This is a genomic window from Glycomyces tenuis DSM 44171 (assembly GCF_000427885.1).
GTDB classification, from domain to species: Bacteria; Actinomycetota; Actinomycetes; order Mycobacteriales; family Micromonosporaceae; genus Glycomyces; species Glycomyces tenuis.
Genome location: NZ_ATYW01000002.1, coordinates 1 through 225,723 on the forward strand (window position 1 = coordinate 1; position 225,723 = coordinate 225,723).

Genomic DNA, 225,723 nt, shown 5'->3' on the forward strand with positions numbered 1-225,723 from the left:
AAGGACTCCGGGCTGGTGCCGTCCATGGGCAGCGTCGGCGATTGCTACGACAACGCGATGATGGAGTCGTTCTGGTCGCGCATGCAGGTCGAACTGCTTGACCGCCACCGATGGCGCACCCGGGTCGAGCTGGCCAACGCCATCTTCGAGTACCTCGAGATCTGGCACAACCGCCAACGCCGTCACAGCCAACTGGGATGGTTGACTCCGATAGAGTTCGAGAACACAACCGTCGTGGCATGAAAATCCATCAACCGGACTCCACGAAACTCGGGACAGACCAAAGCCTCCACCAAACCCAGGGCGATACAGGGCACTGGCCCAGCACGCCCGCGCCTGGCACAACGAACTGCGCGCCTTCGCCACCCAGATCAAGTACTACGCCCCCAAATGCCTCACCGGCCACACACGCAGCGACCTTACCGAAGTGTGGGGCGATGACGATGTGGTTGCTAGGTGGCTCGATGCCGACCCGCTCGGCGGCATCGAAGCACCGAAACCCTCCCCGAATCAAGATGCCGACAGCACCAGCCCGGCAGCGGTACTCGGTGAACACGCGATGCGCTCCCGCCTCGCGAACGGCACCGCCGAAACCCACCCCGCCGGCCTGCTCGGCACCGTCACCTCATTCGGGCACTGGTGGATCTGCGACCTCGACACCGGCACCTGGCAACGCGTCAACGACGCCCGACTCGCCGAGCAGCTCGACCTCCTCACCGAGGGCTACGACGACCAGGACGAAACCACCGAGGCGGAAGATCTGTCATATGTACAGAACCGTGGCCGCGAACCTGACCCCGACTGATCCTTGAGCCCCAGACACCCGTAAAGGAGGAGAGCGATGTCGACCCTGATCACCGAAGCCGAGCGACGCTTCCTCGGCGCGATGCTCGCCGACCGCACCATCGACCCCGGCGACCACATCACCGCCGCCGACTTCAGCAACCCCGCCTACGGCGCGGTCTACTCGGCCATCGGCTCCACCCGAGCGAGCACCTACCTTGAAGGCCCCGAACTCTCAGCCCAGGTCGCCCGGCTCGTCGACGCCCCCGGCATCGACCAACCCACCCTCGAGATGATGCGCGCCGCAGCACCCGACAACCGCGACCACATCGCCGCCTACGGCCGCATGATCACCGAGGCCTCCTCCATGCGCCAACTCCGAGACCTCGCCCTGGACTCCCTCCACAGCGACCGCGAACTCACAACAGAGCACCAACGCGAGTTCCAAGTCATGGACCGGATCAGCCAGACGGGCCTGGAACTGCTCGACCGCCCCTACATCCTCGAGGCCGACAGCGAGCCGTCACCCGAGGCCGGCACCCGCATTCGGCATGAAGAGCAACTGGTGGCCGCGCTCCTGGCCAACCCCGAGCAGGTCCGAACCCTCGTCGAGATCGCCCCGCCCGAAACCCTTGACGACTTCCGCTGCCGCACCGCCTACGAATACATCGCTGCCACTGCCTGGGACCGCGACCCTGTCTCCGACCTCGACCTGCTCTACCAACTCGGCAAAGCCGAGAACCTACTGGTCAACTCCGGACAGGAGCGCCTCGCCTACCCCGAACCCGATGCGGCCTTCCTGCAACGGCTCCACCAGACCCCCACCAGCCCGCACACCGGGACCGAGGCCGCCAGAGCCATTGCCGCCGAGAACGCCCGCATCAAGCCTGAGCAGTGCGGCCCTTCGCCGTACACACCCGACCTCAGCCTCTCGCCAACGATCGACCTCGGATCCCAACCGCACCAGTCCGGTCCCCAGCCGGGCATCGAGGGAGGCGCGCGATGACCTACCCCCAGACCCCCGCCGCTCGCCGCGCCAATCCAAAGCCGCTCCCGCAGGTCATCACCGCCAAACGCATGCGCATCGCTTGGATGAGGGGCGAGGTCGTCCCGCTCTCGCCCCAGTTCGACCACTGCGTCCAATACCTTGGCCACTGGTGGGTCAACGACGACACCGAATGGATCAGAGTCACCGCCCCGACTGCGATAGCCCTCCTTGACAAGCAAAAGGCCAGCTCAGTCGCAATCTATCGCAATCTCAGAAGCAACTCCCCTGGCTAAGCATTTCGGCCTCCACCCCTCATGGTTCGTGCCCTGGGTACGCCTTTTCGGCTCACTTGCTTCGCTTTCCGAACTCTCTTGCGCGGCAGGGATCTGCATCCACCGGGCACCCCACTTCCAGGCCGTGTGCCCTATCGTGGATGGGGCTGCGATGCGGCACCGTCGGGCGCGAGCGGAGGAGACCCCGTGAACCAGTATTTCGTTGACCGGAACACCGAGACCGCTGCGCTGCGGCAGTTCGCCCGATCCGTCGCCACAGCGGTTCGGCCCCGTGGTGCGCTCATCGACGGCGATTCCGGCATCGGCAAGTCCGCGCTGCTCGCCGATCTCGTGGCTTCCCGCGCGGAGCTGCCAGTCGATCTCTACATCGTCCGGTGCCTGCCGAGGATCGGCCCGACCGCGGCCCTCGATGCGGTCGCGAATCTCTTCGCGCAAACCGAGGCGAAGGCACAGCGACGCATACGCCTACGCAAACGGGCGGCTGTCAGCGTCAGCGCTGGCGGACAGCTCTTGGCCCTCGTCGCCCAGTCGATTCCCCACGCCGGCCAACTCATCACCTCCGCCACCGGAGCGGTGCGAGCCACACTCGACTCCGGCTCGATGCCCTTCGACAGCCTCGCCCCGTTCGAGCGCGCTCTTGACTTGAAGGTCGCTGAAGTCCTCACCGAGCGACTTCGCCGTCGGCCCTCCGTCGTGATCGTCGACGACCTCCACTACTGCGACGAACGCAGTCTGTTCGTCTTCGACCAACTGCTGCGCCAAGACCGATGCCCGCGACTCGGCCTGATATTCGCACGCGACGACCGCCATCCAGCGGGGAAGGACTTCGCGAGACTGACTGACATCTGGCACCGGGACGGTCTCATCGAGCGACGTGAGCTCTTCGGTCTGCCGCCTGAGGCGGTCACCGACCTGGTCTCCTTCTGGTTTCCTGGTGCACCGCCGGACCTCGCCAGCGAACTCGCCCACCTCACCGACGGGCACCCGACCTTTCTCACAAGGACCCTCGAAAGCCTCGACCCGACCGCGCCCGTACTGCGACTGCCCGAGTCGTTGCGGGATCTGGTCGCGGAGCAACTTAATGCGCTCCCCGATGGTGGCGGCGACCTGCTCGTTCTCGCCGCGATCCAGGGGTTCTGGTTCGACTCGGCAACCGTCGCCGAACTGAGCGGGCTCGACCGGGCCGCAGTCCGCGACCAACTGCACGCACTCGCCGGGGCGAGCCGCCTGATCGAAGTCGCCGAGCCCCCGGATTGGGCGCGACGGGATCGTGCCGATCATTATCGGTTCCAGCACCAGGCATTGTGGGAAGTCATTCACGGTTCGCAGAGCGACGAGCGCCGCCGTGAGGGTCACGAGCGAGTCGCGCTGGCGGCGCTTGATCGCCTTGCGGATCGCGCGAGCCATGAGCAGCGGCTCGATATCGCAGCCCACCTGCGGCTCGCTGAGGACCATTGCTGGGGGCTCTCCAGCGAGTATCACCTGGCGCTCGCGCACGACGCTGCCGCGAAGGACCTGTCGCTGTCGAACGCGGAATGGCTGTGCGGCGAGGCTATCGACGCGGCCCAGCGCATGCCCGAAGACGAGCCCGGTCGTGACAGGTGCCTGATCCGATCGGCTCTGTTCTATCTGTCACTGACCGAGGTTCGCTGGAAGGGACTGGCTCAGCCCACCGGTCAGCGTGACACCGACTCTCTCGCCGCCGACGCCGAGGCTGCCGCGAGGCGCCTGGCCGATCCGGCGCTGCTGGTGCGTGCCACCATGATGCGTGGCAAGACCCTCATGGCGACTGCGGGCCTAGAATCCGGCCTGGAACGCCTGGAGAACGCGGTAAGGCAGGCCCAGCAACTGCCCGATCCGGTAGCGCTGTACATCGCCCGGATCGAGTACGGCCGTCAAGTCTCCAAACGCAACCTCGAGACCGGTGTCGCGGAATTGGAGGCGGCCGAGCGGATGCGCACCGAGGATGCACGCATCCGCGACGGCAGCGACCCCGTCTTGGTGCATGCCCGCAATCTTGGCGAGATCCAGTACGCGGTGAGCCTGTTCGACGCGGGCAGGCTCGGGGAAGCCCGTGAACGGCTCGAAGCCGCCGTCCACCGGCTCCGGGCCGAACAGGCGCTCGCGGAGCTGCCGATCGCGTTGAACTACCTCGCGCAGCTGCGGACCTGCCTGGGTGACCTGGAGGGCGCTGAGGCGGCGCTAGACGAGTCGCTCCGACTGGAAGAGGACCGCGGTGGTGAATCGGGCTGGCATGCCTACAACACCGCACTGCTGGGGGTGGTTCGTGCCTTGCGGGGAGCCCCGGCCGCGGAGGTGCTCGCCGACATGGAGGCGGCGTGGCGGGAGACCCGGCACACCTGGCTGCTCAACCTGGTCCCGATCGTGCGGAACCTCTACGCATATGAGCTGTTTCGGGCCGGGATGCTCGACTCGGCCGAGCACCACGCCGCGGACACGGTCAAGGAGACCGAGCAGTCCGGCATGGTCCGCTCCAAGATCGCCGCGCACATGCTGCTCGGCCGAATCCACCTGGCCGCGGACCGCCCGAAAGCGGCGTGCGTCGAAACCGACCACAGTCTGGCCCTCTTGAAGAAGCACGGGACGATGCCGGCACTGCGCAACGAGGAGGTCTACTACCACGCAGCCGTGGTATTCACAGCGACTGGCCGCCGTGAACAGGCGGGAGCGCTGCTGGAGCTTGCCCGTGGTGAACTCGGGAAAAAGGAACGGACCATTCCCGATGAGTCAGGCCGCGCGCGATTCCGTGACGCCCCGGGTCTGAACCGGTGGATCCGCGACGGTGAGGGCGTCGCCTCATGACCCGGCGTCATCGAGCGACACACGGCGGCTGAGTGCGAGACTGGACAGGCCATGCTGACCATCACGAAGGAATTCCACTTCTCGGCCTCCCATGTTCTGGAAGGGCTGCCGAGCTGGCATCCGTGCTCGCGGATGCACGGGCACAACTACGTGGTCGTCCTCGAACTGTCCGCGGCTCCTGAACGACTCGTCCCACCCGGCTTCGTGCGCGACTACCGCGACCTTGACAAGTTCAAGCAATGGGTCGACAAGACACTCGACCACCGGCATTTGAACGAATCGGCGGGGGGGGGGGGGTACCGTCAGCGGAGAATTTGGCGATGTGGATTTTCGACCAGTGGATCGGCGAGTTCCCCGAACTCGCGGCAGTGAAGGTCTGCGAGACCGCCAAGACCTCGGCTGAATACCGACCTTCCAACCGTCGCGCAGGCGCCTTACCGACGCTGCTGCAGGCCTGGTTCAACCTTGGTTCAGTCGGGCCGGTACTCTGCCGTCGTCTTCTGCGTTTCATGGACTCTTACCGCGGTGAGCTCCGGGAATTCCTCGATCCAGCGGTCGTAGATCCAGCGGGCGAGGACCTCGGAAGTCGGCTGCACCTCCATTACCTCATTGAGGTGCCGGTGGTCGAGGGTCTTGTCCATCCACTGCTTGAACTTATCGAGGTCGTTGTAGTCCCGCACGAAACCAGGCGGGACCAGTTTGTGATCAGGAGCGGACAGCTCGAGAACGACGACGTAGTTGTGCCCGTGCATCCGCGAGCACGGATGCCAGCTCGGCAGCCCTTCGAGCACGTGGGAAGCCGAGAAGTGGAACTCCTTGGTGATCGTCAGCACGGCAGCTCCAGTCTCATGCCGTTCGGGAGTGATGCGTAGATCATTCCAGAACATCACGGCTGACGGGGAACCATCAGGACGACCTCGAGAGTACGACGCCGAGTCATGCGATTGGTGATGAGACGAAGGCTGCTCCTGCCATGAACCATCAGCACATGGCGGGATCTGGCCGAAAATAGCGGAGGATCCTGCCCCCTGGGTGCCCCCACAGGGTCCTGATAGCATCGAAGCCCCGGCAGGGCCGAGGCTTCTGAGCTGTGTATCTATCTGTACTCCCGAGCGGATTCGAACCGCCGTTTCCGCCTTGAGAGGGCGGCGTCCTAGGCCCCTAGACGACGGGAGCTTGGCCTTGTCGTTCGCGCCCTGCGGCGCGGCAACGTCGACAAGCTTACCTGACCGTTTCGCGGTCCCTCCACTGGGATAGCGCTTGTGACGCGGCATACGCGCCGAGGCGGGCCGGGACGGCGCTGCCGCCCTTTCGGGCGAACCCCCGTAGCGCCGAGCCCGGCCCGCCGAGCGACTCTAACGCGTCCTCGGGCCGTGCGTCCCGAACTACTGCTCCTCGGCGAGCTCGTCGAGCCACGCGCCGTCCACGCCGTCGTGGTAGTTCACGAGCTTCACCGTGTACGCGACGTCCTCGACGTCGGCGGTGACGCTCGCGACCACCCCGACCGTCGTCACGCACACCTCGTAGGCGCCGACGGGCGAGTCCGCAGCGCCCTGCACCTTGACGCAGTCGGCCAGTTCCCCGGCCAGCGTCGTGTCGGAGAACTCGGCCATGGCCGAGGGGTCTTCCGAGGTCGCCATCAGCCAGGACGACACCTCCTCGCCCGTTGGCAGGACCGCGGCGAGCTTGCCGCTCAGCCACACCGAGAGCGCCTCCTCTTCTTCGCCGGCCCAGAACTCGGGCCGGTCCCCGACCACCACCGCGCCGGTCCCGGCCTCGGGGTCGACCGCGACGACCACCGACTCTCCGGTGCCCTCCACCAGGTACTCGGCGGTGTAGGCGTGTGTTTCGGCGCTCGCCAGGCGCTCGCTGAGCTCCATCAACGCCGCCTGGTCCTCCGCGACGGCCCCGGATTCCCCTCCTGGGTCGTTGGTGCAGCCCGCCAGCGCGAGCACGGCCGCCGCGCCGAGGGCAGCCCAGCGGCGTACGGAATTCGAAATGGGCATGGGGCTCCAATTCCCAGTGGTGCCGGCGTTCGGGGAGGCCAGTGGCGCACTGGCTTCGCGGGGCGCGCCTAGCACAGGTGTCGGATCTCAGGTTCGGCTCCACCTTATAGCGTGTCGTCGAACCCCCAAGGCGTACGCTAAGGAGCTGTGGCCGGCGCAGTGTCGGGTCGGTCGAAATCCTCACGACGCGGGCCCGTGTTCGGGCCGGACGTCAGATTCGGCTATTTCAGGAGTGACAGTGGCTGCAATTGAAGACATTCGGGCACGGGAGATCCTCGACTCCCGCGGCAACCCCACCGTCGAGGTGGAGATCCTCCTCGACGACGACACGCTCCAGCGGGCCGCCGTGCCCTCGGGCGCCTCGACCGGCGCCTTCGAGGCCCTCGAGCTGCGCGACAAGGACCCGAAGCGCTACCTCGGCAAAGGCGTGGAGAAGGCCGTCGACAACGTCAACGGACCGATCCGCGAGGCCCTGATCGACCTCGAGGCCTCCGAGCAGCGACTCGTCGACCAGGCCCTGCTCGACGCCGACGGCACCCCCGACAAGTCCGGTCTCGGCGCCAACGCGATCCTCGGCGTCTCCCTGGCCGTCGCCAAGGCCGCCGCCGACTCCTCCGAGCTGCCGCTCTACCGCTACGTCGGCGGCCCGAACGCGCACCTGCTGCCGGTGCCGATGATGAACATCCTCAACGGCGGCGCCCACGCCGACTCCAACGTCGACGTCCAGGAGTTCATGATCGCCCCCATCGGCGCGCCGACCTTCAAGGAGGCGCTGCGCTGGGGAGCCGAGACCTACCACGCCCTCAAGGCCGTGCTCAAGGACAAGGGCCTGAACACCGGCCTCGGCGACGAGGGCGGCTTCGCGCCGAACCTCGGCTCGAACCGCGAGGCGCTCGACCTCATCGCCGTCGCGATCGAGAAGGCCGGCTACAAGCCGGGCACCGACATCGCCTTCGCGATGGACGTCGCCGCCACCGAGTTCCACTCCGAGGGCGCCTACGTCTTCGAGGGCCAGAAGCGCAGCGGCGAGGAGATGAGCGCCTACTACGAGGAGCTGCTCGGCGCCTACCCGCTCGTGTCCATCGAGGACCCGCTGTCCGAGGACGACTGGTCCGGCTGGGCCACCCTGACCGCGAACGTCGGCGAGCGGGTCCAGATCGTCGGCGACGACCTGTTCGTCACCAACCCCGAGCGCCTGCGCCGCGGCATCGAGGAGAAGGCCGCCAACGCCCTGCTCGTCAAGGTCAACCAGATCGGCTCGCTCACCGAGACCACCGACGCCGTCGACATGGCGCACCGCGCCGGCTTCGCCTGCATGATGAGCCACCGCTCCGGTGAGACCGAGGACACCACCATCGCCGACCTGGCCGTCGCCATGGGCACCGGCCAGATCAAGACCGGCGCCCCCGCCCGCTCGGACCGCGTCGCCAAGTACAACCAGCTGCTGCGCATCGAGGAGAGCCTCGGCGACGCCGCCCGCTACGCGGGCGCGGCGGCATTCCCCAAATTCGCGCAGGGAAAGTGAACTCGGTCGCATCACTCGGCTGAACACCGCACTGCGCAGGCCCCCGCGCGATCGGCGCGGGGGCCTCATCCGTCGCGGCATCGACTAGGCTGAGCGGGTGAGCGCCAGCCGACGACCCAGCCACCCCGGAGGACGATCGACCGGGCCCGGTCGCACCCGCGCCGGTCGCAGGCCGGCCCCAGGCAGCAAGGCGCGCCCCAAGATCAAGCGGGTCCGCGTCCGCCCCGAGCGCAAGGTCTCCCGGCGCGCGGCCGTCATCGCCCTCGTGCTGTCCGCGCTCGCCCTCGCCTACGCCTACCCGCTGCGCACCTACGTCGAGCAGCGCATCGAGATCAACCGGCTCGAGGCCGAGCAGGAGGAGCAGCGCGATCACATCGCCGAGCTCGAAGCCGAGCGCCTCAAATGGGACGATCCCGAGTACGTCAAGGCCCAGATCCGCTCCAGCCTCCTGCTCGTCGAGCCGGGGGAGGACCTCGTCATCGTCCACGAGCCGGAGAAGCCCGAGGAGGGCGACGGCGAGGAGGCCGCCTCGGACGAGGAGCGGCCCTGGTACGACGAGCTGGTCGACAGCTTCGAAGACGCCGACCAGCTTGAGCAGGAGGAAGTAGAGGATTGAAGCCCGAAGCCTGGCCCCAAGAGCCGCAGCCGGTGACCGAGGCCGACGCCGAGGCCGTCTCCGCGCAGCTCGGACGCCCGATCCGCAGCGCGCACGCCGTCGCCTGGCGCTGCCCGTGCGGCCGCCCGGCCGTCGTCGAGACCGAGCCGCGGCTGAGTGACGGGACCCCCTTCCCGACCACGTACTACCTGACCTGCCCGAAGGCCGCCTCGGCGATCGGGCGGCTCGAGGGCGGCGGGGTCATGCGGGAGATGAACGAGCGCCTGGCCGAGGACGAGCGCCTCGCAGCGGCCCACCGGCGCTCCCACGAGGACTACCTGGCCAGGCGGGCGAGGCTCGGCGAGGTGCCCGAGATCGACGGCGTCTCGGCCGGTGGCATGCCCGACCGCGTCAAATGCCTGCACGCCCTCGTCGGGCACGCGCTGGCGGCCGGTCCGGGGGTCGACCCGTTCGGCGACGAGGCGATCGAACGGCTCCCCGAGTGGTGGCGAAACGGCGGTTGCGTACCGGAACGGGAGGCGGACGCGTGAGGCGCGTAGCGGGAATCGACTGCGGCACGAACTCGATCCGCCTGCTCATCGCCGACATCGACGGCGACGGCAGGCTTCACGACGTGGTCCGCCGCATGGAGGTCGTGCGCCTCGGCGAAGGCGTCGACGACACCGGGCGGCTCTCGGCGGCGGCGCTGGAGCGCACCCGGGCGGCGCTGGCCGACTACACCGCCCGGATCCGCGAGCACGGCGCCGAGGCGGTGCGCATGGTCGCGACCTCGGCGACGCGCGACGCCGCGAACGCCCACGAGTTCACGGCGATGGTCACCTCGGTGCTCGGAGCGGCCCCTGAGGTCATCTCCGGCGACGAGGAGGCCCGCCTCTCCTTCACCGGTGCGGCGGCCACGCTGCCCGAGCCCGCCGGCCAGCGCCTGCTGGTCGACATCGGCGGCGGCTCGACCGAGTTCGTGCGCGGCTCGGGCTCCGAAGTCCTGGCCGCGATATCGGTCGACGTCGGCTGCGTGCGCATGACCGAGCGCCACCTGCGTTCCGATCCGCCCGCGGTCTCGGAGGTCGACGCCGCCGCGGCGGACATCCGCGCGATCGTGGACGCCGCACTCGCGGCGGCCGACCCGGACCGCGTGGCCGGCGAGCTGGTGGCGGTGGCGGGGACGGCGACGACGGTCGCCGCGATCGCCCTGGACCTGCCCGCCTACGACGCCGACGCCATCGACGGCACCGAGCTGCGCTTCGAGCAGGTGGCGAAGGTCACCGAGCAGTTGATCGAGGCCGACCACGCCGCCCGGCTGGCCATCCCGGTGATGCACCCGGGCCGCGCGGACGTCATCGTCGGCGGCGCGCTGGTGCTGCGCACGATCATGGAGCGCGGCGGCGCGGACTCGGTGATCGTCAGTGAGCACGACATCCTCGACGGCATCGCGCTCTCGGCCTGAGCGGCAGGCGCCCGCCGGGGGGCACCGGCGGGCGCGACCTCTCAGGCGCCGCGGCGCCCGGCGGCCCGCCACAGCTCCACGGCGATCCACAGTGCGCTGACGGTGACGGCGGCGCCCCAGGCGATCCGAAGCGAGTGCGGCAAGAAGAACTGCGGCAGGTACAGCACCATCATGGCGGCCATCGGGACCGCGCTCCAGCGGTGCATCGTCCCCGAGCGCCACACCGCGATCGCGGCGAGGACCGCGGCCACCGCGATGAGGACCAGTCCGACGAGGAAGACCGTCAGCGCGGTCGGGTCCATGCGGAAGCTCTCGCCGACCGCCGTCACGGACGCGTCGCCCTCGGCCACGGCGTGCTCGCCGATCGCCTTGAGGCCGTAGACCTCGGCGCCGTAGTACGAGATGGTCAGGCCGGAGCCGACGGTGCCGATCGCGGCGGCGAGGAAGGCGCTCCGCTCGGCCTTGGCGCCGTCGAGGTGGCCTCGCAGGGCGCTCCAGGTCATGGGGATGAGAACGAGGCCGACGATCGCGGCGATGTGCGCGAAGGCCCAGCCGTTCGAGGCCCAGGACGCGGCGCCCTCGAGGGTGGTCTGGTCGGCGCGCGGGGCGACGGCCTCGTAGAGGACGAAGAGGACGCCGGCGAGGGCGATGCCGGCGGCGCCGAGTCGGGTGCGGGAAGGGCGACGGTTCACGGTTGCTCCTGTGCGGGCGGGCCCGCCGCGGCGGGCGCGAATTATGAGAGCGGTGCTCTCTGAATAGAACGATGATCGCATATAGCCGCGGCAAATGCAAGAGCGGTGCTCCGTTTTATGTACACTGATCTTATGAATGCTCCGAGAACCGCCCGCGAACGCGCCCGAGCCGAACTGACCAGGGAGATCCTGACCGCCGCGAGACGCCAGCTCGGCGAGGTCGGGCCCTCGCAGTTGTCGCTGCGGGCCGTCGCCCGCGAGCTCGAGATGGCCTCCTCGGCGATCTACCGCTACTTCAAGAGCCGGGACGAGCTGCTGACCGCGCTCATCCTGGAGGCCTACAACGACATCGGGGCCGCCGCCGAGCGCGCCGCCGAGCGCGCCGCCGAGCCCGGCGAGCGCTGGATCGCGATCTGGCGGGGCGTGCGAGCGTGGGCCCTCGCCAACCGCCACGAGTTCGCTCTGCTCTTCGGCACGCCGGTGCCCGGATACGCCGCCCCGCGGGAGACGGCGACGGCGGCGGGCCGGATGCCGCTGGCGCTCGCCGCCGTGGTCGCCGAGGCGAAGGCCGCCGGAGCGCTGGCGCCGCCGCCCGCACCGCCCTGCGAGCCCGCGCTCATCGACGCCGACATGACCGCGCTGCTCCCCGACGCGGCGTTCAGCGCCGACGAGATCGCGCGGATCGTCTTGGCGTGGAACCGATTGGTGGGCATCGTCTCGTACGAGCTGCACGGCCACCTGGTGGGAGTGACCGCCGACGACGCCGGCTTCTTCGACTACACCGCCCGCGTCTCGGGCGCCTTCACCGGGCTGCGCTTCGCCTAGCGCGAGCGGGGGAGGGGCGGCTCAGTTCCGCAGGGCCAGGCCCAGAGCGATCGCGGCCACCGCGAGGACCGCGACGAGTGAGGCGACGATCCACGGCCACCGCTTGAACTTCTTGTGCTCGGAGACGTCGCCGACGACCACGGTCACATTGTCGGGGCCGCCGCCTTCGAGCGCCAGGCGCACCAGTTCGTCCGCGGCCGCTTGCGGGTCGGTGAAGTCCCGCAGCGCCGCCTCGATGGCCTCGTCGTCGACCACGTCGCTCAGCCCGTCCGAGCACAGCATGTAGCGGTCGCCGATCGCGGCCGGGCGGGTCTCGAAGTGCGCCGGCGCGGGGTTCGCCTGGAGCACGCGGGTCACGACCGACTTGTACGGATGGTCTTGGGCCTCAGCGGGAGTGATCGCGCCTTCGTCGACCAGGTGCTGGACGTAGGAGTCGTCGACGGTCACCTGCACGAAGTCCTCGCCGCGCACCTGGTACGCCCGGGAGTCTCCGATATGGACGATGTCGACGGCGTCGTCGCCGAGCCACAGGGCGGTCAGCGTCGTCGCCATGCCCTCTGATTCGGGGTTCTCGGCCACCGCCGCGCGGATCCGCTCGCGCGCGGCGTCGACGACCTCGCCGAGCTCCGCCTCGGGCTCCACCGGCGACCGGCGGGCCAGCTTCGTCACCTCGGTGATGGTCACCCCGCTGGCCACCTCCCCGGCGGCGGCCCCGCCCACGCCGTCGGCGACCGCGAGCAGGCGCCGCGACGCGAGGTGGGAGTCCTCGTTGAGGTCGCGGACTTTGCCCACGTCGGTGGCGGCGCCGTAGCGCCAACGTAGTTCGGTCACAGGCGATCACCACTGCATTCGCACCGGGTTTCGGCGTTCTGTATGAAGCATGGCCGTTCGAGGAGCATGGGCGCAAGTGTAGTGGTCCGCCAATCACGAGACGCGACCGTCGATTCCCGCTCGGCCGCACGGCCCTCCCGCGATGCCGCGAACCGCTGTATCCCCGGATCGTGCCACCCTTCGATTCTGATCCTGACCTGCACTGATATGGCATTTACAGTGGAATGGCCAAGGCCCGCAGCCACACCTGAGGAGTCGCCATGCGAACCGTTCTGGCAGACCGCTTCGAGCTCCACGCCGAGCTCGCGCGCGGCGCGGTCGGTGTCGTGTGGCGCGGCCTCGACCGGGTGAGCGGCGAGAGCGTCGCCGTGAAGATCCTGCGCGAGGAGCTGCGCGGCGAGCCCGAGATCGTCGAGAGCTTCTTCGCCGAGGCCGAGATCCTCAACGCCATCGAGCACCCCGGCGTCATCGGTGTGCGCGACTTCATCGTCACCGACGCGGTCCTGGCCATCGTCCTCGAGTTCGCCGAAGGCCCGGACCTGCGCGAGCACCTGCGCCTCCACGGGCCGCTGTCCGCGGCCGAGGCCGCCCGCCGCTGCGCCTTCGCCGCCGAGACCCTCGCGGCGGTCCACCGCGCCGGCTACCTCCACGGCGACGTCAAGCCCGGCAACCTCATGCTCTCCGGCGCGGACGCCGTCAAGTTCATCGACTTCGGCATCGCCCGCGCGGCCGGCTCCACCTCCCTGCCCTCCCACGGCACCCCCGAGTACACCGCCCCGGAGATCGCCGCCGGCGACTCGGCCTGCCCCGGCATCGACAACTACGCGCTCGGCCTGGTCCTGTACGAGGCGCTCACCGCGCGCAGCGCCTACCGGGGCGGCTCGATCACCGACGTGCTCGACCGCCACCTGGCAAAGATCCCCGTCAAGCCCGCCGCGGTCGACGCCGGGCTGTGGGCGATCGTGGAGCGACTCCTCTCGCTCGACCCGCGCGAGCGAGGCGAGCTCGACCACATCGCCGCCGAGCTGCGGCGCCTGGCCCCGACCCTGTCCGAGCGGGCGACCGCCCCGATCGAGCCGCAGCTGCGCGACCGCGGCGCCCCGGCCCCGGCCGCCCACTCGCCGGTGACCCCCGCGGCCCCGGCGCTCGCGGCCGCCGAGGTGCTCCCTCCGCACGAGCCGTCGAAGCGCCGCGGACTGGCGATCGCCGGCGTCGGCGTGCTCGGCCTGCTCGCCGCCGCGGCGTTCGTCCTCTTCGCTCTCCCCGGCACCGAAGGCGGCGGCGAGGACGTGGCCGACCCGTCCTCGACGGTCGAGCCCGCCGAGGGCGTCGAGCCCACCGAACCGGCCGACGACGCCGAGACCACCGAACCGGCCGACGAGGAGCCCTCCGACGAGACGTCCGCGCCCGGACCGCAAGGGCCGGAGACGGATAGTGACACTCCCGGGGCCGAAACGGATGATTTGTCCGATTCAGAGGGCGGCGACGAAGCCCCCGATGACTCCAATGAGGGCAATCAGGTGGACCAGTTCCCCGGATCCGACATCATCGGCTCCCCAATGCCCGGCAACTGAATTCGACGGGAACAGTCGATAATGCTCCGTAACTAGAGCGCGACACTCCGTTTCGGAATTCGCTGGGGCGATCGGGATCACACGATTGAAATTCTCCAAACACACGTTGCATCGAACTGGGGGCTTCCGGCCGATTCATAAGGCTTGCAAGGCAAGACGCGGACCATTCGTCACTATGTATTGGCAGCGGTCAATCGACACATTGGAGCTGTCCACTTGTCAGAACAGCATCCACATGGCATCCTGTCGGGCATGGCAGGAAAAGAACTGAACGCAACCTCAGCGGCATTGCTGGGCTTGCTACATGAAGGTCCAATGACCGGTGGGCAACTCATGGCCGAGGCGACCCGTCGCCTCGGTCCGTACTGGACCATGACGCGCTCCCAGGTCTACCGCGAACTCCCGGCCCTGGCCGAGGCGGGCCTCGTCCGCGTCGGCAAGCCGGGACCGCGCGCTTCGGTGCCGTACACGATCAGCGCCAACGGCAAGCGCGCCTTCACCCGCTGGCTCAACGAGCCGGCCCGCATCGGCCAGCTGCGCGACCCCGTCGCGCTGCGCACCGCCTTCACCGACTACATGTCCGCCGACACCGTGAACGACATGTTCGCCGACGCCACCGAGCAGCACCAGGAGGCCCTCGCCGAGGCCCGCGCCGCGGCCAAGGACTACTCCGGCGAGGACGACGGCGCCTCGGCGGCCATGGACTTCGCGGTCGGCTACCACCGGGCCGCCCTCAGCTGGCTCAAGAAGCGCTCCTAGCCTCAAGCACTAGAACAGAGCGCAGAATTCGCAAGTAGGCACTTCAAGCACGGAACGGGACGCGGGGCCGCATCAGGTCCAGCGTCCCGTTTCGTATGAGCGCGAATACAGGCGTACCCTGATCTGTTGTGACCAGTGTCGATGTTTCCGCCGATCTGCGCGAATTGAAGGCGACCCTCGCAAGCGTCGAGGCCGTCCTGGACCTGCCGTCGCTGCGGCGCGAGAAGGACGAGCTCGAGGCCGCCGCCGCCGACCCGGCGCTGTGGGACGACGCCGAGCACGCCCAGAAGATCACCTCCCGCCTGTCCTACGTCCAGGCCGAGCTCAAGAAGCTCGCCGACCTGCACGAGCGCATGGACGACGTCGAGGTCCTGTTCGAGCTCGCCGGGTCCGAGGACGACGCGAGCGCCCACGCCGAGGTCCTCGCCGAGCTCGAGGCGATCCGCAAGTCCGTCGACGAGTTCGAGGTGCGCACCCTGCTCTCGGGCGAGTACGACGAGCGCGACTGCGTCGTGACCGTCCGCTCCGGGGCCGGCGGCGCCGACGCCTGCGACTTCGCCGAGCAGCTCATGCGCATGTACCTGCGCTGGTCCGAGGAGCACGGCTTCGGCACCGAGGTCTACGACGTCTCCTACGCAGAGGAGGCGGGCATCCGCTCGGCCACCTTCGCGGTGAAGGGGCCCTACGCGTACGGGCACCTCTCGGTCGAGCAGGGCACCCACCGGGTGGTGCGCATCAGCAAATACGACAACCAGGGCCGCCGCCAGACCGCCTTCGCCGCCGTCGAGGTCGTCCCCGCCTTCGAGCAGACCGACTCGATCGAGGTCCCCGACGAGGAGATCCGCGTCGACGTCTACCGCTCCTCCGGGCCCGGCGGGCAGTCGGTCAACACCACCGACTCCGCCGTGCGCATCACCCACCTCCCGACCGGGGTGGTCGTGACCTGCCAGAACGAGAAGAGTCAGATCCAGAACAAGGCCACCGCGATGGCCCTGCTCAAGGCCAAACTGCTCCAGCTCAAGCGCCAGGAGGAGAAGGCCAAGGTCGACGAGCTGCGCGGATCGGCCACCGCCTCGTGGGGCGACCAGATGCGCTCCTACGTCCAGCACCCGTACCAGATGGTCAAGGACCTGCGCACCGGCCACGAGACCGCCGACGTCCAAGGCGTGTACGACGGCAACATCGACGCGTTCCTCGAGGCGGGCATCCGCTGGCGCAAGAGCGCCGAGAAGGCCGCCTAGACCGACCCGAAGCACCCGCCGCCCCGGCGCGCCGCCCGGCCGCCGGGGCGGCCTCCGCGCGTGGGCCGAGCGGTGGTTTCCGGTGAGCGGTGGCCGAGAATAGGCCGCGTGACCATAGTCGCTTCACCCGTTCGGGCGAAATCGTGTCGTCACTGGACGACAGGCGGGACATATGGGCTGTAAGTGCCACGGTATGCCACGCATGTACTGGAGCCGCCGGAGCGGCGCGAGGCTCCGGCGGCTAGACTCCGGCTCGTGATTCAGCTCGAGGGCGTAACCAAGCACTACCCCCGGTCGAACCGCCCGTCGGTTGAGGACGTCAACGTCTTCATCGACAAGGGAGAGTTCGTCTTCTTCATCGGTCCGACCGGCGCGGGGAAGTCCACGATCATCAAGCTGCTGCTGCGCGAGGAAGTCCCCGACAAGGGCAAGATCTCCGTCGGCGACATGGACGTGACGAAGCTGCGGCGGTGGAAGGTGCCGGCCTACCGGCGCAGCATCGGCTGCGTCTTCCAGGACTTCCGGCTCCTGCCGAACCGCACCGCCGCCGAGAACGTCGCGTTCGCGCTCGAAGTCATCGGCAAGCCCCGCTCGGTGGCGCGCCGCGTCGTCCCCGAGGTGCTCGAACTGGTGGGCCTCGGCGGCAAGGAGCACCGATATCCCCACGAGCTGTCCGGCGGCGAGCAGCAGCGCGTGGCCGTGGCCCGCGCGTTCGTCAACCGACCGCTGCTGCTGCTGGCCGACGAGCCCACCGGTAACCTCGACCCCGACACCTCGATCGAGATCATGCGGCTCCTCGACCGCATCAGCCGGACCGGCACCACCATCGTCATGGTCACCCACGACTCCAACATCGTGAACCAGATGCGCCGTCGCGTCATCGAGATCGAGAACGGCCAGATCGTCCGCGACCAGGCTCGCGGCGTCTACGGCTAAGCGGAAGGCAGAGAACAGAGCACATGCGCGCGAAGTACGTGATGTCCGAGGTCTTCCTCGGACTGTGGCGCAACATCTCCATGACCGTCGCCATGATCATCACCATGGCCGTCTCACTGACGATGCTGGGCGCCGGCCTGCTGCTGTACAACCAGGTCGACGTCATCGAGGAGTACTACCAGACCAACCTCGAAGTGGTCATCTACCTGGACCGCGACGTCACCGAGGAGGTGACGGCGCAGATCGAGTCGGATCTGAAGTCGAACCAGTACGTCGCCCAGGTCGAGTACGAGTCGCAGGACAAGGCCTGGGAGAGGTTCCAGGAGACCTTCAAGGAGTCCGAGGAACTGGTCGCCACCGTGAACCCCGAGGTCCTGCCGGCGGCGTTCCGCGTCAAGATGAAGGACATCAACGACGCCGACGCGCTCATCGGCGAGTTCGTCGACCGCGAGGGCGTCTACCAGGCCACGAACCAGAAGGACATCCTTCAGCAGGTCTTCGACATCCTCGGCGGCGCGCAGCGCCTGACCCTCATCGTCGCGCTCGTCCAGGGCGTCGCGGCCCTGATGCTGGTCGCCAACACCATTCAGGTCGCCGCCTACTCGCGGCGCCGCGAGGTCGCGATCATGAAGCTGGTCGGCGCCCCCAACTGGTTCGTGCAGGCGCCGTTCGTCATGGAGGCGGTCTTCGCCGGCGTCATCGGCGCCCTGTTCGCCTTCGGCACGCTGATAGCCGCGAAGGTCTTCGTCATCGACGGCCAGTTCTCCGACCTGTTCAACCTGATGCCGCCCGTCGAATGGAACTCGGTGCTGCTCCTGCTGCCGATCCTGGCCGGCATCTCCGCGGTCATCTCCGCGGTCACCGCGTGGATCACCCTCAGATTCAACATCAAGGTCTGACTGTCACCCGAAAGGCGTAGCGTGTCGCAAACGCCCGAAATGTTGTCACAAGTGGACTAGTTTCGAGCGACATGAGACGAATCGCACTGCTGCTCGCGGCCCTGCTCCTCGGAGTGGCCGCGAGCAGCCCCGTCTCAGGCCGTCCCGGCAGGACCGAGCCCGACGCCGTCGACCGCGAGAAGGCCGAGATGGCCGCCGCGCTCGAAGGCGCCAGTGAAGAGGTCCAGGAGGCCGGACAGGCCCTGGTCGAGGCCGAGTCCCTGCTGCCGGGCGCCGAGCAGACCGTCGCCGAGGCCGAAGGGCGCGTCGCCGCCGCCGAGGCCGTCTCCGCTGCGGCGGCGCAGGCGGCCGAGGAGGCCAGGGCGGCCCTGGCCGTGGTCGAGGCCGAGCTCGAGGCGGCGGCCGAGGCCGTCGAGGAGGCATTGGAGGCCCAGGCCTCGATGCTCACCGCCACGTACCGGGGCGTCGAGCTGCTCACCGTCGACGCGATCCTCACCTCCGAGGACCCGGCCATGGCCGTCGACCGGTCCACCTACCTCGAGTTCATGATCGAGGGCAAGAACGCCGCGGTGGAGGAGGTCACCCTCGAACGCCGGGCAGCCGCCAACGCCGAGGGCGCCGCCTCCCTCGCCGAGGCCGAGGCCGCCGAGGCCGAAGCGGCGGCGGCCGAGGCGCTGGCCGACGCCGAGGAGCGCTACAGCGAGGCCGAGGCCGCCCGGGAGGCCGTCGAGGAGCTCGTCGCCGAGCGCGCCGACGCCCTCGCCGTCGCCGAGGCCGCCGAGGCCGAGGCCGAGGCCGCGTACGAGGAGGCCGAGGCCGAATCCGAGTGGCTCGCCNACGCGCTGCGAGTCGCCGACGACGCCGGCGACTCGTCCTCGTCGGGCGGCTCGGGCTTCGTGCAGCCGGTCGACGGCTGGAAGTCCTCGGACTTCGGCTGGCGCACCCACCCGATCTACGGCACCTCCCGCTTCCACGGCGGCACCGACTTCGCCGCGGGGCACGGCTCGACGATCTACGCCGCCGACTCTGGCACCGTCGTCCACGCCGGCTGGAACGGCGGCTACGGGATGCTCACCTGCATCGGTCACGGCGGTGACCTGACCACCTGCTACGGCCACCAGTCGAGCATCCGGGTCGACAACGGCGAGCACGTGGACCGGGGCGAGGAGATCGGCGCGGTCGGTTCCACGGGGGCCTCGACCGGCGCCCACCTGCACTTCGAGGTCCGCGTGAACGGCGAACGGGTCGAGCCCCTGGACTACCTCCCGTCCTGCCTGTGCCGCTGACGGACGGCGCAAATTGGCGTCGACATACATTTGTTCGATCGTTAAGCTTGCCCCGTGTCCAAGAAGAAACAGCCGAAGGTCAAGCACTCCGGCCCCGAACGCACCGTCGTGACCACGAACCGCAAAGCGCGGCACGATTACGACATCCTGGACACCTATGAGGCCGGGCTGGTCCTGTCCGGGACCGAGGTCAAGGCCCTGCGTCAGGGGAGGGGCAACATCGTCGACGCCTACGCCGAGATCCACGACGGCGAGGCGCGGGTGCACAACTTCCACATCCCCGAGTACGACTACGGGACGTGGACGAACCACCCGCCGAGGCGCATCCGCAAGCTCCTGCTGCACCGCGGCGAGATCGCCAGGCTCGGTCCGAAGCTCGACGAGGCCGGCCTGACGCTGGTGCCGCTGTCGGTGTACTTCCAGAACGGCTGGGCGAAGATGGAGCTCGGCCTGGCCAGAGGCCGCAAGACCTACGACAAGCGCCAGGCCATCGCCAAGCGCGAGGCCGATCGCGAGATCGAGCGTGCCGCCGGCAGGGCCGCCAAACGCGGCGGCCAGTGAGCTGCGGGAATACACGGCCCGCGCCGCTCGTTCCATATACGGTGGCTCTCGCCCGGCGCGCTGGGCTAGAATCGCTGAGCACAACTGAACAGGGGTATCTCACCTCAACTCGGGGCTGATCGGTTTCGACTTCGTATGTTGATGTGAGGGAAGCGGGTCGAGGAAGCCAACGCTGTCTCGTAAACCAACGTTGGAAACCAACAAGTGCCAACGCAAAGCAACGCACTGACTTCGCTCTCGCTGCTTAAGCGATAGTGAAGTTGCCGCACCGGAAGCGCGTCCGTTCCGGATCAGCGGCATCATTGAGGACGCTAGGTCGATGACTTGGTCGCTGGGTCATCGCACGACATTTTCAGCGGCTGGAGCCCGTCTCACCGACTTGTCCGCGTGAGCGGTGGGGCTCGAGAAAAGGCACAGCGGACTGCACCCGGAGAAGTCTCATTGAAGCAACGGAGGACCAGGGTTCGATTCCCTGCAGCTCCACAGTGTATTGATAGGTATGAATATTGCTCATGTCCGGGCGGTCGGGTTCCGACCGCCCGGACGTGTTCGTCGGGGCTCGGTAGCGGTGCTGGCGACCGATTCTGCGGCGGTTGTGCGCCGACTACTCGGTGTCCTCGCCCGGCAACTGGTCGTTTCCTCGGTCGGTGTCGCCTTCTTCGAGAGGTCGCGTCAACGGGTCGAGATGCTCGACAAGTGGATAGCCGGGTCATGAGCGGAAAAAGTCCAAGAGCTCATCTCAGGCTTGGGGAAAGGGCCGCTCCGGCCTTGCAGTGCTTGCCTGCGGGCGGCGGAGGCGATGCCGGCGAGGTATCGCGTCACGTCGGCGGCAGGGATCCGCGGGGGAGTGCGCGCACGCCCTTCACCGGAGGTCGAGGCAGGAGGTCAAGAGCCTCCAGACTGGTCGCGTGGCTCGGCTATCGATCGACTCTTGCTCAGTGAGCCGCATGCCTCAGGCGGCATCGACTGGTCGGCCGTGTGTCTTGACGGCGGTCCCGTGCGAGCGAAGCGGGGCGGAACTGGACCCTCGCCGGTGGACCGCGGACGTCTCGGCTCCAAGCGGCACCTCAAGGCTTCGCCGAACTCACCGCGGCGCTCATCTGCTGGAGACGCCTCGCTGAGAAGGTTCCGGCTGAGGGTTGACTCTCAGGTGACCGGAGCCCATAGCGTGGTCGGCATGAGTCACCGCGAACTGCTCAGCATCGGCGAGTTCTCTGTCAAGACGGGCCTGTCGATCCCGGCGCTACGGCACTACGACGAGGTCGACCTGCTGCGACCGGCCCGGGTCGATCCCGGCACCGGATACCGGCGCTACCGGCTCGATCAAGCCGCGCAGGCGACGCTGATCCGAGCCTTGCGTTCGGTGGAGCTGCCCATCGACCAGATCCGGATGATGCTGGCCGGTCAGAGCGGACCGGAGGCCGCCGCGGTGCTTGCTGCGCACCGCGAGCGGCTCCTGGAGCGGGCTCATGCCATTGCGCGACTGGCCGAGTTCGTCGGCCGGCACTTCGAAGAAGGGACAGAAATGGCAGTTACGAAGGAGGACAGGGTGGTGCAGGTGACCGTTCCGGCACAGGAACTCGAGGCGACCGTCCGGTTCTACACCGAGGCGTTCGGCCTCGAGTACGACCAGAGCATCGCCTCGTTCCAGTTCGGCGCGTGGGAGACCGACTCGTTCTTCCTGCTGACGCTCGATGAGTCGGCCGGCACGAGCGGATCGTTCGGTCCGGCGATGTTCGGGCTCTATGTCGACGACCTGGACGCCGCGCACGCGGCCGCGCTCGCCGCGGGTGCCGCACTCGTCAAGGCGCCGTTCGAGACCGACTACGCACCCCGCCGATCCGTGGTCGCCGACCCCAGTGGCAACCGGATCTCGCTGACGCAGCGCTGACCCTCGGCTCCGGAGGAAGACGATCAGGCTTCCTCCGGAGCCCTCCGCGACGAACAGCGCAAGAGAACCGGGCCGCATGGAAATCGGCCCCGTGCCACGGCTCGCCAGACGGCTTTGACCGGTTGGCGTTTCAGGCGGCGCAGGGTTTCGCGGTGGTCTTGCCTTCGTCGCGCTTGCGCTGGTAGCAGACCCTTCCTCGGCCGGTTTCCACAGATGAGGGCGCCGTCGAGGAGGGCATAGCGGGCACCGGCCCGTCGGGCCCGGAGCGCCGATGCGCAGGCGGCCGGCAGGTCGATCGTCTCTGGCGCCCGCCGGGCGGCGATGGCCCGGGGAATTCCGAACCCGGGCGCGAGTCGCCCGCAGGTGTGGCCCTGACGCATGTAGGCCGGAGTCGACAAAGCCTGCCGACGGAAAGGCGTACGCGCCCGGTCCTCTCTCCTAGGACGGCTCTCGGATCAGTTCGAGGACCAGCGCCTCGCCGGGAGCGAGCAGGGGCATTTGCAGGCCGACCTCGGCCAGCGCCAGGCCCGGGAGCCGCAGCTCCCCGTGGCCCAACCAGGGCGGGGCGACGTCGTCGAGTCCGCGCGGCACCGGCAGTTCGGGGACCGGTGCGACCGTGTACCGGCCCGCCGGGTCGAGGCGGGGGACGCGCAGGGTCGGAGCGAGTGCGCGATCGCCGGTGGCGTGGCGGGCGATGCGGACCAGTGCCCGCGCGCGGTCCTGGGCGATGACGGCGGTGGCGGTGGTTCCGGCGTCGCCGGTGTCGGGGTGGACCAGTTCGCCGGAGTGCAGCAGGCCCCGCAGGCGGCGGTAGCAGGCGATGCCCTCGCGCAGCACCTTCAGCTCATCTGGCGTGCACGAGGTGACGTCCCATTCGATGCCCGCCGAACCGAACAGCGCCACCGCGATCCGGAAGTCGAGGCTCGTGGCGCGGCGGGTGGTGTGGGTGACCGGCGGGCCGATGTGGGAGCCGATGAGCTCGAGGGGCAGCAGCAGTTCGGTCCAGCGCTGGATCGCCAGCCGCTCGATCGGATCGTTGGTGTCCGAGGCCCAGATCCGGTCGGTGCGGTCGAGGATGCCGAGGTCCACCCGGGCGCCACCCGAGGCGCAGGATTCGATCTCGAGGTCGGGGTGCCGCTTTCGCAGCCGGTCCAGCAGGCGGTACACGGCCTCGGTGTGCCGGTGGACGTTCGCCCTCCCGTCGTGGACGGCCTCGATGAGGTCGCGGTTCTGGTCCCACTTGATGTAGTCGAGCCGGTATTCGCCGACGATCGCCGAGATCGATTCGAGCAGGTACTCGAAGGCCTCCGGGCGGGAGAGGTCGAGCACGTACTGGTTGCGCCAGGCCCGCACACCTGTTCCGAGCGGCTGGAGCAGCCATTCGGGGTGCTCCCGGGCGAGATCGGAGTCGGGGTTGACCATCTCGGGCTCGAACCACAGGCCGAACTCCATGCCCAGGGAACGGACCTTGCGCACGATCGGGTGCAGCCCTTCGGGCCAGACCTGCGGGTCGACGCTCCAGTCGCCGAGCCCGGCCGAGTCGTCACGCCTGCCGCGAAACCAGCCGTCGTCGAGCACGAACCGCTCGACGCCGATCTCGGCGGCGGTGTCTGCGAGGGCTTCGAGGCGGCCGAGATCATGGTGGAAGTACACCGCCTCCCAGGTGTTCAGCACGACCGGTCGGGGACGGCGCGGGTGCGAGGACCGGGCGCGCAGGGAGCGGTGCAGCCGGGAGCCGATGCCGTCGGTTCCCCGGTCGCTCCAGACGAACACGCTGGCCGGGGTGCGGAAGGACTCGCCGGGGGCGAGTTCGATCTCGCCGGGGCGCAGCAGCGGACCCGCCCCGAGCAGGGTCCGGGCCTCGGGGAGCGCGTCGTAGCGGTAGACGGCGTCGCCGCTCCAGGCCAGATGGACGGCCCACAGCTCGCCGGTCGAGGACGTGAAGCCGGGGGTGCCGAGGGCCGTTACGAACGGCGAGTCGTGACCGGTGCGGCCGCGCCGCGTTTCGCGGACGTGGCTGCCCGCTGTCAGCGTCCGGTGCTGGGGGACGCGTTCGCGAGTCCAGCGGCCGGTGAAGTCCAGAACCTCGGCGGCCCGGTCGTCGACCGGGACGACGGACTCGAGTGCGGCCAGTGCGAGCGAAGTGTCCGAGGCATTGGTGACCTCGTGATCGACTCGCAGCACCCCCGCGAGGTCGAGCGAGAACGTGGTCGTCAGGTCCAAGCCGTCGGCCGTCGAGATCAGGCGCAATGAATCGGCGGTCGAGTGGGCTTCGATGATATTCCACTGTGGATATTGTGCCTGTCGCGCTCGATGCGCCGAGAAACCCGGTCGCCCCTCCCAGCCGTCCTGTTCGCCGGGCAGCACCGTGAGCGGCCACGGCTCGTCGAGCGCGCTGGGCGAGACCGGCCGGGCGCGGGCCAGGCGCAGCTGCTCGAGCTCGTCGGCGTCGAGACCGCCGAGGTCGCGGCCCCAGTGCAGCACCTCCGGCAGGCCTCGCTCGGGGACGTTCACGACCACCGCCACTCCGGCGGCCCGCAGGATCCTGATTCTTTCGCCGACCGAGGTGCGGTTCGCATCGGGATCACCGTGCGTCCGTCCGGGGTTGGTGTGCGGAACCGGGGCGGCAGGCAGCGGCTCGTTCATGCGGACCTCTCGAAGGCGGGTGCGGACGTCGTCCAAGTATGGGGAGGCTTCCCCTCTTTGTCAACAGATGGAACTAACGAGAGTCCTGATTCTCAGAACTGGAGGCAGGCGCGGATCGCGAGGACGGCACCGGCGCGGGCCCACTCGACGAACTCGAAGGGCTGAATGTCCAGGGTGATCGGTGCGCTGGCGGGGTGGCGGTTCATCTCGATCGCGGCCTCGATCTCGTCGCCCGCGAGCTCGGTCACGGCGAGGCCGTCGCCGGTGATGACGATGTTCTCCGGGTCGAGGGTGTTCGCGATCGTCGCCACCAGCACCCCGAGGGCGTGCCCCGCCTCGCGAAAGACCTGCATGGCCGCGTGGTCGCCGCCGCGCGCGAGCGCGACGACCGCCTCGTAGTCCAGGCCGGGCGTGCGCAGGGCCGCCACGATGGAGCCGTTCGGCAGGTAGGTGCTGGCGCAGCCGCGGTGCCCGTAGGAGCAGCGTGGGCCCGTCGGGTCGATGATCAGGTGGTCGAGGCGCCCGGACTTGCCGTGTGCGCCGGTGACGACCTTTCCGTCCACGACGAAACCAAGGCCGATTCCGGCGCCGACGGTGAGCAGCGCCATCGAGTCGAAGCCGGCGCCCACCCCGAACCAGTGCTCGGCGGCGGTCAGCGATCGCACGTCGTTCTCCGTGGCCACGGGCAGTGCGAGGCGCTTGCGGGCCACGTCGGCGAGCTCGACGTCGTGCCAGCCGAGGAATGGGGAGTCCACCACGATCTGACGCCCGCCCGAGGTGTTCAGGTCGCCGGCGAGGCAGATGCCGGCCGCCGTGATGTCCGGGTGCGCGGCCCCCAGGCGGTCGTGGACGCCGCCGATCTGCTCGACGATGTCGGCCACGCCCCGCGAGACCAGCGGCTCGTCGTGGGAGGCGAGGACGTTCGCGGTCAGGTCGGTGACGACGGCGAAGAGGCGCTCCCCGGTGAGCTTGACGCCGAGGAAGCTGCGCGCGTCGGGTCGGGCGTGGAGCAGCTCGCTGGGCCTGCCGGTGGCGCCTCGCAGCTCCATGGCGCCCTCGGTGACGAAGCCGAGGTCGACGAGCGTGCGGGTCACGCGCGTCAGGCTCGCCCTCGACATGCCGAGCTCGCGCGCGATCTCGGCCCGCGACTTCGGGCCGTGGACGAGCAGCTCCCGAAGCGCGCCCCGCTCGACGGGGCTGAGCGTCGGCCAGGGTTCGGGGCCGGCGACCCGCGGTACCGGAAGACTCGCCATCGTGTGCTCCTCGCTTGGTTCAGGGCCAACATTATCCGCACGGCTCGCGGGGCGTCTCCGGGCGTTAAGTCCGGTTCGCGCAGGCCGCCCCTCGGGCGTCGACTTGATTTCAAGTGTTGACAAAGTATCGCGGCGTGTGTACCGTACTGCGCACCAGGCGTGCCATCCATTTACATCGATCTTGGCCTGGCCGGCCTGGGCAACCCGTACCCCTTCTCAACGACGAGGACGACAACATGGCTACTCCCTCAGGCCGGTCGCCGGTCAGGCGCCGCTCCCTGTTCAAGGCGGCCGGTCTCGGCACCGCAGGCGCCGCCGGTCTGCCCCTCATGTCCGCCTGCGGCGAGGTCAGCGGCGGCGACGGGAACGTGCAGGAGGTCGACCAGACGCTCGACATCCTGCCCGAGTACAAGGAATGGCCCCTGCCGATCGAACCGGACCTGGTCGGCGAACCGCCGAACCACCCCAGCGGCTACCTCCAGTACCCCAACCCGCCTGCGCAGGCGATCACGAACACGCCGAGCAACTCCGGCTCCTACCAGGTCTACGTCCCCAACTGGGGTCCGACTCCCGAGAAGGACGACCCGTACTTCCTCGCCATGCAAGAGGCCACGGGCGGCACGAAGATCGAGTTCGTCCAAAGCGACGGCGAGGCCTTCAACCAAGCCTCGGGGCAGTGGATCCAGGCGCAGGAGTTCGGCGACGCGATCTTCATGTTCGGCTGGATGGCCAACTCGCAGGCCAACTTCAACGAGACCGTCGTCAACCGCTTCGCCGACATCTCCGGCCTCGTCTCCGGCGACATCTCCGAGCGCTGGCCCCTGCTGGCCGGGCGCGGCGACGCCGCCTGGGCCGACTCGGTCTGGTCGACCGACCCCGAGAACCCTCAGGAGACCGCCGGGATCTACGGCGTCCCCTGGGAGCTCAGCGGCGGCCCCGGCAACGGATTCTTCTATCGCGCCGACCTCATGCGAGAGGCGAACCTGGAGCCCCCGACCACCGTCGAGGAGCTGCTCGAGATCGCCCGCACCTGGTCGGACCACCAGGCCGGCAGGTGGGCCATCGGCGGGACCGACTACATGTCCCGAGCATGGTTCCGGCTCGAACAGTCCGGCTGGCTGTGGGACGGCTCGGGCCTGGTCAACAATAACGAGCGCCCCGAGTTCAAGGAGTGGGTCACCTTCCAGCGGACCCTGACCGACGAGCAGCTCCGCCACCCGAACGTCGGCACGCCCGACTTCGACGGCAAGACCCTGCAGCGGACCGGCGAGATCCTGTTCGACCAGGACGGCTGGAACCGCTGGTGGCAGATCACCGAAATGGTCCGGGCGAGCGGCGAGGACCCCGACTTCGAACTCCACCCGGTCGGCGCGCTCACCTACGAGGACCGCGAACCGATGTACCACGCCGCTTCGGGCGTCGGCGCCTGGCTGTTCTTCCGCAAGGATCTCGGCGAGGACGCGATCGCCGAACTGCTCGACGTGTCGAACTACGTCGCCGCCCCGTACGGCACCAAGGAGTTCGAGACGGTCTTCTTCGGTTTCGAGGGCGAGCAGTTCGAATACGACGCCGACGGCAGGCCCGCGTTCACCGAGGCCGGCGTCACGTCCTTCCAGGACTCCCTGACCTACACGGCCATGGGCGGCCGCACCCAGTACCTCCTGGAGGGGCCCCCCGACATCATGCAGGCGCGCTTCGAGTTCGACGAGCAGATCCTGCCGTACCTGGACTCGAACCCCTTCCAAGGGCTGCGTCTGACCAGCCCCGAGGCGGGCACCAACGCCGGAACGGTCTTCGACGAGAAGGTCAACGACATCATCTACGGCCGCGCGGAGCTCAGCGAGCTGGACTCGGCGATCGAGACGTGGAAGGCCGACGGGGGTGACGAGGCCCGGGAGTTCTACGAGAAGGCCTACAAGCAGCTTCACGGCGAGTGACGGGAACCGGGTGCTGGACCGCGGTCCCGCACCCGGCCACACCTTTGAGGACGGTTCGGCGAGCAGACCCATCGGAGACGACGAGAACAGCATGGCAGTGACAGCAGGACCGGCGGAGCGCGCCGCCGAGGCACCACCGAAGACCAGGCCCCCCGGATCCAGACGGAAGCCGTTGCGACATCGGCTGCGGCGGGACTGGCCGCTGGTCGTGCTCACTGTGCCCGCGATGGTGCAGCTGGCGGTCTTCTTCTACACCCCTTCGGCGTACAGCGTCATCGCGTTCATGGACTACAGCCCGTACCGGCCGCTGTGGGAGAACCCGATCATCGGGTTCACGCACTTCCAGATCCTGTTCGAAGACCCGTACTTCGTCGACGCGCTGTTCAACACCCTCCAGTTCGCGTTCGCGCAACTGATCTTCGTCTTCCCCATCTCGATCGGGCTCGCGCTGCTCATGCAGAGCATCGTCTCGACCAAGCTGCGCAGCGTCTTCCAGTCGATCGTCTACCTGCCCTACTTCTTCTCCTGGGTCTTGGTCGTCACGGTGTTCAACCAGGTGCTCGGCCAAGACGGCCTGTTCAGCCGCTGGCTGCTGGGCATGGGCGGCGAGCGGCTCGACATCATGAGAGACCCCGACACCTTCATGTTCCTGGCGTGGATGCAGTGGACCTGGAAGGACGCCGGCTGGGGCATGATCATCTTCCTCGCCGCGCTCGCGTCGATCAACCCGGCCCTGTACGAGGCCGCGGCCGTCGACGGCGCCAACCGCTGGAGGCGCCTGTGGCACATCACCCTCCCGGGCATCCGCCCGGTGATCGTGCTCCTGCTCATCCTCCAGCTCGGCGGCATCCTCTCAGTCGGCTTCGAGCAGTACCAACTCCAGCGGGAGATGGTCGGCTGGGGCACCTCCGAAGTGCTGGACACCTTCGTGTACTACCGGACCATCCTGGCCTCGAACGGCGAATCGCTCGGCACCGCCGCCGGCCTGTTCAAGGGGATCATCGGGCTGCTGCTCATCCTCGCCGCCAACCACATCGCCCACCGCTTCGGAGAGCAAGGGATCTACCAGAAGTCATGAGCGCCACCATCGCCGAACGCACCCCCGCCCGCCGGCGCCGCCGGAGCAACCGCCCCGTGTGGGACGAGGAGCCGTCGTCAGTCGGCAAAGCCGCCAAGGGCCTGTTCCTGCTTCTCTACGCCGCGGCGATCCTCATCCCGCTGTGGGCGGTGCTCGCCACGAGTGTCGCGACCGAGGAGGCGCTCCTGGAGGGCGGCGGGGACATGGTGTTCCTGCCGACCGAGGTGAGCTTTCAGGCCTACCGCGAGATCCTCTCGGGCGGCGCGGTCACCAGATCGCTGCTGTTCTCGCTGCTGCTGACCGCCGTGGGCACCGCGATCAGCCTGGCCCTGACGGTCGGCGCGGCCTATGGACTCTCGCGTCCCGGCTCGGTGTGGCACCGCAAGTTCCTCACGCTCATCCTCATCACGATGCTGTTCGCCCCCGGCATGTACCCCGCCTACCTCGTGGTCCAGGACCTGGGACTGCTCAACGAGATGTGGGCGCTGATCCTGCCGGTGTGCTTCAGCGCCTGGAACCTCATCGTCCTGCGCACCTTCTTCATGACGGCCATCCCAGGCGAGCTCATCGACGCGGCCAGGATCGACGGCGCCGGGGAGTTCCGGACCATGTTCAAAGTGGTCCTGCCGATGTCCAAGGCGATCCTGGCCGTCATCGGCCTGTTCTACGCCGTCGGATACTGGAACACCTACTTCCTGGCCGTGCTCTACACCCCCGGTCTGGAGACGAAACCGATCCAGGTGCTCATCCAGCAATGGCTCCTGACCTCCGGCGGCGGCCCGACCGGCCAGGACGCCGCCGCCGCCGCCGCGATCGCCTCGGGCATGGAGAACGCCCCCGCCGCCTCGCTGAAGATGGCCGCGGTGGTGTGCACGATCATCCCGATCGTGATCATGTACCCGTTCATCCAGAAGCACTTCACCAAGGCCGTCATCACCGGCGCCGTCAAAGGCTAGGCGGTGCCACCGATCGAGCAGTCGCTCAATGGATCGGACAGAACCTGCAAATTCGATCTCATCACCGGAGGCGGCAAGTGGCGACCGAACCCCGATCAAGGATGCGCGCCGCGTTCGCGATGGCCCCGGAGTCCCTGCAGACCCGGATCTTCAGCCCCGAACAGCTCGACGAGCTCGCCCGCCGGCTCGACCTCGCTTCGGCAGTGCTGCGGGGCCGAGAGGACGTCGACCGGCTCCCGCAGGCCGATCGCATCGAACTCCTCATCGCCGGATGGGGGTGCCCGGTGCTCGACGAGGCGCTGCTCGAGCGCCTTCCCGCACTCCGCTATGTCATCCACAGCGCCGGTTCGGTCAAGCCCTTCGTCACCGACGCGGTCTGGGAGCGCGGCATCCGCGTCTCCTCGCAGGCCGCGGCGAATGCCATCCCGGTGGCCGAGTACACGGTCGCGATGATCGTGCTCGCGAACAAGGGGGTCTTCGCCATGGCCGGGCGCGCCCGACGCGGCGAACCCGACCCCGACATCCGCACCGAGCTCGCCCACGCCGGCAACTTTGGCAAGACCGTGGGCGTCGTCGGCGCCTCCCAGATCGGCGCCCTGGTGCTCCGGATGCTCTCGGCCTACGACCTGCGGCTCATGGTCGCCGACCCGACGCTCGACGAGTCCGGGGCCGCCGCGCTCGGAGCGCGGCTGGTGTCCCTCGATGCACTCGTCCGCGAAAGCGACGTGGTCAGCGTTCACGCGCCCTCACTCCCCGAGACCCGGGGATTGATCGGCGCGGCCGAGCTGGACGCCATGCGCCCCGGCGCCACGCTCATCAACACCGCGCGCGCCGAGCTGGTCGACCAGGACGCCCTCCTGCGCGTCACCGCGACCGGCCGCATCTCGGCGATCCTGGACCTGGTCCATCCCGGCGAGGGCGCGCGCGCCCTCGCCGGGATGGACAACGTCGTCATCACCCCGCACCTGGCCGGATCGGTCGGCGTCGAGCTCCACCGAATGGGCGCCGGGGTCCTCGACGAAGTCCGCCGGGTCACCGACGGCGCCCCGCTGCATTTCCCCATCGACCCCCGGACCCTTGCACGCTCCGCCTGAACGAGAGGTCTCAACCCGATGTCCGAGCCGACCGATGACACCGCCCGCGACCCCCTCGCCCTGGACTACAACGGCTGGCTGTTCTGGCAGCACTCCACGCCGGAGCAGAAGCAGGCGCAGTTGCGGCGCCAAGAGGACATACTCGCTCGCGCCAAGGGCGCCATCGGGGAGACCACCTTCATCTCCGAACTGGCGATGGTCGAGCCGACCGAGTTCTCCATCGGGAGCGGCTCCTACGTCGCGGCGCACGCCTACATCACCGGCACCGTCAATATGGGCGACGACTGCACGGTCAACGCGTTCACCGTCGTCCGCGGCACCGTGACCTGCGGCGACGGGGTGCGGATCGGCGCCCACACCTCGATCCTCGGCTTCAACCACTCGACCGCGCCCGACCGGCGGATCTATCTCCAGCCGGGCACCGAGATCGGGATCCGCATCGGCGAGGACGTCTGGATCGGGTCGAACGTCGTCATCGTGGACGGGGTGAACATCGGATCCCACGCCGTCATCGGCGCGGGCTCGGTCGTGACCTCCGACGTGCCCGACTGGGCGATCGTCGCCGGCAACCCCGCGCGCCTCATACGGGACCGGCGGGCGCCGCGCAAGGCGGCGCGGCATGAACTGGCGTCGGCGCTGCGCGACTTCGGAGAGACCGCCCGGGAGCAGGTCGGCGCGATCATCGCCCGCAGCTGGGAACCCGATGCGCTCGCCGCCGACGGCACGAGCCCGGGCCGCTACGTCGACGCCCCCGGCTCGCACGCCACGCTGCGCGCACACGCCGACGCGGTGGAGCTGTCGATGCTGCTCACCGCCGAGGCGCCCGAGCAGCTCACGCGCGAGCAGCACATCGCGCGGCTGCGCGAGAACCAGGACCCGGCCACCGGGCTCACCCCGCTGCTCGTCGACGGCCGGCACGCGGGTCCGCCGACCGGCTACGACGACGGGTCCGCGCACTACCACGTCCTGAGCCTCGGCTACGCCCTCGACCTGCTGGGCAGCAGCCTCGAACACCCGATCAGGGCGGTCGAGCGGCTCAGCCTGGGCGAGATCGTCGCGGTCCTGGAGGGTCAGCCCTGGAAGGACATGGGGTGGGCGGCGGGCGCGGGCGTCGACACGATGGGCACCGCGCTGCTGTGGAACCTCCGCACAGGTGACCCCGAGATCGCCCGCGACCAGGCGAACACGATGTTCGGATGGCTGCTCACGAACGCGCGCCGCGACACCGGCATGTGGTGCGCGCCCCGGCTCTCCGACGGGATGCTGCAGGTCGTCAACGGCTACTACCGCGCCATCCGCGGCAGCTTCGCGCAGTACGGACTCCCCGTCCCCTACCCTGAGCGGGTCATCGACGCGGTGCTCGAACACGCGCGCGACGAGCGCCACTTCGGTCCGGGGCGGACCACGGCGTGCAACGCCCTGGACATCGCCCACCCACTGTGGATCGCCGCGAAGCAGACCTCGCACCGGAAGGCAGAGGTCACCGCGCTGGCGCAGCGGATGGCGACCGAGACCATCGCACGCTGGCAGCCGCACGAGGGATTCGCGTTCCGCCTCGCCCCGCTCGGAGGGCCGCTGACCGCAGAACACCGCCCAGGCCTGCAGGGCACCGAGATGTGGGCCGCGACGCTCTGGTACCTCGCCGACCTCGCGGGCGTCTCGGAGTCCCTCGGCTACCGCCCCGCCGGCGTGCACCGCCCCGAACCGGCGTTCGACCTGTCCGAGATGAACGGCTCGCGGCGGCCCTGATCGTCCATGACGGGAACTGTCGGGAGGGAAGGCGGCTCGGGCATGGAACCCCGGAGGCCCCGGTCGTTCCGGTGCCGAACGGGGGTTCTGCGCGGTGCTCCGGGGCGTGTTGAGCGGAGTCGGTATCGTTCCGGTGTGACCGATGCCGAACCTCCTCGCCGTCGCCGCGGCATGCGCGAAGTCGCCCGAGCCGCAGGCGTGTCGACATCCACGGTCGGGAACGTGGTGAACAATCCGCAGCGGGTCGCGCCCGAGACCCGGCGGCGGGTGGAGCGGGCGATGGCGGAGGTCGGTTTCGTCCGCAGCGGGGCCGCCCGGCAGCTTCGAGGCGTCCCCAGCCGGATGGTGGGCGTGGTCACGCTCGACACCGGCAATCCGTTCTACGCGGAGGTGAACCGCGGGATCGAGGACCGGCTCGCCGACGTCGCCTGCATGGCGCTGTTCTGCAGCACCGACGGAAGGCGCGAGAAGGAGGACCAAGCGCTGACCGCACTGGAGGAGCAGGGCGTGCGCGGCATCATCATCACGCCCGTGGACGAGAACTTCGACCGGTTCGACCGCATCGGTCGCCGCGGGACTCCGGTCGTTCTGCTCGACCAATCTCGCGGCGCGTTGGACCTGTGCGCGGTCGCGACGGACAACCTGCACGGCGGGAAGTTGGCCGCCGAGCATCTCCTGTCCCTCGGCCACACCCGCATCGCCTTGCTGTGGCCGACGGTCGACGTGCGGACGGTCCTGGACCGCCGGAACGGCATCCGCCAGGCGGTCGACTCGGCCGGCCTCGACCCCGAGCGCGCACTGGTCGAGTTCGACATCGTGCCGCCGCACCTCGTGGAGGGCGCCGATGAGGCGGTCGGTCGGATACTGGCGAGCCCGCATCGGCCCACGGCGGTCATCTGCTTCAACGACCTCGCGGCGCTCGGAGCCATGCGCGGGCTCAAACGTCGGCGGGTCCGCGTGCCGGAGGACCTCTCGCTGGTCGGCTTCGACGATCTGGAGTTCGCCGCCCACCTCAGCCCCGAGCTGACGACCGTCAACAATCCGAAATACGAGCTCGGGCGGGTAGCGGCGGACATGCTGCTGTCCGAGGCGGACACGCACCATCGGCATCGGGAGATCTGCTTCCAGCCTTCGCTTTCGGTACGCGACTCCGCGGCCGCGCCGCCGCATGGTGGTTGACGTGTTTCGGAAAGTTCTTGGAACGTTGCATCGAAATCAATCAGTTGGGCGGCTCGTCGGCGTTACATCCCGCAAATTGAGACAGTAGCGGCCAATCTGGTCCTTCTGGCATCACGTTGAACTGCGGTTATGCAGACGATCATGATCTTATGCTTCATTTATATTGACATTACTCGATTTGCAACGTGACAATTGAAGTCCACCTCAATTCATCGGCGGCGAAGCCCGAACCGACCGAGTCCCTCTCGCCGCCGGCAGTCCATCCCTTCTGGAGATCATCATGCGATCATCAATGTCCACCGTCGGCGTTCGAGCTCGCAGGCGGCGATGGCGCCGCCTGCTCTTGACCTGCCTCGTAGCGGCGTCCGCCGTCGCCGCGAGCCTGTGGTTCGGTCTCGGCACCGCCTCAGCGGCACCGGCACCGCTGGTCGGCACGGCCTCCGGCCGCTGCCTGGACGTCACGGGCGCCAGCGACGCCCCCGGCACCGCCGTGGTCATCTGGGACTGCAATGGCGGCGCCAACCAGCAGTGGGAGTTCACCGGTGCCGGTGAACTGCGCACTCTGGGCGGCACTCGCTGCCTCGACGCGTTCGACAACCAGACCGCCGCCGGCACCCGGCTGGTGATCTGGAATTGCAACGGCGGCGCCAACCAGCAGTTCAGACTCAACGGCGACGGCAGCATCACCGGCGTCCAGTCGGGGCTGTGCGTCGACGTCATTGGCGCCGGTACCGCCAATGGCACCGAGGTCGGGCTGTGGGACTGCAACGGGCAGGCCAACCAGCGGTGGTCGACCGGCGGCGACGGCGGCGGCAACCAGGAGTGCGATGTGGAACCGAACAACCCCGACGCCAACCAGCAGGCCCGCAACCTGCTGTGCTTCATCGACAGCCAGTACGGCAACCACATCATCTCCGGGCAGCAGGAATCCACCTGGATCGGCGGCCCCGACTACGAGATGAACTACATCTACAACAACACCGGCGAGTACCCTGCGATCCGCGGGCTCGATCGCGGCGACTCGCCGGACTTCTCCCAGCGGGCCATCGACTGGTGGAACGCCGGCGGCATCCCCATGATCGGGTACCACATGGGCGCGCCCACCTTCCCCGACGGCTACGACGGCAGCCGGCAGACCGTCTCCATCGACCGGGTCCTGACACCCGGAACGGCGGAGAACGCCTCGTTCCACGAGCGGCTCGACGGCGCCGCCACCGAACTGCAGCAGCTCGAGAACGCCGGAGTCGCGGCGATCTGGCGGCCCTTCCACGAGGCCGGCGGCACCTGGTTCTGGTGGAGCAAGGAAGGCGGCTCCCAGTACAACCGCCTGTGGCGGTACATGTACGACTACTACACCAACACCAAGGGACTGGACAACCTGGTCTGGCTGCACCCGTTCAACGGCGACCCGGACCCTTCGTTCTACCCGGGTGACGCCTACGTCGACTTCTCGGGCGCGGACACCTACGCCGGCGACGGCAACTACGGTCCGCTGACCGGGATGTTCAACGAGACGCGCGCCATCGTCGGCAACGACATGCCGATCGCGCTGCACGAGAACGGCCCGATCCCCGACCCCGACCAGTTGCGATCCACCGGCACCGGCTGGGTGCTGTTCTGCACCTGGCACGGGAACCACCTCACGAACAGCAACTCGGTGTCGCACCTGCGCCACGTCTACAGCAGCGACTACGTCATCACCCGCGACGAAGTGCCCGATCTCGGCTGACGCCGGAGACCGGCCACCGTCGGCGATCAAGCCGACCGAATCGCGCGATGGCCGGGAAGGGAACCCTTCTCGGCCATCGCGACCCATCCGGATGCCGCTCCGATAGGCCGCCGATGACGCGCCCCGCCGCCTCCTCTGCATCGATCCGCCGCATGTGAACGCGCCCAGGGAGGCTTCGGCGGCCCTCATTCAATCCTTGACATTGACGGACTTCAATTCAACGGCCAATGTGGATGGAAGTTCCAACGAGAACCATCGGAATCAGATAAAAGGAGAAGTCCCTCATGAATACTCGATCACGATGGCGGCGCCTCGTCGCACTCGCCACGGCGACCCTCGCTGCGACGGCCGCGATGCTGGTCAGCGCCGGTCCGGCACAGGCGGAGACGACCTGTGACGCGTTCGATTCGATCGACCAGGGCAAGTACTGGATCAACAACAACCTGTGGGGCCAGGAGGCCGGCACCGGCTGGCAGTGCATCACCGACACCTACACCAGCGGCGACACCATCGGCTGGACCACCGACTGGTCCTGGAGCGGCGGGCAGTACAGCGTTAAGTCCTTCGCCAGTTCGGTGCTCGGCTGGCACTGGGGCTGGCGGAACTCGAACAGCGGCCTGCCCGTCCAACTCTCCGGCCCCGAGACCGTCAGGTCCAGTTGGGACTTCCGGGTCACCGACAATCCGGGCACGATGAACGTCGCCTACGACATGTGGCTGCACACGATCCCCAACCCGACCTGGGAGCACAATCCCACCGACGAGATCATGATCTGGCCCTACCGCTCCGGCGGGGCGGGCCCGATCGGCGAAGTGGCCGCCACCGTGACCATCGACGGCATCACCTGGAACCTCCACCGGGGCAACATCGGCTGGAACGTGTTCTCGTTCGTCGCCACCAGCAACCGCACCTCGGTCGACCTGAACATCAGCAGCTTCCTCGACGACCTCGTCGCGCGCGGCTGGGTGCCCGCGAACAAGTACCTCACCAGCGTGCAAGCGGGCACCGAGGTCTTCACCGGCAGCGGCACGCTCACCACCGACGCCTACTCGGTGAGCGTCGGCGGCGACGGCTCCGGCGGCGGCGATCCGGCGCAGATCCGCAACCGCCACAGCGGCTTGTGCCTGGACGACTACGAATGGGCCACCGAACCGGGGGCCGAGGTCCGGCAATGGACCTGCAACGGCCAGACGGTCCAGGACTGGTACCTGGACCCGGTCGGCGACGGGTACTACACCATCCGCAACGGCCACAGCGGCTTGTGCCTGGACGACTACGAATGGGCCACCGAACCGGGGGCCGAGGTCCGGCAATGGACGTGCAGCGGCCAGCCGGTCCAGCAGTGGGAAGTGGTCCCGGCCGCAGACGGGTACTCCACCCTGGTGAACCGCCACAGCGGCCTGTGCCTCGACAACTACGGCTGGGGCACTGAACCGGGGGCCGAGGTCCGGCAATGGACGTGCAGCGGCAACGCCGCCCAGCAGTGGCAGATCGGCTAGCACGAGCGATACCCGCCGATTCATCGACAGGCGGCGCGGCCCCGATCCGTCGGCCACCCGAGACGGTGGCACCGCTGATCGACCGCGCCGCCGTACCGGACCGGCACCCGACTCGAATTTAGGAGTGTGTGTTATGCGCAGAATGCTCGCCCTGCTGCTGTCAGGGCTGGTCACAGCGGTCACCGTTCCCGTCCTGCTCGTCAGCGCGTCCCCGGCACAGGCGCTCGACAACGGCCTGGCCCTGACGCCGCAGATGGGCTGGAACAACTGGAACACCTTCGGCTGCTCCGTCAACGAAGAACTCGTCCGCCAGACCGCGGACCTGCTCGTCTCCAGCGGCATGGCCGAGGCCGGCTACGAGTACGTCAACATCGACGACTGCTGGATGGAGCGGGAACGCGACGCCGACGGCAATCTCGTCGCCGATCCCGACAAGTTCCCCAGCGGCATGAAGGCCCTCGCCGACTACGTCCACGACAAGGGCCTCAAACTCGGCATCTACTCTTCGGCCGGAACCACCACCTGCGCCGGATATCCCGCCAGCCTCGGCTACGAGCAGCGCGACGCCGACCTCTGGGCGTCCTGGGGGATCGACTACCTGAAATACGACAACTGCGGCGACCACCAGGGCCGCAGCGCGCAGGAGCGGTACACCGCGATGCGCGACGCGCTCGCGGCCACCGGCCGCCCGATCCTGTACAGCCTGTGCAACTGGGGCCAGGAGAACGTGGTGAGCTGGGGGGCCGAGGTGGGCAACTCCTGGCGCACCACCGGCGACATCACCGACGACTGGAGCTCGGTGATGAGCATCCTCGACGCGCAGGTCGGCAAGGAGTCCTACTCCGGGCCGGGCGCCTGGAACGATCCGGACATGCTCGAAGTCGGCAACCCGGGACTGTCCGACACCGAGTCGCGCGCCCACTTCAGCCTCTGGTCGCTGCTCAACGCACCGCTGCTGGCCGGCAACGACCTCCGGTCCATGTCGCAGACCACCGTCGACATCCTGACCAACAGCGAGGTCATCGCCGTCAACCAGGACTGGGGCGGCATCCAGGGCCACAAGATCAGCGACAACGGCAACCTGGAGGTCTGGCGCAAGCCCATGTCCGACGGCTCGGTCGCCACGGTGCTTCTCAACCGCGGCAACAGCGGCGCGAACGTGTCCACCACGGTCGGCGCCCTCGGCCTCGGCGAAGCCGAGTCCTATACGGTGCGGGACCTGTGGGCCCACACGACCGGCTCCTCGTCCGGCACGATCAGCGCGTGGGTGCCGGCCCACGGCGCCGCGATGTACATCGTCGAAGGCGGCGGCCTCGTCGAACCCGGGGCGTCCGCCTACCGCGGCGAGGAGTCCGGTCGGTGCCTCGACGTGACCGGCGCGTCCCAGGCCAGCGGCACCGAAGTCGTCATCTGGGACTGCAACGGCCAGGCCAACCAGAGCTGGACCGCCACGGGCACCGGGGAACTCCGCGTCTACGGCGACAAGTGCCTCGACGTCTCCGGCGGGGCCACCGCCAACGGCAGCCCGGTGATCATCTGGGACTGCAACGGCGGCACCAACCAGCAATGGCGCGTCAACGGCGACGGCTCCATCACCGCCGTGGGCGCGAACAAGTGCCTCGACGTCTCAGGCCGGGGCACCGCCAACGGGACGCCGGTGGTCATCTGGGACTGCAACGGCCAGGCCAACCAGCAATGGAACCGCGTCTGAGCTGGGACCTCACTGAGATCGGGGCGGCGCGGCGCCGGGCCGCGCCGCCCCATCCCGATCCGGTCCAGACTCGCCCGCGACGAGGAGGCCCCGCCCCGCTCAGATCGTGGCGCGCAGCGTGGCCTTGATCGCGAGGGCGGCGCTGGAACGGGCCCATTCCCTGAAGTCGAACGGCTGCAGGTCGAGATCCAGGAGGCCGGCGTCGCCCTCGTAGGTGTCCTCGATGCCCTGGTCCACGCGGCGCGATGCGACCTCGTGCAACGGCAGTCCCTCGCCGGTCAGGAGCACCTTCTGCGGGTCGATCGCGTTCGCGACGGTGCCGATGAGCACGCCGAGCGCGTACCCCGCGTCGTTGAAGACGCGCCTGGCGTCCGGATCGCCGGCACGGGCCGCTTCGAGTGCCTGGGCGAAGGTGGGCGGCCCGTCGAGGCGGCGCAGCAGCATGTGCTCGGTCAGGTAGCTCGACACGCAGCCCCGGCGACCGCAGTCGCACCGCGGGCCGTTCGAGTCCACCAGGACATGGTGAAAGCGCGGGGTCAGACCGTGCGCGCCCTCCACGAGTCCGCCGTCGACGATCAGGCCGCTGCCGATGCCCGCGCCGATGGTGATCACCGCCATCGAGTTCAGGCCGGCTCCCGCGCCGAACCAGTGCTCGGTCGCGGTGAGGGCCTGCACGTCGTTGTCGACGGCGGTGGACAGGCCGGTCGCCTCGGCGGTCATCGCCTTGAGCGGCACGTCGACCCAGCCCAGGTACGCGTCATGCACCACGAGTCCGTTGTGGATGTGCGCTCCGAGCGTCACGCCGACCGCCGTGAGTCCGGCGTGCCGGGCCGCCGCTCTGGCGATCTGCGCGACGACCGCTCGGGGCTCGGTGGATCGGAGCGGTTCCTCGGTCGTCTCCAGTGTCGTCGCGGTCAGGTCGACCACGGCGGTGTGCAGTCGGTCCGCGGTGAGTTTCACTCCCAGGAAGCGGTGGGTTCCGCCGGGCACTCGCAGCGGTTCCGACGGTCGTCCCAAGGGGGTCCGCAGCTGCGCGCCGCCTTCCGCCAGCAGCCCTTGCAGCACGAGCACCTTGGTCGCGCGGGTGACGGTGGGTCGGGACAGGCGCAGGCGGGCGGCGATCTCGGATCGCGGCATGGCGCCGTGGATCAGCACCTCCAGCAGGATCTGGCGCGCGACCTCGGACAGCGCAGGCCATTCCCGTGCGCGGTTCGAGCCGCTCGTCGTTGTCACGGGCCCACGATACCCAGCCGCGCCACATCGCCCGAGTGTTCCGGCGAACGACCGCACCATCCATAAATGTAGATCTATGTCTTGACCGTGCTTCGTGGGCACCATACAATCAACACTAAATTTCACATTGAAATTAATCGTGTTGTGGGAGTGGGCCGCTCCACTCACCCGACCGACACCAGGGAGTGTTCATGACTGAGGACAGCAAGCGATTCGAGGCCGCCGCGAGGCTACGGCGGCGCACGGTGCTCACCTCGGCGACCGCCGCGATCATGGGCGGCGCCATCGGGGTGGGGCCCGGGCCCGCGCAAGCGGCCCCGCCGGAGACGTACTGGTTCAGGAACGTCGAGATCGGCGGCGGCGGCTTCGTGCCCGGCATCGTCTTCAATGAGGGCCAGCGTGACATCGTGTACGCGCGCACCGACATCGGCGGCGCCTACCGGTGGAGCCAGTGGCGCGCCCGGTGGGAGCCGATGCTCGACTTCGTCGGCCCCGACCAGTGGGGCCACACCGGCGTCGCGGCCCTGGCGGCCGACCCGGTGGAGACCAGCCGCGTGTACGCGGCGGTCGGCACCTACACGAACTTCTGGGACCCCCGCAACGGCGCGATCCTGCGATCCCAAGACTTCGGCCGCACCTGGGAGACCGCGGAGCTGCCGTTCAAGCTCGGCGGCAACATGCCCGGCCGCGGCATCGGCGAGCGCCTGGCCGTCGACCCGAATCGCAACCGCATCCTCTACCTGGCCGCTCCCAGCGGCAACGGCCTGTGGCGCAGCGCCGACTACGGCGCCAGCTGGGCAGAGGTGGACTCCTTCCCCAATCCCGGCGACTACGTGCCCGAGCCCGACGCCGATCCGAACAGCCCGGGCGCGCAGCGGATCGGTCTGCTGTGGGTGGTCTTCGACCAGAGTTCCGGCCGCCGCGGAGAAACGAGCCGGGACATCTACGTCGGTGTGGGAGACAAGGAGAACAGCGTCTACCGCTCCACCGACGCCGGGGCGACCTGGGAGCGCCTGCCCGGCCAGCCGACCGGGTTCCTGCCGCACCGGGCGGTGTTCGACCACGTAGGCGGCTACCTGTACATGGCCACCACCGACGGCGCCGGACCGAACGACGGCGCCGCTGGAGACGTGTGGCGGTTCGAGTCCGCGAGCGGGGAGTGGACGAACGTCAGCCCGGTGCCCTCCTCCAGCGAGGAGAACGCCTGGGGCTACAGCGGCCTCACCATCGACCGCCAGAACCCCGGCACGCTGATGGTCACGACGCAGGTTCAGTGGTGGCCGGACTGCAACATCTTCCGCACCACCGACGGTGGTGCCACGTGGACCCGCGCCTGGGACTGGGGCGATGGCTTGAACCGCTCGTTCCGGTACACCATGGACATCACCGAGGTGCCCTGGCTCGACTGGGGCCTCGATCCCGAACCGCCGGAGACCCGGCCCAAACTCGGCTGGTGGATGGAGTCGATGGCCATCGACCCGTTCGACTCCGACCGCATGATGTACGGCACCGGCGCCACCATTTACGGCAGCACCGACTTGACCGCCTGGGACTCAGACGACCAGATCACCATCCGCCCGATGATCCGAGGCCTCGAAGAGACCGCCGTCGTGGAGCTGATGAGCCCGCCGGAAGGCGCACCGCTGTTCTCCGGCCTCGGCGATCTCGGCGGTTTCCGGCACGAGCGCATCGACGCGATACCCGCGGCGATGTACCCGGCCCCCCAGATGAGCCCGGTGACGACCCTGGACTACGCCGAGCTCGCCCCCGCGCTCATCCTCCGGGTCGGGCGGGGTGACACCTACCTGGCCATCTCGACCGACGGCGGCGAGAACTGGACCGCCGGCACCGCCCCCGAGGGGAGCACCGGTCCCGGCCGCAACGGCGCGGGTGCGGCGATCAGCGCCACCGGCGACCGCATCCTGTTCGCGCCCGACGGCGCCCCGGTCGGCTACAGCACCGATGCCGGGGCCACCTGGACCGCGTCCACCGGAATTCCCGAAGGCGCCCACGTCGAGTCGGACCGCGTCGACCCCGCCACGTTCTACGGATGGGCTCAAGGCGAGGTCTACGTCAGCACCGACGGCGGCGCTTCCTTCACACGAACCGCGACCGGGCTGCCGACCGACAACGGCGACATCAAAGCCGTGCCCGGACACGAAGGCGAGCTGTGGATCTGTGGCGGCGGCTCCGCGAGCGGCATCTGGCGCTCAGTCGACAGAGGCGCGACCTTCAACCGGCTCGACGCCGCCCAGGACGCCTTCGGCATCGGTTTCGGCAAGGCCGCACCCGGCTCGGACACTCCGACGGTCTTCACCATCGCGACCATCGACGGCACTTGGGGAGTCTTCCGCTCCGACGACGCCGGGGCCACCTGGATCCGCGTCAACGACGACGACCATCAATACGGCAGCCCGAGCGTCATCGCCGGCGACCCCCGCGTCTTCGGCAGGTACTACCTCGGCACCAACGGCCGCGGCGTCATCGTCGCCGACCGCCTCTGACCGGCAGTACCACTCGCGGGTCTCCCCGGTCTTGTCGAGCCCGGCCCAGGGCAGCGCGTCGGGCTCGGCATGCAGCTCGGGACGGTCGCCATCGCGGCGGAACAGATGGTCGCATCCGGATTCCGGTGTATCGCCCGCGTCCGGGCCAGGGACGCGGAGGTGATCATGCGGGCTGGAGCCCAGTTGCAACTCAACATCCAGGAGGTCTTGCCCGACGGGTCGTGGATCGCGCACCTGAACGAGCCCGGCAAACCCTCGGTCAAGGTCCGAGTGATCGAGTACTCGGTGACGGCCAACGACACCGTCACCGGCGAGGAGTCGATCGGGGAGACGGTCACGCTGATCACCAGCCTGCTCGACCATGAGCGGTACCCGATCGGCGACTTCCCCGACCTGTACCGGCAGCGTTGGACTTCCGAGACGGTCTTCGACGAGGTCAAGACCGACCTGCGCGGCGGCTGCGAGGTTGTCTTCCACTCCACGTCCCGCGACGGGGTGCTCGCCGAGTTCTGGGGACGGATGTGTCTGTACCAGGGCATCAGCGACGTGGTCGACCATGTCGTCCTCGACGCCGGGCTGCCACCAGAGGACGCGGTCGGTTTCAAGGCCGCGACCAGCTTCGTGCGCCGCTCGGTCACTTGGACCGACGCGGCTGCCTCTCGCTGCTCAGGCGTGAGGCGGCGATTGAGCAGGCGCGGTGGCACCGACGGCGCGGCAGCCGGCGCCGGATCGGAGTCAGAGGGCGGCTCCCATGAGGGGCCTGAAGCCCGGCTCCAGGGCTCTTGAGGCTCCGCGAGACGATCCAATATGGCTCCTACCTGCGGCGATGGGTTCGAATAAGAATGCAGAAGGTCCACACCACCGGCCCCTCACGGGGTCCATGTGACCGTTTGTGATCGCCTGTGACCGGCAGTAGCCGGTCACAGGCGATTTTATGGTTCGCGGTCAGTTCGATCGCCTTGAAGTCCACGCCGCCATGGGCCCCTTCGCGGGCCCATGTGTTCACCTGTGGCCGGTCGCGGGTCTGAACCGGGGGCGCTTGTGTCAACTGAAATTTCAGTTTATTCTGAAATACATGGCAAGTAATGTAATTACTGAAGTATCGATATGTGAGCCTTCCGATGGCGGTGGGCCGTCGCATGAGTCGCTGCTCGAGTGGGTCGAGCGGGTCGCGATGTTCCTCGCGAACGACGGGGTGCCGCCGATCGCGGGGCGGGTACTGGGCTGGTTGATGGTCTGCGAGCCCGCTGAGCAGTCGGCCGGGCAGATCAGCGAGGCGATCGGGGCCAGCCGGGCATCGCTGACGACGAACATACGCGTGCTCATGACCATCGGTTTCGTCGAGCGGCGGACGCGGCCCGGGCAGCGGACGGGCTACTACCGGCTCAAGGACGGCGCTTGGGAGGCGGTGGTGCGCCGCCAGATCGCCTCGCTGGTGTCGTTCCGCGAGGTCGCCACCGACGGGCTGGCGCTACTGGGAACCGAGCGCGCCCGCGCCGACCGGGTGCGTGAAGCACGGGACGTATTCGACTGGATGGCCGAGGTCTTCGAACAGGCCCCGCCACCAGAACGCAAGAGAGGCAGACCATGACCGGTACGGCGATCGTCGTCGGGGCGGGTATCGGCGGACTGGCGGCAGCGATTGGGCTGCGCCGCATCGGTTGGGACGTGACCGTCCTGGAGCGTTCAATCGAGGTGGGAGAGATCGGGGCCGGAATGTCTCAGGCGCCCAACGCCTTGCGTGCGCTGGACGCGCTCGGCGTCGGGGCGCAGGCGCGCGCGGCTGGCACGCCGTTCTTCGCCACGACCAACCTCCGGGCTCCCTCGGGCCGCTACTTGATGCGCGCCCCGTCCGGCGCGCCGCATTCGCTGCTGGGCTTCCACCGCGCCGACCTGCACGGGGTGCTCCGCGATGCCGTGCCCACGGCATCGATCCAAACCGGCGCCAAGGTGACAGGATTCGACCATACCGCCGAGCACGCCCGAGTGCACATCGGCGACGAGACGCTCACCGCGGACCTCGTCGCCGCCGCCGACGGCATCCACAGCACCGCCCGCCGACTGCTGTGGCCGGGTACGCCCGAGCCCGCGTTCTGGAACTACACTGTCTGGCGCGGCATCGCCGACCTCGACCTGGCCGCGCACGAGGGCTGCATGACCATGGGCACGGACCGATACTTCCTAACGATGCCGCTGTCCCGGGGGCGGGTCTACTGGGCGCTCGGCGCCCGCGCTGAAGCCCCCGGCATCCGCTACGCGGACGAACGTGAAGCCGTCCGCGAGCGGGTCGCCGGCTGGCACGTGCTGATCCAGAACCTCCTGGACGCCACAGCGGCCGATCGGGTGCTGCACCACGACATCACCGACCTCGACCACGCCCCGCTGCCGAGTCTCGTCAACGGTCGCATCGCGCTGCTGGGCGATGCGGCGCACCCGATGAGCCCGGACCTGGGGCAGGGCGCAGGCATGGCGATCGAGGACGCCGTCGTGCTCGCTGCGGCGCTCGCCGAGATTGGCGACCCGCGTGCCGCTCTGGCGCGATACGACCGCGAGCGGCGGTCCCGCACGCAGTGGGTTGCGAAGGCCGCGCACAAGAACGGGCATGACGCCCTCATGGGCAGCGCGCTGCACCGACGTCTCCTGTCGCTGACGTTGCGGCTCATGACACCAACCGCGTTCGCGAAGGTGTCAGAGAAGGGCCTTGCCCGCCTTTGGGGCTGGCAACCGCCAGATCTACCACGCGCATAGGGGACCCGAAAACGTCGGATCTTGGATATGTCATCCAGTCTGCGGGTGATCGTTGAGGCTGACGGATTCGCGGGAATCGCGAACCAGGCGTCTGACGCTGCGGACGCTGATCCCGTATCTTGCGGCCAACTCTTTTTGCGGCGTACCGTGATTGAAGGCGGTGACGATCGCTTCACGTTGCACGTCGCTCAGCCGCCTGTGCAAGGACCGCGGTCGTGCTTGCGGTGAGTCCATAACGGAGAATTCGCTGCCCCATCGTGACCGACTCGAAGGGCCTGAAGACGACTCGTCCGCCTTAAGTGCGTTTTCGAGGCGATCTAGAGCGGCGTCTACCTGCGGTGATGGCTTCGAATAAGAATGCAGAAGGTCACGTGTGAACGCTTGTGCCAGCCTGTGATTGGTTGTGACCGGTCGCGGGCGGGCATAATGCTCTTCCCCTTCGTAACGCTGTCGGTTTCTCTGTGGCACAGGTGGTTCAGCGGGTCTTTTCCGTCATGTTCGGTCTTCGGAGCCCGCAGCGGGCAGGCCAGCAGGGTTTGCATGTCGTTGCTACGCTGGGTGCTGCATTCTGTGATCCCCTCGACACCGAAGGCGGCTGAGCGTTGCCCTCTGTTTTCGAAGACCCCGAAGGCTATATGCGAGAGTTCCAGGGCCGTATGGCCTCTATGGCGGAGAAGGCCTCATCTCTGGGCGAGGCGATGGAAGCCGCGCAAGCGTCCGTGACCTCCCCTGACGGAGAGGTCACGGTGACGGTTGGCATCGGCGGATCGCTGCAGGACCTCTATTTGAGTCCGGCCAGCCGGCAGATGTCGGCCCAATCGCTCGCCGAGTTGATCAAGGTGACCTACCGCGAGGCGGCGGATCAGGCGGGCCGTAGCGCCACCGGCGCTTTGGCGTCGGTGTTCGGCGAGGACAACGACCTGGTGCGCCAGGCCCGCGCGCGGACGCAGGGTGAGGAGTATGCCGCCATGGGTGAAGGATTCAACGTGCCGGACCCCGAAGCGTTCCAGACACATGTGGATGGGATCGACTCGAAGGTGATCGGCCCGGTCACGCAAGCGCACGCGGCCGCGGAGGCCAAAGGTGCGGGCAGCATGCTGGACTTCGGGATCGTCAACCTTCCGTTCGCCGCGGGCGCCATGGCCATCGCGGCGATCGCCACGAACCTCATCGAGACCGCCCGGGAGGCCGCCAAGGAGGCGTCGGTCCGCGTCAAGGCGACCTGCGACGCCTATGAGGAGTGCGATTCCTCAGTCGCCGAGACCTTCAACGTCCACATCAGGGGCAACTAGTGAACGACCTCATCGTCAACGACACTGCAGACGATCCGCCCTGGGGAGAACTCGACGGCGCTCGCGTGGCCGCCAGCGCGCAGGACCTCCTCAATTCCGACACGGGCCTGGAATACGCCCTCAACGGGACCGTGGCCGCGCTCGACCTGCTCGCGTTCGTCGCCAACCCGTTCAAAGAGTTCATTATGGCCGGCGTCGGGTTCCTCATCGAGCACGTCGACTTCCTCAGGGAACCCCTCGAATGGGTGGCCGGGGACCCGGGCGCGATCAACGCGACCAAAGACACCTGGGGCAACATCGCCGGGGTACTCGACCAGGCCGGCGAGGACCTCAAGGCTGAGCTGGACTCCCTGTCCGAATGGCAGGGCGACGCCGCCGACACCTACCGGCTCCTGCTGACCGACTTCGGCGACGCCATCAAGGGAGCGGGTACCGCTTCCGACATCATGGGCGGCTACATGATGGTCATGGGCATCTGGACCGCCGTCACCCGCGGCCTGATCCTAGAGCTCATCTGTGACTTCGTCTCCCGCGCGATCATGTACGCCCTCGCGGCCCTCGCTTCGTCGTGGATCACCCTCGGCGGGTCGTTCGCGGCGATGATCGGCGGCATCATCGTGGACGCGATGAGCGTGAGCGCGAAGATCATGAAACATCTCACCAAGCTCGGCGACGCCATGCAGATGCTCAGCACTCGCTTTACCAAGCTCAACGAGATCGTCGGCGACCTCGGTCGAGTCCTGTCCAAGTTCAGTTCGGCCAAGCAGATCGATCTCTCCTTCGGATCGCTCGCCAAGGGTACGGACATGAAGTTCGCGGATCTGATCAATCGGATCCGCAATGACATCCCGAGTCCGGGCACGCAGGGTTTCAGGTCGGGTTACCAGGCGGACAACGCGAAGTCGATCTTCGACACCATGGCGAACCCGTTCGGAGGAGGGCTCGGTGACATCCTCACCGGCTATCCGATGACCGGGTTGAAGGGTCTGCTGGGCGGCACGCCGAGTGCCGTGCAGGACGGCGGATGAGCGCCGCCGCTGCCGGTCTGATCGAAGTCGCGGTCGTCGCCGGGGGGATCGTGCTGTGGCTGGCCGGGGCCCTCACGGTGATGTACCGCGGTTTCATCCTTCCGGCGGTGAAGTTGGACGACATCAAGTTCGAAGTGGCCGAGAACAGAGGGCTCTTCTTCAACCAGGAGGACCGCGACCGAGCCCCTCGAACGGAGGCGGAACTGCGGGAGCAGGTCGCCGAGAACGAGCTCCGTGCGCTCGCCTCCTCCCAAGGTGAGAGCCGCCGCTATGTCGTCTGGCAGGCCTGGCGGAGCGACCCCGGCTTCAAAGCCGAGGCGCGACGGCGTTTCCGGGAGTACTACGTGCCGCGGCAAGCGTACATTGCGCTGCTGTGCGGCGGTGTCTGGTCGCTGGCCTTCGTGCTCACCGAGCCTTTGCAGGAGGCCCTGGTGCCCGCGGACATCGAAATCCTGTTCCCCGTTTATGTTCTCGTCGCGCCGCTGTGGGTCGCCGTCGCGGTGATGACCCTGCTCGAAGGCGCAAAAGCCGCACATCGCAGGTCGAAGCAGAAGCATTTCTGACTCATCGCGCCGAGCCCGCAGAGGCGTTCGACCTCGCCGACTTCATGAGGGACTTCGAAAGGCAAACTGGCGGTGCTGCGCGAAAACTCTGAGTTCACCGGACGCAGGTAGGCCGGCGGACGGATCTGATCGGTTTCAGATTGCGCGGGTTCTGAACTCCATTCCGGAATTCCTGGCCTGCCCGACCAGTCGCTTCACACTTCGATCACGGATACCGAACTCGGCGGCGAGTTTCTTTTGCCGAGTGCCTTCCGCGTAGACTCTGACGATGGACTCGCGCTGTTTCGAAGTGAGTCGCCTCTGAAGAGCTCTTGGGGTGCAGATCTCGGCGACCGTCGACTCGCCTCGGCGTCATTGGGGACGTACCATGAGGGACCTGAAGCTTCAGGGCGTTTGCCTTCGACTCGTGAGAGCCTGTCAACTATCGCGTCTACCCGGGGATTTGGGTTCGCATAAGCATGCAGTGCCTCCACCACGGTGCTCGTTGGTGCTCGACCATGTATAGCGGTGATCGAGCACCGCGAGGTATCAGAAGCGACCGTGTGATCACGGGAGAATGCAACGTCGGGGCTTCAGGGTGTCGACCCCAAAGGATCATGCCCTACCGTCCACTACACCACCGACCTGCCCCACTGCGGCGGCGCAACCGACCTCGCCTCCGCCACCCTCCAACTCCTCGACATCACACCAAAACCGACATGAGGAAAAGACGTCGACGCCCTGGGAGCCGTCAGGAAATAAGTCCGCGATTTCGCGGCCACGACCATGAGGCATGAGCAAGACCTTGGGCATCCTCGCTGCGGGCGAATCGATGGAGTCATTGAGGCTTTCTCATCCTGATTGGCGTTCTTGTTGGTCGAGGGTGGCGATGGCGCGGGCGATCTGGGTGGCCTGGTGTGGGTCGCAGCGGAGTTTCCGCAGGAGGCGCCACTTCTTGAGTTCTGCGAAGGCTCGCTCACCGGCTCCGCGCAGCCGCGCATGGAGCCGGTTGTGCGCCTTCTGGTATTCCGGTTTGCCCTTCCCCTTGTCGGGCGTGACGACCAGATCATGGTCCAGCCCTTGTCGGCCAGGGCGAACAGGCCGTACTCGCGCAGCAGGCGCGGGATCTGGGGAGGTCCGGTCTGCGGGCGGCGGCGGTGCCGTGGATCGAGCCGCGGATCGCGCCCGAGATCCACAACAGATGTCCGTCCGGATCGGCGATCACCTGCAGGTTCATCCCGTGGGATCGGTGCTTGACCTGGTAGTAGGGTCGGTCGGCGGCGAGGCGGTCGGTGCGGATGAGGGTGCCGTCGAGGATCATCAAGCCTCGGCCCGAGCGCTTGGCCTTCCGCAGACCGGCGCGCAGCGTCAGCGCATGCTGCGAAGCAGGTCGATCACTTCGTTGACGCGCCGCGCGGCGGTGGCTCGGGAGACCCCGAAGCCCAGGGCGAGCTGCTCATAGGTATGGCCTTGGTGCAAATAGGCGAAGGTGGGCAGCGCCTGCTGGCCGGGTTCGAGGACCCGCCAGCGGGAGCCGATGGTCGTGCGGGTGGGGACGGACGAGCCGGGCGGCGAGGCGCGGGGTACGGCTCGAGAGGGGCAGGGTGGCCTGGGTGCCGCAGCATTCGAAGCTCCTGGCGGGCAGCGGAAGTAGACGGCCGTTGTTCTACAGGAGCTTCTTTCTTGCCCCACGACCGAACTCACCTAGGTTGAGAAAGACTCATTCTTTGACGGCTTCCTAGGGCCCCGCAGTCGAGGGTGCAGGGACTGTTCCCTGCTCACCCTCGAAGCTGCCGGAGGTGGCTCCGTCACTGCTCCTGCCCGCAAAGAGCCTGGTCCACCAGGTGCTGCAGCGCTTGCCCGCCCTGCATAATCTCCTCGGGGCCGGCCATGCCCGTCGCGGAGACGACGACGCCCTTGCCGCCGTCGGCCGTCTGAGCGACGAGCGTGTCGCCCCCGACGACCTGGCCGCCCAGGTCCCACTGCTCGCCGCCGCACGACAGCGGCTGGCGCAGCAGGCTGAGGCCGTACTCGGCGCCGGGCATCATCTGCTGCATGGCATCGTCGACGGGGACGGTCTGCTGCATCTTCTCGAGCTGCTCGTCAGGCAGCAGCTCGCCGCCGAGCAGGGCGGTCATGAAGGTGTCCAGGTCCCGCTTGGTGGTGATGAGCTCGGCCGCGGCGTCGAGCGAGGACGGGTTTCGTACCGTGGTGTCCACCCAGGTGGACCGGTCCTCGGGGAACTTCTTGTACGTCTTGGCGTGCGGCTCGGGGACGCGCGGGTCGTCGCCGGGCGCGAAGGTGTCCTCCATGCCGAGCGGGTCGAGGATGCGCTCTTGCAGCTCCTGGCGCCAGTCGTTGCCGGTGACCTCCTCGATGACCATGCCGGCGACGACGTAATTGGTATTGGAGTACGCCCACGTCGGCTCCGGCTCGTCTGGGCCCGCGGGCGGGAAGAGGGGCTCTTCCGCGAGTGCGATGGCGACGAGGTCCTCGGGGTCGTAGTGGGTCCACCGCTCGTTCTCGAAGGCGGTGGCGGTCATGTCGAAGTCTTTGACGGTGGAGTAGTTGGGCAGGCCGCTGGTGTGCTGCAGCAGGTTCCTCAGCGTGATGGCGCTGCCGTCATAGCCGTTGCCGGAGATCAGGCCGGGGAGCCAGCGCTCGACGGAGTCGTCGATGGCGACCTCGCCCTCGGCTTCGAGTTGCAGCAGGAGGGTGGCGATGAACGTCTTGGTGACGCTGCCCGCTCGGAAGTGGCCCTCCTCTGGGACGGGCTCGTCCGTGATGACGTCGGCGACGCCCGCCCCGGCCGAGTCGTAGTGTTCGCCGTCTCGCACTTCGGCCGACACGCTGACGAACCCGCCCTCCTCGTGGGCCGCCTCCACCGCGGACTGCAGTGATGACGAATCCCCCTCGAGGTCATCGGTTGCCGTGCAGGCGGCAGTGGTCACGGCCAGTGAGGCGAACGCCCCGATGACGGCGGCAGTGCGGCGGTGGATCGAGTGCATCGGCTGCCTCTCAGCTCAGTACCCGGGGCCGTCCCCGGGCGTGTGCCGCCAATCCTCTGTTTTCGATGGTCCAGCGGCAATGCAGCCTTCCCTATTCTTTGAGTAGAGAAATCTCCCGGACTCCTCGGGTGCGGACTCGATCCGACATCGGAGCCGGTCCCAACTGGAGGCCACCGGGTCGGGGGCCGATGTAGCGAACAGGGCGGGAGTGTCAGGTCGCTTGTGGTTGTGAACCGATCACCCCGGCGTTCCGAGCAGTCTTGACCAGGCGTTTGACGCTCCGGATGCTAATCCCGTGCGCCGCCGCGAGTTCCTTCTGCGGGATACCATTGCTGAACGCGACGGCGATCTCCAGGCGCTGGTCGGCGGTCAGCCTGCGGCTCAACGCATGGGGTTGCAGCAGGGGTGGCTTGTCCACAAATGAAGGATCGCAGTCCGGACGTGGCTGCCAGGAGGGGCCTGACGGCGATGTCGGCGGCTCGAGTGGGGCCGCCATACTGTCGATCACCTCGTTTACCTGCGAGTTTGGGTTCGAATAAGAATGTAGAACCTCCACCGCACCACTCCCCTCATGGGGCCCATGTGATCGCCTGTGACCGGCAGTAGCTGGTCGCGGGCGATGTCATTATGTGACTCAGCGCCGATGCCGGGTTCGATTGCCTTGATGTCCACCTCGCCGCCCTCCACCGCGACGCCGACGACCTTGACGCCGCGACCGCTGTCCTCGAACGCGCCATCGACCGCACCCGCCCCGACGCCTGGGCCGCCCTCACCGAAGCCCGCACCGCCATCGGCGACGAGATCGGGGCCCAAAAGCCCGCCGAGGCCAGCGTCTCTGGGCTACTGGCGATCACAACACGGCCCCCATGTGACCGGCTGTGCCCGTTCGCAACCGGTCACAGACACTGCGAACCACATCAGCTGCTCCTTCGTGGCAGCATGTTCGAGGTGAGCTCCACGACGACCGAGCCTTCCCTGCACAAGCAACAGGCCTCTATTGGCCCGGAGGCTTCGTCCGCTACTCAGCGTCTGTCAGGAACTTGGCTTTGAGGAGTGAGTGTCGGATCTTGGACAGTGCCGTTCGATGGCCTGCGCCATAATGCGAAGCCTGTTCCGTCCCCCACGGTGAAGGCGATCGGTCATCGACGCGAGCGAGCTGCAGGCGATCCTGCCCGACAACGGCCCCTCGGCCCAGATGTACGGCTCACTCGCAGCTGTTCTCGCGGGTTTCGCATTCACCGGCCTGGTGCTCTACCTCGGGCGCCAGAACGCCCACCCCGTCGACGGCGGCCGCGGCGCCGAAGGCGGCCGCATCGAACCGAAGTTCATCGTCAAGACCCTGTTCTACGCGATGAGTTCACTGATGATCTGCGCTTTCCTGTATGCGCATCTGGCCAGCAAGGGCCCCTCACCCCACCAGGCCCTGCTCGGTCTGTCGCTGTCGGGCCTGGTGCTGGGGCCCGGTGTGCTGTCGCTGTTCTACGCGCTCAACCTCGTCATGGTCAACCACGCCGTCACCAGGGCCGCGGCCGAATCCACCCGCTGGGTCGTGGCCGCGGTCGGCCCGGCGGTGACCATCAGCCTGCTGACCGACATCTTCGACCGCGCCTGGGACTTCGGGTGCGGCGGCGCCTGCCCGGGGTGGCTGTCGCCGCGCTGGTGGGGCTTTGGCATCGCGGTCGCGCTGGCGGTGGTGGGCCTGCTGATCACCATGCCGCCGTTCACCGCCGGCGAGCCGCTGCGCCGGCGCGTCGAAGCGATGGTGCGCACCAGGTGGCTGCGGCGGACCAGTGACCTCATGCGGCGGTGGCCCGACGCGCCGGCGCTGCTCACGCTCGTGCTCGCCTCGATCATCGCCGTCACCTCCATGTGGTCCCGAGGCGGCGCGGCCGACCTCGACCCCCGGTACTGGGTGCATGCGGTCATGGGCCTGATGGCGGTGGTGATGGTGGCCTTCGCGTTCGCCACCGGCAGCGTCCTGGCGCCCATGCCGTTCGTGCGGTTCAGGCGGATCGACGGCCGCAAACTCCGGTGCTCCCTGGTGGCCGGGCGGCCCTGGGCGCGGGTCGCCACCTGCGGGAGGGGCCGGGCCGTGCTGGGCATGGTGGTCGGACTCGACTCGAACCGCCCCCGCTGGAAAGCACCGCGCGGCGACGACTGGGTCGGTGCCGACCCGCGCCGCCGACGCGATGTCGAGCACTTCGCCAAACGGGTATGGGAAGCGCGCCGCGGCACCGACGGCACCTGAGACCGCAACTGCCCGGGACTGCGTGGGCCAGTCGTTCCGGTGCCGAGAGCGCCTTTGCCACACCCAGCAACCAGTACTGCACCTGCCGCTGATCAGCACCGTAATCGTCCCTTCAAGGTGTCACGGTGTTCTACGTCCCCCGTGGCCTCCCTGGGCAAGGCAGAGTGTTGGGAGAACTATGCATGGAGAGACAGATGGGCATTCTCGATCAACTTCCGGCACCGATAGGTGTCATCATTGGCGCTGTCGGCTCATATGCAGCATCGAGCCGGACCGACAAACTTTGTTGGCAGTGGTCTCGGGCGGAACGGTGGGATGAGAAGAAGTTCGAGATCTACACGGACTATGCAAATCTCCTGAAACGTCAGACCAGGATTGCGCTGTGGATCGGCGTAGCCCGGGGCTTCGAGCACGGTGCTGCGCCGTTGGACCCTGACGAAGGCATGGAACTACTGGCCGGAGCAGAATGAGCTGTTCTCAACCTGGCTGATGTTGTTTGAGGATGGGGCTGTCTTCGGTGGTCTCTTTGGGGTGCCGCCATTCGTCGCGGGTGATCTCGTACCAGACCTCGCCGTGCTCGGTGCCCGGGAGCGGGTTGTCGAACGCTTGATGGGAGGTGCGCAGGTAGCGCAGGCCGCACTTTTCCATCACTCGGCGGGAGGCGGTGTTGATGGCCATGGTCTCGGCGCTGACCCGTTCGGCGCCCAAGTGCGTGAAGGCATGGTCGACCAGCGCCCGACCGCCCTCGGTGGCCAGCCCTTGGCCCCAGCGCGCGCGGCGCAGCCGGTAACCCAGTGACGGTGCGGTCGGTCCGTCAGTGAGAACGATCAAGCCGAACCAGCCGAGGAAGGCTCCCTCGTGGTCTTCGGCGATGAATCGGCTGTGCGCGGGGTATCGCCGACGCTCGGCCAGCAGCTCGGCGATCTCGGCGGCCACTGCCGCCCGGGGAGGCGGGGCCCAGTCGATATGTCGCATCACATCGGGGTCGCTGTTCAGCGCAACCAGCAGATCGAGGTCTGCTGATCGCAAGTGGCGCAGTCGCATGCGCTCGGTCGTCAAGTAGGTCTGGCCCACCGGGTCACCGTATGCCAGGTCTGGCCGGGGCACCAGCGATTACCGGGTCGCGTTCCCCGAGCGGCGTTCGAGAGCGTTGAGGGGGGCGATGGCTTGGGCGATCTGGGTGGCCCGGTGCGCGTCGACAGCGGCAGCGCCATCAGGCACAACAACATCGAGGGCTCCTGGAAGACGACGAGTTTGGTCGCCAGTTGTCGTCCCAGGAGCTTCTTCATCGGCCTGCAACGAAACTCGCCACCGATGAGAAACGCTCAGGGGGTCGTCTTCGTAAGTGGGTTCGATCGTGGGGGAGAACTCGCGGACGCCGAGCAGCCGTTCCCAGATCGGCTCGGACGTGGTGATGGCGATGCCGGTCTGGATGTCGATCATGTACCGACGTGCGAGAGCGGTTGCCTCACCGCGCCCGCCATGGGATGAAAGTATCCCGGCCCCAGCCAGGGCACCACCGCCATCACATGTTAGAGCGAATCCGAAACATCAAGCGCCACAACAATAATGAATAAATGTCGACATTCCGTCAGGATGACTTGCGGTAGTCGAGCTGGGCAGGTGCGTTCTGATGAGTTTCAGGACCACCTGTCGGTGGTTGTCGGTAGGAGGGCCGGTGCCAGAGCATGGGCGAGCGGAGTGCTGGGGTGATCAAGGGAGCGCTGATCGGTAAGAGCCCGCGTGATGACGCCGAGCTGAAGGACCTCCGCTTACAGGTGGTCAGGTCCTCGGACGAGGCGATGGGCTGCAGGATTATGGGTTTTCTCATTACTCCATGGCGTGGCCGATGAGTTCGTGGCTCCCGGCCGGTCCAAACTCATGACATCCAAGGAAAGGACATCACCATGTCGGAGCTTCTGGTCGATTTCATCACCTCCCTCGACGGCTACGCATCGGGAGAGGGATGGCCTGGGTTCTGGGGCCTTGAGGGCCCGGAGTACCTCGCCTGGCTCGGTGAGCAACCCGAGGTCACCTACCTGATGGGAGCGAACACCTACCGCCTGATGTCGGGCTTCGCCGCCGGCGAGGTCCCGACCGGCCAAGACGAGTTCAGGCCCGAAGAAGAGGCGTCGGTCGACGAGCTCACGCAAGCGTCCAAGGTGGTGTTCTCCTCTTCGCTCGAGGAGCCACTGACGTGGGCCAACTCCACGCTCGTCCGGGACGACGCCGTCGAGGTGGTCCGCGACATGAAGTCGAGCGGCTCGGGGCTGCTCAGCACGATCGGCAGCCTCAGCCTGTGCCGGTCCCTGCTGCGAGCCGGACTCGTCGACCGCTTCCGGGTCGTGATGTTCCCGGTGATCACCGGGGCCACGGGCGCGGAACGCATCTACGACGGCTATCCGGACGCCGCACTCGAGATGATCGAGCACCGCACCTTCGACGGCCGCATCCAACTGGTCGAGTACAAGCCCCGCGTGCTCGAACACCCGCCGCTTGGCACCCCTGCGTGACCTCGCCCTGTCCGCCGGTGCCGAACGCCACCGCCTGCCGCCTCCTCGAACTGGCCGATCCCAATGCGGTCCTCACCTACACGGCACCTGTGTCGACCGAGGCGGTATCGGCGCTCGCCGCCGATGCCAGGGCCTTGAGAACCGTGTCCCGACCGACCTTGAACTTGCGCGTGAGCGCCCGAATCTGGACTGCGAGGTCTCTTTGCGGCATGCCGCCGTTGCAGGCGATGACGATGGCTTCGCGTTGTTCAGGCGCGAGCCGTCGGTCGAGCAGGCGCGGGGTAGCGGTGCCGCATAGTTGGGCGCGGGATTGCAGTCAGGACGGGGCTGCCGCCAGACACCGCGCGGTTGTCGCGAAGGCGTGTCAGACTCAGCCCCATGAAGTACGTTCTGCTGATCTGTGATGACGAGACTCGGTCACCGAGCAAAGAAGAGCTGAAGGCCGACCCGACGCACCAGGCGTGGGAGGCGGACCTCGAACGGCGGGGCGTCGAGCTGTTCGGCGCGAGGCTGCGCCCGACCGCCGCCGCCACGACAGTCCGGTCCCGCAATGGCGAGACGCTGGTCGCCGACGGGCCGTTCGCCGAGACCAAGGACTTCGTCGGCGGCGTCGTGGTCGTCGACTGCGCCGACCTCGACGAGGCGATCGAGATCGCCGCCGGCCACCTCTACGCGCAGTGGGGAAGCGTCGAGATTCGCCCGGTCTGGGAATGACCGCACCCGAACACGCCGTCCGTGCGGCGGTCGACGCGGCCTACCGTGACGAATGGGGTCAGGTGGTCGCGACGCTGATCGGATTGACTCGGGACTGGGACCTCGCGGAGGATTGCGCGCAGGACGCGTTCGCGGCCGCGCTGGCGACCTGGCCGCGCGACGGCATTCCGAGCCGTCCGGGCGCCTGGCTCACCACCGCGGCGCGCAACCGCGCGACCGACCGGCTGCGGCGCGACACCGCCGGGAACGCGAAGCTGCGCCAGCTCGCCATACTGGCCCGCGACCAGGGCGAACCGCCAGTGGGCGAGATCCCCGACGACCGGCTGCGGCTGATCTTCACATGCTGTCATCCGGCACTGCCGTTCGAGGCCAGAGTCGCTCTCACACTGCGCACGCTCGCCGGATTGAGCACCGCCGAGATCGCCAAGGCGTTCCTCACCGCCGAGACCACGATGGCGCAACGTCTCGTCCGCGCCAAGCGCAAGATCGCCGAGGCCGGCATCCCCTACCGCGTCCCCCCGGCCGAACTGCTCCCCGAACGACTGGCCTCGGTGCTCGCGGTGCTCTACCTGATCTTCAACGAGGGCTACAGCGATCAAGACTCGCGCAGAGCCCTGACCGCAGAGGCGATCCACCTCGCCAGGGTGCTCGCCCGCCTGATGCCGCACGAGCCCGAGCCGCTCGGCCTGCTGGCGCTGATGCTGCTGAACGAGGCCCGGCGCGCGAGCCGCACCGACGACGGCGTGCTGGTCACGCTCGAGCAGCAGGACCGATCCAGATGGGATCGCGCCTTGATCGCAGAAGGCGTGGCCGTGCTCGACCAGGCGCTGGCCATGCGACGCGGCGGCCCCTACCAGGTGCAGGCCGCGATCGCCGCCTGCCATGCCGCGGCACCCGACACCGCGAGCACCGACTGGCCGCAGATCGCGGCCCTCTACGCGGAACTGGCCCGCATGGCGCCGTCCCCGGTAGTGGACCTCAACCGGGCCGTGGCGGTCGCGATGTCCGAGGGCGTCCCCGCCGGCCTCGCACTGGTCGATGAGCTCGCGCGGTCCGGCCGCCTCGACGGGTACTACCTGCTGCCCGCGACCCAGGCCGATCTCCTCAGACGGGACGGCCGCACGGCCGAGGCCCAAGCGGCCTACGAAGAGGCGCTCCGGCTGGCGCCGTCAGAGGCGGAGCGCCGCTACCTGACCGGCCGCCTCAACGACCTCTGACCTGCGTCAACGGCCTAGAGCGGCCGTTCGCCGCAAAAAACGCGGATTTTTTCTCCAGCGATGTCGATATCCGGGCCGCCCCTTCGTCGGTGAGGCAAAACCGACCTGACGGAGGAACGACCGATGTCACTCATGGAACTCCAAGCCGAGACCACCACGACCACCGGAGCACCGCCGACGCCGCGGATCAGGCGAGGGCTCATCCTGGCCCTGACCTGCGCGGCCGGGGCGATGGTGGGTCTCGACACCGCCATCGTGAACGTGGCGGTGCCGTCGATCCAGCGCGACCTCGGCGTCGGCGCCGGTGTGGTGCAATGGGTCGTCGTCGCCTACGGACTGCTGCTCGGTGGATTCCTCCTCTTCGGCGGACGGATGACCGATCAACTGGGGCGCCGACGCGTCTTCGTCACCGGACTCGCCGTCTTCACCGCCGCGTCGCTCCTGGCGGGCATCGCGCAGGACGCCGCCCTTCTGATCGCGGCCCGCGGCCTCCAGGGATTCGGTGCCGCGCTCATCGCACCGGCGGCCCTGTCGCTGCTGGCCGCCACTTTCCCGGAGGGGCGGGAACGCAACCGAGCGTTCGGCGTCTTCGGGGCCGTGGACGGGGCCGCCGCGTCCGTGGGGGTCGTCGCGAGCGGCCTGCTGGCCGCCGGTCCCGGCTGGCGTTGGGCGTTCTTCATCAACGTCCCCGCGGGCGCGCTGTTCATCGCGCTCGCCCTGGCGTTCCTCGCCCGCGATCGGGCCGGCGACCGCACCACGCGCCTCGACATCGCCGGAGCCGCCACGGTGACGGGCGGGCTGCTGCTGTGCGTCTACGCGCTGCACCACGCCACCGGGCACGGCTGGCTCTCCTGGTCCACGCTGGCGCTGTTCGCGGCGGCCGCCGTCTTGATCCTGGCGTTCGTGCGGATCGAGGCACGCTCCTCCGCCCCGCTCGTGCCGGCCGCGACGCTTCGGAACCGCACGCTCGTCGCCGCCAACGTCACCGCGTTCCTCCAGTCCTGCGCCTTCCTCGCGTTCATCTTCATCGGTTCTCTGATGATGCAGCAGGAACTCGGCTATTCGCCGGCGAAGACCGGCCTGGCATGGCTGGCCACGACGGTCACCGTCCTCGCGGCGGCCATGATCGGCTCCCGGCTCGCCGCCGTCGTCGGCGTGCGATGGGTGCTGATCACGGGCCTCTCGCTCTTCGCCTTCGGAGCGCTGTGGCTGACGAGGGTCCCCGCCGACGGCGGTTACCTCGCCGACCTGCTGCCGGCCTTCCTGCTCGCCGGGCTCGGCTGCGGGATCTGCTTCCCCGCGCTGCAGATCGGCGCCCTGACCGGCGTGTCGCGATCGGAGCTGGGGCTGGCGGCCGGCCTCGTGCAGACCATGACCGAGATCGGCGGCGCCGCGGGCGTGGCCGCGGTGTCGGCCGTGCTGGTCGCCGGATCCGGCCTCGACGGCTTCCGCATCGCCTTCGCGTTCATCGGCGTCCTCGCCGTCGTCGCCGCGGCCACCGCCGCCTTCGGACTGGGGCGCGGCGCCCGCGGGGCCGCCGCCGAGAGCAGCCACCATGCCGAGTAGCGGCGCGCCGACGCCGGGCCGGGAGGGCCCGGCGTCGGCGCGATCCAGGATCCCTCGACTCCGGTCATTCGCGGGCCAGGGCTTCGATCAACGGGCGCACGACGGCGACCATGTCCGCTTGCGCGGCGGCGGGCGACGGCGCGGCGTCGACGTAGAGCGCCGCCTCGTCGGCCATGGCGAGCAGGACGTGCGCCAACGGCTTGACCGGGAGCGGCGTGAGCGCACCGGCGGCCACGCCCTCGCTGAGCATGCCCTCGACCAGGCCCAGGACGTGATGCTGGCAGATCGCGCGCCAGCGCGCCCACCCGAGCACGGACGGCCCGTCGATCAGGACGATCCGCTGCACGTGCGGGGTCTGGCAGGCGTCGAGCCAGGCGGTGAAGGTCTCCAGCATCAGCTCCACGAAATCGCCGTCGCCGCTCGTGCCGGCGGCGGCCACGAGCTCCTGCGCGATCTCATGCTCCACCTCGTCGAGGACGGCGGCGAACAGCTCGGTCTTGTCCCCGAACTGGTGGTAGAGGGCGCCGCGGCTCACCGACGCCTCGCGGACGATCGCCTCGGTGCCGACCCCGGCGAAGCCGTGCTGGGCGAACAGCGTCCTGCCTGCGGCGATGAGGGCGGCACGGGTCGCGGCGGAGCGGTCGGCTTGCGTTCGGCGTGAAAGAGTCATACAATCTGTCCGTAAGTTGCGTGCAGGTTGTATGTAACTTTACCCCTGACTGAAGGGATGGGCTCATGTCCTCGATCGAACTTCCGCATGGCACCGTAAACTACCGGGTCACCGGCCCCTCCGACTCGACGGCGCGTCCGGTCGTGTTCGCCCACGCATTCCTGGTCGACGCCGGGGTGTGGTCACCGGTCGCCGACCTGCTGGCCGCGCGCGGCATCCGCTCATACGCGCCCGACTGGCCGCTGGGCGCCCACCGGGTCCCGCTGGGGCCCGACGCCGACCAGTCGCCGCGCGGCGTGGCGGCGCAGATGCTGGCCTTCCTCACGGCGTTGGACCTGCGGGACGTCACGCTGGTCGGCAGCGACACCGGCGGCGCGCTGTGCCAGTTCGCCATCGACATCGACCCCGACCGCGTCGGCGCGCTGGTGCTCGCCAACTGCGACGCGTTCGACACCTTCCCCCCGTTCCCCTTCAGCGTCTTCTTCACACTGCTGCGAGGGGACTTGCGGATGCGGGCCCTGCTGCAGCCGATGAAGTGGCGCCGGTTCCGGCACTCGCCGATGGGCTTCGGACTGCTGGCGAACGACCTCGATCCCGAGCAGACCAGGCGGTGGATCGAACCGTGCCTGTCCGACAAGGCGATCCGCAGCGACGCGATCCGCTTCCTCAACGCCTCGGATCCCGACGAGCTGCTCGACGTGTCGACCCGCTTGGCCGACTTCGCCGGTCCGGTGCGGATCGTCTGGGGCGGCGCCGATCGCGCCTTCAGCCTCGACCTCGGCAGGCGGCTGCAGCGGGCGTTCACCGACGCCGAACTCATCGAGGTGCCCGGGGCCAAGACCTTCGTCCAACTCGACGCGCCGGACGTCCTGGCCGACCAGATCGCCGCGATCAGCGCCCGACCGTCGCGCGCCTACACCGACCCGTCTTGAACGCCGTCACGGCACCCCTTGACCCGAAAGGAGTCGAGATGGGGCGGGGCCCGAGTCGGCCTGCGTTTCCGGCATGGGGCCGTCGCATCGCGATCCGGCGGCGTCGCATCATGGCCGAAGACCCGGCGTGTCCAGGACATCACCACCACCGAGGTCGAGGGCATCGAGGAGATGAGGTGCGCGGGCGAATGAGCGGCATCCGCGTCGGGCCTCCATCGGCTGCGACTCCAGCATGATGCCGTCGACCGGCCTCGCGCCGCCGCTGCGCAACCGCCGGTTCCTCACCGTCATGGGGGGCGAGGGCCTGTCGATGATCGGGGACGCGGCGTTCGCGATCTCGCTGGCATGGCTCGTCCTGCAGGCGACCGGTTCGGTGGCCGCCTTGACCGGCGTCATGCTGGCCCAGGCCGTCCCGCGCGGCATGCTGCTCCTGCTGGGAGGCTCGGTCACCGACCGGTTCACGCCTCGGGCGGTCATGCTCGTCTGCCACGTGTCGCGAGCCGCCGCCATGGCCGTCACCGCGGTCGCGGTGATGACCGGCGGCTGGAACCTGTGGCTCTTGTATGCGCTCTCGGCGCTGGTGGGAGTTGCGGGGGCGTTCTTCACTCCGGCTGCCGAGTCGGTCCTTCCGCAACTGCTCAGGACCGTCGACTACGCGCGCGGCAACGCGATACAGAGCCTGATGGAGCAGTTGTCCTTCCTGGTCGGCCCGCTGATCGGAGGTGCTCTCGCGACGGCGTACGGGGCGGGAACGGCCATAATGGTCAACGCGGTCACCTTCGGGATCGCGGCGATGACGTGTCTGGCGGTGCCACGCACGGCGACCGGCGGCGACGGCTCCGACGCGCCCGTCGGCGTCGCGCGCCACCTGCTCGAAGGCTTGAAGCACGCGTGGACCGGCTATAACGTACGGCTGGTGTTGCTGGTGGTCTCCGCGGCGACGCTGAGCTACTCCGGCCTGTTCGCGATCGGCCTGCCGACGCTCGCCCAGTCCCTGGGCTCGTCGGCACTGGGCCTGTCGATCCTCGTCTCGTCCTGGGGCGCCGGCCAACTCATCGGCACCGTGGCGGCGGCCATCACCGGCCTGCCCGCCCGATGGGGTGTGCTCATCATCTCCATGACACTCGTCGAAGGGGTCGTCTTCATCCTCCTGGGCCAGGCGACGAGCGTCTGGTGGGCCGCAGCGCTCCTCGTCCCGCTGGGCATCGGCGTGGCCTACAGCTCCGATGTCGCGTTGCCCACCTTCATCCAGACCACGACCCCGCCCCACCTGCTGGCCCGCATCAGTTCGATCCTCGCCCTCCCGCGCGCGGTGTTCGAGCCGCTGTCGATCGTATTGCTCGGGCTGGTCCTGGAGCGCTCGGTCGCATGGGGATTCGCCGCCGCCGCACTGCCGGTGCTCCTCGTCGGCGTCATCCTCGCCTTCGACCGGCGCGCCCGCGGCCTGTCGGGTCCACATCTCGCTGAACGCCATTGGTGATCGAGCACCGCGAGCTGTCGTTCGCGACCGTATGATCACGGGAGAATGCCGCGTCGAGGCTTCACAGTGGCGATACCGAAGGGTGCGCGATTGCCTGCTCGACGGCCCAACGGATGCGGCTCGGGCCGATGATCCGTTTCCGTCCGCGCTGGGGGATGATCGGCTCGATGCGCTTGGCACGCAGTCAGTCCCTGAACGTTCTGGAATCGTGGCCGCCGTCGCCCAGGATGTGGGGCATGTTGCCTCTGGCACTCACGATCACCAGCCTTTGGGAGTGGGAGTGCGGTGTGGATCGAGGTTCGCGCGTGGGGCAGGTCAGGCTAACCTGATGCCGTTTCGTACAGGCAGAGGTACTGCGTCTCCGGTCCGTGGCTCGTAGCCTCGGGGCCATGAAGAAACCAGTGCTCATCACCGCGGTCCTGGCACTCGGCCTCGTCGCCGCCACCGGCACCGCGCACGCGACGGCGCCTCCCTCCGAAAACCTCGACACCGATCTCCTCGAATCCAAGCTCGACGCGTTCGCGAGGCTGGCCGACCACGCCGTGCTCGCCGAGGTCCGAGACGGGGCCGAGACCTGGTCCGAGGCGATCGGACCCAGAAGCCTTGACTCGGACGCTGAGGACGCCAGATCGGATGACCGGGTCCGCATCGGCAGCGCCACCAAGTCGTTCACGGCCACCGTCCTCGTCCAGCTCGAAGGCGAAGGCGTGGTCGACCTCGACGACCCGATCGGCGACCACCTTCCCGGTCTCCTGCCCTATGAGGAGGATCCGACCGTTCGTCAGATCCTCACGCACACCAGCGGCCTGATCGACTTCCTGCCGCGTCTCTACCCGTCGCTGGCCGAGGGCGACATCAGCGACATCCGCGAGGGCTACCGGACCGACTACGAACCGGAAGAGCTCATCGGCATCGCCACCGAAGACCCGCTGCTGTTCGAACCAGGCACCGGCTATTCGTACTCCAACGCGGGCTACATGGTCCTCGGCCTGCTCATCGAAGGACTGACCGGCAACACGCTCGGCCACGAGCTCGAAGCACGGATCCTCGAACCCGCCGGCCTCGACCGCACCTACTTCCTGGACGAGCACCGCGACGGCATCCGCGGCCCCCACCCGGTGCCGTACATCACGACCGGCGAGAGCGACGAGCCGTACTTCGACACCACGGCCCTGTCCACCACGCAGCTGTGGGCCGGCGGCGGGATCGTCTCGACGATGGGCGACATGAACGACTTCTACGACGCGCTCACCGACGGGACCCTGCTGACCGACGAGCAATTGGCCGAGGCCACCGACTTCGTCGACACCGGCTCGGATTTCCAGTATGGGCTGGGCCTGTTCGGGCAGCGGTTCGGCTGCCCCGACGACCCCGAGGAGGTCTTCATCGGGCACACCGGCGACGCTCTCGGACATGAACTGTCGTCGTTCCACTCCATCGACGGCGAACGGCAGGTCACGGTGGCCTGGAACATCGGTGACAAGCACGGATACACCGACCCCGACACCTTCGACGAAACGCTGCGCGCGTTCCTCGTTGCCGGACTGTGCGGCACCGACCCCGAATGAGGCGGCGCAGTCGACGATGCGCCGCTTGACGCTGAACTGAGAGGATTCCGCCGATGCCTGTGACGCGCCGGAAAGTTCAGCCCGCAGCCTAGGACCGAGACTTTGCAGGTGGTCGATCGCATGAAGACATCGCTGGTCTTCGAGGGCGTCGAGTCGCCGGAGCTCGGCCCCGATGTGCTTGCGGCGGGAACCGGCGTCATCGGCGCCTCAGCGAGAACCCGACCGTGACCGCGGTTGCGATCGTGAGGAGCGGGACGAGCGCGGACATGGTGGAGACGAGCCCGATCATGTCGGCCATGGTGCCGATGAGTCCGGGCCCGAGCAGGATGCCCATGTAGGCGAAGCTCGTGAACCGCGCGACGGCCACCGCGGCCGAGGCGTCGTCGGAGGCTGCGCGACCGACTTCGCTGAACAGCAGCGGCAGCTGGACCGACAGCCCCAGTCCGCCGACGGCGAAGCCTCCGATGGCGGCGAGTGGTTCGCTCGCCCCGATCCCGACCGCCAGCCCGGCGATGCCCAGGGCGCCTCCGATGGCGAATACCGATCGCGCGCCCCAGCGGGTCGCCGCCGCGTCTCCGAGGGTGCGACCGACGGTCTGGCCCAGCGCGTAGCCGGTGAGGGCTCCCGCGCTGAGGGTGAGGGAGGCGCCGCGCGCGTCGTGCAGGAGCACGCCGCCCCAGCCGAGGACGCCGCCCTCGCACACCATGAGCACCGCCGCCGTCAGGCCGAGAAGGACCGTATTCCTCGACCATCGCACCCGCCGCCGCGGTGGGGCGACGTCCGGAGCGCGCTCTCGGTCATCGGGACGTGGTTGCCGCAGGTGCCGCATTGCGAACAGTCCGCCAGTGAGGGCGACGACCGCGACCACTGCGCATCGGGCTGGCAGGTCCATTGCGGCGGCGGCCATCGCGCCCATCGCGAGGGACGCGGCGACGGCGCTCACGCTCCAGGCAGCGTGGCAACTGCCGAGCACGCGGCGATCGGTTCGCCGTTCGACGCCCACTGCGTGAGCGTTCATAGCCGCGTCCGTGGTGCCGTGGACGAGACCGAATACGGTGACCACGGCGAGCAGCCAGCCGAACCCTGGCACGAACCCCAACGCGACCAGCAGCGGCGGCATCGTCAGCAGTGAACGGCGGAGCACCGCGCCGCTGCCGACGGCCGACACGAGTCTCCCGGCGGCCTGCATCGCTACGAGCGCGGAGAGGGCGAACACGAGGCTGACCAGCCCTATCCCGCTGTCGCTCAACCCGTGCGCCGATTTGAGCGCCGGCAGCGACACGATGTAGGCGGCGCATACCAAGCCGTTCAGGAAGAACACGGAACGGACCGGCCATCGGCCGGTATCGCTCGCCGTCGGCTGCCGCGACCCTTCGACCATCACCGCTGCGGACATGGCTGCCCCTCTCGTCCACCCGGCCTTGTGCCGGGCCCTTGTCAAGACGACGATCCAGCGACACCGGAATCGACATGTTCCATCGCGATCTGCGAGAAAACCGACTTGCGGTCGCGGAGCGATCAGACCAGATCGAGTCCATGGCCCGGCGGGAGCCCGGACAAGCAATCGAGGGGCGTGACGAATGCGGCGGTCAATGCGACCGAACGGTGGAGACAGCGCTTGGCCCGGGACCTCACTCGAACGCAGGATCCGCTACGCCGGGTGCCCCCTGGCTTGAACCTCGGCGCGCTGGAGGCCGCGGGCACCACCGGGGTCCACACTGCTCGGACGGCCGCCGACGGCAGCCCTGTGGCCGTTGCCAGGACCGCAGCCAACTGGATTCGACGGCGTAGCCCGCTTCATTGGTTGCAGCCGTAGTCGGTCTCGGCTGGCGGCGGTCGGTCTTCACCGTGGCAGGTGGTGGCGAACCTCGGCGAGCCGGTCGGAGAGGAATCCGCGTTCGGCGTCGTTGTCGGTCAAAAGCAGGGCCTCCTCATAGGCTTCGGCCGCCTGCGTCCATTGGTGCAGTTGCCGCTGGAAGTCGGCCCGGACGGCGCTGACGTAGCCATAGGTCGCCAGCGCCGGCTCGTCTGAAAGGGCGGCAAGCGCCTCGAGGCCGGCTCGCGGGCCGTCGCGCAGGCCCACCGCCACGGCCCGGTTGAGCTCGACGACCGGCGAGGGCCACACGCGGCGCAGGACATCGTACAGCCCGACGATCTCCGTCCAATCGGTCTGCTGCCACGTGGGCGCCTCGCTGTGCACCGCCGCGATCGCGGCCTCGACGGCGTACCGTGTCGGCGGCCGACGCCGCAGCGCGTCGGTCAGCAGCCCGACGCCCTCCTCGATCATCCGGCGGTCCCAGCGGGTGCGATCCTGCTCCGACAAGAGCAGCAGCCGGCCCGTGGCCGACAGACGGGTCTCCGCACGCGCGTCGATGAGCAGCATGAGTGCGAGCAAGGCGCTCGCCTCGGCGTCGTTCGGCATGAGCAGGTGCAGCATGCGAGCCAGATTCAGCGCGCTGTCCACCAGGTCGCGGCGCACCAGTTCGGTGCCGACCGGTGCCGTGTGGCCGGTGGTGAAGACCAGGTGGACCACCTCCAGGACGGGGCCGAGTCGCTCAGCCAGCTGGTCCGGCGAGGGCACCCGATACGGGATCCGTGCCGTGGCGATCTTCTTCTTGGCCCGGGCGACCCGCGCGGCCATGGCGTCCTCCGACACCAGGAACGCGCGGGCCACCTCGACCGTCGACAGCCCGCACACCAGCCGCAGTGTCAGGGCGACCTGGGCCTCGCGGGACAAAGCGGGGTGGCAGCAGGTGAAGACCAGCCGCAGGCGATCGTCGTCAAGGGCGTCCTCGGGCCCGGGCGTCGACTCGTCCAGCACCAGCTTCGGCAACGTCCGCTGCCACACCTGCCTGCGGCGCATCACATCCAGGGCCCGATTGCGCGCGGTGGTCGTCAGCCAGGCGCCGGGCCGATGCGGGATGTCCGAGGCCGTCCAAGTCCGCAACGCCTGCGCGTAGGCCTCTTGCGTGCACTCCTCCGCGAGGTCAAGGTCGCGGGTCAGGGCCGCGGTGGCAGCGAGGACCCGGGACCATTCGTGGCGGTGCGCTCGCGCCAGTGCCGCCACGACCTCCTCGCTCATCGGTGGTCCACCACCGGGCGTATCTCCACCCCGCTGTGACCGGCAGTCGCTTCGTACAGGTGCCCGGCCAGAGCCATCACCTCGTCGAGGTCACCGGCCTCGATCAGGTAGTAGCCGCCCACCGCCTCCTTGGTCTCCAGGAACGGCCCGTCGGTCACGGCCAGCCGCCCTTCGGCGTCCGCGCGCAGTGTCGTGGCGACGCTGGCCGGCTCCAGCTCCCGGCCGTCGAGAACGGCCGACCCGGCCGCGGCGACCAGCGCACGATGCCCTTCGACCAGCGCCTGTCGCTCTTGATCGGGCATCCCGGCCCATCGCCGCTCGTCGCCGTGAATGAGAAGCAGATACTTCGGCATGACAGCCATCCTTTCGCAACAGCCCCCGATGGGCTCGTCTACAGATACGACGAACGCGGCGGGCGCCGGATCGACAACTCCGGGAAGAACTTTTCCCAGGACCAGCCCGACTGCGAGCCCGCCCGCCACCGGACCATGGCGGCTCGATCGTTCCGTCCGCGAAGGCCCGTGTTCTCCGGGGCGCGTTCGCGGCTCAGGTTGTGATGAAATCGATTGCGGCTGCGCGGAACTCTGGCGACATCAGCGCGCCGCCGTGGTCTCCGGGCACGGAAAGGAACGTCGCCGTCGGGATGCCCGCGGCGAGGGCTTCAAGCGCTGCGGCGCCGTCGTCGGTGCCGCAGACGATGAGCGTCGGCACCGTCGGCACGTCGGCCGCAGCGTCGAACGCCTCGATCTGGAGCCCTTCGATGAGCCACAGCGCAGTGACCGTATCGACGCCGTTCGAGGTGATCATGCCGGCGAGCATGCCGATGCTCTCGTCAGGCGGCTCGATCTCGCCGCGGGTGACGGCGCCGAGCAAGTCGATGTCGATGTCGGTGCGCCGGCTCGGGTCCATGCCGCCGAGTACGAGGCGGCGCACCCGGCCGGTCGCGGCAAGGGTCCAGGCGAGTCGGGCGCCGAGGGAGTAACCGACGACGTCGGCCCGCTCCTGCCCGGTGGTGTCGATCGCGTCCACCATGGCGGCCACGATCGCCGAAGGTGGGATCGTGCCGCGGTCGGCGGTGGGGGAGTCGCCATGTCCGGGGAGGTCGATGCCGACCGCGCCGCGCCCGGCGTCGGCCAGCGACTGGGGCCAACCGGGGTCGATCCAGTCCAGTTTCGTGCTGCGATGGAGGCCGTGCAAGAGCAGTACAGGTTGCTCGCCGGGAAACGGATGGACGGCCAACGCTGGCGGAGTCATAGCCCTACTCTTTCAGGGGTGGGCGCGATTCTCAAGTGTCGACCTCTGCCGTGGGCACCCAAGCCAACCGAACGCCGCATGTCTCGGGCGAGTCCGGAGTAACGTGCGGTGATTGGAGTTCCTCCATGGATTCTGAATGCGGCTTGAGATGCAAGGAGGCTCAAGTGAATTCACGAAGCAGATCCGTTACTATCGTGATTGGCCGGTCCTGTCACTGTACCGCTGGCTCATTGCCTTGGCATCACTGATCTGGCTACCCGGATAGTAGGAACGGGATTCGTCGGATTTCTGACAGCGCCAATTCGTATCCTCCTACTTCATGACGAAACCTCCACTTGCTACGGTGACGAAATCGTAGGACCCGGCCGCAGGTGGAGGATGCCATGGCAGGCGGCAGCAGAAGTTTCGACCCCGAGTCGGCCCAAGCGTTCACCGACCTTCTCACCAGTCAAGTCGATCTCATCGACACGCAGATCATCGAGGGCTATTTCAAAGGGAACGGCGTGCTCACTCGGATGCCGGCCTTCGGGGTCGGCGAGAACGCCGAGGAGCTCGGCGGAAAGTACCGGGAGTTCCACGGCGGCGTCTGGGACGACTTGCATGTCGTCCGCGCCGACCTGCTCGGGTACATAACCGTGCTCCAAGACATGATCGAGAACCACGTGGAGTCCGACAGCGCCTCCGCTCAGGAACTCCAAGCGGCCAATCCGGAGAGTTGACGACCATGACCGACCGAACCGCTCCCTCCGCGGAACTCGACGATCAGATCTACGATTCGAGCTCCAGCGACATTCTCCACAGCCGGCTCCTCGATTCCAGGGCCGGATGCGACAGCAACGGCAGCGCGTGCGGCAACACCGAGAACTCCCCCGGCCACCCGCTGGAATGGGACTGGATCAAACTCGCGGCACCGCTCCCGACGCACAACACCGGCATCGATCTCCAAAGCCATCCCAACGTCGCCTATCCGGGGGAAGGACTCAGCGGCGCCATCCGCGAGGCGCTGCGTCCTCCTGGGATCGCGGACCACTCGATCGAACTCATCTGCGACGACGGCTGGAACGCCCTGCTCGACTCCGAGCTCAGCGATATGCCGGACCTACTGGACCTCAAGCTGGGCGAACTCTCCCAAACCTGGTCGGGCGAGGACTTCGATGCCTTCGCCGAGGAGGTGACCGCGACGGTGAGCAAGGCGCGGCGACTGCTCACCGACATCGAGCAGGGTTTCAGCGAACTGAAAGACGCCGGCGAAGCGATCTACGCAGCGCAAGGCGAGGGCGGTGGGATGCTCTACCCGGCCCCGATGGTCTGGAAGGCCGAGCCCGGAAACTACGGCCAAGGTTCGAAGATCCACGTCCGTCCTCCGTTCACCGACGGGGACTGCGCGAAAACTCGGGACGAAGGCGAGGTCTGGCGGATGCTCGGGCTCGGGACCGACATGGACGCGGTCCACGAGCAGAACGTCGAGGCCCGGGCCGAAGTGCTCATCCAGCGAGACGCCGCACGCGACGTGGCTCCCAACCCGAGCTCGGCGCGGGCCCTCGCCGAGGAAGAGTACGAAGCCCACTTCGACGACTTCTCCTACCGCAAGGCCGAGGAGCATCGGCTCATCGCCGCGGGCCACAATGACGTCCTGCAGTCGGCGGTGTACAACGTGCAGGACGCCCAGTCCCGGCCCGCTCTCGCAGTGGCGACAGCGACCCCGTCCACTGTCGCTGACGACGAGGCCCTCGGTCACGACCGGCCCTCGCTCACTTCCCCGCCTCCGCCCGATCCGATCCCGTCACCGAGCATGGCCGACTACAACCCGCCCGAATCGCAGCCGACGGACTACGGCTTTCCGTCACCCGATACGGAGGGAACCATCAGCCCGCCGTCCGGAAGTCCGTCCGGTTCCCATGGTCCGGGATCGGATCTGACCAGTTCAGACCCGACCGGCTCGGACCCTTGGGAATCCGCGACCGGGGCCGATGGCGACGTCGGCGGCGGTCTCGCCTCGGGCGGAGGCCTCGGCGGCGGGGCAGGCGCCGGGCTCGGGGCCGGCAGCGGCGGCATCGGTTCGGGCGCGGGCGGCGCCGGTTCGGGAATGGTCGCCGCTCCCGGCGGAGCCGGCGGTCTACGCTCCCCGGCCAGTCTCGCCGCCAACCGTATCGCCGGCGCCCGCGGCGGAATGCCCGGTGCGCCCGGCGCGCGCGGAGCGGCGACGAACGACGACGCCGTGAACGGCCGGGAGACTTGGCTGCTGGAGGACGATGAGGAGATCTGGGGGCCCAAGATCGATGAGGAGGGCGATCCCCTCGCCTGACCCTCGGACACCCCCGTGCAAGGAGTCGACCGTCGACAGGCCTCTCGGCCGTGGCACACGAGAAAGGGTCGACCGCAGCCATGGGCCTGCCTCTCGTTCCCGTCGTGGCGCAAGCCCGCCTGGACCGAATGGGCCGTCTCGCGGGCTGCGCGGACCAGTCGTTTGACGCTGCGGATGCTGATGCCGCAGGTCGCCGCGAGGTCGTTGTGCGGGGTGCCGTCGCTGAACGCGACAGCGATCTCGCGTCGCTGGTCAGCGGTGAGCCTGCGGTCCAGCGCGTGTGGTCGCGTCGCGGGCGCGGCGTCCGGGAACGACGGTTTCCGCGTGGGAGCCGGGGCGCTTCAGGAGTCGCCGCGGTAGGCCCGGTCGAGTTCGGCGATGTCGATTCTGGTCATCCGGTAGGTCGCCTCGACCACACGCTGCGATCCCTCGGGATCGGAGCCGTAGATGTAGTCCTCGGCCACTGCGGCGGTGATCTGCCAGGGAAGTCCGTAGCGGTCGGTGAGCCAGCCGCAGACCTGGGTCTCGCCGTCCTCGCCGAGCCGCTGCCACAGGTCGTCGATCTCGGCTTGGGTATCGCAGCGCACCAGCAGCGAGGCGCCTTCGGCGAAGGAGAACTCGGGGCCGCCGTTGACGGCGAGGAACTTCTGTCCGAGCATCTCGAAGCGGATGGTCCGGACCGCTCCCTCCGGCCCGGGCTCGTCGGCGCGGAAACGGGTGATGCCGGTGATCCGGGAGCCCGGGATGACCGAGGTGTAGAACTCCACGGCCTCTTCGGCCCGGTCCTTGAAGGCGAGGTGGGTGACGATCTCTCGCATTGGGTTCTCCTTGCGCGTCGGTAGATGCCTGACGTCTGTATAACCCGCGGTGGTCACCGGATTCATCGCATGGAGTCGGATCAGTTCGGGATTTCCTCGGGAAGGCCGAACATGGTGAGGTCAGCGGTCAGGAAGGAGACCACATCGGCGATCCCCCCGCCGCGCAGGGCGAGCAAGTCCAGTCCCGCCGACCGGTAGGCGGCCCGGTCCTCGTCCCACAGATAGGTGCCGAATGCGAGCTGCCCGTTCGCCTGAGCCGGCAGGAAGCGCCACCGCAGCCTCATCGGCTTCGCGATCAGGAACGCCCTGATGCCGGCGGGGCCTTCGAACCATTCGTGCAACGGCGGCATCGAGTATCTGGCGTCCTCGCTCAGCAACGCCACGATTTCATCGACGTCCCCTTGTTCCCAAGCGCTCGCATACCGGGCGGCCAGTCGGCGCAAACCGCTCTCGCCCACGTCGCTCAAGGCCGCCTGTTGGCTGCGGTCGGGCCGCCGGGCGCGCATGGTCGCGCGGGCGCGCTGGAGCGCGCTGTTGACCGACGCGGCCGTGGCGTCCAGCAGCAGCGCGGTTTCGCCGGCGGAGAACTGGAGGACATCGCGCAGCACCAGCACGGCGCGCTGACGGGGCGGTAGGTGTTGCAGTGCGGCGACGAAGGCCAGCTCCACGCTCTCCCGTGCCACGGAGCGCGCCTCCGGTTCCAGGTCGGCCAGTCCCAGGCGCCGGTCGGGGTACGGTTCCAGCCAGGCCGTCTCGGCCAGCGGCGCGCCCGGCCCGAGATCGGTGGGAAGCTCGCGGCGGCCGCGCCGCTCGATCAAGGTGAGACACCGGTTGGTGGCGATCTTGTACAGCCAGGGACGGATCGAACCGCGGCCGTCGAACCCGCCCAACCCTCGCCACGCCCGCACCAGGGCGTCTTGGAGGCCGTCCTCGGCATCGTGCACCGAGCCGAGCATCCGGTAGCAGTGCGCTTGCAGCTCAGCGCGAAACGGATCCACCAGCCGGTCGAACGCCGCCGGATCGCCCGCCCGCGCGGCGTCGAGCAACCGCGCCTCCCGCGCCGCGTCCCGCACCATCCACCCTCCCGGTTCCGCCGCCTGGACCGACCTCACGCCATGATCACACACGAACCGGGGAAACAGGCCCTGAGGCCGAGAGCCGGTCGATTCTTCCGTCACCGTGGTCCGGCGGACATCAGGACGGCCGAACGGGTCAGCGAGTCCGTGGGTGAGCGGTGGCGGCGGACTCCGCTCGGGCGGCCCGAGCGTCCAGATGCCGGATCGAAGGCGTCTCCGATGCGGCTCAGGGAGGCGTCTACCTGCGCGTCTGGCTTCGAATAAGCGTGCGGGAGGTCCACACCACCGCCTCCCTCACGGGGCCCATGTGATCGCCTGTGACCGGGAGCCGGACGCAGGCGACCAAGTTTTCTGGCGCTCTGCCGCGTGCGGGCGGGTCTTGGCTTGACCACCGCACCCACCGTGACCAGAAGCCATCCGGCCGCCGACCCGGGCCGGCGGATATCTGAACATCGTTGCTCCACAACAGCAAAGGTCAACGACCGGCAATCCGACACCGCTGCTTGCGGCGGTCAAGACCCGCCCACGCTTCGAATCGGCCTTGACCTGGAGTGCACTCCAGGCCCTAGCGTCCAGGACATGGAATACCGATACCTCGGCCGAACCGGCCTGAAAGTCAGTGAACTCTGCCTGGGCACCATGTCCTTCGGCGCCGCGACGGACGAACCGACGGCCCACCGCATGCTCGACCGCTTCACCGAAGCGGGCGGCGACTTCATCGACACCGCCGACGTCTACAGCGCCGGCGAATCGGAGTCGATCCTCGGACGGTGGCTGGAGCGACGCTCGCGCGACGACCTCGTCATCGCCACCAAAGCCTACGGCGACATGGGCCCGGCATCGAACGACGGCGGCGCCGGACGCAAGCACCTCCTCAGCGCCGTCGAGGCGAGCCTGCGCCGGTTGCGGACCGACTACATCGACCTGTACCAGATCCACGTGTTCGACGACGCGACGCCGATCGAGGAGACACTGTCGACGCTCGATGACCTGGTGCGCAGTGGCAAGGTTCGGTTCCTCGGCGCCAGCAACTACGCCGGCTGGCAGCTCCAGAAGTCGATCGACACGTCCCGCCTGCACGGCTGGGAGCCGTTCGCGTGCCTCCAGCCGCTCTACAACCTGCTCGACAGGGAGACCGAATGGGACCTGATCCCGGTTTGCCGGAACGAAGGCGTGGGCGTCATCCCCTGGAGTCCGCTCCGCGGCGGATGGCTGGGCGGCCGGTACCGGAGGAACATGACCGCGCCGCCCCCGGGAAGCCGCGCTGAAGCCGATGCCGAGCACTCGTCCGACCCCTGGGACGCCGGCGCCGACGACCGCACCTGGAAGGTCATCGACACGCTCCTCGAAGTGGCCCAGAAGTCCGGCCGCACCCCGGCCCAAGTGGCATTGCGCTGGCTCATGGACCAGCCGGGGGTGACCGCCCCGATCATCGGCGCGCGCACGCCGGAGCACCTGGAGGACAACCTCGCCGCGGCCGAGGTCTCCCTGGAGCGCGAACACGCCGACCTCCTCACCGAAGCCGGCGACAGGCCGAAGCCCTACCCGTTCGGCCTCCTGGAACGCTTCCACCGTCGCTGAACCGAGCTCCGCCGTCCGCTCGTGCCGGGCTGACCGCCACGAGTGGACGGCGGAGGCCGTGTCACGCGACGGCGGCCCCCTCGAGCTCGGCCATTGGGGCGAGGATCGCCAGTCGCATCACTCCGAGCACCGCGGGGTGTCATCCGCGGTCGCGTTGCCGCGAGTTCCGGAGGCCCGGGTCTCAGGGTGTCGACACCGAAGGGTCGGGTCCCGGCGTCGTCGGCGGCCGGGCCGCCGTGCCGCGGCCGTGTCCGCATCTTGTGCGGCATAGACCAGGCTGCCGCCGGGTAGTCGTCTTCTATGATCGCTTCGCGAGTTCGGCATCGGTATGCGGACGTCGAGGGAGTCCGCCTCTTCTACCGCGAGGCCGGGAGTGCGGACAGTCCGGTCTCGTTGTTGCTTCTGCACGGCTTTCCGAGTTCGTCGCACATGTTCCGCCACGTCATGGAGCCGCTGGCTGATTCGGGAGCGCGCGTCCTGGCGCCGGACCTCCCCGGCTTCGGGCTTTCGTCGTTGCCGGAGCCCGGCGGCGAGTACACCTTCGCCTGGATCGCCGACGTCGTCGAGGCGTGGGCGAGCCGGCTCGGTGTGGGCGGCAGGATCCTGTACCTGCATGATTTCGGCGCGCCGGTCGGGTATCACCTCGCGACGCGCGCCCCATCGACGGTGCGTGGTCTGATCGTCCAGAACGGCAATGCACATGAAGAGGGCCTCAGCAGCGAGTGGGACGTCTGCCGTGCCTACTGGGCGGATCCGACCGAGGAGAACAAGAGCCGGATCGAACCGTGGCTGCATTATGAGGGAACCAAGCACCAGTACCTTTGGGCGCTGCCGGATCGGATCGCCGAGCTCGTTCCACCCGAGACCTGGGAGCTCGATTGGCGTGCGATCTCCCGCGGCCACGGCATCGAGGCCCAGTGGGAGCTGTTCACCGACTACCGGTCGCACGTCGCGCGCTTCGCCGAGATCAGCCGCTACCACCGGCGGCACCGGCCTCCGACGCTCATCGTGTGGGGTGTCCACGACCCCTACTACGATCTCGAGGAGGTGCTCGCCTACCACCGTGACCTCCCGACCGCCGAGAGCCACCTCCTGGACGCCGGGCACTACCTCCTGGAGACCCATGGCCGGGAGTGCCTGTCGCTCATGCGCCCCTTCGTCGCTCGCCTCGTCGAGCAGGGCGGGTGGCGAGGGGCGGTCGATCGGCTCTCGCGCTGACCGTCCACCGCCGGTGCGGTCGGGCTCGCCCGAGAGGAGCGTTCCCCGCCGATGTCGACAACGCGTGGCCGGTTCCGAGGCACCTGTGCGACCGCGCCTCATGAAAGGGGGGCAAGACCCTGCCCGACCACGACACGCCCGCCGCGCCCGAACCGAGCGAGGAGCCGCGCCGCTGGCCGACTCGTCGACGGAGCGGCTCGCCGCCCCGGCACAACGCACTTCACGGCTTGTCAGGCGGCCGCCGCGTCCGCGGACCGGCCGACCGCCAGCCGTCCCGCCCCCCCATGGCTCGGGTGGCGGCCTCGCCCGCATCGGACGTCATTGGGCTCGAGCCTGCTCGTGCCGCAGGGCCCGCGACGCACGTGTGCGAGTGGGCCCGCTCCCCTTCAAAGGGGAACGCGGACGGCGGCGAGGACCGAAACTCCGCCCCGTCCTGCTTATGCTCTGGGTATGGAGTTCGCAGGAGCGATACGTGCCGCCCGCGACGGGGACGCCCCGCGCATCGCCGCCATCTGGCACGAGGCGTGGGGCGACGGCCATGCCGGGCTCGTCCCGGAGGAGTTGTACGCGCACCGCACCGGGAAGTCGTTCCTGCCACGGGCCCGAGCCCGGATCGCCCGCACCAGAGTCGCCGAGGTGGACGGCGTGATCGTCGGTTTCACCACCGTCGTCGATGACGAAGTGGAGCAGGTGTTCGTGGATCGGGCGGCGCGCGGGACGGGTGTCGCGAGGGCGCTCCTTCGCGACGCGGAGACCGTCGTCCGGGCGGCGGGCCACCGCCGGGCATGGCTCGCGGTGGTCGACGGAAACGCGCGCGCGCAGGCGTTCTACCAGCGAGCGGGTTGGCGGGACGTGGGGGCGATCGATTACCGCGCCGAGATTCCCGGCGGTGCGATCCCGGTGCCCACCAGACGGTACGAGCGCGAACTCGACCGCTGAGGCGCAGACCTCGTCCGCGTTCACCGTCGTTCCGGTCCGCCGGGCGACGCGCGGCGGTCCCGGCGGACGAGGAGGAGGGCGGGCAGGATGGCAGCGGCGGTGAGCAGGAACGTCGCCGGGTGGCCCAGCGGCGTGATGCTGAGTCCGGCGCCGAGCGCCCCGGCGGCCATGCCGAGGTCGTAGGCGGCATTCCAGATGGCGCTGACGCTGCCTTCGCCGCCGACCGGGGCGCGGGAGTACATCAGCGACAGGGTGGCGTTCTGCAGCACACCGAACCCCGCCCCGAATACGAAGGACCCGCCGATGACCGCGGCCGGTGCGCCCGTGGCGGACATGGCGGCCACGCCCGCCCCGGCCAGCAGCAGTCCTGGAGCCAGCAGGCGCCCCTGCCCGCTCCGGTCACCGAGTCGTCCTGCGACCCAGCGGGCGGCGGTGGCGGTCGCGCGATGGGTCAGGAGCGCGACCGCGACGACCCACACCGGCAGCCCGGCGGTGGCCAGGGGGAGGAAGGTGACGAGCACGCCGGTCGCCGCCGAGGCCATGGCGAAGATCGACGCCGGACGCATCAGCTCGGCGCTGAGCAGGCCGGTGAGCACGCCTATGCGGCCGCCGGGTCCGGTGGTCGCGTCGCGACGCGGCAGGCCGGGCACCGAGAGCAGGGCGAGCAGTGCGACCACCGCCGTCATCGCGAACACCGGTTCGCAGCCCCAGCGCTGTGCCGCCCAGACGCCGCCGGGCAGCGCCAGCATCCCCGACGCGCCGCTGACGATTCCGACCAGCGCGAGGCCCTCGCCGCGCCGGCGGGCCGGAATCAGCAGCGCGGTGACCGCGCCGCCGGCGACCACGCTGACGGCGAAGCCGACGCCTCGCACCAGGCTGACGGCGACGATCGCCCAGATGTGGTCGCTGACCGTCAGGACCAGGGTCGGCCCGCCGAGCAGGGCCAGACCGGCGGCCATGCTCCACCGGTACCCGATGCGGTCGATCAGCCGCGGCGTGACCAGTTCGCCGGCGACGGTCGCCAACAGCAGGGCCACTGTGGGCAGTCCCGCGACCGCGGTCGAGCCGGACTCCTGCGCGAATCGGGGGACCACCGAAAGCGGAAGGTAGAACCCGATGGAGGTGCCGACGATGGAGACGCAGCGAAGCAGGAGCGCCCGCGGGAGAGGCGGGACCTTATCGTCCTTCCTGGAGGCGGCGTCGCCGGTAGTGCCAGGTGACCGCCAGCAGCAGTGGCGACCACAACAACATGGGGACGTACCAGCGCATGATCTCCCATCCGGGGGGTTCGTCCGAACATCCGGCGGGCGGCTGCGAGTTGCCCGGCGGCCTGTCGTAGCCCAGCTCGGCCCAGAAGGACGACATCACGTCCGGGAGAAAGCCGAGCGTCCACACCGCCCCGACCAGGATCGCGCCGGTCGTCGCGGCGACCACGGCGCCGGTGATCGGCACGCGCCGCCCGCCCAGCCCGGGGATCCACCGTGGAAAGACCTCGCCCCAGGGGCGGATCAGGCCGATCGTGAGCAGCGCGAGTCCGAGCTGCACGGTCGGCAGCACCCCGGTGATGTAGATCTTCTCCCACAGCGGCCCGCTTCCCCGGCAGTATTCGTTGTTCGCGATGACGTCGATCGCCATGGTCAAACGCCAGGTGATGGAGGGGAGGCACGTCACCGGGACCGCCCAGGCGGCGATCTTGGCCCAGGTGGGCACCAAGTCGGCCCGGAAGGTCGAGTTCGTTCGGTCGGGTGCGGCGCGTTCGCCCATGAGCGGCTCCCAGTCTCGCGTCCGCCCGGTCCTTTCGGGCGGCGTCGACTTCCACCGTCGGTCACGGAGCCGTCGTCGAGACCACCTCGGCGAGGGAACCGGCTCCCCCTTGCGAGGGATATTCGCAGTTCGGGACCGTGTGAGGAGGAAGCCGGGGCGGCGATGTCCTCAGGTCCCAGAACCGCCGGCAGGAAGAGAACGCCACTGAGTTCGCCACCCGCCTCGCCTGCCGGGTTTCGGCACCGGGGAAGGACCGACCGATGACCGGTATCGCACCGCCGAGCCCGCCGTGACCGTCGACATCCGCTGTCGTCCGGTCCGCTGGTCATTGTGCGGCGGCGACAGGGTCGTGCCGAAACCGCCGCACGGCATAGGCGTACACCGCTGCCGTGAGCGCGAGGCCCCAGGGGAGGATGAACACGCCCGGCAGCGACGCTCCCCAGTTGTCCAACTGCATCTCGCCGGCCATGATGTCCTGTGCCGTCCCGAACGACATCCGTCCCATCTGGATGAGCATGGCTGCGGCCAGCAGGCCGGGCACGACGGCGAACCAGATCGGCACCCGACGTCCCCGCAGCACCGGTATCCAGCGGGGGAACGTCTCGCCCCAGCGTCGGATCAAACCGATCGTCAGGATCGCGCCGATGGTCGGCAGGCCGCCGAACACGAGCACGATGCCGACCCGCTCCGGCCAGCCCCAGGCGTCGATGGAGTCGCCCGAAGTGCCCAGCGGAATCCCCAGGCCCCAGGCGATTCGAACGATGGGATAGGGCAGCGCGAGCACTGCCGCGGTGTAGGTCGCCGCCTTGCCCCATCGCGGTTCGTGACGCGCGAGCAGTCGAGCGCCCCCGCGCTCCAGCTGCGCCGCCGCGGCGGCCACGAACAGGAACCCACCGGCCATCGACACGACACCGGCGGCGAGCCCGCCGTCCCACAGCCCCGTGTAACCGAAGAACAGGTACGCGAAGTTCTGGATCACTCGGATGTCCGGGACGATCAGGAGCAGCACCAGCCCGAGGACGGTGGCTCCGTAAGCGGGCCACCGGCGTTCGGGCGCTCGCCGCAGCATGATCGCGGTGAGGATTCCGGCCAGTCCGATCGCGGCGGTCACCAGCCCGGTCTGACGGGGCTCGAGGCCATCGAAATAGGACCCGACCTCACCGTTGCGAGGATCGTTCGTCCCGAGCGGACTCGCGACGATATCGGCGGTCCACAGCGCTCCGAACGCCACCGTCAGGCACGACCACGCGCCTGCCGCCGTCACCAGCCTCGTGCGCCAAGCGAGCAGGATCCGTCCGAACCTGCTCCGCCCGCCCGGCACGATCTCTGCGGTCATGACGCCCTACCCTTCTTGGATAGATCCTCGTTGTTCGCGACCCGCCGCCTTCGGGCGGGGCGATGCCCCAAGCCTGCGGCGCGGCCACGTGAACCGCCTCCCACCCGCGAGGGAGCACACCCCCTCCGCAGAGGGAGCCCGAACAGGATCGGGGAATCGAGAAAGCCGCGGATCCGGCTGGGATCGGTGTCGATCGGGTCGATCGCGTCGACCACGAGCCGCTCGACGGTCAGGCGCAGGCGTTCGGTGGCGGTCGGCCGCGCCCGCCAGCCGGTCCCGCAATGCGGCCGCAGCCGGTCGGCGAGGGAAGGCGACGGCACGTCCGGTAAGGGCCCCGGCGTGTAGCGGCGCAGGCACGTCCCGGTGTCGGCGGCCAGTCCCTCGGCCAGGTGTTCGGCCTCCTCGAGCGCCGGCGTGGCGCCCTGTCGGACCCGAGCGGGCGGACGGTGTGCGGGTACGCGCTGGAACGTAAACGAAGGTACGTCGTGGGGTCGATGACGCAGGCCGTGATGAGCGCGAGAGTCGGAGTATCCAATCACAAAGGAGCGCTCATGTTCACCGAAGCATTCATCACACTCGCCGGGGACGGACACTATGGGGGGCCGTTCGGCGACGGGCCGGCGTTCTGGCCGGTCTTCCCGATCACCTGGTTGCTGCTGATCGTCGGCGGCGTCGTGACCGCGATCGTGCTGACCCGCCGCAACAGGAACATGGCACCGCGCCGGGAAGCCGAGGCGCGCTTGGCCACGATGTACGCCGCCGGCGAGATCGCGGAGGACGAATACCGCGCTCGCCGCGCCGTGCTCCGAGAGAAGCACTGACGGCCGCGGTGAGGTGTCGGTCGGCGACGGCCCGGCTTCGCCGTGGTCACCGCCGACGGATCCTGGACATCACGCAGTGGCACCGCGCTCGCGCCGTTGCGCGAGACGCTTCCTGCCGCGGCCTGAACCGCGTCCGCGATATGAGTGCCACGCGAACCCCGGGTCCCCGCAGGGGCCCGGGGTTCTTTTCGCGCTCGTCGCGGAGGGAGGCCCTCGCGGCGCGGGCTCGGGTCAACCGCCGGCCGAGCGGCGGCCCGCCCGGAACGGCGCGCCGCCACCGCCGGTGCCGCGCCGCCCGGAAGACGCGGGAGTGCGACGCCCCAGCCGCGGGAACCACCAGTTGTGCCGCCCCATCGCCGCGATGAGGGCGGGGACCAGCAGCCCGCGCACCAGGGTGACGTCGAGGAGGATGCCGAGAGCGACACCGCTGGCGAAGACGGCGACGTCCAGTTCGCGGGTCATCGCCATCGACGCGAACGAGAAGAACAGGATGACCGCGGCCGCGGTGATCAGCCGGCCGGTACGGCCGAGCGCGCGCGCCACCGCGGCCTCGGTGTCACCGGAGCGCTCGTGCTCCTCTTTGATGCGGGAGAGCAGGAACACCTCGTAGTCCATTGTCAGGCCGAAGAGGAACGCGAAGACCGTCACCGGCACGAACGTTCCGATCGAACCGTCCGGGACGACGCCGAGCACCGCCTCGGTGCCCCAGCCCCACTGCCAGACGACCACGAGCGTGCCGAGCACGGCGCCGAGGGAGAGGAGATTGAGCAGGATGGCCTTCAGCGCCAGCAGCACCGAACGGAACGCCAGCGCGACGACGACGAACGTGACGAAGCACACCAGCGCGAGCATCCAGGGGAAGGCGGCATAGGTGGCCGTGACGTAGTCGATCTGCTGCGCCGCATTGCCGCCGACGGCCACATCGTCGGAGGCGGCGTCGCGGACCCGCTGTATGGTCTCGGCGCCTTCGGCGCTCCCTCCCTCGGCCGCCGGGATCACGGTGAGCAGCACGTGCCCGGCCGAGCGCCACTCCCGGGACGGCGAGGTGACGACGGCGGCCACACCGTCCACGTCGAGCAGTGCGCTCTTCGTCTCGGCCTCGGCCTCGACCGGCGCCATCACGTCGAACGCGCTCACGACGCCGGTCGGCACACCGGTGTCCCGCAGGTCGACGAGCGCCTCGTGCGCGGGCCCGTCCTGCGCCAGTCGCCCTGTCACCGGCGTCGACAGGTTGATCGTCGTGGCGATGCCGCAGAGCAGCAACAGCAGGCCTCCCGCGACGGCGATCACGGAGACCCGGCGACGCATGCTCCACCTGGCGAGCCTTTCCCAGCCGCGCCCCTCCTCGCCCGGCCGTGGAACCGGGCCCCGGCGTCCCGCCGCGCGGAGCAGGAGCGGAAGCACCGTCAGCGTCACCAGGGCACTGGCCCCGGCGGTGACCGTTCCACCCAGGCCGAGGCTGGTGAGGAGCGGAATCGGCAGCACGATCATCGTCGCCAGGCCCGCGGCGACGGCCAAGGCGCTGACCGCGATCGCGCGTCCGGAGGTGCGCATCGCCTCGCGAACGGCGTCCTCGGCGTCCAGCCCGGCGACGCGGGCCTCCCGCCACCGGCTGGTGACGATGAGCGCGTAATCGACGGCGATGCCGATGGCGAGCAGCGGCGCCATCATGAGGGTCGTCTCGTGCACGGTGGTGACCAGGCTCAGCGCCCAGATCCCGAGCGCGGCGATCGGCATCGCGAGCAGCGCGATCAGCAACGGCACCGCCGCGAGCGCCGAGCGGAAGAACCACAGCAGCACCGCGAGCGCGAGCGCGGCCGCGATCCCGACCTTGAGGGCGACGTTCAGACCGCCGGCGTCCTCGCTCGCCGAGAGCGCGTCGAGGCCCGTCTCCCGGACCGTCGTCCCGGCCGGCAGCGCGTCGGACAGTGACGCGGTGATCGTCGGGCCCAGCTCGGCCACCTCGCCCAGGGCACTGCCCGGCATGCCGCCGCTGGGCGCGTACCGCGGGAACACGAGCAGGTAGGTCAGGTCCTCCCGCTCGGTGCGGAACGCCGGATCGGCGTCGTCGGCGTACCCGACGACGCGCGCGCCCGTCGCGGCGGTGATGTCCGCCGAGGCGTCGGCGAGTCCGTCCAGGACCGCCGCCTCGTCGAGTGCCGCGCCGTCCGGGAGATCGACGACCGCGACCCTCGGACGCTCGTATCCGCCCGTTCCGAACTCGGCATGGATCGCGTCGTTCGCCTCCCAGGCCGCCAATCCCGGGTACCGGTTGGCCTCCGTCACGCGGTCGGCGAGGTCGAAAGCCGCCAGGCCGCCGAGCGCGACGAGCGCGATCAGCGCGGCTACGACCAGGCGCGACCGCCTGAGCACGGTGTCGGTGAAGCGGCTCGCTCGGGCCGGGGGCGCGTTGTTCCTCATCATGCGTTCCAGTCCACCGCCGGGAACTTCCGGTTCTCATCCGAAGTTCTATGAGAACGAGCAGAACTCGGTGAACGGACTGGCCGCGGGGACGGCCGGCTGAGAGAATTCCCGCATGACCGTATCGGCGAAGATCCTCGTGGTGGACGACGAGCGCTACCTCGCCGAGCTCGTCGCGACCGCGCTGCGGTACGAGGGCTTCGCGACCACCGTCGCGGGCTCGGGCCCGGCCGCCTGGCAGCGCATCCGCGCCGACCGCCCGGATCTGATGGTCCTCGACGTGATGCTCGGTGAGACCTCCGGCTTCGACCTGTGCCGGGAGCTGCGAGCCGCCGGGATCGACGCCCCGGTCATCTTCCTCACCGCCCGCGACGCGCCCGGTGACCGCATCACGGGCTTCGTCGCGGGCGGCGACGACTATGTGACCAAGCCGTTCAGCATCGAGGAGCTCGTGCTGCGCGTGCGCGCCGTCGCCCGCCGGCTCGGGTCGCCCGGCCGCTCGCACGTCTTGCGCGTCGGGGACCTCGTCCTGGACGAGGCGGCGCACGAGGTGCGGCGCGGCGGCCGCCTGATCCAGCTCACCCCGACGGAGTTCGCCTTGCTTCGGCTGCTGATGGCGCATCCGGGACAGGTCCTGACCAAGGAGCAGATCCTCGACCGCGTCTGGCAGTACGACTTCGGCGGCAACGCCTCCGTGGTGCAGACCTACATCTCCTACCTGCGGGCCAAGGTGGATCGTCGGCCCGATCCCGACGGCACCGCTCCGACACCGCTGATCCACACCGTGAACCGCATCGGCTACGTCATGCGATCCGGAGGCGAGCGCTGATGTTGCGGCGCAGGCTCACGGTCACTGTGCTGGTGCTGCTGCTCACGGCACTCGTGGTCACGGTCGGGGCGACGATCGGCGCGGTGCAGGACTGGCGGCAGGACCTGGTGCGCGACGGGCTCGACGTCGCGACGGCCGAGCGTCAGCTGCTGCAGCGCGTCGTCGCGGTGTCGGGCAGCACCGCTCTGGCCACGCTGCTGCTGACGGGAGGGCTGGCGTGGATGACCATCGGCCGCCAGCTGCGGGGCATCACGGGTCTGGTCACCGTCGCCCGGCGGTTCGGGAGGGGAGAGCTGGGCACGCGGATGCCGGTGCGCCCCAAGACCGAGGCCGGGACGCTGGCGACCGCGTTCAACACGATGGCCGACGAGCTGGAAGGCGAACTGGAGCGGCGCCGCCGGGCCGAGGAGGACTTGCGCCGGTTCCTCGCCGACGCCTCGCATGAGCTGCGCACGCCCGTCGCGACCGTGCGCGGCTACGCCGAGCTGTTCCGGCGCGGCGCCGCCGATGACCCGCAGACGCTCGCCACGACGATGGCCCGGATCGAATCGGAGTCCGCCCGGATCGGCGCACTCGTCGAAGGCATGCTCGCGCTCGCCGGCTCCGCTCAAGTCGCCGTCCGGCAGACCGGTGCCGTCTCGCTCCGCGACCTCGCCTCAGAGGCGGTGGACGCCGCGCGGGTACGCGACCTCGAACGCCGGTGGCTCGTGGAGGACGGGCCGGACGTCACGGTGACCGGCGACTCGTCGAGCCTGCGTCGGCTGCTGGACAACCTGCTCGCCAACGGCACCGCGCACACGCCGCGAGGCACCACCGTCACCGTGCGGGTCGGCTCCGAACCCGGGGCCGCCCTCGTCGAGGTGGTCGACGACGGCCCCGGACTGCCCCCGTCCATGAGCGGCGACCCGTTCGACCGGTTCACGCGGGCCGCGGCGGCGTCCGGCCCGGACACCCGAAGCGGCACGGGACTGGGACTCGCGATAGTCCGCGCGATCGCCGAGGCGCACGGCGGCACGGCACGGATCTCGACCGGCGAGGCGGCGCGCGGACTGACGGTTCGGGTGCGTCTGCCCGCCGGCATCGGTTCTCAGGCGGGCCCGCCGTAGGCGCGGCGGCGCAGGAGGAGTTCGGCCGGGCCCCGGTGGCCGCGGCGGCGTATGGCCTCGGCGAGGACCAGGGAGAGCAGCCAGGTGGCGATGGCGACGAGGGCGGCGCCGAGGCCGGTGGTGAACGGAGCGAAGACGATGAGGAACTCGGGTGGACGATGTGGCGATGCAAGGCGGGCGGGCGATAACGTGCTGCCATGGCCTTCGTATCTGTGAACGGGACCCGCCTCGCCTATGACGAGGCGGGCGCCGGGCCGGCCGTCGTGCTCGTCCACGGCGACCTCGCGGACCGGCGCACCTGGGACGACCAGTTCGACGCGCTCGCCACCGACCATCGGACCGTCCGCTACGACCGGCGCGGCCACGGCGACTCCGAGACCCCGGTCGAACCGTTCTCACACCACCAGGACCTGTTGGGGCTCATGAAGGCACTGGAGATCGAGGAGGCGGTCCTGATCGGGAACTCCGGCGGCGGAGGCCACGCGGTCGAAGCCGCGCTCGCCGCCCCCGACCGCGTCGCCGGGCTCGTCCTCGCCTGCGCGGGCGTTCCCGGCCTTCCCTGGCCGGACTCCTTCATCGAGCAGGCCCGCGCCCGCGTCGGCAGTACCGTCCCCGACGAGCGGCGCGCCCGCTACCGGTCCGGCGGCGGCGCCGACATGCCCGAGCTCGAGGCCGACCTCGACGCCTACGCGACCGCCCACATCAGATGGATGGTCGCGGGACCCGACCGCACGGAACACGATCTGCCGCAAGAGGCCTGGGACCTGTCGGTCGCCATGTTCCGTGACCGGCTGCGCCGCGAGTGGACCGAGCCGCAGCACGCCGGCACCCTGCCCGAGCGGCCGGCCCATGAGCGTCTCGGCGAGGTCCTGGCCCCGACCCTGGTGGTGAACGGGCAGTCGGACGTCCCCGAGATTCAGGAGGTCTCCAGGCTGCTCGGGAGCCGCGTCCCGAACGCCCGGATCGTCGAACTCCCGGCCACCGGCCATGCGCCCCAATTGGAACGGCCCGCCGAGTTCACCGCGCTCGTGCGCGGATTCCTCGGTGAGATCGAGGCCCGCTGAAGCGATCGCCACCGGCCGGGAGCGCTCGTCTAGCGCCAGTTCAGGCGCCGGCCGCCCCGGTTGCGGCTCGAAGCCCACCATGCCGCCGCCGCGACATGGCAGCACAGGACGGCGATGCCGGCCCAGGCGGGCAGCGGGAAATAGCCTGCGGACGGCGCGTAGTGGGCGACCACCTGGGGGTATTCGGTCGCCGTCTGCTGTACGGCGAAGCCGGCGGCCGGGGTGAGCCGCAGCAGCCATTGCGACACGGCGTCGGGCAGCAGGGGAAACGCCGTCACGGTGTAGGGCACGGCGATGAGCGCCAGCGCGACGGCGCTCGCCGCCCATCCGCGCCGCAGCAGCGTCCCGAGCCAGTACGCGAAGGCGGCGCACAGTGCCAGCACTGTCGCGAGTCCGATGACGACGCGGACGCCCGTGAGCGGGGAGAGCGGCTGCACGGGAATGCCGTTGTGCTGGAGGACCGCGATGCCGGCCGGCATCGCGATGCCGATCGAGACCAGCCCTGTCACGAAGCCCGCGGCACCGACGACGGCCGCACGGCGGGCCAGACGCGGGAAGGACGAGGGAGCGGCGGTCCGGGCGCCGAACCGAGCGGCGACGACGAGGACGACGGCCAGCGCGATCGCCAGACCCGACAACAGGCTCTTGGCGGCGGGCACGCCCTCCGCGTTGCGCGGACCTATGTCTCCGGTGCCGCTGACGGTGATCACGCCGTCCCGTTCGACCGCGCCGGAGGCGTTGTGGTGCTTCTCCCAGTCGGTGTGGTTCATTTCGCCGACCGGATCGCTCTGCCATTCGCCGTCGGCCGCGCCTTCCAGGTCGATGTTGTCGAACACGCCGGTGGCCTGCGTGAAGCGGACCTCCTCGATCGCTCCGCCCAGGCCGACCTCTCGCAGTGTGAGGTCGCCGGGAGAGGCGGCGAAGAGCCCGACTTGGACCGTGTCGGGGAGGCCGGTCAGCGTCGCCGTGCCGATCGTGCTCCACTGCTCGCCGTCCGGTGATTCGTAACCGGTGATGGTGTCCCCCGAGCGGGTCAGGCGCAGCCACCGCGGCGACTCCGGTGAGACCTCGCCCGCGCTTCCGGCGATGTCGTGCTCGTAGTCGTACTGCATGCGCACGCCGTGGTCGCCGGTCGTCATGACCGCCGCGTAGGACGAGCCCTGGTCGAGGCCGTCTTTGACGATGATCCCGGTCTTCGCCCATGGGACCAGGCCCGAGACGATCTCGTCGTGGTCGGGCGGAGGGTAGGTGATCGTGCCGTTCATGGAGGTCAGCCGTACGGTGATCGAGCCTTCCGGGCCGAGGTCGCGGTGCAGGAACCAGAACGTGTCGCTGACGACCGAGCCGTCCGCGGCGTGCGGGATGCCCGGGCACGCCCCCGAGCAGTCCGAGCGGCTGCCGAAGGCGAAGAGCAGGCCGAAGGAGATCACGACGGCGGCGGCCGCCGCCAGGGCGACGATGCGGCCGGGGCGGCGGAAGTCCGCCCATTCGCGTTGCAGGAGTGCTTTGTCGAACATGCCTCGGTTCTACGGGCCCGGGCATAACACGGACCGAACCGGGCTTGTTATCCCGCTGTTAGGCCGGACCGTGCATGCTGGGTGGATGAGCAGGCTACGCGGTGGGACGGTCGGACTCCGGTTCACGATCCTGTACAGTGCCGTCTTCCTCGCCTCGGGGGCCGTCCTGTTGGCGCTGGCCTTCCTGCTGTCCGGCGGGTCCTTCAGCGACGTCGAAGCCGTGCCCGGACAGCACCCGCCCGCCGGCGGCGATCCGGCCGCGGCCCAGGAGCGCATCCGCGAGTTGCAAGACCAGTTGGCCGCATCGGATGCGCAGCAGTCCCAGAACATGCTGATCGGTTCGCTGCTGGCCTTGATCGCCATGGCGGTCGTCTCCCTGCTGGCCGGCCGGATGCTGGCCAGGCGGGTGCTGCGTCCGCTGCGGCGGATCACCGAGCGGACCCGACGCATCTCGGCCGACGACCTCGGCGAGCGGCTGGCGGTCACCGGCCCGGACGACGAGGTGAAGTACCTCGCCGACACCATCGACGGGCTGCTGGAACGGCTGGAGGCGTCGTTCACCGCCCAGCGCCGGTTCGTCGCCAACGCCTCGCACGAGCTGCGCACGCCGCTGGCGACGATACGGGCGTCGCTGGACGTCGCGGCCGCCAAGCCGAATGCGGCGCCGCAGGCACTCGAGTTGGCCGAACGCCTACGGCCGCAACTGGACCAGGTGGACGATCTCCTCGACGGCCTGCTCGTGCTCGCCCGAGCGCGGCACGGGGCGCTCGGCAGGGCGACCGACGTCGACATGTCCGAATCGGCCGCTCGGGCGCTGGCCGAGCGCGCCGCCGAGATCGCGGCGAGAGGGCTGACCGTGACCGAACGTCTGCCGCACGGCATGCGCGCTCGAGGTGACGCCCCGCTGGTGTCGCGGATGGTCGCGAACGTCGTCGACAACGCCGTGGTCCACAATGTCGAAGGCGGTTGGATCCATGTCGAGACCGCGTTGGAGGGCGGCGAAGTCCGTCTGGCGGTGCTGACCGGAGGGCGCGTGTTCGATCCCCGGGACGTGGACCGGCTGGCGCAGCCGTTCCGGCGGCTCGGCGGCGACCGCACCGGATCCGAGAACGGCGTCGGCCTCGGGCTCTCCATCGTGGCCGCGATCGCGGAAGCCCACGGTGGGCGCCTCGCGATGTCCGCGCGGCCGGAGGGCGGCCTGCGGGTGTCGATCGCGCTGCCGACGGTCCGAGTCCCCGCCGGGGTGAAGGCGTGAGGATCCTGGTGGTCGAGGACGCGCGGCCGCTCGCCGACGTCGTCGCCGAGGGCCTGCGCGATCAGGGGATGGCCGTCGACCTGGCCTATGACGGGCTGTCCGCGGCCGCCAAGCTCGACCTGACGGCATACGACGTCGTCGTCCTGGACCGCGACCTGCCCGGCCTGCACGGCGACACGATCTGTCAGATGACCACCGAGCGGGAGGACCGCCCCATGGTGCTGATGCTGACGGCGGCGGGGTCTGCCGACGACCGCGTCAGCGGCCTGACTCTGGGAGCGGACGACTACCTGGCCAAACCGTTCCACTTCCCCGAGCTGGTCCTGCGTGTCCAGGCGCTGGCCCGCCGCAGACCCGACGTCCGCCCCCGGACCCTGCGCGCCGCCGGAGTCGAGCTGGATCCACTGCGCCGGATCGCCGTGCGCGGCGGCCGACGGCTGGACCTGTCGGTCAAAGAGTTCGCGCTGCTGGAGGCGCTGATACGGGCGAGCCCGGGCTTTCTCAGCGCCGAGCGGCTGCTGGAGCGGGTCTGGGATGAGCACGCCGACCCGTTCACCAACACCGTGGCGGTGACGATCGGGCGGCTCCGCCGTAAACTCGGCGGACCACCCGTCATCACGACGACGCCCGGCGTCGGCTATCGAATCGGCTGAACCGCCTCGACCGGCCGCTGCGGTCAGCGCCGGGAACTCATGGCAAAGGACGGCCAATGGCAGAAGCACCGGCGACCCGCCCCGGGCCGCCCCGGCACTGGGGGACCGGGCACGCCGACGAGCGGCGGCCGTGCCCGGGGGAGCGGTTCGCGCCCGAACCGGCCGAGCGGTGGTTCCGCGCCGTGACGATCGACGCCCCCGTCGAGACGGTCTGGCGCTGGATATGCCAGATGAGGGTCGCGCCCTACAGCTACGACCTGGTGGACAACCGGGGCCGCCGCAGCCCGCGAAGCCTCACGCCGGGCGCGGATCGGCTGGAGATCGGGCAGGAGTTCATGACCATCTTCACGCTGGTCGATTTCCAGCCGAACGTGCACCTCACGCTGAAGATGACCGCCCCGCGGGCGCTGCGGCTGTTCGGCCCCTTCGTCGTCGTATACGACGTCGAGCCCGTCGACCGCGGCCGGACCCGCCTCCGGGCGACGCTCCTGGTCGGCGACGGGAACGAAGGCGGCGCCGTGGACGCCGTCCGACGCCGCGCGCTCGCCTGGGGCGACCTGGTCATGATGCGCAAGCAGTTGCGGACCTTCAAGTCCCTCGCCGAGGGCGGCTCGTGACGGCCCGAGGCATCGCCTCGGCCAGGGCGGGCCGCCGCCCGATGCCGTTCTGAAGCCCGGGCCCTCACACCTCGCTCGGGCTCCCGAGGGCGCGGGAGACCGCTCGGGCCGCGCGGACCACTTCGCGGCCGAGCCGCTCGTCGGAGCCGGTGGCCTCGTGGGCGAGCGCGACGGCGCTGATCCCGCCGATCACCTCGCCGGTGTGGTCGACCACGGCGGCGCCGCTCGCGCATACGCCGATCTCGTTCTCCTCGTGGTCCTCCGCCCAGCCGCGCGCCCGTACGGTCGCCAGCTCGTCGAGCAGGCGATCGGGGTCGGTGATGGTGTTCGGCGTCCGCCGCGGCATCCCGGTCCGCCGCGCCACCTTCCGCACCTCCTCGTCCGGCAGCGAAGCGAGGACGGCCTTGCCGATCGACGTGCAGTGCAGCGCCAGGCTCATCCCGACCCGGGAGGCGAGCCGGTACGGCTTGTCCGCTTCGATCTTGACCGCGTAGACCGCCTCGTCGCCCGAGCGCAGTGCCAGGTGCACGGTGCGACCGGTGCGGCGGTGCAGCTCTTCGAGGTGCGGGCGCACCTGGCCGGGCAGGTCGAGCCGCCGCAGCACCCGGCCGGACAGCGCCAGCAGCCGCGGGCCGCTGAAGTACTCCCCGGTCCCGGTCGCCCGCGCGAAGCCGTTCGCCACCAGCCCTTGCAGGATCCGGTGCGCCGTGGCCTTCGGGACCCCGGCGGCGGCCGCGATGTCGCCGAGCCGGGTGTGCTCGCTCAGCGCGTCCAGCATCGCCAGCGTCTTGTCGGTCGCGGTCGATCGCGAATTCATGACGGCTCCTCAGGTTTAGATCCCGATCCATGCGGGTATAGCGCGCTTGTCATGGAACACCGTTCCATTGTACGGAACGATACTAGTGCGAGGCGGATGCCGTGGACGAACTCCCCTGGTCGACCCGACCCACTCCCGACCGGTCCGGCGACAGACCCGTCGGCGAGCATCTGGTGCGGCCCGAGCCGCTGACCCGCATGGCCGTCGCGGTGCTCACCGCGGCGGGCGCGCCGGAGCGGAACGCCGGAGCCGTCGCCGCGTCGCTCGTCGCCGCCGACCTGGCAGGCCACGACTCGCACGGCGTGCGGCGGCTGGTGCCGTACGTCGGCGCGATCCGGGCGGGCACGCTCGACCCCGCCGCGCAGCCCCGCGTGGCCCGCAGCGAAGGCGCCGGCGCCACCGTCGACGGCCGGGGCGGCTTCGGGCAACTCGCCGCCGCGCTCGCCACCCGCGAGGTCCGCGAGCTCGCGCGCGCGCACGGCGTCGGCGTCGTCGCCATCAGCCGCGGCAACCACATCGGCCGGCTCAGCGAATACGTCGAGGCGCTGGCCGAGGCCGGCCTCGTCGGCATCGCCTTCTGCAATGCGGACCCCACGGTCGCCCCGCACGGCGGCCGCGACCGGCTGCTCGGCACCAATCCGCTCGCTTGGGCGGTGCCGCGCGGCCCGGGCGAGTCCGCCGTGGTGATCGATTTCGCCACAGCCGCTGTGGCCGAGGGCAAACTCGCGCTCTCGGCCGCACGCGGTGAGCACGTGCCGCCCGGCCTGCTCGTCGACGGCGACGGCCGGGACTCCACGGACCCGGCGGACTTCTACGAAGGCGGGGCGCTCCTGCCGTTCGGCGGCGCGGCGGGCGGCCACAAAGGCTACGGGCTGAGCGTGATGATCGAGATCGTCGGCGGCCTCCTGTCCGGGGCCGGGATCTCCAGCCTGCCCGGCTACGACGGCACCAACGGCAGCGTGCTGCTCGCGGTCGACATCGCCGCGTTCCTGCCCGCGGACCGGTTCCGCGAGCAGACCGAGCGCTTCTGCCGCCGACTGAGCGCCTCCACTCCCGCACACGAAGACCGATCAGTGCTGGTGCCCGGCGAACTGGAGGCCCGCACCCGGGCGCACCGGCTCCAGCACGGCATACCCCTGTCAACAGCGACCTGGAACGAGCTCGCCGCCCTTCCAGGCTTCGCGCTCCCGGAAGGAGACTCGACATGAGTCAACCCGAAACCCCTGCGGCGCAGCCGACCCGCGGCAGCGAGCTGCGCCGCGTCGTCGGCGCCTCGCTCGTCGGCACCGCCCTCGAGTGGTACGACTTCTTCATCTACGGCACGGCCGCGGCGCTCGTCTTCGGCGAGCTGTTCTTCCCCGACGCGGAGCCGGCCCTGGCCCAGCTCGCGTCGTTCGCGACCTTCGGCGTGGCGTTCCTGTTCCGCCCGCTCGGCGGTTTCGTCTTCGGCCGCCTCGGCGACCGCATCGGCCGCCGCAACACGCTCATCATCACCACCCTGATCATGGGCATCTCGACCGGGCTGATCGGCCTGTTGCCGACCTACGGGACCGTCGGCGTCGCCGCCCCGATCCTGCTGGTGCTCCTGCGGATCTGCCAGGGACTCGGCGCCGGCGCCGAGTTCGGCGGGGCCTCCACGCTGCTGGCCGAGCACGCGCCGCAGTCCCGCCGCGGCTTCTACGCCTCGTTCGCGCAGACCGGAGTCCAGATCGGACTCCTGCTCGGCACCACCGCCTTCCTGCTGGTCGCCCTGCTGCCGGACCCGCAGCTGCACTCGTGGGGCTGGCGGGTGCCGTTCTGGGCCAGTTTCGTGCTGATCTTCGTGTCCCTGTACCTGCGGCTCCGCGTCGCCGAATCGCCCGTGTTCAAGAACATGGAGCGCACGCGGACCGTGGTGCGGATGCCGGTCAAGGAGACGCTCCGGCGCTACCCCCGCAGCTTCCTGGTCGGCATCGGCGCCCACATCTGCGACACCTCCACGATCTACATCTTCGCGACCTTCTCGGTCGCCTACGTGACCGAGACCTTGGACATGCCACGATGGACCATCCTGACCGGGATCATCATCATGAGCGTGATCGTCATCGTGCTGCAACCCGTCTTCGGCCACCTCTCGGACCGGATCGGCCGGAAACCGCTGAACGTCTTCAGCGTCGTGTTCACCGCCGTGTTCGCCTTCCCGTTCTTCTGGATGGTCAACACCGAGATCCCGGTGGTGATCTGGCTGGCGCTGGTGATCGCCACCGCCTTCGGCTGGGCGCCGATGATCGCCGTCCAGCCCGCCTTCTACGCCGAGCTGTTCGGCGCGGGCGTGCGCTACACCGGGTTCGCCGCCTCCCGCGAGATCGGCGCGGCGATAGCCGGCTTCTCGCCGCTGATCTCGGTCGCGCTGTTCCAGGCGGGCGGCGAGACGCCGTGGCTCATCTCGGTGTTCATGATCCTGACCGCGGTGATCTCCCTGGCGGCGTTCCTCTACGCCCGCGAGGCCCGGCATATGGACATCAGCGTGCGCTACGCCTCGCAGGAGGAACTGGTCGCGGCCAGGCCCGCCGGCGAGGACCGCACCGCGGCGACGGAGGAGCCCCGACAGTGATGGAACTCGACAAGACCACCGCCGTGGTGACCGGCGGCGGCACCGGCATAGGCCGCGCCGTCGCATTGGCGCTGGCGCGGGCCGGAGCCGCCGGGATCGCCGTCAACTACGCCAGTTCGCGGGCCGACGCCGAGGAGACCGTCGCCGAGCTCCGCTCGCTCGGCTGCGACGCGTTCGCCGTCCGAGCCGACGTCGCCGACGCGGCCCGGGTGCGGTCGATGGCCGAGCGGGTGCTGTCCGCATTCGGCGAGGTCCACCTGCTGATCAACAACGCGGGCACCACCAGGCGGGTGCCCCATGCCGATCTGGACGGCCTCACCGACGAGATCTGGCACGAGGTGATGGATGTGAACGTCCTCGGCGCCCTGCACTGCGCGCAGTCGTTCGCGCCCTCGCTTCGCGAGACGGGAGGCGCGGTGGTCAACATCTCCTCCATCTCCGGTTACCGAGCCGGCGGATCGTCGATCGTCTACGGCGTCAGCAAGGCCGCGATGCTCCAGCTCACCCGCAATCTGGCGGTGGCGCTGGCCCCCGAGGTCCGCGTCAACGCCGTGGCGCCGGGGACGGTGGCGACGCGCTGGCAGACCGGCCTGCACGGCGAGGCCGGGTTCGAGGCGATGGCGCGGAAGGAGCGCGAGCGGGTGCCGCTGGACCGCACTTCCGGCCCGGAGCACGTGGCGCAGGCCGTGATCGGCCTGCTCGGCATGGACATGGTCACCGGCGAGGCGCTCATAGTGGACGGCGGCAAGCACGTCACGTACTGATATGGCCCCCCCGATACGCCCGCCCGCGGCCGGTCACGGCCGCGGGCGGGCGTCATGCTGCTCTAGCCCTCGTCTGCCAAGGCCGCGGTGATGCCGCAGCCCCACTTCTCCTGGGCCCTGATCAGGATCTGCATCGTCTGCGTCACCGCCCCGTCCGTGACGTAGAGGGTGGCCGGGTAGTCCCCGTAGTCCAGAGGAGGCAGCTTGACGCCGATCCAGATGGTCCCGACGGACCTGTCGCCGTTGTCGCCCGGCGGGAACGACTCGGCCATGTCGACGACGGTGCCCTCGGGGAAGCCCTGCACCTCGGCCGTGAGCGTCGTGTCCCAGTGTCCGGAGATGAAGCCGACGAAGTACGAGCGGTAGTTCACGTTGGCGGGGATGCAGAGCCGCTGCACACCGTCGGCCAGTTCCCAGGTCGCCTCTGAAGCGGACGCCGACGCCGGGACGGCCGCCGGCGCTGCGGCCGAGGCGGCCGACGCGCTGAACCCCACGCTCATCGCCAGTCCGGCCACTACGGCGAGCATCAACCTGAGCGGGCGAGCGATCGATCTCATCACGAATGTCCTCCGTGTCCTCGGTACCGGAGCGGCCTCCCCCCGCCAGGGCTGGTACCGGTCGCCGGCTGAGGCCTCGTGGAAATCACGGTACAAGACAGACGATACGGACGTCAATTGGTTGACGCTTCAAATATTTTGGCGGTCCGTCGCGCCGGGCTCCTCTCGGCAGGCGTTCGGCGCCGCGGGCGCCGAGGCCGTGCCGGTCCGCCGCGATTGCTGATGAAGCACGGTCCCTACCAGGTGGTTCGGCGAGCACGGCGGGCGATGACGATGCCGACGGCCCCGGCGGCGGCCGCCAGGACGGCGACGAGCGCGAGCCGGAACGCGGAGGCGCCGGTCGGACTGAACGGAGCGCGGCCGAGGCGGCGGCGAGCCGTGCGTCGAAGGGGTCCTCGCCTCCACGGCCCGATATGCCGTCAGCCCAGGGCCGCCCTGACGACCGCGGTGCCCCCGTTCAATTCCAGCAGGTGCACCACGATCCCGCCGGCCTCGGGTTCCGGTGGCTCTTCTCCGCCCTCGGCGCATGCGAGGCTCCCGCTGCCGTCGGCGCGGGTCTCCAAGGTGCAGCCGGGCTGGTACAGCAGACCGCCGCCGCCGCCCAGGCCGTCCGGTTTGGTCAGGTCCACTTCGACGCCGTCGTCGGCGACGACGGCCACCACCGTCCACTGGCCATCGGCCCCGCCGAGTGGGAACTCGACCGAACCGGAGAAGGACACTTCGCATTCGCCGTCGTTGCAGGACTCGTGGTCGTCGCCGTTCGCGCCCGTCGCCTCCGGTGCGGGGGAGGAGGGAGCGGGGGAGGAAGTGGAGTCGGAGCTCGGGGAGGCGGAGGCGGCAGCGGTGGTGGCAGGGGCGGCGTCCGAGGCTGAGGTATCGGCGTCCGGTTCCGTCTCGGCGCCGCAGCCGGCAGTGGCCAAGACCGCGAGCAGCGCACCGATCACCATGTGCCGTTTGAGGAAAGCCCGCGAAGTCGTCATGCGCCGATTCTAGGCAGCCTCCCAGAAACCGCTCTCTACGGTGGACGGAACGACGACTGCGCCACACCCGCTCGGCGGCTCGGACTCGCCTGCGGCGGGGGTCGGGCGCGCCAGAGCCCCCGGAACGGATCGCAGGCGATGGCGAAGCGCTCCCGCGCGGCCTTGGGCAATAGTGGAACATATTATTCCGTTCTGATATGCTCGCCCGAGACGACCGCAAGCACCGGAAGGACACGCCATGACCACCGCATCCGACCCAGTTCCCGAGGGCTACACCAGCGTCACCCCGTGGATCGTCACCCGCGACACCGCCGGGCTGCTCGATTTCCTCAAGGCGGCCTTCGGCGCCGAGGAGCTCGGCCGCGTCCCCGTGGGGGGATCCGGCGCCATCGGCCACGCCGAGGCCCGCATCGGTACCGCCATCGTCATGATGTTCGACTCCCCGTTCAAGGTCGACACCCCCGCCATGCTCCGCCTCTGGGTCGACGACGCCGACGAGGCCCTCGAGCGCGCGCTCGCCGCCGGCGCCGCCCTCGTCACCCCGGTCACCGACGTCCAGGCATGGGGCGACCGCGTTGCGCGGCTGCGCGACCCGTTCGGGAACCTCTGGTGGCTCCAAGAGCGCGTCGAGGAGCCCGACCCCGAGGACGTCATGCGACGCATGGACGAACCGAAGTACCGCAAGGCGTTCGAGCAGACCCAGATCATGGACGCGCCGGGCCTCGTCTGATCTCCACCTCGGGCCGTCGCGCCGTGCGCGGCGGCCCGAGGTGGAGCTTTCTTCACCCGCATTCGGGCGCTGGCGGCACTGCGAACGCCCGGTTCGGACGGTCACAGTGGGGGTGTGGCGTCGACGCCCCTTTCCGTCATCGAACGCAATGGAGAAAGCACGTGAGAGCAACGCCGCTCATAGCCGTATCCGCCGCCGCACTCGCGGCGGCCCTGACCGTCTCGACGATCCCGGCCGACTCCCAGGAGCCGGAGCCCGACCCCGGCGGCGACTTCGCCGCCTCCATCGACTGGGAGCCGTGCGAGGCCGACCCGACCGCCGACTGCGGCGTCATGGACGTCCCGCTCGAATGGGACGACCCGGGCGGCGAGACGATCGGGATCAACGTGACCCGGCGCCCCGCCGAGAATCCCGACGAGCGCGTCGGATCGCTCGTGGTCCAGGCCGGCAAGGCCAGCCCCAGCGCGCTGGTCGTCCTCTACATGCCCGAGTTCCTCGGCCAGGAGCTGCGCGACAAGTTCGACATCGTCGGCTTCGACCTGCGCGGCGTCGGCTTCAGCAGCCCGCTGGTCTGCGACGAGGAGCTGGTCGAGGCCAAGCCCGACTCGTACCTGGAGAGCGGGCGGGAGTTCCGCGAACTCGTCGACTACAACCAGCGGCTCCGCGACGACTGCGTGGAGCGCAACGGTGATCTCTACAGCAATGTGGACACCTTGAGTGTGGTCCGCGACGTCGACGCGCTGCGGGGCGCGCTCGGCGAGGACCGGCTCGACTTCCTCGGTTTCTCCTACGGCTCCTTCATCGGAGCCCAGTACGCCGAGGAGTACCCCGACCGCGTCCGGACGCTCGCCCTCGACAGCAACGTCGACCACAGCCTCGACGTCGTCGACTGGGTCGGGCTCAAGGCCGAGATGATGCAGGACCTGTTCGAGAAGTTCGTGGAGTGGTGCGAAGGCGACGAGCGCTGCGCGCTGTACGGCTCGGACGTGCGCGAGGTGTGGCATTCGGTCATGGACCGGGCCGACCGCGGCGAGCTGTCCTTCACCGGCGATCCCGAGCACGAGGTGACCGCCTACGACGTGGTCAGCGGTCTCTTCCACTGCGGCTACGGCCCGAATTGGACCGCCACGGCCGACTACCTGGCGAGCCTGCACGAGACCGGGGTCGCCGAGGGCCTGCCGTGCCCGAGCGAGGACGACGACGACGGCGAGACGCCGGTCGAGATCCCCGACACCGACGGGTACATGATCGCGAACTTCTGCTCCGACTACGCGCTGCCGGTGAGGAACTTCGGCCAATGGCAGCGGCTGATCGAGACCGCGGGCGAGCGGTACGCGCCGGACGTGCGCTTCCACCCGAACGCCTTGGACCGCATCCGGGACTGCCTCAGTCTGGAGGACGGCGTCGTCAACCCGCAGCACGAGCTGGAGGTCGAGACCGACGCCCCGATCCTGCTGGTCAACGCCCGGTACGACCCGATCACCGGCCACAACACGGCGGTGCGGATCGCCGAGCAGATCGGCGACGAGGCCTTCCTGCTGACCTATGAGGGCGCCGTGCACGGGGCCTACGGGACCTGGAGCGGCAGCGACTGCGTCACCGAGGCCATGCACCGGTACCTGGTCGACCGGGAGCTCCCCGAAGTGGACTCCTGCCCCGAGGTGCCGTACGAGCCGTGACCGGCGCTCGGTGGGCGGCCCGGCCGGGCCGCCCACCGAGCGGGCCGTCAGCCGGGCGCGACGACGCGCCGGACGCTGTCGCGCAGCAGGCTTCGGCGCCGCTCGTGGAGCTCCGGCGGCTCTCCGCCGTCGGCGGCGTAGACGTTGCTGACCGGCGACCAGGCCATGGACATCGCGATGACCATGGCCATCAGGTCGAACGGCTCGCCGGCCCGGACGAGGCCCGCGGCCTGCGCCTCGGCGATGGCCCGCAGCTTGGGGTCGTCGAGACGGTCGGCCTCGCCGACGAGGTGCCCGGTCGGGCGGCGCTCCAGGCGCGCCCAGGTGGCGAGTCTGATGAGGTCGGGGCGGCGGAGGTACTCGTCGTAGAGACGCACGGCCCAGTCCGCGAGGTCGGCCGCGTCGATCGGGACGACGTTCACGATCCGCTCCAGGGAGCCGAAGAAGATGGCGTCGAATAGCCCCTCCTTGCTGCCGAAATAGCCGTAGAGCTGCGCCTTGTTGGTGCGCGCGGCGGCCACGATCCGCTCCACCCGGGCCCCGGCGATCCCGTGCCTGGCGAACTCCTCGGTCGCCACGTCCAGGATCCGCTGCCTGGTCGCGGCGCCGCGCGGCGTCAAGGGCTTGTCGGCCATGGCGACCACGATAGCAACAGACTGGTCGGTCTATCGGATCGGCGCTACCCTGAAATAGACCGAACAGTCTGTTTATTGGAGGCCCTCATGAGGACCACGACGGGATGGCGGGCGGACCCCGGCGAGACCGCGCTTCGCAAGGCCGCGCTCGAACGCCGCGAACTGCGCGCCGACGACATCGCGGTACGCATCGACTACTGCGGCGTCTGCCACAGCGATCTGCACGCTCTCGAGGCCCACGCCGCCCGGTCGGAAGGGCCGCTGGTCCCCGGACACGAGTTCACCGGCACGGTGACCGGGGTCGGCGGCGGCGTCACCCGCTTCGCGGCCGGGGACGCGGTCGCGGTCGGCAACATCGTCGACTCATGCGGCACGTGCGCGATGTGCCTGCGAGGGCAGGAGAACTTCTGCCGCGAGTTCCCGACCCTGACCTACGGCGGCGCCGACCGCCGCGACGGGACCACGACGCAAGGGGCCTACGCCCGCGAGTACGTCGTCCGCGAGCGATTCGCCCATCCGCTGCCCGCCGGCCTCGACCCGGCGGCCGCGGCGCCGTTGATGTGCGCCGGGGTCACCGTCTGGGAACCGCTGCGGGCGCTCGGCGTCGGCCCCGGCACCCGTGTCGCGGTGGCCGGACTCGGCGGCCTCGGGCACCTCGCGGTCAGGTTCGCCGTCGCGCTCGGCGCCGAGACCACGGTCATCACCCGCTCGCCCGGCAAGGCCGACGACGCGCGCCGCCTCGGCGCCCACGACGTGATCGCGTCGAGCGACGAACAGCGGACGGCCGCCGCCCGGGACCGGTTCGACGTCGTCGTCGACACCGTCGCCGTCGCCCACGACCTCGGCCCCTACCTGCGGATGGTCGCCGTGGACGGGACGCTCAGCCACCTCGGGCACCTCGGCCCGGTCACAGTGGAGACCACCGATCTCCTCATAGGGCGCAAGCACCTCAGTTCCGCGGGCAGCGGAGGCCTCCCTGCGACCGCGGCCATGCTGGAGTTCTGCGCCGAGCACGGCGTCGCCGCCGACATCGAGCTCCTGCCCTCCTCGCGCGTGAACGAGGCCCTCGACCGCCTCAGGCGCAACGAGGTCCGGTACCGCTTCGTCCTGGACATGTCAGACCTGCCCTGAGCCCGTCACCCCCCGAGCCATCCGCCGCCGACGGCGACGACGCCGCTCTGCGCGCGCGGGCCGTACCGGGCCACGACGCCGAGATCGAGCTCGCCGAAGCGGCCCGGGACGCGCTCCGACTCCACCCGCTCCGGTCCCGTCGCCTCGGCGGCGGCGACGCGGAACTCCTCCACTCCACCGGTGGGGAGGCCGAGCTGTTCGAGCGCGGACCGGTACGCGTCCACGGTCCCCTCCAGCGGCATGGTGCCCGTCTTCAGGTCGACGCCGACCGGCGAGCCGTCGGCACTGCCGATGGCGCTGAAGGCGATGTAGCGCACGGGCAGCCGCAACCGCGCGCCGCCGTGCAGCAGCAGCTCGAGCGGGCGGGAGGGCCGGGTCTCGAAGACCGCCGTGTCGCCGCCCGCGATGCCGACCTCGGCCGCGGTCGGTCGTTCCCGCAGATCCCACACCTCGACGCCGTCGACCGCTTCGGCGGCGGCGGGGAGCTCGAATCCGTCCTCGCCGCCGGAGACCGTGACGTCGCATCCGGCCGCGAGCGGCGGCAGGACCGCCCCGATCGCGCACGCGAGGAAGCGACGTCGGTTCACGCCCGCTCCTCTCGCCGGTCTCACTGACGATGATGGCATCGCCGGTCCTGCTTCGGGCCGCCCGCGCATGGCATCGGCGGCATACGATGTCCGGTGAGACCGCATCGGCGGTGGGCGAGGAGGGCTGCGGACATGAGCGCTAGGCCGCCCTCGACCCGGCGGGGGATCGTCATCGGCCTCACGATCGGCTTCGGCGGCGCGCTCGTCCTGGTGCTCGTCGCGCTGCTGGCGATCGGCGTGCTCGGCGGGCCCACCTCGCTCTTCTCCCCTCCCGAGCATCGGATCTCCATCGATGGCGAGCACCTCTCCGTGGAGCTGACCGTCCCCGGCGACCTCGCCATCGACGAGGTCGCCGCCGGTCCCGACGGCGGCTCCGATCCCGACTGCCGAGGCGTCCGCTACGAGTTCGGCTCCGAGCTGACCGTCGAGGCCTTCGCGGCCGACTGCGCGGCCGACGCCCCGCAGCAGATCATGAACGGCCACCACGGCACCTACCGGACGCTGGCGGACGTGCCCGAGCCGGTCGACACCGAGGAGGTCGCGACCGGGGCCGGGCCGGCCCAGGTCTTCGTCCAGCACTACGAGGAGCACACGAACTTCAGCGACTCGTGGGAGGAGCCGGTCGCCGTCGTCACGCTCGACGATCCGGTGGACGCCGAGTTCCCGACGCTGGTCCTGCGCAGCGACAAGGCCGCGCTCTCGCGGGAGGAGCTCACCGAGATAGCGGCCTCGCTCAACCCGATCGGGCACCGACTGGAGTGAGGCGCCCGCTCTAGGCGCCGAGCAGGGCGACGCCGTACGCGACGATCCAGGCGGCCCATCCGAGCCAGCCGACCAGGCCGAGCAGCCCGAGCCGACCGGTGCCCTCGGCGTTGTACGGGGTGACCGCCGCCGAGGCGAACAGGAATCCGGCGCTGAGGTATCCGAGCCACACGTGCCATCCGGCGATGAACCCGGCTCCGGCGCCGGCGACGGTGAAGCCCAGCACGGCGATGCCCAGGAACGCCTGGTTGAAGCCGAACAGCACGTTGTTCAGGGCCCACAGCCCGGCCACCGAGCCGCGGTCGCGGGCGGCCGCCGAGGCCAGGCCGAAGCGGAGCGCCTCCACGGCCGTGAACGTGGCGTTCTGCATGAGCACGCCCGCGAAGCCCACCAGCGCCCATCCCGCCGTCTCGGCGCCCTCGCCCCACAGCGCCGAGACCAGCCCGGCGGCGAAGAGCGTGGTCAGCACCCACGCGGCCGGAGCGAGCGTCGAAGGCGCCCGCAGCGCCTTGCCGAGCGTCGCGAAGGCGTCGGTCACCTCCTCCAGGTTCTTGCCCGACGTCGGCATCGGGAGCCCGATCCGGGCGTAGACGACGTTGATCACGAGCGCCAGCAGCACGAACCCCATGCCTGCCACGCCCGCCACATCGGTCAGACTCATGGCGACCTCCAAGAATTTGGGTTTACTCACATTATATTGAATATATAGTAGTGCAAGTCAAGTGCGATCGAAGGCAGGAGACCATGGAGAAGCGGACGGGGCAGCGCTCGTACGACTCATTGCGGCGCCGGGCGCAGGCGCACCAGACCCGCGCCGCGATCGCCGACGCCGCCCGTCGGCTGTTCGTCGCCCGCGGCTGGGCGGCGACCACCGTGCGCGAGGTCGCGCGCGAGGCCGGCGTCTCCGTGCCCACGGTCTACGCCGCGTACCGGAACAAGAAGGGCCTGATCCAGGCCCTGGCCGACGCCGCGGACCTCTCGGCCGACCTGCCGCGCATGCTCGACGAGCTGGAGGACTCGGCCGAGCCCGAACGGCACCTGGCGGCGATGGCCGCCTACGACCGCAGGCTGTTCGAGCGCTCGGGCGACCTCATCGCGCTGATCCGGGAGGCGGGCCGCGGCGAACCGGACCTCGCCGCCTTCTACCGCAGCGGGCGCCGGGAGGCCGACCGGACCCGCGTCCAGGTGTTCTCCTCCTGGCCGCCGGGCACGCTCCGCGACGGGCTCGACGTGCCCACCGCCGTCGACGTCTACGCCGCACTGTGCAACATCGACGTCTACACCACGCTCACGCTCGAACGCGACTGGCCGCCCCAGCGGGTCGAGCACTGGTGGAGCGAGGCGCTCGCCCGCGAACTCCTGAACCGCTGAGCCGCCCGCCGTGCTAGGAAGAGGGCATGAGCCCGCGCGAGTCATACGACGCCGTCGTCGTCGGCGGTGGACACAACGGCCTGGTGGCGGCGGCCTACCTCGCCCGCGCCGGCAAGAGCGTCGTCGTACTGGAGCGCTTGGGGCGCACCGGAGGGGCGGCGATCTCCGCCCAGGCGTTCCCCGGTGTGGAGGCGCGGCTGTCGCGGTACTCCTATCTGGTCAGCCTCCTGCCGCGCAAGATCGTCGACGAACTCGGCCTGCGGTTCCGGCTCCGCAAGCGGAGCGTCGCCTCCTACACCCCCGCTGAACGCGGCGGACGGGCGACGGGGCTGCTGGTCACGCGCGACGCGGCCCGGACGCGGGAGTCCTTCGAGCGCTTCACCGGCTCGGACGCCGAATTCGAGGCCTGGCAGGCGTTCTACGGCTCGGCGGCGCACCTGGCCGAGCGGGTCTTCCCGACGCTCACCGAACCCCTGCCCTCGCGGGCCGAGCTGCGCCGCCGCGTCGACGACGACCGCATCTGGAACACCTTCTTCGAGATCCCCCTCGGAGAGACGATCCGCCGCCGCTTCGCCGACGACCTCGTGCGCGGGGTCGTCCTCACCGACGGGCTCATCGGCACCTTCGCCTCGGCCGAGGACGAGGACCTGCGGCAGAACCGCTGCCTCCTCTACCACGTCATCGGCGGCGGGACCGGCGACTGGGACGTGCCCGTCGGCGGCATGGGCGCCCTGACCGACGCGCTGGCCGCCGCGGCGCGCTCGGCGGGCGCGGAGATCCGCACCGGCCACGAGGTCACGGCCATCGCGGCGGACGGCGCACGAGCCGAGGTGCGCTATGCGACCGGCGAGGGCACCGGGACGGTCGGGGCCGCGGCGGTGCTGGTCAACGCCTCTCCAGAAGCCCTGGCCGCACTCCTCGGCGAAACGGACGGCGCACCCCGGGCCGAAGGCTCGCAGTTGAAGGTCAACATGCTCCTCGAACGGCTTCCGAGACTGCGGGACACGGGCGTCGACCCCCGCGAGGCCTTCGCCGGGACCTTCCACGTCTCCGAATCGTTCGAGCAGCTCGAAGCCGCCCACGCCGAAGCGGCGGCCGGGCGGCTGCCGTCCAGGCCGCCGTCCGAGATCTACTGCCACTCCCTGTCCGACCCGTCCATCCTCGGCGACGACCTGGCGCGCCGGGGATACCAGACCCTGACCCTGTTCGGCCTGCACGCGCCCGCGCGGCTGTTCGCAGGCGGCGAGGACGCGAACCGGCGGCGGCGGGCCGAGCTCCTCGACGCCACGATCGCCCAGCTCGACCGGTACCTCGACGAACCCCTGGCCGACTGCCTGGCCGCCGACGGGGACGGGCGGCCGTGCATCGAGGCCAAGACGCCCGTCGACCTCGAACGCGATCTGCGGCTGCCGGGCGGAAACATCTTCCACGGGGACCTGTCGTGGCCGTTCCGGACCGAGGCGGCGAGCGGCCGATGGGGCGTGGAGACCGGCCGCGCCAACGTGTTCCTGTGCGGCGCCGGCGCGGCCCGCGGCGGGGGAGTGAGCGGCATCCCCGGCCACAACGCGGCCATGGCCGTCCTCGAACGCGGACAACGGTTCTCGGACGGGCCGCGGTAGCCCTCCCGAGGGCCGGGCGGCGGCGGAGGGCGTGGCCGCCGAGTGGCGCATGGCCGCTACCGTGGTTCCAGTTCACGCAGGCGATTCAAGGAACTGGGCATGAGTGACCAATGGCAGGGCCACGGCTCCGACATCAACTCCTATCAGACCGAGGAGACCCCGAAATCCGAAGAGAACACGATCAACGCCCTCGGCAACGCCCCGCTCTTCGGGGGCATGCTCAAAGGCTGTTACGAGAACCTCAAGGGCATCGACGAAGGCGACGGCATGGACATCGCCGGCGGGGTCGTCGGCGCCATGGCCAGCGTGGGCGACTTCGGCCTCAAGGTCGCCGACATGCACGGGAAGATGCTCGACCCCACCGGCTCGCCGCTGTCGTGGCTGGGGGCGAACCTCATCATCGACCTGCTGCTGACGTACATCAAACCGCTGGACGACCTCCTCAAGCAGGTGTCCGGTGACGCCGAGGCGATGCAGAAGCAGATCGAGGAGTGGGAGAAGGTCAAGGTGGCCCTCTCCGAGCTCTCCCAGGAGATCGCCACCAAGTCCGCCGAGGCGCTGAAGTCCTGGTCCGGTCAGGCGGCCCAGTCCGCCTCCAGGAGCGTCGCGGCGCTGACCACGACCGTGGACGGCCTCTCGGGGCGGTCCGACTCCATCCAGGCCACGCTCTCGTGGGCCCAGGCCATGGCGAACCTGATCTACGAGGTCATCAAGGGCATCCTCGCCGGGCTCCTGGAGGAGCTCATCATCGCCGGCGTGGCGGCGCTCGCCGCGACGGGACCCTCGTTCGGCGCCTCCTGGAGCGCGTTCCTCCTCTGGGCGGTCAAGGCCATCCTCAAGGCCATCGTGAAGGCGCTCAAGAAGGTCTTCACCACCAAGGCGGGCTTCGACATCCTCGTCGGCGCGCTCAAGGGCGGCGCGGTCAGCGCGACGGCGGGCGGTGCGAAGACGCTCATCGCCGAGGCGTTCGACAGCACCGGCAACGCCGACCAGGTCCAAGCGCAGATCGACGTCGGCCTCGCCACGGACCTCGAGGAGTTCACGACCCAGAAGGCGAACTTCGACACGCAGTCCTCCAACGCCCTCGACATCAAGACCGTGATCGACAACACGGCAGGCGGTGAGATGACCTGGGGCATATGCGGTCTGTTCTTCGAAGGGAGCTACAACGACGAGACCTCGACCTTCGGCGCCGACGTCGAGTTCGTGTCCATCACCTTGAAGGACAGCGGCGACAAGATGTCCGAGATCCGGACGACCTACGAGGACACGGACCGGACGATCGGCGACGACTTCATGGCGATCTGGAACGACCGCTAGCGAAGGCGAGCGTCGGCGTCTCGGCGGCCGCGCTCGCCTCGGCGCCGGAGCCGGTCCAGCGGCGCTCCACCCGGACGGTCAGCTCGACCTCGACGAGGCCGCCCGGCCCGACCGCCACCTCATGCGAAGCGCCGGCCGCTCCGACGGCGGCCTCGATGCGGTGCCTGCCGGGCGGCACCTCGACCGCCCACGTCCCCCAGCCCGGCAGCGGCGCCCGCCCGCCGACCGTCAGGCGCGGCGGCGGCGTGAAGCACTTGGTCTGCGGGAGCAGCGACGCGCCCCCCGTCAGGGGAGCTTCGGGGACGGGGTCGGTCCACTGCCGGAGCCGTTGGCGCACGACGATGAGCGCGCCGGAGGGATCCCGCGGCCGCGCGCCGCTCCCGCCGTGCCACAGGCCGCCGCCGCGATCGCCGAAGGCGAAGGGCGGCCGGTGCAGCAGCGTCGCATTGCGTTCCGCCGCGGCGGCGGCCCTGCCGCTGCGGCGCCTGCCGACGGCCAGGCCCACCGCCGCGCCGACGGCGAGCGCCGGCAGGACGACGGCGGCCGCGATCAAGAGCGGCGAGTCCGGCGGGCCCAGCTGCGCCACGGCCACGCCGGCGACGAAGGCGGCGGCCACCGCCGCCAGGACGGCTCCCCGCCACGGGCCGCCGTCCAGCTCGCTCGGCCAGCCCTCGGGCATGACGCCCGCCGGGCCGAAGCGGCCGTGCAGGGAGACGTCGGCGACCTCGGGCGCGGACTTCCACGAGAAGTAGGGCGCCACGTAGTCCAGTGCGGCGCCTTGCGCGCCGTCGACCGCGACCGAGGTGCAGCAATCGTCCGCGGAGTCCTGGGTCTGCACGGTGACGACGTGCGGTCCCGGCTCGATCGGCAACGCGATCGTCCCGTACCCGGCGGCGACCGGCCTGCCGTCGACGGCGAACACCGGCACGACGGTGTCCCTGCGGTCCTTCCACTTCCGGGCCTGCTCCAGCGAGGTGATCCTGCCGTAGGCGAGCGAGCGGATCCGCAGTTCCCCCGCGCGCGCCGCGACCGGCTCGTTCATCTCCTCGCGGCCGTGGCCCACGGCCGCGCGGCCGTCGAGGGCCTCCATCCGCAGGCCCTTGGCGGGCGCCGGCCACCGGAACCAGGGATTGGACGCGGAGGCCCGGTCAGCCCCGCCCATCGCGCGCCCTCTGGGCCCAGGCGTCCGCGCCGCCCGGCGGGGCGCCGACGTCCATCGACGGCAGGGCCCGCCGGGCCGCCTCCTGCGACCGCTCCGCGTATTCGAGCCGGGCCCGGTCCAGGGTGTCCAGGATGAGGTGGGGGAGGGTGCCCCGCAGGCGGACCGCCCTGGCCTCCAGGTCGACCCGGTCGAGCCCGCCGTCGGTGTCGAGCGTGACGGTCACCATGCCGTCGTCGCTGGTGACCGAGACGGGCTCCCCGAGGACATCGGCCTCGGCCGCCTCCAGCCTGGCGAGTTCGCCCTCCGTCCGCTCCAGGAGCTGTTCGAGGTCGGCGAACACCTCTTCGGGCGTGCGCCTGCCCGCTGTGCCGTCGCTCACGGCCGTTCCCCCTTCGCCATGTCGGCGGCGATCCGGCGGACCCGCTCGTCGGCCCGCGCCGTTCCGTCCTTCATGGTGCGTGTGACGAGCTCGGCCAGTTCCTCGGCCGAGAGCCGGTAGGCCCGGTCGGCTATCGCCAGGTCCTCGAAGGCCCCGCCCGGTCCGGCGATGAGCCGCACCAGCCCTTCGGGGTCCTCCACCGGCACTCGCACCGCCTGGACTTCCTGCTGCATCGCTTCGATTCGTCTTTGGACGTCTTGGAACACGGTTCCTCCGCGCGCTCGGGTACCCGACGCGCACCATGGTCTCATGTTCCCTTCCCGGGCCGGAACAACGGCGAGCGAGGCTCGGGTCAGCGGCCGCGCGGATGCAGCAGGCCTCGCCGGTAGGCCGCGCCCACCGCGGCGGCGCGGTCGTTGACCTCGAGTTTCGCGTAGATGTGCGTCAGGTGGGTCTTGACGGTGGCTTCGCTGATGAACAGCTCGGCGGCGGCCTCGCGGTTGCTGTGGCCCTTCGCGATGAGCGCCAGCACCTCGAGTTCGCGTTCGCTCAGCGGCCCGGCGGCCTCGGCGGCGGGGCGCCGGACCCGCTCCATCAGGACCGACGCGACCGACGGCGCCAGGACCGTCCGGCCCTCGTGGGCGGCGCGTATGGCGCGCCGCAGCTCCTCGGGGGAGGCGTCCTTGAGCAGGTAGCCGCTCGCGCCGGCCTCGATCGCGGGCAGCACGTCCGTGTCGGTGTCGTAGGTGGTCAGCACCAGCACCTTCGAGGCGACGCCCCGCTCGGCGAGCGTCCTGATGGCGGTGACGCCGTCGGTCCCGGGCATGCGCAGGTCCATGAGGACGACGTCCGGCCCGATCGCCGCGGCCCGGTCCACGGCCTCCCGGCCGTCGGCGGCCTCGCCGACGACCTCGATGTCCTCGGTCCGCGCGAACATGCCGCGCAGCCCGTCGCGCACCACGGGGTGGTCGTCGGCGATGAGGAGCCTGATCGGATCAGGCATCGGCCACCGCCGCGGGGACGGCCGGGACGCTGGCGGAGATCACCGTGCCGCGCCCGGACTCGGACTCGATCGACAGGCTCCCGGCGATGCGGCCCACCCGCTGCCGCATCGCGGACAGGCCGTAGCCGTGCTTCGCGCCGGCCTTGGCGCGGCCCGGTTCGAAGCCGAGGCCGTCGTCGCGGACGTCGAGCGCCAACTGGTCCTCCATATAGGTGAGCGTGATGCCGACGCGGCCCGCCTCGGCGTGCTTGGCGACGTTCGTCAGCGCCTCCTGGGCGATGCGCAGCAGCGTCACCTCGACTTCAGGGTGCATCGGCTTGGCCTCCCCCGAGGTGGACACCTCGACCGGCACCTCGTGGGACTGCGACCACCTCGCCGACAGCTCCTCCAGTGCCTCGGACAGCTGGGAGGTCTCCAGCGTCGGCGGCCCGATGGCCCGGACGGTCCGCCTGGCCTCGGCGAGGCTGTCGCGGGCCAGATCCGCGGCGCTGTCGAGGTGGCGGCGGCGCTCGGTCTCGTCGCCGCTGCTGTCGGCGGCGTGGAGCTGCGCGATGATGCCCGCGAGCCCCTGCGCCACCGTGTCGTGGATGTCCCGGGCCATCCGCTGGCGCTCGTCGAGGACGCCGGCCTCCCTGGCCTGGGCGAGCAGCTGCATGTGGAGTCCGGCGTTCTCCTCCAGGGCGAGCTCGCGGGCCTTGAGCGCCTCATGGCGTTCGGCGTTGAGCCGCTCCATCTTCTCGGTGAGCTGGAAGCCCCAGCTGATCGCGACGGTCTGGACCGCGACGACGATGAGGTAGATCGTCACGTTCTCGACACTGACCTCGCCGATGATGGGGGAGTTGACCACGACGGCCGCCGCCCCCAGCCCGAGCGGCAGCATCCACGCCGGCCGGAGCAGGCCGGCGTGGAAGAACCCGGTGACGATGAAGACGAAGTAGAGCATGTCGCGGCTCACCAGCACGGCGCCGAGCGCGATCATCACGAAGAAGTAGACCGCCATCCGCGTCGGGGAGGCGTCCTCCTTCGACGGGATGCGGGTGAACATGGCGTACACCCATGCGGCGGTGACGGCGACGAGGCCGAGCGTGACGAGATGCGAACGGAGCGGCGGCTCGGAGACCAGCAGGCTCAACGCGGCGCTGAAAGCCAGGGTCGCGTACGGCATCCACTCGATGGTCCGGCCGTAGAGGCGGTCGAGGCTGGAGTGCCGCTCCGCGATCTCGTCAGCGGTCCGCGACTTCTGCTCCATGATCCGTCACTCCCATTTGAACAGCCGGGCCGAGAGCGCTCCGACCACCAGCGCGGTCGCGCCCATGACGAGCAGCTGCACTGCTGAGGGGGCGGTGCCGCTCCAACTGTCGAGGAGCGCCTGCACCCCCGGCGGCGTGTAGTCGCCGATGGTGGCGACCGCCTCCGGCAGCATGAACCTCGGCAGGTACACGCCGCCGAAGAACATGATGAGCATGAAGATCACCATCGCGACGCCGGTGGCCGTCCTGCCGGTCGGGGCCACCGCCGCCACCAGCATACCGAGCGAGAAGACCGCGGCCATGCCGAGGACGAAGGCGATCGCGAAGCCCAGCGGGTGCTCCGGCATCGGCACGTCGTAGGCGATCCGGGCGACCGCCATGAGGAGCAGGGCGGAGACGAGGGCCGCCACGAGGTTGACGAGCAGTTGCGCGAACAGGAGCTTGCCAGGGTGCACCGGCGTGGTCCGCATGCGCCGCAGCACGCCCCGTTCCCGGTATGTCGCCATGATCACCGGCAGGTTCGTCAGGCCGATCACCCCCACGGACACGACCAGCAGGGACGGCGCGAAGTAGTCGATGAAGCGGACGCCGCCGAAGTCCTCGGAGGATTCCCGTAGCTCGGGGATGATGCCGAGTGCGATCAGGACGACGGTGGGCAGCGTGAGGCCGAGGATCAGCGACGTGCGATCGCGGGCGTACAGCCGGGCCTCGGTCTGGATCAGTTTCGCGAGTGATGACATCAGAGGTCTCCTAGTGCTCGAGGGACTTGCCGGTGATGGCGACGAAGGCGTCGTCGAGGCTGAGCTGCTCGACGCGCAGCTCGGCGGCGACGATGTGGTGGCGCGCCAGGACGGAGGTGACCGCCTGGAGCAGGTTGCCGCGCCCGGTGACCACCACTTGCGGGCCGCTGCGGGCGATCTCGGCGACCTCGGGCAGCTCGAGCAGCAGCGCGTCGGGGAACGGCGCCGAAGGGCGGAAGCGGACGCGCTGCTCGTCGCTGACGCCGGCGGTGAGCCCGCCGGGGGTGTCGAGGGCGACGACCTTGCCGGAGTCGATGATGGCGAGCCGGTCGCAGAGCCGCTCGGCCTCGTCCATGAAGTGGGTGACGAGGATGATCGTGACCCCCGAGTCGCGGACCTGCTCGATGAGGTCCCAGGTGTCGCGCCGCGCCTGCGGGTCCAGGCCGGTGGTGAGTTCGTCGAGCACGGCCACCCGCGGGGCGCCGACCAGCGCCAGCGCGATCGAGAGGCGCTGCTGCTGCCCGCCGGAGAGCTTGCCGAAGGGCGTCTTGCGCTTGGCGCCCAGGCCGAGCGAGTCGATGAGCCGGTTCGGGTCGGCGCGCCGCCGGTAGAAGGACCCGTAGAGGTCCAGGGCCTCGTCGACGCGGAGCTTGTCGGGCAGTCGGCTCTCCTGGAGCTGGCTGCCGAGGATCTGCTTGAGCTCCGGGCCGTCCTTCTCGGGGTCGAGCCCCATGACCGAGATCGAGCCGGAGTCGCGCTCGCGCAGGCCCTCGATGCATTCGACGGTGGTGGTCTTGCCCGCGCCGTTGGGGCCGAGGATTCCGAAGATCTCCCCTTCCTCCACTGTGAACGAGACGCCGTCGACGGCCCTGAAGCTGCCGTAGCTCTTGACCAGGTCTCTGACTTCTATGAACGCCATGTCGGCCTCCCTGCTTCGTGTGGATTCCACACTCGCAGGGCGGGCGGGCGGCGGCATCGCTCGAAGGTCGGAGGAAGCGGTTGATCCCGCCGGTCAACCGATCGGCGGATGCGGGTCCGGAGGCGCTACCCGAGCCGCTCGCGCAGGAAGCCGACGATCCGGTCCCGCGCGGCCCTGGCCTGCGGCACCAGGCCCGGCATGCTGATGAAGGCGTGCCCGGCCCGCGGGTGCTCGCTCAGACGCGCGGGCGTCCCGGCCTCGTTCAGCCGCTCGGCGTACACGCGCCCGTGGTCGGCGATCGGATCGAGCACCGGCACCACCACCAGCGCCGGAGGCAGCCCGCTCAGGTCCTCGGCGTACAGCGGCGACACCGCTCCGGCGTCCGCGCCCTCCGGGACGGCCAGCCGCCGGAACAGCTCCAAGCGCTCCGCGGTCAGCGTCGGGCTGTCGGCGTGCTCGCTCACCGAGGCGTAGTCGAGCGCCGTCGACGTCAGGTCGACGCACGGGTTGACCAGCACCTGCGCCCGCAGCGGCAGCGCGGCGTCCCGCGCCCGGATCGCGGCCAGAGCCGCGATCAGGGCCCCGGCGCTCTCGCCGAAGACGGCGGCCCGCGCCGGATCGACGCCCCATTCCCCGGCGTGCTTCACGATGTGGCGCAGCACGTCCCAGCCGTCGTCGACGGCCGCCGACATCGGGACGTCGAAGGAGACGAGCCGGTGCTCGACCGAGACGACCACGGCGGGCAGCCGGGCCGCGACGTGGCTGGCGACCCAGTCGCACTGCGCGGCCGTGCCCGCGAATCCGCCGCCGTGCACGTGGACCACGAGCGGCAGCGCGCCGCCGCTCCGGCGCGGCGGCCGGTGGACCCGCACCGGGACCGCCCGGTCGGGCAGCTCCACCCGCCGCCAGTCGATCGCGACCCCGCGGGCCGGGAATCCGATGAACGGCCGCATCACGCCGGAGGCCGCCAGGCGGTTCTGCGCCTCACTGGCGGCGGCCAGCTCCTCGGGCGTCACCGTCGACGGGTCCGGTTCCCTCCGCAGCCCGTACAGCAGCCGGACGCCCAGCGGCGGCCGCTGGGCGCGAGTGGTGGCGCTCATGGCTCCTCCTTCATCAGGGTTTCGCTACTCCAAGTATCGATACCGAAGGTAGCATAATTGCTATCGTGGTGCCATGCCTCGAGCGAGCACGCCCGCCAGACGACCCGGACGCCCCCGCGCCAGCATCGACGCCGCCGTCTTCGCCGCGACGCTGAACACGGTCCGGGAGCTCGGCTACGCGGGCGCGACGATGGACCGCATCGCCGCGGCGGCCGGGGTCGCGAAGACGACGATCTACCGCCGGTGGCTCTCCAAGGGAGCGCTGATCGTGGACTGCCTCCTCGACGCCTTCGGCCCGCTCCCACTGGAAGGCGACGACCGCGAGGCGATCCTGTCCTCGGCGATCCGCTGGGGCGCGGCGAAGATCGGCGAGCCCGGCGTCGGCGCGGCCTTCGCGGGCGTGTTCACCGACGCCGTCAACGACCCCGCCCTCAGGCGGCTCCTCGCCGAACGGTTCCAGGCCCCCTACCTGCGCGCGCTCAAGGAGGCCGTCGACGAGCCGGAGCGCCGCCTCCTGTTCGTCATCGACGTCGTCGTCGGCACGCTGCTCCACCGCATGGGCATGACCGGAGCGCCGATGGCCGAGGCCGACGTCGACGACCTGGTCGAGATGGTCACGCGCGAACTGCGGGCGCCGCACCCCGAGTGAGGGACCGGGCCGCGACCGAACCGCCGCCGCCCCCGGCCTCAGCGCCGTCCGATCGCGTCCGCGCCGCCCTCCGCCAGCCAGTCCTCCAGCGTCCGCAGGCCCGGGTGGAGCCGCCGCAGGGCCGGGATGTCGGCCTTCCAGGCGTGCCCGGCCTCGTGCAGCTCCCAGGTCTGGACGATCTCCTCGCCGAGCGCCTTCGCCTCCTCGGCGGTGACGCGCTCATAGCGCACCTCCGCGCCGATCGCCGCGCCGACCGCCGCGGCGGCCTCGACCGGCGTCGGGGCGTCGCCGGCCAGTTCGAGCGTCTCGCCGTCGTAGCGGTCGGGGTCGGCGAAGGCCAGGGCGGCGAAGACCGCGATGTCGGCGACGGCGATGACCTGCATCGGCCGGTCGGCGCGGAACAGGTGCCGGTGGACGCCGCCGTGGATGCCGTCCACCGGCGTGTCGGTGAACAGGTAGTTCTCCATGAACCTGACCGGGCGCAGCACGGTGTGCCGCATGCCGCTGCCCCGCAGCGCCGCCTCGATGCGCTCCTTGCCGGCGGTGCCGGGGATCGTCGGCCCCGTCGTGGTGGCGATCGAGGTGAAGACGACGTGCTCGACGCCCGCGCCGCGCGCCGCCTCGATCAGCCGCTCGCCGCGCTCGGCCTCGAGGTCGACGTCCCAGCCGTCCGGCCGGAAAGCGGCGGGCGGGACCGCGAAGACGCCGCCGACGCCCGCCACGGCGTCCGCCAGCGTCTCGGGGCGGTCGAAGTCGGCGCGCACCAGCGCGGCACCGGCCTCCGCCAGCGCGCGGGCCGCCGCGCTCGCCGGGTCGCGCACCATCGCGCGGACCGCCCGGCCCTCGTCCAGCAGCCGCCTCGCGGTGGCGCCGCCCTGCTTGCCGGTGGCGCCGGTGACCAGGATGGGCTTGTCGTGAGCAGTCATGTCGTCCTCTTCCTTGACGCGGATAGAATCGGGTCGGCTGACCCGCTTCGCCACGCTAGAACCCGCTGCCGGGCCCATCAAGCCCGCGGACGAGAGGATTCGTAACGTGCCCGTCCAAGACGCCTCCGAACGCTCGCGCGCCGACGCGCGCCGCAACCGGGCCAGAGTCCTCGACGCCGCGCGCCGGGCCTTCGCCCGGGAAGGCGCCGCCGTGTCGCTGGGGGAGATCGCCCGCCGCGCCGGCGTGGGCGCCGGCACGGTCTACCGGCACTTCCCGACCAAGGAGTCCCTGTTCGAAGCGGTCATGTCGCAGCGGATCGAGGGCCTGGTGCGCCTGGCCGAGACCTACGGCGACGCCGAGGACCCCGGAGCGGCGTTCTTCGACTTCGTCACGAAGGTGATCACCTCGGCGCCGGACAACAAGCTCCTGTGCGAGCTGCTCGACGCCGAGGACGGCTGGCCCCGCGCGGCCCTGCTGAGCTCGGGCCGCCGCTTCGAGGCCGCGCTGCGGTCCCTGCTGGCGGCCGCCCAGCGCGACGGCGCGGTCCGGCCCGAGCTCGACGAGGCCGACGTGCAGCTGCTGTTCACCGGCTGCGTCGCCATGCAGCGCCTGCAGAAGGACCCGAGCCGCCTCGCGCCGATGACCGCCCTCGCGATCGCGGCGCTGCGGCCGGGCGAGGCGGTGACGAATCCCGCGAACGACCGCAAGATCCGTGACGAATCAGCCGGCGCGGCCGAGAACCGTAACGCCGCTCGTCCGGTCTGCGGCGCCTGCGGCAGGCCGCTCGCGACGGCCGGGCCCGGCCGCCCCGCCCGCTATTGCAGTGCGGCGTGCCGCCAGCGGGCCTACCGCAGGCGGCGCGGCGCGGCGGCGAAGTGATGCCGGCCCGGCCTGGTGGCCCAGGTGGACGGAACCACCGTGGCGGTGATTGCCTTCGGCATCGCCGACGACCGAGTCGGGCACGTCCGGTCAGCGCGCAACCCCGACGAACTCCGACCCTGGACGGGCGACTGAGGCGCCGCCCCGGCCGCACTCGCGGCAGGCGCCGCGCCGCCGCCGGTGGTAGGCCATGGCCGCGATGAACAGCGCCACGCCCCAGACCGCCCAGAACACCTCCGGGAGGGTGAGCGGCCAGGTGCTCGCCGTGACGCCGTCGATGGCCACCAGGCGGATGTACATGCCCGCCGCCGAGGTGATCAGCACCGACACCAGCACCGCCGGGACCACGGCCAGCATCGGCGGCACGCGCCGCCCCCGCAGGCCGATCATCCAGCGCGGGAACACCTCGCCCCAGCGCTGGACCAGGCCGAGCGTGAGCACCGCGCCCAGCGCCCCGAAGGTCCCGAGCGCCGCCCCCGCGAACCACAGGCCCGTCTCCTGCCCCTCGCGGTAGTACTCGGGGTCGATGCCGAGGCTGAAGCCCAGCGCCCACGCCCACCTGGTGGCGCAGTAGAGCATCGGCGCCGCGAAGGCGATCCACGTCGCGCGCCCGCCCCACCGGTCCAGCAGCGAGGGCCGGTCGTCCTCGCCGCGCCCGCAAGTGACGCAGCTCCCGGTGACCTTGCGCCGGTAGGCGACGGCGGTGAGCGCCCACGCGACGCCCGCCAGCAGGCACACCAGCAGGTTCACCCGCGGCATGAGGTACAGGTCCCCCCACGAGAACGCCTCGTTCCAGTCGGTGAACGGCTTGACGATGATCATGATCGGCGTGTAGGCGACCACGAGCAGGGTGCGGTAGTCCTGGATGAGGACGGTGAGGCCGACCGCGATCGTCCAGGCGAACGCGGGCAGCAGCCACCGGGCCGGGCCCTTGGCGCAGCCGCGCGCCATGAGCACCGCGGCGACGGCCCCCGCCGCCCCGAGCGCGGCGATGACCGGCCCGGCCGCCTCGGGAGTCGCGTGCCCCAGCAACGAGACCTTGAGGGCCATGTCGCGTTCTGCCATGAGCTCGGCGTCGCCGGTCCCGAACGGGAATCCGCCGCCGCCGAGCGTCCAGTGGAGACCGAGGGCGCCGTAGGCGAGCGTCCATGCGGCCGTTGCGTAACCGATCCATCGGTGCCATGTGCTTCTCATGGCTCAAGTCTCGGATCGGCCGCTCCCGAAGACCATGTGCCGATCGGCGGGTTCGGTGCCCCCGCGCCCCGGCCGCATAGGCCGATCGGCACATCGCGCCCGCGCCCGGCGGCGCTTAAGCTCGGTACGTGATCGGACGGCGGCTGGCAGCGGCGGCGGGGACGCTCGCCCTCCTCATCGGGGCGGTGCGTCTGCCCGCCGACCCGGCCCCGCTCATGGCCGGGGCGATCGCCGCCGGCCTCGCGGTCGCGGTGGTCCTCGCGGCCGGGCCGAGCGGCCCCGGGCTCGTGCCCCTCGCGGTGGCGGCGGCCGGTGCGGTCTCGATCGCGCTGACCGCGCTGGTGCGGCTCGGCGGCTCCGATCCCGCCGCCGAGCCCGACGCCGTCACCGGCCTGTGGATCCTGCTGGAACCGGCGATGCTCATGGTCCTGGTCTACGCCCCGGTGCGGTGGTCCCCGCCGCGCGCCGCCGCGTGGTCGGCGTCGACGGCCGCCTTGGCGATGGCCCTGATCGTGCAGCGCATGCCGATCGACGGCCACTTCCTGGCCCACCTGGCCGGAAGCGCCCTGTGGCTGGTCCCGGCCCTGGTCGCCGGGGCCGTGGCGTGGTATCTGCGCTGGAGCGCCGCCGAACGGGAGCGGACCGCGGACGCGGCCCGCCGGGAGCACCGGCTGCGCCTGGCCGGCGAGTTGCACGACTTCGTCGCCCACGACGTGAGCGAGATCGTCGCCCGCGCCCAAGCGGGGCGTGCGGTCCTGGCCGCCGGAGAGCCGAAGCTGGCGAAGCTGCTGGAGCAGATCGAGACCGCCGGGATCCGCGCCCTGGAGTCGATGGACCGCACCGTCCACATGCTCCGCGACGACGACGGCGACGCGGCCCGCGCCCCCGTCGCCGGACTGGACGACATCGACGAGCTCGCGCGGCGCTTCACCGAGTCCGAACGGCTCGACGTCACCGTCGACCGGCGCCTGAGCGGCCCGGTCGGCCGCGAGAGCGCCGCGGTCGCCCACCGCGCGGTGGTCGAGGCGCTGACCAACGTGCGGCGCCACGCCCGCTCGGCCACGAAGGTCGCGATCGAACTGAGCGACGCCGCGGGCCGCCTCCGCGTCTCGGTCGCCGACGACGGCCGCGGTGGCACCGGAGCCGGAGCGCGATCGTCCACCGGCATGGGCCTGGCGGCCATGGCCGAACGAGCGGCGAGCCTCGGCGGCACCGTGGACGCCGGTGCCGGGCCGGGCGGCGGCTGGCGCGTGACGGTCGAGCTGCCGCTGCCCGCCCGCACCGAAGAGGAGACCGCGCCGTGATCCGGATCCTGATGGCCGACGACCAGGACGGCGTCCGCGAGGCGTTCCGGATGGTGCTGGACGCCCAGCCGGACATGCGGGTGGTGGCCGAGGCCGCCGACGGGCGCAGCGCCCTCGACCAGGCGCGGCTGCTGCGGCCCGACGTGGTGCTGGCCGACATCCGCATGCCGGTCCTCGACGGCCTGGAGCTGACCCGCGCGCTGGCCGGCCCCGGCGCCGCCGATCCCGTGCGGGTCATCGTGGTGACCACCTTCGACCTCGACGAGTACGTCCACACGGCGCTGCGGGAAGGAGCCTGCGGCTACCTGCTGAAGCGCTCGGGGCCCACCCTGCTGGTCGAGGCCGTCCGGGCCGCGATGTCGGGCGACACGCTGATCAGCCCGCAGATCACGGTCAGGCTGCTGCGCACGCTGATGCCGCCCGCGCCGCCGCCGAGCGCGGCGGCGCCGCTCAGCGGCCGCGAACTGGAGGTCGTCAGGCTCGTCGCCCGCGGCCTGACCAACGGCGAGATCGCGTCCGAGCTGTTCATCAGCGCCGGGACGGTGAAGAACCATCTGGCGAACATCCAGCGCAAACTCGGCGTCGCCAACCGGGTCGGCATCGCCGCCTGGGCCTGGTCCACCGGACAGGCGCCGCGCTAGCGGGGCAGATCGAGGAGGACGACCTCGCAGTCGTAGTGCTGGGAGGCGGTCATCGTGCCGCGGAACCACAGCAGCGGGATCCGTCCCGCGTCGCCGGGCGCCACGATCGGCCGCAGGTTCTCGACCTCGGAGCCCTCGGTGACCGCACTCCACTTCCACGTCGCCCCTTCGTCGGCGGTGCGGGCGCGGAAGATCTCGTGGTGCGCCAGCGCGGACCCGTCGCGGGGGTCGACCGACGTGGAGACGTAGACCGAGTCCAGGTCGTAGGGGTCGATCGCGGCCAGGCCCGTGTAGTCCTCCTCGTGCGGCATCAGGCCGGGCCCGGCCTGGGCGAGCGGGTGCACGGTCCACTCCCCGCCGGGAGCCATGCGCGCGTAGAAGAACCGCAGGTCCGGCACGGGCCGCTCGCGGAAGAAGCGCTCCTCGGGGTCGACGCCGGCGCGGGCGGTGAGGACCGCGGCGACGCTCCCGTCCCCGCCTCGGCGGAGGTCGGTGGTCCAGCAGTGGGAGATGCGCATGCCCTCCCACACCGAGCCGGCCGCGAGCACGGTCGTCAGGTGCTCCTGCGAACGCGCCTCGCCTTCGAGCGCCGCCGGGTCGAGCACGCTGCCGTCGCTGCGGTGGAGCGCGCCGCCTTCCAGGTAGCCGTGGTAGATCGAGTTGTCGAAGTCGCGCGGGTGGTGGTCGGTGGTGACCAGGTCGATCCGGTCCCCGTCCCCCGCGTAGCGGGTGTAGCCGTTGACGTAGCCGACCTTCGGCCTGGTGAAGAGCTTCCCCGCGTAAGCCCACGTGTCGCCCTCGTCGTCGGAGACCAGCGCGCACTGGTCGTCGTTGACGGCCCTGGCGAAGCAGTAGAGCCGCCCGCCCGCGGCGCGGAGGTTGGAGTAGGTGACGCCGCGGCCCTCGGTCAGGCCGCTCCAGTCGAACACGCGCTCCTCGCCCCACCTGGTCGGGTCGCCCGGTTCGCTGATCCGCCAGCGCGTCAGGTCGTCGGTCTTGTGCCTGGTGTACACGGCCAGCCAGCGGCCGTCCGAGCGCCGCCACAGCGCCGGCACGTCGTGGTCGTCGACCTCGAGCCGCTCGTGCAGGACGACGACCGTGCCGGTGCCCTCGCGCAGGTCCACGACCGTCAGCTCCACGTTGCCCGAGCGCGCCTCGCCGCCCGGCCCCTCCGCCGCCGCGATCGAGCCGACGACGAGCGTCTGCGACTCGGCGTCGACGATCGCGCGCTCGTCCTGGAACCAGCACCAGGCGCCGTTGTCGTTGATCACGCGCGGCCGGGCCGCGTCGCTTCGGTCTGATTGGTCCATGGGGGGTCCCTTCTCGATCGGCATGGCCGCGACGCGCCGAGGCATCGACCTACGACAGTACCGGAAAACGCTCTCCATATGCGGGCGGGCCGCCGCCCTCAACACACCGCCGCCGGCTCCTCCGCCACGCGCCCGAGGAAGTCCGTCATCGCCCCGTGCAGCTCCTCGGCGACGGCCGCCTCCTCCTCGATCAGGATGTCGGTGCCGTGCCGGTTGCTGTCGACGAGGACGAGCTCACTGACTCCCGCGGTCCACTCGTGCAGCTTCGCGGCGTCGTCCCCGGCCCCGTAGGAGTCGTCCTCGCCGGAGGCGATCAGCACCGGGCAGGCGATGCCCGACACGTCCGCCTCGGCGAAGGCGTAGCCGCTGTTGTTCAGCACCCCCGCCAGCCACAGCACGCCGTTGACCTCGGTCTCCGAGTGGACGGTCGCGTGCAGCGACGCCATGGCCCCGATGCTGGCGCCCGCGGCGACCACCTTCTCGGCGCCGCCCTCCCGCAGGTGGTCCACCGCCCCCGCCACGTCGTTCCAGGCCTCGGACAGCGCCCCGCGCCCCTCGTACGTCAGGACCTGGAAGCCGCCCTCGGCGAGGTCCTCGGCGAAGGCCAGCCAGTCGTCCTGGCCGTCGCCGGCCCTGCCCATGTGCGAGAGCACGACCGCCGTCTCGCCGCTGCCGAACAGCCGCCCCGACCGCTGCTCGCCGTCGGCGGCGGTGAACTCGACCTCGGTGTACGACGTCTCCGGCGCCGGGCGCTGCGTCCGCTCCCCGTCGTCCGGGTCCTCGCCGCCGCACGCGCTCACCGTCAGCGCCGCGGCGCACAGGGCCGCCGCCGCGGCGAGCCGCCCGCGTCCGCTCACGGCTCGTTCGTCCGCTCGAAGGTGAGGTCGAAGTCCTTGCGCCACGTCGCTCCCTCGTCCTCCGAGGCCTCCCAGCGGCCGGCGATCCGGTCGGGTTCGACATCGGCGACGAAGCGCTGGTGGAAGTCGGGGTCCTCGCGGCTGAGCGTCCAGTGCGAGCCGTCGAAGGTCATCGCGAAGACCCGGCACACGCCCCGGTCGTCGTGGTACAGGGCCGTGTAGGCGTCCCGCGCGTCGCTCCGCCCGATGGCGATCTCCAGCTCGCCGTCGAGCTCGGAGCGCACGACCACGAAGGCGTCGCCGAGCCATTCGACGACGGCCGAGCCGTACACCTCGGTTCCCTCCGGTTCGAGGAACCACGCGTCCGACAAGGTCAGCTTCCACGTCCCGAGGAGCCCGTCGAGCCGTTCGAGTTCGGAGTTCCGCATCGCCGCGTCCCGCCTTTCGTCCTCGCCGCGCGGGGGTCGCGCGGCACGCACTCATGATGGCAGGGAAGCGCGCCGGAGGCCAGACCGCGCGATCACCGGTTCGGGCGACGATGGCCGGATATGTCCGTACGATCACCGTATGCACACACCGCTGGTGGTCCTCCACGTGCTGAGCGTGGTGATCCTCGTCGGCCCCGCCATGCTCGCGCCGTGGCTGGGGGAGCGGGCGCTGCGCGCCCGCGACGGCGACGCCGTCCACACCGCCGGCAGGCGCGTCATGGCCTTCAACGCGCTGACGCTCCTCGCGGCCGCCTTCGGTGCGCTCGTCGTCACCACGAGCGATGAGTACTCCTTCGCCGACCCCTGGCTCATCATCGCCGCGACCTTGTACGTCATCGCCCTCGTCAACGGCGCCGCGGTCATCCCCGGCGTCCTGGCCCGCATCGGCAAGGACCTCCTGGACTCCGAAGGCGTCCTCGACGGCGAGACGCTCGAGCAGCACCGGGGCCGCCTGCTGGCCCTCGCCGGGCTCAACCTCGTCTTCTACGGGGCGGTCATCGTCCTCATGGTCTGGCGCCCGTGAGGGCGCCGCGGCCGGCCGGGGCTCAGTTCAGGCACGGGTCGGCGGGGAAGTGCGCCACCGCGGAGAGCAGGCCGCCCTGGCGCTTCCACACCATCGCCCACAGCTCCTCGGGGTTCGTCGAGAATGGATCGGTGGGGAGCGCGTCGAAGACCATCCACGCGCCCGCGTCGATCTCCGACTCGAGCTGACCGGGCACCCAGCCGGCGTAGCCGGCGAACACCCGCATCCCGTCCAGCATCGGGGAGACCTCGCCGGGGTCCCGGGAGAGGTCGAGCGTCCCCAGCCGCCCCATGACCGGCCGGAACGCGTCCGAGGCGGGCGCGTCGGCCTTGCGCCAGCCCAGCGCTATGGCCGCCTCCGGCTGCACCGGGCCGCCCTCGAACAGCACGGCGGGATCGCCCGCCAGGCCGCCCCAGTCGCCGAGCACGTCCGCCACCGGCAGTTCGGTGGCGCGGTTGAGGACGACGCCGAGGACGCCGTCGGACTCGTGCCCGACGCCGATCACGACGGTCCGGTCGAAGTTGGGGTCCTGCAGCGTTGGCGTGGCGACGAGAAGACTCCCGACGAACGACGCCGTCCGCGCCGGTGAAGTTTCGCGACTGACCATGGCTCCACCTCCGTTCTGCCGCCGCCGCCGTTGCCCGCCCGTGGTCTCATTCATGGCGAAGCCCGCGAGCCGTTCATCGGCACGAGCTTTTCCTCGCACGGTATCCCGCGGCGGTGCGCTTGCAACAACGTTCCCGCACTTTCCGAGGAATTACACCGTGGTGTCGGGAGACCGACAGTTCGCGCCGCACGCAGGGTGCGCGAGACGGTACATTCCGGCATCGAGAACGCGACGGAGGAGCGCTCCTGTGGCGCCCGTGACACTACTCGGCCACAGGGGACGGTGGGGTCACCGCAGTCCGGCGAAGAGGTCGTCCTCCGGCAGCCGGGACGCGACGCTGGACTCGACGAGCTCGTAGTCCTCGGTGGGCCACGCCTTCTGCTGGATCTCCCGCGGCACGGCGAACCAGAAGCCGTCGGGGTCGACCTGCGTCGCGTGCGCCTTGAGCGCCTCGTCGCGGATGTGGAAGTAGTCGGCGCACTCGACGCGGGTGGTCACCCGCCCGCTCTTGTCCCTCGCCCAGTCCTGGTCGCCCGCGAGCCAGTCCCCATAGGGCGATTCGAGGCCCGCGTCGACCATGGCCTGGTGGAGCGCCTCCACCCGCGCCTTGCCGAAGCCGTGGCCGTAGTACAGCTTCGACGGACGCCACGCCTCGCCCCGGTCGGGGTACTGCTCCGGGTCCCCGGCGGCGCGGAAGGCCGCGACGGAGATCTCGTGGGTCTTGACGTGGTCGGGGTGCGGGTAGCCGCCCTCCTCGTCGTAGGTGGTGACGACGTGCGGCTTGAACGAGCGCATGATCTCGACCAGCGGCGCGGCGGCCTTCTCGGTGGGGACGAGGTAGAAGGCGTCGTCGGGCAGCGCGATGCCGGAGTCGGGCAGCCACCCCTCGGGGAGCCCCGAGTCGGTGAAGCCGAGCCAGTGCTGGCGCACGCCGAGGATCTCCCGGGCCCGGTTCATCTCCTCGGTGCGGATCCGCGGCAGGTTCTCCTGGACCTCGGGCCGGTCCATCTTCGGGTTGAGCACGTCGCCGCGCTCGCCGCCGGTGCAGGTGACCACCAGCACCTCGACGCCTTCGCGGACGTAGCGCGCCATCGTGGCGGCGCCTTTGCTCGACTCGTCGTCGGGGTGGGCGTGGACGCACATCAAGCGCAGGGTGTTGGACGCGTTCGACACGGCGGTTGACCTCACTGGTGGGTGCCAAAATGCAGCTGCTGTGGCCTGGGGCCGACTCGTACCCGTGTGAAGGTTGTCGGCTCTGGCATTCTGTGCAACGATACTCGATAATTGTTTCTTCCCCGCCCGACGACTCTGTGCTAGAAAGCGGCCGAATGACTGAGACCGAGACCCGGGACGAGCGCGTGTCCGCACCGGACGCCGTCGCCTTCCCCCCTGGTCGCTACGGTCGCCGCCGCGAGCGCCGCGGCCGTCGTCCGGCGGTGACCGCGGCCCTGACCGCCGCGGTGGTCGCCGCGGGCCTCGGGGTCTCCTGGAGCCTCTACGAGCAGTACGGCCACGGGGAGTACACGTCGAACCTGCTGGCGTACGACGACTCGGTGCCCGGCCAGGTGTCGGTCACCTTCGAGGTGTTCAAACCGGCCGGCGAGGGCGCCGTGTGCCGCGTCAGGTCGCGGAACATGGACGGCGCCGAGGTCGGCGCCGCGGAGGTCGCGATTCCCGCGAGCGATGCGACCCGGGTCGAGACGACCTACACCCTGCCGGTGACGGGAGACCCCAACACCGGCGAAGTCCAGCGGTGTTGGCGGGCGGACTGACCTACTCATCTTCGGCCCGCCGCACCGCTTAGGTCGGCGGGCATTTTGCTACTCGCACACCGCTGCACAGCGGACCCGACACAGCACGGAACGCAATATTCGGAGGATTTGGAACATATGGCTACCGACAGCAATCAGGGCACGTGGCTGACCCAGGAGGCCTACGACCGCCTCAAGGGCGAGCTGGACGAGCTCATCGCGAACCGTCCGGCGATGGCCGCCGAGATCAACGCCCGCCGCGAGGAGGGCGACCTGCGCGAGAACGGCGGCTACCACGCCGCCAAGGAGGAGCAGGGCAAGCAGGAGGGGCGCATCCGCCAGCTCGAGGACCTGCTGCGAGGAGCGAAGGTCGGCGAGGTCAAGGCCAGCGATGAGATCCAGATCGGCACGGTCGTCACGATCGCCTTCGACGGCGACCCCGACGACACCGAGAAGTTCCTGCTGGGCTCCCGCGAGATCGGCGCGACGACGGACCTGACCGTCTACAGCCCCGACTCCGCGCTCGGAGCGGCGATCCTCGGCCACAAGGAGGGCGACACGGTCTCCTACAAGGCCCCGAACGGCGCGGAGCTGTCGGTGAAGATCGTCGGCACCGAGCTCTTCGAGGCCTGACCCGAACGAACGACGACGCCGAAGCGCGTGCCGGGCCCGCGGGCCCCGCACGCGCTTCGGCGTCTCAGGCCCGCTGCGTCCAGCCGACGTCGATGCGCTTGCCGAACTTGTCGAAGTAGTGCAGCGCGTCCATGTGCACGGCCACGGTGATCGGCTGCCCGGCCGAGATCGGGATGTGCGGGGGCAGCCGGAACACCAGGTCGGCGGGCTTGCGGATGGGGCCGGTGTCCTCGTCGGGGCGCCGCTCGGCGACGCCGGCGCCGAAGCCGGCGAACAGGCCGGTCAGGCGCCTGCGCGGCTTGGAGCCGTTGCGGGCGAGGTCGGGCTTGTCGCCGATCCCGTCGGGCACGATCGCGGTGGCGCCGACGTCGAGGAACACGAGGGTCTCGTGGCCGTGGTGCTCGTAGAAGCGGACGCGGCCCTGCAGGGACTGCCCGGGCTGGCCCTCGGCGACCGGAGCGAGCGCCTCGGCCCGCATGCCGACCACGATGTTCTCGCCGTGGTAGCGGGCGACGGCCCGTCCTCGCAGGTCGTGCCACGGCAGCCTGAGCTCCTGGTCGCCGAAGTCGAGGGCGACGTAGCGGTCGAGGTAGACGTTGACGCGGGCCTCGAGCAGGTTCATGCGGGGCGTGCCGAGGAAGGCCGCGACGTACATCGTGGCGGGCCGCTCGTAGATCTCGTCGGGGGTGCCGACGTCCTGGAGGACGCCTTTGCGCAGGACGGCGACGCGGTCGGCCATCGTCAGCGCCTCGGTCTGGTCGTGGGTGACGTACAGCGTGGTGGCGTCGTGGCGGCGCACCAGCGAGGAGATCTCGGTGCGCAGCTCGGCCCTGAGTCCAATGTCGAGGTTCGAGAGCGGCTCGTCCATGAGGAACAGCTTCGGCCTGCGCACCAATGCCCGCCCCATTGCGACGCGCTGCTGCTGGCCGCCGGAGAGCTGCCCCGGCTTGCGCTCGAGCAGGTCGCTGATGCCCAATGCGCCGGCCATATCGCCGACCGCTTGGGGGACGCTCTGCCCGCCGTTCTTCTTGCCCAGTTTCAAGGGGAAGCCGATGTTCTCCCCGACCGACATATGCGGATAAAGCGCGAAGGTCTGGAAGATCATCGCGGCATTGCGCTCGCGCGGGGGCAGATCATTGGCGTATTCGCCGTCGAGCAGGATCTCGCCGTCCGAGGGCGCCTCGAGCCCGGCGACCATTCGGAGGACGGTGGACTTGCCGCAGCCGGACGGGCCCAGGAGCACGAGGAATTCGCCGTGGTTCACTTCCATGCTCAGCGAGTCCACGGCCAGGGTTTCGCCGGGGAACACCTTCGAGACGTTCTTCAGCGTGACAGCAGTCACCGTTAACTCCAGGGGTTCAAAGGGGGACCGGTAGGTTCGCGTTCGCCGAGCGAAGCTGTTTCATCGACATGGTTGACTAGGCGTAGCTTAAGCCTTGCGGTCACACTGGGTGTCGGGGGCCACCCGTCTAGCTCGGGGTAAACCCCGGGTTACGGAAGGTGTCACCGTCTGAGCAGTGCGGATGGGCTCGGGCCTCGCCACTCTCGGGTAAGTGGACGATGGTCCGGGTATTGTAACCGGTTGCATGGAAGTGCGCGACAAACGCATATATATCCTATAGGATCCTTCATTCAGTGAACGGTGCGATTCCGCATTCGCCGCATCACTCCCACTCTTACTCGGCGCCCCACCATTCCCTTGCCTCCCAACGAGGATCGCGAAGGCATTCCCGGCCGCCGCGCCGCACCCCGGCCCGCCGCCGCGCCCTGACTACGATCGGAGGCGTGAACGAGCTCGTTACCCTCGCCGACATCCGCGCGGCGGCCGCCGAACTCGAAGCGGTCGTGCGCCGCACGCCCCTCGAACCCTCCCGCGACCCCGCCCTGCCGAGCGTCCACCTCAAATGCGAGAACCTCCAGCGGGCCGGCTCGTTCAAGATCCGCGGCGCCTACATGCGCGTCTCCCGCCTGTCCGCCGAGCAGCGGCGGCGCGGCGTCGTCGCGGCCTCCGCCGGCAACCACGCCCAAGGCGTCGCCCTCGCCGCCGCCACCCTCGGCATCCGGGCCACCGTCTTCATGCCCGCCGGCGCCCCGCTTCCCAAGGTCGCCGCCACCAAGGGCTACGGCGCCGACGTCATCCTCGGCGGCGCCACCGTCGACGACGCCCTCGAATCGGCCCACCGCTTCGCCGAGGAGACCGGAGCGACCCCCATCCACCCCTTCGACCACCGCGACGTCGTCGCCGGCCAGGGCACCATCGCCCTGGAGATCCTCGAGCAGCTGCCCGAGACCGCCGCCATCGTCACCGCCGTCGGCGGCGGCGGCCTGGCCGCCGGCATCGCCGCCGCCGCGAAGGAGCTGCGCCCCGACATCCGCGTCGTCGGCGTCCAGGCCGAGGGCGCCGCCGCCTACCCCGGCTCCCTCGAAGCCGGCAAGCCCGTCCGCCTCGAGGCGATGCACACCATCGCCGACGGCATCGCCGTCGGCAAACCCGGCGAGGTGCCCTTCGCGCACGTCGCCGACCTCGTCGACGAGATCGTCACCGTGACCGAGGAGGACATCAGCGTCGCCCTGCTGTCCCTGCTCGAACGCAACAAGCTCGTCGCCGAGCCGGCCGGCGCCACCGCCTACGCCGCCCTCCTGAGCGGCGCGGCCCGCGCCGAGGGCCCCACCGTCACCGTCATCTCCGGCGGCAACATCGACCCGCTCCTGCTCATGCGCCTCATCGAGCACGGCCTCGCCGCCTCCGGCCGATACCTGCGCTGCAACCTGCGCTGCGCCGACCGGCCCGGCGCCCTCGCCTCCATCCTCGAACTCGTCGGCACCCACGGCGGCAACATCGTCGACGTCTACCACCAGCGCTCCGACCCGCGCCTGAGCGTCGGCGAGGTCTCAGTGGACCTTTCGATCGAAACGCGAGGATCCGAACACGCGACCGAAATCGTTGCGGTGCTGCGCGATGCGGGATATTTCTTGACGGTCCCTGGCTCTAGCATCTGAGCCATGCAGAAAAGTCTCGAAGAACTCGTAGAACCCGGTTGGGCCAAGGCCCTCGCCCCGGTCGCCGACGACGTCGCGAAGATGGGGGAGTTCCTGCGCCAGGAGGTCGCCGCCGGGCGGCGCTACCTGCCCGCGGCCGAACACATCCTGCGCGCCTTCCAGCAGCCGTTCGACGACGTCAAGGTCATCATCGTCGGCCAGGACCCCTACCCCACCCCCGGCCACGCCATCGGCCTGTCCTTCGCCGTCGCCCCCGACGTGCGCCCCCTGCCCAAGAGCCTGGTCAACATCTTCAACGAGTACCGCGACGACCTCGGCTACCCGCTGCCCGCCAACGGCGACCTCACGCCGTGGGCCGAACAGGGCGTCCTGCTCCTCAACCGCTCCCTGAGCGTCCAACCGGGTCAGCCGGCCTCCCACCGCGGCAAAGGCTGGGAGTCGGTCACCGAGCAGGCCATCACGGCGCTCGCCGAGAGGGGCGGCGCGGCCGTGGCGATCCTGTGGGGCGCCGACGCCCGCAAGCTCAAGCCGCTGCTGGGCTCCGTGCCCTCCATCGAGTCGGCGCACCCCTCGCCGCTGAGCGCCCGCCGCGGCTTCTTCGGCTCCAAGCCGTTCAGCCGCGCCAACGAGCTCCTCGTCGAGCAGGGCGGTGAGCCGGTCGACTGGCGGCTCCCGGCCTTGCAGGACGCGTGAGCGCCGGAGCTACCGTTATAGGCGTGGAGTTCCTGGCACAGCAATTCGGACCGGACCGAGAGCAGGCCCTCGCGGGGCCGCTCGGTCTGTTCATCACCGTGTTCCTCGTCGTCGTGACGGTCTTTCTGATCAGGGGGATGAACAAGCACGTGCGGCGCCTCAACGAGCGCCTCGATCGCGAGGCCGCCCTCGAGGCGAACGCCGCCGAGCGCACGACCGAGGGCGGCGCCGACACCGACCGCTCGTAGGGGCCCGGCACCGATGCCCCGAAAGAACCGTCGCCTGCGCGAACCCGAGCGCAGGCGAGGCACCGCCGCGGACTCCAGCACCGTCGAAGGGCCGGGCGGCCGCTACCAGTTCCGCCGCATCACCGGCGAGGCCGCCGAGAAGACCTACCGCTGCCCCGGCTGCGACCTCATGATCAGACCGGGAACCCCGCATGTCGTGGCCTGGGCGGACGGCGGCGACGGCGACGACCGCCGCCACTGGCACACCGGCTGCTGGAACGCCCGCGACCGGAGGCGCCCGGGGCACTACGGGTGAAGAGGGGCGGGGTGGTGCCCGCGCACTGCAAGCTCCGACACAGCAGGTGGATATGACCGCCTCCCCGAGGCGATAATGCCGCCATGGCTGTCATCAGATCGGCGAGCATGCTGCCCGCCCGCAGGGAAGCGATCACCCTCGAGACCGCCGACGGGCTGAGGCTCGTCGGCGAGGTCGCCCTGCCCCTCAACGCCGAACCAGAGGCGACGATCATCTGCGTCCACCCGCTGCCCACCCACGGCGGCATGATGGACTCCCACGTCTTCCGCAAGGCCGCCTGGCGGCTGCCCGCGCTGGCGAACCTGGCGGTCGTCCGCTTCAACACCCGCGGCACCGAATCCCAGCAGGGCAAGAGCGAAGGCGAGTTCGACAATGCCGTCGGCGAGCGTTTCGACGTCGCCGCGGCCGTCGAGCACGCCGAGTTCGCCGAGCTCCCGCGTCCCTGGCTGCTCGGCTGGTCCTTCGGGACCGACCTGACGCTGAAATACGGCCTGGAGCCGGGCGTGGAAGGCGCCGTGCTCATGTCCCCGCCGCTCCGCTACTCCACCGAGGACGACCTCGCCAAGTGGGCCGCCGACGGCCGCCCGCTCCTGGCGCTCGTCCCCGAGAACGACGACTACCTCCAGTACCCCGAGGCCGTTCGGCGCTTCGCCGCCGTCCCCCAGGCCGAAGTGGTCGAGATCGCCGACGGCGGCCACCTGTGGGTCGGCAAGGCCGAAGAAGCGCTCGACCGGATCGTCGCCAGGATCCTCCCCGAGCGCGCCCCGCTCCCGCGCGAATGGGACGGCCCCATGGAACGCGGCGACACCTCCGCGTACGCGAACAAGACCGTCGCCGCCTTCGGAGGTTTCCTGCCGCCGCCCGACCGCGAGGAGTAGCGGACCGGACGCGGTGCTGAGCGACTAAGCAGTCGAGGAACTCGAGGATCGGTTCGGGCAGGGACGCGTCCGAGCAGTCGGTGACCGCGATGAACTCCTCGCCCTCGATGCGCCACACCAGGCGCTCGGACGGCGCCGTGTCGCCGCCGCCGGAACCGCCCTGGTAGCGCACCGTCGCCGCCACGAAGTGGTCGCCGGCGCACCAGCTGTCGACCACGGTGGCGCCTTCGAGCTGCTCGCTGATCCGCCCGCCCAGCGCCGCCTGGTCCGAGCACACCGACGCCGAGGCCGGGTTCGTCGCCGCGTACGTCGCCAGCGCGGCCCCGCCGAGCAGCGCCCCGGTGAGCGCCACACCGGCGCTGGCGGTGCCGATCTTGCGCAGCCGCGGCCGCAGGCCCCCGCGGGGGCTCTGCCCCGGCCGGTACGGGGCGAGCTCGGTCGAGACCGACACGGTGACCGGGCGCAGCGCGCCGCGGGGCAGCAGCCCGGCGGCGATGGACGTGGCCTTGTACCCCGGGGCCCGCATCCCGCCGAGGTCGATCGCCGTGAGCTGCTCGCGCAGCGCGTCGGCGGTGGGGCGGCGGCGCGGGTCGGCGTGCAGGGCGGCGCCGATGACGTCGGTCAGCTCGGTGTCGACCCCGGGGATGTGGGGGACCGGAGCGGCGCGCAGGAGCGGGTCGGCCACGTCCTCGCGGCCCGACCGCACCCACGGCAGGCGCCCGCCGAGCGCGGCGTACAGGACGGTGGCCAGCGCGTAGACGTCGCCGGCGGGGCTGGCGGCGACCTCGCCCGCGACGGCGGCGTCGAGGTGCTCGGGGGCGGTGTAGGGGCTCGGCGGCAGCGGCGCGGCCAGGACCGGGGCGGTGACGTCGTAGGCGGTGAGCTGGAGGAGGCGCCCGGGGCCGACGAGGAGGTGCCCGGGCTGGATGGCGCCGTGGATGAGGCCCGCGCGGTGATAGACGGCGACGGCGTCGCTCAACGCGACGCCGAGGGCGCGCACCTGCCCCGCCGGCATGGGACCCTGCTCGGCGAGCAGGTCGACGAGGGTGAGCCTCGTGGCGCCGACGGCCAGGTAGGGGCGGCCGTTCTCGGTCAGCCCGACGGCACTGCACGGCGACAGGTGCGGATGGGCGGCGAGGCCGGTGAGCTTCGAGGCCCATTCGAGGAAGACTTCGCGGCGGGACCCGTCGACCCGCTCGTGGGCGACGGTGACGCACAGGAGGGTGGTGGGGTCAGTGGCGACGATGCCGCTGAAGACGCTGCAAACCGGGTCGCGATGCAGTAAACGGTCGACGGTGGCGGCGCCGACGGTCGTCATGCTCGACATGGTCACCTCCCTCGTGGGGCTCGTCCGAGCGGCTGGCGTGATTTGCCACCAAATGTGAGGCTATCCCATCCAATCGGTCGAGTGGTAGTCGGCCAAGGGGATGTGGCACGAACGTGTGACCGACCGGCGCCGGGCGCTCAAATCCCTGTGCGACCATGGTGCCCGATGTGTCCGCAGGGGTTCAAGTGTCGCTTTTTCGTCACGAGGAAATGCAACGATTCGGACACGAGACCCGTCCGGTGTTGACGCTTGTGGAAAAACGTTGAAGCATCGATGACGTCTTGACCCCAGGGCTGTTGCCGTGTCCGCAGGACCGCCACGCCCGGTACGAAGGAGTACTAATACATGAACGTCAACCGACGGCATTTGCTGACCGGTTCCATCGGTGCCACCGCGGTCGCTCTGACCGCGTCGGCTTGCGCCTCCGAGGACGGCGGCGGCGACGGCGATGCCAAGAAGGTCGGCATCGCCATGCCCACGAAGACCTCCGAGCGCTGGATCCTCGACGGTGACAACCTCAAGGCCTCGTTCGAGGAGGAGGGCTACGAAGTCACCCTCCAATACGCCAACGACGAGGTCGACACGCAGGTCAGCCAGATTGAGACCATGGTGAGCCAGGGCCAGGACCTCCTGGTCATCGCCGCCATCAACAACGAAGCGCTCAACGGCGTCCTGGCCCAGGCCAAAGAGCAGGACATCACCGTCATCGCCTACGACCGGCTCATTCTCGGCACCGAGGACGTCGACTACTACGCGACCTTCGACAACCACCAGGTGGGCGTGCTCCAGGGCGGCTACATCGTCACCGCCCTCGACCTGGAGAACGCCGCGGGGCCGTTCAACATCGAGCTGTTCGCCGGTTCGCTGGACGACAACAACACCAAGTACTTCTTCGGCGGCGCGATGGAACAGCTCCAGCCCTACATCGACGAGGGCAAGCTGGTCATCGTCTCCGGCCAGACCGACATGGAGCAGGTGGCGACCGAGCGCTGGGACGGCGCGACCGCCCAGGCCCGCATGGACGACATCCTCTCGACCCATTACGGCAGCGCGCAGGTCCACGCGGTCCTGTCGCCCTACGACGGCATCAGCCGCGGCGTCATCGCCTCCCTCGAGGGCGCCGGTTACACCCTCGAGGACCTGCCGGTCGTCACCGGCCAGGACGCCGAGGCCGAGTCCATCCAGTACATCGTCGACGGCCGCCAGACCTCGACGGTCTTCAAGGACACCCGCGAGCTGGCCGCCACCACCGTCGACATCGCCGTCGCCGTGGCCAACGGCGACGAGCCCGAGGTCAACGACACCGAGACCTACGACAACGGCGTCAAGGTCGTGCCCTCGATGCTGCTGGAGCCCGTGAGCGTCGACATCGAGAACTACCAGGAGGTCGTGATCGACTCCGGGTACCTCGACGAGCTCCAGCAGTAGCAGCGCCGGGCCCGCAAGCGCACCACCCTTCGACGGGGCGCCCCGCCCGCGCGGGGCGCCCCCGAACCTCTCTCAGAGCAGCATCGTGAATCCACCTAGGACCAGTCATGTCTGAAGACATCCTCCGCATGAGGGGGATCACCAAGCGATTCCCGGGCGTACTCGCGCTCGACGGCGTCGACATGCGGGTCAAGCGAGGCTCGATCCACGCCCTCGTGGGCGAGAACGGGGCCGGCAAGTCGACGCTCATGAAGATCCTGTCGGGCGTGTACGCCCACGGCGACTTCGAAGGTGAGATCGAACTCGAAGGCGAGCCCGCCCGCTTCCGCAACATCCGCGACTCCGAGGACTCGGGCGTCGTCATCATCCACCAGGAGCTCGCGCTCGTCCCCGAGCTGTCGATCGCCGAGAACATCTACCTCGGCAACGAGCAGACCAGGCGCGGCGTCATCTCCTGGGACCGCACCAACACCGAGGCCGCCCGCCTCATGGGCCAGGTCGGCCTGCACGACCACCCGCAGACGCTCGTCGAGAAGATCGGCGTCGGCAAGCAGCAGCTCGTCGAGATCGCCAAGGCCCTGTCCAAGCAGGTCAAACTCCTGATCCTGGACGAGCCGACCGCCGCGCTCAACGACTCCGACTCCGAGAACCTCCTCGAACTGCTCGGGCAGCTGCGCGAAGACGGCGTCACCTGCATCATCATCTCCCACAAGCTCGGCGAGGTCCTCGCCATCGCCGACGAGATCACGGTGCTGCGCGACGGCCAGACCATCGAGACGCTCGACACCGCGGGCGACGCGGTCACCGAGGACCGCCTCATCAAGTCGATGGTCGGCCGCGACCTCGCCCACCTGTACCCGCCGCACACGCCCGACATCGGCGAGACCTTCTTCGAGGTCAGCGACTGGACGGTCTACCATCCCGAGCACCGCGACCGCGTCGTCGTCAACAACGCCGCGCTCACCGTCGCGCGCGGCGAGATCGTCGGCCTCGCCGGCCTCATGGGCGCCGGGCGCACCGAGTTCGCCATGAGCGTCTTCGGCCGCTCCTGGGGCGGCAACATCACCGGCAACGTCACGCTCGACGGCCGCCGGCTGAAGCTGAACAGCGTCTCCGACGCGATCAAGGCCGGCCTCGCCTACGCCACCGAGGACCGCAAGCAGTACGGCCTGCACCTCGACTACGACCTGCGCGAGAACTTCACCCTGCCGGGCCTCGACAAGGTCTCCAAGAACGGCGTGATCGACCTGCACGAGGTCACCTCCGTCTCCGAGCGCCTGCGCGGCGACTTCGGGGTGAAGGCCCCCTCGGTGTACCAGCTCGCCGGGAACCTCTCCGGCGGCAACCAGCAGAAGATCGTGCTCGGCAAGTGGGTCTTCACCGAGCCCGAGCTGCTGATCCTCGACGAGCCGACCCGAGGCATCGACGTCGGCGCCAAGTACGAGATCTACGAGCTGATCCAGGAACTGGTCGACCAGGGCAAAGGTGTCCTGATGATCTCGTCCGAACTGCCCGAGCTGCTCGGCATGTGCGACCGCATCTACGCGATGAGCGCCGGGCACATCACCGGGCAGGTCGACCGCGAGAACGCCACACAGGAAGAGCTGATGCGTCTCATGACCCTTGAGACCGCCAGCGGGGGAGAAGAGCTACGCCAATGACCATCAAGACCACCGCGGCCCGCCCGAGCCTGTGGACGGCAGTGCGCAACATCAACCTGCGCGCCTACGGCATGATCATCGCCCTGGTGTCGATCATGCTGCTGTTCCAGGTCCTCGACGTGGTCCTCCAGGACTCGAACTTCATCACGCCGCTGAACCTGACCAACGTGATCCTGCAGAACTCGTACATCCTGATCCTCGCGATCGGGATGATGCTGGTGATCGTCAACGGGCACATCGACCTGTCGGTCGGCTCGGTGCTCGCCTTCTGCGGCGCCGTGTCGGCCATCGCCCTCTCCGACTGGGGCCTGCCGTGGTACCTCGCGGTCCTCGTGGCCGTCGGCACCGGCGCCCTCATCGGCGTCTGGCAGGGCTTCTGGATCGCGTTCGTGCGCATCCCGGCGTTCATCGTGACCCTGGCCGGCATGCTGCTGTTCCGCGGCCTGACGCTCAAGGTCCTCGGCGCCGAGACCGTCGGCACCTCCGGCCCGTACAACGACCTGGCCTCCGGCTACACCATCGCCGGCTTCGACCTGCGCATGCCGACGCTCATCATCGGCATCCTCGGCGCGGCGCTCTACGTCGCCCTGGCGGTGCGCAGCCGCTCCCGCGAGGTCAGGGCCGGCATCGCCGGGTCCTCCCAGCTCGCGTGGCTGGCGAAGGTCGTCGTGCTCGCCGCCGTCATCGTCGTCGCCGCGTACACCTTCTACTCCTACAAGGGCCTGCCGCTCATCGGCTGGATCCTGCTGGCGCTGGTGCTGATCTACACGTTCATCGCCAACCGCACCGTGTTCGGCCGCCACATCTACGCCGGCGGCGGCAACGAGAAGGCCGCGATGCTCTCGGGCGTCAAGACCAAGCAGACGTCCTTCTGGGTGTTCGTCAACATGGGCGCGCTCGCCGGCCTGGCCGGCGTCATCGTGACCGCCCGCCTCCAGGCGGCCACGCCCGACGCGGGCAACATGTTCGAGCTGCACGCCATCGCCTCCTCGTTCATCGGCGGCGCCTCGATGTCCGGCGGCGTCGGCACCATCATCGGAGCCGTCATCGGCGGCCTGGTCATGGGCGTGATGAACCAGGGCATGCGCGTCCTGGGCGTCGCGACCGACACCGTCCAAGTCGTCCTCGGCCTCGTCGTGCTCGCCGCGGTGTTCTTCGACGTGTGGAACAAGAAGCGCGCCTCCGGGCCGATCGTGGGCACCACCCCCGGCGGCTCCGGCGAAGCCAAGCGCAAGGGCGGAGGAGGGCCGGACTCCGGCCCCGACGACGACAAGTCCAAGGACAAGAAGCCCGAACCGGTCGGAGCCGAGTAACCGCTCGACCGAACGAGAACGAGCCCCGCGGCACCGCCGCGGGGCTCGTTTCACGTCATCGGCTCAGGGGGAGACCCGAGCGGTCTCGCTCTCCTGGTCGCTGGCCTGCCCGTCCTGGCCCGCCGCCTTGCCGCGGCCGTTGTTCTTCGCGCGGTTCTGCGGCCGCGAGCGGTCGGCCTCGCCGCCCTTCGCGGCGGTCCCCTTCGAGTTCCCGCCACCGCCGCCCTTGGCGGTGCCGCGGGCCTCCTCAAGGAGCTTCTTGGCCTGCGCGCGCGCCGTCGCCAGGATCGCCTCGGAGTCGCGCCTGGCGGTCTGCTTGGCGGCCTTGGAGAGCTCCTCGGCCCGCCGCTTCGCCGTCTCGGCGCGCTTCTCGGCCTGGGAGAGGATCTCCTCGTGCTTGGCCCTGACCTGCTGCGCCTGGAGCTCGCTCTCCTCGAGCAGCCGGGCGGCCTCGGCCTTCGCGTCGGCGAGCAGCCGCTCCCGCTCGGCCTCGATCTGCTCGAGCTCGGCGCGGGCCTTCTCGGCGGCGGCCTGCGCCCGCTGCCGGTCGGACTCCGCCTCGCTGCGCAGCCGCTTCGCTTCGGCGTCGGCGGTCTCGGTCAGCTCCTTCGCCTGCGCCCCGGCCTCGGCGGTGATTCGCTCGGCCTCGCCGGTCGCCTTCTCGCGCATCTCGGCGATCGCGGCCTCGGTCTCCTCGGTGAGCTGCCGGGCCGCGGCGGCGGCCCGCTCGCGCTCGGCCTCGCCCGAGGCGGCGGCCTCCTCGCGCAGCCGCTTCGCCTCCGCCTCGGCCTCCTCGGACAGCCGCAGCGCCGCCGCCTCGGCCTCTTCGGTGACCTTCCTGGCCTGCTCGGCGGCTTCGGCGGTGAGCCGCTTGGCCTGCTCGTCGGCGTCCTTGGTGAGCTTCTCGGCCTGCGCGGCGGCCTCCTCGACGCGCTGCTGCGCCTCCTGCCGCACCCGCTTGGCCTCGTCGGCCGCCTCGGTGCGCTCCAGGGTCGCCTGATCGGCCGCCTCGGCCCGCAGCCGCGTGGCCTCGTTCTCGGCCTCGGCGCGGACGGTCTGCGCGAACGTCTCGGTCTCCTGCTTGAACCGCTCGAGGTTCTCCACGGTCTCGGTGCGCATGCGGGCCATCTCGGCCTCGTGCTCGGCCCGCTGGCGCTCGGCCTCGGCCCTCGCCTCGGCCACGATCCGCTCGGCCTTCTCCCGCGCCTCGGCGACCGACTGCTCGGCGGCGACGCCCGCGTCGTCCTTGATCTGCTGCGCCTCGGCCCGCAGCCGCTCCACGTGCGCGACCAGCTGCCGGGTCTGTTCGTCAGCGGCGGCGCGCTTGTTCTCGGCGTCCTGCTCGGCCTCGGCGACCAGCGCCGCGGCCCGCTCCTTCGCCTGGTCGACCATCGCCTGCGCCTCGCGGGCGCGCTTGTTGATCTCGGCGTCGATGATCGCCCGGCGGTCCGCCTCGGCCTTCTCGGCCGCGGCGCGCCTCGCCTTCAGCGTCGTCTCGAAGTCCCGGCGGGCCTCCTCGATCCGCGCCTCGGCCTCGCGCAGCTTGTTCTGGGCGTGCCGGTGCAGCTCCTCGGTCTCGCCGTGCGCACTGGCCTTGATCTCCGCGGCCTGCTCCTCGGCCAGCGTCAGCATGTGCTCGATCCGGACGCCCAGGTGGCGGTACGAGGCCTTGTCGCCGGCCGCGCTGCGCCGCCGCAGCTCCTGGATCTGCGTCTGCAACTGCTGGACCTGGACCACGAGCCGGTCGATCTGCGCCAAGGCCTCGGCCCGCTCGCCGGCGAGCGTGTCCATCTGCAACTGCATGGTCGCGAGGTACCGGTCCACCTGCCGCTTGTCGTATCCGCGCAGCGCGGTCTCGAACCCGCGGTCGATGGGCTGGCCCTCGTCGAAACCGGTCAGCAGTTCCGAGTCGTCGCTGAGTTTGTTGTCACGCGCCATACGCTCATCCTCACATGAGCCGCGTCCCGTCACCCCGGCTAAGGGACCGGAGGTGACGGGACGCGGCCGAAGCTGTGTGTGGTTCCTCCACCGTCGGCCTACGCCCAGATAATTTCTATCTGCCGTTGATTTACGACGGTAACGCGGATTCGCCAGGTTTACTCGTCCGCCGCCAAAAAGCCCGTGGGGCGCACGGCGGGGCCCGCTAGTTCATGAATCCGCCTCATGTGGTCGCAGGCCATGATACGTGGGCAGCGGTGACAGCCGAGGCGTGGGTTGTCGGCGGCGGTCGGTTCCAGACCCGCCCCGCGTCGCGGCGAAAGGCCCGGGAACGGACCCGCCTCGCCCGCGACGCCGCACCACGACCGAGACGCGGACGCCGGGGATCGGCCTTCACCGAAGGACGGACGCGGCCGCTTCGCAGCGGAACCGGCGCGGCCGAACGTCTGCGGAGCGCCGAACCGAGACCGGGAGGCCCGGCACGGCGCGCAGACCCCCGCCGAGCGGCGGGGTGGGAACCGGGAACCCGCCCGCCGGGCCGCCGCGCAGCGGCGGCCCGACCGGGACTTCCTCCGCGGGGAGGAAGGACGTCACTTGTCCTCTGATTTGTCTCCGAGGTCCGCACCGGGGAAGTTGCCCATCATGCCCGACAGCGTCTGGGTCATGTTGCGCAGCGTCGCCTGGACCTCGTCGCGCTTCGCCGTGAGGTCGGCGACCTTGTCCTCGGCATCCTTGGTGACGCGCTCGGCGTCCGACTTCGCGTCCGACAGGAGCCGCTCGGCCTCGGCCTTGGCGTCGGCGACGGCCTTCTGGGCGTCCCGCTTGGCCTTGGTCGTGGTCTCCTCGGCGTAGGAGTCGGCCTCGCTGCGCTTCTCCTCGGCCCGCGTCTCGGCGGACTTGGCGCGCTCCTCGGCGTCGCGGGCGCGGTTCTCGGCGTCGGAGACGAGCTTCTGCGTCTCGGAGACGGCGCGGGCGTGGCGCTCGGACTCCTCGCGCTCGGACTTCTCCTTGCGCTCGGCCAGCTCCAGGTCGAGGGCCTGGAGGTCCTTGTCGCGCTTCTCCTTCGCCTCGGCGAACAGCTTCGCGGCCTCGGCGCGCTTCTCCTCGGCCTCGCGGGCGGCCTTGGCGCGCAGCTGGGTGATCTCGCGGTCGGCGGTGGCGCGCATCGTGGCGACCTCGCGCTCGACGGAGGCCTTCAGCTCGGCGACCTCGTGGCCGGTGGCGGTGCGCAGCTGCTTGGTCTCGCGCTCGGCGTCGCTGCGGAGCGTCTCGCATTCGCGGCGGGCGTTGGTGCGCAGCTCGGCGACTTCGCGTTCCACGTTGGTGCGCAAGGTGGTCGCCTCGCGCTCGGCGCTCTGCTTGAGGTTCTGGGCCTCGCCGCGGGCGGCGTCGGTGATCTCGCGGGACTCGAGGCGGGCGGCGGACAGGATGCCCTCGGTCTCGCGCTTGGCCTCGGCGCGGTGCTCGTTGGCCTGCTCCTCGGCGAGACGGAGGATCTGCTCGACGCGGGTGCCGAGGCCGGAGAGCGTGGGGCGGGAGTTCTCCTCGAGCTGCTTGGTCTGCTCCTGGAGGCGCTGCTCGAGACCCTGGATGCGCTGCTCGGCCTGGCGGAGGCGGCGCTGGGCGTCGGTCATCCGCTGCTCGGCCTCGGTGCGCTGCTGCTCGGTCTGCGTCAGCTTCGCCATGTTCTTCTGGATGTAGTCATCCACCTGGTGCCTGTCGTAACCCCGCAACTGCACGGGGAATTCCGGCACGGATTGGTCGTTGTCGAAAAAAGTACTGCTGGAGGGCTGCTGCGACATGGCCTAATAGTTGCAGATGCACTGCGGTCTGTCGACAGCAAGGTCAGGGGTTTGTGGAGGTCTCTTCACCTGTCACTTCAGTTGCAAAACGGGCGAATCCGTTGAAACAGCGCGGAACTCGGCCAGTGGCTCCGGCGCGGCCCGACGCCGAGGCGAAGCCCCGCCGTCGGAAACCCGACACTGCCCTCCTTGCGCCGCTTCGCGGCCGGGCCCGCGACGGCCGCGGGCGCTCCCGCCGGCACGGCCCGCGTCCGGCGCACCGGGCCGACCGCGACCCGCGGCCGAGCGCCGCCGATCAGCGCCCCGCCTCCGCCTCGGCCCCCGGAGCGGGCTCGACGAGCTCGACCAGGACCCCGCCGGCGTCCTTCGGATGCACGAAATTGATCAGGCTGCCGGCCGTCCCCGGCCGGGCCGATTCGTACAGCAGCGTCGCGCCCCTGCCGCGCAGCGCGGCCGCGGCGGCCCCGACGTCCTCGACGGTGAACGCGAGCTGCTGGAGTCCCGGGCCCCGCCTGTCCAGGAACTTCGCGATCGGCGAGTCCTCCCCGGTGGGCGCCAGCAACTGCACCTGCGCGCCGCCGTCCGGCCAGGCCACCATCACCTCGACCACGCCCTGCGCCTCGTTGACCTCCCGGTGAACGGCCTCGCCGCCCAGCGTCCCCACGTACAGGTCGATCGCCTCGTCGAGGTCCGGCACCGCCACGCCGACATGGTCGATCCGCCGCAATCCGATTCCGTCCGCAAACGTCATACCATCGAGGGTATTCGACCAACGGAGGTCCGCATGAACGACAACAGCGTCATCCTCGCCGCCGCCCGCACACCCATCGGGCGGCTGGGCGGAGCCCTGTCCGAAGTCCCCGCCACCGACCTGGCCGGGACCGCGATCAGGGCCGCGATCGAACGCGCCGGCTTGGGCGCCGATCTCGTCGACCAGGTCATCCTCGGGCACGTCCTGCCCGCCGGATGCGGCCAGAACCCGGCCCGCCAGGCCGCCGTCGCCGCGGGGCTGCCGATGCGCGTGCCGTCCCTGTCGGTCAACAAGGTGTGCTTGTCCGGCATGAGCGCCATCGGCCTGGCCGACCAGCTGCTGCGCGGCGGCGCCGCGGAGGTCGTCGTCGCCGGCGGCATGGAGTCGATGAGCCGCGCCCCGCACCTGCTGCCCGGCTCCCGCCGCGGCTTCAAATACGGCGACGCGACGCTCCTCGACCACCTCGCCCACGACGGGCTCACCGACGCCTACGACGGCATCTCCATGGGCGAGTCCACCGAGCGCCACCTGGCCGGCAAGGACATCACCCGCGCCGCCCAGGACGCCTTCGCCGCCGACAGCCACCAGCGGGCCGCCAAGGCCCTCGACCGCCTCGCCGAGGAGATCACGTCCGTCGAGACCCGACGCGGCCTGGTCGACGCCGACGAGGGCATCCGGCCCGATTCCACGCCCGAGACGCTCGGACGGCTCCGCCCGGCGTTCACCGAGAACGGCACCATCACCGCGGGCAGCGCCTCGCAGATCTCCGACGGCGCCTCGGCGCTCGTCCTCGCCCGCAAGTCCGTCGCCGAAGCCAACGGCTGGGCCTACACCGCCGAGATCCTCGGCTACGGGACCGTCGCCGGGCCCGACAACTCCCTGCTCGACCAGCCCGCGAACGCCATCGACGCGGCACTGGCGCCGCTCGGCCGCACCGTCGCCGAGCTCGACGTCGTCGAGATCAACGAGGCCTTCGCGGCCGTCGTCCTCGCCTCGGCCGCCACGCTCGGCGTCGAGCTCGAGAACGTGAACCCCGACGGCGGCGCGATCGCCCTCGGTCACCCGATCGGCGCCTCCGGGGCCCGGCTGGTCCAGAGCCTCGCCCGCCAGCTCGCCCCCGGCCGGCTCGGCGCCGCCGGACTGTGCGGCGGCGGCGGCCAAGGCGACGCGATCATCCTCAAGGGAGCCTGATGGGCGTCGCCGATCTGACGGCCGCGGCCCGCGCGGGCGACCGCCGGGCCGTGGCCCGCCTCCTCACCGCCGTCGAGAACCACTCGGACGAGGCCCCCGCGATCGCCGCCGCCCTCGCCGAAGGACGGGCCCCCGCCTCGGCCACCGTCGTCGGCGTCACCGGCTCGCCCGGTGTCGGCAAGTCCACCCTCGTCTCGGCGCTCATCGGCGCCTGGCGCGAGGCCGGGCTGCGCGTCGCCGTCCTCGCCGTCGACCCGTCCAGCCCCTTCTCGGGCGGCGCGATCCTCGGCGACCGGGTCCGCATGGCCGACCACGCCCTCGACGACGGCGTCTACATCCGCTCGGTCGCCACCCGCGGCCACCTCGGCGGCCTCACCGCCACCACCGGCGCCGCGGTGCGCCTGCTCGAAGGGCTCGGCTTCGACGTCGTCCTCGTCGAGACCGTCGGCGTCGGCCAGGCCGAAGTCGAGATCGCCGGGCTCGCCGACACGACCCTGCTGCTGCTCGCCCCCGGCATGGGCGACGGCATCCAGGCCGTCAAGGCCGGCGTCGTCGAGATCGCCGACGTCTACGTCGTCAACAAGGCCGACCGGCCCGGCGCCGACTCGGTCGTGCGCGATCTGCGAGCCATGATGTCCCTGGTCAAACGCGAACCCGGCGAGTGGCGCGAGCCGATCTGCAAGACCGTCGCCCAAGACGGCGAGGGCGTCGACGAGCTCGTCGCCGCGATCGCCAAGCACCGCGACTGGCTCTCGGGGGCCGACCGGCTCGCCGCCAAGCGCCGCGAGCGGGCCGCCGCCGAGATCCGCGCGACCGTCGACGCCGAGCTCAGACGCCGCTTCGCGGTCAGCGAGGAGCTCGCCGCCGACGTCGCCGAAGGCCGCACCGACGTCGCCTCGGCGGCCCGCGGCGTCCTCGAGAGAAGCTGAGCCGAACCCGGCGGGATTGTCGCGGGCGACACCGGCCAAACCGCGTCGACTCCCGCCGGGCGGCCTCCTTACACTTGAAGCGTGACAGACGCAGCGAAGAAGCCACCGACCCGGGAAACCCACCTGTCGAAGACGTACGCGCCCGTAGAGGTAGAGGCGCGACGCTACGAGCAGTGGGTAGCGGACGGCCGCTTCAAGGCTGCCGACGACTCCGACCGCGAGCCGTACTGCGTGGTGATCCCGCCGCCGAACGTGACCGGCCAGCTCCACTTGGGGCACGCCCTCAACCACACGATCATCGACGCGGCGGTGCGCCGCGAACGGATGAGGGGCAAGGAGGCCCTGTTCCTGCCGGGCACCGACCACGCCGGGATCTCCACCCAGAACGTCGTGGAGCGCCAGCTCGCCGACAAGGAGGGCGTCTCCCGCCACGACCTGGGCCGCGAGGTCTTCGTCGAGCGCGTGTGGGAGTGGAAGGACACCTACCACGAGCGCATCTCCTCCCAGATGAAGAAGATCGGCGACGGCGTCGACTGGTCCCGCGAGCGCTTCACGCTCGACGACGGCCTCTCCAACGCCGTGCAGACGATCTTCAAGCGCCTCTACGACGAGGGCCTCATCTACCGCGCCGAGCGCATCATCAACTGGTGCCCGCGGTGCATGACCGCCCTGTCGGACATCGAGGTGGAGCACCAGGACGACGCCGGCGAGCTCGTGTCCATGCGCTACGGCGCCGGCGAGGACTCGATCGTGGTCGCCACGACCCGCCTGGAGACGATGCTCGGCGACACCGCCGTGGCCGTCCACCCCGACGACGAGCGCTACCGGCACCTGGTCGGCACCACCGTGGAGCTGCCGTTCACCGGGCGGCGCATCCCGATCGTGGCCGACGCCCACGTCGACCCCGAGTTCGGGACCGGCGCGGTCAAGGTGACCCCGGCGCACGACCCGAACGACTTCGCGATCGGCCAGCGGCACGGCCTCGACTCGATCCTCATCATGGACGAGCGCGGCGTCATCACCGCGCACGGCCCGTTCGAGGGGCTCGACCGCTTCGAGGCCCGCTCGGCGATCGCCGCCGCGCTGCGCGCCGAGGGCCGCATCGTCGCGGAGCAGCGCCCCTACATGCACGCCGTCGGCCACTGCGACCGCTGCGACACCGTCGTGGAGCCGCGCCTGTCGAAGCAGTGGTTCCTCAAGGTCGAGCGGCTCGCCAAGGCCGCCGGGGACGCCGTCCGGAACGGCGAGACGAAGATCTACCCGCCGGAGATGGAGAAGCGCTACTTCTCGTGGGTCGACAACCTCCTCGACTGGTGCATCTCACGCCAGCTGTGGTGGGGCCACCGCATCCCGATCTGGTACGGCCCGAACGGCGAAGAGCTGTGCGTCGGCCCCGGCGAGGAGGCCCCCGAAGGCTACACGCAGGACCCGGACGTGCTCGACACGTGGTTCTCCTCGGGCCTGTGGCCGTTCTCGACGCTCGGCTGGCCGGACGAGACGCCCGCGCTGGAGAAGTTCTATCCGACCGCGACGCTCATCACCGCCTACGACATCATCATGTTCTGGGTGGTGCGGATGATGATGTTCGGGACCTTCGCCATGGGGCGGGCCCCGTTCAAGGAGGTCTACCTGCACGGCCTCATCCGCGACAAGCACGGCAAGAAGATGTCGAAGTCCTCGGGCAACGGCATCGACCCGCTGGAGGTCGTCGACACCTACGGCGCGGACGCGCTGCGGTTCATGCTCGCCCGCGACGCCCAGCCCGGCAGCGACAACACCGCCTCGATCGAGCTCGCCGAGATCAGCCGGAACTTCTGCAACAAGCTGTGGAACGGGACCCGCTTCGCGCTCATGAGCGGCGCCACCGTCGACGGCGGGCTGCCGAGCGAGCCGTCGCTGATCGACCGGTGGATCCTCTCGCGCCTGTCGCGCACCGTCGAAGCCGTGGACGCCTTCCTCGACGACTACGAATACGCCAAGGCCATGGACGCGCTCTACCACTTCGCGTGGGACGACGTCTTCGACTGGTACCTCGAGCTCACCAAACCGGTCCTCGCCGAAGGCGGGGCGGCCGCCGACGGGACCCGCCGTGTCCTCGGGCACGTCTTCGACCAGCTGCTGCGCCTGCTGCACCCGGTGATCCCGTTCATCACCGAAGAGCTGTGGCTGGAGCTGACCGGCGGCGAAGAGCGGGGCGAATCGCTCACCGTCGCAGCCTGGCCGAGACCCGCCGGAGGCGACGACGAGGCCGAGCGCCTCGTGGCCGCCCTCCAGCACCTCGTGGTCGAGGTCCGCCGCTTCCGCGACGGCCAGGGCGTCAAGCCCAGCCAGGCCGTGGCCGCGAGCCTGACCGGCCTGGACGCGGCCGGACTGGCCGACCAGGAGCCGCTCATCCGGTCGCTGGTCCGCCTCGACGCGCCCGCCGAGGGCTTCGAGCCGACCGCCGAGCTCGCCGTCTCCGACCAGGTCTCGGTCGCGCTCGACACCTCCGGCGCGATCGACGTCGCCGCCGAGCGGGCCCGCCTCACCAAGGCCCTCAAGGCCGCCGAGAAGGAACTCGACGGGACGACCGGGAAGCTCGGCAACGAGGCGTTCCTCGCGAAGGCGCCCGACGCCGTGGTCGACAAGATCCGCGCCCGCAAGGCCACCGCCGAGGCCGACATCGCGCGCGTCACCGCGCAGCTCGAGCGGCTCGCGTGACAGCAGACAGTGCGGGCGGACGCCGCGCGGCGCCCGCCCCACACCATAGGGGGACAACACGTTGAACGCCGAACTGGCGCAGGTCGAGGCCGCGCTCGAAGCCCGCGGCTTCTCCCGCTGGGACTTCACGCTCGACCGCATCAAGGCACTGCTCGACCTCATGGGCGACCCGCAGCGCGCCTTCAGGTCCGTGCACATCACCGGCACCAACGGCAAGACCTCGACCACCCGGATGATCGAGCGGCTGATCCGCGGGCACGACCTGCGCACCGGCATGTTCACCTCGCCGCACCTGAACGACGTCACCGAGCGGATCTGCATCGACGGCGAACCCATCGCCCCCGACCGGCTCGCCGCCGTCTACTACGAGGTCGCGCCGCTGGCCGAGCTCGTCGACGGCCGCTCCGAGGAGTCCCTGACCTATTTCGAGATGACCGTCGCGCTCGCCATGGGGGCGTTCGCCGACACGCCGATCGACGTCGGCGTCGTCGAGGTCGGCCTCGGCGGCGAGACCGACTCGACGAACATCCTCGGCGCCGAGGTCGCCGTCATCAGCCCCATCGCGATCGACCACACCAAATGGCTCGGGAACACCATCGCCGAGATCGCGACCATGAAGGCCGGGATCGTCCACGAAGGATCGACGCTCGTGACCTCGACGCAGGAGCGCTCGGCCATGGAGCCGCTGCTGCGCCGCGCCAAAGCGGTCGGCGCGAACCTCGTCGCCGAAGGCCGCGGCTTCGCGGTGACCGCCCGCGAGGTCGCCGTCGGCGGCCAGCTGATCACCGTCGAGACCAGGGCCGCCCGCTACGAGGACCTCTTCCTGCCCCTCCACGGCGAATACCAGGCCCACAACGCCGCGCTCGCGCTCGCCGCCGTCGAGGTCCTCCTCGGCGCGGGCGAACCGAAGGCCCTCGACGCGGGGATCGTCGGCGAGGCATTCGCCGACTTCACCTCGCCCGGGCGGCTCGAAGTCGTGCGCACCGCCCCGACCGTCGTCCTCGACGCCGCCCACAACCCGGCCGGCATGGAGGCTATGGTGAAGGCCGTCGAGGAGTCGTTCAACTTCCGCAAACTCGTCGCCGTCGTCGGCATGCTCACCGACAAGGAGACCGACCACATGCTCGAACTCCTCGAACCGGCCGTCGACGAGATCGTCGTCACCAGGTCGAGCTCCGACCGGGCCATGCCGGCGGCGACGCTCGCGAAGCTCGCCGCGGAGGTCTTCGGCGAGGAGCGCGTCGTCGTCGCGCCCCACGTGGCCGACGCGATCGCGCGCGGCATCGAACTGGCCGAAGAGGCCGAGGACGTCTACGAGAGCGGCGGCGGCGTCCTCATCACCGGCTCGGTGTTCACCGTCGCCGACGCCAGGCGACTGCTGGTGGGCCGCCGTGGCTGAGCAGAGCGGACTGAAAGACCCGCAGCGGGCCGCGCGCGGCCTCGCCGCGATGGCGCTCGCCTTCGAGGCGCTGGCGCTGCTGCTCGCGATCGTCCCGATGTGGATCCTCCTCGACGACGCGACCGTCGCGACCACGGCGATCCTCGTCCTGACCGCCGCCTGCGTCGTGCTGGCCGGGATGGCCGGGCGCCCGTGGGTGTGGCCCGCCGGGGCCGTCGTCCAGGCCGCCCTGATCGCCTGCTGGGCGATCCACTGGGCGCTCGGCGTGGCGGGCCTCGTGTTCGCCTCCGTGTGGCTCTACTGCTGGTACGTCAAGACGCAGCTCGGGAAGCCCCCGAAGCGATGAGCGTCCGACTGCGGACCGAACGGCTGGTCCTGCGGCCCTTCACCGAGGCCGACGCCGAACCGTGCGCCGAGATCAACGCCGACCCCGAGGTCATGCGCTACATCGGCGACGGGCGGCCCCGCACGGCCGCCCAGACCCGCGAGGGCGTCGCGAAGGCCGTGCGCCGCTGGGAGGAGCACGGCTGGGGCACGCTCGCCGTCACCGTCGCCTCGACCGGCGAGTTCGTCGGCCTCGCCGCGCTGGCCGTGCCCGAGTTCCTGCCGGAGATCCTGCCCGCCGTCGAGGTGGGCTGGCGCATCGGACGCCGCCACTGGGGGCGGGGCTACGCGCCCGAGGCGGCCCGCGAGGCGATCCGCTTCGCGTTCGAGGACCACGGCATGGACCGGCTCGTCTCGTGCATCCACCGCGACAACGCCGCCTCGGTCCGCGTCGCCGAGAAGCTCGGCATGACCCTCGAACGCGAGACGACGGTGCCCGGCCTCGAGGTGCCCTGCCTCGTCTACGAACTGCGGCCCTGAACCGGCCCGCGGCTCCCCGACGAGTCCGAGACCGGCCTGTCGGCCGAGGAGCGGACCGACCTCCAGTACGCGCCGCGGCGCGGTCTCGCGATCGTGAACGCGAAGCCGTGACCCGTGCGGAGCGCCCGCGAGCGAGGACCGTCACCGACTCCCGGCGTCTTTCCCTGTCGGGTAAGCGACAAACTTCGTTCCGTGAGACCTCTTGTGCGGCTTGTGATATTGGCGGACTGGTGTAATAGTGAACGAGTCCGAACAGACCAGAACGCATCGGTGGTGGCCCTGTGAAGATGCAGCCTCGGCAGCAACTGCTCGACATCTGGCGTGCCCAGGTGGCCTACTGCCTGCGGCCGGTGACCGAAGAGGACGGCCGCCACCACAAGTACTGGCACTGGGGCGGCCGCAACGAATCCGACGCCGTCGGCGACGCCCAGCAGCTGCTCTGCCTGCTCTACCCCGCCCAGGAGCTGCCCGAACTCAACTACGCCGACCCCGACGCCACCAGCGACGCCGTCCTCGACGCGCTCGGCGGCCTCGGCGACGCCGTCGAGATCCCCAGCCTGGTCATGCGGATCATCAAGGACTACATGGTCAAGCACTCCGACGAGGAGGGCGTCCCCAACTACTCCGGCGGCTCCAACATGCACCGCCTCGACCGCTCCCGCGAGGCCAGCGCCGCCCAGCGCGACGTCGACGTCACCGAAGGCTTCGCGCTCGCCATCCCCCTGTGCCTGTCGGCCCTGTCCTTCCTCATGGACTTCTCCGCCACAGTGGACAGGATCGGGCGGCTCGACCTCATCAAGGAACGCGACGACACCGAGGCGATGGTCCGCCGCCGCCTCGTCGGCGCGCTCACCGGCCTGCTCCGCTCCTTCGCCGTCTCCGCCTTCGACGCCGACGACGACGCCGGCCGCCGGCTCATCGAGCTCATCAACGTCGACGGCCAGCCCGTCAAGCGCATCATCCGCCGCTTCCGCGAGCAGACCAGCGGCATCATCGCCACCCTCAAGGACATCACCGTCGGCTCCGGCGGCACCGCCGGCGTCGAGGCCCCCACCAAGCTGTTCGAGATCGGCTGGTCCTGGTCCATCGTCGAGAAGGCCCCCGAGATCGACATCGTCGCCGACCGCGCCGCCCAGCGCCCCGGCCGCGCCCAGGACGCCCCCTACCTCTACTTCACCGTCGTCGCGATCGAGGCGATCACCACCCTGTTCTCGCCGCGCGTCCTGCGCCGCAACCTGCTCTCCGACGAAGAGCAGCAACTCGTCCAGTCCCTCCAGCTGCGCCTGGACATCACCCGCCGCTACTGGGCCACCATCGCCTCCTTCGGCGGCGGCTCCAAATGGCCGCTCGAGGACGTCCCCTGGCGTACCACCGACGGCCTCGAATACGACTACTACAGCCTCCTCGTCTGCGCCGTCGCCTCCGAACGCTTCGGCGCCTCCCGCGGCGGCGACGACGATCTCGTCCGCCTCGGGGAGGTCCTCGTCGAACTGGCCAACCGCGGGCGCATCACCCGCCGCGCCCTCACCGGCGACCGCTCCCTCCAGATGCACTTCCCCGGCGTCCCCTCCGAGCTGACCGGCATCGAGAAGCTCGACGGCCCGCCCATGGTGTGGCACATGGTCGACTACGCGCCCCTGCTGCTCAAGCGCCTCATCCACGCCGCGAGCCTGCTCAACACCATCGACGCCCGCGCCGAACTGCTCGACGTGGCCGACCAGGTCTGGTCCCACCTGGAGCGCAGGCGCATCCGCAGCGGCCCGGCCGCCAAGCTCTGGGACCAGCCCGGCCAGGTCTACGAGGAGATCGAGGCCACCTTCACCGATCCGTCCTGGCACTTCACCATCCGCATCGTCGAGTCGATGGTCCTCGCCGCCCGCTTCGCCGGCTCCGAACCGGCCCGCTCCCGCGAACTGGAGTCCCTCGCCGAGCAGCTCCTGGTCGAAGCCGAGCACGTCTACGACCAAGAGCTCCTGCGCGGCTCGGGCACCGCCGGCCCCTCGCTCGCCCAGGAGATCCAGGCGGTCGGCACCACCATCCGCCACGCCAAGGACATCGTCGACGAGCGGCCCGGCACCGCCTTCGCGCTCGGCATCCGCGCCCTGATCGACCTCGACCGGCTCATCGCGGCCGGCCGCGACGCCGAGACGGGGGAGTGACCGATGCTCCTGTTCGCCACCTCCGACAAAGGAGGCACCGGCCGCTCGGTCACCTCCAGCAACCTGGCCTACCGACGCGCCATCCAAGGCGGCAACGTGTGCTATGTGGACTTCGACTTCGGTTCCCCCACGGCCGGAGCGATCTTCAGCATCGACGAGCTCAAGCACGGCACCGTCGGCGCCGGCGTCCACGACTACCTCCAAGGCCACGCCTCCGAGCCCGAACGGCACTCGGTGTGGGACGAGACCGACCGCGAAGAGCTGCGCGTCCGCCCCGACGGCGCTGGCGAGCTCGTGCTCTACCCCGGCGACTCCGACGGCGGCGAGTTCCCCGGCGACAACCACACCATCGACCGCTGCGTCGACCTGTTCCTGCGGCTCGAATCCGAGTTCGACCTCGTCATCGTCGACCTCAGCGCCGGACGCTCCCACGCCACCGAGATCGTCATGGCCGCCACCTCCAAAGCCGAGCTCGCCACCGTCCCGTGGCGCTGGATCGTCTTCCACCGCTGGACCAAGCAGCATGTGCTCGCCGCGCACAGCCTCGTCCACGGCGAACGCGGCCTGCTCGACACCGGCGCCTCCTGGCGCCACCACCACGCCCGCCTGATGTCGTCGATCCGCTTCGTGCGCACCGCCGTGGTCAACCCCGACGGCTCCGAACTCGCCGGCCTCAAACCCACCCAGGTCCGCTGGCTGCGCCGCATCGACGCCGATCTGCACCAGATGGCCGCCACCCTGCGCGTCGGCCGCATGAACCTGCTCGGCTCGGTCCCCCTCGACCCGGTCCTCCAGTGGCGCGAGCAGATCATCACCGACGCCGACACCGCCACCCTCGACATCGCCAACCAGCGCACCGTGGACGCGTTCAACGAACTCGCCAAGCGCTCCAGCGAGGAGTCGTTCATCCCCGTGTTCGATCCGGCCACGTGAGGAGCCCGCGATGAGCTACAGCGAGACCAGCGCCAAGCAGCACACCGAGGGCTTCGGCATGTCCCACCTCTCGATCGAGGTCGGCCACCTTTACGCCGACGACCTCGCCGCCCGCCCCGACGCGCTCCGCTCCGAGATGGCCTCGGCCGCCGCCTGGGTCCACGGCACCACCGAGGCGCTCCAGAAGCGCCTGGGCGGGCGCCGCCCCCGCGTCTCCACCTGCTACCTCGTCGACGACTACTTCCACGCCGACCTGCCCTCCCCCGAGAAGCTCATCACCACGCTCTCGGAGGCCGCCGACGAGGCGGGCCTGCGCATCGACTACCTCGCCCGCGAATCGGGCTGCGCCCGCATGGACGGCCTCGACCTCGCCGCGCTCGTCGCCGGCCGGATCGTGTTCGAGCCGCCCCCCGGCGCCGACGGCGCCCGCCCGCCCGTGTCGCGCTCGGGCTGGCTGTGCAACGGCGTCCCCACCCCGCAGCGCCCCCGCGTGGCCATGAGCGAACCGGACACGTGGCGCCCGCCGAGCCAGAACTCGGCCAGGGAGCACTCGATCTTCCTCGACGTCGAGCTGTGGAACGACACCGACCACGGCCGGCGCTGGTCGTGCCCGATGCTCGCGGCCGTGTGGCAGCTGATCCGCCTCGGCGTCCTCCGCAACCAGGGCAAGCGAATCGGAGTGCCGGTCCCCGCCGAGCAGGTCGTCCCCGCCGAACGCGGCCACGACCCGGCCCGGCCCGCCGAGGGCCGCTTCCCCGAGGAGTGGGCCGCGATGCCGCCGATCCTCCAGCTCAACCCGAAGGCCTCCCCCTTCCCCGCCTACCGGACCGTGTCGGTCCTCTCCGGAGACTTCCTGGAAGTCGAGCACGCCGTGCGCGTCATCTGCTCGTGCGTCCGCCCCGACCCGGGCGCGTTCGAGGCGATCACCAAGGCCGCCGCGCGTGAACGCGTCGAACTGCCGCCCGAACTGGTGGACCGGCTCAGCTACATCTTCCAGGGGCCGTTCTAGAGCCGGTCGTCGCCGCGCTGGAGCAGCTGCGGGTTCTGCTCGATGATCGTCAGGACCTTGTCGGCCAGGTCGGCCGAACCGTAGTCGATCTGCGCCCGCACCCGCCCCGACATGGTGTTCCACTGCCGCGTCAGCCCCGGCCGCCGCTCCAGCGTGTCCCACATGAACTGGAGGTCCCGCGTGGTCCTGGCCCCCGGCGACCACAGGTGCATCAGGTGGTCGACGACGGGCCGGAGCATCCGCAGCGTGTGGCGCCTGTCCTCGCCGATCTTCGCGAGCGCGATCCGCGCCGTCACGGCCGTCAGCAGCCAGTCGTGCACGGCCAGGTCCTCCGCGGCCGAGGCGATCCGCTCGGGCTCGACGGCGCCGGCGACGATGCTCAGCCGCCGCCGGTCGGTCCCGACCAGACGGAACGCCACCGCCGCCTTCGCACCCGGGTCGGCGATGGCCGCCCAGCGCAGCCGTGTCGACCCGGTCTTGATCGGCGGCCGCTGGTCGAGCCCGGGCCGCGAGAGGACGTCGCGGATCGAGTGCCTGGCGATCGCGGCGGTGTCGAGCAGCCCGGCGCGGTGCTTCCGCGCGTCGGCGTGGAGGAAGCCCTCGGCCAGCCGCCCGGCCTCCAGGTTCCCGATCGGGTGGACGGTGCCGGGCCGGGCCAGATAGTACGACCAGGGCATCCGCCGGGGCCGGTCCTGCGGCGCCACCGCCGTCCACGCCGAGCCCTGGAGCAGGTGCCCGCCGGTGAGGACCGCCCGCGAGCACACCGTCCCGACCGCTCTGACCGAGCCGTTGTCGCCGTCGGCGTCCGAATGCCTGTTGCCGGGCTTGGGCCCCAACGGGAGACGGCAGTCGATGCCGTGCAGCAGCGTCGGCGAGGCGGTGTGCGGCACGGGCCTGGTCCACTGGGTGACGCTCTCGCCGACGGCCAGCGCGAGCGCCGCCCGCGCCTCCTCGGGAGTGAGCGGACGCGAGTGGGGCAGCAGCGCGGTGTGGATCTCGCCGACGATGAGCATGGTCACTCCGGTCAAGGATGGCGGCGGGAGACGAGTGGGCGCACCATCAACGCTCCCGGTGTTCGGTGATGGCCAGGCCGTGGCCGTCGGGGTCTCTGAACGAGGCGGCGCGCAGCTCGTAGTTCTGCCCCAGCAGCGCGGTGCGCGGCAGGTGCAGGAACTCGACACCGGCGTCGTTCATCTGCGCGAACGTGGCGTCGAGGTCGCCGACCTCGAAGGTCAGGTGCATGATGCCGGTCTCGCCGGGCGGCGCGTCGGGCCGCTCCCACAGCAGGATCTTCCCGAACCCGGCCTCCAGGACGGCCGCCTCGTCGGTGCGGTCGACGATGTGCAGCCCCAGGGCGTCGGTGTAGAACTCGACCGACCGCTGCAGGTCGGCGACGACGAGGGTGGCGGCGACGTCGGTGACGTCCGTCTCGTCCAGGCCCTGGTCGGAGAGCAGCAGTTCGCTGATGTTGTCGGGGAGCGTGTGCTTCTCGGGGGAGGTGCGCTGCCGCGGCGGCATCGCGGTCTCGGCCTTCGGCGCGGGCGGCTCGCTCACCGCCGTGGCGGTCGCCGCCGGAGGACTCGGCGCCGGCTCGGGCTCCGGTTCGCTCGGGGCCGGAGTCGCCGTCGGTTCGGGTGCGGGGGCCTGCGGTTCCGAGACGGCCGCCTGCGGCTCGGGAGCGGGCGGCGGCTCGGGCGCCCGGGCGGGATCAGGGGCCGGCCGAGGCTCCTCGAACAGATCGTTCAACGCCTCCATCGTGGACGAACCGGGGTCCTCGGCGGGCTTCGGCTTCGGCGGGTCGTCCTCGACGATGAGGTCCTCCAGCCGGTGCTCGCCGATGAGCGGCGGTGCCGGGACCGGGCGCGGGAAGCGCCGCGCCGAATGCTCGACGGTGATGAACGCGATGCAGCCCGCCAGGCACAGGAACGCCAGCACGCCGACGCCGATGCTCTGCGCCCCGAGGGCCATGGACGCGAAGAAGGCGGAGAGGATCAGTAAAGTGATCGCACCGACCGCGTGCGAGGTGCGCCAGCGCATCCGCCGGTCGCCGTTGAGGACCGTCCCGATCGCCTCGCCGCCCGCGGAGTGGTGCTGCGTCGAGTGGAGCCGGTTCATCGCCGCCTGGTTGATCGCCCACCACCGGGCTTCGCGTTCGCGGCGTTGCTGGTCGAGCATGACGCGCTGCTGGCGGAGCTGCTCGGCGTTCGCGGGCCTGCCGACCGGCTGCCTGCCCCGCGCGGCGCCCTTCGGCGGCGGCGCGACCTTCCGCGCCGTCCCGGCCCGCGATTTGGCGCCGCCCTTCGCCCCGCCCTTGGCGCCGCTTTTCGCACCGCCTTTGGCGCCGCCTCTCGACGCACCCCTACCGCCGCCTTTCGACGCGGCTTTGGGAGCGGGGCGGGGCGGTTGTCTCGCAGGCATCGCCGACACCTCATCCACGACTGGGAAACCGGGTTTCACCGTGAATGCTACGTGCCCGAGGCGAAGCGCACAACATCGCTTAGGATGACCCCCACGGCGCCACCGGCGCGCCCGCGCCCGCGCACCTGCGGCGACGCCTCCGGCGCCGTGTATTCCGACCGCAATCCGACAGAACCCGAAGGAGCGACCGTGGCCGAACAGCGCACGCTCGTGTTGATCAAACCCGACGCCGTCGAGCGCGGACTCATCGGCGAGGTCCTCGCCCGGCTGGAGCGCAAAGGGCTCCGCGTCGAGCGGATGGAGCTGCGCACCATGGACACCGAGCTGTCCGACGCGCACTACGCCGAGCACGTCGGCCGCCCCTACTACGAAGAGCTCAAGGGCTTCATGACCTCCGGGCCGCTGGTCGCCCTCATCGCCGCCGGCGACGAGGCGATCCCGGTGGTCCGCGCGCTCGCGGGCGCCACCGACGGCCGCAAGGCCGAGGCGGGGACGATCCGCGGCGACTTCTCGCTGTCCCACCAGCGCAACCTCATTCACGCCTCGGACTCCGAGGACTCGGCCAAGCGCGAGATCGACCTCTGGTTCGGCGCCTGACCGCGGCCGGTGCGGCGGCGCCGGTATCGTGAGGCGATGGCCGAGCAGACCACGCCCGAGGACTTCTTCCGCACCGACATCCGCACCGGCCGCGTCACGCGCGCCGAGGTCTTCGCGAAGGCCCGCAAGCCCGCCTACAAGCTGTGGATCGACTTCGGGGAGCTGGGCGTCAAGCGGTCCAGCGCCCAGATCACCGCCCGCTACGGCGCGGAGGAGCTGGTGGGCCGCACCGTCGTCGCCGTCGTCAACTTCCCGCCCCGCCAGATCGCCGACTTCATGTCCGAGGTGCTCGTCCTCGGCGTCCCCGTCCCGGGCACCGACGAGGTCGTGCTCCTCGAACCCGAGGCCGAGGTCCCGGTCGGCGCGCGGATCTCCTGACTCACAGGACAGGCTCTGATACCGCCGCGGCACTCGGCGTTACCAGGTGTGAGGCTGGTTCGTTCCATGTTCATGGAGAAGGTGAAGCTGGTTCGCTGAGTGCGGAGTTCGAGGCTCTGACGGGCCGGAGCGGTCCGCGGTTCGCGCGCTCGGAACCGGGTGCGTGATTGCACCGAACCCCCGACCACTCCGGTCCGTCTGCACACTTGAAACCAGTTCGGTTCAGCTGGGGCGGCGGTGGCGTGGTCGGGCAGGGAGGTCCGCCGGACGCAGTTGGCGTTCGAGCGGCCGCGGCCGTATCGTGGAAGCCATGTGTTCTCGCGGTCTGCTCCCCCCGCCCGCCGTCTAAGGCGGGCCTCGAATCCTTGCCGACGCACCGGGCCGGGCCCGGTGCGCGTTGGTGTTGCGCCCGCAGACGAAGGCCGTCGTCCGCTTCGCTCTTCAGGGAACGCAACTTGCAGACCACCATCGAAACCACGGCGCGTCCGCGCGCCGATCAGCGGGCCGCCGCACGTCGCGGCCTGCTCTTCCTCACCATCACCGGCCTCTCCTGGGGCACCACCGGCGCGGTCTCCGACCTCGTCTACAGCTCCAGCGACATGGGGCCCATCGCTCTGTCGTTCTGGCGCCATCTCGGGGGCATGGTCCTGCTCCTGGCCGTCATCGGCGTGCTGCGCGGGCGGAACGGAGGAGTCGCCCGGGCCCACCGGGGCGGGCGCTCCCGCGCAGTGGCCCTGTGCGGTCTCGGAGTCGCCATGGCGGTTTTCCAGACCGCCTATTTCATCGCCGTCGATCTCACCGGTGTCGCGGTGGCCACCATCGTCACGCTCGGCTCTGGTCCGATCCTGACCGCGATCGGCGGTCGGATCTTCCTGAAAGAGCGGATCAGCCTGAGCGGGGTCACGGCCGTCGCGGGAGCCCTGATGGGCCTGGCCGTCCTGGTCGGGGGCAACGGCGAGGGCGTCGTCGAACCCGCCGGGGTCGCGATCTCGATCCTGTCTGCGGCCGGCTACGCCGCATTCACGCTGATCGGCCGCAGGCTCGGGGAGCGGGGCGAGGGCCCGTTCATGCTGACAGTGTGGGCCTTCGGCATCGGCGCGGCAGCGCTCGTGCTACCGGCGGCCCTCGAAGGGCTCGTTCCACCTGTAGGCCAGCTCGCGCACACCGCGGCGCTGGTCGGGTACCTCGCGGTGTTCACCACTGCGCTCGCCTATCCGTTCTACTTCGCGGGGGCGGCCCGTGTGCGGGCGACTACCTCGTCGGTGATGATGCTGCTGGAGCCGGCGACGGCTGCAGCGCTCGCGGTGACGTTCCTGGGGGAGCCACTGACCGTGGCGACGGCTGCCGGAGCGCTGATCATGCTGGGGTCGATGGCGGCTTTGGCAGTAGCCGAGTCGCGCGTCCAACGGGAGGCCTGACCGGCGCCGTGGGCTGGACGGCGCTGCTTGAGCACGGCTGACGCCCTGCGTGATGACGCTCGTCGCGATACAGGCGTCGGAATCGGCGGGGCTGCGCATCCCGAGCCGTGCTCAAGTCGGCGTCTTCGATCGACCGAATCCGCCGGAGTTCCGATCGCATGCGCGAGCTGCGCCCGACAACGATCCCGCGACGTGGTCGCGCACCCGGCCCCGTGGTCCCGACCTCGCGAACCTGGGACCGATCCGGCCCGTCAGATCCTCGAACCCCGCACTCCAGTGAGCTCTTCCATGACCAGAGAACGAACCAGCCCCACCACCGGTAACGCCAAGCGCTGAGCAGCGCTAAGGCAGATACGTGTTGTGCTGGAACGTCGTCCGCATGAGCGCGTCGACTGCCCCGGCGTAGTTCGCCGTGCCCGATTCGGGCACCGCCGCCACCCCCAGGAAGATCCCGTCCTCGCCGGGGTCGACCAGGAGCAGCGCGACGTCCTCGTACGTGTCGGGCGAGGAGTCGAGCGTGTCCCACGTGACGCGCGTCTCCAGCAGCACGGCCGGGTGGGAGTCGACGCGGGTCTCGGTCAGGACCGGCTCGGACCGCTCCAGTCCCGTCGTGCCGCTGTAGGGATAGTCGAACACCCACGTGTCGACGATCTCGACGGCGGTCTGGCGCAGGTTCTCCGGGTCGGCCACGAGCCCGAACTCCCCGAGCCGCCCCACCATGAGGTACGAGATCCACGTCGCCGTGTGCTGGATCTCCATCGCGTGGGCGTCCTCGGCGAGGAGCTCGTCGGCGCCCGGCCCGGCGTACTCGACCCACGGCTGCCCCGGCGCGGGCGTGAGCGCCCCGAGCGAGGCCACCCCGAGGTAGCCCTCGGGGATCTCCATCGCCTGCGGGCTGGGGCTCGTGCCCTGCTCGGGCCCGCAGCCGACGCATTCCTCGCCGCCCGGTCCCTCCGGTGAGCCGCCGTCGCCGCCGAGGACGGCGACCAGCCCGGTGACGGCCAGGGCCAGGACCGCGACGACGGCGATGACGATCAGCCCGGCCCGTCCGCCGCCGCCCGGGGCGGCCTCGGCGGGCGCCTCCGGTTCGGGCGCGACGGTCTGCGGCGCATGCCACTCCCACTGCCGGTCGCGCCCGGTGTCGGGCGGCGGGTCGGAGGGGGCGCTCATGTCCTCGATGGTAGCGGCGGCGTGCCCGCGCGTGCCCGACCGCTAATAGCCGTGTTCGACGACGTTCGCGAGCGGCTCACCGGCCGCCAGACGGCGGATCTGCTCGCCGACGGGCGGGTAGCACCGCTCCAGGAGGCCCTCGACCGCGCCGCCGGCGTGCGGGGTGATGAGCGCGCCCTCCAGGCCCCACAGCGGATGGTCGGCGGGCAGCGGCTCGGGCTCGGTGACGTCGAGCGCGCAGCGCAGCCGCCCGGCGGCGACCTCGGCGGTGAGGGCGCCGGTGTCGACGATCTTGCCGCGGGCGGCGTTGACCAGCAGCGCCCCGTCCTTCATGCGGGAGAGGAAGTCGGCGTCCACCAGGCCCTCGGTCTCGGGCGTGAGCGGCACGATGACGACCACGACGTCGGCCGCCGGGAGCAGCTCGGGCAGGTCGGCGACGGTGCCGACGCCGGGCCGGGCGGTGCGGGCGATCCTGGTGATGTCCATGCCGCAGGCCTCGAGGCGGCGCGCGACGGCCTCGCCGATCGAGCCGGCGCCGACGATGAGCGCCGTCCCGCCCCACAGCGTCCCGCTCGTCCGGGGCGCCCATTCGTGTTCGCTCTGCTTGCGCGCGAAGAAGTCCAGGTGGCGCACCGACGCCAGGGCCGCGGCGGCGGCCCATTCGGCGGTGGACTCGGTGTGGGCGCCGCGGTTGTCGCACAGCGCCACGCCGTCCGGCACGTGCGGCACCCACACTTCGGCGCCGGCGCTGAGCAGCTGCACGACCCGCAGCGCGGGCATGGAACCGACCATGTCGACCGGGTCGTTCCGGAGTGACGGCGGCACCCAGAACTCGACGTCGGCCGGGTCGGACGGGGGCTCGCCGCCGTCGAAGACCTCGACGGTCACGGTCTCGGGCAGCTCGCCGAGCAGCGGCCGGGCCTCGGCGTGGGGAATCCAGACTTTCACGCGGCCATCGTAAGGACGGCCCGGCGCGGGCCGGTGCACGGCCCGCGCCGCGGTGACCGGGACGGCCCCGGCCTCAGGCCGGTTTCACCCGGTACCTGAGCACCGCGAACTGGCCCACGGCCTTGGCCTCGAGCAGCTCGAGCCGGTCGGAGAGGATCCGCCGCGGCAGGAGCGGCGCGCCGCCGCCGAGGAACACCGGCGCCGGACTGATCTCGATCTCGTCGAGGAGTCCGGCGTCGAAGAACTGCCCGACGAGCTCGCCGCCGCCGACGATCCAGCGGTGCTTCTCTCCGGCGACTGCCGCCATCTCGGCGTGGACGGCCGCGACGTCACCGGAGACGAAGCGGATGTCGGCGCCGGGCACGGCCGGCAGCTCGCGGTGCGTGAACACCCACGCGGGCTGCTCGTACTCCCACTTGTCCGGGTGCTCCAGCAGATGCTCGTGGTCGAGGATCCACTGGTAGGTGGTGGCGCCCATGCAGATCGCACCGACGCCGGCCAGGAACTGGGCGAAGCCGCCCAGCGGCCCCTCCTCGGCGGCCGGGTCCTCGGGGTGGCCGCCTTCGACGCCGAAGAGCCATTCGAGTGAGTTGTCGGCGTCGGCGATGAATCCGTCGACGCTCGTCGCGGTGTTGTAGATCGTTTTGGCCATCCCTCGAGCCAACCACAGGGCACCGACAACCGCGACCGGACGGCGCGGGCGGTCGCCTCGATGCCCCGCACGCCGAGGTCTTCAGACAGTTCGCCGCCGCGAAGGACCGCGGCGACTGGGCCGAATGGGCCCAGACCGCCCCGCCCGGCGAGTGACCGCTTCGGAATCCGTTCCGCCGAACTTCCTGTCGCCACTGCTGAAGGTGGCTATACGTGTACAATATGTTTATGCGTCAGACAGCTGTTTACCTGCGGAAAGACCAGCACGCCGCCTTGAAGCAGATGGCGGCTCGGCTCGGCCGCAGCGAGGCGGACCTGCTCCGTGAAGGCGTGGACCTGGTCCTCGCTCAACACGGGCCGCCGCTCGGCTCCTGCGAGATGCCGAGCGCCAGTGCCGGACGGCGGCTCGCCGACCGCACCGATGAACTCCTGGACGGCTTCGGAACCGACCGTTGATCCTCATCGCCGACACTTCAGGCCTACTGGCGACGGTCAACACCGACGAACCCGAATACGAACCGTGCCGCAAGGCGATCGCGCAATGCAGCCATCTAGTGGTCTCCCCGCTCGTTCTCGCCGAACTCGACTACCTGGTGGCGGGCCATCTCGGTGAGGACACGGCGATGGCGGTGGCAGACCACATCGCGGCAAAGGCAGGCGAAGGCGCCTATTCGGTCCCGACGATCGACCACGATCTCATCGCCGCGACACGGCCGATGCGAGCGCAATACCGCTCGTTCGCAATCGGACTGACCGATGCCGTCAACGTCGTTCTGGCCGCCCGCTACTCGACGACGGACGTCTTGACCCTCGACCGACGCCATTTCCGTTCGATCGCACCGATCTCCGGACCCGAGCGGGCGTTCCGGCTCCTCCCCGACGATCTCGAATAGCGCACTGACGCCTCCGCCTCAGCGGGCCGACTCGTCGATCAGCCGCCAGTGCTGCTTCTTGTCCTCATCGCGCACGACGACGCCGAGCTTCGCCAACTCCGCGCGCAGCTCGGCCGCGTCGTCGCCCTTGCCGTCCCGGACCGCGCCCTGACGGGCCTTGAGCACCGGATTCGCGCCCGCCGGGAGCCCCTCGGCGTCCGGCACCCACAGCCGGTAGGCGTCCTTGAACGGGTCGCCCTCCGACCAGCGGTAGCCGTGCCGCTCCACCGCCGCCCGCAGTTCCCTGCGGTCCAGGTCGAACTCGACCGAGACCAGCTCCTCGCCGCGATGTCCGAGCACCACCATCCGCTTGTCCTCGACGAACACCGACGCGACCGCGGCCGCCTCGGCGCGCTGCTCGTCGTCGCCCCGCTTGGTCTCGATGCCGCGGCGGTCGACGGTCACGGTGAGCAGCGCGCTCACGATGAGCAGTGCGATCACCAGGCCGGCCACGACGCCGACGCCGACGGCCACGGCGATCCTGGGCACCGTCGACAAGTCCGTCAGCCACTCCACCGGTCCTTGGAGCGGCGCGACCGGCAGACCGACATACCACTCGGCCACGAGCGTCAGCACCCAGCCGAGCACGCCGCCCACCAGCGGAAGGCCCACCCAGAGCGCCGGAGTCAACCAGCCCGGTTCGCTGACGACGGTCCGGTCATCGGTCGAGCCGCCCACAGGAGTCCTTTCGTCGACACCGCCACAAGACCGGGCCACTGTAACCGTCGGCGTCCAGCGGCCCGGCGCGAACCACTACCGCGCGGTCAGACGCAGGACGTTCCCGATGATCCGGTGCCCGTGCGCCCCGGCCGCGGTCAGGATCGACTCCGGATGGAACTGCACGCCGAACCAGCGCCTGCCCGGCGCCTCGATCGACATCACCACCTCGCCGATCGCCGACGTCGGCGTGAAATCGCCCTTCACCTGGTCGGCCGTGGCGTACAGCGAGTGGTACCTGGCCGCGGTCACCTCGTCCGGCAGCCCCGCGAACAGCCCGCCCCCGCCGACCTTCACCGCCCCCGGCTTCCCGTGGCTCGGCTCCGGCAGCAGCGACAGCGAGCCTCCCGCGTGCTCGACCATCGCCTGCAGCCCCAGGCAGACCCCGAACACCGGCACCTCGCGCCGCTCCAGCTCGTCGAGCAGCGCGGCCGTCCCGAAGTCCTCCGGGCGGCCCGGCCCCGGTGACAGCACCACCAGATCCGGCGCGAGCTCGTCCAACGCCTCACCGGCGTCGAAACCGAACCGCAGCGTCGTCACCTCGCAGCCGTGCTGCCGGAAATAATCCCCGAGCGTGTTCACGAAGGAGTCCTCGTGATCGACCAGCAGCACCCGCCGCCCGGCCCCCGCCGGACCGCCCGCCACCTCGATCGGCGTCGGCACCGGCGCCGCCGCCCCCACACCGCCCGCGGCCGTCTCCAGCAGCGCCCGCGCCTTCAGGTGCGTCTCGGCCTCCTCGGCGTCCGGATCCGAGTCGTACAGCAGCGTCGCGCCCGCCCGCACGCACGCCACCCCGTCGCGGATCTGCGCCGTCCGCAGCGTCAGCCCCGTGTTCATCGAACCGTCGAAGCCGACGAAGCCGACCGCGCCGCCGTACCAGCGCCGCGGCGTCGTCTCCTGCTCCTCGATGAACCGCATCGCCCACGTCTTCGGCGCGCCGGTCACCGTCACCGACCACATGTGCGTCAAGAACGCGTCCAGCGCGTCCATGTCCTCCCGCAGCCGCCCCTCCACGTGGTCCACCGTGTGGATCAGCCGCGAGTACATCTCGATCTGCCGCCGCCCCAGCACCTTCACCGAGCCCGGCACGCACACGCGCGCCTTGTCGTTGCGGTCCACGTCGGTGCACATCGTCAGCTCCGACTCCTCCTTCGGCGAACCGATCAGCTCCGCGATCTGCGAGGCGTCGTGCAGCGGGTCGTCACCGCGCGCGATCGTCCCCGAGATCGGGCACGTCTCCACCCGGTCCCCCTGCACCCGCACGAACATCTCCGGCGAGGCCCCCACCAGGTACTCGCCCTCACCGAGATTGAAGATGAACTCGTACGGCGCCGGGTTCGCCGCCCGCAGCCGCTCATAGAACGCCGTCGGCGAATCGCACGCCGTGTACATCTCGTGCCCGGGGACCACCTCGAACAGGTTCCCCGCCTTGAACTCGCGCTTCGCGCGGCGCACCGTGTCCGCGTACACGCCCGGCACCGGCCCCGCCGGGACCTCCCCGGCCGCCACATACGCCCGCTTCTCGGTCTCCCGGCCCAGCTCGTCGGTCGCCCGCCCCCCGAAATCGAACTCGTACCGCCACACCTGCGCCGTCTCCCGCTTGCGGTCGACGACGTACACCTCGTCGGCCAGATGCAGCACCAGGTCCCGCTGGTCGGCCGCCCGGTCCTTCGCGAGCGCCACCGGCTCGAACTGGTAGGCCAGGTCGTAGCCGAAGGCCCCCCACAGCCCCAGGTACGGGTCGTCGCACGCCAGCGCCTCGAGCAGCACCCGCAGCGCCGTGAACGCCGTCGGCTGCTTCGACCGCCGCTCCTCCGGCACCCGTCCCGCGGGCTCGGGCACCTCGACGCGCACCCCGTCGACACCGCCGGATACGGCCCCCACACCCGCGTCGCGCAGCGCCGGCCCCAGCGCCTCGACCAGCACCGTGCCGCGCTCGTTGAGCGCGCGCACCTCCACCGAGCGGCCCCGCGCCACCACTTCCACCGGCGGGTCGACATAGGCGAGGTGGAACCGCGAATACCGGCCCGGGTACTCCATCCCCGAGGACAGGACCCCGCCGCGGCGGGTCTCGACCCGCTTCACGACCTCGGTCAGATCCCCGTCGGACAGATCCTCCACGGACCGCCGGATCGTCACCCCGCAGGGCGTCTCAAAGGTGTTCATTCGGCCTCGATCTCGATTCGGGCCCCGCGGCGGCCGACCCCGGATACGACGAAGCGACCGCCATCGAGGCGGTCGCTTGCTTACTGCACGCAGGAGCATCGACGCCGCCTCAGCGACGCCACCACCAGCTACGCGCGTGATTGTTCACGTGGCCGATCTTACATGCCCGCGGGCCCGAACGAAAACCGGTGCGAGCCCCGTCCCGCAGGGCGTTACACTTGGACGCAAAGCATCGACCCGGCCATCACCGGCGAGCTTCCGGAAGAACAGGCCACACCACGGCGGAGCATGCGAAGCCGCGAATCGGTGAAGCCCCACTAGACCCGGACGGACGCGGCCCGTCACCGCCGCCGAATCGAGCGGGCGCGCCGAGCGGCGCGCCAAGCGAGGTGGTACCGCGGGCCCCCGGGCCCGTCCTCGCACACCAGACGACCACCAGGTGTGACGAGGAGACACCGAGCCATGGCCTATCCACTCGACGACCCCCGACGGGGCGTGCCGGCGAGCCCGAACCTGCCCGAGGTCGAACGCCGCGTCCTCGACTTCTGGACCAAGGACGACACCTTCGCCGCCTCCATCGAAGCGCGCGAGGCCGGCGAGAACGGCGCGAACGAGTTCGTCTTCTACGACGGCCCGCCCTTCGCCAACGGCCTGCCCCACTACGGGCACCTCCTCACCGGCTACGTCAAGGACATCGTCCCGCGCTACCAGACCATGCGCGGGCACCGCGTCGAACGCCGCTTCGGCTGGGACACCCACGGCATGCCCGCCGAGGTCACCACCGAACGCGAACTCGGCCTCAAATCCAAGGCCGAGATCGAAGCGTACGGCGTCGACCGCTTCAACGCCGCCGCCAGGGCCTCGGTCCTCCAGTTCACCGACGAATGGGTCGACTACGTCACCCGCCAGGCCCGCTGGGTCGACTTCGAGAACGACTACAAGACCCTCGACCTGCCCTACATGGAAAGCGTCATGTGGGCCTTCAAGACCCTCTACGACAAGGGCCTGATCTACGAGGGCTACCGCGTCCTGTGGTACTGCTGGCGCTGCGAGACGCCGCTGGCCGCCACCGAGACCAAAATGGACGACACCTACCGCGACCGGCAGGACCCCGCCGTCACCGTCGGCCTCGAGATCACCGGCGACACCCCCCTCGCCGGCGCGAAGCTCCTGGTGTGGACCACCACGCCCTGGACGCTGCCGTCGAACCTCGCCGCCGCCGTCCACCCCGACGTCGACTACGTCGTCGTCGAGACCGAAGGCCACCGCTACCTCCTCGCCGAGGCGCGCGTCGCCGCCTACGCCCGCGAACTCGGCGACGAACCGCGAGTGGTCGCCCGCCACAAGGGCACCGAACTCCTCGGCCTCGCCTACCGGCCGCCGTTCGACTTCTTCGTCGGCCGCGAAGGCGCCCACCGCGTCCTCGCCGCCGACTACGTCACCACCGACGACGGCACCGGCGTCGTCCACATCGCGCCCGCCTTCGGTGAAGAGGACAAGGTCGTCACCGACGCCGCCGGCATCGAACCGGTCGTGCCCGTCGACGACTCCGGCCGCTTCACCGAAGACGTCCCGCCCTACGCCGGCATGCACGTCTTCGACGCCAACAAGGCGATCATCAAGGACCTCAAGGCCACCCAGCGGCTCCTGCGCCACGACACCTACAACCACAACTACCCGCACTGCTGGCGCTGCGGATCGCCGCTGATCCAACGCGCCCTCTCGGCGTGGTTCGTCGCCGTGACCCGCTTCCGCGACCGCATGGTCGAACTCAACCAGGAGATCGACTGGACCCCCTCGCACATCAAGGACGGCCAGTTCGGCAAGTGGCTCGCAGGCGCCCGCGACTGGAACATCAGCCGCAACCGCTTCTGGGGCTCCCCGATCCCGGTGTGGACCAGCGACGACCCCGCCTACCCGCGCGTCGACGTCTACGGCTCTCTCGAAGAGCTCGAACGCGACTTCGGCGTCGAGGTCACCGACCTGCACCGGCCCGGCATCGACGAACTCACCCGGCCCAACCCCGACGACCCGACCGGGAAATCGGTCATGCGCCGCGTCCCCGAAGTCCTCGACTGCTGGTTCGAGTCCGGGTCCATGCCGTTCGCGCAGGTCCACTACCCGTTCGAGAACGCCGACTGGTTCGAGCACCACTACCCAGGCGACTTCATCGTCGAGTACACCGCGCAGACCCGCGGCTGGTTCTACCTGCTCCACGTCCTCGCCACCGCCCTGTTCGACCGGCCCGCGTTCCGCACCGCCCTGGTGCACGGGACGCTGCTCGGCGCCGACGGACAGAAGATGTCGAAGTCGCTCAAGAACTACCCCGACGTGCGCGTCTCGTTCGAGGAGTACGGGTCCGACGCGATGCGCTGGTTCCTCGTCGCCTCACCGGTCCTGCGCGGCGGCGACATGCCCGTCACCGAAGCGGGCTTCAGGGACGCCGTCCGCCAGATCGTCCTGCCGCTGTGGAACGTGTGGTACTTCTACACGCTCTACGCCGGCGCCGCCGGCTACGAGGCCGCCCCGGCCGAGGCCCGCGCCGCCGCGCTCGCCAGCGAGCACCAGCTCGACCGGTACCTGCTGGCCAAGACCAGGGAACTGGTCGAGACCGTCACCGCGGCGATGGACGCCTACGACCTGGTCGGCGCGACCTCCGCGTTCCGCGCCTACCTGGAGTCGCTGACGAACTGGTACGTGCGCCGCTCCCGCGACCGGTTCTGGGAAGGCGACGAGGCCGGATTCGCCACGCTCGCGACGGCGCTCAAGACCGCCTGCGAAGCGGCCGCGCCGCTGCTGCCGATGATCACCGAGGACATCTGGCGGGGCCTGACCGGCGGCCGCTCGGTGCACCTCGCCGACTGGCCCGACGCCGCGGACCTGCCCGCCGACCACGACCTGGTCGAGGCGATGGACACCGTCCGCGACATCGCCTCGGTCGGCCTGTTCATGCGCAAAGCCCGCAAACTGCGGGTGCGCCTGCCGCTGGCGAAGGTCACCGTCGCCACCGGCCACGCCGAACGCCTCGAACCGTTCGCCGAACTGCTCAAGGACGAGCTGAACGTCAAGACCGTCGAATTCGACTCGAACATCGATGCCTACTCCAAGGCCGACCTCAAGCTCGTGCCGCGCGTCCTGGGCCCCAGGCTCGGCAAGGACGTGCAGCGGGTCATCAAGGCCGTCAAGGCCGGCGACTGGACCGTCGAAGACGGCACGGTCACCGCCGGCGGCGTGGTCCTGGAGGACGGCGAGTACGAGCTGACGACGATCGCGGTCGACGCCGACCACACCGAGGCCCTGCCGCGCGGCACCGGAGTGCTGGTGCTCGACACCGAGGTCACCCCGGAACTGGCCGCCGAAGGGCTCGCCCGCGACGTGGTCCGGGTCGTGCAGCAGGCCCGCAAGGACGCCGACCTCGACGTCACCGACCGCGTCGCGGCCGTGGTCGACGCCGCGGGCGACGTGCGCGCTGCCGTCGAAGCCCACGCGGACTTCGTGAAAGGCGAGACGCTCGCGCTGGAGCTGTCCTTCGCGGACCTCCCGCCGGAGGCCACCGGCGGCGAAGCCGGCGAAGGCCGAACGGTGCGGGCCGCCGTCCGCAAACTGTAGAACCGACGCGGAGGGCCCGGCGGCACGAGCCGCCGGGCCCTCCGCGTCCTCACCTCATGGCGAAGCCGCCGGTTCCGCCCTGCTCCGCGTTCCCCCGCGCGGGGGAGCCGATTCACCTGCCGGGGCCAGGCGCGGCGCCGCCGCTCCGAGCAGACTCGGAGCCATGAGCACGATGACAGCCCCCACGACGCCCGAGCGGACCGCGCCGAGCCGCACCTACCCTGCCCTCGCGTGGGCCACGACCGCCCTCCTGGCGTGGGCCGCCGCCTACGGCGCACTGCGCGCGTACTGGGCCCTCGGCAACGCTCCCGAGTTCGCCCCGCTGCCGCAGGACCTGGTGCTCTTCCCCGGCTGGGGCGCGGTCGGCCTGTGCGCCGCGGCGGCCCTGGCGGCCCTCGGGCTTCGCCTGACCGAGCGCTCCCGCACGGCACTGGCCGCCGCCTGGGCCACGGTCGCGGCGATGGTGGCCGCCAGCCCGCTGTTCTTCCTCGACGTGATCGGCGGGGTCCTCGCCGGCCTCGGCCTTCCGTTCAGCCCGCCCTCGGTCCTCGGACGCGGCGGCATGGTGGCCGGAGCGGCGCTGCTGGCGGTCGCGGCCCTGGCCTACCGGCGCCGCATGCGCGGCGCCTGCGCCCGGTGCGGGCAACGCGAGCGCCACGCACGCCCCGACAAGGCCCCGACCTGGGCCTTCGTGGCCGCCTACGCGGCGGTCGCGGGCTGCCTCATCCGCCTCGCCGCCCAATACGGCTTCGCCGGCTTCGAGGCGACCCCCCTCGACGCGGGCGCCGCGGCCATCGTGTTCGAGATCGGCTTCGTCCTGGCCGGGACGCTCCTGCCGCTGGCGCTCGTCCACCGCTGGGGCCTGATCTGGCCGCGCTGGGTCCTCGGCCTGGCCGGGCGACGCGTCCCCCGCTGGCTCGTGCTGGGCCCGGCGATGTTCATCTCCGGAGGCATGATCGCCTACTTCGGTTTCCAGCAGGTGCAGTTGATCGCGAACCTGTTCACCGGCACGGTGATCGACGCCGAAGGCACACCCTACGGCCAGGCGTTCATGTGGACCGCGATCCCCGCCTACACCGTCTGGGGCCTGGGCCTGGGCGCCGCCACGGCGGCCCGCCTGCGCCAGACCCGCCCGACGTGCAGACGCTGCGGCGCCTGAGTGCGAAGTGAAGGGGGCCCGGCGAGCGCCGGGCCCCCTTCGCGGGTTCGCTCTATTTGAGCGGAGTGGTCCACTGCGCAAGCCCCTTGGCGATCTCGGGAACCTCGTGGTCACCTCGGGCCACGGCCCGTACGAAGTCGTCGCCTTCTTCCGGTGAAGGAACCTTCAAGTGGAGGCCGTTCATGCCGAACATCAGCTTGGCCGCCAAGTACGCGAGACGCTTGTTGCCGTCCACCATCGCGTGGTTCCGCGCGAGCGAATGCATCAGCGCGGCGGCCTTCTCGTGCAATTCCGGATACGCCTCCACACCGAACACCGCGGCCTGCGGCCTGGCGAGAGCCGATTCGAGCAGGCCCCAGTCGCGTACCGGAGGTCGTCTGCTTCCCGTGATCGCGATGGCGATCTTGATCAGGTCATCGAGATCGAGATAGTAGATCACTCGGCGAGCCGATCCAGCAGCTCGCCGTCTTCTTCCAGGCTGCGTGCGAGCAGGTCGTCGAACCGTCGCTCACGTTCGGTCAGGAAGCTGTGGATGGCTTCCACCACGAGGTCGTGCTTGGAGCGGTGCTCCTTGGCGGCCCGCTCGGTGAGCAGGCGGTCGTCTTCTTCTGAGAGTCGCAGTGTCATGGCCATAGGGGAATGCTACCGCGTGCTATTGAGTGGTAGCAAAATATTCTGCCTGTTCGCGGGCGTGTCGTCCCAAAGCGAACGCGCGAGGGCCCGGCGGCCCAGGCCGCCGGGCCCTCGTCAGATCGGTCCTCCGGCTACAGGAACTCGCCGCAGAGCCTCCACTCGTCGTCTTCCTTGACCAGTTCCATGGTGGTGGTCTCGGTGGACTCCTCGCCGGTCTCGAAGTCCGGGCCGGTCACCTCGGCCTCGACGGTGGCGGTGTCGCCCTCCTCGCTGGTCTCGAGGATCTCGACCTCGAAGGAGACGTCGCCGAACTCGGGCATCGACCCGACCATCGCGTCGAGTTCCTCGTCGGTCATCGTCTTCATCTCGTCGGCGGTCGTCCGGATGTCCGCGACGTCCTCGGCGCAGAAGTAGTCCTCGCTGACATCGGCGAGCTCGTCGAAGTCGCCTTCGGAGAGGGCCGTCAGGAAGTCCTCGGCGCCGTTGTCGTAGAAGTTCTCCACTGCCGCGTCGGGCGAGTCCGCGTTGCCGCCGCAGGCCGCGAGGACCAGCGCGGTGGCGAAGGCGCCGCCGACCACGGCCGCGGCTCGGCGGGCAGAGCCGAGCTTGCTGTGAGTGCTCATGGGTTCCAATCAGGGCTGAGAAGAATACGGGCGGGCCTCTCGAGCAGAAGCGGCCGGCGGTCGTCCTCGGCCGACTTCAGGGCCCGCCGTGACAGTAACACCGGCGGACCAACCGCCTGTCCGCTCGGGACGGTCGTTCCGTCACTGGTCGCGGCCCCTGCCGGGAGACGTCGGCGACGCGGCGGAGTCCGGACGCGATGGCCCCGGGGCCGTCGCGTGCCTCAGCCGTCGCGCTCGGTCAGAAGAACGCCCCGCACAGCTGCCACTGGCCTTCTTCCTTGGCCATGTCGAAATCGGTGGTCTCGGTGCTGACCTCGCCGGTGAGCGGGTTGGGGCTGGTCAGTTCGACTTCGACCGTGCCCGTGTCGCCCTCTTCGGTGGAGCCGAGGATCTCGTACTCCACGGTGAACTCGTCGGATTCGAGTTCGCCCAGCTCTCCCATGGCCGCGGCCCGCTCCTCCTCGGTCATCGCGGCCAGCGAATCGCCCATGGCGCGGATCTCCGCCACGGATTCGGAGCACCAGTACGGGTCCGCCGCGTCGGCCGCCGCGTTGAAGTCCTGGTCGACCAGGATCGCGACGATGAGGTCTTCGATGCCGTTGTCGAGGAAGGCGGCCGCGGCGCCTTCGATGGTGGCCAGGTCTTCGGCGGGCGCGGCGTCGGCCGCGGCCGTGGTCTCGGCGGCGGTCTCCTCGGCGCCGCTGTCGCCGCCGCCGTCGTCGGAGCCCGCTCCGCAGGCGGTCAGGGAGAGGAGCGCGGCGAGGGCGCCGCCGGCCAGCGTCGCGGTGCGCAGCCGCGGCTTGGTCTGGGTGTCCATGGTGTCCTATCGATCAGGGTGGTGGATCGGGCCCGATGCCGCGGCGGGGACCGCGGGGCCCGCCGCGACACTAGCATTCGCGGACCGGCCCGCCGAGTGCCGCTCAGTCCGGCTCGGGCCACCAGGTGCGTTCGGCGCCGACGTAGTGGAACGCGACCCGGACCCGTGACTCGGGGACGCCTCGCAGCCTCGCCCACGCCTTGCGGTACACGCGCAGTTGCAGCACCGCGTGCTCGGCCTCCTCGCCTTCGGGGGGCCGACCGGTCTTCCAGTCGACGATGTCGTAGCCGCCGTCGTCGCGGGCGAACACCGCGTCGATCCGGCCGCGCACCACCATGCCCTCGTACTCGACCACGAACGGCACCTCCTGCGCGACGATGGCGCGCCCGGCCCACTCGGACCGCTCGAAGGCGGCCTTGAGCTCCTCCAGTTCCCCGTCGCCGACCGCCTCGTCGGCGGCCCCGGGCAGCTCGGCCGGGTCGAACAGGCCCCCGCCGCCGAAGAACTCCTCGACCCACATGTGGAACTCGGTGCCGCGCTGCGTCGCCTGCTTCGGCGGTCGCGGCATCGGGCGCCGCCGCTCGGCCGCGAACGCCGCCTCGTCGGCGCGCATCGCCATCAGCTGGGAGGTCGACAGGCGCCTGGGCCGCGGCAGCCGGACCACGCCGGATTCGCGTTCGTCCCGCTCGGCCAGGAGCAGCTCGGCCTCCTCGGCCCAGCGCCGCGCCGCCGGGGCGTCGCTCAGCTCGCCCGCCGCCGCGACGAGCCCGGCCGCCTCGGCGAACGCCTCTTGGCGGGAGCCCAGCGGCGCGGCCCGCGGCCACTGGGCGGTGCGGCCCTGCTCCTCGAGCGGGTTGGACGGCCCCGCCTCCGCCCAGACCGCGAGCTCCGCTCCGGCGGCGCGCGCCTCCTCGAGGTACGGGGCGGGCTTCCTGGGACGGCTGGAGTCGGCGTCCCAGCAGTAGCCCCCGGCCAGGAGCAGGCTCTTCGCCCGTGTCAGGGCCACATAGGCCAGTCGGCGCTCCTCGTCGAGCCGCGCCTCCTTGTCGTCGGCCTTGAACGCCGTCAGCGCCTTCTTCACCTCGGCGGGGGTGCGGGCCTCGTCCAGGTACAGCACGGGCAGGTTCGCGGCGTCGCCTCGCAGCGGGTACGGCAGCCGGGACGGGTCGGTCACCCACGTCGAGGCCGCGCCGCCGCTGGGCAGGATGCCCTCGCACAGCCCCGGCACGGCCACGGTGTCCCACTCCAGGCCCTTCGCGGCGTGCACCGTCATCAGCTGCACCACGCCGCCGGTCGCCTTCGCGCCCTCGATGACCAGGCCGCGTTCGCGTTCGGCCGCGGACTCCAGGTAGGACAGGAAACCGGGCACGCTCGCGCCGCTCGTGTCGTTCTCGTACGACGCGGCGATGTCGGTGAACTCGTCGAGGTTCGCCAGGTCCCCGTGGTGCAGCATGACCTCGACGTCCAGGCCGGTGTGCGCGATGACGTCGCCGACGACGTCCGGCAGGCTCTGGCCGAGGCGGCTCCTGACCCACGTGAGCTCCTCGTGGATCTGCGCGAACCGCAGCAGCCCCAGCGCCGAGTAGTGCTCGGCGTCGCCGGGGTCGGCCAGGGCGTCGGCGAGCGTCGCCTCGGCCTCGACGCCCGCGTCGGGTTCGAAGCCGCGCGCCTCGGGGGCCATGTCCTTGGCGCGGCGCCACAGCGCGCCGATGTCCCTGGGGCCGATGCGCCACCGGGTGCCGGTCAGCAGCCGCATGAGCGCCGGCCCGTTCAGCGGGTCGGCGGCGGCCCGCAGGATCGCCACGACTTCGGCGACCTCCGGGTAGTAGAGCAGCCCGAGCGAGCCGACGACCTGCACCGGCAGCCCGGCGGCGGTCAGAGCCCGGTGCAGGGAGGGGATCTGGCGCCGCTTGCGCACCAGCACCGCGGCGGTCCCCTCCCCTTCGGGGTCCCACACCTCGACCAGGCGCTCGGCGATCCAGGCCGACTCGTCGTCCATGGTGGCGTGCATCGCGGCCTCGACGCGGCCGTCGCCGTCGACGCCGGCGGTCAGCGGCGGCACGGTGCCGGCCCGCAGCGGCGCCGAGACCGCGTTCGCGACTTCGAGGATGGCGGCCCGGTTGCGCCACGACCGGGTGAGGTACACGGTGGACGCGGCCTCGCCCGCCGGGCCGGGGAAGTCGGAGGGGAAGCGTTGCAGCGTGCCCGCCGAGGCGCCCCGCCAGGAGTAGATCGACTGGTTCGGGTCGCCGACGGCCGTCACCGGGTGGCCGCCGCCGAACAGGTCCCGCAGCAGCGTCACCTGCGAGTGGGAGGTGTCCTGGTATTCGTCGAGCAGGACGGCCCGCCACCGTTCGCGTTCGGTGCGGACGATCTCGGGCGAGGCGGCGACGAGGCGGGCCGCGAGCGAGAGCTGGTCGGCGAAGTCCATGACGCCCAGTTCGCGTTTGCGCTGCTCCCACGTCTCGACCAGCGGCAGCAGCTGCTGGTGTTTGCGCAGCAGGGCGACGAACGAGCGGTAGTCCTCGTTGTCCTTGGCGGCCTGCCGCTCGGCGAGTTCGTCGGCCAGGCCGCGGCCGAAGTCGCGCAGGTCCTCGCCGTCGCGCAGGTGCTCGGACAGCTCCCCGGCGAGGCGCAGGACGAGCTCGGTGACCTTGTCGATGCCGACGTCGAACTCGGTCATCTCCCCGTCCCAGGCGGTCACGACGTCCCGGGCGAGCTGCCAGCGGCCGGTCTCGGTGACCACGCGCGTGCTCGGTTCGACGCCGATGCGGATGCCGTGCTCGGCGACGAGGTTCGCGGCGTAGGCGTTGTAGGTGGACACGGTCGGCTCGCCGTACAGCCGGGACAGCTCGGGCAGGCCCTCGGCGAGCTTGCGGAGCTTCTCGCGGATCCGCGCGGCCAGTTCGGCGGCGGCCTTGCGGGTGAACGTCAGGCCGAGGATGTGCTCGGGCCGCACGACGCGGTTGGCGATGAGCCACACCACCCGGTCGGCCATGGTGGTGGTCTTGCCCGATCCGGCGCCGGCGACGACGAGCAGCGGCGCGGCCCCGGCTTCGATGACGGCCCGCTGCTCCTCGGTGGGGGTGGGTTCGCCGAGCCGGTTGGCGAGGCCGATCGCGCTGTACGCCCCGGGTTCACTCATCGGTGACCTGCCGTCCCTCGTCGGCGAGAGGGCAGCAGTTCTTGACCGAGCAGGTGGCGCACTTGCCCGAGTGCCTGGCCTCGAAGACGGGCGCGCCCATCTGGCGGGCGGTGTCGTCGACGAGCTCGCCCGCCCAGTCGGGGTTCGCCGCGTCGCCGAGGGGGCCCTGCGTGAGCGCCTTGGTCTTGGTCTTGTTCTCCACGGTCGGGTAGACCAGTTCGGCGCCGCCGGGTTCGGTCCCCTCCTCGAAGGCGCCGTGGGCGACGGCGAGCTGGTAGGCGCCCATCTGCGCGTGCCGTTCGGCGTCCCGCTGGCTGGGGGCGTGCCTGCCGGTCTTGAGGTCGACGACGTAGACGCGGCCGTCCTCGTCGCGTTCGAGCCGGTCGACCTGCCCGGACATGACGACTTCGACACCGGGCGGGCCGAGCTCGAGGCGGACGCGGAAGGAGCGTTCGGCGCCGAGCAGTTCGCGTTTGTTGGCCCGCAGCCAGCTCGCGAACCGCTCGACGGCGCCGGAGATGCGCCGCCGCTCCTGCTCGGCCTGCCAGGGCGCCTCGAAGGGGAGGCGGTCGAAGTGCTCGTCGACGACGTGCCGCATGACCTCGGCCGGGTCGGCGTCGGGGGTCTCGGCGACGGCTTCGGCGGCGGCGTGCAGGAGCGTGCCCATGTGGCGGGGGAGGAGCTCGCCGGAGTCGGCGCCGTGGGATTCGAGGACCCATCTGAGACCGCACTGCTGGGTCTTCTCCACTTGCGAGGGTGAGATCTTGATGGTCTCGCCGGCGAGGGCGAGGGCGCGTTCGTCGGACAGTTCGGCGAGCCCCCACCACGCGGACGGGTTCGCGCCGGGCACGACGGCCGCGGCGAGCCGCTGGAGCTGCGCCGCGGCGGCGCTTCGGCCGGGATGCTCGGCGTCGACGACGATCTCGCGCAGGCTCGCGACCAGCGCCGCCAGGCTCAGCGGGCGCACGCCGCGCGGCGGGTGGCCCGGTTCGACGCCCAGTTCGGCGCAGAAGCGGCTGGGTTGGAGGTCGTCGGAGTCGACGGCGGTGACGAGCAGTCGGGTGCGGGCCCTGGTGCAGGCGACGTAGAACAGGCGGCGGTCCTCGTCGAGCAGCTGCGCGACGGCGTCGACGTCGGAGCGGCCGTCGAGGAGGTCGACGAGGGCTTCGGCGCCCATGACCGAGCCGCGGGGGCGCAGGTTCGGCCACAGGCCCTCCTGGGCGCCGGCGACGACCACGAAGTCCCACTGCCCGCCGTGGGCGGCGTGGGCGGTGGCGAGGGTGACCGCGTCGCCGACGTCGGCGGTCGCGGAGCGGTAGGCGCCGGGCAGCTGCTGGTGGAGGACATGCTCGGCGAACACGTCGACCAGGGCGCCGGGCTGTTTGCGCTCGTAGTCGGCGGCGAGGTCGAACAGGGCGATGACGGCGTCGAGTTCGGCGTCGGCCCTTTGGGCGCGCCGGTCAGCGGACAGGGCGCGGCGGCGCAGCCGCTCGCCCATGCCGGAGGTCTCCCACACGGCCCAGAGGACGTCGCTGATGCCGCCGGGGCCGCGGGCCGCCTCGAACAGGGCCGAGAGCCGCCGCGCGGGCGCGGCCCACTCCTCGTCGGGGAGCGTGGCGATCTCGCCGGGGTCGGCGAGGGCCTCGACGAGGAGGTCGGCGGTGGGGGAGAAGTCGTCGGCGGCGATGGCGATGCGGCGCAGCTCCTGGCGCAGGCGCCGTTCGCTGAACGGGTCGGCGCCGCCGAACGCGGAGTGGAGGAGCCCGGCGGCGGTGGTCTCGTCGAGCCGGTCCCGGTGGCGTCCGATGAGGATGATGCGGAGCAGGTCCCGGACGGTGGAGTGGGCCGGCAGGGGCACGTCGTCGGAGGCCTGGCGGGTGGGGACGCCCGCGTGCTGCATGGCGCGGCGCAGCTGGGGGATGGCCGAGGCGGACTTGACGAGGACGGCCATGTCCGAGTAGGGGGTGCCCTCGAGCAGGTGGGCGCGGCGGAGCGTGTCGGCGATGTGGACGGCTTCGCGGGTGGGCGAGGGCAGGTGCACGACCGCGGCCGAACCGTCCGTTTCGGAGTCGGTGCCGCGGCGGCGGTCCCGGTCGGGGCCGCGCAGCCGCTTCGACAGGGTGACGGTGGCCGACAGGGGCGCCAGGGCGACGGTGTGCGTGTTCGCGAGCCGGATCGTCGGGGCGTCCTCGCCGGTGCGGGTGGCGAAGCGGTCGGGGAAGTCGCGGACGGTGTCGGCATCGCCGCCCCGGTAGGCGAAGACGGCTTCGTCGGGGCAGCCGGCGGCGACCAGGCCGCCGCCGTCGCCGGCCAGGAGCTGGAGCAGTTCGACGTGGGCGGGCGTGGCGTCTTGGAGGTCGTCGACGAACACCCACGCGGGGCGCGGCGCCAGGTGCGGACGCGAGCGCAGCTCGGCCGAGGCGGCCCGGATGAGCTCGGCCGCGTCGTACAGGGAGCTGGCCATGGACTGGACGGCGAGGGTGGTGACGTAGCGGTCGTAGAACCGCGCCGCGGCTATCCATTCGGGACGGTCGTGTTCGCGGCCGAGCCGCGCCAGGTCGCCCTCGGTGACGCCGCGCTCACCGCAGCGCATGATGAGGTCCTGGAGCTGCTGGGTGAACGCGTAGGTGCGCAACGCTTCCGAGAATCCCTCGGGCCACGCGAAGTCCTCGGTGGCGAGCATGGAGCGGATGAGCGCGTCGGCTTCGGGGCCGGTCAGCAGGCGCGGCTCCTCGCGGCCGTCGGCCACGGCGGCGGCTCGCAGGATCGCGAACGCGAACGCGGCGAAGGTGAACACGCCGACCTCGGCGGCCGAGTGCGGGGCGGTGAGGGTGTTGATCCGCTCGCGCAGGTAGGCGGTGTCCTGTCGGCGCAGGCCCAGCATGAGGATCGAGGCCGGGTCGGTGCCTGCTTCGACTTTCGCTGCGGCGCTTCGGATGAGCGCCTCGGTCTTGCCGGTGCCCGGCCCGCCGCGGACCAGCAGGGGCCCGTCGGTGTGAGCGACGACCGCCCGCTGCGCCTCGTCGAGCTCGGGCTCGGTCGGCGCAGCGGGCGGGTCGATCAGTTCGTATCGAAGGTAGGACACGGTCCCCATGGAATCACAGCGAACCATCGGGGTCCGACATCCCGGGTGTTCGAATGTGCCGCGGCCGAGGACGTCCCGGTTCGCGACGGTTCGAGCCCGGCGGCCCGCTCGGGGGTCGGGTCAGGCCTTGATCGAGGGGCTGTATGAATGCCACCTGAAGGTGCCGTCCTGCGAGGCCCACACGTGGATGCGGAACCGTGTTCCCTCGGCGACGTTGCGTTCGCAGACGGTCGTGCCGCCGGCGGAGTTGCTGGTGTTGGTGTCGTCGAAGCAGACGCCGCCGTGGTCCACCCAGTAGTAGTAGCCGGCCGGGTGGTACTTCTGCACCTGGAGCTGGCCGCGGGTGCCCCAGCCGTCGGGGCGGAAGTCCTCGAGGACGATGTTCTCGCCGTTGCTCCGGATTTCACCGAGGCCGCCGTTGAAGCCGTCGGGTTTCGTCCACCAGGCCCAGGCGTAGTTCGGCTCGGCCTGGACGCTCGGTTCGGCCTGGGCCGCGCTGGGGAGGAATCCCACCAGCATCAGCACCGAGGCCGCGATTGCGACGAGCCCACGGATCGCGTTTGCGCGCATGCGTTCTGACATTGCGTCTCCTGATTTCGGATGGTCGCAGCTTGTGACTGCGCTTGCGGGTGTTGGGGATCCACTATCAGTAGACAACAGACATGGGCATATGTGAACTTATTGTGGGAGGGCTCTCACCGCCTTGCGGTGAAGCTCGGAAGCACGGCTTCTCCACGGGGAACCGGCGGTTCGGATCGGTCCACATGACAAGGTGGAGACCCCCGTCGACAGCGCCGTCGAGGGCTTCGCCATTGAAGCGGGATCCACGACCGGCGACTCCACCGAGCTCGGCGCGGCCGGGGCCGATGCCCACCGAAGGCGGCGGCCGCGATGCCGTCGCCGCTCACGGCGGGGCGGGCCCGAAGGCCCGCCCCGCCGTGAACCTGTTTAGCTGAACTGGAGGTTCCGGCGCCGCACTCCCATGTAGCCGATCGCGGTGATCGCGGCGGCTATGACCGTCAGCACGACCAGCGGCAGCCAGTCCAGGTCTTCGACCGGATAGGACGGCACGTGCTCGTACGGCGAGACGCTCAGCATCGCGTCCGGGAACTCCAGGATGGGCCCGAAGTACCCGGCGATGAACACATACGCCCACGGCAGCCAGCGCAGCCACCCGGCCCGCGGCAGCCAGCCCAGGCAGGCGAACGCCAGCGCCACCATGATCCAGATCGCGGGCAGGTGGACCAGCCCGCCGATGAGCATCTCGTCGAAGTACGACCACTCGCCCATCGAGCCGACCCCGGTCAGCGCCAGGGAGACCGTGCCGACGACGGACGCGACGGTGGCCGTGACGAGCGCGATCGGCAGGTACGAGCCGGGCCAACCGGACCGGGGTACGGGCGCGGCGGCGAGCAGCTCGCCGCGCCCCCCGGTTTCCTCCTTCCGGGCCCGCCCGATCACGAGCAGCCCGAAGATGGTGGCGGTGAACGCGCTGATCAACGAGATGGTCACCACGAAGCCCTCGGTGATGGACGCGCCTTCCTGCTCGAAGATCTGGCGCTGCGTCTCCGAGAGCGTCTCGAACATGTCGTCGGCGCCGCCGACGATCGAGCCGTACGCGGCGCCGAGCAGGACCATGGTGATGATCCCGGCCCACAGCAGGCCCCGGCTGAGCCGGAAGCTCAGTGAGCCGATCGAGCGCAGCCCGGCCCTGGCGGTCGCGGGCCCCGGGCGGGCGGCCATCAGCCCCTGCCCGAAGTCCCGGCGGGCGACCAGCGCGAACGCCAGCCAGATCAGGACCGCCGAGACGACCGCGGCGACGACGATCGGGACCCAGTTCTGCTCGGGCGTGAAGGCCAGGGTCTCCTGGGCCCAGCCGAAGGGGGAGAGCCAGACCGCGGCGTTCTCCTGCGCGTTGCCGACCATGCTCATGAGGACCCCGAAGGCGAGCGCGCCGAAGGCGAGCGCGTTCGAGGTCGAGCTGTAGCCGGCGATCTGGGCGGTCACCGCGGTGATCGCGGCGAAGGTGACGGCGACGGCGGTGTGCAGCAGGCCGTAGAGCATCGCGCCGGTGAAGTCGGCGTCCTCCATGACCAGGGTGCTCAGCCCGATCAGCAGGCCGAGCGCCACGGCCGATATGGACGCCAGCAGCATCGCGGCGGCCAGGTCGGCGCGCCGCCCCACCGGCTGCGACCTGATCACCTCGAGCCGCGAGGTCTCCTCGTCGGCCCTGGTCAGGCGCGTGATGAGCAGGATGTACATGACGGCGACGACGAGGGTCGACCACAGGATCATCTGGTGGGCGAACATCGCCGCCCCGCTCTGGGCGTAGGCGTCGATGTACTCCGCGGGCCCGGTCATGGACCGCATCGCGGGAGTGTCCACCGTGGTGGCGAACTGGGCGCGTTCGTCGGGGGTCGCGTACATGTCGGGGAAGGCGGCGGCGATCGCCAGGGTCCCGCCGATCATGCCGGCGAACCAGCCGGTCAGGTAGACGCGGGTGCGCCGCGCCTGGAAGCGCAGGAGCTTCCCGGTGCCGGCGAGCGTGCCCAGGCTCCCTTCGCGGAGCGTCGAGCGCGCGGTGGTCGCAGTTGCCATGGCTAGTCTCCGTTGCCGTTGTCGACGCCCTTGGCGGCCAGTTCGTCCCCGTAGTAGCGCAGGAACATCTGCTCCAGCGACGGCGGCTCGCAGGTGAGGCTGGCGATTCCGGCGACGGCCAGCTGGGCGAGCACGTCGTCGAGGGCGGTGCCGTCGACGTGGAAGCGGACCTCCAGACCCTCGGTCCTGAGGTCGTGGACGCCTTCGTGGTCGCCCAGGCCCCTGACCGGGTTCTTGAGGACGGCGTGGATCTGGGAGCGGGTGAAGTGCCGCATCTCGGTGAGCGTCCCGGATTCGACGATGACGCCCTTGCGGATGATGCTGACCCGGTCGCACAGCTGCTCGACCTCGCTCATGACGTGGCTGGAGAGCAGCACGGTCTTGCCCTGGGCGGCGACCTCGCGGACGCATTCGTTGAACACGGCCGCCATGAGCGGGTCGAGCCCGGAGGTGGGCTCGTCGAGCAGGAGCAGGTCGACGTCGGCGGCGAAGGCCGCGACGAGGGCGACCTTCTGGCGGTTGCCCTTGGAGTAGGAGCGGCCCTTCTTGCGGGGGTCGAGGTCGAAGCGCTCGAGCAGCTCGTCGCGTTTGCGCTTGTCGATGCCGCCTCGCAGACGCCCCAGGACGTCGATGGTCTCCCCGCCGGTCAGCCCGGGCCAGAGGGCGACGTCGCCGGGCACGTAGGCGAGGCGGCGGTGGAGTTCGGCGGCCTCGCTCCACGGGTCGGAGCCGAAGAGCCGGGCGGTGCCGCCGTCGGCCCTGAGCATCCCGAGCAGGACGCGGATGGTGGTGGACTTGCCCGCCCCGTTCGGGCCGAGGAAGCCGTGCGTCTGGCCCTCGGCGACCTCCAGGTCGAGTTCGTCGAGCGCGGTCACGTGACCGAAGCGCTTGACCAGGTTCTCGGTTCGGATGACAGCAGTCATGACCAAGAACCTATCACAGTTTTCATAAATTTGTAAAATGTATGATCGACTGGCATACGATCCATTGAAGGCCGCCGACGAGGGGGAACGGATGACCTACACCGACGAAGAACGTGCCGCGTTGCTGGACTACGTCGAGCGGTTCTCGGAGATCCTCATCGCCAGCGGCATGCAGCGCATGTCCGCCCGGGTGTTCACCTACGTGCTCGCCGACGACGCGGTCACCTATACCGCCGCCGAGCTCGCCGAGGGCCTCGACGTCAGCCTCGCGGCCATCTCCGGCGCGGTCCGCGAGCTCACCACCGGGGGGCTGCTCATCAAGAGTCGGCGCCCCGGTACCCGCGCCGACGTCTACCGGCTCAACGACGAGGACATCTGGGGCACGATCGTCCTCGATCGCGTACCGCTCATCGAGCGCTACCGGGCCATCGCCCTCGAAGGCATGGCGACCCTGCCGCCCGGACCCGGCCGCGACCGCGTGGAGCAGACCTCGGAGTTCATGGAGTTCTGGTTCGAGGAGGCCGCGACCATCCGGGACCGCTGGAAGGCCCGCCTCAGAGAGCGCACGGTCGCGCGGGAGCGCGGCGGCGGAAGCGAGACGTGATCGGCTCGTGCGGTATGCTGCGGTCCTGAGCGCCCGAATAATGGCGTTCACGCAAGAGACGCACCCTGGAGGAAGCCGACGTGGCCGACGACACCAGCCGCTCCGACACGACCGCGGGCAAAGGTCGTCCCACGCCCAAGCGCGGCGAGGGCAGGTCCGAGCGCAACCCCTTCAAGAAACTCGGCCGCTTCTTCCGCGAGGTCGTCGAGCAGCTCCGCAAGGTCGTCTACCCCACGCGCCGCCAGCTGGTCACCTACAGCATCGTCGTCCTGGTCTTCGTGAGCATCATGATGGCCTACATCGGCGGGCTCGACCTGCTCTTCGGCGACCTCGTCCGCCGCGCCTTCGGAGCCGACTCCTAAGACACGCCGCACACGTGAGCTGCGACCGTTCCGAGGTGCCTGAGGTGTCTCGACCGGACAACCGGTTACCCTAGTGGTATAACACGCGCCGGCCCCGCCGGCGCGTGCCTGTTCCGGGCCCGCGGCCACGCCCGCGGAGCCGGAAACTCTGCGGATTCTCACCGCAGCCAAGAGAGAAATGTGGATCCCCGCCCGGCGGGGACGAGCCGGAATGTGAGCTAAGCGTGTCTGAGTTCGACGAAGCCTTCAAGAACGACGCCGAGGCGCGGGCCGCCGCGGCGAAGGGCGCGGGTGCCGACGAGGAGACCGACCTCGAGGCCGTCGAGACCATGACCGCCGAGGTCGAGGCCGCCGAAGCCGAGAACGAGGAGCCCGAGGTCGACCCGGCCGAGGCGCTGCGCGCCAAGCTGCGCTTCGCGCCCGGCGAGTGGTACGTGCTGCACTCCTACGCCGGCTTCGAGAACCGGGTCCGCTCGAACCTGGAGAACCGGATCCAGTCCTTCGACATGGAGGACTACATCTACCAGATCGAGGTTCCCACCCACACCGAAGTCGAGATCAAGAACGGCAAGCGGTCCAAGGTGGAGGCGAAGGTCTTCCCCAGCTACGTGCTGGTCCGCATGGAGATGACGCCCGAGTCGTACTCGGTCGTGCGCAACACGCCCGGCGTGACCGGTTTCGTGGGCGTGGTCGACCGCACCGACCGGCCCAGCCCGCTGCCGCTCGACGAGGTCATCCAGTGGCTCCTGCCGCCCGAGCAGAAGCCCGCCGCCGAGTCCGCCGCCGAAGAGGCCGCCGCGGCCGAGCCCGAGATCAAGGTCGACTTCGCCGAAGGCGAGTCCGTGACCGTCGTCGACGGCGCCTTCGCCTCGATGCCCGCCACGATCGCCGAGATCAACGCCGAGCAGCAGAAGCTCAAGGTCCTCGTCTCCATCTTCGGACGCGAGACCCCCGTCGAGCTCAATTTCAACCAGGTCTCCAAGCTCTAGGCGGGGCCGAGGGCCGTCTGAGGGAGAATCCGAGCCGCGGCCCGCTCGTCGCAGGCACCGCTCGCTGCGGGCCTCCCTTTCGCGTCGGCTCCTCACGAGCCCTGTCGGATTTCCGCTCGGACGAGGCGGCGGCGCGGGGGACATGGCGCACAGCTCACACACCTCGCCTGAGGTGCGCGTCGCCGCGGCGAGTATCGTGGAGAAGTTGCGTGCCTGCGCCTTGAGCCGTTCCACGGCCCGCGGACGTCACCGCGAAGGCGGGCGCGCCATGTAGAGCACGGGGCGATCCGCCCCGTGAAAAGCCCAGACACGGCGAAGCTTGCGAGCCGTAAACCTGCACAGAAGAGAAGGACACGATGGCTCCTAACAAGAAGGCCGTTGTGACGTTCAAGCTGGAACTCGCGGGTGGCCAGGCCACTCCGGCTCCGCCGGTGGGTCCCGCCCTCGGCCAGCACGGCGTCAACATCATGGAGTTCTGCAAGGCCTACAACGCGGCCACCGAGACGCAGCGCGGCGAGATCCTCCCCGCTGAGATCACGGTGTACGAGGACCGTTCGTTCACGTTCGTCCTCAAGACCCCGCCCGCGGCGAAGCTGCTGCTCAAGGCCGCCGGCGTCGCCAAGGGCTCCGGCGAGCCGCACCGCAACAAGGTCGGCAAGGTCACCGAGGCCCAGGTCCGCGAGATCGCGGAGAAGAAGCTCCCCGACCTCAACGCCAACGACCTCGACGCCGCCGCGAAGATCGTCGCCGGCACCGCCCGCTCCATGGGCATCACCGTCGAGTAGCGGGCCAGCAGCACCAGCCAAGCCAGTGGAAGGGCGAGCGCTCGCCCCCACCACGACATCCGAAGGATGGAACATGAAGCGCAGTAAGAAATACACCGACCTCGCCAAGAAGGTCGACCGGACGCAGCTCTACGGGCCGCTGCAGGCGGCCGAGCTCGCCAAGGAGACCTCGCCGTCGAAGTTCGACGCGACCGTCGAGGTCGCCATGCGCCTCGGCGTCGACCCGCGGCAGGCCGACCAGCTCGTCCGCGGCACCGTCTCGCTCCCCAACGGCACCGGCAAGACCGTCCGGGTCATCGCCTTCGCCGAAGGCGACAAGGCCGAGGCCGCCCTCGAGGCCGGCGCCGACGAGGTCGGCTCCGACGAGCTCGTGAAGCGGATCTCCGAAGGCTGGCTCGAGTTCGACGCCGCCGTCGCCACGCCCGACCAGATGGCCAAGATCGGCCGGATCGCGCGGATTCTGGGCCCGCGCGGCCTGATGCCGAACCCGAAGACGGGCACGGTCACGCCGGACGTCGCCAAGGCCGTCACCGACATCAAGGGCGGCAAGATCGCCTTCCGCGTCGACAAGCACGCCAACCTGCACCTGGTCATCGGCAAGACGAGCTTCTCCGCCGAGCAGCTCGCCGAGAACTACGCCGCCGCCGTCGAAGAGGTGCAGCGCCTGAAGCCGTCCAGCTCCAAGGGCGTCTACATCAAGAAGATCACGCTGACCACCACGATGGGCCCGGGCATCCCGATCGACCCGTCCGCGGTCAAGGCCGCCAAGTAAGCCGCGTGTGACGTAGCCCCGGTGCAGGCTCCTGCGCCGGGGCTTCCGCGTTTCCCCTGCTAAGCTTGGTTCGTTTTCCACAACCCGAAGACCGTCGGTCACCGCCTCGAGCGGTTGTAAAACCACACCGGGACCAGCGCAGGGCGACTCGAAACGACCATGGTGTCGGTCGGCTTCCAAGCCGGCCTCCGGTCAAACGCCGAGGCGTCCGCAAGGACGCCTTTTTTGTCGCCTCCGGACGGTTGAGGAATTGCAGCCGAGAAAGGAGGGAAACATGGCTGAACGACAGGAATACCCGGCGGACAAGCAAGCCGCCATCGCCGAGCTGACCGACAGCTTCTCGAAGTCGTCCGCCGCCGTGCTCACCGAGTACCGCGGCCTGACCGTCGAGGAACTGAGGGAGCTCCGGCGTTCCCTCGGCGAGGGGGCGCGCTACCGCGTCGCCAAGAACACTCTCGCCAAGCGCGCCGCGAGCCAGGCCGGCGTCACCGGCCTGGACGACCTGTTCACCGGCCCCACCGCGATCACCTTCATCGAAGGCGACCCGGTGGAAGCGGCCAAGGGCCTGCGCAACTTCGCCAAGGACCACGAGGCCCTGGTGATCAAGGGCGGGTTCATGGAGGGCAAGTCCCTCACCGTCGAGGAGATCACCAAGCTCGCCGACCTCGAGTCGCGCGAAGTGCTCCTCGCGAAGCTGGCCGGCGCGCTCAAGGCCAACGCGCAGAAGACCGCCGCCGTCCTCAACGCGCCGCTCTCGCAAGTGGCTCGCCTCGGCGCGGCGTTGCAGGACAAGAAAGCGGCCAGTGGGGAGTGACCCCGCCGGTCCGAGACTTTAGAAAGGAAACACCATGGCTAAGCTGTCCACTGAAGAGCTGCTCGACGCTTTCAAGGAGATGACCCTCCTTGAGGTCTCCGAGTTCGTGAAGGCGTTCGAGGAAGAGTTCGACGTCACCGCCGCCGCCCCGGTCGCCGTCGCGGCCGGCGGTGCCCCGGCCGCCGGTGGCGAGGCCGCCGCCGCCGAGAAGGACACCTTCGACGTCGTCCTCGAGTCCGCCGGTGACTCGAAGATCAAGGTCATCAAGGAAGTCCGCGGCATCACCAGCCTCGGCCTGAAGGAAGCCAAGGAGCTCGTCGAAGGCGCTCCGAAGGCCGTCCTCGAAGGCGCGAACAAGGACGACGCGGAGAAGGCCAAGGAGGCCCTCGAGGGCGCCGGCGCCACCGTCTCCCTGAAGTAAACGGCCGCTCGGCGAACCGAGCGAACACAGGGGCCTCCCAGCCCTGTACGGCCGGGGCCGCGCCATCGGAAGGTGGTGCGGCCCCGGTTTCGCCGTCTCCGGGCCCCGATCCGCCGCCCCGTTTCGTTCGCCTGCGGAAAATTTCTCCTACGCCTGCAACGTTTCCCCGCCTCGGTCGCGTCTTTTCTGCAGTAGGCGTCCGCCGTGAGGAGTCCCGCACGCCGTCGGCGTGCGGAGACCGGAACCAACCGAATGGGGAACCGCCCGGGCCGCGCAGATGGGGCGCGGCCCGGGCTCTTCGCCGCCCCTGATCGGCCCCCTGAAGACGATGTGGTGAGAAAAGTGCTCCGAGCCCGCGTCACCTTCGCGGCGCGGCCTCGTTGTACTCGGTGAGGCGGCCGGTCATCGGCCGCCGGAGGTGCGGAGCGATCCGGTCCACGGCGCAGGCCGCGGCCGTCGACCGGCCCGATGCGCGGAAGACGCGGCGGCGCAAGGCAACAGGCGACGCAGCGGCGCCACGTCCCCGCACTCCGGGCACAGCCCAGGCGCACTGCGCCCGCGAGCCGCTGCGCGGCTCGCGAGCGCCCCCGGGCCGCGTGAGCGCGGTCCGGGGGCCTCGACAGCGGCGGCGAGCCGCCGCGTCGGCGCACGGTTCCCGAGGCCGCGGCGCGCCGAGCCGCGGAGGGGACGGCTCGGCGCACCGCGGCACGCCCGCCCGGGACGGCCATGTTTGACCGCCGCCCGCGCGGGATACCCAGCGAGCGACCCAGCGCTCGGGGCCATCGCCGTTTCGAGGGCGACGGCAGGTCCTTCCGCCCGTCATCGCAGTGTCGACAAGCCATCGTCAGGCATCAACCCAGCGGGCGGGGCGGGACGCGCAGGAGGCCGACCCCATCGGCCCGGCGCGATCCCGGCGGCGCTGGGCCTTTTCACGCCCAGAGCCTGGTGACGGGCCCCAACGGGCGTTGTCCGGCCCGTCCGCCGCCGCGCTGGCCGGGCGCCCCGGCACGACACCGCGGGCCCGGCCGACACGCCGCGGCGGCCGGCCGCACGCTCAGGCCCGCGCCGGCCCCGGCGGCCGGTAGGCGCCCCGCCGCGGGAAGGCGTCCCCGCCCGCCCGCGGCCCTTGGGCGCCTAGCCGATCGGCGGTCCGAGCGCTGTCGGCGGCGGGAATCGCGGGCTGGAACGGGCGTCCCGTCCGGCCCCGCTCGGCCCCTCGTGCGAGGATCCGCACCGCGACGCATCAGACGGTTGACTTGACGAAGTGTGACTTCATCCTGCAAACTAGGGGCTCAAGCGCCACAACGTGGCGCGCGCTACGTCCACCGGCGTGTGACGGCACACCTCCAGTGCGACGCGGCGCAGGCAGGCCCGGGCCGGACGGCGGCCCGGTGGGATCGACCCTGAGACGGGAGGAGCTTCGGCAGCCGACGAGATCGTCGTCACCACTCACCCCGCTGACCCGGCGGGGAGTTGACAGTTGCCGAAGCTTACACTAAGCTATTAATTTGCGCTGCCTCCTTCACGCCTTCTGACGCGGTGAGGGGCGTGGACGGTGGGGATTCAAGGCTATCGACGCTCGAACATCCCGTGCTCCGCACGGACATGTTCCATTCGAAGCCTGCCTCCGGCTGTCCTCGCCGCTACCGCTCATGTCGTGACCCTGGCATGCGCCGGCCGTCGTAACTCAGGTCCTCGGAAGGACGAATCTTGGCAGCTTCCCGCACTGGCAAGACCAGCTCCAGCAAGAGCAAGCACGCACCCAGCCGCATCTCGTTCGGCAGGATCGAAGAGAAACTGGAAGTCCCGAACCTACTGGAACTCCAGACGAACTCCTTCGACTGGCTTATCGGCAACGAGGCCCACAAGGGCCGAGTCGGTGAGGACGCCAAGTGCGGTCTGGACGAGATCCTCGAAGAGATCAGCCCGATCGAAGACTTCTCGGGCACCATGAGCCTGTCCTTTTCCAACCCGCGCTTCGACGAGGTCAAGGCCCCGATCGAGGAGTGCCGCGAGAAGGACCTCACCTACTGCGCTCCGCTGTTCGTCACCGCGGAGTTCATCAACAACACCACCGGCGAGATCAAGAGCCAGACGGTGTTCATGGGCGACTTCCCGATGATGACCCCGAAGGGGACGTTCATCATCAACGGCACCGAACGCGTCGTCGTCTCGCAGCTCGTCCGCTCGCCGGGCGTGTACTTCGACAAGCAGCCCGACAAGACCTCCGACCGCGACCTCACCAGCGCCAAGGTCATCCCCGGCCGCGGCGCCTGGCTCGAGTTCGACGTCGACAAGCGCGAGACCGTCGGCGTCCGCGTCGACCGCAAGCGGCGCCAGGCCGTCACGGTCCTGCTCAAGGCGATCGGCTGGGACGCCGACCGCATCCGCGAGCGCTTCGGCTGGTCCGAGCTCATGATGGCGACCCTCGAGAAGGACACCATCAACTCGCAGGACGAGGCGCTGCTCGACATCTACCGCAAGCTCCGCCCCGGCGAGCCGCCGACCAAGGACAACGCGCAGACGCTGCTGGAGAACCTGTTCTTCAACCCCAAGCGCTACGACCTGGCCAAGGTCGGCCGCTACAAGGTCAACAAGAAGTTCGAGCTCGACACGCCGATCAGCACCGGCATCCTCACCGAGGACGACCTGGCCGCCACGATCGAGTACATGCTCCGGCTGCACTCGGCCGAGCCCGGCTACCAGGCCGACGACATCGACCACTTCGGCAACAGGCGCCTGCGCACCGTCGGCGAGCTCATCCAGAACCAGATCCGGGTGGGCCTGTCCCGCATGGAGCGCGTCGTCCGCGAGCGCATGACCACGCAGGACGTCGAGGCGATCACGCCGCAGACGCTCATCAACATCCGGCCGGTCTCGGCCTCCATCAAGGAGTTCTTCGGCACCAGCCAGCTGTCGCAGTTCATGGACCAGGTCAACCCGATCACGGGCCTGACCCACCGCCGCCGCCTCTCGGCGCTCGGCCCGGGCGGCCTGTCCCGCGACCGCGCCGCGATGGACGTCCGCGACGTCCACACCTCGCACTACGGCCGCATGTGCCCGATCGAGACGCCCGAGGGCCCGAACATCGGCCTCATCGGCGCCATGTCGACCTTCGCGCGGGTCAACCCGTTCGGCTTCATCGAGACGCCGTACCGCAAGGTCGTCGACGGCCGTGCCACCGAGGAGATCGAGTACCTCACGGCCGACGAAGAGGACAAGTTCATCATCGCCCAGGCCAACGCCCGGCTCAACGAGGACGCGACCTTCGCGGACTCGCAGGTCCTGGCCCGCGGCCGGGGCGGCGAGGCCGAGCTGGTCCCCGGCGCCGAGATCGACTACATGGACGTCTCGCCGCGCCAGATGACCTCCGTGGCCACCGCGCTGGTGCCGTTCCTCGAGCACGACGACGCCAACCGCGCCCTCATGGGCGCGAACATGCAGCGCCAGGCCGTGCCGCTCATCAAGCCCGACTCGCCGCTGGTCGGCACGGGCATGGAGTACCGCGCCGCGGTCGACGCCGGCGACGTCGTCGTCGCCGAGTCCGACGGCCTCGTCGAGGACGCCAGCGCCGACTACATCACGATCGCCCAAGACGACGGCATGCGCCGCACCTACCTGCTGCACAAGTTCCGCCGCTCCAACGCCGGCTCGTGCATCAACCAGGTGCCGCTGGTCACCGAGGGCGAGCGGGTCGAGGCCGGCCAGCCGATCGCCGACGGCCCCTCGACCGACAAGGGCGAGATGGCGCTCGGCAAGAACCTGCTCGTCGCCTTCACCTCGTGGGAGGGCCAGAACTTCGAGGACGCGATCATCCTGTCCTCGCGCCTGGTCGAGAACGACGTGCTCACCTCGATCCACATCGACGAGCACGAGGTCGACGCCCGCGACACGAAGCTCGGCCCCGAGGAGATCACCCGCGACATCCCGAACGTCGGCGAGGAGATGCTCTCCGACCTCGACGACCGCGGCATCATCCGCATCGGCGCCGAGGTCGAGGACGGCGACATCCTGGTCGGCAAGGTCACCCCGAAGGGCGAGACCGAGCTGACCCCCGAGGAGCGGCTGCTGAGGGCGATCTTCGGCGAGAAGGCCCGCGAAGTCCGCGACACCTCGCTCAAGGTCCCGCACGGCGAGGCCGGCACCGTCATCGGCGTCCGGACCTTCAGCCGCGAGGACGGCGACGAGCTGTCCCCGGGCGTCAACGAGCTGGTCCGCGTCTACATCGCCCAGAAGCGCAAGATCGGCGTCGGCGACAAGCTCGCCGGCCGCCACGGCAACAAGGGCGTCATCTCGAAGGTCGTGCCGCAGGAGGACATGCCGTTCCTGCCCGACGGCACGCCGATCGACGTCCTGCTCAACCCGATGGGCGTGCCGGGCCGAATGAACATCGGCCAGGTGCTGGAGGTCCACCTCGGGTGGGCCGCGAAGTCCGGTTGGAAGATCGAGAACTTCGACGAGCTGTGGGCGCAGGCGCTCAAGGACATCGGGGCCGACAGCGCCCCCACCGACTCGAAGGTCGGGACGCCGGTGTTCGACGGCGCCCACCCCGAGGAGGTCCAGGGGGTGCTCGCGAACGCGCTGCCGAACCGCGACGGCGACCGCATGGTCGCCCCGACCGGCAAGGCGCGGCTGTTCGACGGGCGCACCGGCGAGCCGTTCCCCGACCCGATCAGCGTCGGCTACATGTACATCCTGAAGCTGAACCACATGGTGGACGACAAGATCCACGCCCGCTCCACCGGTCCGTACTCGATGATCACCCAGCAGCCGCTCGGCGGCAAGGCCCAGTTCGGCGGCCAGCGCTTCGGTGAGATGGAGTGCTGGGCCATGCAGGCCTACGGCGCGGCCTACGCGCTGCAGGAGCTGCTGACGATCAAGTCCGACGACGTGGTCGGCCGCGTGAAGGTCTACGAGGCCGTCGTCAAGGGCGAGAACGTCCCGGAGCCGGGCATCCCGGAATCGTTCAAGGTGCTGCTCAAGGAGCTCCAGTCGCTGTGCCTCAACGTGGAGGTGCTGTCCGCCGACGGGCAGGCCATCCAGATGACCGAGACCGACGACGAAGTGTTCCGAGCGGCCGAGGAGCTGGGGATCGACCTGTCCCACGAGGAACCCAACAGCGTCGACTTCGAAAGCGCCTGACGTCGAGCGAGGGCGGGCCGGCCGCGGTCAGTCAACCGGCCGCGGAACCGTCCGCCCTCCCCTACGTCTCATCCAATCCTTAAAGAAAAACCAAGGGGAAGAGTTCAGTGCTCGACGTCAACTTCTTCGACAAGTTGAAGATCGGCCTCGCCACCGCCGAGGACATCCGGCAGTGGTCGCACGGGGAAGTCAAGAAGCCCGAGACCATCAACTACCGCACCCTCAAGCCCGAGAAGGACGGCCTCTTCTGCGAGAAGATCTTCGGTCCGACCCGGGACTGGGAGTGCTACTGCGGCAAGTACAAGCGCATCCGCTTCAAGGGCATCATCTGTGAGCGCTGCGGCGTCGAGGTGACCCGCTCGAAGGTCCGCCGCGAGCGGATGGGCCACATCGAGCTGGCCGCCCCGGTCACGCACATCTGGTACTTCAAGGGCGTGCCCTCGCGCCTGGGGTACCTGCTCGACCTGGCGCCGAAGGACCTGGAGAAGGTCATCTACTTCGCCGCCTACGTCATCACCGGCGTCGACGAGGAGACCCGCCAGCGGGACATCCCGACGCTGGAGAACGAGATCGTCGCCGAGAAGCGCACCCTCGAGCAGCAGCGCGACGCCGCGATCGAGGAGCGCGCCTCCAAGCTCGAGGCCGACCTGGCCGAGCTCGAGGCCGAAGGCGCCCGCGCCGACGTCCGCCGCAAGGTCAAGGACGGCGGCGAGCGCGAGATGCGCCAGATCCGCGACAAGGCCCAGCGCGAGATCGACCGCCTCGACGAGGTCATGGACACCTTCCGCAAGCTCGAGGTGCGCCAGCTTATCGGCGACGAGATGCTCTACCGGGAGCTCCAGCAGCGCTTCGGCGAGTACTTCACCGGCGGCATGGGCGCCGAGGCCATCAAGAACCTGCTCGAAGGCCTCGACCTCGACGCCGAGGCGATCAGCCTGCGCGAGGTCATCGCCACCGGCAAGGGCCAGAAGAAGCTGCGCGCGCTCAAGCGCCTCAAGGTCGTCGCGGCCTTCCAGTCCACCGGCAACTCGCCGCTGGGCATGGTCCTCGACTGCGTGCCGGTCATCCCGCCGGAGCTGCGCCCGATGGTGCAGCTCGACGGCGGCCGCTTCGCCACCAGCGACCTGAACGACCTGTACCGTCGCGTCATCAACCGCAACAACCGCCTCAAGCGGCTCATGGACCTCGGCGCGCCCGAGATCATCGTCGCCAACGAGAAGCGGATGCTCCAGGAGTCGGTGGACGCGCTGTTCGACAACGGCCGCCGCGGCCGCCCGGTCACCGGGCCCGGCAACCGCCCGCTCAAGAGCCTGTCCGACATGCTCAAGGGCAAGCAGGGCCGGTTCCGCCAGAACCTGCTGGGCAAGCGCGTCGACTACTCGGGCCGCTCGGTCATCGTGGTCGGCCCGCGCCTCAAGCTGCACCAGTGCGGTCTGCCCAAGCAGATGGCGCTGGAGCTGTTCAAGCCGTTCGTGATGAAGCGCCTGGTCGATCTCAACCACGCGCAGAACATCAAGTCGGCCAAGCGCATGGTCGAACGCGCCCGCCCGGTGGTGTGGGACGTGCTCGAAGAGGTCATCTCCGAGCACCCGGTGCTGCTCAACCGCGCGCCCACGCTGCACCGCCTCGGCATCCAGGCCTTCGAGCCGCAGCTGGTCGAGGGCAAGGCCATCCAGCTGCACCCGCTGGTGTGCACCGCGTTCAACGCCGACTTCGACGGCGACCAGATGGCGGTCCACGTGCCGCTGTCGGCCGAGGCCCAGGCCGAGGCCCGCATCCTGATGCTGGCGTCGAACAACATCCTCAAGCCTTCCGACGGCAAGCCGGTGGCCCTGCCCACGCAGGACCAGATCATCGGCCTGTACTACCTGACCCACCACAAGGAGGGTCTGCCGGGCGAGGGCCGGGCGTTCTCCGACGTCGGCGAGGCCATCATGGCCTACGACCGCAGGGAGCTCAACCTCCAGGCGTCCATCAGGATCCGCCTCGACGACGTCAGGTCGGTCGACAACGGTCCGGGCGAGGCCTGGGAGGCCCCCGAGGGCTGGGAGCCGGGGCAGCCGCTCATCGTCGAGACGACGCTGGGCCGGGTGTTCTTCAACGACTGCCTGCCGCCGGAGTTCCCGTACGTCAACTACGAGGTCCGCAAGGGCCAGCTGTCGGACATCATCCACGACCTGTCCGAGCACTACTCGAAGGTCCAGCTGGGCGCCTGCCTGGACGCGCTGAAGTCCGCCGGCTTCAAGTGGGCCGGCTGGTCGGGCGTCACGATCGGCATCGAGGACGTCATCGAGCCGGCGCACAAGGCCGAGATCCTCGAGAAGTACGAGTCCGACTCCGCCAAGATCGACAAGCAGTACGCGCGCGGTCTGATGACGGCCGAGGAGCGCCGCGGCGAGCTGACCGAGATCTGGACCAAGGCCACCGCCGAGGTCATGGAGGACTTGAACGACACCCTCCAGCCGGACAACCCGCTGTGGCAGATGATCAACTCCGGGGCGCGGGGCAACATGCTCCAGCTGCGGCAGATCGCCGGCATGCGCGGCCTGGTCGCGAACCCGAAGGGCGAGATCATCCCGCGTCCGATCAAGTCCTCGCTGCGCGAGGGCCTGACGGTGCTGGAGTACTTCATCTCCACGCACGGCTCCCGCAAGGGCCTGGCCGACACCGCGCTGCGGACCGCCGACTCGGGTTACCTGACCCGGCGCCTGGTGGACGTGTCGCAGGACGTCATCATCCGCGAGGAGGACTGCGGCACCGACCGGGCCCTGGACTACCCGATCGCGATCGAGATCGACGGGCGGCTCGTCGAGTCCGACATCGTCGAGACCGCGGTCGACGCCCGGACCCTCGGCGAGGACGTCGAGGTCGACGGCAAGGTCGTCCTCGAGCGGAACACGCCGCTGAACTCGGACAACATCGCGAAGCTCATCGCCGAGGGCGTCACGACCGTGAAGGTCCGCTCGGTGCTGACCTGCGAGTCCCGCCAGGGCGTGTGCGCGGCCTGCTACGGCCGTTCGATGCCGACCGGCGAGAAGGTCGACCTGGGCGAAGCGGTGGGCATCATCGCGGCCCAGTCGATCGGCGAGCCCGGCACCCAGCTGACGATGCGGACCTTCCACACCGGCGGTGTGGCCGGGGACGACATCACGCAGGGCCTGCCGCGCGTGCAGGAGGTCTTCGAGGCCCGCATCCCGAAGGGGAAGGCGCCGATCGCCGAGGCGAGCGGCACCGTCCGCATCGAGGACGCCGAGAAGAGCCGGAAGATCATCATCGCGCCCGACGACGGCTCCGACGAGATCGTGGTCGACAAGGTGCCGAGGCGTCTGCGCCTGCGGGCCGTCGACGGCGAGCACGTCGAGGTCGGCGAGAAGCTCGTCGAGGGCACGATCGATCCGCACGAGCTGCTGCGCGTGCTGGGCCCGCGGAAGGTGCAGCGGCACCTGGTCGGCGAGGTCCAGGACGTGTACCGCTCGCAGGGCGTGATGATCCACGACAAGCACATCGAGATCATCGTGCGCCAGATGCTCAAGCGGATCACGATCATCGACTCGGGCACCTCGGAGTTCCTGCCCGGTTCGCTGGTGGACCGCCTCGAGTTCGAAGAGGTGAACCGCAAGATCATCGCCGACGGCGGCGAGCCGGCCTCGGGCCGCCCGCAGCTGATGGGCATCACCAAGGCGAGCCTGGCGACCGAGTCGTGGCTCTCGGCGGCCTCCTTCCAGGAGACCACCCGGGTGCTCACCGAGGCCGCGATCTCCGGCAAGTCCGACAGCCTGGTCGGCCTGAAGGAGAACGTGATCCTCGGCAAGCTGATCCCGGCGGGCACGGGCATCGCGAAGTACCGGAACGTCTCGGTGGAGCCCACCGAGGAGGCGAAGGCCGCGGTGTACTCCCTCGGGGGCTACGAGGACACGGCCACGCCGACGTTCTCGTACGGAACCGGCCCGGCCGTGAGCCTCGAGGACTCCTACGACCTGGGCACCTACTAAGGAGCCGACCCGAAGAAGCCGATCCCGACGGCTGAACAAGATGAGGGGGCCGGGCGCTGCGCGCCCGGCCCCCTCATCTGCGTGTCGCAGCAACCGCACGGTGTCCGGCACATGTAGAACACGACCATGGCGACTATTCATATTCGCGATGTTCCAGAGGAAACCTGGGCCGAACTCGTTGCCGCCGCGCACGAACGCGGCGAATCCGTCCAAGCCCACCTGCTGGCCTTGCTGGAGGAAACAGCGGGGTGGAGGTGTGCGGAACAGCGGAAGCGCCTCGATTCGACGGGCGAAGAGCAATCAGAGCCAAGTAAGAATGCCGAGGCATTATGAATCTAATATACTTGGAAAGTATGAAGATCCTGGGGAGGGTGTTCCATGACTGAAGATCACGATGAGGAGCGGAAAGTGATCGCTTCCCCCACGGTTCGAATCCGCCAGAAGGGGCAGATCACGCTCCCGAAGGAGGTTCAAGAAGCGTTGTACGTCAAAGAAGGCGATCAGATCCAGTTCAACATTCACGAGGATGGCCGAGTGGCCATGGAGGGGTTGGCGGAGATCCCGGCCGACCAGCGGTGGTTCTGGACGCCGGAGTGGCAGGAAGGCGAACGGGAAGCCTCGGCGCAGATCGCCGCCGGTGGAGGCAAGGTTTTCCACGACATCGACGAGATGTTCGACTACCTGAACCGGGAGCGGTAGCGCAAGTGGTTCCGACGTACGAGCCGCTTCCCAAGTTCGACCAAGACTGGGATCGGCTCAGTGACGAGCAGCGAGAACGATTCTTGAAAGCGATGCACGATTTCAAGAGCGACCTTGCGGAGGGGCGGCAGCCACGTCCAGGGCTCCGAGTGAAAGGCATCAAGGGTGCCCCGGGCATCTTCGAGCTGACCTGGGCGCCTGACGGGCGTGCCACCTGGTCGTACGGTGGAGAACGATTCGAGGGTGAGCCGCACATCATCTGGCGGCGTATCGGCACGCACGACATCTTCAAGAATCCGTGACCGACAGTGGCGGTAGCGCTCGGCGCTACCGCCACTCGGGTTCGTCTTCGAGGTCGTCCCCGATCGCGGTTTCCCAGGGCTCGGCGTCACCAGAGGCGTACCACTCGTCCCAGGCGGCCTTGTGCTGCTCCTTGGGTTCTTCTTCGCTCGGGCGGTCGGTCATGGGGGAGATGTTCCCGAGTCTTCGGGGAAAGTTCAACCGCAATAGGATGGGCACGTGATCGAGGCGCAGCAGACGGGCGGGGCGCGGCATCCCGATGATCCGGATCCGGTCGAGTCGACCAAGGTGGTGGGTGCGCTCACGCTCGCGGTCCTCGGCGTGGTGTTCTCGCCCTTCGTCGGCGGCGTCATCCCCGCCTTCCTCGCGCTCGTGCTCGCGAAGCAGGCCGAAGGCGATATCCGCGCCTCCGAAGGCTTCCTCCTCGGCGCCGGCAGGCTCCCCAGGATCCGGCGCCTGGCCTGGACCGCCATCGGGATCGCCTGCGCGGTCGTGGTGGCGTTGCTGCTGGTCTGGGTCGTCGACATGGCCCGCTCAGTGGGGGAGCCGAGCTACGAGAGTGACGTCGCCGCCGTCGTCGCCGGAACGTGAGGCGGGATACGCCCGGCAATGGGCGGCCCCCGCGTGCGAGGCGCGTTCCACGAGATAAGATAGGCCACGGTGTGTCTACCGCACCGACGCGAACACCGCGCCACTGCCCTTTCGCCCGGTCATCGTCCGTGACTCTGCACACGGATGCCCGCTGGGTCGAATACGGCTTTGACGCCGTTCGCTAGGCTAGGTAGGCTTTTCCCTTGCGCCTGGACACCGCTTTGAGCGGCATGGTGGCCCTGTCTACTCCGGCAGCTCGGTCCCCGTGAGAGCCAGGCCAGGTTGCGTGCCTGCAAGGCGGCGAGGCCCTCATTAGGCCCAGTCTCCTGGCGTCATCGGCACGCACACCCTCGTACTGGGGGCTTCGTGAATATTGACTCCACATAGTCAGTCTCATTCGAGATCACGAACGCGTCTGAACCAGCTTGAGCGGCGCGAAGCGCGCTTCGCACCAGGCTGGCATGGGTCCGGAGAGACGCGACACGCCCGAACGCGGGGGACGGGATCCTGCTCCTCTGAGCAGGACTTCAGGTGACGCCGACAAGACAGGAATACGCAACCGGTCAACGTGTTGAGAGGGGTTCGGCTCAGTGCCAACCATCCAGCAGCTGGTCCGCAAAGGCCGCAAGGCCAGGACCAACAAGAACAAGACGCCCGCGCTGAAGGGCAGCCCGCAGGCCCGCGGCGTCTGCACGCGCGTGTACACCACCACGCCCAAGAAGCCGAACTCGGCCATGCGCAAGGTCGCCCGCGTCCGGCTCATGAACGGCACCGAGGTCACCGCCTACATCCCGGGTGTGGGCCACAACCTCCAGGAGCACTCCATCGTGCTGGTCCGCGGCGGTCGTGTCCGCGACCTCCCCGGTGTCCGTTACAAGATCATCCGCGGCGCGCTCGACACCCAGGGTGTCCGCGACCGCAAGCAGGCCCGCAGCCGCTACGGTGCGAAGAAGGAGAAGTAGACATGCCACGTAAAGGCCCCGCGCCGCGTCGGCCCCTGACTGCCGATCCGGTCTACAACTCGGTGCTCGTCACCCAGCTGATCAACAAGGTCCTCAAGGACGGCAAGCGCCGCCTCGCCGAGCGCATCGTCTACGAGGCGCTGGAGAACTGCCGCCAGAAGGCCGACCAGGATCCCGTGGTCGTCCTCAAGCGCGCCTTGGACAACGTCAAGCCCACCCTCGAGGTCCGCTCCCGCCGCGTCGGCGGCGCGACCTACCAGGTGCCGGTCGACGTCCGTCCGCAGCGAGCCACCACCCTGGGCCTGCGCTGGCTGGTCGGCTTCGCGCGCGACCGCCGCGAGAAGACCATGGTCGAGCGGCTCACCAACGAGATCCTCGACGCCTCCAACGGCCTCGGCGCCGCGGTGAAGAAGCGCGAGGACACTCACAAGATGGCCGATTCCAACAAGGCATTCGCCCACTACCGCTGGTAGTGACTCTCAGAGAAGGCAGTCGTGGCTAACAAAGCGAACGAGGCCCTGGCCAAGCTCCGCAACATCGGCATCATGGCGCACATCGACGCCGGCAAGACCACCACCACCGAGCGCATCCTGTACTACACGGGCGTGTCGCACAAGATCGGTGAGGTCCACGAAGGCGCCGCCACCATGGACTGGATGGAGCAGGAGCAGGAGCGGGGCATCACCATCACCTCCGCCGCCACCAAGTGCGAGTGGGACGACCACATCATCCAGATCATCGACACGCCCGGCCACGTCGACTTCACCGTCGAGGTCGAGCGGTCCCTGCGTGTCCTGGACTCGGCCATCGCGGTCTACGACGGCGTCGCCGGCGTGGAGCCGCAGACCGAGAACGTGTGGCGTCAGGCCGACAAGTACAGCGTCCCGCGCATGTGCTTCGTCAACAAGCTCGACCGCACCGGCGCGAACTTCTTCCGCTGCGTGGAGATGATGGCCGACCGCCTCAACTCCAACACCGCGGTGATCCAGCTGCCGATCGGGGCCGAGGCCGACTTCATCGGCGTCGTCGACCTGGTCGAGATGAACGCCAAGGTGTGGCGCGGCGAGACCGGCCTCGGCGAGGAGTACGAGACCGAGGAGATCCCCGCGGACCTGGCCGAGCAGGCCGAGGAGTACCGCGAGAAGCTCCTGGAGACCCTCTCCGACGTCGACGACGACTTCGCCGAGAAGTACCTCGAGGGCGAGGAGATCAGCGCCGCCGAGATCAAGGCCGCGATCCGCAAGGGCACCATCGCGAACCAGATCAACCCGGTGCTGTGCGGCACGGCCTTCAAGAACAAGGGCGTGCAGCCGCTGCTCGACGCGGTGGTCGACTACCTGCCTTCTCCGTTGGACATCGCGGCCATCCAGGGGACCCTCATCGACAACGAGACCCCGGCCGAGCGCCACGCGGACGTCGAAGAGCCCTTCAGCGCCCTGGCGTTCAAGATCCAGACCGACAAGCACCTCGGACGTCTCACCTACGCCCGCATCTACTCGGGCACCATCGAGACCGGCACTCAGGTCATGAACTCGACCAAGAGCCGCAAGGAGCGCATCGGCAAGATCTACCAGATGCACGCCAACAAGCGCGAGGAGCGCAAGGACGCCCAGGCCGGCGACATCATCGCGATCCAGGGTCTGAAGCAGACCACCACCGGTGACACGCTGACCGACTCGAACAACCAGGTGATCCTGGAGTCGATGATCTTCCCCGAGCCGGTCATCGACGTGGCCATCGAGCCCAAGTCGAAGGCCGACCAGGACAAGCTGGCCACCGCGATCCAGCGCCTCGCCGAGGAGGACCCGACCTTCCGGGTCCAGACCGACGAGGAGACCGGCCAGACCGTCATCTCCGGCATGGGCGAGCTGCACCTCGACATCCTGGTCGACCGCATGAAGCGGGAGTTCAACGTCGAGGCCAACATCGGCAAGCCGCAGGTGGCCTACCGGGAGACCATCTCCCAGCGGGTCGAGAAGATCGAGTACCTGCACAAGAAGCAGACCGGTGGTTCCGGTCAGTTCGCGCGGGTCATCGTCAACATCGAGCCGCTCAAGATGGAGTCGAACGAGAGCGAGATCTTCGCCTTCGACGACCAGATCACCGGTGGCCGCATCCCGCGCGAGTACATCCCGTCGGTCAAGGCCGGCGCGGAGGACGCGCTGGGCGACGGCGTGCTGGCGGGCTACCCGCTGGTGGGCGTGAAGCTGGAGCTGACCGACGGTCAGTACCACGAGGTCGACTCCTCGGAGATGGCCTTCAAGATCGCAGGCAAGATGGTGCTGAAGGAGGCCGCGAAGCGGGCGAAGCCAGTACTGCTCGAGCCGATGATGTCCGTCGAGGTCATCTGCCCGGAGGAATCGATGGGCGATGTCATCGGCGACATCAACTCTCGGCGCGGCATGGTCCAGGAGATGGGCGAGCGGGGCAACGACCGCACGGTCAAGGCCCAGGTGCCGCTGTCGGAGATGTTCGGCTACGTCGGAGACCTCAGGTCGAAGACGGCCGGCCGCGCGAACTACTCAATGCAGTTCGACACCTACGCCGAAGTCCCGGCGAACGTCGCCAAGGAGATCATCGCCAAGGCGACAGGCGAGTAAACGGGCCCGGGAGGGCAAGCCTGTCCTCCCGCCCGTGAACCCACCTGTTGCCACGGGATCTTCGCGACGCAATGGGTCAGTTAAGTCAAACCAGATTTATTCAGTCCACAGGAGGACGAAGTGGCTAAGGAAAAGTTCGAGCGGACTAAGCCTCACGTCAACATCGGCACGCTCGGTCACGTCGACCACGGCAAGACCACGCTCACGGCCGCCATCACCAAGGTGCTGCACGACAAGCACCCGGACCTCAACCCGTACACGCCGTTCGACGAGATCGACAACGCGCCCGAAGAGAAGCAGCGCGGCATCACCATCTCGATCTCCCACGTCGAGTACCAGACCGAGACCCGGCACTACGCTCACGTCGACTGCCCCGGCCACGCCGACTACATCAAGAACATGATCACCGGCGCGGCCCAGATGGACGGCGCGATCCTGGTCGTGTCCGCCGCCGACGGCCCCATGCCGCAGACCCGTGAGCACGTCCTGCTCGCCCGCCAGGTCGGTGTCCCGTACATCGTCGTGGCGCTCAACAAGGCCGACATGGTCGACGACGAGGAGATCCTCGAGCTCGTCGAGATGGAGGTCCGCGAGCTGCTGTCCGACCAGAACTTCCCGGGCGACGACGCCCCGGTCGTGAAGGTCTCCGCGCTGGGCGCCCTCGAGGGCGAGCAGAAGTGGGTCGACGCGGTCGCCGAGCTCATGCAGTCCGTCGACGACTCGATCCCCGAGCCCGAGCGCGAGATCGACAAGCCGTTCCTCATGCCCGTCGAGGACGTCTTCACGATCACCGGCCGCGGCACCGTCGTGACCGGCCGCGTCGAGCGCGGTGTGCTCCTGCCCAACGAGGACGTCGAGATCGTCGGCATCCGCGAGGGCTCGATCAACACCAAGGTGACCGCCATCGAGATGTTCCGCAAGACCCTCGACGACGCGCGCGCCGGCGAGAACGTCGGCCTGCTGCTCCGCGGCACCAAGCGCGAGGAGGTGGAGCGCGGCATGGTCGTCACCAAGCCCGGCACCACCACCCCGCACACGGAGTTCGAGGCCGAGGTGTACATCCTGTCCAAGGACGAGGGTGGCCGCCACACGCCGTTCTTCAACAACTACCGTCCGCAGTTCTACTTCCGGACCACGGACGTGACCGGCGTCGTGACCCTCCCCGAGGGCACCGAGATGGTCATGCCCGGTGACAACACCTCCATGAAGGTCGAGCTCATCCAGCCGGTCGCCATGGACGACGGTCTGCTCTTCGCGATCCGCGAAGGCGGGCGCACCGTCGGTTCCGGCCGCGTCACCAAGGTCGTCAAGTAAGACCGCACACCGGGGCGATTCCCAACGGAGTCGCCCCGGTTTTCTGCCGCCTCGGAGCTCCGGCCCCGGAGGCCGCGCAGCACAGCTCCATACGCGTAACCTGCCCCACTGCCACCCGGCCCCCGCTTGCTGGCGAAACATCGGATCCGGCATAATATGCAGGTTGCGTTCGCATCAGCGCGCCTTCGCTCCAGGCGAAGACCGCGAACCGCCCATAGGTTCGTCGCTGGTGCTCACGCCCGGCCCGCGGGCCCGAGTAGGCACCACCAGGCGCCGAGAGGGACCGTTCACGGCGGGCAGGCGGGCGAGCCAAGACGTCAAGACACGGAAAACCGTGTCCCCATGTGCCTGAAGCTCGCGACACGCCCGACCGCGTGGAGCGGTCTGAACAGCCAATTTACGTAAGGTAAGGAACCATGGCGGGACAGAAGATCCGCATCAGGCTGAAAGCCTACGACCACGAGGTCGTGGACTCCTCGGCCCGCAAGATCGTGGAGACGGTCACCCGTACGGGGGCCGCCATCTCCGGGCCGGTGCCGCTGCCGACCGAGATCAACCGTTTCTGTGTGATCCGGTCGCCGCACAAGTACAAGGACTCGCGCGAGCACTTCGAGATGCGCACGCACAAGCGTCTCATCGACATCCTCGACCCGACACCGAAGACGGTCGACTCGCTGATGCGCCTCGACCTGCCGGCCGGCGTCGACATCGAGATCAAGCTGTAGGGGCACCAATGGACAGGCAGATCAAGGGAATCCTGGGCACCAAGCTCGGCATGACCCAGGTTTGGGACGAGAACGGCCGCGCCGTACCCGTCACCGTGGTGCAGGCCGGCCCGTGCGTCGTCTCCCAGATTCGCAAACCGGACGTCGACGGCTACTCGGCCGTGCAGCTGGGCTTCGGCGACGTCAAACTCAAGAACGTCACCAAGCCGATTCAGGGCCACTTCGAGAAGGCCGGCGTCGCTCCGCGTCGCCACCTGGTCGAACTGCGCACCTCCGACGCCGCCGACTACGAGCTCGGCCAGACCGTCGAGGCCACGACCTTCGAGGCCGGCGAGCTGGTCGACGTCACCGGCACCACCAAGGGCAAGGGCTTCGCCGGCGTCATGAAGCGCCACGGCTTCGGCGGCCTCGGCGCCAGCCACGGTGCCCACAAGGTGCACCGCGCGCCCGGTTCGATCGGCGGCTGCGCCACGCCGGGCCGCGTCTTCAAGGGCATGCGCATGGCCGGCCGCATGGGCGGCAACCGCCACACGACGCAGAACCTGCGCATCCAGGCGGTCGACGCCGAGCGCGGGCTGCTGCTCATCGTCGGCGCCGTCCCCGGCCCCAAGAACGGCCTGGTGCTCGTCCGCAGCGCAGTGAAGCAGGTGGCTACCAAATGAGCCTTGAGATCAAAGTCAAAGACGCCGCTGGCAAGGAGACCGGGAAGACCATCGAGCTCCCGGCGTCGATCTTCGACGTCGAGCCGAACATCCCGCTCATGCACCAGGTCGTGACCGCGCAGCTCGCCGCCGCGCGCAGCGGCACGGCGAGCACCAAGACCCGCGGCGAGGTCCGCGGCGGCGGCAAGAAGCCGTACCGCCAGAAGGGCACCGGCCGCGCCCGCCAGGGCTCGATCCGCGCGCCGCAGTTCGCCGGCGGCGGCGTCGTCCACGGCCCCAAGCCGCGGTCGTTCGCCGAGCGCACCCCCCGGAAGATGAAGGCCGCGGCCCTGGCCGGCGCCCTCACCGACCGGGTGCGGGGCGGCAACCTGCACGTCGTCAGCTCCTTCATCGAGGCGGAGACGCCGAAGACGAAGGACGCCAAGGCCGCGATCGAGGCGACCACCGAGGCGAAGAAGATCCTGGTGGTGCTCGCCCGCGACGAGGAGACCGCGAAGCTCAGCCTTCGCAACCTCCCCGAGGTGCACCTCATCGACTGGGGCCAGGTCAACACCTACGACGTGCTCAACAACGAGGACATCGTGTTCAGCGAGGCCGCCATCGAGGCGTTCATCGCTGACCGGACCGAGCAGGAGGTCGCGGCATGAGCGAAGTGACCGTCGCCGACCCGCGCGACATCATCATCAAGCCGGTCATCTCGGAGAAGACCTACACCCTCCTCGGCGAGGGCAAGTACACCTTCGAGGTCGACCCGCGCGCCAACAAGAGCCACATCAAGATCGCCATCAAGCAGATCTTCGGTGTGGACGTCAAGAGCGTGAACACCCTGAACCGCGACGGCAAGCGCAAGCGGACCCGTGACGGCTGGGGACAGCGCAAGAGCGTCAAGCACGCGATCGTCACCGTCGAGGGCGACCCCGGTCGCCTGGGTGAGATCTTCGGCGGACAGATCTCGTAGGAGCAAGAAGCAATGGCCATTCGCAAGTACAAGCCGACGACCCCGGGTCGTCGCGGGTCCAGCGTCTCCGACTTCGCCGAGATCACCCGTTCGACGCCCGAGAAGTCGCTCGTCCGCCCGATCACCAAGACCGGCGGCCGCAACAACTCCGGCAAGATCTCGACCCGCCACCGCGGCGGCGGCCACAAGCGCCGTTACCGCGTGATCGACTTCCGCCGCCACGACAAGGACGGCGTGCCGGCGAAGGTCGCGGAGATCGAGTACGACCCGAACCGCACCGCGAACATCGCGCTGCTGCACTACGCCGACGGCGAGAAGCGCTACATCCTCGCGCCGAAAGGCGTCAAGCAGGGCGACCGGATCGAGAACGGCCCCGAGGCCGACATCAAGCCGGGCAACTCGCTCGAACTGCGGCACATCCCGGTCGGTACGACCGTGCACGCCGTGGAGCTCAAGCCCGGCGGCGGCGCGGCCCTCGGCCGCAGCGCCGGCGCCTCGATCCAGCTGCTCGCCCGCGAAGGCAAGTACGCGCACCTGCGCATGCCCTCCGGCGAGATCCGCCTGGTCCAGGTGACCTGCCGCGCCACCGTCGGCGAGGTCGGCAACGCCGAGCAGGGCAACATCAACTGGGGCAAGGCCGGCCGCATGCGCTGGAAGGGCTGGCGCCCGACCGTCCGCGGTGTCGTCATGAACCCGGTCGACCACCCGCACGGCGGCGGCGAGGGCCGGACCTCCGGCGGCCGCCACCCGGTGAACCCGAAGGGCAAGCCGGAGGGCCGCACGCGGAAGAAGAACCACCCGAACGACAGGCTCATCGTCCGTCGTCGCAAGGCCAGCCGGAAGCGGGGTAAGTAAGCCATGGGTCGCAGCTTGAAGAAGGGCCCCTTCGTCGACGACCACCTCCAGAAGAAGGTGGACGCGGCGATCGAGTCCAAGTCCAAGAACGTCATCAAGACCTGGTCGCGTCGCTCCACGATCACGCCCGACTTCATCGGGCTGACCTTCGGGGTCCACGACGGGCGGAAGCACGTTCCGGTGTACGTCACCGAGAACATGGTGGGGCACAAGCTCGGCGAGTTCGCGCCCACCCGCACGTTCCGCGGCCACGAGAAGGACGACCGCAAGAGCCGTCGCCGCTAGGCCACGGGCTTCGAGAACGAACGAAGGAATAGAACGATGGCAACACTGGAGCAGGAGGCTCCGAAGGCGCGCGCGGTGGCGCGGTACGTCCGCGTCGCTCCGCGCAAGGCGCGCCGCGTCGTCGACCTCGTGCGTGGCCTGCCCGTGGACGAGGCCCTGACGACCCTCGAGTTCGCGCCCTACAGCGCGGCCGAGGTCGTGTACAAGGTCGTCGCGTCGGCCTCGGCCAACGCGGAGAACAACCTGGGCCTGGACCCCGAGTCGCTCTTGATCTCCGAGATCAAGGTCGACGAGGGCCCGACGATGCGCCGCTACCGCCCCCGGGCCCACGGCCGCGCCTATCGGATCAACAAGCGCACCAGCCACATCACCGTGGTGGTGGAGTCCGTTCAGGCCGCCCCGGTCGACGCGGGCTCGATCCGCCGGCCCAAGGCCGCCGCCCCCAAGGCGGAGCCGAAGGCCGACAAGCCGGCCGAGGCCGACGAGAAGTCCGAGTCCGCTGAAAAGGAGGAGACCGAGTAATGGGTCAGAAGATCCACCCGCACGGGTACCGCCTCGGCATCAGCAGTGACTGGACGTCGCGCTGGTACGCCGACAAGGAATACGCCGACTACGTCGGCGAGGACGTGAAGATCCGCAAGCTCATGACCGAGGGTCTCGAGCGCGCCGGCATCAGCAAGGTCGACATCGAGCGCACCCGCGAGCGGGTCCGCGTCGACATCCACACCGCCCGCCCGGGCATCGTCATCGGCCGCAAGGGCGCCGAGGCGGACCGGCTGCGCGGACGCCTGGAGAAGCTGACCGGCAAGCAGGTCCAGCTGAACATCATCGAGGTCAAGAACCCCGACGTCGATGCTCAGCTCGTCGCCCAGGGCGTGGCCGAGCAGCTCGCCAGCCGCGTCAACTTCCGCCGCGCCATGCGCAAGGCCATCCAGTCGGCCATGCGCAACCCGACGGTCAAGGGCATCAAGGTGCAGTGCGCCGGCCGCCTCGGCGGCGCCGAGATGAGCCGCTCCGAGCAGTACCGCGAGGGCCAGGTCCCGCTGCACACGCTCCGCGCGAACATCGACTACGGCCTGTTCGAGGCCCACACGACCTTCGGCCGCATCGGCGTGAAGGTGTGGATCTACAAGGGCGAGGCCACGCTCAAGGAGCAGGCCGAGCAGGTGCAGCGCCGACGCGACTCGGGCGGCGAGCGGGGCGGGCGTCCCGGTCGCGGCCGCGGTGGCCGCGGAAGCCGGGGCCGCACCGCGAACACGGGCACGCCGCAGGGCGCGCAGCCCGCGGGCGAGTCGGCCGCTCCGGCGACCGAGGTCGGCGCCGCCGGCTCCGCCGAGACGAAGAAGCAGGAGGGTTGAGCGACATGCTCATGCCACGGAAACCGCCGCGCGGTTACCGCAAGCCCCACGCGCCCAAGCGCAAGGGCAAGGCGACTCGCGGCACTCGAGTGACGTTCGGCGAGTACGGCATCCAGGCGCTGGAGCACAGCTACGTGACCAACCGCCAGATCGAGGCGGCCCGTATCGCGATGACCCGCCACATCAAGCGCGGCGGCAAGGTCTGGATCAACATCTTCCCGGACCGCGCCATCACGAAGAAGCCGGCCGAGACCCGTCAGGGCTCCGGCAAGGGCTCGCCCGAGTTCTGGGTGGCCAACGTCAAGCCCGGCCGGGTGATGTTCGAGCTGTCGTTCCCGACCGAGACCATCGCCCACGAGGCGCTGATGCGGGCGATCCACAAACTGCCCATGAAGTGCCGCATCGTGACGCGTGAAGGTGCAGGTGAGTAGCGATGGCGACTGGTATCGACGCCGGTGAGCTCCGCGAGCTCAGCGACAAGGAGCTCCAGGCGAAACTCCTGGACAAGAAGGAAGAGCTGTTCAACCTGCGAGTCCGGGGTGCCACCGGCCAGCTGGAGAACAACCACATGCTCGGCCTGGTCCGCAAGGAGATCGCGCGGATCTACACCGTCATGAACGAGCGCCGGTTGGGCCTCAGCGCCACGCCGGAGGAGGTTGAAGAATGAGCGAGGAGACTGTCGACACTCGCGGCCGGCGCAAGGTGCTCGAGGGCGTCATCGTCGGCGACAAGATGGACAAGACCGCCGTGGTCGAAGTCGAGGACCGCAAGAAGCACCCGCTGTACGGCAAGGTCCTGCGGTCCACCAAGAAGTACAAGGCCCACGACGAGAACAACCAGTGCGGCGTCGGCGACCGCGTCTCCATCATGGAGACCCGGCCGCTGTCGAAGACGAAGCGCTGGCGCGTCGTGGAGATCCTTGAGAAGGCCAAGTAGGGAGATCGGGACGTGATTCAGCAAGAGTCGCGGCTGAAGGTCGCCGACAACACCGGTGCGCGGGAGATCCTGTGCATCCGGGTGCTGGGCGGCTCGGGCCGACGCTATGCCGGTATCGGCGACACGATCGTGGCCTCCGTCAAGGACGCCATCCCGGGCGCCGGTGTCAAGAAGGGCGATGTGGTCCAGGCCGTCATCGTGCGCACCGTCAAGGAGCGCCGCCGCCCGGACGGCTCGTACATCAAGTTCGACGAGAACGCCGCCGTCCTCGTCAAGGACGGCGAACCGCGAGGGACCCGCATCTTCGGGCCGGTCGCCCGTGAACTGCGCGACAAGCAGTACATGAAGATCATCTCCCTCGCACCGGAGGTGTTGTAGCGATGAAGGTGAAGAAAGGCGACCGGGTCCGCGTCATCGCGGGCAAGGACAAGGGAGCCGAGGGCCTGGTGCTGGAGGCGTACCCGAGCCGCGAGCGCGTGCTCGTCGAGGGCGTCAACCGGATCACCAAGCACACCAAGGCCGGCCAGACGGCGCGCGGTTCGCGCACCGGCGGGATCGTCACCCAGGAGGCGTCCATCCACGTCTCCAACGTGATGGTGCTCGACGCCGACAACCAGCCCACCCGCGTGGGCTACCGCAAGGACGACGACGGCCGCAAGGTGCGGATCTCCAAGCGGACGGGTAAGGACCTGTGATGACTGACGTTGCAGAGAAGATCGCTCCGCGCCTGAAGGAGACCTACAAGTCCGACATCAGGCCGAAGCTGACCGACGAGTTCAAGTACGTGAACCCGCACCAGGTGCCCGGTCTGACGAAGATCGTGGTGAACATGGGCGTGGGCGAGGCCGCTCGGGACTCCAAGCTCATCAACGGCGCGCTCGAGGACCTGGCGACGATCACCGGGCAGAAGCCCATCGTGCGTCGCGCCAAGAAGTCGATCGCGCAGTTCAAGCTGCGCGAGGGCCAGGCCATCGGCGCGAAGGTGACCCTTCGCGGCGACCGCATGTGGGAGTTCCTCGACCGGCTGCTGTCGATCGCGCTGCCCCGCATCCGCGACTTCCGCGGCCTGTCGGACCAGCAGTTCGACGGGAACGGCAACTACACGTTCGGCCTGACCGAGCAGGCGGTGTTCCCCGAGATCGACCAGGACAAGATCGACCGGGTGCGCGGCATGGACATCACGGTGGTGACCACCGCGAAGACCGACGACGAAGGCCGGGCGCTGCTGCGGCACCTGGGCTTCCCGTTCAAGGAGAACGACTAATGGCGAAGAAAGCCCTCATCGCGAAGGCCAAGCGCAAGCCGAAGTTCGCCGTGCGCGCCTACAGCCGCTGCCAGAAGTGCGGCCGCCCGAAGGCCGTCTACCGCAAGTTCGGCCTGTGCCGCGTCTGCGTGCGCGACATGGCCCACGCGGGCGAACTCCCGGGCGTCCACAAGGCCTCCTGGTAAGGAACTCAGATCGCTACAGGCCCCCGGCCCACCGCGGGGGAACCGGAGTGAGAAAGGTAAACACAGCCAATGACAATGACCGACCCGATCGCAGACATGCTGACGCGTCTGCGGAACGCCAACCAGGCTTACCACGACACCACGTCGATGCCGCACTCCAAGATGAAGGCCTCCATCGCCGAGGTCCTCAAGCAGGAGGGCTACATCGCCGACTGGCGCGTCGAGGAGCCCGAGGAGGGCAAAGTCGGCAAGAAGCTTGTCGTCGACCTGAAGTTCGGCGAGCACCGCGAGCGGTCCCTGGCGGGCCTGCGCCGCGTCTCGAAGCCGGGCCTGCGGGTCTACGCCAAGTCCACGGAGCTGCCGCGCGTGCTCGGCGGCCTGGGTGTGGCCATCGTGTCCACCTCCCAGGGCCTGCTGACCGACCGCCAGGCTCGCAAGCGCGGCGTGGGCGGCGAAGTCATCGCCTACATCTGGTAGTCAAGGAGGGTATGAAGCATGTCCCGCATTGGGAAGCAGCCGATCCAGGTGCCCTCCGGCGTCGACGTGAAGATCGACGGCGCGACGGTCACCGTGAAGGGCCCCAAGGGCCAGCTCGTCCGCGAGCTGCCCGAGCCCATCGGCATCGAGAAGAACGAGGACGGTTCGCTCCAGGTGACCCGCCCCAACGACGAGCGCAAGTCGCGGGCCCTGCACGGCCTGGCGCGCAGCCTCGTCAACAACATGGTCGTCGGCGTCTCCGAGGGGTACACGAAGTCCCTGGAGATCAACGGCACCGGTTACCGCGCGCAGGCCAAGGGCAAGGGTGTGGAGATGAGCCTCGGCTTCTCCCACACCATCCAGGTCGACGCGCCGGAGGGCATCTCGTTCAAGGTCGAGAAGCCGACCCTGCTGCACGTCGAGGGCATCGACAAGCAGCTGGTCGGCCAGGTCGCCTCGAACATCCGCCGACTGCGTCCGCCGGAACCCTACAAGGGCAAGGGCGTGAAGTACGTCGACGAGCGCATCCGCCGCAAGGCCGGGAAGGCAGGTAAGTAATGGCGAGCAAACTCGAGCGCCGTCGCCCGTCTGGGTCCGTCTCCCAGCGCCGGCGGATCGCGAAGAACCGGCGCCACTTCCGTGGCCGCAAGAAGATCACCGGCACGGCCGAGCAGCCGCGCCTGGCGGTGTTCCGCTCCTCGAAGCACATCGTGGCCCAGGTCATCGACGACACGAAGGGCCACACGCTGGCCGCCGCGTCGACGGTCGAGCCCGGCCTGCGCGCCTTCGAGGGTGACAAGACCGCGAAGGCCAAGGAGGTCGGCAAACTCGTCGCCGAGCGCGCGAAGGAGGCCGGCGTCGAGGCGGTCGTCTTCGACCGCGGCGGTCTGAAGTACCACGGCCGCATCGCGGCCCTGGCCGACGCCGCCCGCGACGGCGGACTGAAGTTCTAGCACCGTAGAACGGCTTGAAGGCCGGGGAGGAGCGCAGCTCCTCCCCGGCTTTTCGCGTGTCCGCGAACGGTGCGCTCGACACGCCGATCGAACTAGAATGTAGGAGGGGGCACGCAGTGCTACGTATCCTGAGGAGGTGACAAACATGGGAATGCTGATGAACGGCAAGGGGCAGGTCACCGTGCCTGCGGACATCCGAGCCCACCAAGGGTGGCAGCCAGGAGACGAATTCGAGTTCGTCGAGGAGGACGACCAGGTCATCCTCAAGCCGGTTCCGCGCACCGAGACTCGGGGGGAGCAGTTCGTGAGGCGTATCGCCGGGAAGGGCACGGCGAACATGGACAAGACCACCGACGAGCTCATGGAGATGCTCCGTGGGGACTGACCCCGTCTGGACGCTGGTCGACAGCAACATATGGATAGACGTGTTCGGGCACCCCAGCGCCTGGAGGGACTGGTCACTGCGGGCTTTGGCGAAGGCCTTCGATGAAGGCCCGCTGTGCACGAACCAACTCATCTATGCGGAGGTCTCGATCCGGTTCGACCGGATCGAGGATCTCGAGCACCTGATGGCACCACACGAGGTCGTGCGGGAGGAACTGCCCTACGAGGCCGCCTTCCTCGCCGGTAAGGCCTTCAATCAGTACAAGCGCCGTGGCGGCATGAAACGGTCGCCGATTCCGGACTTCTACATCGGTGGCCACGCCGCAGTGCGCGGCTATCGGCTTCTCACTCGTGATACCACGAGGTTCACGACCTATTTCCCCAAGCTGGACATCATCGGTCCCGAGTGACCGAGCCGGGGAGGAGCCGCGCTCCTCCCCGGCTTTTCCGTTCCTGGTGGATCCATGGTGCGGAACACGCCGTGGCGGCCTTGAACGGGCGGGTTGGCTGGGGGAGACTGTCCCGATGCGATCCCCGAAGTTGAGCCGCAAAGCGGTGCTGGCCTCCGGTTTGGCCGCCTCGCTCGCCGCCGCCGGCTGCTCCGGGTCCGAGGACGGACCCGACGAGGGCGCCGACTCGGGCACCGGGCAGGATGGGGCCATCGACGATGCGCAGGCGTACGTGAGCGGGCAGCTGGCGTCCATGACCCTCGAGGAGAAGGTCGGCCAGCTGTTCATGGTGTACGTCCACGGCGCGAGCGCCGACACCGACGACCCCGACGCCGTCGCGAGCAATCGAGAGCGCCTCGGGGTCGACAACGCCGCCGAGCTCATCGCCGCCTTCCGGCCGGGCGGGATCATCTACTTCCACTGGGCGGGCAACGTCGAGGACCCGGCCCAGACCGCGGCCCTGTCCAACGGGCTCCAGGAGGCCGCCACCGCCGACGGCGGCGTGCCGCTGCTCGTGGCCGTCGACCAGGAGTACGGCGTCGTCGCCCGCATCGGCGAGCCGGCCACGCAGTTCCCCGGCGCGATGCCGCTGGGTGCCGTGGGGGAGGCCGAGACCGCGAAGCGGGCCGCCGAGCTCGCCGGCGCCGAACTGCGCGCCATGGGCCTGAACCAGAACTTCGCCCCCGACGCCGACGTCAACGTCGACCCGGCCAACCCGGTCATCGGGGTGCGGTCGTTCTCCTCCGATCCGAAGCTCACCGCCGAGCTGACGGCCGCCCAGATCACCGGCTACCAGGCCGGCGGGGTCGCCGCCTCGGCGAAGCACTTCCCCGGCCACGGCGACACCGATGTGGACAGCCACGTGGGCCTGCCGGTGATCACCCACTCCGCCGAGGAGTGGGCCGAGATCGACGCCCCGCCGTTCGAGGCCGCGATCGAGGCCGGCGTCGACATGGTCATGTCGGCGCACCTCCAGTTCCCCGCGCTCGACGACTCGCTGCGCCCCGCGACGCTGTCGGAGCCGATCCTGACCGGCCTCCTGCGGGACCGGCTCGGCTTCGAAGGCGTGATCGTCACCGACTCGCTGGAGATGGAGGGCGTGCGCACCGAGTTCGGCGACGAGAAGGTGCCGGTCATGGCGCTCCAGGCCGGAATCGACCTGCTGCTCATGCCGCCGGACTTCCGCCTGGCGCGGGACGCGGTGCTCGAGGCCGTGGCCTCGGGGGAGCTGACCGAGGAGCGCATCGACGCCTCGGTCGAGCGGCTGCTGCTGCTCAAGCACCGCCGCGGCATCGTGGCGGAGCCGTTCACCGACGCGGAGGCCGTGTCGGACGTGGTCGGCACGGACGAGCACCACGCGGCGGCCGACGAGATCGCCGAACGGGCCCTGACGCTGCTGCAGAACGACGGCGTCCTCCCGCTCGGCTCCGACGGCCCTTCGGTGCTGGTCACCGGCTGGGGCGAGAACACGACCGCCGTGATCGCCGAGGAGCTCGAGCGCCTCGGGGCGCGGGCCGAGGCGGTGGTGACCGGCGAGGAGCCGGACGCCGCCGCGATCGCCTCGGCGGTGGACGGGGCCGCGGGCAAGGACCTGGTCGTGGTCTCGACGTTCGCGGTCGCCTCGGGCTCGCCGCAGATCGAGCTCGTCGAGTCCCTCCTGGACTCGGGAGTCCCAGTGGTCGCGGCGGCGGTCGGGACCCCCTACGACATCTCCCACATCACCGGCGTCAACGCGTACCTGGCGAGCTACTCCTACACCGATGGTTCACTGCGGTCCCTCGCCGCCGCGATCCTCGGCGAGACCACTCCGCAGGGCAGGCTTCCGGTGGACGTTCCCGCAGCTGACAACCCCGATACGGTGCTGTTCGAGATCGGGTCCGGATTGGACTGGTAGGCCCGCTTCGCTCGGACGATCCTGGTATTCACCGGGAAGTAGCAGAAAATTACTTTCATGAGCTTGACTCTTTGTGGAGTTTCTCTCCATACTGGGGTCCAAGTGTGATACCTCGCACTTCCCCCGATAGGTAGATCTCCTGACAAGCAGGGAGTCTCGTGTGAACGACTTCTCAAGTGACGAAACCAGACCAAGACGCCGAGGCGTCCGGGCCCTCATCGGCCTCGTCGCCTCGGCGGTGCTCACCGCCGCCATGCTGGCCGTGGCGAGCCCGGCCTCGGCCCAGTCCAACCCGATCGGTATCGACGTCTCGCACTACCAGGGCTCGATCAACTGGACCTCGGTCAAGAACGCCGGGATCGACTTCGCCTACATCAAGGCCACCGAGGGCACCACGTACCTCGACCCCCGGTTCGACACCAACTACCCGGCCGCCTACCACGCCGGGGTCATCCGCGGCGCCTACCACTTCGCGCGGCCCTCGTCCTCGTCCGGCGCGGCGCAGGCGAACTTCTTCGCCTCGAACGGCGGCGCCTGGTCGGCCGACAACCTGACCCTGCCCGGCGCCCTCGACCTCGAGGCCCCGCCCTCGGGCGCGAGGTGCTACGGCCTCTCCACCACCCAGATGCGCAACTGGATCACCGACTTCTACAACACGTACAAGTCGAGGACCGGCCGCGACATGGTCATCTACACCACCGCCTCGTGGTGGAACAGCTGCACCGGCTCGTGGACCGGCATGGCCTCCAAGAGCCCGCTGTGGGTGGCGCACTGGGGCGTCTCGAGCCCGTCCCTCCCCGCGGGCTGGAACAACACCACCTGGACGTTCTGGCAGTACACCTCGACCGGATCGGTCTCGGGCATCGCCGGCAACGTCGACCGCAACAACTTCAACGGCTCGCAGGCGCGCCTGCTGGCCCTCGCGAACAACACGTAGTTCCCCCGGCCCGGAGGCCAGAAGACCTCTGGCCTCCGGGCCCTTCGTCTGGAGGCAGGCATGGACCACCACGATCGCATCCGGCGCCGGCTCCTGTTCGGGGCCGGGGCGGCGGGGCTGCTCGGCGCCGTCGGCATCGCCGCCGCGCCGAGCGCGCACGCGGCCGTCGAACCCGACATCGACTCGACCGCCGAGTGGGGCGCCCGGCCCCCGAACGGCACCAACCCCGTCATCTGGGGCAGCCCCGACAAGCTCATCGTGCACCACACGGTCTCGGCCAACACCGAGGACTTCTCGCGCGAGCAGGCGCACGCCCACGCGCACTGGGTGCAGGACCTGCACATGGACGGCAACGGCTGGCGCGACTCGGGCTACAACTTCGTGGTCAGCCGCGGCGGCTGGATCACCGAGGGCTGCACCGGATCCCTCCCGGCGCTCCTCGACGGCGACCGCTTCGTCCAGGGCATCCACACCGCGGGCCAGAACACGCAGGGCATCGGGATCTCCAATGAGGGCTCCTACCACGAGGGCGCCGAACCGCCCGCGGCCCAATGGGAGGCGCTGGTGACGCTGTGCGCCTACGCCTGCGAGCAGTACGCGATCCCCTCCTCGGAGATCTACGGCCACATGGACTTCGGTTCGACGCTGTGCCCGGGGATCTTCCACGAGCGGCTCCCGCGGCTGCGAGACGAGGTCGAGCGGGCGCGCGATCTCTAGACCGTCACGACAGGGGCCGCAGTCGGTCGGAGACGGCCGCGGCGGTGGCGGCCAGCGCCTTGGCGCTGCGCCGCCGCAGCTTCGCGGCGACGCCGACGAACAGGCAGTCGACCACCATGAGCTGGGCGATCCGGCTCACCGTCGCTCCCGAGCGGTACGTCGTCTCCCGCGCGGCGGTGGTGAGCACGTGGTCGGCGACCGAGGCCAGCGGCGAGCGGGCGTGGTTGGTGATCGCCACCGTCGCGGCCCCGCGGGCCCGCGCGGCCTCCAGGAACTCGACGGTCTCCGTCGTCGCACCCGAATGCGAGATCCCCACGGCCGCGTCGCGGTCGCTCGCCAGCGCCGTCGCCACGAGCGCGGAGTGCACGTCGGGCCAGCAGAACGCCGTGCAGCCGATGCGGTGGAGCTTCTTGGTCAGATCCGACCCCACGATTCCCGAGGCCTCGACGCCGAAGACGTCGACGCGCCCGGCCGCGGCGAGCGCGGCGACGGCGGCCTCGCAGGCGTCGGTGTCGAGCGCGTCGGCGGTGTCGGTGATGGCCCCGACGTCGGCGTAGCTGACGGTGGCGATGATGCGGGCCATGTCGGCGCCGGTGGGGATGTCGCCGCCGGCGATCTCCCGGGACGGGCCCTCCCCGGTCCAGATGACGGCCTGGGCGGCCCGCATCCGCAGCTCGCGGTGCCCGGCCAGCCCCAAGGAGCGGCAGAATCGGACGACGGTGGCCTCCGAGGTCCCGGCGGCGCGGGCCAGTTCGGTGATGGTGCGCGTCGAGGCGGCCTCTGGTTCGCGGATGATCTCTTGGGCGACCTTCGTCTCGGCCTTCGACAGCGAGGGCAGGAGGGACTTGATGAGCACCAGGAGGTTCGGCGTGTCGGTGCGGCTGGCTGGCATGTGGACACGGTACACCCGAAGCAACGGTACATTTCTTCACAAAACCAGACTGTGATGAAATTTCTCTTCATTGAGCTAGGCTCGCAACTGTGAGTGAGACGAGCAGGGACCACGACGCCCACGCCGCATTGGCGACACTGTCAACCGAACGAGCCGACCCCAGGTACGCCGAGATCGACCGGCTCGGGACCCTGGAACTGGCGCGGGTCATGAACGAGGCCGACGCGACCGTGCCCGACGCGGTCGCCGCCGTCCTCCCCGAACTGGCCGCGGCGATCGACGCCGTCGCGGAGCGCCTCGCGGCCGGAGGCCGCCTGCGCTACGTCGGCGCCGGCACGGCCGGACGGGTCGCGGTCATGGACGCCGCCGAATGCCCCCCGACGTTCTCGACCCCGCCTGAACTGGTGGGAGCCATCATCGCGGGCGGCAGGACCGCCGAGGGCGGCGCCGTCGAAGGGGCCGAGGACGACGCCGCCGCCGGGGCCGAGGCGATCGCCGCCGAGCGCATCGGGCCCGCGGACGTCGTCGTCGGCGTGGCCGCCAGCGGCCGCACGCCGTTCGTCGTCGCCGCCGTCCGCGAGGCCAGGAGCCGCGGCGCCCTCACCGTCGGCCTGTCGTGCAACGCCGGGGCCGTCCTGTCGGACGCGGCCGAGCACGCCATCGAAGTCCAGGTGGGGCCGGAGGTCGTCGCCGGGTCGACCAGGCTCAAGTCCGGGACGGCGCAGAAGTTCGTGCTCAACATGATCTCCACGATCACCATGGTCAGACTCGGCAAGGTCTACCGCAACTACATGGTGGACATGCGGGTGCTCAACTCCAAGCTCGCCGACCGGGCGGTGCGCATGATCGTCGAGATCACCGGCGCCGACCGCCTCGCCGCCCAGACCGCGCTCGAGGAGGCGGGGAACCGCATCAAGACCGCCGTGGCCATGGTCGAGCTCGGCGTCGACGCGGCCGAGGCCGACCGGCTCCTGGACGAGGCCGACGGCCGCCTCGCCGCCGCGCTGACCGCCTATCCGGCACGGCGGCACAGTGCCTAGTCGTGCCGAACCTAGCGGTACAGCACCTGCTCGGTGAGCCGCCGGTGCAGCTCCCGCCGCGCGGCCGCGTCGGGGGCGAAGCCTCGCCCCGCCAGCCAGGCGGCGCCGCGCACCGGCTCGGCGGCGGTCAGCACCGGCGTGCCCGGGAAGTCCTCGGCCAGGCGCTTCCCCAGCCGCTGCGACACCACCGCGGTCTTGGTCAGCAGGCTCCCCGCCAGCGTGATCGGCCGGCCCCGCTCGGCCACCGCGGCGGCCGTCGCCGCCAAGTGGTCCACCGCCTTGTCCACGAGGTCCCGCGCCTGCGCGTCGCCGCCCTCGGCCGCGTCGAACACCAGCGGGGCGAACCGCGCCAGCCGGGCCGGGGACTCGGCCATGCAGCGCCCGACGATCGCCGCGGAGGTGCGGTTCGGCGCCCCCACGGAGGCGATGACCGCCTGCACCATCCAACCGCCGGGCCCGTGCCCGTCCAGGTGCCGCAGCGTCGCCGCCACCGCTTCGCGTCCCAGCCAGAAACCGGAGCCCGCGTCGCCCAGCAGCCACCCGTAGCCGTCGGACCGCCCGGCGACCTCGGTGTGCCCGCGCACCGCCAGCGCCACCGCGCCGGTGCCGGCGACGACGACCGTGCCGTCGGGCTCGTCCGTGCCCGCCGCGAAGGCGGTCACCGCGTCGCTGACGAACGACACCGGCGCGCCGACGCCGAGCGCGGCGCGCAGCTGCTCGCCGAAGTGCCCGCCGGCGCCGGGCAGCGACAGCATCCCGGCCGCGCCGGCGCAGACCGCGTCGACCGCCTCCGGGCCGATCGAGCCGAGCGCGGCCGCGGCCGCCTCGGCCATGCGCCGCAGCGCCGTGTCCGATTCGACGCCGACCACGTTGGCCGGTCCGGACCCGCCGGTGCCGACGACCACGCCGTCCGAGTCGGCGAGCAGGGCGCGCGTGTGCGTGCCGCCCGCGTCGATGCCCAGGAACAAAGGTGGGTGCATGAGGGCCATTCTCCTCGAGGGCTCGGATCCCGGGCCTCAGGCCCGGCCGCTTGTAAAAATAATTCTTGAGAACTTGACATGTACGCCTCTCGAATAATAGTTTTTCTTCACACCGACAAGTGAGGGAGACCACAGATGAGCCCGAGCGGTGCCGACGCGCCCGACGAGTCCGAGCGCGCGAGTGCGCTGCCCGGCGTGCTCGAACGCATCCGCCGCCAGGCCGGCGAGTTCTCCGAGGCGCTGTCCCGCGTGGCCGAGCAGGTCCTCGCCGACCCCGAAGGCGCCGCCCACGCCACGATCATGGACCTGGCCGAGCTCTCCGGCACCTCGCCGGGCACCATCACCCGCTTCTGCCGCCACCTCGGCTACGACGGCTACGCCGCCCTGCGCGTGGCGATCGCGACCGAGACCGGCCGCGCCTCCGCCCGCGGCGAGACCGGCTGGGACGTCAACATCGGGCAGGAGATCTCGCCCGACGACCCGCTCGAACAGGTCCTCAAGCAGCTCATCACCGTCGACGCCGCGATGCTGCGCGACACCGTCGACACCCTCGACCTGGCGGCGGTCGAGCGGGTCGCCGCCGCCGTGGGCCAGGCCCGCCGCGTCGACGTCTACGGCGTCGGCTCGAGCGCCATCGTCGCCCGCGAACTCCAGATGGGCTTCTACCGCACCGGCGTCGCCGCCTGGGCCTGGACCGAGGTCCACGACGCCCTCGCCAGCGCCGCCATACTCGGCGCCGACGACGTCGCCATCGCCGTCTCCCACTCCGGCGCGACCGCCGAGACCATCGAGATGCTCACCGAGGCGGCCAGCCGCGGCGCGACGACCGTCGCCATCACCGCCTGCCGCGACTCGCCCATCTCCGAGGTCGCCGACGTCGAACTGCTCTCGGCCGCCCGGCGGACCGGGTTCCGCGCCGACATGCTGGCGACCCGCCACTCCCAGCTCCTCGTCGCCGACCTGGTGCACATCGCCGTGGCGCAGCGGCGCTTCCCCGAGACGATGGTGGCCCTCGAATCCCGTGCCCGCGCCGTGGTGGGCCACCGGCCCGAGCGCATCGAGCCCACCCTCTACCCGCCACCCGACGCCGAGGGCGCCCCGCGCCCCCGGCGCTGAGCCGGCGCCCGCGCCAGACCCGCGGGAGCCGGCCCCCCCGTCCGACAGTTCAACCGGCGCAACGAAGAAAAATGAACCCAAGGAGCAGAAGCCCATGAGGAAGCCGAACACCAAGCCCCACTTCAGCCGTCGCAGACTCCTGGGGACCACCGCGGCCGGTCTGGCCGCGTCCTCCCTGGCGGCCTGCGCCACCAGCGGCAGCGACGACGACTCCGAGGACGTGAGCGTCGGCGAGGACGTCGAGAACCCCTTCGGCGTCGACGGCTCCCTGCCGCTCGACGTCGTCATCTTCGACGGCGGCTTCGGCGACGAGTACGCCGTCCAGCACCAGGAGATGTACAAGAACGCCTTCCCCGACGCGACGGTCGAGCACCTCGCGACGCAGGCGATCGCCGAGACCCAGCAGACCCGCTTCTCGCAGGGCGAGCCGTGCGACGTGCTCGACAACTCCGGCGCCCAGCAGATCCCGATGGACGTGCTCGTGGGCGACGGCGAGCTCGCCGAGCTCACGCCGCTGCTCGACGCGCCCTCGTACGACGACCCCGAGGTCACCGTCCGCGACACCCTGCGCGACGGCGTCCTGACCGCGGGCACCTTCAACGGCAAGGTCTACGCGCTGAACTACGTGTTCTCGGCGTGGACGATCTGGTACGACGCGGCGCTGTTCGAGGAGAAGGGCTGGACGCCGCCGACCACCTGGGACGAGATGCTCGCCCTGTGCCCGACCATCCAGGCCGAGGGCATGGCGCCGTGGACCTACGCCGGGAAGCACCCGGTGTACCTCTACGACATGTTCCTCATGCTCGCGGGGCAGCACGGCGGCGTGGACGTCCTCAAGGCGATCGACCACCTCGAGGCCGACGCGTGGCGCCACGACTCCGTCGTGGCCGCCGCCGAGGCCATGTACGGGCTCTGGGAGGCCGGCTACATCCTCGACGGCACGCCGGGCATCGACCACATCGAGTCGCAGACGGCGTTCAACGACCACAAGGCGGCGTTCATCCCCGTCGGCTCGTGGCTCCCCAACGAGCAGAAGGGCATCGCACCCGAGGGCTTCCAGTACGCGCCGATGGCCGTGCCCCACCTCGAGGGCGCGGTCCAGCCGGGGCTCATCAGCGCCGGCGGCGAAGAGCCGTTCGTGGTGCCCCAGAACGCCAAGAACAAGCCCGGCGCCTACGAGTACCTGCGGATCATGCTCTCCAAGGAGGGTTCGCAGATCTTCGGCGACACCGTCCAGGCCGCGACCGTCGTCAAGGGCGTCGAACTCGACAACCTGGCCGCGCAGCTGACCGACGAACTCGTCTCCGACCCCGCGAACCTGTTCCAGCCGCGGTTCCGCTTCTGGTATTCGACGATGGACGAGGAGGTCCGGCCCGGCCTGGGCTCGCTCATGGCCGGCGAGTCCACGCCGGAGGAGTTCATCGAGCGGATGCAGACCGTCGCGGACGAGACCGCCGCCGACGACAGCATCGAGAAGTTCACCCACGACGCGTAGAAGGAAGGCCTGAGGAGAGCGGACCACTCATGAAACACGGCAAGTACCCGTTCATCCTGAGCTTCCTGGCGTTGCCGGTCGGGCTGTACGCCTGGCTGGTCATCGTGCCGTTCGCTCAGGCCTTCCAGATCTCGCTCACCGACTGGAGCGGATCGTCGAACCAGTTCAACTACATCGGGTTCGAGAACTACGCCAACCTCTTCAAGGACGACCGCCTCGTCCTGCCCGCCATCCGGCACACCGCGATCATCCTGGTGGTGCTCCCGGTCGTCACCATCGCGCTGGGCCTGTTCTTCGCGTTCATGCTCAACATCGGCGGCAGGTCCCGGCAGGGGCGCATCGAGGGCGTGCGCGGATCCCGCTTCCACAAGATCGTCTTCTTCTTCCCGCAGGTGCTGTCGGTGGCGATCATCGGCATCCTCTGGAAGCAGGTGTACGCCCCCGAGGGCTTCGGCGGGCTCATCACCGGCGCCCTGCGGGCCGTCGGCCTGCCGGCGCCGGCCAACGGCTTCCTGGCCGACAAGCGCTTCGTCCTCGCCAGCGTCATCGCCGTCCTGGTGTGGAGCGCCGTCGGCTTCTACCTGGTGTTCTTCTCATCGGCGATGGCGTCCATCCCGCGGGACCTGTACGAGGCGGGCATCGTCGACGGCGCCGGGCGCTTCCAGACCTTCTTCAAGATCACCCTGCCGCTGCTGTGGGATTCGGTCCAGACCGCCTGGATCTACCTGAGCATCATCGCGCTCGACGTGTTCGTCCTGGTCTACATGATGACGCCCGACCGGGGCGGCCCCGACGGCGCGAGCGAGGTCGTCGGCGGCGTCATCTGGAAGTACGCGTTCAACAAGGGCGAGCAGGCCTTCGCCTCCGCGCTCGGCGTCGTGCTGTTCTTCGCCGCCCTGTCCCTGGCCGTCGTCGCGCTGCGGTTCGGACGCCGCGAGCGGATCGAATTGTGAGGAGCGAGCCCATGGCCACCCAGACCTCCACCGAGACCGAGACGCCCCGCTCCGCGCCGCCCGGACCGCCCCGCGAACCCAAGGCCGAGGGCGCGGTCATGAACGTCTTCTCCCACGCCTTCCTGTGGCTGTGGGCGCTGATGGTCATCGTGCCGGTCGTCTGGGTCGTGATCACCTCGTTCAAGACGACCAGGGAGATCGCCGCCGACCCGCTCGGCCTGCCCGCCGCCCCGCAGTGGGACAACTACGTCAGCGCCTGGACCAACGGCAACATCGGCAGCTACTTCATCAACACGCTCCAGGTCATGGTGTTCTCCATAACCGGCACGATGCTGCTGGGCGCGATGGCCGCGTACGTCCTGGCCCGATACGAGTTCTTCGGCAACCGGCTCGTCTACTTCGGCTTCGCCGGCGGCATGATGTTCCCGGTCTTCCTGGCGCTGTTCCCGCTGTTCAAGACCCTCGACAACGTGGGCCTGCTGAACAGCTACCCGGGCCTGATCCTCGTCTACATCGCCTATTCGCTGCCGTTCACGGTGTTCTTCCTGACCGCGTTCTTCCGAACGCTCCCCACGGGCGTGGCCGAGGCCGCCATGATCGACGGCGCCGGGCACTACCGGCTGTTCTTCCAGGTCATGCTGCCGATGGCCAAGCCCGGCCTGATCGCCATCACGATCTTCAACATCATCGGCCAGTGGAACCAGTTCCTGCTGCCGCTGGTGCTGCTCAGCGACCCCGAGGACGCGGTGATCTCGCAGGGCCTGGCGAACCTGGCCCTGCGGCAGGGCTACGAGGGCGACCCGGGCGCCCTGTTCGCCGGGACGGTGCTGGCGATGGTGCCGATCTTCATCGCCTACGTCATCTTCCAGCGCCAGATCCAGGCGGGCCTGACCGCCGGGGCGATCAAGTGAGCCCCTCGAACTGAGACGCCTTCCGACCCGCGCCGGGCGATCGCCCGGCGCGGGGTTCCGCTGTGTCCGCTGCCTCACATCGACCCCGCCGTTGGGCGCCCTGCCTGCTAGCGGGCATAATCGAGGAGTTGCGCTCAGGCGCAGCGTTCTGCCGGGCCCGGACCCGGACAATCAAAGCGAGTCGGCCCCTCGGGGCCGGCGTTGAGCAGTGAAAGGAATCAGTCTCGTGGCTGATCAACAGCAACAAGGCGGCAGGGACGGCGGTGACCGCGGCGGACGTGGCGGTCGCGGCGGTCGCGGCGGCCGAGAGGGTCGCGGTCGCGACCGCGCGGAGAAGTCCCCGCACATCGAGCGCGTCGTCACCATCAACCGCGTGGCCAAGGTCGTCAAGGGCGGCCGCCGCTTCGCGTTCACCGCGCTCGTCGTCGTCGGCGACGGTGAGGGCAAGGTCGGCGTCGGCTACGGCAAGGCCAAGGAAGTGCCCGCGGCGATCGCCAAGGGCGTCGAAGAGGCCAAGAAGGCCTTCTTCGAGGTGCCGCGCATCGGCGGGACCATCCCGCACGAGGTCCTCGGCGCCGACGCCGCCGGCCAGGTGCTCCTCAAGCCCGCCTCCGCCGGTACCGGCGTCATCGCGGGCGGCCCCGTCCGCGCCGTGCTCGAGTGCGCCGGCGTCCACGACGTCCTGTCGAAGTCGCTGGGCTCCTCGAACGCGATCAACATCGTCCACGCGACGGTGGCCGCGCTCAAGCAGCTCGAGAGCCCGGAGGCCGTCGCGGCCCGCCGCGGCATGCCGCTGGAGGACATCGCTCCCCAGGGCCTGCTGCGCGCCCGCGCCGAGGCCGCCCAGGCCGCGCAGGCGTAGGGGGTCTCGAGACACATGGCACGTTTGAAGATCACCCAGGTGCGCTCCGTGATCGGCGTCAAGCCGAAGCAGCGGGCCACCATGCAGACCCTCGGTCTGCGCAAGATCCGCCAGTCGGTCATCAAGGACGACCGCCCGGAGTTCCGCGGCATGGTCCACAGTGTCCGCCACCTGGTCGAAGTCGAGGAGGTCGAGTAGTCATGGCGATCCGCATTCATGACCTGCAACCCGCCCCCGGCGCCAAGAAGGCCAAGACCCGCGTCGGTCGCGGTGAGGGCTCCAAGGGCAAGACCGCCGGCCGCGGCACCAAGGGCACCAAGGCCCGCAAGAACGTCAAGGCCGGCTTCGAGGGCGGCCAGATGCCGCTCCAGGTGCGCCTGCCGAAGCTCAAGGGCTTCAAGCCGCACAACCGGACCGTCTACCAGGTGGTGAACCTCGACCGTCTCGTCGAGCTCTTCCCCGAGGGCGGCGAGGTCGGACCGGAGCAGCTCATCGAGCACGGCGTGCTCAACAAGAAGGAGCTGATCAAGGTCCTCGGCTCCGGCGAGCTCGAAGGCGTCAAGTTCGACCTGAAGGCCCACGCGTTCTCCGCCTCGGCCACCACCAAGGTCGCCGCCGCCGGCGGCACGACCACGGTCGTGGACAAGAAGACCGGTGAGGCGCTCGGCGAGTAGCCGACGAACCGCCTGCGCAGGGGGCCCGTACCCGGTCCCAGAGACGTCGGTCGATATGACCGGGGCCGAACAGGCGATCTGCGAAGCGGGCCGGAGGGAACTCCGGCCCGCTTCGTCATGGTGAATGCCGAATACTCAGCGTCGGTGCCCGCCTGCTAGGCTCCCGTAGCGAGGACCACCGTCTACCTCGGCGTGTGAGCACCTCGCTTGCAACTCAACACGCCCACTGGTAACCACGTCAGGTCCCGCCTCCAGCGGTCCTGCCGGGAGGCCCCTCCAAGGGGGCTTGTTCAGGAGGAACTGCTTTGCTCTCCGCCTTCATCAGCGCGTTTCGGACCCCCGATCTGCGTAAGAAGATCCTGTTCACCTTGATGATCATCGCGCTGTATCGTCTCGGTGCGCAGGTGCCGAGCCCCGGCGTCGACTACGCCGCGGTGCAGAGCTGCCTGGACGCCGCCCCCGACGACGAGTCGGGCGTGTTCGGCCTGCTGAACCTGTTCACCGGTGGAGCGCTCCTACAGCTGTCGATCTTCGCCCTCGGCGTGATGCCCTACATCACGGCCTCGATCATCATGCAGCTGCTGACCGTCGTGATCCCGCGCCTGGAGCAGCTGCGCAAGGAGGGCCAGCCCGGCCAGGTCAAGATCACCCAGTACACCCGCTATCTGACGCTGGGTCTGGCGCTGTTGCAGGCCTCGGGGTACATCGCGCTCGCCCGCTCGGGCATCCTGTTCAACACCGAGTGCCCCAGTCCGATCCTGCCGGACCTGTCCACCGGGGAGGCCGGGACGCCGTACTGGCTCACGGTCGTCACCGTCGTGGCCGTCATGGTCGCGGGCACCGCCATCATCATGTGGTTCGGCGAGCAGATCACCGAGCGTGGCGTCGGCAACGGCATGAGCCTGCTGATCTTCGCCTCCATCGCCGCCCAGATGCCGGGCCAGTTCTGGGGCCTCCAGGAGTCCGAGGGCTGGTTCATGTTCTCCGCGATCCTCGCGGTCGCCATCGCCATCATGGTCGCCGTCGTCTTCATCGAGCAGTCCCAGCGGCGCATCCCCGTCCAGTACGCCAAGAAGATGATCGGCCGCCGCTCCTACGGCGGCACCTCCACCTACATCCCCCTCAAGGTCAACCAGGCCGGCATCATCCCGGTCATCTTCGGCTCCTCGCTGCTGTACATCCCGACGCTGTTCCTCCAGCTCAACCAGAGCACCGACTCGTGGTGGGCCGACTTCATCGACCGCTACCTGATCAACCAGGGATCGTGGGTCTACATCCTCGTCTACGCGACGTTGATCATCTTCTTCACCTACTTCTACGTGTCGATCACCTTCAAGGTGGACGACGTCGCCGAGAACATGAAGAAGGCCGGCGGGTTCATCCCCGGCGTGCGGCCCGGCAAGCCCACCGCCACCTATCTCCAGCGAGTCCTGTCACGCCTGACCTTCCCGGGCTCGCTCTATCTCGCGACGATCGCTATTCTTCCCAATCTGGCCATCATCGCGTTCGGTAACCAGCAGCTGTTCGCTCAGTTCCCGCTGGGCGGCACCTCCGTGCTGATCATGGTCGGAGTCGGCCTGGAGTCGGTCAAGCAGATCGAGTCCCAGCTGATGCAGCGCCACTATGAGGGCTTCCTGCGCTGACGCGGGCAGCCCCTCTGCAACATCAACTGAGGAGCACACTTGCGACTGGTACTGGTTGGCCCGCCCGGGGCCGGGAAGGGAACCCAGGCGGAGTTCATAGCCGGGGAGCTCGGCGTCCCCAAGATCTCCACCGGCGACATCTTCCGCGCCAACGTCTCCGGCGGCACGCCGCTCGGCCTGGAGGCCAAGCGCTACATGGACGCCGGCGACCTGGTGCCGGACGATGTCACCAACAGGATGGTCGCCGACCGGCTGGCCGCCGAGGACGCCCGGGATGGCTTCCTCCTCGACGGCTACCCCCGCAACACCGAGCAGGCCGAGGTCCTCGACGGCCTCCTCGAAGAGCGCGGGCACGTCCTGGACCTCGCCCTCGAACTGGTCGTCGGCGACGACGAGATCGTCCGGCGCCTCTCGGGCCGGCGCGTCTCCAAGTCCACCGGCAAGGTCTACCACCTCGAGTTCGACCCGCCCGAGGACCCCGACTCGCCGGATCTGTACCAGCGCTCCGACGACCAGCCCGAGACGATCAAGAACCGCCTCAAGGTCTACGCCGAGCAGACCGAGCCGATCATGGGCTACTACGAGGAGCGCGGCAAGCTCGTGCGCATCGACGCCGTCGGCGACGTCGAGGACGTCACCGGACGCGCCATGGCGGCCGTCCGCGAGCGCACCGCGAAGTAGCCGCAGTGTTCCGCCGTCGCCGCCAGAGCATCCAGTACAAGACCGCCGCGCAGTTCGCCAAGATGCGCGAGGCGGGCCTGGTCGTCGCCGAGGTGCACGCGGCCATGCGCGAGGCCGCGAAGCCGGGCGCGTCGACGGCGGAACTCGACCGGATCGCCGAGGACGTCATCCGCTCCTCGGGCGCGGTCCCCTCGTTCAAGGGCTACGACATCGGCTTCGGGCCGTACCCGGCCTCGATCTGCGCCTCGGTCAACGAGCAGGTCGTCCACGCCATCCCATCCGAGGACGCCGTCCTCGCCGAAGGGGACCTGATCTCGGTCGACGTCGGCGCGATCGTCGACGGCTGGCACGGCGACGCGGCCATCACCATCGAGGTCGGCCGGGTGGCCCCCGAGCTGACCGCGCTGCGGGAGGCCTGCGAGGCGTCGATGTGGGCGGGGATCCGCGCGGCGGCCACCGCCAAGCGCCTCGGCGGGATCTCCAACGCCGTCGAGCGCGCCGTCGACGCCGCCGGCGAGTACGGGATCGTCACCGGCTTCGGCGGCCACGGCATCGGCACCGAGATGCACCAGGACCCGCACATCCTCAACTACGGCTCCGCGAGCGAGGGGCCCAGGCTGCGCGCCGGGATGGCCCTCGCCATCGAGCCGATGATCACCCTGGGCGCCCCGGACACCGCCGAGCTCGAGGACGGCTGGACCATCGTCACCGACGACGGCTCCGTCGCGGCCCACACCGAGCACACGATCGCGCTGTGCGAGGACGGCGTGTGGGTCCTGACCGCGCCCGACGGGGGCGTGGAGCAGCTGGGGGAGTTGGCCGCGAGCGCGGCTCGCAAACGATGACAGTGTGATGTCATAATGGTGTCATGAATGACGACCGTGGCAGACTGCGGATCTCGAACGCCGACAGGGACGGCGCGATCGAGCAGCTCCAGAAGGCCCTCGACGAGGGCCGCATCGACCTCGCCGAATTCGACGAGCGCTCCAAGACCGCCTACGAGGCGAAGACCAACGCCGAGCTCGACCTGATCTTCGCCGACCTGCCGACCGCCCGAGCCGACGGCAAGGCGGTCCAGCGGGCCGAGACGGCCGCCGAGGACGCCGAGCCGGTCGCCGCCGCAGAGGCCGACGAGGGCCTGCGCTTCTCCGGCATGATGCGGGCCCTGATCTGGGTCGCCTGCACGACGGTGCCCATCTGGCTGTTCGTCATGATCGACACCGGGGAGACGCAGGGCTTCTGGCCGCTGTGGCCGCTCATCAGCCTCGGTGGGATCGCCGTGGCCCAGAGGCTCGCGGGGGACCGGAAGCGTGCCTGAGGACGCCGAGCGCGTCTGTCGCCGGTCGGGCGTGAATGACATACTGAACCTGTGAGCGAAGACCGAGGAAAGCTTCGGATCTCGAACGCCGACCGAGACCAAGCAGTCGCCCGCCTCCAGCGGTCCCTCGACGAGGGCCGCATCGACCTGTCCGAATTCGACGAGCGCACCATGTCCGTGTACGAGGCGAAGACGCAGGCCGAGCTCGACCTCATCTTCGAGGACCTGCCGGCGGACCGGAGGGGCGAGCTGTCCGTGCCCGGCGGCGCCCCCGCCCCCGCCGAGCGCGAGGGAGCCGCTCAGCGGATCCGCCGCGGCGTGCCCTCGGCGTTCCATCCCCTCATCGTGGTCGGATGCATCACCATCACGATCTGGCTGATCTCTTCTGTGGCCTCCGGAGAGCTCCAGAACTTCTGGCCCGCCTGGCCTCTCGGCATCCTCGCCGCGATCGGCGTCGCCACCTGGCTCACCGGCGACGATGACGACGACTGCGACGACGACGAGAAGAAGAAGAGCGGCGACGGCGATGACGACGGCACCGACGAACGCTGACACTCACCGAACACCCTGAAGGAGCCCATCCATGTCCGCCATCGAGCCCTACCGTGACCGCAGCCTGCGGATCGGCGACGCCGAGCGCACCTCGCTGTCCGAGCTGCTCAGGTCGTCCGTCGACCGCGGCTATCTGACCCTTGAGGAGTACGAGAAGCGCGTCGGCGTCCTCATGGAGGCCAAGACCATCGGCGAGGCCGAGGAGGTCCTCGGCGACCTGCCGGCGTACCAGCAGATCATCGAGTCGCAGGAGCCCAAGCTCGAGCCGCTCGGCACGCCGCCGTGGGTCAAGTGGCTCTGGTTCGGCGTCTCGATCCCGATCGGCATCAACGTCGGCGTGTGGCTGATCCTGGAGGCGACCGTCGGGTCGATCTACTTCTGGCCGGTGTGGGTCCTCGTGCCGCTGCTGGTGGTGGCCGGCGCGCTGACCGTCGCCGAACGCACGATCATGCGCCCCGCCGAGGAGAAGAAGCGCCAAGAACGCGTGCAGCGCAAGAAGTATCGGCGGTAGCCCGCGTCTCTCACTGGTCTCCATTGAACGTAGGGTGTTACCCTATGTTTATGAGGAAGACCAGTTTGTACCTGACAGATGAGCTCGACGCAGCGTACGAATCATTGGCGATTCGCACCGGCAAGAGCCGCGCCGACCTCATGCGGCAAGCACTCGCCAGCTTCAGTGAGATGATGGAGGAAGGCTTCGACGACGCCGACGATTGGCCTGCGATGGATTTGGGCCCCACAGGCACTAAGGAGCAGCGCCGCGCGGAGATCGTCGCCAGTATTGAGCGGAGGATCGCCCGCCGATGATCCTTATCTCGGATTCGTCAGGGATCCTCGCCGCGGTCAACACCCGAGACGAGTACTTTGAGCGGGCGAGAAAACTGCTGCATGTGGAGACCTCGGTGATCTCGCAGGTCGCTGTGACCGAAGTTGATCACATCGCCGGATCGAGACGCGGCTGGGAAGCGGCAATGGCGGCTTCGGACTTCATCACGCACCTGGTGACCCGTCGCGGTCACCGGCTCGGCAGATTGGACCCGGTCGACCTGCCGAAGGTGCAGGCCGTAAGACGTCAATATGCTGGCCTCGAACTCGATCTCGCCGATGCCATCGCGGTCGTGCTGGCGGATA

Annotated in this window: 221 protein-coding genes, 1 tRNA gene, 1 other RNA gene and 3 pseudogenes (1 of these 226 only partly in view); 154 read left to right on the forward strand and 72 right to left on the reverse strand. The window is 69.9% G+C overall.

Annotated elements, in window-relative coordinates:
* The 6 genes and pseudogenes from YWW_RS27900 to YWW_RS34720 all read left to right on the forward strand — a co-directional run.
* On the forward strand, positions 1-243 hold a 243-nt coding region (locus YWW_RS27900), incomplete at its 5' end, for an integrase core domain-containing protein (RefSeq protein WP_035703997.1).
* 184 nt (positions 244-427) lie between these two features.
* The gene (locus tag YWW_RS0102520) at positions 428-805 is read left to right on the forward strand and encodes a hypothetical protein (RefSeq protein WP_155829853.1); all 378 of its coding nucleotides are present in this window, start codon (positions 428-430) and stop codon (positions 803-805) included.
* A gap of 36 nt (positions 806-841) precedes the next feature.
* The gene (locus YWW_RS0102525; protein WP_026928861.1) at positions 842-1,789 is read left to right on the forward strand and encodes a DnaB-like helicase N-terminal domain-containing protein; all 948 of its coding nucleotides are present in this window, start codon (positions 842-844) and stop codon (positions 1,787-1,789) included.
* Complete coding sequence (locus YWW_RS0102530) at positions 1,786-2,064, forward strand: hypothetical protein (protein WP_026928862.1); 279 nt, start codon at positions 1,786-1,788, stop codon at positions 2,062-2,064. The genes YWW_RS0102525 and YWW_RS0102530 overlap by 4 nt, the downstream gene beginning before the upstream one ends.
* Before the next feature lie 186 nt (positions 2,065-2,250).
* Positions 2,251-4,887, forward strand: coding sequence for an AAA family ATPase (locus tag YWW_RS27905; protein ID WP_051325295.1), 2,637 nt, complete (start codon positions 2,251-2,253; stop codon positions 4,885-4,887).
* Positions 4,888-4,938: 51 nt separating this feature from the next.
* Positions 4,939-5,300, forward strand: a pseudogene (locus YWW_RS34720) (6-pyruvoyl trahydropterin synthase family protein); the annotation flags it as partial.
* A gap of 57 nt (positions 5,301-5,357) precedes the next feature.
* Here the strand turns inward: YWW_RS34720 and YWW_RS0102540 are convergent.
* The 3 genes from YWW_RS0102540 to YWW_RS0102550 all read right to left on the reverse strand — a co-directional run bounded on the left by YWW_RS0102540 (position 5,358) and on the right by YWW_RS0102550 (position 6,893).
* A complete protein-coding gene (locus tag YWW_RS0102540; RefSeq protein WP_026928863.1) occupies positions 5,358-5,720 on the reverse strand; it encodes a 6-pyruvoyl trahydropterin synthase family protein in 363 nt (120 codons plus the stop codon).
* Positions 5,721-5,990: 270 nt separating this feature from the next.
* A tRNA-Glu gene (locus YWW_RS0102545) sits at positions 5,991-6,063 on the reverse strand.
* 209 nt (positions 6,064-6,272) lie between these two features.
* The gene (locus YWW_RS0102550) at positions 6,273-6,893 is read right to left on the reverse strand and encodes a hypothetical protein (protein WP_026928864.1); all 621 of its coding nucleotides are present in this window, start codon (positions 6,891-6,893) and stop codon (positions 6,273-6,275) included.
* Positions 6,894-7,131: 238 nt separating this feature from the next.
* On the opposite strand from YWW_RS0102550, the gene eno reads away from it, so the two are divergent.
* From eno to YWW_RS0102570, 4 genes are all read left to right on the forward strand, one after another.
* Positions 7,132-8,418: a phosphopyruvate hydratase gene (gene eno / locus YWW_RS0102555; protein ID WP_026928865.1), complete on the forward strand. Its 1,287-nt coding sequence runs from the start codon at positions 7,132-7,134 to the stop codon at positions 8,416-8,418.
* A gap of 97 nt (positions 8,419-8,515) precedes the next feature.
* Positions 8,516-9,034 (forward strand): FtsB family cell division protein, encoded by a 519-nt coding sequence (locus YWW_RS27910; protein WP_051325296.1) that lies wholly within the window; start codon positions 8,516-8,518, stop codon positions 9,032-9,034.
* On the forward strand, positions 9,031-9,564 hold the full coding sequence (locus tag YWW_RS0102565; protein WP_026928866.1) for a DUF501 domain-containing protein: 534 nt from the start codon (positions 9,031-9,033) through the stop codon (positions 9,562-9,564). The genes YWW_RS27910 and YWW_RS0102565 overlap by 4 nt, the downstream gene beginning before the upstream one ends.
* Complete coding sequence (locus YWW_RS0102570) at positions 9,561-10,478, forward strand: Ppx/GppA phosphatase family protein (protein WP_026928867.1); 918 nt, start codon at positions 9,561-9,563, stop codon at positions 10,476-10,478. Before YWW_RS0102565 ends, YWW_RS0102570 begins: the two co-directional genes overlap by 4 nt.
* A 41-nt stretch (positions 10,479-10,519) precedes the next feature.
* Here the strand turns inward: YWW_RS0102570 and YWW_RS0102575 are convergent, their stop codons facing one another.
* Positions 10,520-11,170: a hypothetical protein gene (locus tag YWW_RS0102575; protein ID WP_026928868.1), complete on the reverse strand. Its 651-nt coding sequence runs from the start codon at positions 11,168-11,170 to the stop codon at positions 10,520-10,522.
* A 132-nt stretch (positions 11,171-11,302) separates the two neighbouring features.
* Here YWW_RS0102575 and YWW_RS0102580 point away from each other — a divergent pair, with 132 nt between their 5' ends.
* Positions 11,303-11,995, forward strand: a complete 693-nt coding sequence (locus YWW_RS0102580) for a TetR/AcrR family transcriptional regulator (protein WP_026928869.1) — start codon at positions 11,303-11,305, stop codon at positions 11,993-11,995.
* A 21-nt stretch (positions 11,996-12,016) separates the two neighbouring features.
* Here the strand turns inward: YWW_RS0102580 and YWW_RS27915 are convergent, their stop codons facing one another.
* Positions 12,017-12,826 (reverse strand): PP2C family protein-serine/threonine phosphatase, encoded by an 810-nt coding sequence (locus tag YWW_RS27915; RefSeq protein ID WP_081687144.1) that lies wholly within the window; start codon positions 12,824-12,826, stop codon positions 12,017-12,019.
* Between the two features lie 260 nt (positions 12,827-13,086).
* Here YWW_RS27915 and YWW_RS33675 point away from each other — a divergent pair, with 260 nt between their 5' ends.
* From YWW_RS33675 to YWW_RS33685, 9 genes are all read left to right on the forward strand, one after another.
* On the forward strand, positions 13,087-14,400 hold the full coding sequence (locus tag YWW_RS33675) for a protein kinase domain-containing protein (protein ID WP_051325297.1): 1,314 nt from the start codon (positions 13,087-13,089) through the stop codon (positions 14,398-14,400).
* 252 nt (positions 14,401-14,652) lie between these two features.
* Positions 14,653-15,159, forward strand: coding sequence for a PadR family transcriptional regulator (locus YWW_RS0102595; RefSeq protein ID WP_026928870.1), 507 nt, complete (start codon positions 14,653-14,655; stop codon positions 15,157-15,159).
* Between the two features lie 128 nt (positions 15,160-15,287).
* Entirely contained in the window at positions 15,288-16,400 is a 1,113-nt protein-coding gene (gene prfB, locus YWW_RS0102600) for a peptide chain release factor 2 (protein WP_051325298.1), read from the forward strand.
* Between the two features lie 255 nt (positions 16,401-16,655).
* The gene (ftsE, locus tag YWW_RS0102605; protein WP_026928872.1) at positions 16,656-17,336 is read left to right on the forward strand and encodes a cell division ATP-binding protein FtsE; all 681 of its coding nucleotides are present in this window, start codon (positions 16,656-16,658) and stop codon (positions 17,334-17,336) included.
* Positions 17,337-17,359: 23 nt separating this feature from the next.
* Positions 17,360-18,235, forward strand: a complete 876-nt coding sequence (gene ftsX, locus YWW_RS0102610) for a permease-like cell division protein FtsX (protein WP_026928873.1) — start codon at positions 17,360-17,362, stop codon at positions 18,233-18,235.
* Between the two features lie 545 nt (positions 18,236-18,780).
* Positions 18,781-19,521: a M23 family metallopeptidase gene (locus YWW_RS38170; protein ID WP_425402679.1), complete on the forward strand. Its 741-nt coding sequence runs from the start codon at positions 18,781-18,783 to the stop codon at positions 19,519-19,521.
* 54 nt (positions 19,522-19,575) lie between these two features.
* On the forward strand, positions 19,576-20,082 hold the full coding sequence (gene smpB / locus YWW_RS0102620; RefSeq protein ID WP_051325300.1) for an SsrA-binding protein SmpB: 507 nt from the start codon (positions 19,576-19,578) through the stop codon (positions 20,080-20,082).
* A gap of 111 nt (positions 20,083-20,193) precedes the next feature.
* Positions 20,194-20,568: a transfer-messenger RNA gene (ssrA, locus tag YWW_RS34725) on the forward strand.
* A 664-nt stretch (positions 20,569-21,232) separates the two neighbouring features.
* The gene (locus YWW_RS33685; protein WP_156037383.1) at positions 21,233-21,973 is read left to right on the forward strand and encodes a MerR family transcriptional regulator; all 741 of its coding nucleotides are present in this window, start codon (positions 21,233-21,235) and stop codon (positions 21,971-21,973) included.
* A gap of 438 nt (positions 21,974-22,411) precedes the next feature.
* On the opposite strand, the gene YWW_RS0102630 is transcribed toward YWW_RS33685, so the two are convergent.
* Positions 22,412-24,655: an alpha-galactosidase gene (locus tag YWW_RS0102630; RefSeq protein WP_211228402.1), complete on the reverse strand. Its 2,244-nt coding sequence runs from the start codon at positions 24,653-24,655 to the stop codon at positions 22,412-22,414.
* Between the two features lie 56 nt (positions 24,656-24,711).
* Entirely contained in the window at positions 24,712-25,872 is a 1,161-nt protein-coding gene (locus YWW_RS0102635) for an ROK family transcriptional regulator (protein ID WP_081687147.1), read from the reverse strand.
* Positions 25,873-26,108: 236 nt separating this feature from the next.
* Between YWW_RS0102635 and YWW_RS0102640 the strand changes: the two genes are divergently transcribed.
* The 9 genes from YWW_RS0102640 (at position 26,109) to YWW_RS0102680 (ending at position 38,804) form a co-directional block, all read left to right on the forward strand.
* Positions 26,109-27,809, forward strand: a complete 1,701-nt coding sequence (locus tag YWW_RS0102640; RefSeq protein WP_026928877.1) for an extracellular solute-binding protein — start codon at positions 26,109-26,111, stop codon at positions 27,807-27,809.
* A 91-nt stretch (positions 27,810-27,900) separates the two neighbouring features.
* Positions 27,901-28,887, forward strand: a complete 987-nt coding sequence (locus YWW_RS0102645; RefSeq protein WP_026928878.1) for an ABC transporter permease — start codon at positions 27,901-27,903, stop codon at positions 28,885-28,887.
* Positions 28,884-29,843 carry a carbohydrate ABC transporter permease gene (locus YWW_RS0102650; protein ID WP_035704000.1) on the forward strand — a complete coding sequence of 320 codons (960 nt, stop codon included), beginning with the start codon at positions 28,884-28,886 and terminating at the stop codon, positions 29,841-29,843. The genes YWW_RS0102645 and YWW_RS0102650 overlap by 4 nt, the downstream gene beginning before the upstream one ends.
* A gap of 77 nt (positions 29,844-29,920) precedes the next feature.
* Entirely contained in the window at positions 29,921-30,937 is a 1,017-nt protein-coding gene (locus YWW_RS0102655; RefSeq protein ID WP_155829855.1) for a hydroxyacid dehydrogenase, read from the forward strand.
* An 18-nt stretch (positions 30,938-30,955) separates the two neighbouring features.
* A complete protein-coding gene (locus YWW_RS27935) occupies positions 30,956-32,686 on the forward strand; it encodes an acyltransferase (protein ID WP_051325302.1) in 1,731 nt (576 codons plus the stop codon).
* Between the two features lie 171 nt (positions 32,687-32,857).
* Positions 32,858-33,865, forward strand: a complete 1,008-nt coding sequence (locus YWW_RS0102665; protein ID WP_035704002.1) for a LacI family DNA-binding transcriptional regulator — start codon at positions 32,858-32,860, stop codon at positions 33,863-33,865.
* Between the two features lie 280 nt (positions 33,866-34,145).
* The gene (locus YWW_RS0102670) at positions 34,146-35,594 is read left to right on the forward strand and encodes a glycosyl hydrolase (RefSeq protein ID WP_211228403.1); all 1,449 of its coding nucleotides are present in this window, start codon (positions 34,146-34,148) and stop codon (positions 35,592-35,594) included.
* 284 nt (positions 35,595-35,878) lie between these two features.
* Positions 35,879-37,093 (forward strand): RICIN domain-containing protein, encoded by a 1,215-nt coding sequence (locus YWW_RS35670; protein WP_051325303.1) that lies wholly within the window; start codon positions 35,879-35,881, stop codon positions 37,091-37,093.
* 133 nt (positions 37,094-37,226) lie between these two features.
* The gene (locus YWW_RS0102680) at positions 37,227-38,804 is read left to right on the forward strand and encodes a lectin (protein ID WP_026928883.1); all 1,578 of its coding nucleotides are present in this window, start codon (positions 37,227-37,229) and stop codon (positions 38,802-38,804) included.
* A gap of 99 nt (positions 38,805-38,903) precedes the next feature.
* Here YWW_RS0102680 and YWW_RS0102685 read toward each other — a convergent pair whose 3' ends face one another.
* Positions 38,904-40,037: an ROK family transcriptional regulator gene (locus YWW_RS0102685; RefSeq protein ID WP_211228404.1), complete on the reverse strand. Its 1,134-nt coding sequence runs from the start codon at positions 40,035-40,037 to the stop codon at positions 38,904-38,906.
* A 191-nt stretch (positions 40,038-40,228) separates the two neighbouring features.
* Here YWW_RS0102685 and YWW_RS27945 point away from each other — a divergent pair, with 191 nt between their 5' ends.
* The 4 genes from YWW_RS27945 to YWW_RS0102705 all read left to right on the forward strand — a co-directional run bounded on the left by YWW_RS27945 (position 40,229) and on the right by YWW_RS0102705 (position 45,289).
* Complete coding sequence (locus YWW_RS27945) at positions 40,229-42,541, forward strand: sialidase family protein (RefSeq protein WP_211228405.1); 2,313 nt, start codon at positions 40,229-40,231, stop codon at positions 42,539-42,541.
* Between the two features lie 105 nt (positions 42,542-42,646).
* Positions 42,647-43,327, forward strand: coding sequence for a transposase (locus tag YWW_RS27950; protein WP_342673562.1), 681 nt, complete (start codon positions 42,647-42,649; stop codon positions 43,325-43,327).
* A gap of 148 nt (positions 43,328-43,475) precedes the next feature.
* Positions 43,476-44,132: a GbsR/MarR family transcriptional regulator gene (locus tag YWW_RS37180; protein WP_245595339.1), complete on the forward strand. Its 657-nt coding sequence runs from the start codon at positions 43,476-43,478 to the stop codon at positions 44,130-44,132.
* Positions 44,129-45,289, forward strand: coding sequence for an FAD-dependent monooxygenase (locus YWW_RS0102705; RefSeq protein ID WP_026928886.1), 1,161 nt, complete (start codon positions 44,129-44,131; stop codon positions 45,287-45,289). Before YWW_RS37180 ends, YWW_RS0102705 begins: the two co-directional genes overlap by 4 nt.
* A 30-nt stretch (positions 45,290-45,319) precedes the next feature.
* Here the strand turns inward: YWW_RS0102705 and YWW_RS34735 are convergent, their stop codons facing one another.
* On the reverse strand, positions 45,320-45,523 hold the full coding sequence (locus YWW_RS34735) for a sigma factor-like helix-turn-helix DNA-binding protein (RefSeq protein ID WP_081687150.1): 204 nt from the start codon (positions 45,521-45,523) through the stop codon (positions 45,320-45,322).
* Between the two features lie 368 nt (positions 45,524-45,891).
* On the opposite strand from YWW_RS34735, the gene YWW_RS33695 reads away from it, so the two are divergent.
* Genes YWW_RS33695 through YWW_RS0102725 form a run of 3 tightly spaced genes read left to right on the forward strand, consistent with a single transcriptional unit; the run spans position 45,892 to position 48,172 of the window.
* The gene (locus YWW_RS33695) at positions 45,892-46,581 is read left to right on the forward strand and encodes a YbaB/EbfC family nucleoid-associated protein (RefSeq protein ID WP_155829859.1); all 690 of its coding nucleotides are present in this window, start codon (positions 45,892-45,894) and stop codon (positions 46,579-46,581) included.
* Positions 46,581-47,609, forward strand: coding sequence for a hypothetical protein (locus YWW_RS33700; RefSeq protein ID WP_051325307.1), 1,029 nt, complete (start codon positions 46,581-46,583; stop codon positions 47,607-47,609). Before YWW_RS33695 ends, YWW_RS33700 begins: the two co-directional genes overlap by 1 nt.
* Entirely contained in the window at positions 47,606-48,172 is a 567-nt protein-coding gene (locus YWW_RS0102725) for a hypothetical protein (protein ID WP_026928887.1), read from the forward strand. Before YWW_RS33700 ends, YWW_RS0102725 begins: the two co-directional genes overlap by 4 nt.
* Positions 48,173-49,003: 831 nt before the next feature.
* On the opposite strand, the pseudogene YWW_RS33705 reads toward YWW_RS0102725, so the two are convergent.
* The 4 genes and pseudogenes from YWW_RS33705 to YWW_RS0102745 all read right to left on the reverse strand — a co-directional run bounded on the left by YWW_RS33705 (position 49,004) and on the right by YWW_RS0102745 (position 51,972).
* A pseudogene (locus YWW_RS33705) lies at positions 49,004-49,796 on the reverse strand (transposase).
* 163 nt (positions 49,797-49,959) lie between these two features.
* Positions 49,960-51,159 (reverse strand): serine hydrolase domain-containing protein, encoded by a 1,200-nt coding sequence (locus tag YWW_RS0102740; protein WP_026928889.1) that lies wholly within the window; start codon positions 51,157-51,159, stop codon positions 49,960-49,962.
* 211 nt (positions 51,160-51,370) lie between these two features.
* Positions 51,371-51,577 (reverse strand): helix-turn-helix domain-containing protein, encoded by a 207-nt coding sequence (locus tag YWW_RS34740; protein ID WP_162145910.1) that lies wholly within the window; start codon positions 51,575-51,577, stop codon positions 51,371-51,373.
* Positions 51,578-51,672: 95 nt separating this feature from the next.
* On the reverse strand, positions 51,673-51,972 hold the full coding sequence (locus YWW_RS0102745; protein WP_026928890.1) for a hypothetical protein: 300 nt from the start codon (positions 51,970-51,972) through the stop codon (positions 51,673-51,675).
* A gap of 382 nt (positions 51,973-52,354) precedes the next feature.
* Between YWW_RS0102745 and YWW_RS0102750 the strand changes: the two genes are divergently transcribed.
* Complete coding sequence (locus tag YWW_RS0102750; RefSeq protein WP_026928891.1) at positions 52,355-53,407, forward strand: hypothetical protein; 1,053 nt, start codon at positions 52,355-52,357, stop codon at positions 53,405-53,407.
* A 194-nt stretch (positions 53,408-53,601) separates the two neighbouring features.
* Entirely contained in the window at positions 53,602-53,877 is a 276-nt protein-coding gene (locus tag YWW_RS35675) for a hypothetical protein (RefSeq protein ID WP_155829861.1), read from the forward strand.
* A gap of 7 nt (positions 53,878-53,884) precedes the next feature.
* Here the strand turns inward: YWW_RS35675 and YWW_RS0102755 are convergent, their stop codons facing one another.
* Together YWW_RS0102755 and YWW_RS0102760 are read right to left on the reverse strand one after the other, a co-directional pair.
* Positions 53,885-54,481 (reverse strand): GNAT family N-acetyltransferase, encoded by a 597-nt coding sequence (locus tag YWW_RS0102755; RefSeq protein WP_026928892.1) that lies wholly within the window; start codon positions 54,479-54,481, stop codon positions 53,885-53,887.
* 39 nt (positions 54,482-54,520) lie between these two features.
* Complete coding sequence (locus YWW_RS0102760) at positions 54,521-54,850, reverse strand: hypothetical protein (RefSeq protein WP_026928893.1); 330 nt, start codon at positions 54,848-54,850, stop codon at positions 54,521-54,523.
* 464 nt (positions 54,851-55,314) lie between these two features.
* Between YWW_RS0102760 and YWW_RS0102770 the strand changes: the two genes are divergently transcribed.
* The 4 genes from YWW_RS0102770 to YWW_RS27970 all read left to right on the forward strand — a co-directional run bounded on the left by YWW_RS0102770 (position 55,315) and on the right by YWW_RS27970 (position 59,417).
* A complete protein-coding gene (locus YWW_RS0102770; RefSeq protein WP_026928894.1) occupies positions 55,315-55,920 on the forward strand; it encodes a dihydrofolate reductase family protein in 606 nt (201 codons plus the stop codon).
* Between the two features lie 378 nt (positions 55,921-56,298).
* The gene (locus YWW_RS0102775) at positions 56,299-56,634 is read left to right on the forward strand and encodes a YciI family protein (RefSeq protein WP_026928895.1); all 336 of its coding nucleotides are present in this window, start codon (positions 56,299-56,301) and stop codon (positions 56,632-56,634) included.
* On the forward strand, positions 56,631-57,851 hold the full coding sequence (locus tag YWW_RS0102780) for an RNA polymerase sigma factor (RefSeq protein WP_026928896.1): 1,221 nt from the start codon (positions 56,631-56,633) through the stop codon (positions 57,849-57,851). Before YWW_RS0102775 ends, YWW_RS0102780 begins: the two co-directional genes overlap by 4 nt.
* 123 nt (positions 57,852-57,974) lie before the next feature.
* On the forward strand, positions 57,975-59,417 hold the full coding sequence (locus YWW_RS27970) for an MFS transporter (protein ID WP_211228406.1): 1,443 nt from the start codon (positions 57,975-57,977) through the stop codon (positions 59,415-59,417).
* 64 nt (positions 59,418-59,481) lie between these two features.
* On the opposite strand, the gene YWW_RS0102790 is transcribed toward YWW_RS27970, so the two are convergent.
* Complete coding sequence (locus YWW_RS0102790) at positions 59,482-60,087, reverse strand: TetR/AcrR family transcriptional regulator (protein ID WP_026928897.1); 606 nt, start codon at positions 60,085-60,087, stop codon at positions 59,482-59,484.
* Between the two features lie 65 nt (positions 60,088-60,152).
* Between YWW_RS0102790 and YWW_RS0102795 the strand changes: the two genes are divergently transcribed.
* The 3 genes from YWW_RS0102795 to YWW_RS27980 all read left to right on the forward strand — a co-directional run bounded on the left by YWW_RS0102795 (position 60,153) and on the right by YWW_RS27980 (position 64,067).
* Positions 60,153-61,019, forward strand: coding sequence for an alpha/beta fold hydrolase (locus tag YWW_RS0102795; protein ID WP_026928898.1), 867 nt, complete (start codon positions 60,153-60,155; stop codon positions 61,017-61,019).
* Between the two features lie 232 nt (positions 61,020-61,251).
* Positions 61,252-62,499 (forward strand): MFS transporter, encoded by a 1,248-nt coding sequence (locus tag YWW_RS27975; protein ID WP_035704006.1) that lies wholly within the window; start codon positions 61,252-61,254, stop codon positions 62,497-62,499.
* 389 nt (positions 62,500-62,888) lie between these two features.
* Positions 62,889-64,067, forward strand: coding sequence for a serine hydrolase domain-containing protein (locus tag YWW_RS27980; RefSeq protein WP_081687152.1), 1,179 nt, complete (start codon positions 62,889-62,891; stop codon positions 64,065-64,067).
* A 196-nt stretch (positions 64,068-64,263) separates the two neighbouring features.
* Here the strand turns inward: YWW_RS27980 and YWW_RS0102815 are convergent, their stop codons facing one another.
* The 4 genes from YWW_RS0102815 to YWW_RS0102830 all read right to left on the reverse strand — a co-directional run bounded on the left by YWW_RS0102815 (position 64,264) and on the right by YWW_RS0102830 (position 68,403).
* A complete protein-coding gene (locus YWW_RS0102815; protein WP_026928900.1) occupies positions 64,264-65,463 on the reverse strand; it encodes an MFS transporter in 1,200 nt (399 codons plus the stop codon).
* Positions 65,464-65,910: 447 nt separating this feature from the next.
* The gene (locus YWW_RS0102820; RefSeq protein WP_026928901.1) at positions 65,911-67,149 is read right to left on the reverse strand and encodes an RNA polymerase sigma factor; all 1,239 of its coding nucleotides are present in this window, start codon (positions 67,147-67,149) and stop codon (positions 65,911-65,913) included.
* Positions 67,146-67,502 carry a YciI family protein gene (locus tag YWW_RS0102825; protein WP_026928902.1) on the reverse strand — a complete coding sequence of 119 codons (357 nt, stop codon included), beginning with the start codon at positions 67,500-67,502 and terminating at the stop codon, positions 67,146-67,148. Before YWW_RS0102825 ends, YWW_RS0102820 begins: the two co-directional genes overlap by 4 nt.
* A 193-nt stretch (positions 67,503-67,695) precedes the next feature.
* Entirely contained in the window at positions 67,696-68,403 is a 708-nt protein-coding gene (locus YWW_RS0102830) for an alpha/beta fold hydrolase (RefSeq protein ID WP_081687153.1), read from the reverse strand.
* 383 nt (positions 68,404-68,786) lie between these two features.
* On the opposite strand from YWW_RS0102830, the gene YWW_RS0102835 reads away from it, so the two are divergent.
* Both YWW_RS0102835 and YWW_RS0102840 read left to right on the forward strand, forming a co-directional pair.
* A complete protein-coding gene (locus tag YWW_RS0102835) occupies positions 68,787-69,122 on the forward strand; it encodes a hypothetical protein (protein ID WP_026928904.1) in 336 nt (111 codons plus the stop codon).
* A 5-nt stretch (positions 69,123-69,127) separates the two neighbouring features.
* On the forward strand, positions 69,128-70,708 hold the full coding sequence (locus tag YWW_RS0102840; RefSeq protein WP_026928905.1) for a hypothetical protein: 1,581 nt from the start codon (positions 69,128-69,130) through the stop codon (positions 70,706-70,708).
* Between the two features lie 341 nt (positions 70,709-71,049).
* Here YWW_RS0102840 and YWW_RS0102845 read toward each other — a convergent pair whose 3' ends face one another.
* Both YWW_RS0102845 and YWW_RS0102850 read right to left on the reverse strand, forming a co-directional pair.
* Positions 71,050-71,526, reverse strand: a complete 477-nt coding sequence (locus YWW_RS0102845; protein ID WP_026928906.1) for a VOC family protein — start codon at positions 71,524-71,526, stop codon at positions 71,050-71,052.
* A gap of 80 nt (positions 71,527-71,606) precedes the next feature.
* A complete protein-coding gene (locus tag YWW_RS0102850; RefSeq protein ID WP_035697200.1) occupies positions 71,607-72,602 on the reverse strand; it encodes a sigma-70 family RNA polymerase sigma factor in 996 nt (331 codons plus the stop codon).
* 579 nt (positions 72,603-73,181) lie between these two features.
* Here YWW_RS0102850 and YWW_RS0102855 point away from each other — a divergent pair.
* From YWW_RS0102855 to YWW_RS0102865, 3 genes are all read left to right on the forward strand, one after another.
* Positions 73,182-74,183 (forward strand): aldo/keto reductase, encoded by a 1,002-nt coding sequence (locus YWW_RS0102855; protein WP_026928908.1) that lies wholly within the window; start codon positions 73,182-73,184, stop codon positions 74,181-74,183.
* A gap of 300 nt (positions 74,184-74,483) precedes the next feature.
* Positions 74,484-75,401, forward strand: a complete 918-nt coding sequence (locus YWW_RS0102860) for an alpha/beta fold hydrolase (protein WP_026928909.1) — start codon at positions 74,484-74,486, stop codon at positions 75,399-75,401.
* Positions 75,402-75,851: 450 nt separating this feature from the next.
* Positions 75,852-76,340: a GNAT family N-acetyltransferase gene (locus YWW_RS0102865; RefSeq protein ID WP_035697199.1), complete on the forward strand. Its 489-nt coding sequence runs from the start codon at positions 75,852-75,854 to the stop codon at positions 76,338-76,340.
* A 20-nt stretch (positions 76,341-76,360) separates the two neighbouring features.
* Here YWW_RS0102865 and YWW_RS27985 read toward each other — a convergent pair whose 3' ends face one another.
* The 3 genes from YWW_RS27985 to YWW_RS27990 form a co-directional block, all read right to left on the reverse strand.
* Positions 76,361-77,491, reverse strand: coding sequence for an MFS transporter (locus YWW_RS27985; RefSeq protein ID WP_051325311.1), 1,131 nt, complete (start codon positions 77,489-77,491; stop codon positions 76,361-76,363).
* Positions 77,492-77,516: 25 nt separating this feature from the next.
* On the reverse strand, positions 77,517-78,104 hold the full coding sequence (locus tag YWW_RS0102875) for a hypothetical protein (RefSeq protein ID WP_051325312.1): 588 nt from the start codon (positions 78,102-78,104) through the stop codon (positions 77,517-77,519).
* A gap of 325 nt (positions 78,105-78,429) precedes the next feature.
* The gene (locus tag YWW_RS27990; protein ID WP_051325313.1) at positions 78,430-79,440 is read right to left on the reverse strand and encodes a hypothetical protein; all 1,011 of its coding nucleotides are present in this window, start codon (positions 79,438-79,440) and stop codon (positions 78,430-78,432) included.
* A gap of 551 nt (positions 79,441-79,991) precedes the next feature.
* Between YWW_RS27990 and YWW_RS0102885 the strand changes: the two genes are divergently transcribed.
* A complete protein-coding gene (locus tag YWW_RS0102885; protein WP_035697196.1) occupies positions 79,992-80,261 on the forward strand; it encodes an SHOCT domain-containing protein in 270 nt (89 codons plus the stop codon).
* Positions 80,262-80,492: 231 nt separating this feature from the next.
* On the opposite strand, the gene YWW_RS27995 is transcribed toward YWW_RS0102885, so the two are convergent.
* The gene (locus YWW_RS27995) at positions 80,493-82,685 is read right to left on the reverse strand and encodes an MMPL family transporter (protein WP_155829863.1); all 2,193 of its coding nucleotides are present in this window, start codon (positions 82,683-82,685) and stop codon (positions 80,493-80,495) included.
* 112 nt (positions 82,686-82,797) lie between these two features.
* Here YWW_RS27995 and YWW_RS0102895 point away from each other — a divergent pair, with 112 nt between their 5' ends.
* The 3 genes from YWW_RS0102895 (at position 82,798) to YWW_RS0102905 (ending at position 85,681) form a co-directional block, all read left to right on the forward strand.
* Entirely contained in the window at positions 82,798-83,511 is a 714-nt protein-coding gene (locus YWW_RS0102895; RefSeq protein ID WP_026928913.1) for a response regulator transcription factor, read from the forward strand.
* Positions 83,511-84,617, forward strand: a complete 1,107-nt coding sequence (locus tag YWW_RS28000) for a HAMP domain-containing sensor histidine kinase (protein WP_051325315.1) — start codon at positions 83,511-83,513, stop codon at positions 84,615-84,617. The genes YWW_RS0102895 and YWW_RS28000 overlap by 1 nt, the downstream gene beginning before the upstream one ends.
* A 197-nt stretch (positions 84,618-84,814) precedes the next feature.
* Positions 84,815-85,681 carry an alpha/beta fold hydrolase gene (locus YWW_RS0102905; protein WP_026928914.1) on the forward strand — a complete coding sequence of 289 codons (867 nt, stop codon included), beginning with the start codon at positions 84,815-84,817 and terminating at the stop codon, positions 85,679-85,681.
* Between the two features lie 29 nt (positions 85,682-85,710).
* Here the strand turns inward: YWW_RS0102905 and YWW_RS28005 are convergent, their stop codons facing one another.
* A complete protein-coding gene (locus tag YWW_RS28005) occupies positions 85,711-87,198 on the reverse strand; it encodes a DUF1349 domain-containing protein (protein ID WP_035697193.1) in 1,488 nt (495 codons plus the stop codon).
* Between the two features lie 85 nt (positions 87,199-87,283).
* On the opposite strand from YWW_RS28005, the gene YWW_RS0102915 reads away from it, so the two are divergent.
* The 3 genes from YWW_RS0102915 to YWW_RS28010 are packed head-to-tail and all read left to right on the forward strand — an operon-like array spanning position 87,284 to position 89,723.
* On the forward strand, positions 87,284-88,453 hold the full coding sequence (locus tag YWW_RS0102915) for a sensor histidine kinase (RefSeq protein WP_026928915.1): 1,170 nt from the start codon (positions 87,284-87,286) through the stop codon (positions 88,451-88,453).
* Positions 88,450-89,106, forward strand: coding sequence for a response regulator transcription factor (locus YWW_RS0102920; protein ID WP_026928916.1), 657 nt, complete (start codon positions 88,450-88,452; stop codon positions 89,104-89,106). Before YWW_RS0102915 ends, YWW_RS0102920 begins: the two co-directional genes overlap by 4 nt.
* A 56-nt stretch (positions 89,107-89,162) precedes the next feature.
* On the forward strand, positions 89,163-89,723 hold the full coding sequence (locus YWW_RS28010) for an SRPBCC family protein (RefSeq protein ID WP_051325316.1): 561 nt from the start codon (positions 89,163-89,165) through the stop codon (positions 89,721-89,723).
* A 64-nt stretch (positions 89,724-89,787) separates the two neighbouring features.
* Here YWW_RS28010 and YWW_RS0102930 read toward each other — a convergent pair whose 3' ends face one another.
* The gene (locus tag YWW_RS0102930) at positions 89,788-90,540 is read right to left on the reverse strand and encodes an IclR family transcriptional regulator (RefSeq protein WP_026928917.1); all 753 of its coding nucleotides are present in this window, start codon (positions 90,538-90,540) and stop codon (positions 89,788-89,790) included.
* 101 nt (positions 90,541-90,641) lie between these two features.
* Here YWW_RS0102930 and YWW_RS28015 point away from each other — a divergent pair, with 101 nt between their 5' ends.
* The 3 genes from YWW_RS28015 to YWW_RS0102945 are packed head-to-tail and all read left to right on the forward strand — an operon-like array spanning position 90,642 to position 93,897.
* Positions 90,642-91,748 (forward strand): Ldh family oxidoreductase, encoded by a 1,107-nt coding sequence (locus YWW_RS28015; RefSeq protein ID WP_051325317.1) that lies wholly within the window; start codon positions 90,642-90,644, stop codon positions 91,746-91,748.
* On the forward strand, positions 91,745-93,133 hold the full coding sequence (locus YWW_RS28020; protein ID WP_081687154.1) for an MFS transporter: 1,389 nt from the start codon (positions 91,745-91,747) through the stop codon (positions 93,131-93,133). The genes YWW_RS28015 and YWW_RS28020 overlap by 4 nt, the downstream gene beginning before the upstream one ends.
* Positions 93,133-93,897: an SDR family NAD(P)-dependent oxidoreductase gene (locus YWW_RS0102945; protein ID WP_026928918.1), complete on the forward strand. Its 765-nt coding sequence runs from the start codon at positions 93,133-93,135 to the stop codon at positions 93,895-93,897. Before YWW_RS28020 ends, YWW_RS0102945 begins: the two co-directional genes overlap by 1 nt.
* A 62-nt stretch (positions 93,898-93,959) precedes the next feature.
* Here the strand turns inward: YWW_RS0102945 and YWW_RS0102950 are convergent, their stop codons facing one another.
* Positions 93,960-94,454 carry a DUF5980 family protein gene (locus YWW_RS0102950; RefSeq protein ID WP_155829865.1) on the reverse strand — a complete coding sequence of 165 codons (495 nt, stop codon included), beginning with the start codon at positions 94,452-94,454 and terminating at the stop codon, positions 93,960-93,962.
* 419 nt (positions 94,455-94,873) lie between these two features.
* Complete coding sequence (locus YWW_RS35685; RefSeq protein WP_155829867.1) at positions 94,874-95,434, reverse strand: hypothetical protein; 561 nt, start codon at positions 95,432-95,434, stop codon at positions 94,874-94,876.
* Positions 95,435-95,672: 238 nt separating this feature from the next.
* Here YWW_RS35685 and YWW_RS0102960 point away from each other — a divergent pair, with 238 nt between their 5' ends.
* Both YWW_RS0102960 and YWW_RS28030 read left to right on the forward strand, forming a co-directional pair.
* Entirely contained in the window at positions 95,673-96,164 is a 492-nt protein-coding gene (locus tag YWW_RS0102960) for a VOC family protein (protein WP_026928921.1), read from the forward strand.
* A gap of 161 nt (positions 96,165-96,325) precedes the next feature.
* Complete coding sequence (locus tag YWW_RS28030; protein ID WP_051325318.1) at positions 96,326-97,843, forward strand: alpha/beta fold hydrolase; 1,518 nt, start codon at positions 96,326-96,328, stop codon at positions 97,841-97,843.
* A gap of 47 nt (positions 97,844-97,890) precedes the next feature.
* On the opposite strand, the gene YWW_RS0102970 is transcribed toward YWW_RS28030, so the two are convergent.
* Positions 97,891-98,478: a TetR/AcrR family transcriptional regulator gene (locus YWW_RS0102970; RefSeq protein ID WP_026928922.1), complete on the reverse strand. Its 588-nt coding sequence runs from the start codon at positions 98,476-98,478 to the stop codon at positions 97,891-97,893.
* An 87-nt stretch (positions 98,479-98,565) separates the two neighbouring features.
* Here YWW_RS0102970 and YWW_RS0102975 point away from each other — a divergent pair, with 87 nt between their 5' ends.
* A complete protein-coding gene (locus tag YWW_RS0102975) occupies positions 98,566-99,609 on the forward strand; it encodes an NAD(P)-dependent alcohol dehydrogenase (protein ID WP_026928923.1) in 1,044 nt (347 codons plus the stop codon).
* Positions 99,610-99,614: 5 nt separating this feature from the next.
* Here YWW_RS0102975 and YWW_RS0102980 read toward each other — a convergent pair whose 3' ends face one another.
* Complete coding sequence (locus YWW_RS0102980; RefSeq protein ID WP_026928924.1) at positions 99,615-100,196, reverse strand: hypothetical protein; 582 nt, start codon at positions 100,194-100,196, stop codon at positions 99,615-99,617.
* Between the two features lie 132 nt (positions 100,197-100,328).
* On the opposite strand from YWW_RS0102980, the gene YWW_RS0102985 reads away from it, so the two are divergent.
* Entirely contained in the window at positions 100,329-100,958 is a 630-nt protein-coding gene (locus tag YWW_RS0102985; protein WP_026928925.1) for a hypothetical protein, read from the forward strand.
* A gap of 10 nt (positions 100,959-100,968) precedes the next feature.
* Here the strand turns inward: YWW_RS0102985 and YWW_RS0102990 are convergent, their stop codons facing one another.
* Complete coding sequence (locus tag YWW_RS0102990) at positions 100,969-101,619, reverse strand: hypothetical protein (protein WP_026928926.1); 651 nt, start codon at positions 101,617-101,619, stop codon at positions 100,969-100,971.
* A gap of 83 nt (positions 101,620-101,702) precedes the next feature.
* Here YWW_RS0102990 and YWW_RS0102995 point away from each other — a divergent pair, with 83 nt between their 5' ends.
* The 3 genes from YWW_RS0102995 to YWW_RS0103005 all read left to right on the forward strand — a co-directional run bounded on the left by YWW_RS0102995 (position 101,703) and on the right by YWW_RS0103005 (position 105,268).
* Positions 101,703-102,329, forward strand: a complete 627-nt coding sequence (locus YWW_RS0102995) for a TetR/AcrR family transcriptional regulator (RefSeq protein WP_026928927.1) — start codon at positions 101,703-101,705, stop codon at positions 102,327-102,329.
* Between the two features lie 26 nt (positions 102,330-102,355).
* Complete coding sequence (locus tag YWW_RS0103000; protein WP_026928928.1) at positions 102,356-103,948, forward strand: phytoene desaturase family protein; 1,593 nt, start codon at positions 102,356-102,358, stop codon at positions 103,946-103,948.
* 99 nt (positions 103,949-104,047) lie between these two features.
* Entirely contained in the window at positions 104,048-105,268 is a 1,221-nt protein-coding gene (locus tag YWW_RS0103005) for an AAA family ATPase (protein ID WP_026928929.1), read from the forward strand.
* Here YWW_RS0103005 and YWW_RS0103010 read toward each other — a convergent pair.
* The 8 genes from YWW_RS0103010 to YWW_RS0103045 form a co-directional block, all read right to left on the reverse strand.
* The gene (locus tag YWW_RS0103010; RefSeq protein WP_026928930.1) at positions 105,243-106,430 is read right to left on the reverse strand and encodes a B9 domain-containing protein; all 1,188 of its coding nucleotides are present in this window, start codon (positions 106,428-106,430) and stop codon (positions 105,243-105,245) included. The genes YWW_RS0103005 and YWW_RS0103010 overlap by 26 nt on opposite strands.
* On the reverse strand, positions 106,417-106,809 hold the full coding sequence (locus YWW_RS0103015) for a YbaB/EbfC family nucleoid-associated protein (protein ID WP_026928931.1): 393 nt from the start codon (positions 106,807-106,809) through the stop codon (positions 106,417-106,419). The genes YWW_RS0103010 and YWW_RS0103015 overlap by 14 nt, the downstream gene beginning before the upstream one ends.
* On the reverse strand, positions 106,806-107,120 hold the full coding sequence (locus YWW_RS0103020) for a YbaB/EbfC family nucleoid-associated protein (RefSeq protein WP_081687157.1): 315 nt from the start codon (positions 107,118-107,120) through the stop codon (positions 106,806-106,808). The genes YWW_RS0103015 and YWW_RS0103020 overlap by 4 nt, the downstream gene beginning before the upstream one ends.
* A gap of 41 nt (positions 107,121-107,161) precedes the next feature.
* Complete coding sequence (locus YWW_RS0103025; RefSeq protein ID WP_026928933.1) at positions 107,162-107,812, reverse strand: response regulator; 651 nt, start codon at positions 107,810-107,812, stop codon at positions 107,162-107,164.
* On the reverse strand, positions 107,805-109,061 hold the full coding sequence (locus tag YWW_RS28035; protein ID WP_035697185.1) for a sensor histidine kinase: 1,257 nt from the start codon (positions 109,059-109,061) through the stop codon (positions 107,805-107,807). The genes YWW_RS0103025 and YWW_RS28035 overlap by 8 nt, the downstream gene beginning before the upstream one ends.
* Before the next feature lie 6 nt (positions 109,062-109,067).
* Entirely contained in the window at positions 109,068-109,802 is a 735-nt protein-coding gene (locus tag YWW_RS0103035; RefSeq protein WP_026928934.1) for an ABC transporter permease, read from the reverse strand.
* 10 nt (positions 109,803-109,812) lie between these two features.
* Positions 109,813-110,721, reverse strand: coding sequence for an ABC transporter ATP-binding protein (locus YWW_RS0103040; RefSeq protein WP_026928935.1), 909 nt, complete (start codon positions 110,719-110,721; stop codon positions 109,813-109,815).
* 125 nt (positions 110,722-110,846) lie between these two features.
* Positions 110,847-111,821: an alpha/beta hydrolase fold domain-containing protein gene (locus tag YWW_RS0103045; RefSeq protein WP_026928936.1), complete on the reverse strand. Its 975-nt coding sequence runs from the start codon at positions 111,819-111,821 to the stop codon at positions 110,847-110,849.
* Positions 111,822-111,894: 73 nt separating this feature from the next.
* Here YWW_RS0103045 and YWW_RS0103050 point away from each other — a divergent pair, with 73 nt between their 5' ends.
* Positions 111,895-112,470: a TetR/AcrR family transcriptional regulator gene (locus YWW_RS0103050; RefSeq protein ID WP_026928937.1), complete on the forward strand. Its 576-nt coding sequence runs from the start codon at positions 111,895-111,897 to the stop codon at positions 112,468-112,470.
* A gap of 38 nt (positions 112,471-112,508) precedes the next feature.
* Here YWW_RS0103050 and YWW_RS0103055 read toward each other — a convergent pair whose 3' ends face one another.
* Positions 112,509-113,396, reverse strand: coding sequence for an NmrA family NAD(P)-binding protein (locus YWW_RS0103055; protein ID WP_026928938.1), 888 nt, complete (start codon positions 113,394-113,396; stop codon positions 112,509-112,511).
* A 106-nt stretch (positions 113,397-113,502) separates the two neighbouring features.
* Here YWW_RS0103055 and YWW_RS0103060 point away from each other — a divergent pair, with 106 nt between their 5' ends.
* The gene (locus YWW_RS0103060) at positions 113,503-114,276 is read left to right on the forward strand and encodes a TetR/AcrR family transcriptional regulator (protein ID WP_026928939.1); all 774 of its coding nucleotides are present in this window, start codon (positions 113,503-113,505) and stop codon (positions 114,274-114,276) included.
* 90 nt (positions 114,277-114,366) lie between these two features.
* On the opposite strand, the gene YWW_RS28040 is transcribed toward YWW_RS0103060, so the two are convergent.
* Positions 114,367-115,470, reverse strand: a complete 1,104-nt coding sequence (locus tag YWW_RS28040) for a hypothetical protein (RefSeq protein WP_051325319.1) — start codon at positions 115,468-115,470, stop codon at positions 114,367-114,369.
* A 128-nt stretch (positions 115,471-115,598) separates the two neighbouring features.
* On the opposite strand from YWW_RS28040, the gene YWW_RS28045 reads away from it, so the two are divergent.
* Positions 115,599-116,774, forward strand: coding sequence for a sensor histidine kinase (locus YWW_RS28045; protein ID WP_051325320.1), 1,176 nt, complete (start codon positions 115,599-115,601; stop codon positions 116,772-116,774).
* A gap of 11 nt (positions 116,775-116,785) precedes the next feature.
* Positions 116,786-117,415 carry a response regulator gene (locus YWW_RS0103075; protein ID WP_035697348.1) on the forward strand — a complete coding sequence of 210 codons (630 nt, stop codon included), beginning with the start codon at positions 116,786-116,788 and terminating at the stop codon, positions 117,413-117,415.
* On the opposite strand, the gene YWW_RS0103080 is transcribed toward YWW_RS0103075, so the two are convergent.
* The 3 genes from YWW_RS0103080 to YWW_RS34750 form a co-directional block, all read right to left on the reverse strand.
* Positions 117,412-118,725 carry a BNR-4 repeat-containing protein gene (locus YWW_RS0103080; RefSeq protein WP_035697347.1) on the reverse strand — a complete coding sequence of 438 codons (1,314 nt, stop codon included), beginning with the start codon at positions 118,723-118,725 and terminating at the stop codon, positions 117,412-117,414. The two genes, YWW_RS0103075 and YWW_RS0103080, sit on opposite strands and share 4 nt — an antisense overlap.
* Positions 118,726-118,823: 98 nt before the next feature.
* The gene (locus YWW_RS0103085; RefSeq protein WP_026928942.1) at positions 118,824-119,582 is read right to left on the reverse strand and encodes an alpha/beta hydrolase; all 759 of its coding nucleotides are present in this window, start codon (positions 119,580-119,582) and stop codon (positions 118,824-118,826) included.
* A complete protein-coding gene (locus YWW_RS34750) occupies positions 119,579-120,010 on the reverse strand; it encodes a hypothetical protein (RefSeq protein ID WP_051325321.1) in 432 nt (143 codons plus the stop codon). Before YWW_RS34750 ends, YWW_RS0103085 begins: the two co-directional genes overlap by 4 nt.
* Positions 120,011-120,149: 139 nt before the next feature.
* Here YWW_RS34750 and YWW_RS36385 point away from each other — a divergent pair, with 139 nt between their 5' ends.
* The gene (locus YWW_RS36385) at positions 120,150-120,593 is read left to right on the forward strand and encodes a DUF2269 family protein (RefSeq protein WP_026928943.1); all 444 of its coding nucleotides are present in this window, start codon (positions 120,150-120,152) and stop codon (positions 120,591-120,593) included.
* 22 nt (positions 120,594-120,615) lie between these two features.
* Here the strand turns inward: YWW_RS36385 and YWW_RS0103100 are convergent, their stop codons facing one another.
* A complete protein-coding gene (locus YWW_RS0103100; protein ID WP_026928944.1) occupies positions 120,616-121,200 on the reverse strand; it encodes a YqgE/AlgH family protein in 585 nt (194 codons plus the stop codon).
* Between the two features lie 288 nt (positions 121,201-121,488).
* Positions 121,489-122,343, reverse strand: coding sequence for a mycothiol conjugate amidase Mca (mca, locus tag YWW_RS0103105; protein WP_026928945.1), 855 nt, complete (start codon positions 122,341-122,343; stop codon positions 121,489-121,491).
* Positions 122,344-122,528: 185 nt separating this feature from the next.
* Between mca and YWW_RS0103110 the strand changes: the two genes are divergently transcribed.
* Together YWW_RS0103110 and greA are read left to right on the forward strand one after the other, a co-directional pair.
* Positions 122,529-122,972, forward strand: a complete 444-nt coding sequence (locus YWW_RS0103110; protein WP_035697180.1) for a DUF4307 domain-containing protein — start codon at positions 122,529-122,531, stop codon at positions 122,970-122,972.
* Positions 122,973-123,089: 117 nt separating this feature from the next.
* Positions 123,090-123,584 carry a transcription elongation factor GreA gene (gene greA / locus YWW_RS0103115; protein ID WP_026928947.1) on the forward strand — a complete coding sequence of 165 codons (495 nt, stop codon included), beginning with the start codon at positions 123,090-123,092 and terminating at the stop codon, positions 123,582-123,584.
* Between the two features lie 64 nt (positions 123,585-123,648).
* On the opposite strand, the gene YWW_RS0103120 is transcribed toward greA, so the two are convergent.
* Positions 123,649-124,926 (reverse strand): ABC transporter ATP-binding protein, encoded by a 1,278-nt coding sequence (locus tag YWW_RS0103120; RefSeq protein WP_026928948.1) that lies wholly within the window; start codon positions 124,924-124,926, stop codon positions 123,649-123,651.
* 443 nt (positions 124,927-125,369) lie between these two features.
* On the opposite strand from YWW_RS0103120, the gene ilvA reads away from it, so the two are divergent.
* From ilvA to YWW_RS28060, 5 genes are all read left to right on the forward strand, one after another.
* A complete protein-coding gene (gene ilvA, locus YWW_RS0103125) occupies positions 125,370-126,584 on the forward strand; it encodes a threonine ammonia-lyase (RefSeq protein ID WP_026928949.1) in 1,215 nt (404 codons plus the stop codon).
* Positions 126,585-126,587: 3 nt separating this feature from the next.
* The gene (locus YWW_RS0103130; RefSeq protein ID WP_026928950.1) at positions 126,588-127,277 is read left to right on the forward strand and encodes a uracil-DNA glycosylase; all 690 of its coding nucleotides are present in this window, start codon (positions 126,588-126,590) and stop codon (positions 127,275-127,277) included.
* A gap of 23 nt (positions 127,278-127,300) precedes the next feature.
* Entirely contained in the window at positions 127,301-127,525 is a 225-nt protein-coding gene (locus tag YWW_RS28055; protein ID WP_035697175.1) for a hypothetical protein, read from the forward strand.
* A gap of 13 nt (positions 127,526-127,538) precedes the next feature.
* Positions 127,539-127,820 carry a hypothetical protein gene (locus YWW_RS0103140; RefSeq protein WP_026928951.1) on the forward strand — a complete coding sequence of 94 codons (282 nt, stop codon included), beginning with the start codon at positions 127,539-127,541 and terminating at the stop codon, positions 127,818-127,820.
* 83 nt (positions 127,821-127,903) lie between these two features.
* A complete protein-coding gene (locus YWW_RS28060; protein WP_035697174.1) occupies positions 127,904-128,698 on the forward strand; it encodes an alpha/beta hydrolase in 795 nt (264 codons plus the stop codon).
* A gap of 616 nt (positions 128,699-129,314) precedes the next feature.
* Here the strand turns inward: YWW_RS28060 and YWW_RS38175 are convergent.
* A pseudogene (locus tag YWW_RS38175) lies at positions 129,315-130,025 on the reverse strand (protein kinase family protein); the annotation flags it as partial.
* A 345-nt stretch (positions 130,026-130,370) separates the two neighbouring features.
* Here YWW_RS38175 and chvE point away from each other — a divergent pair.
* The 3 genes from chvE to mmsB all read left to right on the forward strand — a co-directional run bounded on the left by chvE (position 130,371) and on the right by mmsB (position 134,427).
* A complete protein-coding gene (gene chvE, locus YWW_RS0103160) occupies positions 130,371-131,453 on the forward strand; it encodes a multiple monosaccharide ABC transporter substrate-binding protein (RefSeq protein WP_026928954.1) in 1,083 nt (360 codons plus the stop codon).
* Between the two features lie 107 nt (positions 131,454-131,560).
* Positions 131,561-133,114, forward strand: a complete 1,554-nt coding sequence (gene mmsA, locus YWW_RS0103165; protein WP_026928955.1) for a multiple monosaccharide ABC transporter ATP-binding protein — start codon at positions 131,561-131,563, stop codon at positions 133,112-133,114.
* Positions 133,111-134,427, forward strand: coding sequence for a multiple monosaccharide ABC transporter permease (gene mmsB, locus YWW_RS28065; RefSeq protein WP_051325323.1), 1,317 nt, complete (start codon positions 133,111-133,113; stop codon positions 134,425-134,427). Before mmsA ends, mmsB begins: the two co-directional genes overlap by 4 nt.
* Positions 134,428-134,490: 63 nt before the next feature.
* Here mmsB and YWW_RS0103175 read toward each other — a convergent pair whose 3' ends face one another.
* The 3 genes from YWW_RS0103175 to mce all read right to left on the reverse strand — a co-directional run bounded on the left by YWW_RS0103175 (position 134,491) and on the right by mce (position 138,918).
* Positions 134,491-136,365, reverse strand: coding sequence for a DivIVA domain-containing protein (locus YWW_RS0103175; protein WP_026928956.1), 1,875 nt, complete (start codon positions 136,363-136,365; stop codon positions 134,491-134,493).
* Positions 136,366-136,955: 590 nt separating this feature from the next.
* Positions 136,956-138,167 (reverse strand): coiled-coil domain-containing protein, encoded by a 1,212-nt coding sequence (locus tag YWW_RS0103180; RefSeq protein WP_026928957.1) that lies wholly within the window; start codon positions 138,165-138,167, stop codon positions 136,956-136,958.
* A 295-nt stretch (positions 138,168-138,462) separates the two neighbouring features.
* Positions 138,463-138,918: a methylmalonyl-CoA epimerase gene (gene mce, locus YWW_RS0103185; RefSeq protein WP_026928958.1), complete on the reverse strand. Its 456-nt coding sequence runs from the start codon at positions 138,916-138,918 to the stop codon at positions 138,463-138,465.
* 33 nt (positions 138,919-138,951) lie between these two features.
* Between mce and YWW_RS0103190 the strand changes: the two genes are divergently transcribed.
* The 9 genes from YWW_RS0103190 (at position 138,952) to YWW_RS0103230 (ending at position 150,102) form a co-directional block, all read left to right on the forward strand.
* The gene (locus YWW_RS0103190) at positions 138,952-140,109 is read left to right on the forward strand and encodes an acetyl-CoA C-acyltransferase (RefSeq protein WP_026928959.1); all 1,158 of its coding nucleotides are present in this window, start codon (positions 138,952-138,954) and stop codon (positions 140,107-140,109) included.
* A complete protein-coding gene (gene meaB / locus YWW_RS0103195) occupies positions 140,109-141,038 on the forward strand; it encodes a methylmalonyl Co-A mutase-associated GTPase MeaB (protein ID WP_026928960.1) in 930 nt (309 codons plus the stop codon). The genes YWW_RS0103190 and meaB overlap by 1 nt, the downstream gene beginning before the upstream one ends.
* 81 nt (positions 141,039-141,119) lie before the next feature.
* Positions 141,120-143,738, forward strand: coding sequence for a valine--tRNA ligase (locus tag YWW_RS0103200; protein WP_026928961.1), 2,619 nt, complete (start codon positions 141,120-141,122; stop codon positions 143,736-143,738).
* Positions 143,739-143,799: 61 nt separating this feature from the next.
* Positions 143,800-145,137: a bifunctional folylpolyglutamate synthase/dihydrofolate synthase gene (locus tag YWW_RS0103205; protein WP_026928962.1), complete on the forward strand. Its 1,338-nt coding sequence runs from the start codon at positions 143,800-143,802 to the stop codon at positions 145,135-145,137.
* On the forward strand, positions 145,130-145,483 hold the full coding sequence (locus YWW_RS28070; RefSeq protein ID WP_051325324.1) for a DUF4233 domain-containing protein: 354 nt from the start codon (positions 145,130-145,132) through the stop codon (positions 145,481-145,483). Before YWW_RS0103205 ends, YWW_RS28070 begins: the two co-directional genes overlap by 8 nt.
* Positions 145,480-146,001: a GNAT family N-acetyltransferase gene (locus YWW_RS28075; RefSeq protein ID WP_035704012.1), complete on the forward strand. Its 522-nt coding sequence runs from the start codon at positions 145,480-145,482 to the stop codon at positions 145,999-146,001. Before YWW_RS28070 ends, YWW_RS28075 begins: the two co-directional genes overlap by 4 nt.
* Positions 146,002-146,288: 287 nt before the next feature.
* A complete protein-coding gene (locus tag YWW_RS0103220) occupies positions 146,289-148,160 on the forward strand; it encodes an SCO2524 family protein (RefSeq protein WP_245595348.1) in 1,872 nt (623 codons plus the stop codon).
* A gap of 3 nt (positions 148,161-148,163) precedes the next feature.
* Complete coding sequence (locus YWW_RS0103225) at positions 148,164-149,093, forward strand: SCO2523 family variant P-loop protein (RefSeq protein WP_026928964.1); 930 nt, start codon at positions 148,164-148,166, stop codon at positions 149,091-149,093.
* A 10-nt stretch (positions 149,094-149,103) separates the two neighbouring features.
* The gene (locus tag YWW_RS0103230; RefSeq protein ID WP_026928965.1) at positions 149,104-150,102 is read left to right on the forward strand and encodes an SCO2522 family protein; all 999 of its coding nucleotides are present in this window, start codon (positions 149,104-149,106) and stop codon (positions 150,100-150,102) included.
* On the opposite strand, the gene YWW_RS28080 is transcribed toward YWW_RS0103230, so the two are convergent.
* Both YWW_RS28080 and YWW_RS0103240 read right to left on the reverse strand, forming a co-directional pair.
* The gene (locus YWW_RS28080) at positions 150,099-151,115 is read right to left on the reverse strand and encodes an SCO2521 family protein (RefSeq protein WP_051325325.1); all 1,017 of its coding nucleotides are present in this window, start codon (positions 151,113-151,115) and stop codon (positions 150,099-150,101) included. The two genes, YWW_RS0103230 and YWW_RS28080, sit on opposite strands and share 4 nt — an antisense overlap.
* Positions 151,116-151,161: 46 nt before the next feature.
* A complete protein-coding gene (locus YWW_RS0103240; RefSeq protein WP_155829875.1) occupies positions 151,162-152,520 on the reverse strand; it encodes a VOC family protein in 1,359 nt (452 codons plus the stop codon).
* 189 nt (positions 152,521-152,709) lie between these two features.
* On the opposite strand from YWW_RS0103240, the gene ndk reads away from it, so the two are divergent.
* The 3 genes from ndk (at position 152,710) to YWW_RS0103255 (ending at position 154,913) form a co-directional block, all read left to right on the forward strand.
* Positions 152,710-153,117, forward strand: coding sequence for a nucleoside-diphosphate kinase (gene ndk / locus YWW_RS0103245; protein ID WP_026928967.1), 408 nt, complete (start codon positions 152,710-152,712; stop codon positions 153,115-153,117).
* A gap of 36 nt (positions 153,118-153,153) precedes the next feature.
* On the forward strand, positions 153,154-153,495 hold the full coding sequence (locus tag YWW_RS0103250) for a tRNA-binding protein (RefSeq protein WP_026928968.1): 342 nt from the start codon (positions 153,154-153,156) through the stop codon (positions 153,493-153,495).
* 455 nt (positions 153,496-153,950) lie between these two features.
* Positions 153,951-154,913, forward strand: a complete 963-nt coding sequence (locus YWW_RS0103255) for a DMT family transporter (RefSeq protein ID WP_026928969.1) — start codon at positions 153,951-153,953, stop codon at positions 154,911-154,913.
* 342 nt (positions 154,914-155,255) lie between these two features.
* Here the strand turns inward: YWW_RS0103255 and YWW_RS0103260 are convergent, their stop codons facing one another.
* The 3 genes from YWW_RS0103260 to YWW_RS0103270 all read right to left on the reverse strand — a co-directional run bounded on the left by YWW_RS0103260 (position 155,256) and on the right by YWW_RS0103270 (position 157,683).
* Positions 155,256-156,083 carry a hypothetical protein gene (locus YWW_RS0103260; RefSeq protein WP_026928970.1) on the reverse strand — a complete coding sequence of 276 codons (828 nt, stop codon included), beginning with the start codon at positions 156,081-156,083 and terminating at the stop codon, positions 155,256-155,258.
* 42 nt (positions 156,084-156,125) lie between these two features.
* A complete protein-coding gene (locus YWW_RS0103265; RefSeq protein ID WP_026928971.1) occupies positions 156,126-157,031 on the reverse strand; it encodes a 2-hydroxyacid dehydrogenase in 906 nt (301 codons plus the stop codon).
* A gap of 73 nt (positions 157,032-157,104) precedes the next feature.
* Positions 157,105-157,683, reverse strand: coding sequence for a dihydrofolate reductase family protein (locus YWW_RS0103270; protein WP_026928972.1), 579 nt, complete (start codon positions 157,681-157,683; stop codon positions 157,105-157,107).
* A 227-nt stretch (positions 157,684-157,910) separates the two neighbouring features.
* Between YWW_RS0103270 and YWW_RS35690 the strand changes: the two genes are divergently transcribed.
* Together YWW_RS35690 and YWW_RS0103280 are read left to right on the forward strand one after the other, a co-directional pair.
* Positions 157,911-158,138 (forward strand): hypothetical protein, encoded by a 228-nt coding sequence (locus tag YWW_RS35690; RefSeq protein WP_155829877.1) that lies wholly within the window; start codon positions 157,911-157,913, stop codon positions 158,136-158,138.
* A complete protein-coding gene (locus YWW_RS0103280; RefSeq protein WP_026928973.1) occupies positions 158,135-158,575 on the forward strand; it encodes a PIN domain-containing protein in 441 nt (146 codons plus the stop codon). The genes YWW_RS35690 and YWW_RS0103280 overlap by 4 nt, the downstream gene beginning before the upstream one ends.
* An 18-nt stretch (positions 158,576-158,593) precedes the next feature.
* On the opposite strand, the gene YWW_RS0103285 is transcribed toward YWW_RS0103280, so the two are convergent.
* Entirely contained in the window at positions 158,594-159,292 is a 699-nt protein-coding gene (locus YWW_RS0103285) for a YqeB family protein (RefSeq protein WP_026928974.1), read from the reverse strand.
* Between the two features lie 75 nt (positions 159,293-159,367).
* Complete coding sequence (locus YWW_RS0103290) at positions 159,368-161,497, reverse strand: anthranilate synthase component I (RefSeq protein ID WP_026928975.1); 2,130 nt, start codon at positions 161,495-161,497, stop codon at positions 159,368-159,370.
* Between the two features lie 462 nt (positions 161,498-161,959).
* On the opposite strand from YWW_RS0103290, the gene ileS reads away from it, so the two are divergent.
* Both ileS and YWW_RS28085 read left to right on the forward strand, forming a co-directional pair.
* Positions 161,960-165,106 (forward strand): isoleucine--tRNA ligase, encoded by a 3,147-nt coding sequence (ileS, locus tag YWW_RS0103295; protein WP_026928976.1) that lies wholly within the window; start codon positions 161,960-161,962, stop codon positions 165,104-165,106.
* A 163-nt stretch (positions 165,107-165,269) separates the two neighbouring features.
* The gene (locus tag YWW_RS28085) at positions 165,270-166,265 is read left to right on the forward strand and encodes a hypothetical protein (RefSeq protein ID WP_051325326.1); all 996 of its coding nucleotides are present in this window, start codon (positions 165,270-165,272) and stop codon (positions 166,263-166,265) included.
* A gap of 52 nt (positions 166,266-166,317) precedes the next feature.
* Here YWW_RS28085 and YWW_RS0103305 read toward each other — a convergent pair whose 3' ends face one another.
* The 9 genes from YWW_RS0103305 to YWW_RS0103345 all read right to left on the reverse strand — a co-directional run bounded on the left by YWW_RS0103305 (position 166,318) and on the right by YWW_RS0103345 (position 178,089).
* The gene (locus YWW_RS0103305) at positions 166,318-166,704 is read right to left on the reverse strand and encodes a type II toxin-antitoxin system death-on-curing family toxin (RefSeq protein ID WP_026928977.1); all 387 of its coding nucleotides are present in this window, start codon (positions 166,702-166,704) and stop codon (positions 166,318-166,320) included.
* On the reverse strand, positions 166,701-166,898 hold the full coding sequence (locus tag YWW_RS0103310) for a ribbon-helix-helix protein, CopG family (protein WP_026928978.1): 198 nt from the start codon (positions 166,896-166,898) through the stop codon (positions 166,701-166,703). Before YWW_RS0103310 ends, YWW_RS0103305 begins: the two co-directional genes overlap by 4 nt.
* A gap of 131 nt (positions 166,899-167,029) precedes the next feature.
* Complete coding sequence (locus YWW_RS0103315; protein WP_026928979.1) at positions 167,030-167,521, reverse strand: Rv0361 family membrane protein; 492 nt, start codon at positions 167,519-167,521, stop codon at positions 167,030-167,032.
* Positions 167,522-167,759: 238 nt separating this feature from the next.
* Positions 167,760-168,338 carry a nuclear transport factor 2 family protein gene (locus YWW_RS0103320; protein WP_026928980.1) on the reverse strand — a complete coding sequence of 193 codons (579 nt, stop codon included), beginning with the start codon at positions 168,336-168,338 and terminating at the stop codon, positions 167,760-167,762.
* 103 nt (positions 168,339-168,441) lie between these two features.
* Positions 168,442-171,483, reverse strand: a complete 3,042-nt coding sequence (locus YWW_RS28090) for an ATP-dependent helicase (RefSeq protein WP_051325327.1) — start codon at positions 171,481-171,483, stop codon at positions 168,442-168,444.
* Positions 171,476-174,568, reverse strand: coding sequence for an ATP-dependent helicase (locus YWW_RS0103330; RefSeq protein ID WP_162145912.1), 3,093 nt, complete (start codon positions 174,566-174,568; stop codon positions 171,476-171,478). The genes YWW_RS28090 and YWW_RS0103330 overlap by 8 nt, the downstream gene beginning before the upstream one ends.
* A 120-nt stretch (positions 174,569-174,688) precedes the next feature.
* Entirely contained in the window at positions 174,689-175,150 is a 462-nt protein-coding gene (locus tag YWW_RS0103335; RefSeq protein ID WP_026928982.1) for a hypothetical protein, read from the reverse strand.
* 366 nt (positions 175,151-175,516) lie between these two features.
* Positions 175,517-177,166, reverse strand: a complete 1,650-nt coding sequence (locus tag YWW_RS0103340; protein WP_026928983.1) for an ABC transporter permease — start codon at positions 177,164-177,166, stop codon at positions 175,517-175,519.
* 2 nt (positions 177,167-177,168) lie between these two features.
* Entirely contained in the window at positions 177,169-178,089 is a 921-nt protein-coding gene (locus tag YWW_RS0103345) for an ABC transporter ATP-binding protein (protein WP_026928984.1), read from the reverse strand.
* 91 nt (positions 178,090-178,180) lie between these two features.
* Here YWW_RS0103345 and YWW_RS28095 point away from each other — a divergent pair, with 91 nt between their 5' ends.
* The 12 genes from YWW_RS28095 to YWW_RS28105 all read left to right on the forward strand — a co-directional run bounded on the left by YWW_RS28095 (position 178,181) and on the right by YWW_RS28105 (position 192,971).
* Positions 178,181-178,693 (forward strand): GbsR/MarR family transcriptional regulator, encoded by a 513-nt coding sequence (locus YWW_RS28095; RefSeq protein ID WP_051325388.1) that lies wholly within the window; start codon positions 178,181-178,183, stop codon positions 178,691-178,693.
* Between the two features lie 80 nt (positions 178,694-178,773).
* Positions 178,774-179,055, forward strand: a complete 282-nt coding sequence (gene secE, locus YWW_RS28100; protein WP_051325329.1) for a preprotein translocase subunit SecE — start codon at positions 178,774-178,776, stop codon at positions 179,053-179,055.
* Positions 179,056-179,279: 224 nt separating this feature from the next.
* Positions 179,280-180,044 carry a transcription termination/antitermination protein NusG gene (nusG, locus tag YWW_RS0103360; RefSeq protein ID WP_026928985.1) on the forward strand — a complete coding sequence of 255 codons (765 nt, stop codon included), beginning with the start codon at positions 179,280-179,282 and terminating at the stop codon, positions 180,042-180,044.
* Positions 180,045-180,400: 356 nt separating this feature from the next.
* Entirely contained in the window at positions 180,401-180,829 is a 429-nt protein-coding gene (gene rplK / locus YWW_RS0103365) for a 50S ribosomal protein L11 (protein ID WP_026928986.1), read from the forward strand.
* Between the two features lie 73 nt (positions 180,830-180,902).
* Complete coding sequence (rplA, locus tag YWW_RS0103370; RefSeq protein ID WP_026928987.1) at positions 180,903-181,601, forward strand: 50S ribosomal protein L1; 699 nt, start codon at positions 180,903-180,905, stop codon at positions 181,599-181,601.
* Positions 181,602-181,875: 274 nt separating this feature from the next.
* Entirely contained in the window at positions 181,876-182,415 is a 540-nt protein-coding gene (gene rplJ / locus YWW_RS0103375; protein WP_026928988.1) for a 50S ribosomal protein L10, read from the forward strand.
* Between the two features lie 34 nt (positions 182,416-182,449).
* Positions 182,450-182,836: a 50S ribosomal protein L7/L12 gene (gene rplL, locus YWW_RS0103380; protein ID WP_026928989.1), complete on the forward strand. Its 387-nt coding sequence runs from the start codon at positions 182,450-182,452 to the stop codon at positions 182,834-182,836.
* Positions 182,837-184,546: 1,710 nt separating this feature from the next.
* Positions 184,547-187,978, forward strand: coding sequence for a DNA-directed RNA polymerase subunit beta (gene rpoB, locus YWW_RS0103385; protein ID WP_026928990.1), 3,432 nt, complete (start codon positions 184,547-184,549; stop codon positions 187,976-187,978).
* Between the two features lie 107 nt (positions 187,979-188,085).
* The gene (locus YWW_RS0103390) at positions 188,086-191,970 is read left to right on the forward strand and encodes a DNA-directed RNA polymerase subunit beta' (protein ID WP_026928991.1); all 3,885 of its coding nucleotides are present in this window, start codon (positions 188,086-188,088) and stop codon (positions 191,968-191,970) included.
* A 126-nt stretch (positions 191,971-192,096) separates the two neighbouring features.
* Positions 192,097-192,303 (forward strand): FitA-like ribbon-helix-helix domain-containing protein, encoded by a 207-nt coding sequence (locus YWW_RS35695; protein ID WP_155829879.1) that lies wholly within the window; start codon positions 192,097-192,099, stop codon positions 192,301-192,303.
* Between the two features lie 45 nt (positions 192,304-192,348).
* Positions 192,349-192,669 carry an AbrB/MazE/SpoVT family DNA-binding domain-containing protein gene (locus tag YWW_RS0103395; protein WP_211228412.1) on the forward strand — a complete coding sequence of 107 codons (321 nt, stop codon included), beginning with the start codon at positions 192,349-192,351 and terminating at the stop codon, positions 192,667-192,669.
* A gap of 5 nt (positions 192,670-192,674) precedes the next feature.
* A complete protein-coding gene (locus tag YWW_RS28105) occupies positions 192,675-192,971 on the forward strand; it encodes a hypothetical protein (RefSeq protein ID WP_026928993.1) in 297 nt (98 codons plus the stop codon).
* A 25-nt stretch (positions 192,972-192,996) separates the two neighbouring features.
* Here the strand turns inward: YWW_RS28105 and YWW_RS35700 are convergent, their stop codons facing one another.
* On the reverse strand, positions 192,997-193,134 hold the full coding sequence (locus YWW_RS35700; RefSeq protein ID WP_155829881.1) for a hypothetical protein: 138 nt from the start codon (positions 193,132-193,134) through the stop codon (positions 192,997-192,999).
* Positions 193,135-193,188: 54 nt separating this feature from the next.
* On the opposite strand from YWW_RS35700, the gene YWW_RS28110 reads away from it, so the two are divergent.
* The 28 genes from YWW_RS28110 to YWW_RS0103550 all read left to right on the forward strand — a co-directional run bounded on the left by YWW_RS28110 (position 193,189) and on the right by YWW_RS0103550 (position 211,475).
* The gene (locus YWW_RS28110) at positions 193,189-193,560 is read left to right on the forward strand and encodes a hypothetical protein (RefSeq protein WP_051325330.1); all 372 of its coding nucleotides are present in this window, start codon (positions 193,189-193,191) and stop codon (positions 193,558-193,560) included.
* 590 nt (positions 193,561-194,150) lie between these two features.
* Positions 194,151-194,522, forward strand: coding sequence for a 30S ribosomal protein S12 (rpsL, locus tag YWW_RS0103415; protein ID WP_026922757.1), 372 nt, complete (start codon positions 194,151-194,153; stop codon positions 194,520-194,522).
* A gap of 2 nt (positions 194,523-194,524) precedes the next feature.
* Entirely contained in the window at positions 194,525-194,995 is a 471-nt protein-coding gene (gene rpsG, locus YWW_RS0103420) for a 30S ribosomal protein S7 (protein ID WP_026922758.1), read from the forward strand.
* A 72-nt stretch (positions 194,996-195,067) separates the two neighbouring features.
* Complete coding sequence (gene fusA / locus YWW_RS0103425; RefSeq protein ID WP_051325389.1) at positions 195,068-197,122, forward strand: elongation factor G; 2,055 nt, start codon at positions 195,068-195,070, stop codon at positions 197,120-197,122.
* A 120-nt stretch (positions 197,123-197,242) separates the two neighbouring features.
* Positions 197,243-198,436, forward strand: coding sequence for an elongation factor Tu (gene tuf, locus YWW_RS0103430; protein WP_026928995.1), 1,194 nt, complete (start codon positions 197,243-197,245; stop codon positions 198,434-198,436).
* Between the two features lie 416 nt (positions 198,437-198,852).
* Positions 198,853-199,161, forward strand: coding sequence for a 30S ribosomal protein S10 (gene rpsJ, locus YWW_RS0103440; RefSeq protein WP_026922761.1), 309 nt, complete (start codon positions 198,853-198,855; stop codon positions 199,159-199,161).
* An 8-nt stretch (positions 199,162-199,169) separates the two neighbouring features.
* On the forward strand, positions 199,170-199,823 hold the full coding sequence (gene rplC, locus YWW_RS0103445; RefSeq protein WP_026928996.1) for a 50S ribosomal protein L3: 654 nt from the start codon (positions 199,170-199,172) through the stop codon (positions 199,821-199,823).
* A complete protein-coding gene (gene rplD, locus YWW_RS0103450) occupies positions 199,820-200,470 on the forward strand; it encodes a 50S ribosomal protein L4 (RefSeq protein ID WP_026928997.1) in 651 nt (216 codons plus the stop codon). Before rplC ends, rplD begins: the two co-directional genes overlap by 4 nt.
* Positions 200,467-200,781, forward strand: coding sequence for a 50S ribosomal protein L23 (gene rplW, locus YWW_RS0103455; RefSeq protein ID WP_026928998.1), 315 nt, complete (start codon positions 200,467-200,469; stop codon positions 200,779-200,781). Before rplD ends, rplW begins: the two co-directional genes overlap by 4 nt.
* 12 nt (positions 200,782-200,793) lie before the next feature.
* Positions 200,794-201,636: a 50S ribosomal protein L2 gene (gene rplB / locus YWW_RS0103460; protein WP_026928999.1), complete on the forward strand. Its 843-nt coding sequence runs from the start codon at positions 200,794-200,796 to the stop codon at positions 201,634-201,636.
* A 3-nt stretch (positions 201,637-201,639) separates the two neighbouring features.
* Entirely contained in the window at positions 201,640-201,921 is a 282-nt protein-coding gene (rpsS, locus tag YWW_RS0103465) for a 30S ribosomal protein S19 (protein ID WP_026929000.1), read from the forward strand.
* 36 nt (positions 201,922-201,957) lie between these two features.
* Entirely contained in the window at positions 201,958-202,443 is a 486-nt protein-coding gene (gene rplV, locus YWW_RS0103470; RefSeq protein WP_026929001.1) for a 50S ribosomal protein L22, read from the forward strand.
* On the forward strand, positions 202,443-203,279 hold the full coding sequence (gene rpsC / locus YWW_RS0103475) for a 30S ribosomal protein S3 (RefSeq protein WP_026929002.1): 837 nt from the start codon (positions 202,443-202,445) through the stop codon (positions 203,277-203,279). Before rplV ends, rpsC begins: the two co-directional genes overlap by 1 nt.
* Before the next feature lie 5 nt (positions 203,280-203,284).
* The gene (gene rplP, locus YWW_RS0103480) at positions 203,285-203,710 is read left to right on the forward strand and encodes a 50S ribosomal protein L16 (protein WP_026929003.1); all 426 of its coding nucleotides are present in this window, start codon (positions 203,285-203,287) and stop codon (positions 203,708-203,710) included.
* A 2-nt stretch (positions 203,711-203,712) separates the two neighbouring features.
* Entirely contained in the window at positions 203,713-203,946 is a 234-nt protein-coding gene (gene rpmC / locus YWW_RS0103485; protein WP_026929004.1) for a 50S ribosomal protein L29, read from the forward strand.
* Positions 203,943-204,215, forward strand: a complete 273-nt coding sequence (gene rpsQ / locus YWW_RS0103490; RefSeq protein WP_026929005.1) for a 30S ribosomal protein S17 — start codon at positions 203,943-203,945, stop codon at positions 204,213-204,215. Before rpmC ends, rpsQ begins: the two co-directional genes overlap by 4 nt.
* A gap of 12 nt (positions 204,216-204,227) precedes the next feature.
* Positions 204,228-204,593 (forward strand): 50S ribosomal protein L14, encoded by a 366-nt coding sequence (rplN, locus tag YWW_RS0103495; RefSeq protein WP_026929006.1) that lies wholly within the window; start codon positions 204,228-204,230, stop codon positions 204,591-204,593.
* A 2-nt stretch (positions 204,594-204,595) separates the two neighbouring features.
* Positions 204,596-204,910 carry a 50S ribosomal protein L24 gene (rplX, locus tag YWW_RS0103500; protein ID WP_026929007.1) on the forward strand — a complete coding sequence of 105 codons (315 nt, stop codon included), beginning with the start codon at positions 204,596-204,598 and terminating at the stop codon, positions 204,908-204,910.
* Positions 204,910-205,479 (forward strand): 50S ribosomal protein L5, encoded by a 570-nt coding sequence (rplE, locus tag YWW_RS0103505; RefSeq protein WP_026929008.1) that lies wholly within the window; start codon positions 204,910-204,912, stop codon positions 205,477-205,479. The genes rplX and rplE overlap by 1 nt, the downstream gene beginning before the upstream one ends.
* Positions 205,479-205,664 carry a type Z 30S ribosomal protein S14 gene (locus YWW_RS0103510; protein ID WP_026929009.1) on the forward strand — a complete coding sequence of 62 codons (186 nt, stop codon included), beginning with the start codon at positions 205,479-205,481 and terminating at the stop codon, positions 205,662-205,664. The genes rplE and YWW_RS0103510 overlap by 1 nt, the downstream gene beginning before the upstream one ends.
* A gap of 69 nt (positions 205,665-205,733) precedes the next feature.
* Positions 205,734-206,141: a 30S ribosomal protein S8 gene (gene rpsH, locus YWW_RS0103515; protein WP_026929010.1), complete on the forward strand. Its 408-nt coding sequence runs from the start codon at positions 205,734-205,736 to the stop codon at positions 206,139-206,141.
* 18 nt (positions 206,142-206,159) lie between these two features.
* Complete coding sequence (gene rplF / locus YWW_RS0103520) at positions 206,160-206,699, forward strand: 50S ribosomal protein L6 (protein WP_026929011.1); 540 nt, start codon at positions 206,160-206,162, stop codon at positions 206,697-206,699.
* Positions 206,699-207,094, forward strand: coding sequence for a 50S ribosomal protein L18 (gene rplR, locus YWW_RS0103525; RefSeq protein WP_026929012.1), 396 nt, complete (start codon positions 206,699-206,701; stop codon positions 207,092-207,094). The genes rplF and rplR overlap by 1 nt, the downstream gene beginning before the upstream one ends.
* 145 nt (positions 207,095-207,239) lie before the next feature.
* Complete coding sequence (locus tag YWW_RS0103530) at positions 207,240-207,479, forward strand: AbrB/MazE/SpoVT family DNA-binding domain-containing protein (RefSeq protein ID WP_081687166.1); 240 nt, start codon at positions 207,240-207,242, stop codon at positions 207,477-207,479.
* The gene (locus tag YWW_RS0103535; RefSeq protein ID WP_026929014.1) at positions 207,469-207,888 is read left to right on the forward strand and encodes a type II toxin-antitoxin system VapC family toxin; all 420 of its coding nucleotides are present in this window, start codon (positions 207,469-207,471) and stop codon (positions 207,886-207,888) included. Before YWW_RS0103530 ends, YWW_RS0103535 begins: the two co-directional genes overlap by 11 nt.
* Positions 207,889-208,003: 115 nt before the next feature.
* A complete protein-coding gene (locus YWW_RS0103540) occupies positions 208,004-209,821 on the forward strand; it encodes a glycoside hydrolase family 3 protein (RefSeq protein WP_026929015.1) in 1,818 nt (605 codons plus the stop codon).
* A gap of 253 nt (positions 209,822-210,074) precedes the next feature.
* Complete coding sequence (locus YWW_RS0103545; RefSeq protein ID WP_081687196.1) at positions 210,075-210,758, forward strand: GH25 family lysozyme; 684 nt, start codon at positions 210,075-210,077, stop codon at positions 210,756-210,758.
* 60 nt (positions 210,759-210,818) lie between these two features.
* Complete coding sequence (locus YWW_RS0103550; RefSeq protein WP_026929017.1) at positions 210,819-211,475, forward strand: peptidoglycan recognition protein family protein; 657 nt, start codon at positions 210,819-210,821, stop codon at positions 211,473-211,475.
* 4 nt (positions 211,476-211,479) lie between these two features.
* Here YWW_RS0103550 and YWW_RS0103555 read toward each other — a convergent pair whose 3' ends face one another.
* A complete protein-coding gene (locus YWW_RS0103555) occupies positions 211,480-212,367 on the reverse strand; it encodes a MurR/RpiR family transcriptional regulator (protein WP_026929018.1) in 888 nt (295 codons plus the stop codon).
* Between the two features lie 89 nt (positions 212,368-212,456).
* Here YWW_RS0103555 and murQ point away from each other — a divergent pair, with 89 nt between their 5' ends.
* Positions 212,457-213,407, forward strand: a complete 951-nt coding sequence (gene murQ / locus YWW_RS0103560; RefSeq protein WP_026929019.1) for an N-acetylmuramic acid 6-phosphate etherase — start codon at positions 212,457-212,459, stop codon at positions 213,405-213,407.
* An 11-nt stretch (positions 213,408-213,418) separates the two neighbouring features.
* On the opposite strand, the gene YWW_RS28115 is transcribed toward murQ, so the two are convergent.
* A complete protein-coding gene (locus YWW_RS28115; protein ID WP_162145913.1) occupies positions 213,419-214,387 on the reverse strand; it encodes an N-acetylglucosamine kinase in 969 nt (322 codons plus the stop codon).
* Between the two features lie 135 nt (positions 214,388-214,522).
* Here YWW_RS28115 and YWW_RS28120 point away from each other — a divergent pair, with 135 nt between their 5' ends.
* The 15 genes from YWW_RS28120 to YWW_RS0103640 all read left to right on the forward strand — a co-directional run.
* Positions 214,523-215,503 (forward strand): MurR/RpiR family transcriptional regulator, encoded by a 981-nt coding sequence (locus YWW_RS28120; RefSeq protein ID WP_081687168.1) that lies wholly within the window; start codon positions 214,523-214,525, stop codon positions 215,501-215,503.
* Positions 215,504-215,597: 94 nt separating this feature from the next.
* On the forward strand, positions 215,598-216,998 hold the full coding sequence (ngcE, locus tag YWW_RS0103575) for an N-acetylglucosamine/diacetylchitobiose ABC transporter substrate-binding protein (protein ID WP_026929020.1): 1,401 nt from the start codon (positions 215,598-215,600) through the stop codon (positions 216,996-216,998).
* A gap of 29 nt (positions 216,999-217,027) precedes the next feature.
* The gene (locus YWW_RS0103580; RefSeq protein ID WP_026929021.1) at positions 217,028-217,951 is read left to right on the forward strand and encodes a carbohydrate ABC transporter permease; all 924 of its coding nucleotides are present in this window, start codon (positions 217,028-217,030) and stop codon (positions 217,949-217,951) included.
* Between the two features lie 11 nt (positions 217,952-217,962).
* Positions 217,963-218,862, forward strand: a complete 900-nt coding sequence (locus YWW_RS0103585) for a carbohydrate ABC transporter permease (protein WP_026929022.1) — start codon at positions 217,963-217,965, stop codon at positions 218,860-218,862.
* A 226-nt stretch (positions 218,863-219,088) separates the two neighbouring features.
* Entirely contained in the window at positions 219,089-219,724 is a 636-nt protein-coding gene (gene rpsE, locus YWW_RS0103590) for a 30S ribosomal protein S5 (RefSeq protein ID WP_026929023.1), read from the forward strand.
* A gap of 15 nt (positions 219,725-219,739) precedes the next feature.
* The gene (gene rpmD / locus YWW_RS0103595) at positions 219,740-219,922 is read left to right on the forward strand and encodes a 50S ribosomal protein L30 (RefSeq protein WP_035697158.1); all 183 of its coding nucleotides are present in this window, start codon (positions 219,740-219,742) and stop codon (positions 219,920-219,922) included.
* A gap of 2 nt (positions 219,923-219,924) precedes the next feature.
* On the forward strand, positions 219,925-220,398 hold the full coding sequence (gene rplO / locus YWW_RS0103600) for a 50S ribosomal protein L15 (protein WP_026929025.1): 474 nt from the start codon (positions 219,925-219,927) through the stop codon (positions 220,396-220,398).
* A gap of 305 nt (positions 220,399-220,703) precedes the next feature.
* On the forward strand, positions 220,704-222,041 hold the full coding sequence (gene secY, locus YWW_RS0103605) for a preprotein translocase subunit SecY (RefSeq protein WP_026929026.1): 1,338 nt from the start codon (positions 220,704-220,706) through the stop codon (positions 222,039-222,041).
* A 39-nt stretch (positions 222,042-222,080) separates the two neighbouring features.
* Positions 222,081-222,722 carry an adenylate kinase gene (locus YWW_RS0103610; RefSeq protein WP_026929027.1) on the forward strand — a complete coding sequence of 214 codons (642 nt, stop codon included), beginning with the start codon at positions 222,081-222,083 and terminating at the stop codon, positions 222,720-222,722.
* 5 nt (positions 222,723-222,727) lie between these two features.
* The gene (gene map, locus YWW_RS0103615; protein WP_026929028.1) at positions 222,728-223,567 is read left to right on the forward strand and encodes a type I methionyl aminopeptidase; all 840 of its coding nucleotides are present in this window, start codon (positions 222,728-222,730) and stop codon (positions 223,565-223,567) included.
* A gap of 23 nt (positions 223,568-223,590) precedes the next feature.
* Entirely contained in the window at positions 223,591-224,040 is a 450-nt protein-coding gene (locus YWW_RS28125; protein ID WP_035697157.1) for a DUF1707 SHOCT-like domain-containing protein, read from the forward strand.
* 51 nt (positions 224,041-224,091) lie between these two features.
* A complete protein-coding gene (locus tag YWW_RS28130) occupies positions 224,092-224,592 on the forward strand; it encodes a DUF1707 SHOCT-like domain-containing protein (RefSeq protein WP_051325332.1) in 501 nt (166 codons plus the stop codon).
* A 31-nt stretch (positions 224,593-224,623) separates the two neighbouring features.
* Entirely contained in the window at positions 224,624-225,103 is a 480-nt protein-coding gene (locus tag YWW_RS0103630; RefSeq protein WP_026929029.1) for a DUF1707 SHOCT-like domain-containing protein, read from the forward strand.
* A gap of 50 nt (positions 225,104-225,153) precedes the next feature.
* Positions 225,154-225,399: a ribbon-helix-helix domain-containing protein gene (locus YWW_RS0103635; protein WP_162145914.1), complete on the forward strand. Its 246-nt coding sequence runs from the start codon at positions 225,154-225,156 to the stop codon at positions 225,397-225,399.
* Positions 225,396-225,723, forward strand: the 5' portion of a protein-coding gene (locus YWW_RS0103640) for a type II toxin-antitoxin system VapC family toxin (RefSeq protein WP_026929031.1). Its footprint extends 107 nt past the window's final position; the window shows 328 of its 435 coding nt (coding positions 1-328); it begins with the start codon at positions 225,396-225,398; the stop codon falls past the right edge of the window. The genes YWW_RS0103635 and YWW_RS0103640 overlap by 4 nt, the downstream gene beginning before the upstream one ends.

Excerpts from the sequence above, each read along its gene's own strand:
- YWW_RS0102525 (WP_026928861.1), top strand. The coding sequence starts at position 842 with ATGTCGACCCTGATCACCGAAGCCGAGCGACGCTTCCTCGGCGCGATG.
- YWW_RS0102530 (WP_026928862.1), top strand. The coding sequence starts at position 1,786 with ATGACCTACCCCCAGACCCCCGCCGCTCGCCGCGCCAATCCAAAGCCG.
- YWW_RS0102550 (WP_026928864.1), bottom strand. The coding sequence starts at position 6,893 with ATGCCCATTTCGAATTCCGTACGCCGCTGGGCTGCCCTCGGCGCGGCG.
- YWW_RS0102580 (WP_026928869.1), top strand. The coding sequence starts at position 11,303 with ATGAATGCTCCGAGAACCGCCCGCGAACGCGCCCGAGCCGAACTGACC.
- YWW_RS33675 (WP_051325297.1), top strand. The coding sequence starts at position 13,087 with ATGCGAACCGTTCTGGCAGACCGCTTCGAGCTCCACGCCGAGCTCGCG.
- YWW_RS0102595 (WP_026928870.1), top strand. The coding sequence starts at position 14,653 with ATGGCAGGAAAAGAACTGAACGCAACCTCAGCGGCATTGCTGGGCTTG.
- ftsX (WP_026928873.1), top strand. The coding sequence starts at position 17,360 with ATGCGCGCGAAGTACGTGATGTCCGAGGTCTTCCTCGGACTGTGGCGC.
- YWW_RS0102635 (WP_081687147.1), bottom strand. The coding sequence starts at position 25,872 with ATGGCGAGTCTTCCGGTACCGCGGGTCGCCGGCCCCGAACCCTGGCCG.
- YWW_RS0102640 (WP_026928877.1), top strand. The coding sequence starts at position 26,109 with ATGGCTACTCCCTCAGGCCGGTCGCCGGTCAGGCGCCGCTCCCTGTTC.
- YWW_RS0102645 (WP_026928878.1), top strand. The coding sequence starts at position 27,901 with ATGGCAGTGACAGCAGGACCGGCGGAGCGCGCCGCCGAGGCACCACCG.
- YWW_RS0102650 (WP_035704000.1), top strand. The coding sequence starts at position 28,884 with ATGAGCGCCACCATCGCCGAACGCACCCCCGCCCGCCGGCGCCGCCGG.
- YWW_RS27935 (WP_051325302.1), top strand. The coding sequence starts at position 30,956 with ATGTCCGAGCCGACCGATGACACCGCCCGCGACCCCCTCGCCCTGGAC.
- YWW_RS0102665 (WP_035704002.1), top strand. The coding sequence starts at position 32,858 with ATGCGCGAAGTCGCCCGAGCCGCAGGCGTGTCGACATCCACGGTCGGG.
- YWW_RS0102670 (WP_211228403.1), top strand. The coding sequence starts at position 34,146 with ATGCGATCATCAATGTCCACCGTCGGCGTTCGAGCTCGCAGGCGGCGA.
- YWW_RS35670 (WP_051325303.1), top strand. The coding sequence starts at position 35,879 with ATGAATACTCGATCACGATGGCGGCGCCTCGTCGCACTCGCCACGGCG.
- YWW_RS0102680 (WP_026928883.1), top strand. The coding sequence starts at position 37,227 with ATGCGCAGAATGCTCGCCCTGCTGCTGTCAGGGCTGGTCACAGCGGTC.
- YWW_RS27945 (WP_211228405.1), top strand. The coding sequence starts at position 40,229 with ATGACTGAGGACAGCAAGCGATTCGAGGCCGCCGCGAGGCTACGGCGG.
- YWW_RS27950 (WP_342673562.1), top strand. The coding sequence starts at position 42,647 with ATGGTCGCATCCGGATTCCGGTGTATCGCCCGCGTCCGGGCCAGGGAC.
- YWW_RS37180 (WP_245595339.1), top strand. The coding sequence starts at position 43,476 with ATGGTTCGCGGTCAGTTCGATCGCCTTGAAGTCCACGCCGCCATGGGC.
- YWW_RS0102705 (WP_026928886.1), top strand. The coding sequence starts at position 44,129 with ATGACCGGTACGGCGATCGTCGTCGGGGCGGGTATCGGCGGACTGGCG.
- YWW_RS34735 (WP_081687150.1), bottom strand. The coding sequence starts at position 45,523 with ATGGACTCACCGCAAGCACGACCGCGGTCCTTGCACAGGCGGCTGAGC.
- YWW_RS0102725 (WP_026928887.1), top strand. The coding sequence starts at position 47,606 with ATGAGCGCCGCCGCTGCCGGTCTGATCGAAGTCGCGGTCGTCGCCGGG.
- YWW_RS0102740 (WP_026928889.1), bottom strand. The coding sequence starts at position 51,159 with ATGCACTCGATCCACCGCCGCACTGCCGCCGTCATCGGGGCGTTCGCC.
- YWW_RS0102750 (WP_026928891.1), top strand. The coding sequence starts at position 52,355 with ATGTACGGCTCACTCGCAGCTGTTCTCGCGGGTTTCGCATTCACCGGC.
- YWW_RS35675 (WP_155829861.1), top strand. The coding sequence starts at position 53,602 with ATGGGCATTCTCGATCAACTTCCGGCACCGATAGGTGTCATCATTGGC.
- YWW_RS0102760 (WP_026928893.1), bottom strand. The coding sequence starts at position 54,850 with ATGATCGACATCCAGACCGGCATCGCCATCACCACGTCCGAGCCGATC.
- YWW_RS0102770 (WP_026928894.1), top strand. The coding sequence starts at position 55,315 with ATGTCGGAGCTTCTGGTCGATTTCATCACCTCCCTCGACGGCTACGCA.
- YWW_RS0102775 (WP_026928895.1), top strand. The coding sequence starts at position 56,299 with ATGAAGTACGTTCTGCTGATCTGTGATGACGAGACTCGGTCACCGAGC.
- YWW_RS0102780 (WP_026928896.1), top strand. The coding sequence starts at position 56,631 with ATGACCGCACCCGAACACGCCGTCCGTGCGGCGGTCGACGCGGCCTAC.
- YWW_RS27970 (WP_211228406.1), top strand. The coding sequence starts at position 57,975 with ATGTCACTCATGGAACTCCAAGCCGAGACCACCACGACCACCGGAGCA.
- YWW_RS0102790 (WP_026928897.1), bottom strand. The coding sequence starts at position 60,087 with ATGACTCTTTCACGCCGAACGCAAGCCGACCGCTCCGCCGCGACCCGT.
- YWW_RS0102795 (WP_026928898.1), top strand. The coding sequence starts at position 60,153 with ATGTCCTCGATCGAACTTCCGCATGGCACCGTAAACTACCGGGTCACC.
- YWW_RS27975 (WP_035704006.1), top strand. The coding sequence starts at position 61,252 with ATGATGCCGTCGACCGGCCTCGCGCCGCCGCTGCGCAACCGCCGGTTC.
- YWW_RS27980 (WP_081687152.1), top strand. The coding sequence starts at position 62,889 with ATGAAGAAACCAGTGCTCATCACCGCGGTCCTGGCACTCGGCCTCGTC.
- YWW_RS0102815 (WP_026928900.1), bottom strand. The coding sequence starts at position 65,463 with ATGTCCGCAGCGGTGATGGTCGAAGGGTCGCGGCAGCCGACGGCGAGC.
- YWW_RS0102820 (WP_026928901.1), bottom strand. The coding sequence starts at position 67,149 with ATGAGCGAGGAGGTCGTGGCGGCACTGGCGCGAGCGCACCGCCACGAA.
- YWW_RS0102825 (WP_026928902.1), bottom strand. The coding sequence starts at position 67,502 with ATGCCGAAGTATCTGCTTCTCATTCACGGCGACGAGCGGCGATGGGCC.
- YWW_RS0102830 (WP_081687153.1), bottom strand. The coding sequence starts at position 68,403 with ATGACTCCGCCAGCGTTGGCCGTCCATCCGTTTCCCGGCGAGCAACCT.
- YWW_RS0102835 (WP_026928904.1), top strand. The coding sequence starts at position 68,787 with ATGGCAGGCGGCAGCAGAAGTTTCGACCCCGAGTCGGCCCAAGCGTTC.
- YWW_RS0102840 (WP_026928905.1), top strand. The coding sequence starts at position 69,128 with ATGACCGACCGAACCGCTCCCTCCGCGGAACTCGACGATCAGATCTAC.
- YWW_RS0102845 (WP_026928906.1), bottom strand. The coding sequence starts at position 71,526 with ATGCGAGAGATCGTCACCCACCTCGCCTTCAAGGACCGGGCCGAAGAG.
- YWW_RS0102850 (WP_035697200.1), bottom strand. The coding sequence starts at position 72,602 with ATGGTGCGGGACGCGGCGCGGGAGGCGCGGTTGCTCGACGCCGCGCGG.
- YWW_RS0102855 (WP_026928908.1), top strand. The coding sequence starts at position 73,182 with ATGGAATACCGATACCTCGGCCGAACCGGCCTGAAAGTCAGTGAACTC.
- YWW_RS0102860 (WP_026928909.1), top strand. The coding sequence starts at position 74,484 with ATGATCGCTTCGCGAGTTCGGCATCGGTATGCGGACGTCGAGGGAGTC.
- YWW_RS0102865 (WP_035697199.1), top strand. The coding sequence starts at position 75,852 with ATGGAGTTCGCAGGAGCGATACGTGCCGCCCGCGACGGGGACGCCCCG.
- YWW_RS0102875 (WP_051325312.1), bottom strand. The coding sequence starts at position 78,104 with ATGGGCGAACGCGCCGCACCCGACCGAACGAACTCGACCTTCCGGGCC.
- YWW_RS27990 (WP_051325313.1), bottom strand. The coding sequence starts at position 79,440 with ATGACCGCAGAGATCGTGCCGGGCGGGCGGAGCAGGTTCGGACGGATC.
- YWW_RS0102885 (WP_035697196.1), top strand. The coding sequence starts at position 79,992 with ATGTTCACCGAAGCATTCATCACACTCGCCGGGGACGGACACTATGGG.
- YWW_RS27995 (WP_155829863.1), bottom strand. The coding sequence starts at position 82,685 with ATGATGAGGAACAACGCGCCCCCGGCCCGAGCGAGCCGCTTCACCGAC.
- YWW_RS0102895 (WP_026928913.1), top strand. The coding sequence starts at position 82,798 with ATGACCGTATCGGCGAAGATCCTCGTGGTGGACGACGAGCGCTACCTC.
- YWW_RS28000 (WP_051325315.1), top strand. The coding sequence starts at position 83,511 with ATGTTGCGGCGCAGGCTCACGGTCACTGTGCTGGTGCTGCTGCTCACG.
- YWW_RS0102905 (WP_026928914.1), top strand. The coding sequence starts at position 84,815 with ATGGCCTTCGTATCTGTGAACGGGACCCGCCTCGCCTATGACGAGGCG.
- YWW_RS28005 (WP_035697193.1), bottom strand. The coding sequence starts at position 87,198 with ATGTTCGACAAAGCACTCCTGCAACGCGAATGGGCGGACTTCCGCCGC.
- YWW_RS0102915 (WP_026928915.1), top strand. The coding sequence starts at position 87,284 with ATGAGCAGGCTACGCGGTGGGACGGTCGGACTCCGGTTCACGATCCTG.
- YWW_RS28010 (WP_051325316.1), top strand. The coding sequence starts at position 89,163 with ATGGCAGAAGCACCGGCGACCCGCCCCGGGCCGCCCCGGCACTGGGGG.
- YWW_RS0102930 (WP_026928917.1), bottom strand. The coding sequence starts at position 90,540 with ATGAATTCGCGATCGACCGCGACCGACAAGACGCTGGCGATGCTGGAC.
- YWW_RS28020 (WP_081687154.1), top strand. The coding sequence starts at position 91,745 with ATGAGTCAACCCGAAACCCCTGCGGCGCAGCCGACCCGCGGCAGCGAG.
- YWW_RS0102945 (WP_026928918.1), top strand. The coding sequence starts at position 93,133 with ATGGAACTCGACAAGACCACCGCCGTGGTGACCGGCGGCGGCACCGGC.
- YWW_RS0102950 (WP_155829865.1), bottom strand. The coding sequence starts at position 94,454 with ATGAGATCGATCGCTCGCCCGCTCAGGTTGATGCTCGCCGTAGTGGCC.
- YWW_RS35685 (WP_155829867.1), bottom strand. The coding sequence starts at position 95,434 with ATGACGACTTCGCGGGCTTTCCTCAAACGGCACATGGTGATCGGTGCG.
- YWW_RS0102960 (WP_026928921.1), top strand. The coding sequence starts at position 95,673 with ATGACCACCGCATCCGACCCAGTTCCCGAGGGCTACACCAGCGTCACC.
- YWW_RS0102970 (WP_026928922.1), bottom strand. The coding sequence starts at position 98,478 with ATGGCCGACAAGCCCTTGACGCCGCGCGGCGCCGCGACCAGGCAGCGG.
- YWW_RS0102975 (WP_026928923.1), top strand. The coding sequence starts at position 98,566 with ATGAGGACCACGACGGGATGGCGGGCGGACCCCGGCGAGACCGCGCTT.
- YWW_RS0102985 (WP_026928925.1), top strand. The coding sequence starts at position 100,329 with ATGAGCGCTAGGCCGCCCTCGACCCGGCGGGGGATCGTCATCGGCCTC.
- YWW_RS0102990 (WP_026928926.1), bottom strand. The coding sequence starts at position 101,619 with ATGAGTCTGACCGATGTGGCGGGCGTGGCAGGCATGGGGTTCGTGCTG.
- YWW_RS0102995 (WP_026928927.1), top strand. The coding sequence starts at position 101,703 with ATGGAGAAGCGGACGGGGCAGCGCTCGTACGACTCATTGCGGCGCCGG.
- YWW_RS0103000 (WP_026928928.1), top strand. The coding sequence starts at position 102,356 with ATGAGCCCGCGCGAGTCATACGACGCCGTCGTCGTCGGCGGTGGACAC.
- YWW_RS0103005 (WP_026928929.1), top strand. The coding sequence starts at position 104,048 with ATGAGTGACCAATGGCAGGGCCACGGCTCCGACATCAACTCCTATCAG.
- YWW_RS0103010 (WP_026928930.1), bottom strand. The coding sequence starts at position 106,430 with ATGGGCGGGGCTGACCGGGCCTCCGCGTCCAATCCCTGGTTCCGGTGG.
- YWW_RS0103020 (WP_081687157.1), bottom strand. The coding sequence starts at position 107,120 with ATGAGACCATGGTGCGCGTCGGGTACCCGAGCGCGCGGAGGAACCGTG.
- YWW_RS0103025 (WP_026928933.1), bottom strand. The coding sequence starts at position 107,812 with ATGCCTGATCCGATCAGGCTCCTCATCGCCGACGACCACCCCGTGGTG.
- YWW_RS28035 (WP_035697185.1), bottom strand. The coding sequence starts at position 109,061 with ATGGAGCAGAAGTCGCGGACCGCTGACGAGATCGCGGAGCGGCACTCC.
- YWW_RS0103035 (WP_026928934.1), bottom strand. The coding sequence starts at position 109,802 with ATGTCATCACTCGCGAAACTGATCCAGACCGAGGCCCGGCTGTACGCC.
- YWW_RS0103040 (WP_026928935.1), bottom strand. The coding sequence starts at position 110,721 with ATGGCGTTCATAGAAGTCAGAGACCTGGTCAAGAGCTACGGCAGCTTC.
- YWW_RS0103045 (WP_026928936.1), bottom strand. The coding sequence starts at position 111,821 with ATGAGCGCCACCACTCGCGCCCAGCGGCCGCCGCTGGGCGTCCGGCTG.
- YWW_RS0103050 (WP_026928937.1), top strand. The coding sequence starts at position 111,895 with ATGCCTCGAGCGAGCACGCCCGCCAGACGACCCGGACGCCCCCGCGCC.
- YWW_RS0103055 (WP_026928938.1), bottom strand. The coding sequence starts at position 113,396 with ATGACTGCTCACGACAAGCCCATCCTGGTCACCGGCGCCACCGGCAAG.
- YWW_RS28040 (WP_051325319.1), bottom strand. The coding sequence starts at position 115,470 with ATGAGAAGCACATGGCACCGATGGATCGGTTACGCAACGGCCGCATGG.
- YWW_RS0103075 (WP_035697348.1), top strand. The coding sequence starts at position 116,786 with ATGGCCGACGACCAGGACGGCGTCCGCGAGGCGTTCCGGATGGTGCTG.
- YWW_RS0103080 (WP_035697347.1), bottom strand. The coding sequence starts at position 118,725 with ATGGACCAATCAGACCGAAGCGACGCGGCCCGGCCGCGCGTGATCAAC.
- YWW_RS34750 (WP_051325321.1), bottom strand. The coding sequence starts at position 120,010 with ATGCGGAACTCCGAACTCGAACGGCTCGACGGGCTCCTCGGGACGTGG.
- YWW_RS36385 (WP_026928943.1), top strand. The coding sequence starts at position 120,150 with ATGCACACACCGCTGGTGGTCCTCCACGTGCTGAGCGTGGTGATCCTC.
- YWW_RS0103100 (WP_026928944.1), bottom strand. The coding sequence starts at position 121,200 with ATGGTCAGTCGCGAAACTTCACCGGCGCGGACGGCGTCGTTCGTCGGG.
- mca (WP_026928945.1), bottom strand. The coding sequence starts at position 122,343 with ATGTGCGTCCACGCCCACCCCGACGACGAGTCGAGCAAAGGCGCCGCC.
- YWW_RS0103110 (WP_035697180.1), top strand. The coding sequence starts at position 122,529 with ATGACTGAGACCGAGACCCGGGACGAGCGCGTGTCCGCACCGGACGCC.
- greA (WP_026928947.1), top strand. The coding sequence starts at position 123,090 with ATGGCTACCGACAGCAATCAGGGCACGTGGCTGACCCAGGAGGCCTAC.
- YWW_RS0103130 (WP_026928950.1), top strand. The coding sequence starts at position 126,588 with ATGCAGAAAAGTCTCGAAGAACTCGTAGAACCCGGTTGGGCCAAGGCC.
- YWW_RS0103140 (WP_026928951.1), top strand. The coding sequence starts at position 127,539 with ATGCCCCGAAAGAACCGTCGCCTGCGCGAACCCGAGCGCAGGCGAGGC.
- YWW_RS28060 (WP_035697174.1), top strand. The coding sequence starts at position 127,904 with ATGGCTGTCATCAGATCGGCGAGCATGCTGCCCGCCCGCAGGGAAGCG.
- chvE (WP_026928954.1), top strand. The coding sequence starts at position 130,371 with ATGAACGTCAACCGACGGCATTTGCTGACCGGTTCCATCGGTGCCACC.
- mmsA (WP_026928955.1), top strand. The coding sequence starts at position 131,561 with ATGTCTGAAGACATCCTCCGCATGAGGGGGATCACCAAGCGATTCCCG.
- mmsB (WP_051325323.1), top strand. The coding sequence starts at position 133,111 with ATGACCATCAAGACCACCGCGGCCCGCCCGAGCCTGTGGACGGCAGTG.
- YWW_RS0103175 (WP_026928956.1), bottom strand. The coding sequence starts at position 136,365 with ATGGCGCGTGACAACAAACTCAGCGACGACTCGGAACTGCTGACCGGT.
- YWW_RS0103180 (WP_026928957.1), bottom strand. The coding sequence starts at position 138,167 with ATGTCGCAGCAGCCCTCCAGCAGTACTTTTTTCGACAACGACCAATCC.
- mce (WP_026928958.1), bottom strand. The coding sequence starts at position 138,918 with ATGACGTTTGCGGACGGAATCGGATTGCGGCGGATCGACCATGTCGGC.
- YWW_RS0103190 (WP_026928959.1), top strand. The coding sequence starts at position 138,952 with ATGAACGACAACAGCGTCATCCTCGCCGCCGCCCGCACACCCATCGGG.
- meaB (WP_026928960.1), top strand. The coding sequence starts at position 140,109 with ATGGGCGTCGCCGATCTGACGGCCGCGGCCCGCGCGGGCGACCGCCGG.
- YWW_RS28075 (WP_035704012.1), top strand. The coding sequence starts at position 145,480 with ATGAGCGTCCGACTGCGGACCGAACGGCTGGTCCTGCGGCCCTTCACC.
- YWW_RS0103220 (WP_245595348.1), top strand. The coding sequence starts at position 146,289 with ATGCAGCCTCGGCAGCAACTGCTCGACATCTGGCGTGCCCAGGTGGCC.
- YWW_RS0103225 (WP_026928964.1), top strand. The coding sequence starts at position 148,164 with ATGCTCCTGTTCGCCACCTCCGACAAAGGAGGCACCGGCCGCTCGGTC.
- YWW_RS0103230 (WP_026928965.1), top strand. The coding sequence starts at position 149,104 with ATGAGCTACAGCGAGACCAGCGCCAAGCAGCACACCGAGGGCTTCGGC.
- YWW_RS28080 (WP_051325325.1), bottom strand. The coding sequence starts at position 151,115 with ATGCTCATCGTCGGCGAGATCCACACCGCGCTGCTGCCCCACTCGCGT.
- YWW_RS0103240 (WP_155829875.1), bottom strand. The coding sequence starts at position 152,520 with ATGCCTGCGAGACAACCGCCCCGCCCCGCTCCCAAAGCCGCGTCGAAA.
- YWW_RS0103250 (WP_026928968.1), top strand. The coding sequence starts at position 153,154 with ATGGCCGAGCAGACCACGCCCGAGGACTTCTTCCGCACCGACATCCGC.
- YWW_RS0103260 (WP_026928970.1), bottom strand. The coding sequence starts at position 156,083 with ATGAGCGCCCCCTCCGACCCGCCGCCCGACACCGGGCGCGACCGGCAG.
- YWW_RS0103270 (WP_026928972.1), bottom strand. The coding sequence starts at position 157,683 with ATGGCCAAAACGATCTACAACACCGCGACGAGCGTCGACGGATTCATC.
- YWW_RS35690 (WP_155829877.1), top strand. The coding sequence starts at position 157,911 with ATGCGTCAGACAGCTGTTTACCTGCGGAAAGACCAGCACGCCGCCTTG.
- YWW_RS0103290 (WP_026928975.1), bottom strand. The coding sequence starts at position 161,497 with ATGAACACCTTTGAGACGCCCTGCGGGGTGACGATCCGGCGGTCCGTG.
- ileS (WP_026928976.1), top strand. The coding sequence starts at position 161,960 with ATGGCCTATCCACTCGACGACCCCCGACGGGGCGTGCCGGCGAGCCCG.
- YWW_RS28085 (WP_051325326.1), top strand. The coding sequence starts at position 165,270 with ATGAGCACGATGACAGCCCCCACGACGCCCGAGCGGACCGCGCCGAGC.
- YWW_RS0103310 (WP_026928978.1), bottom strand. The coding sequence starts at position 166,898 with ATGGCCATGACACTGCGACTCTCAGAAGAAGACGACCGCCTGCTCACC.
- YWW_RS0103315 (WP_026928979.1), bottom strand. The coding sequence starts at position 167,521 with ATGAGCACTCACAGCAAGCTCGGCTCTGCCCGCCGAGCCGCGGCCGTG.
- YWW_RS0103320 (WP_026928980.1), bottom strand. The coding sequence starts at position 168,338 with ATGGACACCCAGACCAAGCCGCGGCTGCGCACCGCGACGCTGGCCGGC.
- YWW_RS28090 (WP_051325327.1), bottom strand. The coding sequence starts at position 171,483 with ATGAGTGAACCCGGGGCGTACAGCGCGATCGGCCTCGCCAACCGGCTC.
- YWW_RS0103335 (WP_026928982.1), bottom strand. The coding sequence starts at position 175,150 with ATGTCAGAACGCATGCGCGCAAACGCGATCCGTGGGCTCGTCGCAATC.
- YWW_RS0103340 (WP_026928983.1), bottom strand. The coding sequence starts at position 177,166 with ATGGCAACTGCGACCACCGCGCGCTCGACGCTCCGCGAAGGGAGCCTG.
- YWW_RS0103345 (WP_026928984.1), bottom strand. The coding sequence starts at position 178,089 with ATGACTGCTGTCATCCGAACCGAGAACCTGGTCAAGCGCTTCGGTCAC.
- YWW_RS28095 (WP_051325388.1), top strand. The coding sequence starts at position 178,181 with ATGACCTACACCGACGAAGAACGTGCCGCGTTGCTGGACTACGTCGAG.
- rplK (WP_026928986.1), top strand. The coding sequence starts at position 180,401 with ATGGCTCCTAACAAGAAGGCCGTTGTGACGTTCAAGCTGGAACTCGCG.
- rplA (WP_026928987.1), top strand. The coding sequence starts at position 180,903 with ATGAAGCGCAGTAAGAAATACACCGACCTCGCCAAGAAGGTCGACCGG.
- rplJ (WP_026928988.1), top strand. The coding sequence starts at position 181,876 with ATGGCTGAACGACAGGAATACCCGGCGGACAAGCAAGCCGCCATCGCC.
- rplL (WP_026928989.1), top strand. The coding sequence starts at position 182,450 with ATGGCTAAGCTGTCCACTGAAGAGCTGCTCGACGCTTTCAAGGAGATG.
- YWW_RS35695 (WP_155829879.1), top strand. The coding sequence starts at position 192,097 with ATGGCGACTATTCATATTCGCGATGTTCCAGAGGAAACCTGGGCCGAA.
- YWW_RS0103395 (WP_211228412.1), top strand. The coding sequence starts at position 192,349 with ATGACTGAAGATCACGATGAGGAGCGGAAAGTGATCGCTTCCCCCACG.
- YWW_RS35700 (WP_155829881.1), bottom strand. The coding sequence starts at position 193,134 with ATGACCGACCGCCCGAGCGAAGAAGAACCCAAGGAGCAGCACAAGGCC.
- rpsG (WP_026922758.1), top strand. The coding sequence starts at position 194,525 with ATGCCACGTAAAGGCCCCGCGCCGCGTCGGCCCCTGACTGCCGATCCG.
- fusA (WP_051325389.1), top strand. The coding sequence starts at position 195,068 with ATGGCGCACATCGACGCCGGCAAGACCACCACCACCGAGCGCATCCTG.
- rpsJ (WP_026922761.1), top strand. The coding sequence starts at position 198,853 with ATGGCGGGACAGAAGATCCGCATCAGGCTGAAAGCCTACGACCACGAG.
- rplC (WP_026928996.1), top strand. The coding sequence starts at position 199,170 with ATGGACAGGCAGATCAAGGGAATCCTGGGCACCAAGCTCGGCATGACC.
- rplD (WP_026928997.1), top strand. The coding sequence starts at position 199,820 with ATGAGCCTTGAGATCAAAGTCAAAGACGCCGCTGGCAAGGAGACCGGG.
- rplW (WP_026928998.1), top strand. The coding sequence starts at position 200,467 with ATGAGCGAAGTGACCGTCGCCGACCCGCGCGACATCATCATCAAGCCG.
- rplB (WP_026928999.1), top strand. The coding sequence starts at position 200,794 with ATGGCCATTCGCAAGTACAAGCCGACGACCCCGGGTCGTCGCGGGTCC.
- rpsS (WP_026929000.1), top strand. The coding sequence starts at position 201,640 with ATGGGTCGCAGCTTGAAGAAGGGCCCCTTCGTCGACGACCACCTCCAG.
- rplV (WP_026929001.1), top strand. The coding sequence starts at position 201,958 with ATGGCAACACTGGAGCAGGAGGCTCCGAAGGCGCGCGCGGTGGCGCGG.
- rpsC (WP_026929002.1), top strand. The coding sequence starts at position 202,443 with ATGGGTCAGAAGATCCACCCGCACGGGTACCGCCTCGGCATCAGCAGT.
- rplP (WP_026929003.1), top strand. The coding sequence starts at position 203,285 with ATGCTCATGCCACGGAAACCGCCGCGCGGTTACCGCAAGCCCCACGCG.
- rpmC (WP_026929004.1), top strand. The coding sequence starts at position 203,713 with ATGGCGACTGGTATCGACGCCGGTGAGCTCCGCGAGCTCAGCGACAAG.
- rpsQ (WP_026929005.1), top strand. The coding sequence starts at position 203,943 with ATGAGCGAGGAGACTGTCGACACTCGCGGCCGGCGCAAGGTGCTCGAG.
- rplX (WP_026929007.1), top strand. The coding sequence starts at position 204,596 with ATGAAGGTGAAGAAAGGCGACCGGGTCCGCGTCATCGCGGGCAAGGAC.
- rplE (WP_026929008.1), top strand. The coding sequence starts at position 204,910 with ATGACTGACGTTGCAGAGAAGATCGCTCCGCGCCTGAAGGAGACCTAC.
- YWW_RS0103510 (WP_026929009.1), top strand. The coding sequence starts at position 205,479 with ATGGCGAAGAAAGCCCTCATCGCGAAGGCCAAGCGCAAGCCGAAGTTC.
- rpsH (WP_026929010.1), top strand. The coding sequence starts at position 205,734 with ATGACAATGACCGACCCGATCGCAGACATGCTGACGCGTCTGCGGAAC.
- rplF (WP_026929011.1), top strand. The coding sequence starts at position 206,160 with ATGTCCCGCATTGGGAAGCAGCCGATCCAGGTGCCCTCCGGCGTCGAC.
- rplR (WP_026929012.1), top strand. The coding sequence starts at position 206,699 with ATGGCGAGCAAACTCGAGCGCCGTCGCCCGTCTGGGTCCGTCTCCCAG.
- YWW_RS0103530 (WP_081687166.1), top strand. The coding sequence starts at position 207,240 with ATGGGAATGCTGATGAACGGCAAGGGGCAGGTCACCGTGCCTGCGGAC.
- YWW_RS0103540 (WP_026929015.1), top strand. The coding sequence starts at position 208,004 with ATGCGATCCCCGAAGTTGAGCCGCAAAGCGGTGCTGGCCTCCGGTTTG.
- YWW_RS0103545 (WP_081687196.1), top strand. The coding sequence starts at position 210,075 with ATGCTGGCCGTGGCGAGCCCGGCCTCGGCCCAGTCCAACCCGATCGGT.
- YWW_RS0103550 (WP_026929017.1), top strand. The coding sequence starts at position 210,819 with ATGGACCACCACGATCGCATCCGGCGCCGGCTCCTGTTCGGGGCCGGG.
- YWW_RS0103555 (WP_026929018.1), bottom strand. The coding sequence starts at position 212,367 with ATGCCAGCCAGCCGCACCGACACGCCGAACCTCCTGGTGCTCATCAAG.
- YWW_RS28115 (WP_162145913.1), bottom strand. The coding sequence starts at position 214,387 with ATGCACCCACCTTTGTTCCTGGGCATCGACGCGGGCGGCACGCACACG.
- YWW_RS28120 (WP_081687168.1), top strand. The coding sequence starts at position 214,523 with ATGAGCCCGAGCGGTGCCGACGCGCCCGACGAGTCCGAGCGCGCGAGT.
- ngcE (WP_026929020.1), top strand. The coding sequence starts at position 215,598 with ATGAGGAAGCCGAACACCAAGCCCCACTTCAGCCGTCGCAGACTCCTG.
- YWW_RS0103580 (WP_026929021.1), top strand. The coding sequence starts at position 217,028 with ATGAAACACGGCAAGTACCCGTTCATCCTGAGCTTCCTGGCGTTGCCG.
- YWW_RS0103585 (WP_026929022.1), top strand. The coding sequence starts at position 217,963 with ATGGCCACCCAGACCTCCACCGAGACCGAGACGCCCCGCTCCGCGCCG.
- rpmD (WP_035697158.1), top strand. The coding sequence starts at position 219,740 with ATGGCACGTTTGAAGATCACCCAGGTGCGCTCCGTGATCGGCGTCAAG.
- rplO (WP_026929025.1), top strand. The coding sequence starts at position 219,925 with ATGGCGATCCGCATTCATGACCTGCAACCCGCCCCCGGCGCCAAGAAG.
- YWW_RS28125 (WP_035697157.1), top strand. The coding sequence starts at position 223,591 with ATGAATGACGACCGTGGCAGACTGCGGATCTCGAACGCCGACAGGGAC.
- YWW_RS0103630 (WP_026929029.1), top strand. The coding sequence starts at position 224,624 with ATGTCCGCCATCGAGCCCTACCGTGACCGCAGCCTGCGGATCGGCGAC.
- YWW_RS0103635 (WP_162145914.1), top strand. The coding sequence starts at position 225,154 with ATGAGGAAGACCAGTTTGTACCTGACAGATGAGCTCGACGCAGCGTAC.